Origin of the sequence: Kribbella antiqua (assembly GCF_004345665.1) — a bacterium.
GTDB classification, from domain to species: Bacteria; Actinomycetota; Actinomycetes; order Propionibacteriales; family Kribbellaceae; genus Kribbella; species Kribbella antiqua.
Map to the genome: position 1 here is coordinate 961,547 of NZ_SLWR01000001.1, position 186,854 is coordinate 1,148,400.

Consider the following 186,854-nt stretch of genomic DNA (forward strand, 5'->3'; position numbering starts at 1 on the left):
TTCGGCTGCGGTGCGGCAGTCGGTGGGTGAGGCGTCGAGGTGGGTTACTACGCGGAGTTGGGTGGCTCCTACGCCGCCGACGAGGACGCCGGCGGCGCGGGCGGCCTCGACGACCTCAGCGACGGACTTGCCGGTGGCCGACAGGTCCGCGACGACGATGTTCGTGTCGACCTGGTCGGGCTTCACTGACCCGGGCGCGGCGTCGGCCAGTACGTCGGCGATCAGCCGGGCGTTGGCGTGGTCTTCGGCCAGGCGCTCGATGTTGTGCTCGAGCGCGTAGAGACCTGCAGCTGCCAGTACGCCGGCCTGCCGCCAGCCCGCGCCGAGACGCTTCCGCCAGACCCGCGCCTCGCGGATCAGCTCAGTCGACCCGACCAGCACCGAACCCACCGGCGCACCCAAGCCCTTCGACAGGCACACGCTCGCGGCCGCCGCGCGGGAAGCGTAGGCGGCGACGGGCCGACCGGTGGCGACCGAGGCGTTCCACAGTCGGGCGCCGTCCAGGTGGAGCGGGAGGCCGCGGGCGTCCAGTTCGTCCGCCAGAGCGTCGTACGACCGCTGGATCGCGCCGCCGCCGAAGTTGTGGGTGTTCTCGACCGAGACGGCCGCCGTCTGCACGAAGTACGGGCCGAGGTCCGGCGCGATCAATGCACGGATCTGCTCCAGGTCGATCTGGCCGGCCGGGGCGCTCCACGTGCGCGATGTGACTCCGCTCGCGGCCGCGTGTGCGCCGAGCTCGGCCCGGGCGATGTGCGCGTTGGCCTCGCAGAGCACCTCGCCGCCAGGAGCCACGAGCGCCCGTACGCCGAGGATATTCGCGAGCGAACCGGTCACGGTGAAGAGCCCGGCCTCGTGCCCGAGCAGGGCCGCGACCCGCTCCTCCAGCGCGTTGACCGTCGGGTCTTCGCCGTACACGTCGTCCCCGACCGGAGCTGACGTCATCGCCGCCAGCATCCCGGCCGACGGCCGCGTGACGGTGTCCGACCTGAGGTCGATCATGCCGCGCCCCGGTTCATGCCGCGCCGTACCCAGATCATGCCTTGGCGCCGCGGAGGCGCTCGGCGACCAGGAAGGCGAGCTCGAGCGACTGGTGCCGGTTGAGCCGCGGGTCGCAGGCGGTCTCGTAGCGGTTGACCAGGTCCTCCGCGACCAGTTCCTCGCCGCCGCCGAGGCACTCGGTGACGTCGTCGCCGGTGAGCTCGATGTGCATGCCGCCCGGCCAGGTCCCGACCTGCTCGTGCGCGTCGAAGAAGCCCTGCACCTCGTGCATGACGTCCTCGAAGTTGCGCGTCTTGTACCCGTTCGGCGTCTCGAAGGTGTTGCCGTGCATCGGGTCGCACACCCACGCGATCGGCGAGCCGTGGTCGCGGACAGCCTCCAGCAGCGGCGGCAGCGCCTCGCGGATCTTGCCCGCGCCCATCCGGGTGATGAAGGTCAGCCGGCCCTCGATGCCCTTCGGGTTGAGCTTGTCGATCAGCGCGCGGATGTACTCCGGGGTCGTGGTCGGCCCGATCTTCACCCCGAGCGGGTTGGTCAGCGATGCGAGGAACTCGACGTGCGCGCCGTCCAGCTGCCGGGTCCGCTCCCCCACCCAGAGCAGGTGGCCGGAGACGTCGTACGGCTGCTCGGTGCGCGAGTCGATCCGGGTCAGGGCGTGCTCGTACTCCAGGATCAGCGCCTCGTGCGACGCGTAGAAGTCGACCGTCCTGAACTCGTCCGAGGTGGCGCCGCAGGCCCGCATGAAGGCGAGCGCGCGCTCGATCTCGGTGGCCAGCTGCTCGTACTCCTGCCCCACCGGCGACGACTTCACGAAGTCGGTGTTCCAGGCGTGCACCTGGTGCAGGTCGGCGTACCCACCGGTGGTGAACGCGCGGGTCAGGTTCAGCGTCGCGGCGGCCGCGTTGTAGACGCCGCGCAGGCGCTGCGGGTCCGGGATCCGCGCCTCGGGAGTGAAGTCCAGCCCGTTCACCGCGTCACCCCGGTACGACGGCAGCGTCACACCGTCGCGCGTCTCCTCGCCGGAGCTCCGCGGCTTCGCGTACTGCCCGGCGATCCGGCCCACCTTCACCACCGGCACACTCGCGGCGTACTGGAGTACGACGGCCATCTGCAGCAGCACCCGCAGCTTCGCCCGGATGTTCTCCGCGGTCACCCCGCCGAACGTCTCGGCGCAGTCGCCGCCCTGCAGGATGAACGCCTCACCGCGCGCGACCGCCCCGATCTTCGCGGTCAGGTCGTCGCACTCACCGGCGAACACCAGCGGCGGCAGCGTCCGCAGCTCGGAGATCACCTGGTCCAGCGCACCGGAATCCGGCCACTCCGGCTGCTGCAGCGGCTTCAGCGCCCGCAACTCCTCCAAGCTCGGCACACCCGGCACTTCCCCCGCACTCAACGTCGCGAATTGCATGGCCCAACTCTAGGCCAGGCCCCCACCCGGCCCCTCCACCGTCTCACCCGCCCGCCCGCCGGGTTGGGGAGTTTCGTACCCCGAAAACGCGCCACAAATCTCCCCAACCCGGCCTGTCCACAGGGCATGAAGAGGGACGGGATCGGGGGGTGGGCTGGTGCATGTTCTGTGGCGACGGATCGGTGGACGGGAGGAATGTGTGGCAGGACGGGGCGAAGAGTTTGTGGACGTGCGCAGGCGGCAGGCGGGCGCGTTCACCAGGACTCAGGCGCTCGCGCATGGGATTACGGACGAGGTCCTGCAACGACGCTGCAGGGCGCGGCAGATACAACGTGTGTACGGCGGCGTGTATGTCGACTTCACCGGGCCGCTGCCGTGGGAGACGAAGGTGTGGGCCGCTTGGCTGGCTTACGGGCCGGAAGCCGCTCTCACCGGTCAAACGGCTTTGCGGTGGTACGGCGTGGATGGCGAGTGGCGATCCGATGTCATCTATCTGGCCGTACCCCATGTGCGCCGCGTCGGGCGTCGTACGGGAATTGCTGTCACACGACATCGGGATCTGCCGGCCCAGCTCCACGGGTTTCGTGAACCGCCGATTGTTCGGCTTGAAGTCGCGCTACTGATGAGCGCGAGCTCGGCTGTGGACGTCTCACGGCGGGCTGCCGTCGTACTCGACGCCTGCCGCCAACGCCGTACTACTCCCGAACGTCTGCTCACCGAACTCGACTCGCTCACCAACTTGCCCGCGCGCCGGGAGCTTCGGCGGATCCTGCTGGACGCGGCGGACGGCGTGCAGTCGTTCCTCGAACAGGTCTACGTCCGGCGAGTCGAGCGCCGGCACGGCCTGCCGTCCGCCAGTCGCCAGGTCCGGGTCGAGTCAGGCCAACGGCACGTCATCTACCGGGACAACGAATACCTGCCTTACGGACTCGTCGTCGAACTCGACGGGCGGGCCGGCCACTCCGACTCGTTGTCGCAATGGCGCGACATGAGTCGTGACAACGCGGCCGCACTCGGCGGCAAACTGACTCTGCGGTTCGGCTACCAACTGGTCAGCCAGCCATGTGTGGCCGCAGCACAGGTGGCTGCTGCCCTGCGTCTCCGAGGCTGGTCCGGCCACCCCCACGCCTGCTCCGCCACATGTGCGGTCGCTGTCTAGCCAGGCTTGGGGAGATTCCTGCCGTGTTATAGCCCCCAGGATTCTCCCCGACCGGGCGGAATCAGGTGATCGAGCTGAGGTCGGGCGGTACGTCGACGGCGTGCTCACGTAACACCGACAGCGGAATGGTGTCGAGGGTGCGGGCGTGGGTGGACGCGAGTACGACGGGGGCCGGGGCGCCGTCGTGGTAGGCCTGGAGCCAGCGGATGGCGACGACGCACCAGCGATCGCCTGGCTTCAGGCCGGGGAACTGGAGCTCCGGGCGGGGGGTGACGAGGTCGTTGCCGACTGACTGCTGGTGGGTCAGGAACTCCGCGGTCATCACCGCGCAGACCGTGTGGCTGCCGAGGTCCTCCGGGCCGCTTGTGCAGCAGCCGTCGCGGTAGAAGCCGGTGACCGGGTCGGTGCCGCACTCCTCCAGCGGTTCGCCGAGCACGTTCAGGTCGCTGTCCATGCGGACATCCTCACCCGGCCGCACCGGGAAAAGACTCAGCTCGCCTTGGTGTCGCCCAGGCGGAGGTGCTCGTCGACGGACTCGCCGGCCTTGATCAGCTCCTTGGCCTTGTCGGCGTACATGTCGACGTACTCCTGGCCGGACAGCTCCATCAGCGCGTACATGATCTCGTCGGTGACGGACCGCAGCACGAACCGGTCCCGCTCCATGCCCTCGTAGCGGGAGAAGTCCAGCGGCTTGCCGAAGGCGACGCCCGGGCGGATCAGCCGCGGCAGCCGGCGGCCCTTCTCGCGGTGCCACCAGTTCGGCCAGAGCGTGCCCGGCGGCTGCAGCTTCTCGGTGTCGATCATCGCGACCGGGATGACCGGGACGCCGGCCACGATCGCCATCCGGGCGACGCCGGTCTTGCCCTTGTAGAGCCGGCCGTCGGGCGAGCGGGTGCCCTCGGGGTAGATCCCGAACAGCTCGCCCTTCTTCAGGATGTCCAGGCCGGTGTTGAGCGCGGCCAGCGAGGCGCGGCCGCCGGACCGGTCGATCGGGATCTGGCCGACGGACCGGAAGAACGTGGCGATCAGCTTCCCCTTCAGGCCGGGCGCGGTGAAGTACTCCGACTTGGCCGGGAAGACGATCTGCCGCGGTACGGCGACCGGCAGGAAGATCGAGTCGCAGAACGCGAGGTGGTTGCTGACCAGCAGCGCCGGCCCGGTGTCGGGGATGTGCTCCAGCCCGCTGACCTTGGGACGGAAGAGCAGCTTCACCAACGGTCCGACGAAGAACCGTCTGAGGAACAGATACAGCATCGTCTTGCCTCCGTCACTCGTCGGCCACGTCCGACCCTTGTCAGCACCCACTCACCAGGCACCAGTGTCCGCCGGTTGCGGCGGTAACGACAGCTCTGGCGCCCACCGTCGGCAGGACACTACGTTCCAGCTTCCCCCTCAGGCAATGTCACCGCCAGGAATGCGGGTGTTGCTCATCGTGTTGTCACCTGGATGCAGACTGGATGAAGCCCAGATGCGACCATTGGTGCCTGTCTTTGGTGAGGATCCGATCGGCGAGGAGTCGACCGTGCCAGTGCAAGGCCATGCGGAGGAGTTCCGCAGTCCCGGGACCGGGGAGAACGCCGCCGTCGGGGTCTTGCTGAGCCACGGCTTCACCGGTTCGCCGAAGTCGATGCGCCCGTTCGGCGAGCATCTGGCCGCCGAGGGGTACGGCGTCGCCGTACCGCGGTTGCCCGGGCACGGGACCAGCTGGCAGGAGATGAACAAGACCACCTGGCCGGAGTGGTACGCCGTACTGGACAACGAGCTGGAGCGGTTGCGCAAGGAGCACGACAAGGTGTTCGTCGCCGGGCTGTCGATGGGCGGCTGCCTGACGCTGCGGCTGGCCGAGGAGCACGGGACGGACATTTCCGGTCTGGTCCTGATCAATCCGTCGGTGCGGACCGACGACAAGCGGTCGGTGCTGCTGCCGGTGCTGTCACGGGTGGTGCCGTCGTTCCCGGGCATCTCGAACGACATCAAGAAGCCTGGTGTCGACGAGGGCGCGTACGACCGGATGCCGCTGAAGGCGCTGTTCTCGCTGTCGCAGCTGTGGAAGGTCACCCGGGAGGATCTGGCGAAGGTGACGCAGCCGGTGCTGTTGTTCCGCAGTACTGTCGATCACGTGGTGGAGCCGAGCTCGGGGCTGACCGTACTGGCCTCGATCTCGTCCCGCGACGTTACCGAGACCCTGCTCGAGGACAGCTATCACGTGGCAACTCTGGACAACGACGCACCGCGCATCTTCGCGGACTCCGCAGCCTTCATCCGACGGGTCGCGGCCGATGCGTGACAACGGACTCACCGCCGCGGCCTATACGTCGCTCGGCGGCATCGACCCGCTCGTCGCCGAACCAGTCCTCACCGCCCTCGCCGACGCCGGCATCGCGGCGTACTGCAAGAAGCCAGAGGACGAGGCCGTCGAGGCGGTCGCCGAGGCCGAGGCGGAGACGTCGGCCGAGCAAACGGGTGACGAGCCCACCGAGAGTTCACCCGAGGCGACCCCGGCCGAGCAGGCGGCGAAGCCCGAGACCGCGCCGGCCAAGGCAGAAGCGCGGGCTCGGATCGCGACCGGGTTCGAAGAGATCTTTGTGGACAGCGACGCCGTGGAGCGTGCTCGGCCGGTGATCGATCGGAGTACCGAGGATGCCGAGTGGCAGTCGTTGGTCGAGCAGTTCAACGCTCCGTCGGCGCCCGGCCACGACGGCGGCGACACCCCGGTGCCGCGGTGGCCGGTCAGTGAGGACGTCGACGACAAGTACGAACCGCTGATCGACGTACCGGCCGGGCTGATCATCGACGACACGGACGATGAGGAAGAGCCGGAGAAGCCGCCGAAGAAGCGTGCCGACGACCCACACGACCACTTCGTGCCGCCGGAACCACCGCGCGGCCCCCGGCTGGACTGGATCAGCCGGATCGCCTGGCTCGGACTGATCGGCGGCCCGCTGCTGCTGATCGCCGCAGCCGTCCTCGACTTCGGCACTGGCCGGATCACCACCATCGCCGTGGCCGGCTTCATTGGCGGCTTCCTCACCCTCGTCATCCGGATGAAGGACCGCCTTCCCCCGGAAGACACGCCAGACGACGGCGCGGTGGTATAGCGTTCGGATCGTCGGACAATCCGACGAACGCCGAGGGAGGTAGTCCGTGCAGGTCACCGAGACCGTCGAGATCACCGGCCATCTGATGGACTCCGGGCTGCTGTCCCGTGTCCTGGACGACATCCGCGGGTACGGCGGCGAGTACACGCTGGACAAGTTCGACCTCGGCTACGACAAGGACGACCCGTCGACCGTCCGGATGACAGTGGGTGCGGAGGACGAGGAATCGCTGCAGCGGCTGCTGATGCGGATCCAGACCAAGGGCGCGAACCTGGTCGACCCCGGTACGCCGGAGATCACCGAGGTGTCCCAGGACGGCGTGTTCCCGGACGGGTTCTACTCGACCACGAACCTCCCGACGAGTGTCCGCCTCGGCGGCCGCTGGGTCGCCGTACAGAATCCGGAGATGGACTGCGGCCTGCTGGTCGAGGGCGAGACCGTGCGGACGATCCCGATGTCCGACGTGAAGATCGGGATGCGGATCATCACCAGCGCGCAGGGCGTGAAGGTCACGCCGCCGATCGTCGCGCACACCGAGGAGTCCTTCGGCTTCATGGAGTCGGAGGTGTCGAGCGAGAAGCCGCAGCGGGTGCTGGTCAAACAGGTCGCGGACGGCATGCGCGAGGCGAAGGCGAACGGGCTGAAGGTGCTCTGGGTCGGCGGCCCGGGCATCGTCCACACCGGCGCCGCGCCGGCCATGGTCGCGCTGGTCGAGGCCGGTTTCGTCGACGTCCTCTTCGCCGGCAACGCCCTGGCCACCCACGACATCGAGTCGTCCCTTTACGGTACGTCGCTGGGCGTCGACCTGGCCCGCGGTCGCGGAGTCGAGCACGGGCACGAGCACCACATCCGGGCGATCAACACGATCCGCAAGGCCGGGTCGATCGCGGCGGCGGTGGAGCAGGGCGTGCTCACCTCGGGGGTGATGCACTCGCTGGTCAAGAACGGGAAGACGTTCGTGCTGGTGGGTTCGGTCCGCGACGACGGGCCGCTGCCTGACGTCTATACCGACGTACTCGAAGGCCAGCGGGCGATGCGGGCGGAGCTGACCGGTGTCGGCTACTGCCTGATGGCGGCGACCATGCTGCACTCGGTTGCCACCGGCAACATCCTGCCGTCCTCGATCCCGCTGACCTGTGTCGACATCAACCCTGCCACGGTGACCAAGCTGGCCGACCGCGGTTCGTCCCAGGCCCGCGGAATCGTCACCGACGTCGGGCTCTTCATCGAGCACCTGGCCCGCGAACTCTCCCCGTCGTACGCGGAAACCAAGTAGCTACTCGTTCATCTGGGCGAGCTGGATCAGGTTGCCGCAAGTGTCGTCCAGTACGGCGGTGGTCACCGGGCCCATCGCCGTCGGCGCCTGGGTGAAGCGCACGCCGAGCTCGGTCAGGCGCTCGTACTCCTTCGCCACATCGTCGACGGCGAACGAGGTGAACGGGATGCCGTCGCGAACGAGCGCCTCCTTGAACGGCTTGACGGCGGGGTGCTCGCTGGGCTCGAGGACCAACTCGACGCCGTCCGGCTCGTCGGGCGAGACGACGGTCAGCCAACTGGCCTCGCCGAGCGGGATGTCGTTCTTCTTCTGGAAGCCGAGCACCTCGGTGTAGAAGCGCAGCGCCTTGGCCTGGTCGTCGACCATGACGCTGGTCAGGTTGATTCTCATTCGGATTCCCTCCCGGATCGTGGTTTGAGCCACCGCTCGACGATGGGCTCGAGCGGTGCGGTGTTGAGGTGATGGAACTTGTACCGGCCCTCGCGCCGCGTCTCGACCAGCCCGACGTCCTCGAGTACGTCGAGATGCTGCGAGATCGCCTGGCGCGAGGACGCGAGCTGGTACTTCATCGCCAGCCGCGCGCAGATCTCGAACAACGTCTGCCCGTCCCGCTCGGTCAACTCGTCCAGAATCTTCCGCCGGGTCGGGTCGGCGAGCGCCTTGAACACATCACCACCCACACCTCGACAATAGGCAAGTGGACACTTGCATGTCAATCCGGACTGTGCCGCTTGTTACAGCCTTTCCGGCGCTGGGCGGTGTTGGATGTGGCTATGACGGAACTCGTGCATCTGGTCGCGGACAACGGCGTGGCGACCATCACCCTCGACTCGCCGCACAACAAGAACGCGCTCTCGCAGCAGCTCACCGGTGAACTGCTGTCGCGGCTGGAAAGCGCGGGCGCGGATGACGCCGTACGGGTGATCGTGATCCGGTCGGCGCTGGATGTGTTCTGCTCGGGCGCCGACCTGTCCGAGGCGACGACCGTCGGGATGGGTGTCGGGGCGCAGCGGATGGTCGACGTCCAGCGCGCGATCGTCGCCAATCCCAAGCCCGTCGTCGCCCGTGTCGCCGGGCCGGTGCGCGCCGGCGGGATCGGGATCGTCGCGGCGGCCGACATCAGCATCGCGGCGGCGGATTCCACCTTCGCGCTCACCGAGGTGCGGCTGGGTCTGGCGGCGGCGACCATCTCGCTGACGGTCCTCCCCCGGCTCACCGACCGGGCCGCGGCCTACACCTTCCTCACCGGCAACGGGTTCGACGGGTTGGAGGCGGCGCGCCTTGGCCTGATCACCCTCGCCGTCCCCGGCTACGACCTCGACAACGCGGTCGACACCGTCCTCGAGTCGCTGCTGAAGGGCGTTCCCCAGGGCCTGCGCGAAACCAAGAAGCTCCTCAACCGGGAGCTCCTCGCTGATATCGATGCCCGAGGCAAGGACCTGGCCGAGCTGTCGGCCGGCCTCTTCGGCTCCCCCGCCGCGCAGGAAGCCATGCTCGCGTTCCTCAACCGCCGCAAGGGGTAATTCGTTTGCCGGTCCGCGGACCCGCTGGTGGACTGGCGGCATGATCACCGATGGACAGCGGGCACAGTTCCGGGAGCAGGGGTACGTCGTCGTCCCCGGCGTACTGACGGATGAGCAGATCGCGGCGGGACGTCGTACTGTCGCGGAGCTGCTGGAACACGAACCAGCACCCGGCGTCGGGTTCCACTTTCTCTGGCCGCGGTTCGACGGCTCGCATCCGCTGCTCGAGCTGTATCGCGCCGCGGGCATCGGAGAGCTGGCCGGGCAGCTTGTCCTTGGCGACCTTGAGGAACCGGACTTCGCCCAGGTCGCGACGACGATCCCGCCGTGGTCGCATCGCCCCGGTGGACCGCATGTCGACGGGATCACGCCGATGGCTCCGGACGGTCGGCCAGGAACGTTCACCGTGCTCGCCGGGCTGTGGTTGACCAGCCAGGACGAACTCGACCACGGCAACCTCTACGTCTGGCCCGGCACTCATCTCCGCCTCGGCGCCTACCTCGCAGAGCACGGCGCCGACGCCCTCGCCCGCGTCGACGAGATGAACCCCGGGCCCTACCCGAAGGTCGATCTCGGCTCCTCTGTCCAGGTCACCGGTCCGGCCGGCAGCGTGCTCTTCGCGCACTACCTCCTCGGCCACAACATGGGCGGCCACACCGGCACCGAGCGCCGCGAAACCCTTTACTACCGCCTCCACGCCAACGGCCACCGGGACCGCTGGCGTGAGGTGGTCACCAACCCCTTGCTGGAGTTCAGGAACTGAGCTCGATCAGCATCGGGAGATGGTCCGAGGCGGCGGCCAGGTCTTCTTTGGTGGCTGTGATGGCGAGGATACGGCCCGCGAGGCCGGGTGAGAGGTGGGCGCCGTCGATGCGCTTGTGGGGGTTGGCGGAGCTGAAGGTGAAGCCGGCGTCGGCGCCGAGGTCGGTGAGGCCTTCCTCGGCGAGCCGCTTCCAGATCGGACCGTCGGGTTCTTCGTTGAGGTCCCCGACCAGGAGGTACGGCGTACCGAAGGAACGGCAGCCCCGGAGGACTTGCTCGAGCTCATGCTGACGACCGCGGATGTGCAGGCCGAGGTGACAGACGACCAAGGCCAGCTCGAACGATCCCAGCGTGACGCGCCCGCCGACCGCACCGCCCGGGAGCTGAGTCGCGATCAGCCGCAGCCGGCGCCGCAGGAACGGACGCCAGATCCGCCGCTGCAACGGGTTCATGATCTCGATGCCCTCGGCAACGAGAATCGCGTTCCGGGCGGACGCGGCGACGTAGTGCATCCCGAAAGTCGAAGCCATCGCACGCCGCTTCCGCTGCGTCCCCCACCAGGTCGGCGCCTCCTGCACCAACATCACGTCCGGCGCACACGCCCGTACGACCCGAGCCAGCGCCGCCCGGTCATCACCCCACCGGTGCACGTTGTACGACAGCACCCGGAGGGTCGGACTCATAGGTCGTGGTTCTCAGCGTGCATCGGGTCCGGCGACGCCGTACGCATGCCCGTACGACGGCTGGCCGACTTGCGGGCGGCTCGTTGCTCGAGGCGGTTGGTCCGGTTGCGGGCAGCTGCGGTCTTGGCCGTGACCGCGGTCGTCTTGACCCGGACGCGACGCAACCACGTCGCCTCCTCCCGGGCCAGATCGGCAGCACCGACGAGACCAGCTTCCGGACCCAGTACGGCGCGAACGATCCGCGCCTCGGGCCGGAAACCGCGACCGGTCAACGTCCGCTTGAAGGCCTCCCGCGCCGGCGCCAGCAACAGCTCGCCGGCGTCCGACACACCGCCACCGATGACGAAGGTGCCGGGGTCGAGCGCAGCGGCCAGATTGGCGAGACCGATGCCTAGCCAGCGACCGACGTCCTCGAGCAGCTCGACCGCGACCGGATCGCCGTCCTTCGCCAGCTCCGTCACCATCGGCCCATTGATCTTGCGCGGATCACCACCCGCCGCGCGCAGCAGGTTGTGCGCCACCGGCGAACCGGACAGCGCCAGCTCCCGCGCCTCCCGGGTCAGCGCGTTGCCCGAGGCGTACTGCTCCCAGCATCCACGGTTGCCGCACTCGCAGCGATGCCCGCCAGGCACGACCTGCATGTGCCCGAACTCGCCCGCGATGCCGAACTTCCCGCGCTGCAACGCGCCGTCGTTGAGGATCGCCCCGCCGATGCCGGTCCCGAGCGTCACACAGACAAGATGGCTCTCGCCCTGCCCGCCGCCGAAGCGCCACTCCGACCACGCGGCCGCGTTCGCGTCGTTCTCGACCACGACCGGCAGGCCGAGCCGGCGCTCGACCGCGTCCCGCAGCGGCTCGTGCCGCCAGGCGAGGTGCGGAGCGAACAGCACCGACGACCGCGTCCCGTCGACGAACCCGGCTGCACCGATGCCGACGGCAATCACGTCGTGCCGGGACTCCAGGTCGCGGACCGTCTCCGCGATCGCGTCCTCGGTCTCCTTCGGGTCCTTCGTCGGCGTGTCCCGGCGCAACCGGTCCAGGATGTTGCCCTCCGGGTCGACCACCCCGGCGGCGACCTTGGTCCCGCCGATGTCGATCCCGATCGTCAAAGCCTGCGTCAGAGCCACTGCACGACCCTCCTCGCCGTACCCCCAGCCCCCGCCGGACTACATCCAGTATCCCGCTTGGCCGGACCGACTGCGGGAAGGCGCCTCACTGAGGCTGCCCCGCGGCGGGGCGGCGGGCCAGGTCGGCGGCGCCGATGATGCCGGCGTCGTTGCCCAGCTCGGCCAGGCCGAAGGTGGGGTGCGGCCGGTTCGCCTTGGCCGGGAGGTTCTTCTCGAACGCGACCTGGGCCGACTTCACCAGCAGGTCCTTCGCCGCGCTCACCCCTCCGCCGATCACGATCGTGCTCGGGTCGAACAGCGTCGCGATACTCGCCAGGCCTTCGCCCAGCCAGCGCCCGAGGTCGTCCAGCAGCTCGACCGCGCATGGGTCGCCGGCAGCGGCCGCCTGGGTGATCATCGGCCCGGTCAGCTCGGCCGGGTCCGTGATCCCGCACACACCCAGCATCTGCGCGGCCGCGAGCGAGCCGGACTCCGCGAGCGCGCGCCCTTCCCGCACCAGCGCCGTACCGGACGCGTACTGCTCCCAGCACCCGCGCGCCCCACAACCACACCGATGCCCGCCAGGTACGACGCGCATGTGCCCGATCTCCGCCGCGACACCATGGGCACCACGCAGCAACTCGCCGCCGATCACGATCCCGCCGCCGATTCCGGTGCCGACCGTGACGCAGACCATGTGCTCGACGTCCTTCGCCGCACCGAAGGCGAACTCACCCCAGGCCGCTGCGTTGGCGTCGTTCTCCACCACGACCGGGATCTTCAGCGTCTCCGCCACCCGGGCGCCGAGCGGCTCGTCCCGCCAAGCCAGGTTCGGCGCGAACAGCACCGTCGATCGGTCCGACGAGACGAACCCGGCGGCGCCGATCCCGACTGCCTCCACGTCGTGCCCGGCGATCAGCTCGGCCGCCGCGTCGCAGATCGCCGCCGCGGTCTGGTCGACCGAGTCGGCCGGGGTGTCGCGATGCGTCCGGGCGCCGATCGCACCGTCCAGGCCGACGACGCCGGCCGCGATCTTGGTCCCGCCGACATCGATGCCGATGGTCAGTCCCATGGTTCGGGGTCCTCACTCACGTCGATCCGGTCCACCCGGGACCGGCTCGGCTGTTCCTCCGCCTGGTCGGAACGCGACGCTGCGTCCTCCCGCGCCTGCCGGGCAGCCTCCGCGGCCGCCTCCAGCAACGATCTCACCGATCCGAGCACGTGTGCCGCCGCCGTCGACAGCTGCTCGATCGTCTCCGGGCTGGTGTTGCGCACCTTGTGGATCAGCTGACACACCGGACACCACTGACAGTCCGGTCCCAGCTTGTGTTCATGCTCCGGTACGGCGTCCTCGGACTCGCCGGGCGGCGTCGTACCTCTGGTGGTGTCGGCGGCGTGCTGGAGGACGGCGAACAGCTTGGCGGCCTCCTCGGCGACGGAACCGACTGGCTCCTTGCTCACCGACCAGCCTCCCCCGCCGCCTCGTACTGCTGCCGCAGCTGCTCGTGGTACTCAGCCGTCAGCCCCTGCGCAAGCTCCTGCGCCGACTCCAACGGCCCACTCCCACTCGGTACGTCGGGGACGACAGGACGAGCCAGATCACGCGGCGCGAACCGCACCTGCAGCCGCCCGTCATCCAACCGCGCACCGGCGACCACTCCACGCGCCAGAGCAGCCGGCAGCGGCAGCACCCGTCGATACGACCCGACCGTGATGATCAGCTCGTCACCGTGTCGCGCCAGCTCCAGCTCATCAGCAGATGCCAGCGGCAACGGCATCGTCAGCGTGTACGTGCGGCCATCGGTGTCGATGTGCCGATCCACCCACAGCGACGTCTCGTCCGTCGCCCGCGCGAAGGGGTCGTCCCCTCCATACATCTCCACCGCGAACGCGGCCAGCTCCTCCACGCCCACCGGCTCACAGACGCGGTACGGCGACTCCCAGATCGGCAGCGGGCGGAACGAGTCCGCGACCTCCTCGAGGATCCCGCGCTGCGCAGCGACCCACTGGCGCCGCCACGTGTCAGCACCCGCCGCTGGGAACACCCGGTTCGCCACTACGCCGTCCACGCGGTAGCCGTACAGCGACAGCCGCGTCAGCGACCGCCGCGCCTCGGCCACGACAACGGCCTCAGGCGTCAGCACCAGCCGCACCGACGCGTCCGGCCCGGCCAGCAACGTGCGGATGTCCGACAGGTCGCTCTGCAGCCGCCGGAGCGCGTCGAAAACAGTGTCGTCAGGCATCGGGATGCTCGACCCGCGGCTGAGGAACGGCCGGAACGTCCGCATCACCTTGCGCTCGGCGTTGAAGATGCGATCCATGTACCAGTTGAGCGCCTCGGGCAGCGCGAGCAGCCGCAGCGTCTCCGCGGTCGGCGCGCAGTCCACCACGATCACGTCCCAGCGCCCGGACCGGACATGGTCGCGTACTTCGAGCAGCGCGAGTACTTCCTCAGCGCCCGGCAGCACGGTCAGCTCCTCGGCCTCGATCGGGTCGACCCCGACCATGTGCAGCACCGACCGCAGGTACGACTGGATGTCACCCCAGGACCGCTCGAACCGGCGCTGCGCGTCGATCTGCTGGACGAACAGCAGGTCGTCGATCTCCGTCGGCTCACCGCCCACCTCGGAGTCGAACGCGTCCGACAGCGAATGCGCGGCGTCCGTCGACAGCACCAGCGTGCGCAGGCCGCGCAGCGCGGCGAGCGTGGCGGTGCCCGCGGCGGAGGTCGTCTTCCCTACGCCGCCCTTACCTGTGTAAAGCAGAACCCGAGTCACTGGCTCAGGGACTCGACGCGCTTCTTGAGCCCCTTCAGGGCCGTTTCGATGATGACCTTCTCCGCTTTGCGCTTGAGCATCCCGATCATCGGGATCGCCACGTCCACGGCCAGCCGGTACGTCACCTCAGTCCCCTCCGCACCCAGGTCACGCAAGACATAGGCGCCGTCCATCCCCTTCACCATCTTGGCCTCGACCAGCGTCCAGGTCACCTCGTTGCGGGACCAGACGTAGTCCAGCGTGTACTGGTCCGAGATCGCGCCGGCGTCGACCTTGAACCGGACCTGCTTCGGCCGGCCCGCCTCGTCGGTGGACAGCACCTCGGTCTCCCGCATCGAGTCGGCCCACTCCGGGTACGCCGCGAAGTCCGCGATCACCGCCATGATCTCTTTGGGGGTCGCGTTCACCACGATGGTCGAGGTGGTCTGTTCCGCCATCGATTCACCTCTTAGCTGCCGGGACGGGTCGTGCCGGACCGTGAGGTCCTCACCGGAGACTATCGCGGGATGGGATCCGGTACGGCGCTCGCCCGCGGCGCGGCCCGCCTCGACCTCGTCCTTGAACCGCCACAGGTGGTCCCGGTACTGCGCGACATAGCTCTCCTTCAGCCTGGCGAGCGCCCGGCCGCGAACCGGTTTGGTCGGGTCCACTCGCAAATACCAGTGCACGACCACTCCATCGCGGACCTGCTCGAGCCACCATTCCGCCGTACCGACGGCCGCGCCGGTGACGGCCCAGCGGACGCCCTCGAGACCGCGGCGCTCGGACGGCGTCAGTGTCAGGTCGGGCCACCACTCGCGCCACAGGGTGTCCGAACCGAGTCGCTCAGCGACGTAGGCTGGATCCGCGACGACCAGGTCGTCGCAGCTGATGTCGAGCGTGGGCATGACTAGTTCCTTGGGTCACATAAACCTGGCTACTTCCGGGTAGGTGACTGTAGCGTGCGCCGGAAGTCGACAATTCGGGACCGACTGAGGAGACGCGGATGCGTGAGTACACCGTTCCTGCCGTGACAGAGCCCGCCACCGGGAGTCTGAGCGACCCTGTCTGGGCGAACGCGTCCTCTCATCCTGACACTGCCGTGTTCAGCCGCCGCGCAACCGGCGGCTGGCTCGACGTCTCCGCGGCCGAGTTCGCCCGCCAGGTGACCGGGGTCGCGAAGGGCCTGATCGCGGCCGGTGTGAAGCACGGCGACCGGGTCGCCCTGCTCAGCGCGACCCGGTACGAGTGGACCCTGATCGACTACGCGATCTGGAGCATTGGCGCGGTCACCGTGCCGATCTACGAGACGTCGTCGGCGTCGCAGGTGCAGTGGATTCTGACCGACTCCGAAGCGGTCGTCGCGATCGTCGAGAACGCCGCTCACGGCGCCGTGGTCGAGGCGGCCCGGAACGAGGCCCCGTCGCTGCAGGAGGTCTGGCAGATCGAGGCTGGTGCGGTCGAGGAGCTGACCGTGCTCGGCCAGCAGGTGACCGACGCCGAGTTCGACAAGCGCCGTACGGCGGTAGTCCCGAACGACGTGGCGACCCTGATCTACACCTCCGGTACGACTGGCCGGCCCAAGGGCTGCCGGATCTCCCACGCGAACTTCATCGACGAACTCGGCCCGGCGGTGAAGATCCTGGACGAACTGTTCGACACCACCGGCGCGAGCACGCTGCTGTTCCTGCCACTCGCGCACGTGTTCGCCCGGATCATCCAGGTCGGCTGTGTGATGAAGATGGTCAAGGTCGGCCACAGCGCCGACGTGAAGAACCTGGTCGCCGACCTCGGCGAGTTCAAGCCGACGTTCATCCTGAGCGTGCCGCGGGTGTTCGAGAAGGTGTTCAACTCCGCCAGCCAGAAGGCGCACTCGGAGGGCAAGGGCAAGATCTTCGACGCCGCCGCCGAGACCGCGATCGCGTACTCGCAGGCTTTGGACAAGGGCGGCCCCGGCTGGGGCCTGAAGGCGAAGCACGCCGTGTTCGACCGCCTGGTCTACGCCAAGCTGCGCGCCGTCCTCGGCGGCAAGGTGCAGTACGCCGTCTCCGGCGGCGCCCCGCTCGGCGACCGGCTCGGCCACTTCTTCCGCGGCATCGGCGTACCGGTGCTGGAGGGCTACGGCCTGACCGAGACCACCGCCGCGGTCGCGGTGAACCTGCCCGGCGACATCCGCATCGGCACCGTGGGCCGGCCGCTTCCTGGTGTGACGGTCGGTGTCGCGGACGACGGCGAGCTGCTGTTCAAGGGCGGCCAGGTGATGCAGGGCTACTGGAAGAACGACGAGGCCACCGCGGCGGCGATCGACGCCGACGGCTGGTTCCACACCGGCGACCTGGGCGAGTTCGACGTCGACGGGTTCATCAAGATCACCGGCCGGAAGAAGGAGATCCTGGTGACGGCCGGCGGCAAGAACGTCGCCCCGACCGTGCTGGAGGACCAGATCCGGCTGCACCCGCTGGTCAGCCAGTGCATGGTAGTCGGCGACGGCAAGCCCTTCATCGCCGCCCTCGTCACCATCGACCCGGAGACGATCGTCCCGTGGGCCACGCAGCGCGACAAGCCCACCGACGTCGCGTCCCTGGTCGACGACCCGGACCTGATCGCCGAGGTCCAGAAGGCCGTCGACGAGGCCAACGCGAGCGTCTCCAAGGCCGAGGGCATCAAGAAGTTCTCCATCCTCCCCACCGACTGGACCCAGGAGAACGGCGAACTCTCGCTGAAGCTCTCCCTGCGCCGCCACGTCGTGATGAAGAACCACGAGGCCGACGTCGAGGCCCTCTACGCGAAGTGAGCACCAGACCAGCGGGTGCGGAGGTCTAGCCCGGCCCGGGGTTCTGGTTTAGCCTCGGCTCAGGCAGGCACCGCGGGGGTGCCGGCCGGTACGCCGGTACCCGGGGGGGTTCGGTCACAGGACTGAAGGGTCTGCTGCGGCACTTTGCCGTCGGCCCGACGTCCCACGTCTGCCTCCTTCGGTGACGGCGTCATCCGCCATCACAGGAGGCCCGCGCATGAGGTCACCGATCCATCGACGTACCACCCGACGCACCGCCATAGCCGGCTTGTCCGCCGGTCTGCTGGTCGCCACACTGCCCGCGCTGAACGCGGTGGCGGCCGACCCGGCCCCCACCCCGCCGAACGGCGGGACCTGGACCGCGAAACCGCTGACAGTCGCCAGTACGGTCAACGGCGCGAAGTCGCCCAGCGGTCAGCTCGCCAAGAGCGACCCGGCGCTCGTCAACAGCACCTCGGCCAAGCAGGTCCGGGTCGTCGTCAAACTCGACTACGACTCGCTGGCCGCGTACCGCGGCGGACTCAAGGGACTGCCCGGCACCAGCCCACAGGTGACCGGCAAGCGCCTCGACCCGAAGAGCGCGAACGCGACCAAGTACCTCAAGCACGTGACGGCGATGGAAGACAAGTTCCTTGCCGCGCTGCGGGACAAGGTCCCCAGCGCGACCGCCGGCCAGAAGCTGCGCACCGTGTACGGCGGTGTCGCACTGAGCGTGCAGGCGAACAAAGCACGCGACCTGCTGAAGCTGCCCGGTGTGGCCGCCGTCCAGCAGGACAACCCGCAGCAGCTGCTCACCGACTCCAGCGGCGCCTTCATCGGTGCCCCGACGATTTACAACCAGCTCGGTGGTTCCGCCAACTCGGGCAAGGGCGTGATCGTTGGCGTCCTGGACACCGGCGCGTGGGCGGAGCACCCGTCCTTCGCCGACCCGGGCGGACTGCCCGCACCACCGCCGACCGCGGACGGCACGCCGCGCGAATGCGACTTCGGTGACAACCCGCTGACGCCGGCGAACGACCCGTTCAACTGCCAGAACAAGCTGATCGGCGGCCGGGCGTTCCTCGACACCTACAACGCGGTCATCGGCGGCGAGGTCTACCCCGACTCGGCGCGTGACTCGAACGGTCACGGCACGCACACTGCCTCGACCTCGGCGGGCGGAGCGGTCGCTCACGCCAACCCGCTGGGCATCGACCGTGGTGCGATCCTCGGTATCGCCCCGGCGGCGGCTGTGTCGGTGTACAAGGTCTGCGGCGCCCAAGGGTGCTTCCCGAGCGACTCTGTCGCCGCAGTCGCACGAGCGATCCTCGACGGCGTCCGGGTGATCAACTTCTCGATCTCCGGCGGCAGCGACCCCTACAGCGACCCGGTCGAGCTCGCCTTCCTGGACGCCTACGCGGCCGGCGTGTTCGTCTCCGCCTCGGCTGGCAATTCCGGTCCGGGCGCGAACACCACCGATCACCGCGGCCCCTGGGTCACCACGGTCGCGGCCTCGACGCAGAGCCGTACCTTCCGCTCGACGGTCAGCCTGTCCGGTGACGGCGCGACCGCGACGGTCTCGGGCGCGTCGATCACGACGGGCCTCGGTACGCCGGCACCGGTCGTGCTCGCGTCCGCTCCGCCGTACAACGACGCGCTGTGCACCACGCCTGCTCCGCCGGGAATCTTCACCGGCAAGATCGTTGCCTGCGAGCGGGGCCCGGGCCGCGTGCTCAAGGGCTTCAACGTCAAGCAGGGCGGAGCCGTCGGCATGCTCCTGTACAACTCCGTGCCGTTCGACGTGTTCACCGACAACCACTGGCTGCCGACCGTGGCCCTCGAGAAGCCCGACGCCGACACCCTGCTGGCGTTCCTCGCGGCTCACCCGGCCAGCACCACCGCGTCGTTCACGCAGGGCACCAAGACCACCTGGCAGGGCGACGTGATGACGTATTTCTCGTCGCGTGGACCCGGTGGTGACTTCCTCAAGCCCGATGTCACCGCGCCCGGCCTGCACATCATGGCCGGAGCCACGCCGACACCGGAGTCCCCGGCCGAGGGTCCGCCCGGGAACCTCTACCAGGTGATCGCCGGCACCTCGATGTCGTCTCCGCACGTGGCCGGCTCCGCCGCACTCGTCCTCGCCCTGCACCCGTCGTGGACGCCGGGCCAGGTCAAGTCCGCGCTGGAGACGACGGGCAAGACAACGGTCAAGAAGCCGGACAGGGTCACCCAGGCCGACCCGTTCGACTACGGCGGCGGCCGCATCGATCTCACCAAGGCCGGTGACCCCGGTCTGACCCTGGACGAGACCGCGGCGAACTACGCGGCCTCGGCCGCCGATCCGCTGAGCCGGATCGACCTCAACCTGCCGTCGGTGAACGCACCGACCATGCCGGGCCTGATCACGGCCACGCGGACTGTCAAGAACGTCACCAACCAGACGCTCAGCTTCACCACCGGCGGTACGACCGTCAACGGGGCGAACATCACCGTGCTGCCGGGAGCGTTCTCGGTCAAGCCCGGCCAGACGCAGAAGCTGACGATCGCGATCACGGCACCCGACCTGCCCGACGGCCAGTACTTCGGCCAGGTCAACCTCAAGCAGGTCGGCGGCGGCAGCCGGGCCCTGCATCTGCCGGTGGCGTTCTTCCGCCAGGAGGGCATCGTGCCGGTCGACCAGACCTGTACGCCGTCCACCATCGCGCGCAACACCGGCCAGTCGATCTGCACCGTCAAGGTACAGAACAACAGCCTGCAGACCACGGATGTGACCGCGGTCAGCACGCTGAGCTCGCAACTGCGGCTCAACAGCGTCACGGGTGCGACCCAGGTCAGCAACCAGGTCGCGACCAAGACCGCGACGCTGGCCGGGCGCCAGCCCGACAAGCCGGTCATCGCGCCGGGTGACACGCCGGCGGGTTACATCCCGCTGGACGCGTTCGGCGTAGCGCCCACCCCGATCGGGGACGAACAGGCACTGAACTTCAACGTGCCGTCATTCCAGTACGCCGGGCAGACCTACAACCGGATCGGTGTGACCTCCGACGGATACTCGGTCGTCGGCGGCACGAGCTCGAATGACGACATCCAGTTCATCCCGCAGAACCTGCCCGATCCGGCCCGTCCGAACAACGTGCTCGCGTCCTTCTGGACCGACCTGGACGGCACCGGTGCACCAGGTATCTTCGCGACCACTCTGACCGATGGCGTGTCCACCTGGATCGTCATCGAGTGGCGGGTGAACCTGTTCGGCACGACCAGCACGAAGGTGTTCCAGCAGTGGATCGGCGTCAACGGCACCGAGGACATCACCTACGCCTACGATCCGGGCAACCTTCCCGGTGACCCGGGCCCGGCCTACGGCCTGACTGTCGGTGCGGAGAACTTCGAGGGCTCGGCCGGCAGCCAGATCGCCGGTCCGCCCACCCAGGACTACCGCATCACGAGTACGCCGGGAGCCCCCGGCGGTTCGATGACGTACTCGATGAACATCAGGGGTGTGCAGCTCGGCACCGGAACGGTCACGACCGAGGTCTCGACGCCACTCGTCAAGGGCATCACGATCGAGGTCGACAAGATCATCGTCAACTGACCTGATCGGCACCGATCACTCCGGGCCGGATCCCGTCGGATCCGGCCCGGAGCCCGAGTGCCCGACGTCCCCGGCGTCTTCGCCTGGCCGCACCTCGTGGATGCCTCCGTCGGCTGAGAGGCTTGGCGGTCCAGAATGCTGGGGTGAACAAGGTTCCGAAGGTTGCAGCGCCCAGCGTGCGTCATATCCGGCGCTGGCCGGCTTCGCTGGCGGTCGTCGCAGTACTGGTGCTGCAACTGATCGTGCCGACCGAGATCGCAGCCTTGCCGCGGTGGATCATGCCCGCACTCGGTACGGCGTTGCTGCTGCCGCTGGTGTGGACGAACCCCTTCAAGCTGCAGCGGGACGAGCCGTGGCTGCGGTGGGTCGAACTGGTGCTGCTCGCCGTCCTGGTGCTCGTCAACGCGCTCTACCTGACCGGTCTGATTTTCTACCTCGGCTCAGGTGAAGCGAACGACGGGATGATCCTGGTCAAGGCCGCGCTGCTGATCTGGGTGACGAACGTGGTCGCGTTCGCGGTCTGGTACTGGGAGGTCGACCGCGGCGGCCCGTTCGCCCGGGCGCCCGAGCACGAGCGCGAGGTGGAGCGAGCGGATCTACTCTTCCCGCAGATGACGGTCGACCTACCCGGCTGGGAACGCTGGCTCCCCGGCTTCACCGACTACCTCTTCGTCGCCTTCACCGCAGCCACCGCCTTCAGCCCCACCGACACCATGCCCCTCACCGCCCGGGTCAAGGCCCTCATGACCATCCAGTCAGCAATCTCATTGCTGACAATCGCCGTCGTCGCCGCCCGAGCCGTCAACGTCCTCTGAGTGCCCTTCGGCGGTCGTGCCTAGGGCAAAATCACTATCGACATGGATGTAATGGGCGTGAGAGTGTTATGCCCATGTACAGCAGCAAGTCGGCGGGGCTCGCGTTCGCGGTGTTCTCCGCGGTGACGTTCGGTGGTTCCGGGCCGTTCGCGAAGGCGCTGATCGGGGCTGGTTTCTCCCCCGAACAGGCCGCCTGGCTGCGGATCCTCGGTGCCGCCGCGCTGCTCATTCCGCTCGTACTGATCTTCCGCGGTGCTGCCGGACTGCGTGCCGCGCGGGCGTCCTGGCGGGCGCTGGTGCTCTACGGGCTGACCGGGATCGCCGGCTGCCAGACGCTCTTCTTCATCGCGGCCAGCCGGCTGCCGGTGGGTGTCGCGTTGATGCTGGAGTTCTCCGGACCGGTGCTGGTGGTCGTGTGGCTGAAGTTCGGCCAGAAGATCGCCGTACCGCGGTCGGCCGCGATCGGCGTCGGGATCGCGCTCGTCGGTCTCGCGACCGTGGTGGAGATCTGGTCCGGTCTCAAGCTCGACCTGGTCGGCCTGATCGCGGGTCTCGGCGCGGCCGCGTGCCAGGCGACGTACTTCATCTTGATCGACAAACTGACCGGTGCCGCGGATCCGCTGGTGATGACCGCTGCCGGGAGCGTGGTCGGCGCGGTGGCGCTGACGTTCATCTCCGCGCCGTGGGGCATCCCCTGGCACGCACTTGTCGACACCATCGCGATCGGCGACCGGTCCGCGCCGGGCTGGGTGCTGGCCGGCTGGCTGATTGTCGTCAGTACGGTTGTCGCCTACCTCGCCGGCGCCGCCGCCGTGCAGCGGCTGTCGGCCGCGGTCGGTGGAGCCGTCGCGTACGTCGAGGTCGTTGCCGCCAGCATCTTCGCCTGGGTCCTCCTGAACGAGACCCTCCGCACCAACCAGATCATCGGCGGCGCCATCGTCCTCCTCGGCGCCTTCGTAGCCCAGTCGTCAGTCGGCAAAGTCTCTCCATCGGAGATCCCCGACTCCGACACCTCGAACCCCCGCACCACAGACCTCGACCCCGCCGGCGTCTGAGCCCGAACCCCATGCCGCCGGCCGAGGCCGAGGTCGTCGTACTAGATGAGGGTGTCGACGAGCTCGCGGGGCAGGCCGTGGGTTTCGTGCAGGTAGGTGTAATCGGTGTCGTCGAGGGTTTTGTGGAAGCGTTCGTGGCTGAGGACTTTGCGGCCGCGGTCGAGGAGGTTGCTGAACCGGATCTCCTCGTCGATCAGGATCCGGCGCACCAGCGTGACGAGCTCGCCCTGGTGGAAGTGGTTCAGGGTGTGCTCGAACAGTTCCATCGGCAGGTCGGACAGCGTGCGGCTGTCGTCGTCGCGCCACAGGATTGTCAGCACTCGGCGGATCAGCCGGCGCAGCACGTAGCCGCGGCCGGTGTTCGACGGGTGCACGCCGTCGCCGACGATCACGATGCTGGAGCGCAGGTGGTCGATCACGATCCGCTGGGACTGCTCGTCCAGCCGCCACATCGACGGAATGATCCGCATCCACGGCTCGAACAGCGACGTCTCGTACACCGAGTCCTTGCCCTCGAGCAGCATGGTGAGTCGCTCGAGGCCGAGGCCGGTGTCGATGTTCTGCTGCTGCAGCGGTTCGAGCGACCCGTCGTCGAGCCGGCGGTAGCGCATCATCACGTGGTTCCACACCTCGACCCAGCGCTTGTCGGTGCTCGGCGTACCCTCCGGGTCGCCGTCGCCGGTCCAGACGAAGATCTCCGAGTCCGGGCCGCACGGACCGGTCGGGCCGTTCGACCACCAGTTGTCCTCGGTGGTCAGCTCGATCGGCACGCCCAGCTCCTGCCACGTCCGCAGCGACTCCTGATCCAGCGGCACCTGGTCCCCGCCGCCGTACACGGTCACGTAGAGCCGCCCGGGATCGATGCCGAAGCCGTCGCGGATCAGCTCGAAGCCCCAGCGCAGTGTCTGGCTGCTGCCGTAGTCGCCGAGCGACCACGAGCCGAGCATCTCGAACACGGTCAGGTGGGTCGAATCCCCCACCTCGTCGAGGTCGGTGGTTCGCAGACATCGCTGGATGCCCACGAGCCTGCGGCCCAGCGGATGGGGTTCTCCTTCCAGGTACGGCGTGAGCGGATGCATGCCGGAGGTCGTGAAGAGCACCGGATCACCGAGCCGCGGGATGAGCGTGGAACCTGTGGTCGGAACGTGCTCACGGTCGAGGAAGAAGTCGATGAAGGTCCTGCTGATGTTCATGGTTCTGGTCCTGTCTTTCAGATGACCGGAACCAGACCACCGGGATCGGAAACAACAAAACCGGCGAACCGTTTCCGGTCGCCGGTGGAGGTTTCGAAGATGTCAGGCCGCGGCAGCCGGAGAGCGATGAGCTCGTACGGCTGCGGTAAGTCGGGACATCTGATGCATGTCGGCCAGCGTACACGAACAGCTACGCCCCCTGTCCAGCCTGTTCCCAGCCAGCCGCTCAGACGTCGAGGAGTTCGCGGAGTACGGCGCCGGCATGGGACCACGTCCAGTTTTGCTCGACCCAGGCCCGGCCCGCCTCGCCCAGCTCCCGGGCGCGCGCGGGGTTTGTCAGCAATCCGGCGATCCGAACGCCGACAGCCACCGGGTTGTACGGGTCGACCAGGTAGCCGGTCTCGCCGTGCCGGACCGTGTCCTCAGCTCCACCGGAGTCGCCGACCACAACCGGCTTGCCCACCGCCGCCGCCTCGAGCGTGACGATCCCGAGTGCCTCCGGCTCGAGCCCGAAGCGCCGTGTCCGGCACGGCATCGCGAAAACGTCGGCCGCGTCGACGTACGGCGGAATGTCCGCCCACGGCACCGGACCGGTGAACACCACCGACGACCGGACCCCAACCGCGGAAGCCAACCCTTCCAGCCGCTCACGATCCGGCCCGCCGCCAACCAGCAGCAGCATCGCCGACGGCACCGCCGCCAGCACGCGAGGCCAAGCACGGATCAGCGTGTCCTGCCCCTTCCGCGGCACCAGCCGAGACACGCAGGCGACGACCGGAACGCCTTCCAGTCCCAGGCCTTTACGGACCTGTTCTCCCCCACACCCCGGGTGGAAGCGCAGATTGTCGACACCCGGAGCCAGCCGCCGCATCCGTCGTACGGCGGCCGGCGACAACGCCGGCGCGATCTGCTCCGCGCACCACGACGACACCGTCGTCATCGTGTCAGCCGCGTCGCCGATCCGCCGCAGCGCCTGCCGGGCACCGGGCACACCCGCCCACCACGTCTCGTGTCCATGCGTCATCGCGACGATCCGCCGCGCCCCCGCGCGCCGCAACGCCGGCCCCATCAGCCCGAGCGGCGCGGCCGCCCCGAACAGCACCCGATCCGCGTCGTGCTCCCGCATCAGCCGTACGGCGTGCTTCGTCACCCGCGGCGTCGGCAGCAAGACCGTCGTACGCTCACGAACCACCCGGAACGGCAGCTCGGAGTCGTACGACGTGTCGCCGGGTGACGACGACGTCAGTACGACGACATCCGGCAACTCGTCGCACAGCGAACGTACGAACGTCTCGATCCCGCCCTGCCGCGGCGGGAAGTCGTTGGTGACGACGAGAACGGTCATCGCTGCGCCAACGGCGGCACCGTCGTCCCATGCCCTGCCGCCCACGCCCGGCCCATCGCTATCCGCTCCGGCGCGGTCGGGTGGCTGGCGAACATCCAGTACCGCCAGCGCCGCGGGTTCAGGCCGGAGATGTTCGTCACGGCCAGATCGTGCTGCATGGCAACAAAGTCTTGCGGATCGTTCGTCAGCCGGAGCGAGTGGTAGTCGGCCCGGGCCTCGATCCGCCGGCTGACCAGGTTTTGCACCGGCGACGCCAGCGTCGAACCCAAAGCGATCAGTGCCAGCAGCAACGCGGTCCGGCGCGGATCCGACATCCGTGCCCCAAGCAACAACCTCAGCAACACCACGCCAAGTGCTGCACCGAGCACACCGATCAGCGTGCCGTGCAGTACGTCGTCCTCAGCCGCATGACCGAGTTCGTGCGCGACGACCAGCCGGACCTGCGCGGGCGGCGCATCCTTGAGCAATGTGTCGTAAACGACCAGCCGCCGCGTCGAACCGAAGCCGGAAACGTATGCATTCAAGGCAGTTGTGCGCTTCGACGCATCCGCCACGAGCACATCCTTGACCGGTACGCCGTCGTTCGCGGCGAGCTTCATGAAATCATTGCGCTGCGCACCCGCAGGCATCGAGGTGAACGAGTTGAATCGCGGCTCCACCAGCACCGGGTACGCGAACGACACCCCGAGCACGAGCAACGCAGCAGCGATTGCCGCCGGCAACCACCACCAGGTCCGCCAGCGTTTCGCCAACCCGATAAGAACAACGGCGATCACCGCGAGCGCAAGGGACATCAGCAACCAGTTGACGGCACGGTCGCGAGTCCACAACCCCCAGCCCTGCACCGACAGCCCGTACTTCCGGCTGACCCGCTCCGCCATGATGTCCGTCAGCAGCGTGACGACGCTGGTCAGCAGCCCGAGACCAGCCACCAGCACCGGTACAGCGACATACCACCGACGGATGCGGATCTCGTCGTACAGACGGCGGCCGAGCGCACTGAGGCCAATCACAAGCGGGACCAGCACAGACAACACCCAGGAGGTCGTTGACCACGGCAACAGCTCGTGCCGGAACGCGTTCTGCCGGGCGATCTCCGCGGCCGAGAAGTCCAGCGCCGCATCAGGCTTGGGCAGATCGATCAGATGCCACGGTGTGGTGGTGACGATGACCACGACCACGGCCGCGGCAAGGACGAGCCCAGTCAGACGCGGCGCGACCGCCTCAGACACCGGCAAGCCTCTTGAGGTACTTCTGCCACTCGACGACGAACTCCTGCTCGGTCATGCCGAGCACCGTCCTGAACGCATCGGCCAATCCGGTCGGACTCTTCGACAGATGCACGGTCCGGTAGAACTTCACCAACTTGCTCTGCCCCTCCCGCTCGCTGATCAGCCGGCACGCGAGCCACGCCGACTCGTAGGCCTGGGGCAGCTCCGTCGACGAGGCAGCGAACGCTTCCGGAGTCGGCAGCGTGGACGGCACCTTGCCGGCCCGGATCGCCTTGAACAGCTCCTTCGCCGCCGACTCGTCCTGCACAGGTACGGCGGTGAACGCGACGTAGTCGGCGAATCCCTCGGCCAGCCACAACGGTACCGGCGAGGCGGTAGCGGTCGACGCGACGTGCGTCGTCTCGTGCGTCAGCACGATCCGGCGGCCCTGCCTGCCGAGCTCGTCGAACAGCTTCGGATTGGCCACGATCCGCACCGGCGCACCGGCCTGCGGGGTATCCAGCTCGGCCATCGTGACGGCGGCGATCTGGGTGTAGGTGTTCGGCTGCGCGCCGAGGACGTACTCCATCTGGGCCTGCGTGGCGGGCAGGTAGACGACCACCTTCCGCCGCCAGTTGTCGCCCCAGACGTCACTGACCGAGTCGACGGCACGGTCGGTCACGCTGACATAGCTCTCCGCGTCGGCTTCACCATCGAGGCTGATCACCAGGCTGTGATCGCCCTTGGCCACATCGATCGCGCCGAGCATCCAGATCGGCCGGCGCTGACCGGCCACGAAGCGCTCGGAGAACGAGGCCGCGTACGTCGTACCGTCGCGGGTGACGAACGTGACCGGAATCGTCTCGCGGGCGGGCTTCGCGTCGTACCCCTTGAGTTGCCAGGAGACCTCGACCTGGGCGAGCCAGGATGCGGTGCCGCCGAGCTCGGTCTGGCGGTCCGGGGTGAGCGCGGCGGGGTCGTCGCTGACGTAGCGGAGCTGGAACGTGGCGAGCGGGAGCTTGCCGAGATTGGCGAAGATCGTACGAGCGCTCACCCGGAAGGCGGAGGCCTTCGGGTCGATGGTGGCGAGGAAGCCGGACCGGCTATCGTCGTCGACCGCGGTCGCCATCTTCTGCAGCACCGCCTCGCCGGCAGCAGCACGCCGTACTCCCTCGGCGGCCTCATCTGGGGTGGTGGAGGTCTGCGGGGTCTGCCCAGTGATCACCGGAGCGTTCGGGTCGGCCGGGGCGTCCGCGATCTGACGGAGACCGGCGTACGCTGCGCCGGCGACCAGGCAGACGGCCAAGCCCAGGGCGACCTTCCGCACGATCGGGCCGAACGGTGGAAGGCTAGGGCTCCCAGGCGGCGGCTCCGGCTTGTCTTCGGTGGGTGGAACCACCGGGAGCGGCACTGTGTCGCCCTGTTCGTCGATCACCTCGGCCCCTCGCTGCTCACCTGCCCCAGTCAGGCGGGACACTACGTGCCTCCTCCGACAGTAGAGCACCTGGATGGTGAAACGACTCGGCTCCGGGGGACGTCCCCCGGAGCCGTTGAGTATGTCAAGGGTGAGGCTCAGCCCGGACGGACGGCGCCGTTGTACGGCATCAGGTCGATCGGGTCGGTCTTCACCGGCTTGCCCGGGCGGCTCGCGTGCACGATCCGGCCGTTGCCGATGTACATGGCAACGTGGCTGGTGGGCGAGTAGTAGAAGACCAGATCACCCGGCATCAACTGACTCTTGCTGACCGGGCGGCCTTCGCTCTGCTGCGCCTTCGAGGAGTGCGGCAGCGAGACGCCCGCCTTGCCCCAGGCGTACATCATCAGGCCGGAGCAGTCGAAGGAGTCAGGACCGTCGGCGCCCCACACGTAGGGATCGCCGAGCTGGGCCATCGCCACCTGGACCGCGATCCCGGCGCGGCCGCTGACCGGAACCGGCAGGTCCATCCGGTCGCCGTCACGGCTCGGGCGCGAGTCCCGGGCCTCCTCGGCTTCCTTCTCGTTCTCCGCCTGGATCCGGGCCCGCTCCGCGTCGCTGAGCTTGTCGAGCACCTTCTCGGCGGCGTCCAGGTTGGTCTGGATCTGCTGCTTCAGTGCGTTCTGCTTGGCCTGCACGCTCTGCAGCGCGGCCAGCTCGGTCTGCTCGCTGGCCTGCAGGTCGGTGAGCTTGCCCTGGGCATCCTGGTACCGGCGGAGCGCCGAGTTCTGCTGACCGGCGAAGGCCTGCGCGGTCGAGGCCTGGCTGAGGAACTGGTCGGGGTTCGACGAGAGCAGTAACTGGGCCGTCGTCGTCATCCCGGAAGTCTGGTACCCGGCGACCGCGAGGGATCCGATCTGCCGCTTCACCGCGTCCACCTGGGTCTGCTGCTTGGCGATACCGGCCTGCAACGCCTTCACCCGGGCGCTGGCGGCGCTGATCTGCCCGCGCAGGTCGTTGGCCGACTCACCGGCCTCCTCGGCCTTGTGCTGCAGGGCGGCGACCTGCGCCTTCGCCTGCTCCAGGGTGGGCTTCGGATCCGCGTCCGCGCCGGTCTGGATGAAGAACACGCCCGCAGCGACTGCGGTGCTGGTGATGGCGGCGAGGGCGATTCCCTTGGTGCGGTTGATGCGTCCGGTGGACACAGCCCGGTCGGTCCCTTCCTCTGCTCGCGCCGTCCCCATCGACCGTTCCGGCCACAGCTGAATCAACCGCTGCGGGCCTGGCGGGTCGCCCTTCGGCTTGTGCTGCCCGGCCGGTCTGATCAACCGGCACCCTGAGGCAACGAGAGGTAACAGTAGTGACCGTTTCGTGACCAGTGCAATTCGCCCCTCCGGTTTGATCCAAACTTAACGTCGGATCTCTCCTCCCCAACGGCCGTTTCGCCTGTCCTGTCAGGGATCCGGCAGCACCGTTCATCTCGACACTACTGACCCCGCGACCAGGGGCTATCGCCCTGTGTGAGGATATGGTCGCTCCTTCGGTGAACCAGCGGGGGATGTGACGTGACTGACATCGGCGAAAAGTACGGGCGCTCCGGCAACAACCCGGGCTGGCTCGGCGATCCGCGCGAACCCGAACTGCATGCCGCGGTGGAGGAACTCGACGACGCGCGATTCTCAGCCGGTCCGCTCCGACAGGTCCTCGGCACCTGGCTCGATGCTGTTGACAGCGTGCACCAGGCGCAGTGGTGGGACAAGGCCGGACTCGGCCAGGGCGTCCAGTGCAGCCTTTTCGTCGTCGTCGATCCGGAGCGTGCCGGAACGCTCCGCAGAGAAGCCGAGCACCACGGTGACCACGCAGTCCTGGCAACCCGGACCCTTCATCACACAAGCGTCGCAGTCGATCAGCACAACGTCCTCCAAAGTGGGGAAGCACCCGGACTTGCATCCGGCTGAGAAGGACGCTAGAGACCCCCGCCGACAATTTCCGTACGACGCCACCCCGAGCCCTGCGCGTGACGTCGTACGGAACGGTTCAGGAGCGGGCGATCCGGCTGATCAGGCTGGTCGCCGACAGCGAGCGGGCGCCGAGGGTGATGATGCTCTCGGCAACTTCGCGGTCGGTGGAGACGACGACGATCGGGCGGCCGGGCGGTTCGGCGCGGACCAGTTGCCGGATCACCTCATCGGCGATCACTCCGGGCGGGCTGAAGCGCACCCGGACCCCGCGCGGCGGATTCAGTTGCACCGGGCCCGAAAGCTCCGCGCCGTCGAAGACGACCGTGACCTCGATCCGGCGCTGCGCGACCAAGGCGCCCAGCGCCGTCACCAGCCGCTGTCGTTGGGAGTGCAGCGGCGAATTCGGCCAGGCGGTCTTGGTCACGTTGTAGCCGTCGATGATCAGATGCACCTGCGGCAGGGACAACAGTTCGTCGAACAACGCCGGGTCGTCGTCGGGCGCCGTACGCCCGTGTGGTGCGGCTTCCGGCTCGGTCCCCGCGACGGTGTCGGCCGGCCGGAGGTCTCCCCCGGGCGGCAGCGCCAGCTCACGACGGAGCCCGCTCGCTGCCTCGAGCACCGTGTCCAGCAGCAGCCTGGTGCGGGTCGAGGCGAGCTCGCGTTCCTGTCCCGCCGTCCGGCGAGCGGCGTGTTCGATCGCTTCGAGTTCGGTGATGCGGGCCCGGAGTTTGCGCAGCTCACGGTCCACTTCGTTACGCGCCGCCTCGACCCGCTCATCGGCGGTCGCGGCCTCGATAGTGCGTTGTTCGAGCTCGCTCTGCAGGCCGCTGATTCGCTGCCGGGCGTCGTTGAGCTTTCGCCGGAGCGTGACGTTCTCGGCCTTGAGTTCGTTGACCTGTTCGCGGAGCCGTTCGCGGACCTGACGGGTCTCGGTCCGGGCCTGATCGAGCTGGTCGGAGAGCCTGCTGACGGCTTCCTCGTCGGCGCGCGGCGTCTCGACCGGGACCTGGGCGGCCGCGGCGACGTGCTCCTCCCAGTTGTCCGGGCGCAGCAGGTAGGCCAGGGCCGCGACCTCGACCGGATCCGCGGTGGGCACCGGCACGCCTTCGGCGACGGCGTCCCCGAGCGCCGGGTGCTCACGCCGTACCTGGAACGCCGCCATCCGGCGGAAGTGTTCGTCGGTCTCCAGGATCGGCCCGAGCACGGACGCCGAGAGCTTCGCGCGTTTGGCCGGTGCGAAACTGGCGAACCGCCGCAACGGCGGCGGGATGTCGGTCGCGGACAGCTGGCCGAGAGCCTGCGCGGCGAGGGTGAGAACCCGTTGCCGGACCGGTTCGGGCAAAGTCGTAGCGGCGGAGCTCGCGGCGGTGCCTGCCTCAGTCACCGGTCCGCAGTCCGGCCGGAACGACGGTCTGGCATGGAGCGCTCGGCCAGTGACGCAGACCACAGCAAGCGGGCTGATGGCCCGGATTCGCGGTAGTCGCCTGTGTACGCATACAGAGAGACTAGTCGACCGGGCTGCGTGTCAGCGCAGGAATTGTCGGTGGGGCCTTTTAGCGTCGTTGCCATGACCAGCCCGGCTCCGGATCTGCTGACGCCGATTCGCGGCGTCCAGCCGAGTTTCGACGACCTCGGTACGCCGCTGCGCGACGTCACGTTCTGCGTCGTCGACCTGGAGACGACCGGCAAGCCGCCGGGTGAGGGCGGCATCACCGAGATCGGCGCGGTGAAGGTGCGCGCCGGTGAGGTGATCGGCGAGTTCCAGACCTTGGTCAACCCGTCCGATCCGATCCCGCCGTTCATCGCCGTGCTGACCGGCATCACGAACCTGATGGTTGCCTCGTCACCCCGGATCGAGTCGGTGCTGCCGGCCTTCCTGGAGTTCGCCCAGGGGTGCGTGATGGTGGCGCACAACGCGCCGTTCGACATGGGATTCCTGAAGCACGACAGCTTGGTGCACGGGTATGACTGGCCCGACTTCGCGGTCGTCGACACCGCTCTGCTGGCTCGCCGGGTGATCACTCCGGACGAGGCGCCGAACTGCAAGCTCGGCACGCTGGCCAAGGTGTTCCGCGCCACCACGACGCCGAACCACCGGGCCTTGTCGGACGCTCGTGCGACAGTCGACGTACTGCATGGGCTGTTCGAACGCGTCGGATCGCTCGGTGTGCAGACGCTGGAGGATCTGCAGACGTTCTCGTCCCGGGTCGCGCCGGCCGTGCGGGCGAAGCGGCACCTGGCCGAAACGTTGCCCCATGCACCGGGTGTGTATCTGTTCACCGACGACCGCGGCGAGGTGCTGTACGTCGGCAAGTCGAAGGACCTCCGCAATCGGGTCCGGTCGTACTTCACCGCCTCCGAGACCCGGACCCGGATCGGCGAGATGATCGGGATCGCGACCGGGGTGCGCGGGATCGAGTGCGGGACGTCGCTGGAGGCCGAGGTCCGCGAGCTGCGGCTGATCGCGGAGCACAAGCCGCGGTACAACCGGCGGTCGAAGTTCCCGGAGCGGCAACACTGGCTGAAGGTCACCGTCGAGCCATTTCCTCGGTTGTCGCTGGTCAAACAGGTGCGCGACGACGACGCCGGCTATCTCGGGCCGTTCAGCTCGCGGAAAACCGCCGAGCGGGCGATGGCGGCGCTGCACGAGGCGTTCCCGATCCGCCAGTGCACGGCGCGGATGTCGCGCCATCCACAGCTGTCGCCGTGTGTACTGGCCGAGATGGGCCGCTGCGTGGCGCCGTGCGACGGCCGGATCTCGATGGATTCGTACGGCGAATTCGTCACCGCGCTGCGGACGGCGCTGACGGTCGACCCGACTCCGGTGGTCGAGGCGCTGGACCGGCGGATCGACCTGTTGTCGGCGGACGAGCGGTTCGAGGACGCCGCCGTACAGCGGGACCGGTTGAGTGCCTTCGTGCGGAGCTCGGCGCGGATGCAACGGATGGCGTCGGTGACCGGGTGCGCGGAGATCTGCGCGGCGCGACGGACAGAGGACGGCGGCTGGGAGCTGCATGTGATCCGGCGCGGGCGGCTCGCGGCGGCGGGGATCAGCCCGCGCGGGACGGATCCGCGGAAGTACCTGGACATGCTGCGCGCCTCGGCCGAAACCGTGCTGCCCGGGATCGGCCCGGTCGCTTCCGCTTCGCCGGAGGAGATCGAGCTGGTCCTGCGCTGGCTCGACCAGCCCGGCATCCGCCTGGTCGAAATGGACGGCACCTGGACCTGCCCGGTCAGCGGAGCCGGCCGCCACATCAACCGCCTGGACAACGCCCACTCCGACGACCACCACCACCCCACCGAACGCCGCCGCCGACTCCGCCCATTAGGCCCAGCCCGCATCGGCTAGCTTCCGATGTTGCGTTGTGACCTGACCGGGCCCGGCTGACGGAACGGGCCGCATTATGCTTCAGCGGGTTGGGGGTGTGATTCGAGGAGAGGACGGAATGGTCACCGCGATCGTGTTCATCAAGGCCGACGTCGCACGGATCCCGGAGGTCGCCGAGCAGGTGGCGGCGATCGAAGGTGTCAGCGAGGTGTACTCCGTGACCGGCGGGCTCGACCTGATCGCGATGGTCCGGGTCGCCCACCACGACGACCTGGCCACCGTCATCCCCGACCACGTGAACCGGGTGCCCGGCGTACTGAGCACCGAGACGCACATCGCCTTCCGGACGTACTCGACGCACGACCTGGAGGCGGCCTTCAGCCTGGGTCAGGAGGACGGGGTCTGAGCGTGTCTGACGGCTGGAAACCACGGTCTTGCTGACACGAGCTGAAGTTACGGTGAGCGCATGAGCAATCCTCCCGCGGGCTGGTATCCGGACCCCACCGGCCAGCCGAACACCATCCGCTGGTGGAACGGGAAGCAATGGACCAACCGCACCGAAAAGGAACTCCCCGAAGAATCCCCCACGACAGACACAGCCGCCGCGGCAGCCTCGGAACAACAGTCCTGGTCGTTCCAACTCGAGGACCACTCGGCCCGGTCTGACCAACAGCCCGCCGACTCCTGGACTCAGGACGCAGGCGCGGCAGCGGGTTCGCAGCTTCAGGCGAACCAGCCCGCGGACGGCCCGGCTCAAGGCATCAGCACAGCGGCGGCTTCACAGCAACAGCCGCGGGCTCTCCAGGCTGTCGACGAATCGGCTCGCGGCACCGTCGTCGCGGCCGCTTCACAGCAACAGCCTCGGGCGATCCAGCCCGCCGACGACTCGGCCCACGGTGCCGGAGCGCCGGCGGACGGTGGAGCGGAGACTGCCGGGGACGGACTGACGCCGTTCGAGCGGGCGCGGGCCACGTGGGGTGCGCCGCCCATCGCACCGGCGCCTCCGGAACACTGGAGCCAGCGGCCGCCCCTGGAGGAGTTGCTCGACGAAGCAGCCGCCGAAGCCGCAGAACAAACCGCTGCGGCTTCCGCGGGTGCTGGAGGTGCTGCAGGTGACGCGGCTGCAGGTTGGTGGACGATAGGCACGCAGTCCACCGAAGAGCAGACATCGGAGGCGCAATCCGCCGGTACGCCGAACGGTGAACAAACGCAGGGCGATCAGGGCTGGGGCACCCAAGCGGACGAAGAACCCACACTCGTCCAACCGGCCTGGGGTGCGCAGCCAGATCCCGAGCAGACCGGCAGCAAGATCGCCGAAGCCCAACAGCGGTGGGGCGTGCCAGCAGCCACCACGCAGGCTCAGTCAGCCTGGGACGTAGAGCCGGACCAGGGCCAGACGCCCATCCCGGAGTCGACCAGTACGCCGTCCGCCGACGACCAGAGCCCGGCAGTCGCACAACCCCTCACCAAAGTGGCCAAGGCCCAACAACGCTGGGGCATCATGCCGGTGGACACACAGCCCACCACGGCGCAGCACGAAGACTCGGATACACAGCAGCCCAGCAACCAAGCTCACCAAGGCTTGGGCATCGAGCAGGCAGCCCAAGCGCAGCAGAGCTGGGGCGTGCAGGCTGACGAGGGCCAGGCACAACACCAGCAGACAGCTGGCGGCCAGAGCCATGCCAGTCCTGAGGGCTGGGGCGTCGAGCAGAACAGCAACCAACCAGACCAGGTCGCTCAGCATGGCTGGGGCGTCCAGACCGACGGCGGGCAACCTCAAGGTCAGCAGCCCGCGGACGCCGAAGGTGATCCGGGCTGGGGTCCTAAGCAACCAGACCAGGCCCAGCAAGGCTGGGGCGCCGACCAGGCAGCCCAAGCTCAGGGCTGGGGCGTACAAGCCGAAGGCGGCCAGGCTCAAGGGCAGCAGACCGGAGTCGCGCACGCCGAAGGCGGTCGGGGCTCGGGCGTGCAGCAGGCCAGCGACGAGGCAGACCACGCTCAGCAGGGCTGGGGCGTGCAGCACGGCGGCGACCAAGCAGGTCAGATCCAGCAGGGGTGGGGCGTACAAGCCGACGAACAGCAGGCTCACGGACAGCAGGCCGGAGGCGCGCGCGCCGAAGGTGGTCAGGGCTGGGGCGTGCAGGCCGGTGGCGGGCAGGGTCAAGGACAGCCGGCCGGGGACGCACAGCCTGACGACGGTCAGGGGTGGGGTGGACAGGTCTGGGGTGTGCAGGCTGGCGAGCAGGTGGGCCAGGGGCAGCAGGGTTGGGGTGTGCAGGCTGACGGTGGGCGGACTCAAGAGCAGCAGGCCGGGGACGCTGAGGGTGGTCAGGGGTGGGGTGGGCAGGTTTGGGGTGTTCGGCAACCAGACCAAGCCGAGCAAGGCGGCGACCAGGCAGGTGGGGCTCAGCAGGGCTGGGGTGGGCAGGCCGATGAGCAGGAAGGCCAGGCTCAGCAGGGTTGGGGTGTGCAAGCCGGCGAGCAGGTAGGTCAGGCACAGCAAGGGTGGGGCGGGCAGGGTCAGGGGCAGCCGGGTGCGGATGGGCAGGGGGGTAGTAATCCATGGCAGGGGGTGGCTGTGCAGCAGGGGGCTGCTGGTGGCTGGGGTGGTGGTGGGCAGCAGCAAGGTGGGGGGCAGCAAGCTGCGGCCAGTGGTTGGGGTGGTGGGGGTCAGGCGAGTGGTGGGGTTGAGCGTGGAGGGTCGCAGGGGTGGGCCGGTGCTGACTTGCGCGGTGCTGGTGCTGACTCGCGTGGGGGGAAGGGCAAGAGCAAGAAGGGGAAGGCTTCTGGTGGTGAGGGGTCGGGGGCTCGGACGCCGTTGATAGTTGGTGGGGCGGTTGGCGTGGTGGCGCTGATCGTGTTGGCGGTGGTTCTGATTGTCGGGCCTTGGGACGACAAGAAGGCGGGGCCTGACAGCGGGCCGACCACGCAGCCGACCGGGACCCAGCCGACCAGCGAGAGCACCACGAAGGCTGGGCAGTCGAAGAATCCGAAGTTGCACGAGGGCAACCGGATCTCGTCCGCCGCGATCTCGTTCCCGCGGCGGAACCCGCCGTGGTCGGATCGCCTGCGCCTGGTCCAGCAGCTGCACAACTCCAGCGGCCAGTACGTCCTGCTGCAGGAGAACTTCGACGGCCGCAACGACTGGTACGCCGACATCTTCGTCGGCGCGCTCGGCACCGACTCCGGGTTCAACGGCGATCCGAAGGCGACCGCGCAGTCGCTCTCGATCAAATTGCGCAGTTCGATGTACGGCGACATCCCGGTGACGTTCAAGAACGTGAGCAACGGCGCGGTGAAGCGATCGGACAAGTCGGGCTGGTACTTCCAGCAGACCGTGACCGCCAACTCGCCGAAGTTGACCGCCCGAGTGCTTACCCTGACTGTGGCCGTCTTCGACCTCGGTGACGGTACTGCCGTCGCGTACATCAGTGACATCCCGACCAACCGGCCGGATCTGAGGACGGCCGAGAGTCAGGCCTACAAGGGAATCAACGTTGGCTGAGAACCAGGACCAGACCCCGCAGCGCCCACCGGCCCGGCACAGTGCGCCACCGCACCAGCCGCAGCCGGGCTTCGGCGACCGCCCGCAGGGGTACCAACCCGGATCGGACCCGCTCGCGCAGTCCACCCCGGCCCCGCCGCCGCCACCGGTGCCGTCGCCGCCTTCGCAGGGCGCCGACCCGCTCGCCGGTACGCCGCAGGCACCGCCGGTGCCGAGCAACTGGTCCGAAGCAGGCCCGCCGGCAGCCTCCGACCGCCGTGACCAAGGCCTCAGCTCTCAGCCGCCGGCGGACTACCGGCCGGCCGACTCCAGCAATGACGGGTCCGACGCGCTGTTCGGGCAGTCACCCGCACCGGCACCGCCGCCTCCCCCGCCGCCGACGCGACCCACCGGTGGCGCCAGTACGCCGTACCAGGGGCAGCAGCAGGCGGGTCCGCAGCACCGGGCCCCACAGCCGCCGGACCAGCCGTACTACGCCCAGGCACAGCAGCAGCCGCGGAGCCAGCCCAGTCAGCAGCAGCAAGCCGGGCAGCAGCACCAACCGCAGCAGCCTCCGCGCGCCCAGCACGCGGCCCCACCCCCGCAGCAGCCGCAGACCGGTCAAGCACGCCCAGCCACCGGCTACTCCGGCCCGCCACAGGCAAACCAAGGCCAGTACGGCGCCCAGCAACAGCAGTACGGCGCACCCCAAGCCGGTCAGCAGTACACAGGCCAGCCGCAGCGCACAGGCCAGCCGAAGCACCCCGGTCAGCCGCAGCACTCCGGTCAGCCGACGTACGCCCAGCAACAGCCCCAGCCGCCGTATAGCCAAAACCAATACAGCCAAGCCCAACACGGCCAAGCCCAGCAGCCTCAGCACAGCCAGCAAAGCGGGCACAGCAAGGGCAAGAGCACCGGCAACAGCTCGCTCGAGACCGCGCGAAGGGCGCGCCTCATCGGCGCCCTGGTCCTCGTAGTCGCCGCCCTCGCCACCACCGGCCTGAGCGTCGGCTGGATCTGGACCAAGGCCGACGCCGTCGCCCCGGTCACTCTGCCGACCGGCAACCAGAAGCCGATGAAGACGGTCAGCCCGTCGGTGCGGCCGAAGGAGGTGCCCGGCAAGCTGGTCGGCACCCAGATCGTTGCCGGCAACAACGACACCATGCCGATCATGGGCTCGGCCTGGAGCGAGACGGGTGAGCGCACCGGCCTGTGGAGCGCAGCCGCGATCTGGCTGACGGTGCACAAGAACTACGACGGCAAGAAGAACCACGACTGGGGCAACTACGTCGCCTTCGGCCAGCTGCCGCCGGAGATCCCGTACACCGGCAAGGCAGGGCTGCGGGAGGCCGCGGCGAAGATCGGTGAGTACACGGTCACTCAGCTCTATTCGAAGTCAGCCAAGGTCTCCAACGTCGCGCACAAGAACATCACGGTGGACGGGCACCCAGGACACGAGATCACCGCGCGAGTCGCGGTGACCGACGCGCCCGGGCTCGAGACGTTCTCCACGGTGATGTTCGCGGTGATCGACCGTGGCGACGGCACTGCGGCCGTCGCGATCGGCGACATCGCCGGCTCGACCCCCACCTGGCAGAACGTCTGGCGCAGCAAGGTCGCCGGCATCAAGATCAACAGCTAGCAGCAGAGGGCCGGCGGGCCAACCGCCGGCCCCTCAAGCTGAAGCACACGCCGAGATCCACCGGTCCAGCACGTCCTTCGCCGCACCCGAATCGATCGCCTCCGCCGCCCGGTCCATCCCGATCCGGATCCGGCTGGTGACAGGCTCGTCAACCGGCGTGTACGCCGCCAGCGCCGCACCCGCGTTCAGCAGTACGACGTCCCGCACCGCACCCGGCTCACCATCGAGCAACGCCCGGACGACCTTCGCGTTGTACGACGCGTCGGCCCCCCTCAGCGCATCCGCCGACACCGGCTCGATCCCGAGCTCACGCGGATCCACCGTGAACGGCCCCTCCACCGAACCACCGCCGACTGTCCACACCTGCGACGTCGTACGCGTCGTCAACTCGTCCAACCCGTCGTCACCGTGGAAGACCAGCGCGTCGATCCCACGCCGGGCGAGCACACCAGCCATCAGCCCGGCGATCCGCCCATCACCGACACCGACCGCCTGCGCCGACGGGTCGCCCGGATTCGCCAACGGGCCAAGGAAGTTGAACGTGGTCGGCACACCGAGCTCACGCCGCGGTACGGCGGCATGCCGGAGCGCCGGGTGGAACGCCGGAGCGAAGCAGAACGTGATCCCGACCCGCTCCCCCACCTCGGCCACCTGCGCCGCGCTGAGATCGAGCCGGATCCCGAGCTCTTCCAGTACGTCAGCCGCGCCGCACGCCGAGGAGGCCGCGCGGTTGCCGTGCTTGAGCACCTTCGCACCCGCACCGGCCGCGACGATCGCCGACATCGTGCTGATGTTCACCGTGTGGGCTTGGTCACCGCCGGTGCCGACGACGTCCAGCGTCCGGCCGGAGACCGAGATCCGGGTGGCGAAGTCGCGCATCGTCTTGACCAGGCCCTCGACCTCGGTCACCGTCTCGCCCTTGGAGCGCAGCGCGATCACGAACCCGGCGAGCTGCGCCGGGGACGCCGCGCCGGACAGGATCTGCTCCATCGCCCACGCGGTGGCGGGCGCGTCCAGATCCTGGTGCCGGAGCAGCGGGTTGAGCACCTGCGGCCAGGAGTAGCTCATGGCTCAGACGGGGAGGTTGGCCAGCCGCTGCCGGAGCAGGTCGGCGGTGACCTCGGCGATCCGCACCGGGTCGATCGGGTGCGAAACCGCGGCCTCGGCGCGGGACCAGGTCGCCAGCCAGGCGTCCTGCGGACGACCGGTGATCACCAGCACCGGCGGGCACTGGAAGACCTCGTCCTTCAGCTGCCGCGCGATTCCCATCCCGCCGGCCGGCACCGCCTCGCCGTCCAGGATGGCCAGGTCGATACCGCCCTTGTCCATGGTCTTGATCACGGCCGGCTCGGTCGCGCACTCGACGTACTCGAGCTCGGGCAGATCGGCGGCGGGCCGCTTGCCCAGGGCCAGCCGGACGGACTCCCGCGTCGTACGGTCGTCGCTGTAGACCAGCACCTTCAGCGGACGCTCTGAACTCATCGATCCATCCCAAGTTCTGTGTGATGTGGACAACCGGAATGCTACCGGGGGGCCTGTCCGGTCCGGCGAGCCTGTTCCTCCAACCGGTCCAGCCGGCGGTCCTCGCGACGAGCTTCGCGTTGTGACTCGCGAACCCACTGGACGAAAAGTACGCCGAAGAACACCAGCCCGATGATGTCGCCCGACCCCCACAACAGCCCGCCGGCGATGTACTGGTCGCGCAACGGCGACGGCGGCCAGGACCGGCCGAAGCTGGTGTACCAGTCCTCCGCGATCAGCTTGTTCGCCGACATGATGGTGATGCCGAGGAAGGCGTGGAACGGCAGCGTGAGAAACGTCAGGATCAGCCGGAACGGGTAGATCACCCGGCCGGGCACCGGGTCGAGGCCGAGCAGCGGCCAGAAGAACAGCGAGCCGACCAGAATGAAGTGCAGATGCAGCAGGTCGTGGAGCATTGCGCTCCGCAGCGTCGCCTCGTACCAGCCACTGAAGTAGAGCGCCCACGGGCTCAATACGAACAGCGTGAACCCGATCAGCGGGAAGCACATCACCTTCGCGAACCGTGAATGCAACACGGAGAGCAACCACTTCCGCGGCCGGGCGGGCAGGGTGCGCAGCGCCAGCGTCACCGGGGCGCCGAGCGCCATCATCAACGGCGTCAGCATCGACAGGATCATGTGCTGGGCCATGTGCACGCTGAGCAGCACGGTGTCGTAGGTGCCGAGCGCCGACTGGGTGGCAATCACCGCACTGCCCAGCCCCAGTCCGACGAACGCGAAAGTCCGGCCCCGCGACCATTTGTCACCCCGCGCGCGGAGCCGATGGACGCCGTACAGATAGAGGCCTGCCAGTACGGCGATCACGCCGAGTAACACCGGTTCGAAGGTCCAGCCGGTCAGCAACCGCAGCGGAGTGAACGGCGCGATCTGGTCGCCGGGCCCGGCGTGGAGGGGAAGCACGCTTCCACAGTAGAAACCACTACTTGACGACATGCATGGGGGTGGTCGTGGCAGATGAGACGGGGACCGACATAATGACCGCGTGGCCACTGCAACCGCGCTCCCAGCGTCTCGTGAACACGGACACCACGACCGTCCCAGCATGGTCAGTGTCGGCACGATCGTCTGGCTTTCGAGCGAACTGATGTTCTTCGCCGCCCTCTTCGCGGCGTACTTCACGATCAGGTCGGTGACGACCGCCGCCGCCGCGCAGGGGACGGCCTCGCTGTGGGAGACCTCCACGGCGATGCTGGACGTGCCGTTCGCGTCGGTCAACACGTTCGTCCTGGTCGCGTCGTCGTTCACCTGCCAGGCCGGCGTCTTCGCCGCCGAGCACGGCAAGGTGGGCCGGACCGGCTCGCTGGCGAACCCCCGCAACTGGGGTATGCGTGAGTGGTTCTGCCTCACGTACCTGATGGGCGCGGTCTTCATCGCCGGTCAGGTGACCGAGTACGCGAACCTGATCCACGAGGGCATCACGATCTCGTCGTCGCCGTACGGCTCGGTCTTCTTCCTGACCACCGGGTTCCACGGTCTGCACGTGACCGGTGGCCTCATCGCTTTCGTGTTCGTCCTGGCCAGGACGTACATGGCCCGTAAGTTCACCCACGAACAGGCCGTCTCGGCGATCGTCGTGTCGTACTACTGGCACTTCGTCGACGTGGTCTGGATCGCCCTGTTCGCGACCATCTACCTGCTCCAATGAGTGAGAAGAGACTTAGCTTGTCACCGGCGCGCTTTCTCTCCGCGCGACGACGGCACCGGTCCGCCGGCCTCGTCGTGCTCCTGTTCGGCCTCCTGGCAGTGGGCTCGGCGTACGCCGCGTTCGCCCCTGACAACGCGGTGGCGGACAACTCGGCCCAGTCCCAGCAGATCGAGGAGGGCAAGAAGCTCTTCGCGGTCGGTTGCTCGAGCTGCCACGGCCTGAACGCCGAGGGCGGCGGCAACGGCGAGGGGAAGATGGCCGGCCCGTCGCTGATCGGGGTCGGCGCGGCCGCGGTCGACTTCCAGGTCGGCACCGGCCGGATGCCAGCGATGCAGACCGGCGCGCAGGTCCCGCGCAAGACTCCCGCCTACACCCAGGCCGAGATCGAGGCCCTGGCGGCGTACGTCGCCTCCCTCGCCCCCGGCCCGGCGGTCCCGGCGCAGGAGTCGTACGACATCAGCAAGGCCACCGACGAGCAGGTCACCCGCGGTGGCGAGCTCTTCCGGACGAACTGCACGGCGTGCCACAACTTTGCCGGTCGCGGCGGCGCGCTGCCGAACGGCAAGTACGCCCCGTCGCTGATGAACGTCGACCCGAAGCACATCTACGAGGCGATGCTCACCGGTCCGCAGCAGATGCCGGTCTTCTCCGACCAGGTGATGCAGCCGGAGGACAAGCGCGACATCATCGCCTACCTGCACGCGCTGCAGGAGCAGAAGGATCCGGGCGGCTTCGGCCTCGGCCGGCTCGGCCCGGTCTCCGAGGGTCTGTGGGGCTGGCTGGTCGGTATCGGCGTGCTGGTCTGTGTAGCGGTGTGGATCGGCGCCAAGGGCGTCAAGGCCAAGGGAGCGAAGGCCAGTGAGTGACGAGAAGCTTCCCGTCGTCAAGGCGGACGAAGGACACGGCGCGGTCGAGGTAGCCGAGCCGATCGCCGATCCGGGCATCGAGCCCCACGAGTACCGGATCACGGATATCGACCCGAAGGCGGCCGACCGGGTCGAGCGCCAGGTGTCGGCGATGTTCACGCTGGCCGGCGTTCTCGCGCTCGGTTCGTGTGTGGCGTACTTCGCCATCCCGCGCGACTCCGTCTTCGAGTTCGGCCCGCTGTCCGGCAACGCCAACAACATGGCGATCGGCCTGTGCATCGGCCTCGCGCTGTTCCTGATCGGCGCCGGCGCGATCCAGTGGGCGAAGAAGCTGATGGTCGACGAGGAGATCTCCGAGGACCGGCACCCGGCGCACTCCTCGCCGGAGCAGATCCAGGACATCACCGAGGCCTTCAAGCAGGGCGCGGCGGAGTCGGGCTTCGGCCGCCGTACGCTGATCCGCCGCGGTCTCTTCACCGGACTCGGCCTGCTCGGTCTGCCGGCCGTCGTACTGCTGCGTGACCTCGGTCCGCTGCCGGGCCGGACGCTCTACCACACGATCTGGGCCAAGGGGATCCGCGTCGTCAACGACGTCACGGCCCGCCCGATCAAGCCGGCGGACATGATCGTCGGCCAGCTGGTCAACGCGATTCCGGCCAACCTGCCTCCGCTCCAGGAGGAGAGCGCGGTCGAGTACCAGAACGCCCGGGCGAAGGCCGCGGTGATCGTGGTCCGGATCAGGCCCACCGAGATCCGCACCAAGCCGGGCCGGGAGAACTGGGGTATCGACGGCATCCTGTGCTACTCCAAGATCTGCACGCACGTCGGCTGCCCGATCTCGCTGTACGAGCAGACCACCCACCACGTGCTCTGCCCGTGCCACCAGTCGACCTTCGACCTGGCCGACAGCGCCAAAGTCGTCTTCGGCCCTGCCGCCCGGCCGTTGCCTCAGCTACCGTTGGCGGTGGACAGCGAGGGCTACCTGGTCGCCCAGAGCGACTTCACCGAGCCGGTCGGCCCGAGCTTCTTCGAACGAGGGTGACAGCACGTGTCTGACAAAGAATTCCCCGCCCCGGTCAAGTATCTCGACGACCGTCTCGGGATCGGCAAGATCGGCCGGAAGAACCTGCGCAAGGTGTTCCCGGACCACTGGTCCTTCATGCTGGGTGAGATCGCGCTCTACAGCTTCATCATCCTGCTGCTCACCGGCACCTTCCTGACCTTCTGGTTCAAGCCGTCGATGGCCGAGGTCGAGTACCAGGGCTCGTACAGCCTGCTCAAGGGCCTGCACATGTCCGAGGCATACGCCTCGACGCTGGACATCTCGTTCGACGTCCGCGGCGGTCTGCTGATGCGGCAGATCCACCACTGGGCGGCGGTGCTGTTCATCGCGGCGATGATGGTGCACCTGCTCCGCATCTTCTTCACCGGCGCGTTCCGCAAGCCGCGTGAGCTGAACTGGGTGATTGGTTTCACGATGCTGTTCCTCGGCATCATCGAGGGCTTCATCGGTTACGGCCTGCCCGACGACCTGCTGTCCGGTACCGGTCTGCGGATCACCCAGGGCATGATCCAGGCGTCGCCGGTGATCGGCACGTACATGAACTTCTTCATCTTCGGCGGCGAGTTCCCCGGCGATGACATGGTGCCCAGATTCTTCATCGTGCACGTGCTGCTGATACCAGGGATCATCCTGTTGCTGGTATCAGTCCACCTGTTCCTGGTCGTGTACCACAAGCACACGCAGTACGCAGGCCCCGGCCGGACCAACAACAACGTGGTCGGCTACCCGCTGTGGCCGGTTTACACGGCCAAGGCCGGCGGCTTCTTCTTCGTCGTCTTCGGCATCACCGCTCTGATGGGCGCACTGATGCAGATCAACCCGGTCTGGCTCTACGGCCCGTACAACCCCGCGGAAGTGACGGCCGGCTCGCAGCCGGACTGGTACATGGGCTGGCTGGAAGGCTCGGTCCGAATAATGCCGGGCTTCGAGTCCCATTTCTGGGGCATCACGCTGAGCTGGAACCTGATCATCCCGGCCCTGCTGATACCTCCTGCCTTCGTCACCCTGGTCGCGCTCTATCCGTTCATCGAAGCGTGGATCACCGGTGACAAGCGCGAGCACCACCTGCTGGACCGGCCGCGCAACATGCCGACCCGGACCGGTATCGGCGTCGCGTTCATGACGTTCTACGGTCTGCTCTGGATCGGCGGTGGTAACGACCTGATCGCCACCCACTTCGGTGTCTCGCTGAACAACGTGACCTGGTTCCTCCGGTTCGCGGTGTTCCTCGGCCCGGTACTGGCGTTCTGGGTCACCAGGCGCATCGCGATCTCGCTGCAGCGGGCCGACAACGACCGGCTGCTGCACGGGCTGGAGACCGGCGTCATCGTCCGCTCCCCCGAGGGTGCGTACTCCGAGAAGCACACCCCGGTCGGCGGATACGAGGCCTACACGCTCACCGCCCGGGACCGGCTGCTGCCGCTGGACATCGGCCCGGAGACCGACGACAACGGCGTCCGCGCCCCGCGCCGGGCCCTCAACAAGCTCCGTGCCAAGCTGTCCGGCTTCTACTTCGCCGACGCGGTGCAGAAGCCAACCCGGGAGGAGCTCGAGGAGGCACAGGCTCACGGTCACGACGCGGATGAGATCCACGAACTGACCGAGACCGAAACCTACCGCGAGGTCACCAGCGACAGGTCCTGAACCAAGCACCACCCGAAAGGCCCCGCCACGGCGGGGCCTTTCGCTTTGCCCGTCAGTCGATCGCTGCGGACACTGCGGTCAGGTAGTCGCTGACAACCGCGCGCTCCGGCCGGTGAAGCGTCTCAGTGACGGCGATCAGACGCTCGAGCAACGGGCCGAAGAACTCCCAGCCGAGCTCGACGGCGGCATCCGACACCTGCAGACGCGCACTCCGCCCGTCTGAACGGCTTCTGAGCCGCTCAACATGCCCTGCAGCTTCGAGCCGGTGGATGACCGCCGTCGTCGCCTGAGACGTCATCCCAAGCTGCTGAGCGAGCCAACTCGGCGTCGCCTCCACCCCAGCCCGCTCCGCATCCAGCAACCGGATGAGCGCCCGTACGTCGGTCGCGTGCATACCGGTCGTACGGGCGAACTCCCCCGCCACCAGCTCCAGCCGCAACGCAACCTCCCGCAACTGATGCACGAGCCCCAACGCCGCGGCACGCGCCGGATCCGCCGGCATCACTCCTTCACGCATACTCCGCAGTTTACCTCACTCAGTGAGCTATTCTCAGCACCATGACCTTCCAAGACGCGTACGACGCTCTGCTCGACCGCTGGGGTGTCCCGGTGGAGCAGCTGGACATCGCCGGCACGCACGTGAACGCATGCGGTCGGCTCGACGCGCCCCCGCTGGTCCTCCTCGCCGGTCACGGCGCGACCTCGCCGGTGTGGTTCACCGTGGCGCCGAAGCTCGCCGACCGATACCGCGTCTACGCCCTGGACCTCCCCGGCGATGCTGGACGCAGCACGGCCGCCCCGCCGCGCGGCGTTGACGACCTCATCACCTGGCTCACCGCCGTGCTGGACGGCCTGAAGATCACCCAGACCACACTCTGCGGCCACTCGTACGGCGCCTGGATCGCCCTCACCTACAGCCTCGCGCACCCCGAGCGCGTCGGTCGCCTCGCCCTCATCGACCCCACAGACTGCTTCACCGGCTTGAGGGTCAGCTACATAGCCCGAGCGCTCCCGATGCTGCTGCGGCCCAGCCAGCGACGCTACGAGTCATTCCTCCGCTGGGAGACCGAGGGCCTGCCGCTGGACGCCGATTGGGTTCGGCTCGCCGGGCTGGGCACACTCGAGCCCACCGCGAAGCCGGTCCGCCCCAAGCGGCCAAACCTCGAAGGACTGCAGGCCGACCTGCTCGTGGTCATGGCAGGCAAGAGCAAAGCACACGACCCCGGCACACTGGCCGAACGCGCCAGTGCAGCCGGGGCCAGCGTCGTACGTCTAGAGGCTGCGACCCATCACTCGCTGCCCGCCGCTCACGGCGACGAGCTCAGTGAGATCTTTCAGGAGAGAGCCGAGCCGGCCTTGTAGGTGGACCAGCTGGTGTTCCAGTCGGTCCAGCCGTTGCCGGGCTCCATTTTGCGGGTGGTGCCGGTGACGACGACGGGGTCGCCGCGCAGGGTCTGGCTGAAGTACCACTGGGCGTCCTTCAGGCTCATGCCGACGCAGCCGTGGCTGACGTTGGCACTGCCCTGGCTGCCGGCCGACCACGGCGCGCCGTGGATGAACTCGCCCGAGCTGGTCACCCGCTGGGCCCACTTCACGTCGTGGATGTCGTAGTACTCCGGGTCCCCCGGCTTGATGCCGACGGTCCGCGCGTCCATCCGCTTGGTGACGAACTTTTCCATGATCACCTTCACGCCGCTGCGGGTGGTGAAGCCGTCCTTGCCAGCGGTGATCGGGATGGTCCGGGCCAGCTTGCCGCCGATGAAGACGTACATCGTGTGCTTCTTGACGTCGACCTTGGTGACGACGGACTTGCCGATGGAGAAGGAGATCTGCCGGCTGGCCACGCCCCAGGTGCTCCTGCCGGCGTTGACACCAAGGGTGTCGATGTTCACGGTCACCTTGGTGCCGGCCGGCCAGTAGTTCATCGGCCGGTAGTTCACCTGCATGCTGTTCACCCAGTGCCAGCTGCCGACGACCGGGACCGAGGTCTTCACCGAGAGCCGCTTCTCCACCGCCGCGCGGTCCGTGACCGGGTTGTTCCAGTAGATCTGGATCGGCATCGCGACCCCGACGGTCTCGCCGTTCAGCGGGGCGACCGAGGCCTTCAGCCGCTTGGTCGCCTTGAGCGTCTTGAAGGTCGAGCTGATCGGCACGCTGGCGCCGTCGGTGCCCTCCGCACTACCGCTCACGGTGTACGACGCGCCGGGCTTGAGCTGCGGCAGCGACGTCCACTGAGTCTTCTCGGTGTTGAAGCTGCCGGCGACCTTGTCGCCGTCGTCGTCCTTGAGTACGACGTCCTTCAGCTTCCCGGCCGTGGTCGTCACAGTCACCGGCTGGTCCGGCTTGACCGCGCTCGCACCCTTCGCGGGCACGATCGCGACATTCGCAGCCCCCGGATTCTGCGATGGGCTGGCCGAGCTACCTGGGGTCGTCGAAGCACCTGGGGTCCCACTGCTCTGCGTCGTACCCGAACCGGAGGATCCCCCGGCCTCGGTGTCGCTGCACGCCGTTCCGGCCAGCAGCATGACGCAGATCCCCGCCACGGCAAGGCCGTGCTTCCTTACCGAAACGCTCACCATTCCCCAGTTCTCCCCTGTCCAGTCAATCGCCGCCAGGGTAACCCGCCGTACCGACAGTCCTGCGCAGCACACGTCACCGGAGTGGTCCGGACCACATCGGCCCGTTCTCCGGTGGCATTCCTAAGACGCACGAAAGCGCCATCCGGTTGGCTCCCGGATGGCGCTTTGTACGACGCTCAACTAGTGAGCGTGGTCACCCCGGTAGTACTCGAAGATGAATCCCGACAGCGTGACGATGCCGATGCCGCAGCCGGCGATGAACAGCCACCAGCCGAAGACCAGGCCGAGTACGGCGACCGCCAGCGTCAGCGCGCACCACAGCGGCCACCAGGAGTACGGCGGGAAGAAGCCCAGCTCGCCGGCTCCTTCCGGGATCTCCGCCTCCTTGCGGTCCTCCGGCCGCGGGTCCATCCGGCGCGCCGTGATGCTCAGGTAGAACGCCACCAGCAGCGACAGGAAGAACGTCATGACCAGCGCGGTGGTGCCGGTCGGGTCCTCCGACATCAGCCAGTAGATCGGCGTGACGACCAGCACGAACACGCTCAGGATCCCGAAGACCCAGGCTTCGACCTTCACGCCTTGTCCTTCCCTTCGGTCTCGGTACCGGCGGCGAGGTTGCGCTCGAGGTTCTCCACCCGGCCGTCGTCCTCACCGGCATCCAGCAGGTTGTCCTCCGACGCGCGGTTGGCCGGATACTCGGCCAGGGCCAGATCCGCGTGGTGCAGATCGAACGCCGGGCTCTCGGACCGGATCCGCGGCAGCCGCTCGAAGTTGTGCCGCGGCGGCGGCGAACTGGTCGCCCACTCCAGCGACCGGCCCCAGCCCCACGGATCGTCCACGCCCACCAGCGGCGACTTGCGCGACTTGTAGACGTTGTAGAAGAACGGCAGCATCGACACGCCGAGGATGAAGGCACCGATGCTGGACACCTCGTTCAGCGTGGTGAAGCCCTCGTTCGGACCGTACGACGCGTAGCGCCGCGGCATCCCCTCGACACCCAGCCAGTGCTGCACCAGGAACGTGGTGTGGAAGCCGATGAACAGCAGCCAGAAGTGCAACTTGCCGAGCCGCTCGTCGAGCATCCGGCCGGTCATCTTCGGCCACCAGAAGTAGAAGCCCGCGAACATGGCGAACACGACCGTGCCGAACACGACGTAGTGGAAGTGCGCCACCACGAAGTACGAGTCGGACAGCTGGTAGTCCAGCGCCGGCGAGGCCAGGATGATGCCGGTCAGACCGCCGAAGAGGAAGGTAGTCAGGAAGCCCACCGACCACAGCATCGGGGTGTCGAACGACACCGAGCCGCCCCACATGGTGCCGATCCAGTTGAAGAACTTCACCCCGGTCGGGACCGCGATCAGGAACGTCATGAAGGAGAAGAACGGCAGGTTCACCGCGCCGGTGACGAACATGTGGTGCGCCCACACCGCTACCGACAGTACGGCGATACCCAGCGTCGCGCTGACCAGGCCGATGTAGCCGAAGACCGGCTTGCGGCTGAACACCGGCAGGATCTCGGTGATGATGCCGAAGAACGGCAGCGCGATGATGTAGACCTCGGGATGCCCGAAGAACCAGAACAGGTGCTGCCACAGCAACGGCCCGCCGTTCGCGGCATCGAAGACGTGAGCCCCCAAGGCTCGATCCGCCTCCAGCATCAGCAGCGCGCCGGCCAGGATCGGGAACGCGATCAGTACCAGGATCGACGTGACCAGGATGTTCCAGGTGAAGATCGGCATCCGGAACATCGTCATACCCGGCGCACGCATGGTGATGATCGTGGTGACGAAGTTGACCGCACCGAGGATGGTGCCCAGACCCGCCATCCACAGACCCATGATCCACAGGTCACCGCCGACACCCGGCGAGCGGACCGCGTTGGACAGCGGGGCGTAGGCGAACCACCCGAAGTCGGCCGCACCGCCCGGGGTGAAGAACCCGCTGACGGTGATCAGACCACCGAACAGGAACAGCCAGAAGCTGAACATGTTCAGCCGCGGGAACGCGACGTCAGGAGCGCCGATCTGAACCGGCATGATCACGTTCGCGAAGCCGACGAACAGCGGCGTCGCGAACAGCAGCAGCATGATCGTGCCGTGCATCGTGAAGAGCTGGTTGTAGACCTCTTCGTTCACGATCTGCAGGCCCGGCCGGGCCAGCTCGGCGCGGATCAGCAGCGCCATCACGCCGCCGATCAGGAAGAACGCGAACGAGGTGATCAGGTACAGGTGGCCGATCAGCTTGTGGTCGGTGGTGGTCAGCCACTTGACCGCGATGGCGCCCTTCGACCGCCGCCGGGGCAGTGCGGTAGTAGTCGCACCGATAGCGCCGGTGCGTTCGGCGAAGTCCGTCACTTCTCGCCCTCCTGCTCCCCGTGGCCGGGAATGGTGGTTGCATCCTGGCCACCGGTAGCGGCGCCGGTCTGGCCCTTGGCGGCCAGCTCCCGCAGGTGTGCGTCGTACTCCGCGCGGGTGACCACCTTGACGGTGAACACCATCCGGCTGTGGTAGAGACCGCACAGCTCGGCGCACTTGCCGGCGAAGGTGCCGGTCTTGGTCGGGGTGAGCTCGAACTTGTTGGTCCGGCCCGGGATGACGTCGAGCTTGAAGTAGAACGACGGCACCCAGAAGCTGTGGATCACGTCCGGCGAGGTCAGGTCGAAGTGGACCGACTCGTTCACCGGCAGCCACAGCTGAGCGGGCTTGTCCAGCGTGCCGGTCTCCCAGACGCCTTCCTGCCCGTCGACGGTGTCCTTGTAGTTGAAGGTCCACTGCCACTGCTGGCCCACCACGTTGACGGTGTGCTGCGGGCTGCTGGACATCGCGGTGACCTGGTTGCCGTGCTCGACGGTGTAGAAGAACAGCACGCCGATGATGGCGAACGGTGCCAGCGTGTAGAGCACCTCGAGCGGCAGGTTGTACCGCACCTGCTTCGGGGCCTCATCGCTGCGCTTGCGGTACCGCACGACGACGTACAGGATCAAGGCCCAGACCATCACGCCGACGATCAGGGCGGCGATCCAGGCGCCGATCCACAGACTTCGGACGGCCTCGGTCCGGTCCGATGCGCCCTCGGGGAGACCGAGTCGTTTCCACTGCTCAGTGGTCGCCGACGAACAACCGGTCAGCAGCAGGGTGCCGAGCACCACTCCCGTACCGACCAGCAGGCGTCGTTTCGCCGGACGTGTGGCGCGGGCGGGACCTGCCGCGCGCTCATCCACTCCGGGCGTGCCGTTCGAACCCACGGGGCGCCTTTCCCTTCCCAAGTGAGACTGACGACCAAACACTACTGGACACCCATCCGGCATCTGCGCATAGGTAGGGCTTAGCGTTTCCCGTGTGAGCGAGCGTGCGTATCTGGATGCCGCGTCGGCCGAGCCGTTGCATCCGGCGGCGCGGGAAATGTTGCTCTCGGCAGTCGATTCCGGGTGGGCTGATCCGGTTCGGTTACACCACGAGGGACGGACCGCACGGCTGTTGCTGGACAACGCCCGGGCAGTACTCGCGGACGCCGTCGGAGTGCGGCCGGACGAGCTCTACCTGACCACCTCTGGTACGACGGCCATCCACGCCGGACTCACTGCTCTCACGGCCGCCCGGAAGCGCATCGGTACGACGATCGTCCACGGCGCGGTCGAGCATTCCGCTGTGTTGCATACGGCAGCCGAGGCGGGCGTAGAGGTTGGTGTGGACACCCTTGGCCGCGTCGACTTGGACGCGTTCACCGCAGCAGTGCAGAAGCCCGGTGTCGCCGTAGCGGCGTTGCAGTCCGCCAATCATGAGGTCGGGACGCGGCAGCCGATCGAGGCCGCGGCTGAGGCGTGCGGCGACGTACCGCTGTTCGTCGACGCGGCCGCTTCCATCGGGCACGACGCCGTACCGGCTGGATGGTCGGCACTGGCGGCGAGTGCGCATAAGTGGGGTGGGCCGGCCGGGGTCGGCGTGCTCGCAGTACGCAAAGGGACGCGGATCGCGCCGGCCTGGCCGATGGACGAGCGGGAGGACGGCCTCTCCCCCGGGTTCCCGGACGTCCCCAACATCCTGGCCGCCGCTGCCGCCTTGCAGGCCAGGCAGTCCGAGGCCGACGAGCTGAACAGGCAGCACCGGGTCTGGATCGACGAACTCCGCCACCGGGTCGCCGCGGACATCCCGGACGTCGAGGTGGTTGGTGACCCGGACGATCGGCTGCCGCACATCCTCACCTTCTCCTGTCTCTACGTGGACGGCGAGGCGCTGGTCACCGCGCTCGACGCAGAAGGCTTCTCGGTCTCGAGCGGCTCCGCCTGTACGTCGAGCACCCTCCGGCCATCACATGTCCTGGCAGCCATGGGCGTACTCACCCACGGCAACGTCCGCGTCTCTCTCGGCCGCACGACGACGTACGACGACATCGACCGCTTCGCGGCGGTTTTGCCCGGGATCGTGCAACGAATCCGCGCGGAGGTCGGCCTGTGAACAACACCGACCTGGACTGCCTCGGCCTGCTCTGCCCACTCCCCGTGATCAAGTTGGCAAAACTATTGCCGACAATCGACATCGGCGACACGATCACCGTCCTCGCCGACGACCCGGCCGCGGCCACCGACATCCCCGCCTGGTGCCGCCTCCGCAGCCAGGAACTCGTCACCGCCGACGCACCACGCTTCGTCGTACGGCGCCTGAGCTAAAACCTCTCGCGATGTCGCCGGATCCGTTGGCACACTGCGGGCCGTGACCAACTTCTCGTACAAGCCGACCCTGACGGGTGAGCTCGTCGTCCTGCGCCCGGTGGACGAGGGCGACTACGACGCTTTGAAAGCCGCCATGGACGACCCGGACGTGATCAGGTTCACCGGCAGCCGCGGGGAGATCGGTGACGAGCAGGCCCGGCAGTGGTACCGGACCCGCAACGACCAGACCGACCGGCTCGACATGGCGATGGCCGGCTTCGTCGTCGAGGGCCGGCTCCGCGACGAGCTCTACTGGGACGGCGAGTGGGTCGACTCGATCGTCATGTCGGTCCTGGCACCAGAGTGGAAGGCACGCAGCTAGCCCAGTGCGTCGGCCAGTTCGGCGTACGTCGGTGCAAGCTTGCGGACAATCGACGCAGCCACCTGCGGCGAGCCTGCAGTCAGCTCGTACTGCAGACTGCCGACCATCCGCGCCTGGCTGTCGAGGATCTCGGCCGCACCGCGCAGGCCGATCCGGTTCATCGCCACAGCTCCATCCGCCAAACGCCGGGCACCGACCCGGACCGCGAAGTGAGTCATCAGACCGCGGATGCCTGGATCCATGCCCTGCTCCAGCAGGTCGGCGAAGCGTTCCAGCGCTGCCTCGTTCCCGACCGTTCCGGGCGCGACCTCGACGTCATCACGGAGTGAAGCCCACGCTGCGGCCGCGGGCACGGACGCTCGCAGCGCATCGTCCGCGCCGATCCCCTGAACCCGCCGGAAACCGGAGCGCATCCCATAGCTGTGACGCTTGTAACCAATGGAGTCGGCCCGCCAAGCGGCAACGAAGGCTTCGAGTGGGAGCGTGGCATAGGGAAAGCCCTGGGGGTCATGCATCAGCACCCGCTCGGAGTCGACGTCGAGCACGACCAGGAAGTGATCGGCCTCGATCGGATCCCCGGCGCCGGGATGATGGAGCAGCAGGCCCATCTCCACCGGCCCGACCAGCACCGGGCCCTCCTTCACGGCCGCACGCAGCAGCTTCAGCGCTTCGTCGGCCGACGAGGCGCCTTGATGGGCGCAGGTCCACCCCAAGAGGTCGATCGCGGCATCCAGACCGAGGTCCGGATCCCAGCCATACGGATCGAACAGCGGCACCCGGCCCGAGATCAGCTGGACGCCGAACGGCGATCCGGTGAGCACTTCGATCACCGCGGGAGGCGGGGCGTGATCGCCCAGCACCATGGCGAGGCTGTTGCTGTAGCAATACGGTCCGGAGCCGAGATACGCGAACATGCCCTCGACGATCGACGCTGACCCAGGGGCAAGGTCAAGCTATGTTCGACCTCGTGATCGACGCTGAGCGCATCGCCGTGCTGACCGGGGCCGGGATCTCCACCGCGTCCGGGATTCCGGACTTCCGTGGGCCGCAGGGGTTGTGGACGAAGAATCCGGCGGCGCAGGCGATGTTCGACATCGACGAGTACGTCGCCTCACGCGCCGTACGGGTGGAAGCCTGGAAGCACCGGCTGGCCGCGCCGGCCTGGACCGCGGAGCCGAACCCGGGCCATTTCGCCCTCGTCGACCTCGAACGCGCAGGCCGCCTGACCGGCCTGATCACCCAGAACGTCGACGGCCTGCACCAGAAGGCCGGCTCCTCCCCGTCGCTCGTCCACGAGCTCCACGGCACCGTCTGGTACGTCGACTGCCTCGACTGCGGCCGGCGGATCCCGATGGGCGACGTACTCCCCCGCCTCGAGGCCGGCGACGACGACCCGGCCTGCGAGGTCTGCGGCGGAATCCTCAAGTCCGCCACCGTCTCCTTCGGCCAGTCCCTCGACCAACACGTCCTCGACGCAGCAGTCGCCGCCACCCAGTCGGCCGACCTCTTCCTGGCCATCGGCACCTCACTCCAGGTCTATCCAGCCGCCGGCCTCTGCGACTTGGCTCTGAATTTCGGCAAGCCGCTGGTCATCCTCAACGCCGAACCCACCCCGTACGACGACGAAGCCACCACAGTCCTCCACACCCCCATAGAAACCACCCTTCCCGGTCTGCTGAGTTGATCGACTGTGGAGGGTTTTGGCGTGATCCGGGGAAGTTTTTCTTGCGGATACGGGTAAAAACCCTCCCAGCATCCCGGCCCAGCCCCCGGCAGTGACCTTTCCGTGACCTTTGAGGTCTCCTCAGGGTGAAAGGGGGCGGCTAGCGTCCCCGGGAGGATCAACGGGAGGGGACCGTGATGCGCGGGTTCAGGCGATTGATGGCGGGGTTCACCGCGGGTGCGGTGGTCGTGCTCGGGCTTGGTACGGCGGCACCGGCGCCGGCCCAGCCAGCGGCCGATCGGGTGATCACGCTGGCGGGGTCGTTGCAGAGTGAGCTGGGATGCGCGGGCGACTGGGATCCCGCGTGTCCACAAAGCAGTCTGGGCGCGGCGGCGCCGTACACGAAGATCTTCGACGTCCCCGCGGGCGCCTACGAGTACAAGGTCACGGTCAACGGCAGCTGGGACGAGAACTACGGTGCCGGTGGTGTGCTGAACGGCCCAAACATCCCGCTGCGGATCGAGGGCCCGGCCAAGATCGAGTTCGCGTACGACGACACCAGTCACGAAGTCAGCGTTCGCCCAGTCGACCTGGCGGGCGACACCGTCACCACCGCCGACAAAGCACTGTCGTCGCCGAGCCTCCGGCAGGACCTCACGAAGGAGCGGTTCTACTTCGTGATGGCGGACCGGTTCGCCAACGGCAACAAGGCCAACGACGCCGGCGGGCTGACCGGCGACCGGCTCAGCACCGGCCTGGACCCGACCGACAAGGGCTTCTACCACGGTGGCGACCTGGCCGGCGTGATCCAGAAGCTCGACTACATCAAGTCCCTCGGTACGACGTCCATCTGGCTGACCCCGTCGTTCAAGAACCGGCCGGTCCAAGGCGAGGGCGCCAATGTGAGCGCCGGGTATCACGGCTACTGGATCACCGACTTCACCCAGATCGACCCGCACCTGGGCACGAACGCGGACATGAAGCAGCTGATCAGCCTCGCCCACGGCAAGGGGATGAAGGTCTTCTTCGACATCATCACCAACCACACCGCGGACGTGATCGCCTACCAGTCCACCAACTACGGCTACATCCCGAAGTCGACCTCGCCGTACAAAGATGCGTCCGGCAACGTGTTCGACGACAAGGCTTATGCCGGCGGCGACACGTTCCCGCCGCTCGACAAGGATGTGAGCTTCCCGAACATCCCGGTCTTCCGCACCCCGGCCGACGAGACCGTCAAGGTGCCGGCCTGGCTGAACGACCCGACGCTGTACCACAACCGCGGCGACTCCACCTTCGCCGGCGAATCGGCGGAGTACGGCGACTTCGTCGGCCTCGACGACCTGTTCACCGAGCAGCCGAAGGTCCGCGACGGGATGATCGACGTCTACAAGACGTGGGCGGAGTTCGGGATCGACGGATTCCGGATCGACACGGTCAAGCACGTCAATCTGGAGTTCTGGCAGAAGTTCTCGCCCGCGATCCTGGCCGCTGCCAAAAGCTCTGGCTCGAAGGACTTCTTCATGTTCGGCGAGGTCTTCGACGCCGATCCGAAGTTCATGTCGACGTACACCACCCAGGGCGCGCTGCAGGCGACGCTCGACTTCGGTTTCCAGCAGAACGCGGTCGCCTTCGCCAAGGGCGACCCGAGCACCAAGCTGGGCGACTTCTACGCAAACGACGACTACTACACCGACGGCGACTCGAACGCCTACCAACTGCCGACCTTCCTCGGCAACCACGACATGGGCCGGGTCGGGACGTTCCTCAAGCAGGCGGGCGCGTCCGGTCAGGAACTGCTGGCCCGCGACAAGCTGGCGCACTCGCTGATGTTCCTGACCCGCGGCCAGCCGGTCATCTACTACGGCGACGAGCAGGGCTTCACCGGGGCCGGTGGTGACAAGGACGCCCGGCAGGACATGTTCGCCACGCAAACGACGGACTACAAGGACGACGAGCTCGTCGACGGCACCGGTACGTCGACCATCGGCAGCCAGGACCGGTACGACGTCAACGCGCCGATGTACAAGCACATCGCGGCGCTGCAGAAGCTCCGGGCGCAGTACCCGGCGCTGGCCGACGGTCGTCAGATCCACCGCTACTCGTCGAACTCCGGCGGTCTGTATGTGTTCAGCCGGCTCGGCAGCGACAACGTCGAGTACCTGGTGATTGCCAACAATGCGACAACCGCGAAGTCGGCAACCATTCCGACGTACCTGGGTAGCAGCTCCTTCAAGCCCGTCTACGGCGGGAAGAGTCTGTTGCACACCGACCGCGAGGGCCGGACTGTCGTGCAGCAGGCGCCGCTGTCTGTCACGGTCTACCAGGCGACGCAGAAGCTGCCCGCACGTACCAAGGCACCGGCTGTCTACATGAGCTCGCCGGAGCTCGGCGCGACCGTCGGCGGCCGGGCGGAGATCGCTGCCGCCGTTCCGGAGAACACTCCGGTCACCGTGACCTTCGGCTACCGCCCTGTGGGTACGACGGACTGGAAGCGCCTCGGCTCTGATGACAACGCGCCGTACCGGGTCTTCCACGACGTCTCCAGCCTGCCGAAGGGGACGCTGCTCGAGTACCGCGCCGTACTGAAGGATGCGTCCGGCAACTACTCGGTGTCCGGTTCGTACGGCGTCGTCGGCGACGCTCCGGCGCCTGGCGGCGGTGGCGGCGGCACCGGCCCAGTGGTGCAGCCGGCGAACGTCAGTGTGCCCGGCGACCACAACGACGAGATGGGCTGCTCGGGCGACTGGCAGCCGGACTGTGCCCAGGCCCAGCTGACCCTGGACCCGAAGGACAAGGTGTGGAAGGGCACCTACACCATCCCGGCCGGTGAGCACGCCTACAAGGCAGCGATCAACAAGACGTGGGACGAGAACTACGGTGCCGGCGGCAACCAGAACGGCGCCAACATCTCCTACACGGCTCCAGGCACGCCGGTCACCTTCTACTACGAGCACGGCCGGCACTACGTGACGTCGACCGCCGAAGGCCGGCCCATCATCACAGTGCCCGGCACCTTCCAGTCAGAGCTCGGCTGTCCGGCCGACTGGGACCCGGCCTGCATGCGACCCTGGTTGACGGACCAGGACGGCGACGGCACCTACACCTGGTCGACGAGCGAGATCGGAGCGGGCAGCTATGAGGCCAAGGTCGCGCACAACCTGTCCTGGGACGAGAGCTACCCGGCCAGCAACGTTCCGATCACTGTCCCCGGCGACGGGCTCGTCGTCACCTTCTCCTATGTCCTCGCGACGCACGTGCTGACGGTGACGACGTCCAGGCCGGGCGCTCAGCCGGACCTGTCTCAGGCCAAGGCCTACTGGCTCGCCAAGGACCTGCTCGCCGTACCGGCGGTTTCGCATCCGGAACGGTCACGTTGGCGGCTGCACTGGTCGTACGACGGCTCGCTCAAGGTCGACGCGGACGACATCGGCGGAGAGTCCGCCGGACTGCGCTACGACCCTGCTGGGATACCTGACCCTGTCCTCGCCAAGTTCCCAGCATTGAAGGGCTACACGGCACTCAGACTCAACAAGGCCAACGCCGGCAAGATCCTGACCGGACAGCTCGGCCTGGCCCAGTACGACGACGCCGGCCGCCTGCTCGACGCAACCGGCGTACAGATCCCGGGCGTCCTTGACGACCTGTACGGCGCGTCGGCGTCGAACCGGGCATACGGCGTGACGTGGCAGGGCGGAGCACCTCGCTTCACGCTGTGGGCGCCGACTGCACAAAAGGTCAATCTGCTTGTCGGATTGCAGACAATCCCCATGCAGCGCAACGACGACGGCTCGTGGTTCGTGAACGGGCCACGGTCGTGGAAGAACGCGGCCTACCGCTATCAGGTGACCGTGTTCGCGCCGTCGACCGGCAAGGTCGAGACCAGCGTCGTCACCGATCCGTACTCGGTCGCGCTCACGACGGACTCGACGTACTCGGTCGCGGTGGACCTGAACGATCCGGCCGGCAAACCCGCGCTGTGGTCGAGCACGCCCTCACCGAAGCTGGCCCGGGCCGTGGATACGACCATCTACGAGCTGCACGTCCGCGACTTCTCGATCAACGACAGCACAGTTCCGCCCGCGCACCGTGGCACGTATCTCGCCTTCGCCGATGAGGGCAACGGAAGCAAGCACCTGCGCGCGCTGGCCGCCGCCGGACTCAACACGATCCACCTATTGCCGACATTCGACATTGCGTCAATCCCCGAGACCGGTCAGCAGTCGCCGGCCTGCGATCTCAAGTCGTTCGCCCCGGACTCCGAACAGCAGCAAGCCTGCGTGACTGCGGTCGCGGCGAAGGACGGGTTCAACTGGGGTTACGACCCCTACCACTGGCTCGCGCCCGAGGGTTCGTACGCGACCCAACGCGACGGTCTCGCCCGGGTCGCCGAGTTCCGCACGATGGTCGGCGGCCTGCACAAGTCGGGCCTGCGCGTCGTACTCGATCAGGTTTACAACCACACCCCCGCAGCCGGTCAGGCGCCGACGTCCGTACTGGACAAGGTCGTGCCCGGCTACTACCAGCGGCTGAACGCGACCGGCAAGGTCGAGACCTCGACCTGCTGCAGCAACGTCGCCACCGAGCACGCGATGGCCGAGAAGATCATGGTCGACAGCACCGTCAGCTGGGCACGCAACTACCGCGTCGACGGGTTCCGCTTCGACCTGATGGGCCACCACAGCAAGGCCAACATGCTCAAGGTCCGGGCCGCGCTCGACCAGCTGACCCTCGCCAAGGACGGCGTGGACGGCAAGAAGATCTACCTGTACGGCGAGGGCTGGAACTTCGGCGAGGTCGCAAACGACGCGCTGTTCGTCCAGGCCCGGCAGGGCAATCTGGGCGGTACTGGGATCGGCACGTTCTCCGACCGGCTCCGCGACGGCGTCCGCGGCGGCGGCCCGTTCGACGACAATCCGCGGATCCAGGGCTTCGGCTCCGGCGCGGCGTCCGACCCGAACGGCGACGCGATCAACGGTACGCCCGCTGAACGGGCCAAGCGTCTTGCCCATGACACGGACCTCGTTCAGTTGGGGCTGGCGGCGAACCTGCGCGGCTTCTCGTTCCGCTCGGCTGAGACCGAGGCCGTCGTACGCGGCGATGGGGTCGACTACAACGGCACCCCCGCCGGGTACGCCGATCAGCCGGACGAAGTGATCACGTACGTCGATGCCCACGACAACGAAACGTTGTGGGACTCGTTGACCTACAAGCTTCCTGACACGCTGCCGATGCCGGACCGGGTCCGGATGAACACGTTGTCCCTGGCAACGACCGCGCTCGCGCAGACTCCGTCGTTCTGGCACGCCGGCGCGGACCTGTTGCGCAGCAAGTCGCTGGACCGGAACTCCTACGACTCCGGTGACTGGTTCAACACCCTGGACTGGACCGGCGCCGACAACGGCTTCGGCCACGGCCTGCCACCCAAGACGGACAACGAAGCCAAGTGGCAGTACATGAAGCCGCTGCTGGCCAATGCAGCCCTGAAGCCGACCGCGACCGATGTGGCGACCGCTTCCGCGGCGGCTCAGGACCTGCTGAAGCTGCGCTTCTCGACGCCGCTGTTCCGGCTGGGCTCGGCCGACCTGATCAACGCGAAGCTCACCTTCCCGTTGAGCGGCACGGCCGCCGCCCAACCCGGCGTCGTCGTCATGCGCATCGACGACACCGTTGGCCCCGACGTCGACCCAGCTCTCAAGGGACTCCTCGTCGTCTTCAACACCACCGGATCGACGGTCACCGAGACTGTGCCGGGGTTGGCCGGCCAATCGCTGGCCCTCTCGCCCGTTCAGGCGAACGGCTCCGACCCGGTCGTCAAACAAACCACCTGGACCGCTTCAACCGGCACGATCGCGGTGCCGCCGCGGACGGTCGCCGTACTGGTGCAGAAGTAGTCAGCTCCGGAGACCGGCCAGCAATTGGTCGGTCTCTGGTTCGTTCGTGCGTTTGCCGGTGTAGGACAACGTCAGCTGCGTCGACAGGTCGGGGCGGCCTCGTGTGTTGGTGCTGGCCCCAATGCCGCACAAGCCAAGATTGAGGCCGTCCCCGATGTCCAGCCCTTCAGAGCGGCGGAGTCTGAGAGGTACCAGCGCGGCGATCCCCGCCGCAAGGGAGGGAATCATGAACCACACGTACGCAGCCCTAGCGGCCTCCGCACTCTCGATGGGCGGCATCGTCCTCGCCGCGCCGGCAGCGTCGGCCATGCTCAGGACTCCGGGGCCTGGAGTCACCCCTTCGGCGGTCACATCCCAGTCGCCCGGATGGCCGGACGAAGGCTCCGGCTACCCCGGATCCGAGAAAAGGTCGCCGGAGTACAACTACCCGGAGTACAAGCTGGACCCGCCGGCTGCTTCCAATTTGCAGCCGGCCCGCACCTCGGTTTGGGACAACTCGATCGGGGCCGTCGAAGCGGGCGCTTCCGCGCTCGGTGGTGCGGGCGTCGCCCTCGGCGGGCTGTGGCTGGTCCGCCGTCGGAGCGCACTGGCCAGGTAAGCCCACTGGGCCGTATCTGCGTGCCCCCGCGCAGATACGGCCGGCGTCATTGGCCGGTGCCCTGGGTGGAGCGCAGGTAGACAAGGGTGGCCAGTACCCGGCGGTGCGCCTGGGCATTCTCGGTGATGCCGAGCTTGCCAAGGGTTTGGGTGACATGGGCCTCGACTGTGCGGGTGGTGATGTGCAGCCGGGTCGCGATCGCGGTGTTGGACAGACCTTCGGCGACCAGCCCGAGGACTTCTCGTTCCCGATCGGTGAGCTGGTCGAGAGGGTTCTTGGCGCGGCGTCGTCCGATCAGCCGAGCGACGATGGTGGGGTCGATGACGGTCTCCCCGTCTGCGATACGGCGTAGTGCGTCGACCAGGTTCGCCCCGTCGAAGAGCCGTTCCTTGAGCAGGTAACCGGCCCGCTCCGGGTGATCGGAAATCAGGCGCAGGGCGTAGCTCGGCTCGATGTACTGAGACAGCACCAGCACACCGACGTCCGGGGACTCGGCCCGGATGCGCTGCGCCGCGGCCAGGCCCTCGTCGGTGTGGGTAGGCGGCATCCGAATGTCAGCGATGACCGCGTCGGGTCTGTGCTGTCGCACAAGTCCGAGCAGCTGTTCAGCGTCCACAGCCTCACCGACGACCTCGAGACCGGCCTCGCCGAGCAGGTGAACGATTCCCTGCCGCGTGAGCAGGTTGTCGTCAGCCACGACGATTCGCATAAAGCCTCCCCCTTCAGTCCGAGCCCCGTCCGCAGGGAATCTTGGCGCGCAGACGGCCGGCTTGACTGTCCATACTGCCGCCGATGGCGCCTACCCTGTCCGCGAGATGCTCCGGAAACTCGCCGACCGCCCCACGCACGTCTACGACGAGCCAGTTCCCGGCACAGGTGACAGCAACAGAGAGACTACTGCTCGCCGCCTCGACCATTCCCGCAACTACGAGGTAGACCGCCCTTTCCACCGCGGCGGGCAGACGTTCGGGCGGAACAGTCGTGAGCTCGACCGGGTACGTGGCCTCCTCGGCCAGCGACCAGAGGGCAGATTCGAGCCCTGCCTCGTCGAGGATGGCTGGGAAGATGCCGTTGGCGAGCTCACGCAATTCAGCCAGGGCAGTCTGTGCCTCGGCCAGCGCTGTGTCGATCGCCGCAGCGAGATCTGGGCTGGTTGTGGCGGTGCGAGCAAGGCGTAGCTCGTACGTGCAGGCCAGCAGGCGCTGTTGGGCTCCGTCGTGCAGGTCACGTTCCAGGTGCCGGCGGGTCGCGTCGGCAGCCTCGACGATGCGCGTACGGGACGAGCGCAGGTCTTCCATCTGAGCGTGTACCTCGGCTGCGAGGCGCTCGTTGTCGATCGCCAGCCGTGCCGCCGATCCGATCTGCTCCGCGAGTTCTGCGGCGTCGTACCCGCCTGGATCGTGTTCGACGAGCGCGACCGGCTGACCATGACGCACCACAGAGGTCACTGCCCGTCCGCCGCCGGACTGCGGCATGAGCGGCTGTCCGCCGGCGTCGACATAGTGCCGCGAGCCCGGCATCCAATAGAACACCCGGACGCTCGCGTCCCCGAGAGTGCGGGCAAGTGCTGTTTGCAGCGAACCGGGCGGTGGCGCGGCGCCGAGGTCGTCGGCCAGACGCGCGACTGCGGAGCGCCGGTGGCGTGCACGCAACACCGCCCAGCCCAAACCGATGGCCAGACAGGACAACGCGGTCGCTTGTGCGGCATAGATGGAACGGAACTCGACCTTGGTTGGGTCCTCGATGGGATCACGCAGTACGGCGGTCGCGTACGCGGCCTGGCCAGCGACTGCGACCGCAGCCGGTATCACTACGAGCCACGAAGCAGCACGGGCCGCGCGGCCGCTATGAGCCAACCACCATCCGGCGATTCCCAGGGTCACGGCACCGGCAGCGAGCAAGAATCGGAGCCAGAATTCGTCGATGTCGCGCGCCAAGGCCGGGTACGGATGGACCAGGAAAGCGTTGGCGGTGCAGTTGTTCCAGCAGTAAGGATCGAGAAACGGATCACGGATGCCGGCGCGCACGACGCTCAGGCCGACCGCGATCGACCAGCCGAAACTGATCGCCAGCCGGCTCCACGTGCTCGCTCCACGCCCGGACGGGTACGCCACGACGAGGTGTACCAAGGCCGGCAGCATGAGCGGCGCCACCACCATGCCCAAACTTCGAGCGAGCTGCGGGCCGCCTGACCAGCCGATCCACGTCGGCGCCAGCCAGCCCAGTCCCGCAACCACACTGAGCTGTCCGGCGGCGCCAACCGTCCGATCCCACACCGCAAAAGTGCCCACCGCGACCAGTCCCAGCCCGGCCACAAGGGTCGCCGCCGCAAAGCCGCCAGACAAGTCGGCGTAGCTGGTGACCAATTGATCGGTAGTGCTCATCGCGCCGATCGCGGCTGCAGCGGCCGCTGCGCCGAGAACTGGCAGCAGCCACCGAATCATGAAGGCACCAGATGGCCTGCACACGAATTGATTGTGCCAGCGACAGCCTGCGGACAACCTGTGGCTGGCCACGATGACGAGCCCGCGGTCCGGTGAGACGATCCACAGGTGAGCAACACGGTGCTCGTCGTTGATGATCACCCCGATTTCCGGGCCGCCGCATCGGCGCTGCTGGCGGCCGAGGGCTTCGAGGTCGTCGGCGTAGCGGCGAGCGGGCAGGAGGCCGTCGTGGTGATCTCTGCCCTGCAACCGGATGTGGTGCTGCTCGACATCAGGTTGCCCGACCTGGACGGGTTCGCCGTGGCGGCGCAGATCGCCGAGCTGGCGGATCCACCGGCAGTCGTTCTCGTCTCCAGCCGCGGCGCCGGTACCTATGGGCCGCGCCTGGGACGCGCCGCCGCAGTGGGATTCATGGCCAAGAGTGAGCTGAGCGGTGCCGCCCTACGCCGCCTTCTGGACGGCAGCCCACGTGCGCCGGCGTGAGATCGTCATCGGGTTGGCTGGCGGTACGTTCGGCGTACTCAGTGAGCACGCCGCGATTGTGCGGGGCCAACCAGGGGTCTGGCTGCCCGATCTGGCAGTTGGTCTGGTGTTCCTCGGCGCGGGACTGCTGGTCAGGCGGACGGCCGCAGTCGACACAGCGTCACCCGCAACGGGAACAGCAACACTGTTAGGCGCAGTGGCCGTCACCTGGTTCGCAGGCAATATTGCTTGGCCAGCACTGTATTGGCATCGCGGCCCGCTGCTGCATCTACTGCTGGCCTATCCAGGTTGGCGAGTCAGTAGTCGGCTGGGCCGGCTCCTGATTTCCCTCGCCTACGTCGCTGCCGTCGTCCCACCGATCTGGGGTAGCGACGCGGTAGCGATCGCACTGTCCATCGTTTTCGTCGCAGGGGTGACTGTCCAACACCGCCCAGGCACGGGTACCGCGCATGGGGCCCGCCGAGCAGCAGTCTGGGCTGCAGGGGCTCTCGGGGCTGTGCTGATCGCCGGGGCCGCGGCCCGAATGACCGTGACGGCCGGTGCTGCCGTGCTGCCTGCTCTCTGGGCATACCAGGTGGTGCTTTGTGCCGTCGCGGTAGGCGTCGCCGCAGGTCTGCGGCGGTCGCGTCCGGCGAAGGTTGCCGACCTCGTTGTCGAACTCGGTGAGACCAGGTCGGGCACACTGAGGGACGCGTTGGCGCACGCACTCGGCGATCCGACCCTGCAGGTCGGCTTCTGGCTGGCCGAACGGCATCAGTACGTCGACCCGGCGGGCAGTCCGGTCGCCGTACAGCCACTCGGTGGGGGCCAGGCGGCCACGTTCGTCACGCGGAACGACGGTCCGTTCGCCGTCCTCGTGCACGACGCCGCCATACTCACGGACCCTGCATTGGCAAAGGCGGTCGCAGACACGACCCGGCTCACAGCGTCGCATGTCGTACTGCAGGCTGAGGTGCGCGTGCGACTGGCCGAGCTGGCCGCATCCCGTCGACGGCTCCTGGTCGCCGGGGATGACGAACGGCAGCGCATCGAGCAGCGCCTCCGTGACGGCGCCCACGGACGGCTGGTGCGGACCATGGCAACGCTGCGCTCCGCAGCTGCTGATACCGAAGCGCCCGAGGCGCTCGGTCGGGCGTACGGCCACCTCGATGGCACCCTCGCCGACCTCCAGGAACTGGCGCGAGGCCTTCATCCTCGTGAGCTCGCCAACGGCTTGGGCGACGCGCTCGCCGCCTTGGTGGAACGCAATCCGACGCCAGTGCGGCTCACCACGACGAACCGGCGGTATCCGCCCGAGGTCGAGGTCACGGCGTACTACGTCTGCGCGGAGGCACTCGCCAATGTGGCCAAGTACGCGGCTACCTCGCAGGTGACGGTCGAGGTGGCGCAGCGAAACGATCGGCTCTGCGTGACGATCGCCGACGACGGCCCAGGTGGCGCAGACCTGGTCCGTGGGAGTGGACTCATCGGGCTGACCGACCGCGTCGAGACGCTCGGCGGCACGTTGACGGTGCACTCGCCGCCGGGCGCAGGCACCCGGCTCGTCGCCGAACTCCCCCTGGACACCGAGCAACGAATCTCGTCTGCCGACTTCGGGAGGAAACAATGAGTAGGACCCTGCACTCCGTTTGGTGGCTGACGATTCTCGTCATCGGCTCGGTCGTTCTGTCGGCCTGCACCAGTGGCTCGGCGGGGAACAAGGCCGGCGGTGACCCGGGACCGGTAACCCTCCGCATCGGTACAGCCGACTATGTCGGCCGGCCGTCGGCCAATGCCATCCAGGAGTTCGCTCACCAGGCCAAGGTGCTGTCCGGTGGTCGGCTCATCATCGAGCCGGTCTGGCAAGCGGCCGGCGTCGGCGTGAGCAACTGGGACCAAACCGTCGCTCGGATGGTCGGAGACAGGCGACTCGATCTCGGCATGATCCCGGCCAGGGCCTGGGACACGGAGGCCGTGACCAGTCTGCGCGCCCTGCACGCGCCGTTCCTCGTCACGTCTGACGCGCTGGCCGACCAAATCGTCATCGCCGACCTGGCCGGCGAGATGATGGCAGGCCTGGACAAAGCGGGAGTCACGGGCCTCGCACTTCTGCCCGAGAGCCTGCGGCATCCGTTCGGCTTCAGGGGCCGTGCCCTGAGATCGCCGAGCGACTACGCCGGCAAGAACTTCAGGACGCCACGATCGGAGCTCGGCTATGCGACATTTCGCGCCCTCGGCGCGATGCCGGAGGATCTGAACGGCGAGGAGGGCGAGGAGTCCGTCAAGGCCGGAACGCTGGTGGGCACCGAGACCGCATTCGTACTGCGCCAGTCTCTGCAGGAACCCGCCGTCGCCGTAGGCAATGTCACGTTCAACACGAAGGTGGATTCGCTCGTCATCAACTCCAAGGTGCTGGAGGAGCTGCCGTCGGCAGACAGGACGATACTGCGCGACGCCGCCGCAGCCACCCTGCGCTGGGTGCTGGGCCATCGGACGCCCGAAGCCGAGGCTGCGAAGGCGTTCTGCAACGAGGGTGGCACGATTGTCGCGGCGAGCGACGCCGACCTCCGTGCGCTGAGGCGCGCCGTGCAACCGGTGTACGACGAACTGGAACGGGACGCCGCGACGAAACGCCTGCTCGACCGGATCGGCGAACTCAAGCGGACCGTGCGGGTTCCTGCACAAGGGATCGCCATGCCGTGCCGACCCGATGCCCACCCCACCCCGCCGGCCGCGAGCGGTGACCCGAGCGTCCTCAACGGCACCTACCGGTTCGAGCTCACGAAGGATGAACTGCGTGCCTTCGGCGTGACCGACCCGCATGATCTGTTGCTCAACGAGGGTGTCTACACGTGGAGACTGAAGGATGGGCGCTATGTACTCGACCAGAAGGCCCCTCAGGAGACTGACCACCAGGAGGGCAGGTACACCATGGCCGGCAACCGTGTCACTTTCCAGCTGCCCTGGGTCAACAACCTGGAACTGACGTTCGCCTGGCGCATCTCGGGGCGGAACCTCACTTTCCAGTTCGACGGTAAGACGGACCCGCCCCTGAAGGCGGTGTTCACAGCCCACCCCTGGACAAGGATCGCCTGATTGAACGCTCCAACGCCGCGAAGTGAACTGACCGAGTTTCCTGTCGGCTCCAGCGGATAATGTGCGGGGCATGAGCAGCCTTCCACGGAGTACACCAGAAGCCCAGGGACTGTCCGGTACGGCGCTCGATGCCTTCCTCGCCGCGCTGGATGCGTCCGAGCAGGAGATCCAGACCGTCATGCTGCTGCGGCACGGTCACGTCGTACTCGAGGAGGAATGGTCGCCGTACCGGCTGGCCGATCCACACCTGTTGTTCTCGGTGTCGAAGAGCTTCACCTCGACCGGCGTCGGGCTGGCGATCGACGCCGGCCTGCTGTCCCTCGACGACCCGGTGATCTCGTTCTTCGATGCAGACGAGCTGCCGGAGACGATCAGCGACAACCTGGCCGCGATGACAGTGCGGCACCTGCTGACCATGACGACCGGGCACGCCAAGGACACGGTCGAGTCGCTCAGCCGGGACCGCCGGATGGTCAAGATCTTCCTCGGCCTCGACGTCGAGCACGAGCCGGGCACGGTGTTCGTCTACAACTCCGGCGCGACGTACATGCTCTCCGCGATCCTGCAGCGGCTGACCGGTGAGAAGCTGCTCGACTGGCTGCGACCACGGCTGTTCGAACCGCTCGGCATCACCGAGGCGATCTGGCAGGTGTCGAGCGAAGGCATCACCGTGGGCGGCTGGGGGCTGAGCATCAACACCGAGTCGCTCGCACGCTTCGGGCAGCTGTTGCTGCAGCGCGGTGTGTGGGAGGGCAAGCAGCTGGTCCCGGCAGAGTGGTTCGAGGCGGCGACGTCCCGGCAGGTCCCGAACGACACCGAGGAGAATGCGGACTGGCACCAGGGGTACGGCTTCCAGTTCTGGCGTGGGCGGCACAACACCTACCGCGGCGACGGCGCCTTCGGCCAGTTCTGCCTGATCTTCCCCGAGTACGACGCCGCGCTCATCATCACCAGCGCGACGCTCGACATGCAGGCCGTCCTGAACACCGTTTGGGACCACCTGCTGCCGGTCCTTGAAGGCAAGGAGGTCTCGCCGGTTGCTCGGCCCGCGTCGCTGGAGCTTCCCCCGCCGACCGGCGCAACGCCTGTGGGTGGCGACGGGCGTACGTACCGGTTCGCGGCGAACGACACCGGGATGGTCGCGATCCGGCTGGATCCGGACGGGACCGGGACGTTCACCTTCGCCCACGTCGTGACGGGTAGCGCTGAAGAGTACGAGGTCGTCATCTCGGCCGGCGACTGGCAGGAGCACCGGAGTGAAGATGGGCGCCTTCTGACCAGCGCCTACGCGGATGGTGACGCCTTCGTGGCGACGATCCGGTTCGTCGAGACCCCGTTCGTCGCGAACCTCGCCTGCCGGCCGGACGGCGACCGGATGACCGTCGACGTCACCCTGAACGTCTCCTTCGGACCGACGAAGTTCACCCTCGTTTCGGAGTGACCGGCGTCACAGTCACAAACCTGAGGCGGCGCGTGTCCTCCGGGTTGTAACACACAGACGACGGAGGAACAGAAATGAAGGTCTTGGTAGCAGGTGCAACAGGCGGAATCGGCCAGTCGCTGGTACCGCAGCTGATGGCGGCCGGTCACGAGGTGACCGGCATGATCCGGTCGGAGTCGAGTGCGGCCGCCCTCCGGGCCCAGGGTGCGAACGTCGTACTCGCGGACGGCCTGGACGGCGCAGCGGTCAAGGAAGCGGTGGCGTCGGTGCGGCCGGAGGTCGTCGTCCACCAGATGACGGCGCTGCGGGGCAGCATCGACTTCAAGAAGTTCGACGAGAGCTTCGCGCTGACAAACCGGCTCCGCACCGAAGGCACGGATCACCTGCTCGCGGCCTCCCAAGCTGCCGGCGTACGACGGTTCGTCGTCCAGTCGTACGCCGGCTGGAACATCAAACCCGGTCCGACCCCGCTCGGCGCCGAGGCGGATGGGCTCAACCCGAACCCGCTCCCGGGGATGCGGGAGACGCTGGCCGCGATGAAGCACCTCGAGTCGGTGGTCACGAACGCCGACGGGATCGAGGGCGTGGTCCTGCGCTACGCGAGCTTCTACGGCCCGACCGCCGATCTCGGCAAGGGCGGCTCGGTGGTCGAGCTGATCAAGAAGCGCAGGATGCCGATCGTCGGCGCCGGCTCCGGCGTCTGGTCCTTCATCCACTACGACGACGCGGCCGCCGTGACCGTCAAGGCGATCGAGGGCGACGCCACCGGCATCTACAACATCGCCGACGACGACCCGGCTCCGATCTCGGTCTGGCTCCCCGAGCTGGCCAGCATCCTCGGCGCCAAGCGGCCCTTCAAGGTCCCGACCTGGGTCGGCAAGCTCGCAGTGGGCGATGTAGGCGTCGCCGCCTTCACCACCTGGCGCGGCGTCGACAACTCGCTGGCGAAGAAGACCTTCAACTGGCAACCCGGCTACTCGTCCTGGCGGGAGGGTTTCCGCAAGGGTCTGTAGCTCAGTCCCGCGACTGACCACGCCCAGCGCGGTCAGTCGCGGCGGGCGAAGCTCAGCGTTTCGCCGCGGGCGCCGCCCATCCAGAGGTCCTGGCAGGCCGCGGCCATCTCGTCCAGATTGTCGACAATCGCACCGAAGACATTCCCCGGCACCCAGCCCTGGTCGCCGTTGATCAGCAGGTTGTTCCGCCCGTAGAACACAGCCAGGTCGACAATCGCCCCCGTCGTCCCGGTGCCGGCCGAGTTCTCGTACCCGTACGCCGGATTGCCGAGATCATCGGAGTCGAACGAGAACCAGCACAGATCCCCCGGGATCGGCGTGACCGTCGTGTTCTCCTTCCCCGGATCGGCCGGGGCGAACGCCGGCAGCAGCGTGTAGATCTCGTTCCGCGCGTACTTCCCGTGAAAGACCGGCGCGGACAACGGCAGCGCGTCCCACACCGCCGCGCACGTCCGCGGCGCCACGTCGTCGAGCAACTTCGCGACACAACTCACGCCACGCTTGTCCAGGCTGACGGTGATGTACCTGCTCATCGTGCCTCCAAGGTCGGTGTTCGCGAATGCCAATCAGTGGCCGCTTGGTACGCCTGCCCGACGCGCAACGTGAGCGCGTCGGCATGCCGCGGTCCGACAATCTGCATGCCCACCGGCAGACCGTCGGACGTCAACCCGCACGGCACACTCAGCGCCGGCTGCTGGGTGAGATTGAACGGATACGTGTACGGCGTCCAACTCGTCCAATCCGGCGACGCCCACCCATCCGGCACGTCCTGCCCGATGGGGAACGCCGTGATCGGCAGCGTCGGCGTAACGAGTACGTCGTACGACTGATGAAAGCGTCCCATCAGCAGCCCGAGTTCCATCCGGACCTGGGTGGCGTCGAGGAAGTCGGAGGCCGAGTACGACGACCCGAGCTCGGCAACTCGGCGCAGTCCCGGATCAACACGATCGTCGACCGTGTACGCCGACAGCACCTTCGCCGCGCCGGACCACCAGAGCACGTTGAACGCGTCGACCGGATCTGAGAAGCCGGGATCGACCTCGGTCACCTCGGCCCCGGCATCCGCGAGTACGTCGACGGCGGCGCGCACCAGCGCTTCGACTTCCGGTTGATTGTCAACAAAACCAAGATCAGACGAGTAGGCAATCCGCAGACCGGCCACACCGTCATCGATCCCGCTCAGGAAAGATGTGGCCGGCGTCGGCATCGCGGACCAGTCGCGCACGTCGAACCCGGTGACGATATCGAGCAGCGCCGCCGTGTCCCGGACCGTCCGCGTCATCGGCCCGGCGTGCGACAACGTGCCGAACGCACTCGGCGGATACAACGCGATCAGCCCGTACGTCGGTTTGAGTGCGACCGTCCCCGTGAACGCCGCCGGGATCCGCACCGACCCACCACCGTCGGTGCCGATCGACCACGCGCCCATGCCGAGACCGACCGCAGTCGCCGAACCGCCACTGGAACCACCGGAGGTCTTCGACGGATCCCACGGGTTGCCGGTCGCGCCGTACCGATGGGAGTCGGTGACGCCCTTCCAGGAGTACTCCGGGGTCGTCGTCTTGCCGAGGATGACGGCGCCGGTCTCCTTGAGCCGGGCGACGCACGGCGCGTCCTCGTCCCACGGACCGTGCTCGTCGATCATCGTGCTGCCGCGCATCGTCGGCCAGCCCCTGGTCCAGAGCGCGTCCTTGATCGAGGTCGGCACACCGTCGCCGGCCCCCAGTGGCTCCCCGGCATGCCACCGGGCCTCCGACTCCTTCGCGGCAGCGAGCGCACCTTCCGCGTCCACCAGCACGAAGGCGTTCACCTGCTCGTCGTACCGCTCGATCGCGTCCAATGCGTCCTGGGTTGCTTCCACCGGCGAGATCGCGCCGGTCCGGTACCCCTCGAGCAGGTCGGTCGCCTGTGCCTTGGACGTCATCTGTCTCCTGTCGGGATGTAGCCGAGCTTCTTGTCCACCACGTTCAGCAGGGGCTCACCGGCGAGCCAGCGCTGCAGATTGTCGACGAACTGCTGGGCGAGCGCGTCCCGCCAACCGAGTACGTCGCCGGACATGTGCGCGGTGATCGTCGCACCGGGCGCATCCCACAGCGGATGCTCCGGCGGCAGCGGCTCACGATCGAAGACATCCAGCGTCGCCGCGATGTGCTGATCCTGGAGAGCCTTGAGCAGTGCGGTTTCGTCGACAATCGGACCGCGAGCAATGTTGACCAGCTGCGCCCCCGGCTTCATCGCAACCAGCACCTTGCCGTCGACCAATCCCTTGGTGGCCGCGGTCAACGGCGCCGCGAGCACCAGATGGTCAACATCCCCGACCACGTCCGCAAGATTGCCACTAGCAACCACCTCCCCGAAGTCCGGATCCGCGGACCGGGCCACCCGCCCGGCGCCGCGCACCTGCAGACCTGCCGCCCGCAGCAATCGCGCGATCTCCCGCCCAATAGCCCCAGTGCCGACAACCAGCGCCGTCGCCCCGAGCACTGACCGCGTCTCCCGATGCCGCCACTCACGCCGCCGCTGCAACTCGAAACTGTGCCGACTGTCCTTGGCGTGCGCGATCACCGCGCCAAGCACATACTCCGCAATCGGCCGGTCGAACACCCCATGCGCATTCGTCACAACAACGTCCGAATCCCGCAACGCATCGAACAACAGCGTGTCCACGCCCGCCGCGGTCACATGAATCCACTCCACCGACCCCGCATCGGCCCAAACATCCCGAACCGCGGTCGAGAAGAAGTCCCACAACATCAACCCCCGAGCGCCCCGAACCGCCTCCCGCAACCCCTCGGCATCACAAAACCGAAAGTCGACGCGAGGATCCGAGGTGCTGAGGGCTTCGAGGCCGGGTGGGCGGTCGGTGGCTCGCTCGCAGAGCACCGCGATGATGGGGAGCTCGGAGGAGGGAGGCACGCCTTGAGGCTAGGAACCGACCCGTAGGATTGTCAACAATCTCTTGTGATCGATCGACGCCTGGCCGCACACTGAGCTGCATGACGCTGCGCCCTCCCACCCACGAGCTGCTTCCCGTGGAACCACCACTCCTCCAGACCGGCATCGGGGTCGTCGCGCCGTACGACTTCGCCCTGGACCGGGAGCTGTGGCGCTGGGTCCCCGACGACGTCACCCTGCATCTGACCAGGACGCCGTACGCGCCCCTCGCGGCAACCCTCGAGATGGCGGTCCACATCTCCGATCCGGCCCTCATCGCTCAGGCCGCGGTCGACGTACTGCCGGTCGCGCCACTCGCGGTCGCCTACGCCTGCACCTCAGGCAGCTTCGTCGGCGGCCTGTCCGGCGAGGCCGCGCTCGTCGACGCGATGGTCGCAGCCGGCGCACCCGCCGCGGTCACAACCAGCGGCGCCCTGCTCCTCGCCCTGCGACACCTCGGCATCAGCCGCATCGCAACCGTCACGCCGTACACCGACGATCTCACCGCCGGACTCAGCACATTCCTCGGCGAGGCGGATGTGGAGGTCGTCGCTACCGCGGGACTCGGCCTGATCGCTCAGATCTGGACAGTCCCGTACGAGGCGACGGTCGAGCTCGTGCGCACTGTCGACAATCCGAATGCCGACGCGATCTTCATCAGCTGCACCAACCTCCCGACGTACGACGTCATCGCCCATCTCGAGGCGACTATCGGCAAACCAGTCCTCACCGCCAACCAGGTCACGATGTGGTCCGCCCTAGCTCTAGCCGGCCGAAAAGCCATCGGCCAAGGCCAACGGTTGCTCGCATGAGGATGTCCGAGCTGCCCGATGCGTTGGATCAGGCAGTTGAAGCGGATGAGTTTGTCGGCCGGCTGCAGCGAGTCCGGGCCGCGATGGGCGAGCGGGGTTTCGGTGCGTTGATTGTCAACGATCCGGCAAACCTCTTTTACCTGACTGGATACAACGCCTGGTCGTTCTATACCCCGCAGTGCCTGGTCGTCCCGGCCGACGGCGAACCACACCTGTTCGCGCGCGCCATGGATGCGGCCGGAGCGGCGTACACCTGCAATCTCCGCGCGGAACAGATCCACGGCTACCCCGAGGATCTGGTTCATCAGCCCGACGTCCACCCATACGACTGGATCGCGGCACGAGCTCGCGAGCTGATCCCGGCCGGCGCCGACGTCGGCGTCGAAGCCGATGCGCACTTCTTCTCCGCCCGCGCGTACCTTGCCCTGGGCAACGGTCTGCCCGGCCACCGGCTGGTCGACTCGGCCGAGCTGGTGAACTGGGTCCGGCTGGTCAAGTCACCGCACGAGCTGCGGCAGCTCCGGATCGCCGGCTCGATCGCCGAGCACGCGATGCGGATCGCCCTCGACCAGCTCCGCCCCGGCCGCCGGCAGTGCGACCTGGTCGCCGAGATCCTCGCCGCACAAGCGATCGGAACCCCTGAACACGGCGGCGACTACCCGGCGATCGTGCCGATGCTGCCCACCGGTGAAGCGGCAGGTACGCCGCACCTCACCTGGACCGACCGCCCGTTCGTAGCCGGCGAGGCGACCACGATCGAGGTCGCCGGCGTCTTCGGGCGGTACCACGCTCCCCTCGCTCGGACGGTGATGCTCGGCGATCCACCCCAGCGGCTCAGCGACACCGCCAAGGTAGTTGCCGAAGGCATGCAAGCCACATTGTCGACAATCAGACCGGGCGTCACGGGAAGCGCCGTACACGCTGCCTTCACCGAGGTGATCGCGGCACACGGGCTGGTGAAGGAATCGCGGATCGGGTACTCGATCGGCATCGGCTACCCGCCCGACTGGGGCGAACGCACGGTCAGCCTGCGCGCAACCGAAACGACCGTGCTCCAAGCGGGCATGGCGTTCCACGTGATCCTCGGCATGTGGATGGACGGCTGGGGCTACGAGTTGTCCGAGCCGGTAGTGGTCAGGTCGACCGGCGTCGAACAACTCACCGACCTGCCGCACGAACTCACGATCAGGAGGTAGATCCTTGAAGGCTCTCCCGTACGCCGAACGCGTCGCCGGACTGGTCGGCTCGGTGATCGACTCGAGTACGTCGCTGTTGCACAAGCAGACGCACGACATCGTGCGCTTCGCGATGGGCTCACCGGCAGCCGAGGCGGTGCCCGCGCGGATCCTGGCCGAGATCGCCGCCGAGCAACTCAGCCTCGCCGACGCGTACGACTACGCGGCCACCGAGGGCGATCCCCCGTTGCACGCGGCGCTCTTGGAAATGCTGCGCGGAACGAGCGACGAGACCACCGCGGAACGGCTCACCATCACCGCGGGCGGCATGCAGGGGCTCGATCTGTTCTGCAAGCTCTTCGTCGACCCCGGCGACCTCGTCGTGGTCGAGTCACCGACGTACACGAACGGCAGTGCGACCGCTCTCTCGTACGGCGCGGAACTGCTGGAGGTCGCGGTCGATGACGACGGCATGATTGTCGACAATCTGCCTCGCCTACTTGAGGGACGTCGCCCGAAGGCGATCTATACCATCCCGACCTTCCAGAACCCGTCCGGCGCGACGCTGTCGCTGGAGCGGCGGCACCGGTTGCTCGAGCTCGCGCGATCGTGGGGCTCGATGGTGATCGACGACGATCCGTACGGGCTGCTGCGGTTCGACGGAGACCCGCTGCCGACGTTGCGCGAACTCGGCGCCGGCGATCCGCTGGTGTTCGCCGTACGGACGTTCTCCAAGATCGTCGCGCCCGGCCTGCGCGTCGGATGGGTCGACACGGATCCGGAACTGCAACCGCTTCTGATCAACGCCAAACAGGCGATGGACACCTGCACCAACCTGCCCGCCCAGCGTCTGCTCGCCGGATTCCTGACCGGCGGACACCTCGAAGATCATCTCGTCACCCAGCGGGCCCAGTACAAACGACGCAAGGAGGCGATGCACGCGGCACTGCGAGAGCACTTCGGCGACATCGCCCGGTGGACCGATCCGCAGGGCGGCTTCTTCCTCTGGGTCACCCTCGAGAACGGCGTGAACACCGCCGAGCTCTTCGAAGTCGCGCTCGCGGAAGGCGTGGCGTTCATCCCCGGTACGGCGTTCTCGCCCACTGGCCGGTTCGACGATGCACTCCGGCTGTGCTTCGCCTCCACCCCGCCGGAACGGATCCACGACGGCGTCGCCAGATTACGCCGGGCAGTCGACAAGGTGAGCTAGTTGCCGATAGCAACGACATGCAGGTGAGAGAATTCGTTTACGCCGTTGTTACACAGCACGTCCGCGGCCGAAACCAACGCGTCCTGAACTGAATGGGACCCGCTGACAGGGCGGGGCGCCCCTAGGGTTCCGCTGCCGGCGACGGCAGGACTGGTCCGAGAGGGGAGGCGGCGCCGTTGCGACGGTGTCGTTCCACGGCGGGACAAAAGCCCGGGAGGCCTTAGCTGGCCCCGGGCTGCCGTGTGCATTCCGGGCCGATCCGATGGAGGCCGGAATGTCAGCCACTCCCGAAACACTGACGCACGCCGGGGAACCAAGCGCGGAGGATCTGGGCGGCTTCGGCTACGCCCAGCAACTCTCGCGCCGAGTCGGCAGCTACGCCTCGTTCGCTGCCGGCTTCTCGTTCGTGTCCATCCTCACCACTGTGTTCCAGCTGTTCGGCCTCGGCTTCGGCTTCGGCGGAACGGCCTTCTTCTGGACCTGGCCCGCCGTACTCGCGGGCCAGTTGATGGTCGCGTTGTGCTTCGCCGAACTGGCCGCGCGCTACCCGTTGTCCGGTGCGATCTACCAGTGGGCCCGGCGTCTCGGTGGCGCTGTCGTCGGCTGGTTCGCGGGCTGGACCATGGTGATCGCGCAGATCATCACGCTGGCGACCGCCGCGATCGCCTTGCAGGTGGTGCTCCCGGCAGTCTGGTCCGGCTTCCAGCTGGTCGGGACCGACTCCAGTCTGGCTTCCAAGGACGGCGCCGCGAACGCCGTCGTACTGGGTTGTCTGCTGCTCGCGGCTACCACCTTGCTCAATGCCACCAGCGTCCGGATCGCGGCTGTTGTGAACTCGGTCGGGGTGACGTGCGAGCTGATTGGCGTCGTTCTGATCGTCATATTGTTGACAAGCCGAGCCGAGCGCGGTCCGGCGGTGGTGCTGCACACGACGAACCTCGACAGTTCGACCGGGTACGTCGTACCGCTGCTGATCTCTGCGTTGATGGCGGCGTACGTGCTGGTCGGGTTCGACAGTGCAGGTGAGTTGTCGGAGGAGACGCACAAGCCTCGCGCGACCACGCCGCGGACGATTCTGCGCGCAGTGATCGCGTCCGGGATCGGCGGTGCGTTCCTGATCATCGCCGCGTTGATGGCCGCTCCGTCGTTGACCGACGGCGATCTCGCCACGCAAGGACTGCCGTACGTCCTGACCAGCCGGCTCGGTACGACCGCCGGCAAGCTTCTCCTGCTCGACGTCGCGCTCGCGGTCTGTGTCTGCACGTTGGCAATCCAGACGGCCGCGGCCCGGATGATCTTCTCGATGGCACGCGACAACGTCCTGCCGGCGTCGGCCCAGCTGCGCCAGGTGTCGCGTCGTACCGGCACTCCGGTGACGGCGACCATCGTCCCCGGCGTACTCGCGGCCGTCTGCCTGGTGGTGAACGTGGGCAACGCGGGGCTCTTCCTCGGCCTGGCAAGTGTCTGCATCATGCTGCTGTACATCGCCTATCTGATGGTCACTACTCCCATGCTTGTACGGCGGTTGACCGGCAACGGCCTGGCCGAGGGAGTGGACGAGAACGGCAAGCCACTATTCTCGCTCGGGCGCTTCGGCGTGGTCGTGAACGTGATCGCGGTCGCCTACGGACTCACGATGGCGATCAACCTCGGCTGGCCGCGCGCCGATGTCTACGATCCGGCGGGTGACGGTTGGTACCTGCACTACCTCCCGCTGATCACGGTCGCGATCGTCGCCCTCGGCGGTCTGATCGCCTACCGCGCTCAGCGCAGCGCGTACCACGCGTCGATCGGACTCGTCGTGCCGGTTGCTGCCGCGGCAGCAGTCGAAGGAGCCGGCGCATGAACTACGACATTCCCGGCGCCGCCGTCCGGTCCGTGCCGGTTCGCGCTGGACGCAGCATTACTCTGACGGCTCTGGGCGACGGAGCGAACGCGTCGGTGCTGATCATCGGCGCGGATCGCCTCGATCGCCTCAACATCCCGGACACGCTGAAGTCGCAGATGACCGCTCGGATCCGGGCCGGCCTGGTCCTGATGTCGGACCGTGGTCTAGCCCTGGCGACGGTCGTCGCATCCACTCTTGACTGGCACGACTGCCTCACCGGACTCATCCCCGACCGACTGCTGCTGGTCGAACTCGCCAAGCACGGATTCAGTACGGCGGACCTGCACGGCTGCATCAACTTCTTCTCGAAGGTCGCCATCAGCGACGACTCCCGCGCATCGTTGACAATCGTCCCCAACCACGCCCAAGCCGGCGACGCTGTCACTCTCCGGGCAGAACAAGACCTGCTGGTGTTCATCTCGACCGCACCCCACCCGCTGTCGAACCATCCGGCGAGCCCAGGCGTCGCGCTGTCAGATCATCCGGCGGCCGCGGGCGGCGCGCTGTCCCACCAACCGGCGGCCGCGGGCGTCGCCGTACGTATAAAGCCTGCGGACGAGCCCGACGAGCTCGAGCTGCGGGAGGAAGCGGTGCGGGCGCTCGAGTTGACCCGGGGGCTGATGGCATGAGTCTCACCGAAACAGCCGTCACCCTCGACAGCATCGTGGAGCCTGGTGACGGCGCACTGATCCCTGTCCCGGCGGGCGGCAGATTGCGGATTGTCGACCTGCACGGCAACCAGGCCGTGGACACCTTGTTCTACGACGCGCACGACATCGACAACCGGTACTCGGCCTTCGACACCATCCGCGCACAGCGAGCCGTCTACCTGACCACCGGATCACGCCTGTTGTCGGCGAAGCTCGACGAACTCGCGGTCATCACCGGCGACACCTGCGGCCGGCACGACACCGTCGGCGGCGCGTGCTCGCAGGAGAGCAACGTCATCCGGTACGGCGAATTCACCCGCCACCAGCACGCGTGCCGGCAAACCTTCCTCTACTACGGAGCCAAGGCCGGCATCGGGCAACGGCAACTCACCCACAACGTCAACTTCTTCATGAACGTACCGGTCACCCCGGCCGGCGACCTGAAGTTCGACGACGGTCTGTCCGCACCCGGCCGGTACGTCGAAATCACCGCGAGCCGCGACATCCTCGTCCTGATCAGCAACTGTCCACAACTGAACAATCCTTGCAACGGCTGGAATCCGACACCGGTGCAACTGCTGGGCTGGTGGTGAGGTTGTCGACAATCAGGTTGATTGAGGGCGGCACCCAAACCACCGTGCAGGACCTGGCCGGACGCCCCGGGTTGTGGGATGTCGGCGTACCACCGTCAGGCGCCGCCGACGAGCTCAGCTTCGCCCTGGTGAACGCCGCGGTCGGCAATCCGGAGAGTGCGGCCGGTCTGGAGTGCGTGCTCACCGGGCCGGTGCTGACCTGCGACGAGGACCGGCTGATCTGCATCGGCGGCGCGGCGAACAATGCGACGATCGACAATCTGCCGGTGCGGCCCGGGATGGTCGTCCGCCTCCCGGCCGGAGCTGTCCTGGACGTCGGCCCGCTCGCCGGACCAGGGATGCGCGGGTACGTCGCCTTTGAAGGCGGACTGGATGTTCCGCGCGTGCTCGGCAGCCGGTCGACGTTCGTACTGGGCGGCTTCGGCGGTCACGACGGCAAACCGCTCGCCGCAGGCGACTGGCTTCCGCTCGGCCGGCGGGAGAATCTGCTCAGTCCGCTGTCGGTCGACCTGCCCGCGATGTCGGATTGTTGGCAATTGCGCGTGATCCCCGGCCCACACGGCGCCCCGGAACACCTGACCGCCGAAGGCGTCGAGGCGTTCTTCGCAAACAGTTGGATTGTCGACCATCGCTCCGATCGCACCGGGATCAGGCTCGTCGGACCCGTCCCCGGCTGGGCCCGGACCGACGGCGGTGAAGCCGGTCTGCATCCGTCCAACGTGCACGACTCGGCCTACCCGGTCGGCGGCATCATGCTGTCCGGCGACACCCCGGTCATTGTCGGCAAGGACGGCCCTTCGCTCGGCGGCTTCGTCGTACCCGCGGTCGTCATCGAGGCGGACCGATGGATGCTAGGGCAGCTCCGGCCCGGCGACTCGGTCCAGTTGGCGCCGGTGACGCTCGAGGTCGCGGAGGACGCGATCCGCGGACGGCGTCGATGGCTGGCAGACCTCCGCCAGGAGCCGCCGACCGTTGCACCGGAGGTAAGTCGTCCAGACCGTCCCAAAGCCTTGCACCAATCGGCCGGCGCCGAGGCGGCTCCGCCGTACACAGCCGGACGGCAGACGGCTCCGCCGTACGCCGGTAAACGGCAGACGACTCCGCCGTACACGATCAGGTGTGCGGGTGAACGGCACCTGCTGGTTGAGGCCGGACCGGCTGAGCTCGATCTGACTGTCCGGGTCTGGATTCACCTGCTGGCACAGGCGTTGCGCGACGACCGACCAGACGGTGTCGTCGAGATCGTCGAGGGTGTGCGGTCGCTCCTGGTGGCGGTCGACTCGACGCGCCTGGGCCTGATCGCACTCGCTGAGCGTCTCGCCTTCCTGGCCGCCGGGTTGGCGGATCCATCCGAGGTCGTACTGCCGGCGCGCGAGGTCACCCTGCCGATCGCGTTCGACCACCCCGAGGCTCATGAGGCGATGCGGCGGTACGCGACGTCGGTCCGCCCCGATGCGCCCTGGTGTCCCGACAACGTCGAGTTCATCCGCCGTGTCAACGATCTGCACGACCGCGACGAGGTCTTCGAGATCATGCAGGCGGCGACATACCTGGTGGTCGGGTTAGGCGACGTCTACCTCGGCGCGCCGGTCGCCGTACCGATCGATCCGCGGCACCGGCTCGTGACGACGAAGTACAACCCAGCGCGGACCTGGACACCTCAGAACGCGGTCGGCATCGGCGGCATCTATCTCTGCGTGTACGGCATGGAAGGCCCAGGTGGGTACCAGTTGGTCGGGCGGACCGTGCCGGTCTGGCGGCTCTCCCGGAACGACGAGCAACCCTGGCTGCTGCGGCAGTTCGACCTGATCCGATTCACTCCGGTGAGCACGGAGCAACTCGCGCACGAGCGGGCCGAGATCGCCGCCGGCCGGGCGGACCTCCAGGTCACGCCCGCGACGTTCTCGATCGCCGACGTACGCCGGATCGAGCAGGAGGCACCTGTGGACATTGCGACAATCCGCGCGAAACGACGTGCGGCCTTCGAGGCCGAACGGGCGAGGTGGGGCGCATGAACGAGTGGATCACCAGAGTCGATCCGATCGAGCCCGCCGCCGGACCGCTGCACGGACTGACGATGGCTCTGAAGGACAACATCGACCTTGCCGGAGTACCGACGACGGCCGGCGATCCACGGACGACGGACCCGGCGGAGCGCAACGCCTTCGTGGTCGACCAGCTGATCGCGGCCGGCGCCGTACCGCTCGGGAAGACGAATCTGGATCAGTACGCGACCGGCTTGGTCGGCACGCGTTCGCCGTACGGCGCCTGTCATTCGGTCTTCTCCCCCAACCACGTATCGGGTGGTTCGAGCTCGGGCAGTGCGGTCGCGGTGGCAAGCGGGCAGGTCGACTTCGCGCTCGGCACGGACACCGCGGGGAGCGGACGAGTGCCGGCCGCCTTCAACAAGCTCGTCGGGATCAAGCCGAGTCGCGGCCTCGTCTCCGCACGTGGCGTCGTACCGGCGTGCCGCTCACTCGACTGCGTGACCGTGATGGCCCGGACTGTCGCCACGGCCCGCCGGGTATTCGACGTGATGGTCGCGTACGACGCCGACGACGCCTGGTCGCGGCGGGCATCTGACCTGCCGCGGCATCGTCCGGGTCGTACGCCGGGCGCGGCGGCGGTCATCGGCGTACCGGATCTGGCGCTCGACCTCGATCCGCTGCACGAGCAGGCGTGGCAGGAGACTCTCGACCAGGCTCACCGGCTCGGCGAGGTCGTGAAGGTGGATGTGCGGCCGCTGCTCGAGGCCGCTGAATTGCTGTATTCCGGGCCATGGCTGGCCGAGCGCTGGCTGGCTTTCGGGGACAAGCTGGACGACGACCCCGCGGTGGATCCGATCGTGCGGTCAATCGTCCGAGGTGGCGCTGCTTTGACCGCTGCGGAGGCCTTCGCAGGCTTCGATCGGCTTGCGACGCTCGCCCGCGCCAGTGAGGGTTTGTGGACGGAACTCGACGCCCTGCTGCTGCCGGTGACACCCGGCCATCCCACGTTGGCGGAGGTTGTCGCCGACCCGATTGGGGTGAACAGCCGGCTCGGACGCTTCACGAACATGGTCAACCTGCTCGACCTCTGCGCGGTCGCGTTCCCGGGTCCGGATCGTGCCGATGGGCTGCCGTTCGGAGTGCAGTTGCTGGCGCCGGCCGGTCACGACGACGTCATCATCGACCTGGCCGCGGTGTGGTGCGGTGAGCCCGTCTCCGATGGTGAGGTGCTGCTCGCGGTCGCGGGTGCGCATCTGACTGGCCAGCCGCTCAACGACGAGCTCGTACGACGGGGTGCGCGGCTCGCCTTCGAGGCGCGGACGGCTTCGTCGTACCGGATGTATCTGGTCGACGGACCTCGTCCCGGCCTGACTCGGACCCTGTCGGCCTCGGAGCCAGGGCCGGGGATCGAGGTCGAGGTCTGGAGTCTGCCGGCCGCGGAACTCGGTGGGTTCGCGGCGACCGTCGAACCACCGTTGGCGATCGGCCCACTCGACCTGTCGGACGGCCGGCGCATCCTCGGTTTCGTGTGCACCGCCGACGGTGCCGATCCGGCACGCGACATCACGTCGTACGGCGGCTGGCGTGCGTACCTGGCCGGGAGGTCCACCTAGGCTGGCTGTCATGACTCTCACGCCCGCCGAACAGAGCGTCCTCGACCGCATCGACGAAGACCTGCTGGTGCGGGTCACTTCGGAGTTGCTGCAGGCAACCGGCCAGAACCCGCCCGGCGAGGAGGCCGCGACCGTCGCGGTCCTCGCCGCGGCGGGGCGGGAGCTCGGGCTTGACGTTGCTCTGTCCGCGGTCGAGCCCGATCGCGACAACGTGAGCATCACACTTGCCGGTGGCAACGATCCGGGACTGCTGATCCTCGGCCATACGGACGTCGTACCGATCGGTGACGGGTGGACGACGGATCCGTTCGGCGGTGTGGTGCAGGACGGCCGGATCTATGGGCGCGGTGCGTCGGACATGAAGGGCGGTCTCGCGGCGGCGCTGGTTGCGCTGGCTGCCTTGCGCGGTACCGGGTTGAGCGGGGCGGTCGAGCTCGCGGCGGTCGTGGACGAGGAGGAAACCGGGAAGGGTATTCGCGCTTACGTCGCTGATTCGCCTGGCAGGTTTGCTGGCTGTCTCACCGCCGAGCCGACCGATCTGCAGACCATCATCGCGGCGCGCGGTGACTCGTATCTGCGGGTCGCCGTCCACGGCCGCGCCTGCCACGCAGGCAACCCAGCCGACGGAGCGAACGCCATCTACGGCGCCGCCGCCGTGGTGGCCGAGATCGAACGCCTGCATGCCGAACTCGCCGCCACGCCACATCCGCTGCTCGGCCCCGCGACCTGGAGCGTCGGCCAAATCAACGGCGGTACAGGCGGCTCCATCGTCCCGGCCGAATGCGTCGTCGTTGCCGACCGCCGTCTCCTGCCCGGCGAGTCTCCTGCCGACGTACTCGACGATCTTCGCTCCCGTGTCGCGGGGTTAAAGCTGGAGGATCGCGGGCTGACCGTCGACCTCGACATGCCGATGGAGATGCCCGCCTTCTCGACACCGGCCGATGCTGAGCTTGTCCGAGTTGTTGAAGCGGCGCGGGTCGACGCCGGCGGCCCGGACGTACCGCTGAGTGGCTGGACTGCCGCCTGCGACGGTGGCTACGTCGCCCGGGACCTCGACGTACCGGTTGTCGTGCTGGGCCCCGGCTCAGTCACCACCCAAGCCCACCGGGCCGACGAGTCCGTCTCCATCGCCGAACTGACGACCGCCGCGCGCGCGTACGCCCTGACCGCTCTGCGCCTACTCGGCTAACTGCCCGGGTGCCTATGTCTTGCGGCCAGGTGCCTGTGTGGTGCTGCCGGGTGCTTGTGTGGTGCTGCCGGGAAAGAAGTCGGCGCCCTGCACGTACTCCATCCGCCGGGTGAACTCGGGATCGGCGAGACGCGCCATCATCTCGTCCTCGGTGAGCTCCTCGATCCTGGTCTGAATCCAGTACAGATTCCCGTACGGATCGCGCACCCGCCCCACCTTGTCACCGAAGAACAGATGCGTCACCTCGGTCACCGACGTACCGCCAGCCGCCACCGCCTGTGCATGCACGGCCTCCGCGTCATCGACGTACAACCGAAGAAACGCGGGCGTAGCCGGCCACTCCGGCTTGGCGTCGAACATCATCACGACGGCGTTCCCGATCCGCATCTCCGCATGCCCGATCCGCCCGTCATCACCGGTCAGCCGACTGAGCTCCACAGCCCCAAACGCCCGCCCCAGCCAATCCATCAGCCCCGCCGTGTCCTGCCCGATGATCCACGGCGTCACCGTCGTATAACCCTCAGGAATCCCCATCACACTCCCCTTCCATTCCCCCTCACCGTAAAACCAATTCCGGCCACCCTCTGTCCTCTACTCCCCCGCCTTCACCGCAGTTTCATTGCCCTCAGCAACCACCCCACAATCCCCCGCACTGCAACGGATCCCACCATCCACAACCCCAGTCCTTGTCATGTCGCAGGACATCGGTGACGGTTCTGTATCGGGACATCGGTGACGTTGCGGGGGTGTTGGTGGTGACACTTCGGTGAGTCGGCGGGGTCGGTGATGCCTGGGGCCGGTCGACTGCGTGGGTGTCGAGGAGCGAGCTTGTTGATCCTCGTGTCCGTCTCGCGATCATGCAGTGGCCGTCTGATGCGCTTCGTGGGGCGGTGACGATGTTCTGTGCCGAGCACGGTCTCTCGTGCAAGACGTTCTAGGAGATCGGGCGACGCAGTCTCGTCGACGGTCCTGCGGCGGCGTTGGCGCCGAGGTCGCGGCGGCCGAAGTCGAGCCCGTCGAGGCTGGCTGATGTGGTCAGGCGGCAGGCGGTCGGGGTCCGTGCGGCGCTCGAGCAGTCCGGGCTGGGCTGCGGCCCGGTCAGCGTGCACGACAAGATGCGGGCGATGGGTCTGGAGGTGGTGCCTTCGGTCGCGTCGCTGGCCAGGATCTTCCGCGAGGCCGGCGTGGCGCGGCTGGAGCCGAGGCGGAAGCCGAGGGCGGCGTGGCGCCGGTTGGTGTATCCGGCGCCGAACGCCTGCTGGCAGCTCGACGCCACCGAGTGCGTGCTGAGCCGGGGGCGTAGGTGCGTGATCTTCCAGCTCATCGACGACCACTCCCGCTGCGCGGTCGCCTCCTACGTCGCGTGGGGCGAGACCGCCGAGGCGGCGATTGTCGTCTTCGACCAGGCCGTGGCCGCTCATGGCGTGCGCCAACGGCTGCTGTCGGACAACGGGTCCGCGCTGAACCCGTCGCGCCGTGGACTCCTGGGCCAGCTCGTTGTCCACGTGATGGCCCTGGGGGCCGAGCCGATCACCGGCAAGCCCTACAAGCCGACCACCCAGGGCAAGGCCGAACGCTTCCACCAGACCCTGTTCCGCTACCTCGGCGAGCAGCCGCTGGCCGCCGATCTGACCGAGCTGCAGGCCCAGGTCGATGCCTTCGACCACCTCTACAACACCCAGCGGCCCCACCAGGGCCTACCCGGCCGCGTCACCCCCCTGACCGGCTGGGAGGCCACCGCGAAGGCCGAGGCTCCCCGCCCCACCCGTGAGCAGATCGCCCGCCCCCGCACCCATCACCCCCGCACCCATCGACCCAGGTCCGCACCGGTTCTACCTGAACAAGGTCCAGTACCTGACCGGCGCCCAGTACAGCTTCCAGCAGGCCCTCGTCATCACCGACGCCGACAAGATCACCGTCACCAACCCCGAAGGCGAGATCCTCATCGAGCGCACCCGACCCGCACCCGGCATCACCTACGTCGGCAACGCCAGGCCACCCGGACCACACACCGACAACCCACGAACGTCACCAAAGCCCTGACACATCAACCGTCACCGATGTCCTGACACAAACTGTCACCGAAGTCTTGAGAGACATCACACACAACACTCCAAGGATTTGGCTCAATCGAACACCTGTTCTAATATAGATGCATGACGGGCCTTTCGACCATCCAGCCCGGCGGCGGCCACCCGGTCCCCGCCGACACGGTCGCGCCCACCTCGTCTGCGGCCGCCCTGTCTGGCTCCAGCCATGCGATCTGCTGCGCACATTGCACGGCCTGGCCGCCTGGGCCGCCCGACTACATTCCCGACGACCTGCCCGACCCGATCGACCACGATCTTTCCGTCGACCCGGAATCCGTCCCCGAGCCGGACGATTGGGATGTCGAGCTGGACGCGCCGGTGGCCGCGACCCGATCCTCGCGCGTCGATGACCTGGACTGGCAGGAATGGCACGGCGTGGAACAGGACGAGGCCGACCGCGCCCTGCTCGCCCTGGACGCCCCCGCCTGGCTGTCCTTGCCGCCCGGCGGCGCGTTGGCGGCCGCGCTGGAAGACAGCCGCCCGCGAGCCATGTCGCCGATCGCGTTGATCGAGTTGATGAAGGCCACCACCCGGATGGTCGCCTGGGCCGAATCGATCAAGGCCGAGGCGATGGCGTCGTTCTATCGGCACCGCCGAGCCGAACACACCGAGTCCCCGCGTCCCACCCAGCTCGACACCCGGGGCCGCCCGATCGACCCCGACCGCTCCTGGCACGCCGAGCTCGCCCTCGCCCTCGGCCTGTCCCCCACCACCGTCGCCCGCCACGTCACCACCGCGCTGCGCCTCACCAGCACCCTGCGCGCCACCCACACCGGGCTGAAATGCGGCACGCTCACCTGGGGCAAGGCCCTGGCCATCTCCGAGGCCACCAGCCAGCTATCCGATGAGGCCGCCCAGGCCGTCGAGGCCCACGTGCTGAAACGCGCCCCGCAGCAGACCCACCGCAACCTGCTCGAGTCCCTGCGCCGCCAGGTCGCCAAACACACCACCCGCCAGGACGCCGCTGACCACCGCGCCGCCGTCGCCGACCGCACCTGCAAGATCGTCCCGCTGCCCAACGGCATGGCCGGGCTGTGGATCGTCCACACCGCCGACAAGATCCAGCAGATCTGGGTCACCATCCAAGCCATCGCAGCCCTCGCCAAACGCGGCACCCCCACCGGCACCCCCACCGGCACCCCGACCAACGACGCCCCGACCGACGACGCTGCCAGCAACGAGTCTGCAACAAGCGCCGCCACGAACGCGCCCGCCGCGGGCGAACCTGCCGCCAACACGAACACCACTGGCAGCCCCACCACCGGCGACACCACCACTGGTTCGCCCACCGGCGACAACCCCACCCGCGGTGACACCGACGGCACCACAGGAAACGGCTCCACGAACAGCAGCTCCGCCAACAACCCGGCCACCTCCAAGGCCTCCACGACCACGGGCCGCACCAGCGACCCCGCCACCTACAACTCCGCCACCGACAAGCCGGCCATCGTGCATCCCACCACCACGAATGCCACGGACCTGCACGCGACGGCACCTGCAGAGTGCAGACCTACCTCCACGCGACCGGCGCCCACGGCCGCCAGGCCCGAGCCGCCGATGACCAGCACCAACACCGCCTCCGCCGATCCGAGCGACGGCGCGATGAACCACGCCCCCACGGCACTCCAACACGACGACTCCACCGCGAGTCCGGCAAAGGGCACCAGCACCGCCGAAGAACCGTGGGCGGACGCCAGTGCAGAACAGATGGAGCACAATCACGCCACGAACCCAACAGACACGCGCATAGCCGCACCCCGCCACACCGACGCCGCCGCGGAGTCGGTCAAGGACACCCGGACCGCGGGACAACCGCGCGCCGACGCCACCGCCGAACCGGCAACGCACGGCCGGTCTACGGAACCGGTGACGCACGGCCGGTCTGCGGAAGCGGAGAAGGACGCCCGGACCGCCGAGCAGCGGCGCGCCGACGTGGCTGCGGATCTGTTCGAGCACATACTGCGCAACGGACTGGACTGGCTCGGCCGACGCCTACCCGACCAGCACCGCCGCCGGCCCCACATCGAAGTCGTTGTGCCCGCTTCGACCCTCCTCGGCGTCGATGACGACCCTGCCGAGTTGACCGGCTACGGCCCCATTCCCGCCGAGATGGCCCGCCGCATCGCCACCGACGGCACCTGGCGACGGCTGCTGACCGACCCGCTCAACGGCATCGTGCTGGAAGCCTCCACCACCCGCCACGACCCCGGCACCCTCGTCACCGAAACCCTCCTCGCCCGCCACCCCGTCTGCGCCTGGCCCGGCTGCAACCGCACCTCCCGCGACTGCGACCGCGACCACACCACCCCCTTCACCCAAACCGGCACCACCACCCTCACCGGCCTCGCCCCATACTGCGAATACCACCACGTCATCAAAGACACCCCCACCTGGGGCTGGACCACCACCAGCCACCCCGACGGCTCCATCACCCTCACCACACCCACCGGCCACCGCCACACCACCGTCCCACCCGCCCGCGGACCCGTCACCACCCACAACCATCACACCGGCACCCATCCCGTCGACGGCTTCGACACCCACGACTCCAGCACGCGTGGCACCGTCGGCCACGCGAACCCCGCCGGCGTCAGCGGGCCTGGTGCGCACAACCGAAGCGCCAGCCACCCCACGACCACGCCGCCGCGTATACGAACCGACGACCCCCCACCCTTCTAAATGCGACTGACAGCATGAGTCGCCAACGACGAAGCTCCTCGAGCTCAGACAGACCGCGCGTCTCCAAGCCCAAAGCGCTGCGGCGCTGAGGCAAGCTCCAGGCCCAAGGCGCTGCGGCTCCGAGGCGAGCTCCGGCTCCGGGCGGTGAAGCGGCCAGGAGTCGATCTCCCCTGCAGATCCCAGACGTCTCCTGCGGTACCAGCTCACGAATACAAGGCGATGCGCGTCAGCCGGTCAGCACAGCTACCAGCGACCCAGAACGGCATCTATGGCGCAGACCAGCATGAGCGGCCAGATGACTGGGATTGGTGGCCTCGGCGGCCAGCCGCTGCAACGTGGAGAGTCAGGAGTGTCGCCGCCGCGCAGACGGTCGTAGTCGTCGTCGATGTCGGCGCACCAGCCACTGGCGAACGAGCGGTGGACGGCGATTGATCGCCCCACGGGTACCCCGCGCGAGGCATCCGCCCGGCAGAGGTCGCGGCCGCGTTGTTAGTCCTGCACGATCTCGAGCGCCCGGCACGGGAAATTCAGCACGGCGCAACTCAGACCGGGCAGAGAAGGCCAGACTCCGCGAGGCCCGTTCGGGACTGGCCGATGCGGCAGGGGGTGCTGATGCGGGAGGGGGTGCTGACCCATACCGCCCGGCACACGACGCACCCATCGTAGATCCTGGGGCGCGTCGACTTCGGCGTCGCTGCTATCGGGTTGGAGCTCAAACGCGCGTCCGAACGGCGCGCCCGGCTGGAACGACTCGTGCCCGACGGTTGCCCTAGACAACAAAGTTCGGGAGCCGGTGCAACGTCCCTTCGGATCAGTTTGCGCGTACGACGGACGCCGTACTGCTGGAGGTGGTCGACGGAACTTGTGGAGCGGTTGTGACTCCGGGTGGTGGGCTGCAGGGGCTCGTCGACCGGGTGGCGGCGGTGGGCGGTCGGTTGGACATCAGGAGCCCCGTCGGCGGCGGGACCCGGATCGAAGCGGAACTGCCATGCACGTCGTGATCGCGGACGACGGCCGCGAGGCACCGACCTGACAGGCCGGAGGGTGAGCATCTGGATCACCGGTGGTGATTGTTGACATTCGGATGCCACCTACTCATACCGATGAAGGTCTGCAGACGGCGGTTGTGTGCGGTGCATGGTTCGGTGGGCGTTCTGCTGCTGTCTCAGTGGAGGCATGCCGGGCGGGCGCGCTCGACCTGGTCCGCGGTGGGGGTGCTGGGCTGGGGTATCTGCTGAAGGACCGGGTTCTGAGATCGACGACTTCGTGGAGGCGCTCCGGCGAATGGCGCGGGGGGTCAAGTGCTGGACCCGGACGTGGTCGCCGCACTCATGACTGGTGGGCCCGACCCGCTCGGTGAGTTGACCGAGCGCGAGCAGGGGGGCGATGACAACCGCCGAGTCCTCGCAGTCCTCCCCTATCTCAGGTCTCAATTGCCCTCGCGTCCTAACGCTTAGGCGTTAGTATTGTCGACAATCTACCTATTTCGTGGGGGTCGGACAGGAGGTCGGATGGTCACGGTAGGGCTGTTGTATCCCGGGCACAGCGCGGAGGACGACTACCCGGCGCTCGAGGCGCGGCTGGACGGGGCGATCAAGCTGCCGGTGGTGATCACCTCGGTCGGCGAGGACGCGCACCGGGTGGACGCCTTGCTCGACCTCGGCCGGGCCGAACGCCTCGCCGAAGGCGCGACGGAACTCCGCGCCGCCGAGCCGGACGCGGTGATGTGGGCCTGTACTTCGGGCAGCTTCGTCTTCGGCCCCGAGGGCGCTCGCAACCAGGCCGCTGGTGTCGCGCGAGCGCTCGGCGTGCCGGCGTCGTCCACGTCGATCGCATTCGTCGACGCCTGCCGGGCTCTCGACGTACGGCGAGTTGCGGTGGCGGCGTCGTACCCGGAAGACGTGGCCAAGCACTTCGTCGAATTCTTGACCGCAGGCGGGGTCGAGGTGGTCGCGATGGGCAGCCACGGGATCATCACCGCGGCCGAGGTCGGCACGCTCGAACCAGACCGGGTGATCGCGATGGTGCAGGCCGCGGACCACCCGGACGCCGAGGCGATTCTGGTCCCGGACACCGCCATGCACACCCTGGAGATTGTCGACGATCTCGAGGCGGCCGTCGGCAAGCCGGTGCTGACCGCGAACCAGGTGACGGTGTGGAAAGGCCTCCAATTGGTCGGCCCGGTACCGTCACTGCCAGGATTAGGAAAGTTGTTCGCCACAACGGGGAACGCCTCCACCCAGGGGGCAGGAACATGAGGGGGCAAGGGTGACCAGTTTCATCGAGCCGCTGGCCCAGGAGTCGACGCCGAGCATCGTCGCCGACAAGCTGCGCCAGGCCATCGCGCACGGGGAGCTCAAGCCGGGCGCTCAACTCGGCGAGGCCGAGCTGGCGCGCAAGTTCGGCGTCAGCCGCGGGCCGCTCCGCGAGGGGATGCAGCGGCTGACCCAGGAAGGGCTACTGGTCTCGATCCGCAACCGCGGGCTGTTCGTCATCGACATGACGCCCGACGAAATCCGCGACATGTACCTGGCCCGTGAGGCGATCGAACGCGCCGCCGCGCGGAAGATCGTCGCCGGCGACTACGAGGCGGCCGGCGACGAACTGCTCGCGATCGTCGACAAGATGGCCGCCGCCGAGGGCGACCCGGCCGCGGTCGGCGAGATCGACATCGCCTTCCACGAGCGACTGGTCGAACTCGCGCACAGCCCACGGCTGTCCCGGATGCACAAAACCTTCATCACCGAAACCCGCATGTGCATCCACGCCCTCGAGGAGACCTACTCCGCCTCCGAGGTGAGAGTCGGCGAGCACCGCACGCTGGCCCAAGCGATCCGCGCCGGCGACCACCTCCACGTCGACGACCTCCTCATGGCTCACATGGACGACGCCGTCACCCGCCTCGTCAACCGCTAGCTACGGCATCGCGATGCCGATGTACTTGGTTTCGAGGAATTCGTCGATGCCTACCGTGCCGCCTTCGCGGCCGAGGCCGGATTGTTTGACGCCGCCGAAGGGGGCGGCGGGGTTGGAGACGATGCCCTGGTTGAGGCCGACCATGCCGGTCTCGATCGACTCGGCGACGCGGAGGGCGCGGCGCAGGTCGTTGGTGAAGACGTAGGCGACCAGGCCGTACTCCGTGTCGTTGGCCGCGGCAACCACCTCGTCCTCGGTGTCGAACGGGGTGAGCGGCGCGACCGGCCCGAAGATCTCCTGATCCGCCATCGCGGCGTCCCGCGGTACGCCGGACAGCACGGTCGGCGGGTAGAAGTACCCGTTGCCTGAGGCAACCTCTCCCCCGGTCAGTACGGTCGCGCCCCGGCCGACGGCGTCTGCGACGAGCGAGCGCACCTTCTCCAGTCCGGCTTCGTCGATCAGCGGCCCGACGTTGACACCCGGCTCGGTCCCCCGGCCGACCGTCAGCGCCGACATCTTCGCCGCCAGCCGCCGGCCGAACTCGTCGATCACCGACGAGTGCACGAACATCCGGTTGGCCGCCGTACAGGCCTCGCCCATGTTGCGCATCTTGGCCGCGATCGCTCCGGCGACCGCCTCGTCCAGGTCCGCGTCCTCGAAGACGATGAACGGCGCGTTGCCGCCGAGCTCGAGCGAGGTCCGCAGTACCTTCTCCGCGCACTGCTCGAGCAGGATCCGCCCGACCCGGGTCGAACCGGTGAACGACAGCTTGCGGGCCAGACCCGAGCGGATCAGAGGCTCCATCACGCCGCCCGCGTCCATCGCGGTGACGCAGTTGACCGCGCCCGCTGGTACGCCGGCCTCCGCGAGGATGTCCATCAGCGCGAGCATCGACAACGGCGTCTGGTGCGCGGGTTTGATCACACTCGTGCAGCCGGCCGCGATCGCCGGGCCGAGCTTGCGGGTGCCCATCGCCATCGGGAAGTTCCACGGGGTGATCAGCAGGCACGGACCCACCGGCTGCCGCGTGATCAGGAACCGCGCGTTGCCGGCCGGCGCGGTCTGGTACCCGCCGTCGATCCGGACCGCCTCCGCCGCGAAGTGCCGGAAGAACTCGGCGGCGTACGTGATCTCGCCGCGCGCCTCGGCCAGCGGTTTGCCCATCTCCAGCGTCATCAGCAGCGCGAGGTCGTCGATCCGCTCGAGCAGCAGTTCGTAGGCCTTGGTGAGCATGTCCGCGCGCTCGCGCGGCGACGTCTTCGCGAACGCCGGCTGCGCGGCCACCGCGGCGTCGAGCGCCGCCCGGCCGTCCTCGGGTGAGGCGTCCGCGACCGAGCACAGCGTCTCTCCGGTCGATGGATCCAGTACGTCGAACGTCCGGCCGCCGGCGGCGTCGACCCAGCGGCCGTCGACGTACAGGCGCTTCTCGACCGCGGCGATCACCTTCTTCTCCGCGGCGGTCAGGTCGCTGACGGTGGATTCAGACATTGGCGGCCTCCGGATCCTGAGATACGCTGATTGTCAACAATCTAACAGTTGACGATCGGAAGTGGGGAACCGTGGCTGAGCTCTCGCAGATCCTGAAACAGGCGACCGGAGTCGTCGCCGCCCGCGGCCAGGGCGTACTGCTGTACGACGAGGACGACCGCAGGTACCTCGACTTCACCGCCGGGATCGGTGTGACCTCAACCGGGCACTGTCACCCGCGCGTGGTCGCGGCCGCGCAGGAACAGGTCGGCAAGATCATCCACGCGCAGTACACGACGGTGATGCACCGGCCGCTACTCGACCTGGTCGACCGCCTCGGTGAGGTCCTCCCCCAGCAGCTGGACCGGATGTTCTTCGCGAACTCCGGCAGCGAGGCAATCGAGGCGGCGCTCCGGCTCAGCCGGCAGGCGACCGGGCGGCCGAACGTGATCGTGTTCCACGGCGGTTTCCACGGTCGCACTGTGGCGGCTGGGTCGATGACGACCTCGGGTACGAAGTTCCGGTCCGGGTTCAGCCCGTTGATGGCCGGCGTCTACGTCTCGCCGTTCCCTGACCCCGGTCACTTCGGCTGGCCGGTCGAGGAGGCGACGGACTTCGCGCTGAAGCAGCTGGACTACGTGTTGCAGACCTTGAGCTCGCCGGCCGACACCGCGGCGTTCTTCGTCGAGCCCGTCCTTGGCGAAGGCGGATACGTGCCCGCGAACCAGCGGTTCTTCGCCGGCCTGCGGGAACGCGCCGATGCGCACGGCATCCTTCTTGTTGTCGACGAAGTGCAGACCGGCTTCGGGCGGACCGGCAAGTTCTGGGGCGGCGACCACTTCGGCTCGCGCCCGGACATCCTGGTGACGGCGAAGGGCCTCGCCTCCGGGTTCCCGCTGTCCGGGATCGCTGCGTCATCCGCGCTGATGGAGAAGGCATGGCCTGGTTCACAGGGCGGGACGTACGGCGCCAACGCGGTGGCTTGCGCGGCTGCGCTCGCGACGCTCGACGTGATCCGCGACGAGGGCCTGGTGCAGAACTCGGCCGACCGCGGCGCACAGCTCAAGCAGGCGATGCAACTGGTGGCGGACAAGCACGAGCAGATCACCGACGTGCGCGGGCTCGGGCTGATGATCGGCAACGAGTTCCGCGACGCCGACGGCAAACCCGACCCGGTGACGGCGGCCGCCGTACAGCAGGAGGCGGCTCGGCGCGGACTGCTTCTGCTGACCTGCGGAGCCTGGGGCCAGGTGGTCCGCTTCATCCCGGCCCTCGTGGTGACACCGGACGAGATCGACGAGGCCGCAGGCATCTGGTCCGACGCAGTCACAGCCGTCACCGGCTGATCCGGGGGACCGAGGGCGCGAACTAGGCCTTGACTCTCACACCGTGGCAGACCGTAGACCGGGCGACATGACTGAGACAGCCACGGAAATCGCTGGGCGGATTCGGAGCGGTGAGGTTTCGTCGCGTGAGGTGACCGAGCGGATGCTCGCGCGGATCGCGGCTGATACGACGGTGAACGCGGTGGTCGAGACCCGGGCAGAGTTCGCGCTCGAGGCAGCGGCCAGGGCGGATGAGGCGATTGCGGCGGGCAGTGAGGTCGGCCCGCTGCACGGCGTGCCGATGACGATCAAGGACTGCTTCAACGTCGCGGGGCTGCACACCACCTGGGGCAATCCCGCGTTCGCGGAGTACGTCGCGGACTGGGACGCGACGGTGGTGGAACGCCTCAGCCGGGCCGGCGCGATCATTGTCGGCAAGAGCAATGTCCACACCATGCTTGGCGACTTCGGCCAGACAACCAACGAGATCTACGGCCGGACGAACAATCCCGCCGACCTCACCCGTACGCCGGGCGGCTCGAGCGGCGGTGGTGCGGCGGCATTGGCCGCGGGACTGACCTACCTCGAGTACGGGTCGGACCTGGTCGGATCGATCAGACTGCCGGCGGCGTACTGCGGGGTCTACGGGCTCAAACCCACGGCTGGGCTGGTTCCGCAGCGCGGCTTCCAGATGCCAGGTCCGGTCGAGCCGCCGGACGAGTTCCCACAGTTGTCGACAATCGGACCGCTTGCGCGATCAGCGGCCGATCTGCGTACGACGCTCCGCGTCACGGGCGGACCGGAAGCGCCGTACTCATGGGAACTTCAGCCGTCTCGCCACCACCGCCTCGCAGACTTCCGCGTCGGTGTGGTGATCGATCATCCGGACGCGCCGGTGTCGGCTGAGGTGGGTGCGGCGTTGTCGGACACAGTCGATCGCCTGGGCCGGAGCGGGGCGAAGATCGTCGAAGGCTGGCCCGATGGCGTCGATCCGTCGGAGCAGGCTGAGGCGTTCGGCTTCCAGGTCGGGCTGTTCTTCGCACTGCACGGCGAGTCGGCGGACTTCGCCAGTCTCTCGGCGGTGGTCGAGCACGAACGCCGGCGGATGGCGCTGCGTGTGATGTGGCAGCGGTACTTCGAGGACGTCGACGTGCTCCTGTGCCCGGCCAGCTTCACGACCGCGTTCCCGCATGACGACCGGCCATTCGAGCAGCGCACGATCAAGACGTCGTACGGCGAGCAGCGGTATGACGCCCAGGTGTTCTGGATCGCGCATGCGTCATTGATCGGGCTGCCCGCGGTCAGCATGCCGATCGGACGGACACCGGACGATCTTCCCGTCGGCGCTCAGGTGATCGGACCATGGCACGAGGACGACACTCCGATCACGTTCGCGGAACTCCTCGCCGATTGAGTGTTGACTACCAAGCGGGAGGAGGCCTGGATTGTTCGCGATCGGGGAATTTGCCAGACACGGGCGGGTGTCGATCCGCATGTTGCGGCATTACGACGCGATCGGGCTGCTGCGGCCGGCCCGGGTCGACCCGGTGACCGGTTATCGCAGCTACGACGCCGGTCAGTTCGCCGACCTCAACCGCATCGTCGCGCTGAAGGATCTCGGCTTCTCCCTCGAGCAGGTACGGACGATGATCGCGGACGAGGTCAGTCCGGCTGAGCTGCGCGCATTGTTGACAATGCGACGCGCGGAACTGGAATCCACCGTCGCCGAAAGCTATGCCCGGCTCGCGCAGGTCGAGTCGCGGTTGCGCGGCATCGAAAGTGCGCTGCCGACAGCCGATGTGGTGGTCAAAGATCTGCCGGCGATACGCCTGGTGGGGCTGACCACCACGGCCGCGAGTTTCACGCCCGAGGACATTGGCCCGGTCGTCCAGCCACTGTGCGCAGAGCTCGGCCGCCGACTGCCCGATGCAGCGGTCCAACCAGCCGGACGACTGACCTGTCTGTACGAGCGATCACGCCACACCGAAGACGAAGTCGTCGTACGGGCGACGGTTCCGGCATCGGTCGATGCCGAGGGCAACCTCAATGGGCTCGAAGTGGTGGACCTGCCGGCGGTCCGTGCGGCGACGTTGGTACACCGCGGGCCGATCGACCAGGTGCTCCCGGCATGGCAGGCGCTGGCTCGCTGGATTGACGACAATGGTCATCAGTCCAGCGAGCCGGCGCGCGAGCTCTACCTGGATTGCCCGGAGGACCCGGCCAGTTGGGTCACCGAACTACAGGAGCCAATCGGCCCTTAGGCCTTTGCGGGTTCCAAGGCGACTGGTGGCAGGGCCTCGTCTGTGCCAGGGGTGGCGGTGCCGTTGAGTGGGCAGCGGGTGGTTTCGGGGACCTTGATGAGTGCGATCGCTCCGATCACGCAGGCGGCCATCATGTAGTACGCCGGCGTCAGCACGTCGCCGGTTTTGGCGGTGATCCAGTCGTTGACCGCAGGCGCCGTACCGCCGAAGAGGGAGGTCGACACGTTGTAGGCGATCGCGAAACCGGCGTACCGGACATGGGTCGGGAACATCGCCGGGAAGGTGGCCGAGATCGTCGCCAGCTGCGGTACGTAGAACAGGCCCAGTACGGCGAAGCCGACGACTGCGCCGAACATGTTGGTGCCCATCAGCAGGAACATCGGGACGCCGGCGACGAACAGGCCCGCGAGCGAGAACCACCACAGCGGTTTGCGGCCGACCCGGTCCGAGGCGCGGCCGGCGAACGGCAGGAACACCATCATTGTCAACATTCCGATGATCGGCACGATCAGCGATTCGTCCGAGCTGAGCCCGATCTCGCTTTCCAGGTACGTCGGCATGTAGGTGAGCAGCGTGTAGTTGACCACGTTCAGCGCGACGACCAGGCCACCGAGGCGCAGGATCGGCTGCCAGTAACCGGCCAGCAGGTCCTTGAACTGCGTCTTGGTCTCTTCCTCCTTCTCGCCCTTCTCCTCCAGCTCACGGAAGACCGGCGTGTCCTCGAGGCGTGAGCGCAAGTAGACGCCGACCAGGCCGAGCGGCGCGGCGACCAGGAACGGCAGTCGCCAACCCCACGAGTGCATCTGCTCGTCGCCGAGCACGAGCGAGAAGCCGAGCATCAGCAGCGCGCCGATGGAGAAGCCGGCCAGCGTGCCGAACTCCAGGAAGCTGCCGAGGAACCCGCGCCGGCGGCTGGGGGCGTACTCGGCCATGAACGTTGCGGCACCGCCGTACTCACCACCGGTCGAGAAGCCCTGGATCATCCGGAGCAGTACCAGGAGGATCGGCGCCCACAGCCCGATCGCGCTGTACGTCGGGACGAGTCCGACGCAAAGGGTGGCACCGGACATCATCAGGATGGTGATCGCCAGTACGTGCTTGCGGCCGAGGCGGTCGCCGAGCGGGCCCCAGACCAGACCGCCGAGCGGCCGGACCAGGAACGAGACGGCGAAGGTCATCAAGGCGAGCAGGGTCGCGCTCTCGGTGTCGCCGGGGAAGATCGCGGCCGAGATGTACGTGACGCCGTACGCGTAGATGCCGTAGTCGAACCACTCGGTCGCGTTGCCGATGGCGGACGCGGCGATCGCCTTCTTCAGCACTCCGGGCGGCGGTTCGGTCTCGACGGTCGGCTGCACAGGCGGTTGCTTCCCGACCGGCGGCTGGGTATCGGCGTCCACGGCGTCCTCCCTCGTCACACGGCCTCACACGTGTGCCCACTCACGCCATCGGCACACCTTGTAGCCGGGTCGTAGTTTTGTTGACAATCCGAAGGTTAACCATGTGCATTCGTGAACAGCAAGCTCTAACTCAGAGGGGTTTGTGGTGAGGGTCAGGCAGGTTCGGCCAGGGAGGCCAGGCCGGCGGTGAGGACGGTGAGGGCGAATTCGACGCGGTCGTCGTGGTTTGCGCCTGAGGTCAGGGCGCCGGCCAGGGCCACGGTGAGTGGGAAGCGGTCGGCTGGGAGACCCTCGAAGAAGGCGCGCATCTCGGCGACGTAGCCCTCGATCTCCTCCGGGGTCCACTGCGCCCCGCCTTGCACGCTCTCCTCGAAGGCGACCGCGGTGACGTACAGCATGATCAGGTCGACGGCCCACGCGGCCGCCTGGTCCGGCACCTTGCCCGCCTTGAGGATCGCCAGCACTCGCTCGGTGCTGAGGATCGCCTGCTCCCCGAGCGGCACCTGCCCGATCGCGGCCCGCGCCACGCCGGGGTACGCACGCATCACCCGCAGGACCTCGCGCATGGCGTCCTTCAACTGCTCCTGCCAGCGCGCCGGGTCCGCCACCTCCGGCAGTTTCATGTCCTGCGCCGCGCGGTCGATCAGCAACTGGTCGAGCTCCCGCTTGTTCGCGACGTGCGCGTACAGCGACGCGGGGCCGGTGCCGAGCACCTGCGCGATCTTGCGCATCGACACAGCCTCGTAGCCCTGCTCGAGCAGGACCCGCATCGCCGCATCGACGATCCGGTCCCGGGTCAGCGGCTCGCGGGCGGGACGCACGGGCTTCGGCGGGCTGATCGGCTGCCAGGGCGACTGACTCATGCCCCCACTGTAGCGAACACCGTACTTGACAGGAACATCGTTCGTGCGTAGAACAGTGTTCGTCAACGAACACTGTTCGCCAAGAGCCTCGCCTGACAGGAGCCAACGATGAGCACCTCGACCGCCACTCCACCAACAACACCGTCCAGCTCCAGCCCGTCGCCGTACCGGTGGCGTTGGCTTGTGTTGGCGACGGTGTTGCTCGCCGAGATCATGGATCTTGTCGACGCGACGATTGTCAACATTGCGGCGCCTTCGATCCGCGCCGAGCTGGGTGGATCGGAGTCAGCGATGCAGTGGATGCTGGCTGGTTACACGCTGGCGTTCGCGATCGGGCTGATCAGCTTCGGCCGGCTCGGCGACCTGGCCGGGCGGCGCCGGCTGTTCGTGATCGGAGCGCTCGGGTTCACCGTCGCCTCCGCGGTGTGCGGGTTCGCCACCTCGCCTGAGCTGCTGATCGGCAGCCGGGTTGCGCAGGGTCTGCTCGGTGCGGTGATGATCCCGCAGGGGTTCGCGATCCTGAAGGCTGTCTTCCCGGCCGATGAGATCGGCAAGGCGTTCGCGATGTTCGGTCCGGTGATGGGGTTGTCGGCAGTCGCCGGTCCGATCATCGCGGGCGTACTGATCGATGCGAACTGGTTCGACGCCGGCTGGCGGATGATCTTCTTCATCAACGTGCCGCTCGGCGCGCTCGCACTGTTTGCCGCGCTGCGATTCATGCCTGAGGTGAAGACTCCAGGCGCGTCCCGGCTCGACACGGCCGGCGTGTTCCTGGTCAGCCTCGCGTCCGGTCTGCTCATCTACCCGCTGGTCCAGGGGCGGGAGCTCGGCTGGCCGTTGTGGACAATCCTGATGTTGATCGCTTCGGTCCCGGTGTTCGCCCTGTTCGGCTGGCGGGAGCGCCGGTCAGGCAATCCGGTGATCGACCCGTCGCTGTTCCGCAGTCGCGGGTACGTCGCCGGCCTCGGCGTGATCAGCACGTTCTTCCTGGCGATGTCCGGCTTCATGCTGGTGTTCAACCTGTTCACCCAGCTCGGACTGCACTACAGCCCGTTGAAGGCCGGCCTTGCAATGGTGCCGTTCTCACTCGGCATCGCGATCGGCGCGCCGCTGTCCGGTGGGTTGCTCGCGCCGAGGCTCGGCCGGAAGGCGCTGCAGCTCGGCATCGCGGTGATGACGGTCGCGATGGGCGGGGTGTGGTTCACGCTGCACACGTACGGCGATGCGACGACGATCTGGAAGCTGGTCCCGGCGACGCTGGCGACCGGGATCGGTGCCGGCCTGGTGTTCGCGCCGCTGTTCGACATCATCCTGGCGTCGATCGACGACCGGGCGGCGGGCTCCGCGTCCGGCGTACTGACCGCGATGCAGCAGTTCGGCGGCGCGATCGGGGTCGCGGTGATCGGCACGATCTTCTTCCAGCTGCTACCGGAGCACGCCTTCCTCGGCGCCACCAAGACCGCGGTGCTGGTCGCGATCGGGCTGTTCGTGGTGAGCCTCGCAGTCACCTGGCTGCTCCCGAAGCGAGCCCGCGAGGGAGCTACGGCGCACTGACCGGTGGGCACGCGAAAGCCCCGCTCCTCCGAGCAAAGGGGGGAGCGGGGCTTTCGGGTAGGTCAGTTGAACGAGTCGCCGCAGGCGCAGGAGCCGGTGGCGTTCGGGTTGTCGATGGTGAAGCCCTGCTTCTCGATGGTGTCGACGAAGTCGATCGAGGCGCCCTTCAGGTACGGCGCGCTCATCCGGTCGGTCACCACGTTGACGCCGTCGAAGTCGGCCACCACGTCGCCGTCGAGCTGACGCTCGTCGAAGAACAGCTGGTACCGCAGTCCGGAGCAACCACCCGGCTGTACGGCGACCCGCAGCGCGAGGTCGTCGCGACCTTCTTGCTCGAGCAGCGCCTTCACCTTGGCGGCGGCCCCGTCGGTGAGGATCACACCCGTGGCGACGGCCTGCTCGGTCTGCGCTTCAGTCATTCCTGACTCCAGTCATCTCGTGAGCGCGAGGCTGCCAGGTGGGCACGCAGCCGCGCGCGGAAAGTCCGCTGTCATTCCGGACCAACAACCGCCGATCCGGAACCATTCCCATGGTCGCACACCAATTTCCAGGATCAACAATCTGCGCAGCGATGTGACCTATCGGGCCCAGGTCCGCGCGACACGCTCCGCAACCGCGGCCAGCGAGCCGTGCGGGTCGGCGAAAGCCTGTTCCTCACCGACCGCATCCACCAGCGAGTACGCCGACTCGACCCCCATGGTGCGCATCTCCCGCGCCCCGATGAGCACCTTTCCGGCCAGTACGACGCACGGCCGCATCGCGTCGTTCGCCACCTTCGCGACGCCGGCGATCACCTTCCCGTCCCGGGACTGGAAGTCGAACGCACCCTCGCCGCTCAGCACCAGATCCACCCGGGACGCCTTCTCCTTCAGCCCGGTCAGCTCCGCGACCAGGTCGATTCCGGACACGCGTTCGGCACCGAGCAGCAACAGTGCGTAACCGAGCCCGCCCGCCGCGCCCGCGCCCTTCTGGTCCGCCGTCTTGCGGTCCGCCAGCTCGGCGAAGTGCGTCAGCCACGCGTCGACCTCAGGCTTCCGGTCGTCGGCGATCCCCTTCTGCGTGCCGAACACGTTGGTCGCGCCACGCAGCCCGATCATCGGGTTCTCCACGTCACTCGCCGCGACGAACTCGATACCGGCCATTGCTGTCCGGGCCGCCTCGAGATCGACCGCGGTCAGCCCTGCGAGCCCGGCCGCGCCGGCGTCCAAACGACCGCCGGCAGCCGTCGCACCGAGAGCGGCCAGCATCCCAGCACCCGCGTCGTTGGTCCCGGAGCCGCCGAGGCCCAGGATGATCCGCTTCGCCCCGGCGTCGACCGCGGCCGCGATCAGCTGCCCCACGCCATACGTCGTCGCGTCCTCCGGGCGGCGCTGTTTCGGCTCGACCAGGTGCAGCCCGCACGCTTGCGCGGTTTCGACGTACGCCGTTTCGCCCGCGAGCAGCACGGTCGCCGGGACGTCATCCCCCAACGGGCCGCGGACGGTCACCGACAGCAGCGTCCCGTCGACCACAGCCGACAGTACGTCGATGAACCCGGGCCCGCCGTCGGCCATGGGCGCCACCAGCACCTCGGCCTGCGGATCCCGCCGCCGCCAGCCTTCCTCGATGGCCGCGGCCGCCTCGACGGCCGTCAGCGTGCCCGCGAACTTGTCCGGCGCAATCAGCACTCGCATGCCGACATCCTCTCCTACGGCCTCCGCCTGTGCTTGGCTGGCCGCATGCCGAAAACGATCATCGTGGGTTACCGCGTCAGCGACCTCGACCGATCGCGCGAGTTCTATCGCGCCCTGGGGTACGACGAAATCGGCACGGTCCCCTTCGACGACGGGTCCCAGCTGGTCGTGCTCAAATTTCCGGAGGAGGAGGCGGCGTCGATCGAACTGGTTCACCGGCCCGCCGACGGCCCGGTCGAGGTCGGCGGCTTCGATCATCTCGCGATCACGGTGGACGATTTGGCGGAGACGGTCGAGAGGCTGACCGCGGCCGGTCTGGAACCGGGGCCACTGCAGCTCCTCGACGGCGAGGACGGTCTCAAGATCTCGTGGCTCACCGACCCGGACGGCTACCGCATCGAGCTGGTCCAATGGCCGGCCGGACACACCGACGGCCTCACCGCCGCCGACTTCGCCCAGCCTGACAACCCGTCGGCCTGAGTACGGTCGGTCGATGCAGTGGCCTACCACCGCCGTCGAGGCGATCGCTGTGCAGGAGGAGTTGCGCCACCGGGTCGACCCCACCGATGCCGGGAGCAGTCCGCAGTACGTCGCCGGACTTGACGTCACGTACGACGGGGATCGGCTGGCTGCAGCTGTCGTCGTACTGGATTGGCAGACGCTCGGCGAGGTGGATCGTTCCGTGGTGCTTGGGAAGACCGCGTTTCCTTATGTGCCTGGGTTGTTCGCCTTTCGGGAGGTGCCGGCGTTGCTTGAGGCGTTGGAGCGGTTGAGTACGACGCCGGATCTGCTGGTGTGTGATGGGCAGGGGCTGGCGCATCCGCGGCGGTTCGGGTTGGCGTGTCATCTCGGTGTGCTGACTGGGGTTCCGGCTATTGGTGCGGCGAAGACGGCCTTCGTTGGGACGCATCGGGAGCCTGGCGTCGCTCGAGGCGAGACGGCTGAGCTGCTCCTCGATGGTGAGGTTGTTGGTGCGGTCCTGCGGACGCAGCACGGGGTGAAGCCGGTCTATGTCTCGATCGGTCATCGCGTCAGCCTGCCGACGGCGATTGCGCACGTACTGCACCTGACGCCCCGCTACCGCCTTCCCGAAACAACCCGCGCTGCAGACCACCTCAGTAGAAAGGCTTTGGCCGATGAATGATGTCTCGCCCCGCGTCCCGGGTTACACCAGGCATGAGTACGGCGATCGGATCGGGGCGACGGCCAAGTTGCGGGTGGGTGCCACCGCGGCGGTGCTGGATGGGGATCGCTTGTTGCTGACCAGGAGGAGCGACAACGGCGAGTGGTGCTTTCCCGGTGGCGGGATCGACCCGGGCGAGCGGCCGGCGGAGACGGCTGAGCGGGAGGTTTTCGAGGAGACCGGGCTGTCGGTGCGAGTGACGGGTCTGCTTGGCGTCTACTCGGATCCGGATGTGGTCGTGGCGTATCCCGACGGCAACCGGGTGCAGATTCTCGGCATTCTGTTCCGCGCGGAGGCGGTGGACGGAAGTGCGGGCTGCTCGGCCGAGGTGAGTGAGGTCGGCTGGTTCACGGCGGAAGAGGCGAGCCGGCTGACGGTGATCGCGAACCACCGGCGCCTCTTGCCGTCAGCCTTCGGGGATGCCACGCCGTACTTCGATCGTCCGTCAACCTAGGGGCTCAGTGGTGAATGGGGCCGGGGGCTTCGGTGAGACGGATGCCGGCGCCGCCCCAGCGCAGGGCGATGATCTCGGCGGCGATGCTCACCGCGGTCTCCTCCGGCGTACGCGCGCCCAGGTCCAAACCGATCGGGCTGGACAGACGGGTGAGCTCGGCCTCGGTCAGACCCGCTTCGCGAAGGCGCTTCAGCCGGTCGTCGTGCGTACGACGCGAGCCCATCGCGCCGACGTACGCCACCTCGGGCAGCCGCAGCGCGACCTCCAGCAGCGGTACGTCGAACTTCGGGTCATGGGTGAGCACGCAGATCACGGTCCGCCCGTCGATCCGGCCCGCCGCCACCTCCGCGGCGAGATATCGATGCGGCCAGTCCACGACCACCTCATCGGCGTACGGGAAACGGGACGCGGTCGCGAACACGCCGCGCGCGTCGCACACCGTCACCCGATAGCCAAGGAACGAGCCCAGACGAGCAACCGCCGCGGCGAAGTCGATCGCACCGAAAACCAGCAGCCGCGGCACCGGCGCGTACGACGACACGAACACCCGCATCCCCTCACCCCGCCGCTGTCCCTCCGGGCCGTACTCCAGCGTCTCGGTACGACCGTTCGCCAGCAGTCCACGCGCATCATCGGCCACCGCGTCGTCGGCTCGCTCAGAGCCAAGGCCTCCACCCGTCGGCTGCCCGTCCGGCCGCACGATCAACCGGCGACCGACCCGCGTCGGATCAGGGTGTGCGACCACAGTTGCGACCGCCACCGGCCGACCTGCCGCGATGTCGGCAGCGACCTCAGAAAGCTGCGGGTAGGACCTTTGATCTATCCGTTCCACAAAGACGTCGATGATGCCGCCACACGTCAGCCCGACGGCGAAGGCGGACTCGTCGCTCACGCCGTACCGCTGCAGGATCGGCTCCCCGGACTCGAGGATCTCCTCCCCCAGTTGGTAGACCGCGCCTTCGACACAGCCGCCCGACAGGCTGCCGACTGCCTCGCCACCAGGCCCGACCAGCATCACCGCACCCGGTGGCCGCGGCGCTGACTCGAACGTCGCCACCACGGTGCCCACGGCAACCGACTCGCCGGCGCTCCACCACTGCATCAACTTGTCGAGCACGTCACGCATCGGCCACCACCTCTAGAAGGTCCGCAAAGCTGGCCAGGCTGTGCCCCGCGACCAAGGTGCAGGATCTGGCGCGGGAAGTCCCAGTCGTAGAGGGCTTGGGTCGCGTCGATGCCTTCGTAGCACTGCAGCCGGATCAGCTGGAGGTCGAGCGCTTCGGCGATCGCCGCGGCCAGCGAGGTCTTGCCGGTGCCGGGCTCGCCCTCCAGCAGCAGCGGCCGGCGCAGCGCCAGCGCGAGATAGCCGACCGTGGCCAAGCCGTCGTCGGCGAGATACCCGGTTCCGCGCAGACGCTCGGCCAGCGCCGCCGCGGAGCCCACGGCGTTCATCTGCCCAGCATCACCCCGCCCAGGCACGCTGCCAAGCCTCAGCCGAGTCGGTGTCCCGGGGGTAGGTCTTCACGTGTGTCGACGTCCGCACCGTCGGCCAGGTCGGAGCACTCGATCTCAACAGCGCGGTGCTGCTTCAGATAGGCACGAGCCCCCTCGTCACCCGCAGCCGACGCGATCACCCCGTCCCAGTGCTCCCGCCCAAGCAACACCGGATGCCCAGGCTTCCCGTAGTAGACCGCTCGCACCAGTGCCTGCTCGCCCGCCTGAGCAGACACCCGCCGTACGACGTCCGCGGTAAGCCCAGGCACATCAACAGGCGCCACGAGAACGGAGCCGAGTTCGTCTCCACCCAGCTGAACCTGCCTCAGACCAGCGCGCAGCGAGGCACCCATGCCCTTCTGCCAGTCGCCTGCGACGACCACCTCGACTGGTTCGGCTGTCAGGGCGGCTGCCACCTGGTCGGCCTCGGCGCCTATGACGACCAACACTGGAGAGCATCCAGCGGTGGTGAGCAGGCGGGCGGTGCGGACTACCCAGGGGATGCCGTCGGGGTCGTGCACGAGCGCCTTGGGCCCGCCCATCCGCCGGCCGGCCCCGGCTGCCAGCACCAGTGCCGCGATCTTCACCTGATTGTCGCGGGAAAGCTCCGCCCTCCAGGGCGAGAGGATCCGCGACTGCCTCCCTTTGGAGATCGTGGATTGTCGGTCCCGACTGATTGGATAAATTCCATGTCCCGATATCGGTTGTACCCGACTCCCGCGCAGCAGCCTGCGCTACTGGAGCACTGCGGGCACGCCCGGTACATGTGGAACCTAGCACTTGAGCAGTGGTCGATGTGGACCCGCGACAAAGGCGCGACCCCAGGCTTTGCTGAGCAGTGCCGGCAGCTGACCAAGGCGCGAGCCGCGTTCGGGTGGCTGCGGGCCGGGTCGCACACCGTGCAGCAGCAGGCGCTGCGGGACTTCGACCAGGCCATCAAGAACTTCTACGCAGGCACCCACCGGCGGCCGACATGGCGCAGAGCCGGGGTGCACGAGGGCTTCCGCATCGTCGGTAGCCAGGCGTCCCGGATCGTCAAGCTGAACCGAAAATGGGCCAAGGTCAACGTGCCGAAAGTCGGCTGGGTCCGGTTCCGGCTGACCTGTCCCATACCCGCGGCGAAGTCGTACCGCATCACGCGGGACCGCGTGGGGCGCTGGCATCTCGCGTTCGCCGTCGTCCCGGAGTCGATCCCCGCGCCCGGTACGGGTGAGCTCGTCGGCGTGGACCGCGGCGTTACCGTGTCGGCGGCCCTGTCCACGGGTGAGCTGCTGGCGTGCCCCGGTCTGTCGGACCGTGAGCAGGTGCGGCTGAAGCGCCTGCAGCGCCGCCTGGCCAGGTGCCGCCGCGGCTCGAACCGGCGTCACGCGGTACAGGCTGCGCTCGCCAAGCTGCTGGCCCGTGGCGCCGATCGTCGTAAGGACTGGGTGGAGAAGACAAGCACCGACCTGGCGCGCCGGTTCGACCTCATCCGCGTGGAAGACCTGCGCATCGCTCAGATGACCAAGCGCCCCGAACCCAAGCCCAACCCCGAACGACCGGGCAGCTATCTGCCGAACCGGCGTCGCGCCAAGGCTGCACTCAATCGGGGCATCCTGGCCAATGGCTGGGGGCAACTGGTTGGCCGCCTGGAGCACAAGGCGGCGGGTCGGGTCGAGAGAATCAAACCTGCGTACACGTCGCAGACCTGTAGCGTCTGCGGGCATCGCGCACCGGAGAACCGCAAGAGCCAAGCGGTCTTCCGATGCGTCGCCTGCGGACACCAGGCCAACGCCGACGTGAACGCAGCAATGAACATCGCGGCCGGACAGGCCGTCAGCGCACGCCGAGAGACGCCACCACGGGTCTCACCGAAGCGTGAACCCCAACTCGCTACCTCCGCGTAGTAGTTGGAATCCCCCTTTCTTCACGGGCGGGAGGATGTCAAAGTCTGGGCAGTGACGTGGAACACGCAGGACGGGGGCTACCGCGTGGCACGATGTTGACGTGACGACTACTGCGGACGGCCCGAAGGCGCTTCCCCTGCTGTTCCTCGGCCAGAACACCGATCCTCACTCGGAGCGAGGTGTCGAGTGCCCGGGTGCGCTGCCGCCTGCCTCCGACCCGGACCTGGTCGAGCGGGCGCTGAAGGCGAAGGCTGCGCTCGGTGACCAGGTGTTCGTGCTGGGGCACCACTACCAGCGCGACGAGGTGATCCAGTTCGCCGACGTCACCGGTGACTCGTTCAAGCTGGCCCGTGACGCCGCGGCCCGGCCGGACGCGCCGTACATCGTGTTCTGTGGTGTGCACTTCATGGCCGAGTCCGCCGACATCCTGACCAACGACCAGCAGACGGTCATCCTGCCCGACCTCGCGGCCGGCTGCTCGATGGCGGACATGGCCCGGATCCAGCAGGTCGAGGCGGCCTGGGACGCGCTCGCCGATGCCGGAGTGGCCGACGTGACCGTGCCCGTCACGTACATGAACTCCAGCGCCGACATCAAGGCGTTCTGCGGCCGCAACGGCGGCGCGGTCTGTACGTCGAGCAACGCCGACACAGCGCTCGAGTGGGCCTTCCAGCAGGGCGAGAAGGTGCTCTTCCTGCCCGACCAGCACCTCGGCCGGAACACCGCCGTACTGAAGATGGGCCTGAGCCTGGACGACTGCGTGGTGTACGACCCGCACAAGCCGGGCGGTGGGCTCACCCGCGAGCAGCTCGCCGCGGCGAAGATGATCCTGTGGCGCGGGCACTGCTCGGTGCACGGCCGCTTCACCGCTGCGTCGGTGGACGACGTACGCGCGCGCATCCCCGGCGTCAACGTGATCGTCCACCCCGAGTGCCAGTACGACGTCGTCACCAAAGCGGACCTGGTCGGCTCGACGGAGTACATCATCAACACGCTCGAGAAAGCCGAGCCTGGTACGTCGTGGGCCGTCGGCACCGAGCTGAACCTGGTCCAGCGGCTGGCCAAGCAGCACACCGACAAGAACATCGTCTTCCTCGACAAGACGGTCTGCTACTGCGCCACGATGAACCGCATCGACCTGCCGCACTTCGTCTGGGCGCTGGAGAACCTGGTGGCCGGCCACGTCGTCAACCCGATCACAGTCGACGCCGACACCCAGCACTACGCCAAGTTGGCCCTCGACCGGATGCTCGCACTGCCCGGCAAGACGGCCCGTGACTGAGTGGATCCTGCGTCCTGCCGAGCCAGGAGATGTCGAGGTCATCGCGGAGCTGCGGGCGAGGGTGATGCGGCCGGATCTGGAACGGCTGGGGCGGTTCGACGAGCATCGGGTCCGGCAGCGGTTCCGGGACTCGTTCGTGCCGCAGTACATGTCGGTGATTGTGGCCGACGGCACCTTTGCGGGCTCCGTCGCGCTGCGTCCGGCCGAGGACGGACACTGGCTGGAGCACTTCTTCATCGACCCGGAGCTTCAGGGCCGAGGGCTCGGAACGGCTGTCCTGCGAACGCTGCTGGAGCAAACCGATGCCGAAGGCATCCTCGTCCGGCTGAACGTCCTTCAGGGCAGCGCTGCCCAGCGCCTGTACGAGCGCGTCGGCTTCACCGTGGAGTCGCAAGACCCCGTCGATGTGTTCATGGTGAGAAAGCCGAGCTAGCGAGAGACGCGGGCTGAGGCGTACCAGGCGGCGAGGATGTCGGGGAGCCGGTCCGGTCCCCAGCGGTCGACCGGGGTGATGCGGCCGCGGAGGGACGCCAGGCCTTTGGCGAGTTCGCCGACGACGTCACCACGCCAGGAGACGGCGATGCCTTCGTCTGGGCCGACGATGACGGATGGACCGCCGCGGTCGAGGCACACGACCGGACAGCCGGAGGCAAGGGCTTCGGTGACGGCCCAGCCGGCCGCCTCGCGCATCGCGGGCGCCAGCAGAGCGTCGGCTCGGAACATCGCCGCGAGTACGTCCTCCCGCGGCAGTTGGCCCATGAACTCGACCCGATCACGGACGCCGAGACTCTCGGCGAGGCGTTCGGCGCGGCGCCAGTCGGGGCCGTCGCCGATAATCCGCAGCTCCCAGTTGGCCGCCTCCGGTCGGGCCAGCGCGCTGATCGCGAGCAGCACACCTTTCCACGGGATCAGCCGGCCGACGAACAGCGCGGTTTTGATGCCGGGGGCACCGAACGGTTCGTACGGCCCGGACGCGGTGAACCGGCTGATCGCGACATTCGGCTGAACCGCGATCTCCTTCGCGTACGGGCGGAACACCTCAGCCTCGTCGTTGTTCTGGGCAACCACCAGATCGGCGCTCTGGGCAAGCTTCCGGCCGGTGACGCGTCGCCGGAAGCCGGTGTACGCACGTCGTACCAGCTCCGCCACCAGACCCCGCGGGCCGAGCCAGTGCGCCATCGACAGCGGAGCCGTCGTCGATCCGCCGATCGGGCCCCAGATCACCTTGGCCGACGACTCCTCCACCACCCCCGCCGACATCCAGTCGACCGCGAACGTCAGGTGATGGATCACGTCGAAGGACTGCTCTGCCTGCAGGCGTCGTGCCGTACGGCGAGCCAGCCCCTGCCAGAGCGGGTAGTACCAGTACACGTCCGACGGCCGGCGACGCAGCCGCAGCAGCCACTTCGGCAGCTCCAGTGGTACGACGGTCAGCGACGGCACCGGGCGGATCGCCAGCTCCTCGGCGATCTCGTGCGCGAACTTGCCGCGCGTCAGCAGCCACACGTCGTGGTCCCGCGCGGCCGCCTTCGCCCAGGCCCAGCCCGCGCCCGGCTCCGAACCGCCCGTCGGCCGGCAGGCGTAAGCGCTGAGCAGGACCTTCGGCCGGTTCGACATCAGCTCATCCCCTCCAGGCCATTGGGCGGATCGACATCAATTCATCCCCTCCAGCAGCCTCCGGAGATCCGTGCTCGAGGTGGAGGCCGTGTACGGGAAATAGTGCACGCTGGCACCGACCTCCCCCAACAGCCTTTCCAGTCTGGTCCCCTTCTCGGTGCCTTTCCAGTCGTCGCCTTTGAACAGCACGTCGTACCGGAGCTGCTTCCACATCTCGAACTTGTCGCTGGACCAGTCGCTGACCACCTCGTCGACCAGACCGAGGGCCCGGACGACCTCCATCCGCTCGTCGTGCGGGACCACCGGCGGGCGACCCTTGATCCGGGCAACGACATCGTCCTCGACGACGCCGGCGATCAGGTGGTCGCAGTGGTCCCGGGCCCGGCGCAGGATGTTCAGGTGCCCGATGTGGAACATGTCGTACACACCGGGTGCATACCCGACCACTCCCATCAGCCGCGCGCCCCACTCAAAGGTTGCAGCGCCGCCATCTCCCGGTACCACTTGGCGATCGCCGCGGCCAGGAACACCAGGTTCGCCGCGAGCAGAGCGCCGTACAGTACGGCGAACACCGACGGCCAGGCGAAGGTCAGGAAGACCAGGCAGAGCACGCCGTAGTCGGTCGGTGCGATCAGCAACGACTTGACCACGGAATCCCCACGCTCATTGGGTTTCTGGGCACCGCCGTGGCGCCGGCGCAGCTGGTCGATCAGGATCAGGCCGAAGAACATCACCGCCGACACGCATACGTAGGCCAGCGGCACGAGCAGCACCAACTCGTTGCTGAAGGCATCGAAGCGGTAGAACGAGATCAGTACAGCGCTGTGCAGCAGCACGATCTTGACCGAGTCGATCATGTGGTCCAGCCACTCACCGAGCGGCGAGCCGCCACCGCGCAGCCGGGCCAGCTGCCCGTCGGCCGAATCGAGGCCGTATCCCAAGACCAGCAGCAGCGTGACGACCACCGCCAAGACAAACGACGGCCGAACAAGTGCGATCAGCGCGATCCCGACCACGGAGCAGAAGCCGGAGGCGAGGCTGACCTGATTCGGGGTCCGCCGCGCAAGGAAGGCGCCGGCGGCAAACACGCGGCCCATCGGCCGATTGACAAAGCGTGAGTACGCCGGTGTCCCGGCAGACGGCTTCTGCGCCCGGGCCAGCTCCGCGACGACGTCGCCCAGCGAGCAGCCGTTCATGCGACCGAGCTACGTGACTGCCGCTGGTCGATGGCGGCGCGCAGGATCGGGCTGCGGGAACCACGGCCGGGCGGCACGACACTGACCAGCTCCGCCGGGAGCTCGTCGAGTTCGTCCACGCCGAGCACGCCGTCGGTGCCACTGGCAGCGAACACGATCTGCACCCCGAGTACGCCGGTCAGCCAGGCCGGCTGTACGTCGTCCACCACGACGACCTCGTCGACACAGCGGAGGTGCTCGATGATCTGGGCCCGCTCGACCAACGGCACGAACGGCCGCGCACCCCAGGCCTCCACCGCCCATTCGTCGCTCAGCACGCCGACGACCAGCCGGTCACAGTTCTGCCGGGCGCGCCCGAGCACGTCGAGATGCCCGACGTGGAAAAGGTCGAAAACGCCGGCCAGAAATCCATTACCCATGCGCATGCCGGGCGATCGCATCGGTATAGATCCTCTCCGTGGCCGCGAGGTCTCGCTCCGGGGTGAAGCGGTCGAGGTAGACCTGTCGGGCTCGCTCGCCGAAGGTTACCGAAGTCACGGGATCAGTCACCAACCCGAGGGCCTTTCGCAGCCCTTCCGCGTCGCCGGGCTCAGCCAGCGCACCGGTTTCGCCGTCGTCCACCAGCTCCGCCAGCGCACCCAACCGCGACGCGACCACGGGCACACCGTGCGCGAAGGCCTCCACTACCACGAGACCGAACGTCTCATACGAACGCGCCGGTACGACGGCGGCACGCGCGGACCGGAGCACATCCATGCAGTCGGACCACGGAAGCTGACCCAGCACCTTCACGGACGGATCCCGCCGGGCCCGCGCCTCGGCCTCGCCGCGGAGTGGACCGTCGCCGACCACGACCAACTGCCCGAACGACGAGTCCCACGCCTCGAGCAGGTCCGCGAACCCCTTGTCCTCCACCAACCGCCCGAGGAACACCACGGCCTCGCCCGGCCCGTTCCGCACCGCGCCCGCGTGCGGGACGGCATGCGGCTTGACCACGATCCGGTCGGGATCGAACCCACCGGTGGCATAGCGCTCGCGGACGAACTCTGACGGCGCAACAAACGTGGTGACGTACCGCTCCCAGGTGTGCAGCGTGTTGTGGACGCCGATGCTGGTTGCCAGCGGCAGCGTCTGCACCCGCGACTCCCGATAGCAGCCGTGCCTCACGCCGGACCAGGGAAGCCTGCCGACACAGGATTCGCACGGGTGGCCGTCGCGCTGCAGTACGGCGTTGGCGCACATCAGCCGGAAGTTGTGCAGCGTCGCCACGATCGGCAGTCCGAGCCGGGCCGTCGCCCGCAGCACCGACGGGCTGAACAGCGGGAACGTGTTGTGCACATGGACGACGTCGGGTCGTTGCTCCTGCAATAGCTGCGTTAAATCGCGTTCGGCCGAAAATGACCACACGGAGCGAAACGGTAACAGTGCGCGATCTTTGCGGCTCATTGCGGCGATGTCGTCGCTGTTCCGGACGTAGAAGTCGACTTGATGTCCTGAGTTACGCAATAAATCAACCGTTTGTGCGACAACGGTGTTCTCGCCGCTGGGTTGACCCGTCCGGTAACGGTTGTGCAGCATGGCGACCCGCATGGCACTACCTTAAGTCTCGCGGTGGTTACACCTGGTTTCGGGCGGCACCTGAGGCCGCCATATCCGGAGGGTGATGTTGAGGAAGTTGTGGTTCGCGGCGGCGGGCGTCGCGGCACTGGCTGTCGTCGCGGTCGCGGTTCCGGTCATCGCCCACCAGAAGAACGCGACAACCGCGGCCAAGTCACGCGCCGCCGGCGAGCAGACGAGCGTGCAGCCGTCGCAGACCCCGTCCAAGGCGCCATCCACTCCCCCGGCGGCCGTTTCGTCGAAGCCACCCAGCATTGTCACGCCAACCAAGAAGCCCACGAAGAAGCCGTCGACCAGCACCGACCACGTCACCGTGAGCGTCGCCGGTCCGGCCTTTGCCGGGTCATGCCACGGCGTGGTGATCAAACCCGGCCAGAACCCGCAGTCGTTGGTCAACGCCAAGCCCGCCGGTACGACGTTCTGCTTCGCGGCCGGCCTGCACCGGATCAGCCAGACCATCCGGCCGAAGGCGAACACCACCCTCGCCAGTGCGACCCACGCCGTACTCACGGGTTCGGTACCGCTGACGGGGTGGTCGAAGTCCGGCGCTACCTGGGTGGCGCGGGGTGCGCTACCGGCGGCGTACGGGATGAGTGGGCAGTGTGAGGACAACAAGGCGAACATCTGTCACCTTCGCGAGCAGGTCTTCGTCGACGGCGATCATCTGACCCGGGTCGCGAGCCTGGCCGCGGTCAAGGCCGGCACCTTCTACGCCGACTACGGCGCGAACGCGATCTACCTCGGCAGCAACCCGGCCGGGCACGCGGTGGAGATGTCGAAGACGGCGACCGCGATCGAATCCGGTGCGACCGGTGTGGTCGTCCGGGGGCTCACCATCGAGCACTTCGCCAGCGCGCCGCAGGCCGGGGCGCTCGTCGCCGGACCGGACTGGAGGATCACCGCGAACGACGTCCGCTGGAACCACGCCGTCGGCGTGATGCTGGTGAAGGCGAACAACACGCGCGTCGACCGGAACCTGATCCGCAACAACGGTCAGCTCGGGCTCGGCCAGTACAACTCGGCCGCGGCGACGGTGACCCGCAACGTGATCAGCTCCAACAACACCGACGGCTTCTGGATCGCCGACTGGGAGTCCGGCGGCATCAAGTCGACCAGGTCCTCGGGCACGGTCAGCGGCAACCTGATCAAGAACAACCTGGGCATCGGGATGTGGGCCGATGTCGCCGACGACGGCCGGACGATCAGCGCCAACAAGATCACCGGCAACGCGGCCGACGGCATCCGCTACGAGATCAGCCGCAACGGCGTCATCGAGAACAACACGATCACCGGCAACGGCTTCGGCACCGGCCGCGGCTCCGGTACGTCGCTGTGGGACGGCGGCGGCATCAACGTCAACACCTCGTCGAACGTGACGGTCCGGAACAATGTTGTGTCGGGCAACGTCAACGGCGTGACGATCCAGTCCCGCACTCGCGGCAGCGGGCCGTGGGGCACCTACCTGCTGCGCAACATCAAGGTCACCGGCAACACCATCAAGATGACGGGTGGCAGCCAGAGCACCGGGATGGTGCAGAACTCAGGCGCCAAGGTGCCGGCCGGGCAGGTCGTTTTCAGCGGCAACCGCTACCTGCTGGACGGGCTGGCGGCTCAGCGATTCGCCCGCTTCGGCACGAAGCTGACCGCGGCCGGCTGGCGCCAGGCCGGGCTGGACACCGCCGGCAGCTTCGACGCAGATTGAAACTTGTGGCATAAAGCAACAAACTTTTCGTGTTGCTGTGACTACCTGACGTAGTAGTCTGCTGCCGAACGCCGCGCCTTGGGGGGTGCGCCAGGTCAGTACTTGTGCCCTCCTGGAGGCTCCGCAGTGAAGGCAATGAAGACGCCCAGCACACTCGTCGCGATCGTTGCGGCAGGCACCATCGCCGTCGCCGTGCTGACCAGCACGGCCAACGGGTCGCCCGCCGACGACCCCGATGACATCCTGCCCGGCATCCTTCCGCTCGACTCGCCGGCCACACCACGTCCGACCGCTACGCCGACGACGACGCCCCAGCCTGGGACTTTCACCGCCGGCCCGTCCCTCGCCCCGGCGTGCACCGGCGTCGCGATCAAGCCGGGCCAGGAGGCCGCCGACATCGTCGACGCCTACCCGAACGGTACGACGTTCTGCTTCACGGCCGGCCTGCACCGGATCACCCGCACCATCCACCCCAAGGCGGACCAGGTGCTGGCCAGCGATCAGGACGCCGTACTGACCGGATCGGTGCCGCTGACGAAGTGGACCGCGTCCGACGGCGCGTGGGTGACCACGGGTGTGCTGCCGGCCGCGTACGGGCGGAGCGGGCAGTGCGAGGACAACGTCGCGGACATCTGCTATCTGCGTGAGCAGGTGTTTGTCGACGGCAAGCATCTGACCCGGGTCGCCGCCCGCGACAAGGTTGCTCCGGGCACCTTCTACGCCGACTACGGCGCGAACGCCGTCTACCTCGGCGACAACCCGGCCGGCAAGTCGGTGGAGATGTCGAAGACGGATGTCGCGATCCGGTCGTCCGCGACCGGCGTCACCGTGCGCGGGCTCACGGTCGAGCACTTCGCCACCCCGCCGCAGGGCGGTGCGGTCGTCCTCGGGCTGAACTGGAAGGTGTCCGCCAACGACATCCGCTGGAACCATGCGGTCGGGGCGATGCTGGTCAACGCGGACGGCGCCGTACTGGAGAAGAACCTGATCCAGTACAACGGCCAGCTCGGCGTCGGGCAGTACAGCACGCTGAACGGAACGATCAGCGGCAACCAGGTGAGCAACAACAACACCGACGGGTTCTGGATCGCGGACTGGGAGTCCGGCGGGATCAAGACCACCTGGTCCAACGGCGGCTCGGTCAGCGGCAACCTGATCAAGGACAACCGCGGCGTCGGCCTGTGGAGCGACGCGTACGACGACGGGCGGACGTTCAGCGACAATCAGATCGTCGACAATGCGGCGGACGGGATCCGGTACGAGATCGGGCGCAACGGCGTGATCGAGAACAACGTGATCACCGGCAACGGTCTCGGCACCGGCCGCGGCTCCGGTACGTCGCTGTGGGACGGCGGCGGCATCAACGTCAACACGTCGTCGAACGTGCAGGTCCGGAACAACGTGGTCGCGAACAACGTGAACGGCATCTCGATCCAGTCCCGCACCCGCGGCTCCGGCCCCTGGGGCAAGAACGTGCTCCGCGACATCGTTGTCTCCAGCAACCAGGTGACCATGAAGGGCGGCACCAGCGCGACCGGCATGGTGCAGAACTCCGGCGCCGTCATCCCGGCCGGCGAGGTCACCTTGAACGGCAACACCTACATCCTCGACAGCCTGACCACCAACCGGTTCCAGAAGACCGGTCAGTGGTACACGGCCCGCCAGTGGCGCTCCACCGGCCAGGACACGAACAGCAGCTTCAGGACCGGCTGAGCAACTCGCCGACCTGCGCGACCAGCAACTCGCGGAACACCGTCGAGTCGCGCAGGTCCGGCGTGAAGATCGAGTCCACCGAGAGGAGGGCGTCGACCACGGCGGCGGGTGTCGAAGCTCCTGCGACGGCGGTCTTCAGACGGTCCGCCTGCGGGTCGTCGAGGGGGTCGGTCCTGCGAACGTAGGTCATCCAGGCGGCTACGGCCAAGGAGATGACCTGAGGTTCCGCACCGGCGGCCAGACGGTCGCGGACTGTGCCGAGCATGCGGACCGGCAGCTTGACCGAGCCGTCCATCGCCACCTGCGTCGTACGGTGCTTGAGGGCCGGATTGGCGAAGCGCTCCAGGACGGTCGCGCCGTACTCCTGAAGGTCCAGCCCGTCGGGTGGCGTCAGGGTCGGTACGACGTCCTCCGTCATCAGCCGGCGTGCCAGCGTGGCGAGCTCGTCGTCGCGCACTGCCTCGGCGATGGTCTCGTAGCCGCGGAGCGCACCCAGGTAGGCGAGCATCGAGTGAGTGGCGTTGAGCATCCGCAGCTTGGCCTGCTCCCACGGCGCGACGTCGTGGGTGAGGACGGCGCCGCCGAGTTCCCACGCCGGGCGGTCGCCGGCGAAGTCGTCCTCGATCACCCACTGCAGGAACGGTTCCGCGACCACGACGGCCTCGTCCCGGACGCCGAGCAGCCGAGCGGCCTCGTCGCGGTCCGCATCGGTCGTCGCCGGAACGATCCGGTCCACCATGCTGGCCGGGAACCGAGTCGCCTCGAAGACGTCCGGCACCTTGCCCAGGGCATCGAAGTACTCCGCCACCAGCTTGCGCAGGAAGGGGCCGTTGGCAACCAGGTTGTCGCAGGACACGATCGTCAGCGGCTCGACCCGGCGGGCGAGACCCGCCGCGAGCTGACCGACCACCGTCCGCGGCGGCCGGCCGGTCAGGTCGGCCTGGATCTCCGGGTCGTTCAGATCAAGCCCGGCGCCGGTGGCACGGTAGCCCTTCTCCGTCACCGTCAGGGTCACCACGGACACCCCCGGATCCGCGATCCGCGCGACGACCGCCTCCGGGTCTTCGGGTGCCGTGAGTACTTCGCGGATGCTCCCGATCACCTGGATGGACGGATCCCCTAGTCCGCGCTCGAGAACGCCGTACAGGCCGTCTTGGGGCGCGAGCTGGTCGCGGACCGTTGCCGAACGCTGGCTCACTCCGGTGATCCCCCACCGCGTGTCACCGCTCGCCACTGCCGCCCGCTCGGTGACGACGGCTTGATGTGCGCGGTGGAACGCGCCAAGCCCGAGGTGTACGACGCCGACCGACAGCTGGCGCGGATCGACGGCGGGGGCGACGGGGAGATGGGTGAGACTCAGCCTGGTCAAGTTGATCTCTTTCGTTCGGACGGTCGTGCTCTTTCATTCGGACGGTCGTGCTCTTTCATTCGGACGGTCGTGAGGGCGTGGTGCGGGACCCGTGGAGTCGCGGACGATCAGCTCGCCGTGCAGCGTGCCGCCGGTGGCAGTGTCGGCCTCCGGGTCGTCGAGGACGGCGAGCAGCAGCTCCACCGCGATCCGGCCGGCCTCCTGCTTCGGCAGCCGGACTGTGGTCAGAGCGGGTCTGGCCATCCGGGACATGGCGATGTCGTCGACGCCGACGACGCTGATGTCGCCGGGCACTGAGATCCCCCGTGCGTGCAGCCTGGCCAGCAGGCCGATCGCGACCAGGTCGTTGTAGGTGACCACCGCGGTGGCGCCGGTCGCGACGGCCTGGTCCGCCGCTGCCATGCCACCCTCGTAGGTCGGCGCGAAACTGCCGACCCGGGCCAGCTCGGCGCCGTGATCGTGGAGAGCGTTGCTGAGGCCGATACTGCGGTGCTGCGTCGACCACGAGGTGACTGGCCCGCCGACCCAGCCGATCCGGCGATGGCCGAGCGCCACCAGATGCGCGACCGCCTGTTGCATTCCCTCTTCGTTGTCGTAGGTGACTCCGGGAACGCCTTCGGCCGTGCGGTTCACCAGTACGACGTTTGTGTCCTGGGCGATCGCGGACAAATCGCTGTCACTCGCCCGGGGCGAGCAGAGGATCAATCCGTCGACTTGCTTGGACAAGGCGCGTACCAGGCCGACCTCTGCACTTGCGTCCTCGTCGGTGTCCGCGACGAAGACCGCCACGTCGTACCGGCGGGCACGAGCCTGGACGCCCTTGGCGACGCCGGCGAAGAACGGGTTGGCGAGATCGGGCACGACCAGGCCGATGTTGCCGGTCCGGCCGGTGATCAGTCCGCGGGCGGCGCGGTTCGGCTGGTAGCCGAGCTGCTCGACGGCGGCCGCGACCCGGGCCCGCGTGGCCGCGTTGACCATCTCCGGCATCGACAGCGCCCGGGAGACGGTGGACGGCGACACGCCCGCCAGTCGCGCGACGTCACGGATCGTCGCGGGCATCGGTCCACCTCCGATCGGTCAGCGCCCTTGAGTCTGCAATCGATTGCAGTCGGATGTCAAGGTCTTGTCCACAGACGACGGCGCCCTGTCGTGATCGCCTTGTGGACAAGGGGTTGTGTGCTCCGCGACCGACTGCAATCCTTTTCAGAACTTGTTGCATCCGACCCTATCCCGGAGGACTCATGCCGAAGGCCCTGCAGCCGCATCCGGACCGTGCCCTGCCCGCCGGCGAGGCGCGTGACGTCGCCCGGCGGATCCACGCGTCCACCAAGGACCTGCCGCTGCTCTGCCTGCACGGGCACGTCGACATCTCGCTGTTCGCGACCGACGCCCCGTTCGGCAACCCGGCCGAGCTGCTGGTGATCCCGGACCACTACGTCACCCGGATGCTGATCTCCCAGGGCATCTCCCCCGAGCGCCTCGGCCTCCCCCGCCGCGACGGCAAGCCCGGTGCCGACCCGCGCGAGATCTGGCGCGAGTTCTGCGCGAACTGGCACCTCTTCCGCGCGACCCCCTCGCGCTACTGGCTCGAGCACGAGTTCGCCGAGGTGCTCGGCGTCACCACGCACCCGTCGGCCGAGACCGCGGACGAGCTGTACGACCAGATCTCGGCCCGGATCGCCGAGCCCGACTTCCGGCCGCGGGCGCTCCTCGATCGGTTCAACATCGAGCTCATCTCAACCACCGACGCGGCGACCGACGACCTGGCACAGCATGCGAAGGTGGCGGCGGATCTGCCCGGCCGGGTGATTCCGACGTTCCGCCCGGACGCCGTCGTACATCTGGATCGGCCGGACTGGGCTGAGCTCGTCCAGCAGCTCGGCGCGCTGGCCGACGTAGACACCTCGACGTACGACGGTTATCTGCAGGCGCTGAGGCAGCGTCGCCAGGCGTTCGTGGAGGCAGGTGCGCGGGCGACCGACCATGGTCATCTGAGTGCGGCGGCGATTCCGCTGACGGATGCGGAGGCTTCGCGGATCTACGCTGACGCGCTGAAGGGGGGCGTGTCGGCGGGGGATGCTGAGCTTTTCGCCGGGCACATGCTGTACCAGTCGGCGGTGATGTCGTCCGAGGACGGGCTGGTGATGCAGTTGCATCCCGGCGTACTGCGGGATCACGACCCCGCGATCCACGCGACGTACGGGCCGGACAAGGGGCACGACATCCCGGTGGCGGCCGAGTTCACCCGCTCGCTGCAGCCGCTGCTCGAGCGGTTCGGGCATGCTGGCGGCTTCCGGCTGGTGTTGTTCACGGTCGACGAGACGGTGTACTCGCGCGAGCTCGCGCCGCTGGCCGGCGTCTACTCCGCGGTCCGGCTCGGCGCGCCGTGGTGGTTCCTCGACAGCCCGGACGGCATGCGCCGCTTCCGCGAACTCGTCACCGAAACCGCCGGCTTCTACAACACCTCCGGCTTCGTCGACGACACCCGCGCCTACCTCTCCATCCCCGCCCGCCACGACCTCGCCCGCCGAATCGACGCCGGCTACCTGGCCAACCTCGTAGTCCAGCACCGCCTGGACGAAGACGACGCCTTCGAAGTAGCCCAAGCCCTAGCCCACACCCAAGCCCGCAACACCTACCTCACCTGACCCCGCCCCCTGCAGCAACACAACCCGACCCAGCTCCCGCGGCGGTGTCGGGCTGCTGGCTGGACTCGATAGCGGGTTATGTGATGGTTGGCGGCTTACTTGCCGCTATCGGTGAAACAACCCGCTATCGAGCCGGCGAATCCGCCGGTTGCCCGGGATGTGGCCGGATTCGTCCGGATGCCGGGATCGGCCGGGCCTGGCACAAGAAGCCGGGACCCGACACAGGTTATTTCCTGTGTCCGCCCACCAGTACTTGTGTCAGCCCACCAGCACCTGTCCCAACCCCAGGCGACCCCACCCCAACCCCGCCAGCACACCAACCACCCGGAGCTAAAACCATCCACCCCGGCCCCGGGCTACAGCTCCCCGCGGGCTTCGCATAGCTGCGTCCTTCCTGGTCGGGGTGGTGGGAGTCAAGGGTCGAAGATCGCGCAGCGACGCCGACGAAGGAGGCGCCCTTGACGCCCGCCACCCCGACCAGCACCATCACGCAGCGGAGCCCGCGGCAAATCACCTCCGTCCAAACGCGAGACAAACCCGCACCACAACAACAAACAGCACCACGCACCAGTCACCCTCAGAGGCCGATAGGCTCCTCCGGATCTGTTTCGGAGAAGGGCTGTGGATGAGGCGTCATGCTGTCGCGGCAGGTGGTTCCGCGCTGCTGTTGTTGCTGGCCGGGTGCAGTGGAAACTCAGGCGCACCGTCGCCGGCAGCGCCGACTGTGACAGTGCCGACCGCTCCCCCGGCCGCCGCCGCGGCAAGCCTCGGCCCGACCGGACCCAGTACGGCGAAGCCCTGCCACGGCGTCGCAATCCCGTTAGGAGCCGACCCGCAAAAGCTGATCGACGCACACCCGGCCGGAACCACGTTCTGCTTCGCCAAAGGAACACACCGGATCAGCAAACCGATCCACCCGCGCGACGGCGACACGTTGGGTGGTGGCGAGGGCGTCGTACTCACGGGATCCGTACAGCTGACCGGATGGCAACACGACGGCGACCACTGGGTGGTGCGTGGGGTGCTGCCAACGTCGTACGAGCTGAAGTCGCAGTGGAAGTGTGAGGACGACAACACCAAGCCATGCCGCCTAGGTGAGCAAGTGTTTGTCGATGGCAAGCATCTGAACCGGGTGATGAGCCGAGACCAACTCAAGCCGGGCACGTTCTTCGGTGACTACCAGGCCAACGCCGTGTACGTCGCCGACGACCCAACTCACAGCAGCGTCGAGATGTCCAAGACGACCACCGCGATCGACAAGACTGCCAACAACGTCACCGTCACAGGCCTCACCATCGAGCACTTCGCCAGCAAGCCGCAGGCCGGCGCGGTCCAAGTCGGCCCCGGATGGAAAGTGACAGCGAACGAGGTCCGCTGGAACCACGCGGTCGGCATCATGGTGATCCAGGGCGACAGAGCCGAGCTCAGCCGGAACACGGTCGCCGACAACGGACAACTGGGCATCGGGCAGTACCGCTCGGAAGGCGTCCGCATCACCCAGAACCTGGTCACCCGGAACAACACCGACGGGTTCTGGATCGCCGACTGGGAGGCCGGCGGGATCAAGTCGACCCGGTCCTCGGGTGAGGTGTCTGGCAACGACATCGTGGCGAACCGCGGGGTCGGGATGTGGAGCGACATCGCCGAGCACGGGCGTCGGATTGCCGGCAATCGGATCCGGGACAACGCGGCGGACGGGATCCGGTACGAGATCAGCTACCAGGCGGTGATCGAGCAGAACGTTGTCGAGAGCAACGGGTTCGGCACCGGCCGGAACTCGGGCGGGAGCCTGTGGGACGGCGGCGGCATCAACGTGAACACGTCGTCCCAGGTGGAGGTCCGGGGCAATCTGGTGAAGGACAACCGCAACGGCATCTCGATCCAGTCCCGCACTCGCGGCCAGGGTCCGCGTGGTCTCTACGTGCTGGCCGACGTCGTGGTCGAGGGCAACCTGGTCGTGATGGACGACTCGACCGCGAGTACGGGCGTCGTCGAGAACGAGCGATCACCCACACGCGACGGCGCCGTCATCTTCCGCCGGAACAGCTACCAGCTCGGCGAAGGCGGCAACGCCGAGGACAGGTTCGCCTTCAAAGGCAAGACCCTCAGCTGGAACCAGTGGCAACAGGCCGGCTTCGACCAGGACTCGATCAAGAGCTGAGGGCTTTGGCCCTATGTCGTATTCGGTCGGCATCACAGACCGCGGCCGCGACCAGTAGATGCAGCGTCATCGAACTGAGGTCGGACAGACCGCTCTCGTTCAGCGACGCCGCCGTGACGTACCCGAGGAGCAGCGCACCACACGCTCGCACGTACGGCGTCGGCGCGCGCAGCACCGCGATCCACGCGACGATCAGCGCGATGGCGACGATCGTGACAGCGGCCAGCCCGGTCTCCCAGTAGAGGCCGAGCCAGCTGTTGTCGATCGCCATCACGTCGATGTCGCCCTCACCGCGCCGCAGCAACACCCGTTTGTTGCCGAGGCCGTGGCCGATGATCGCCGTCTGCAGCGACACCTTCTCGTCGATCACCGCGTGCCAACTGGTGGTCCGGCCGCTCAGTGAGCTGATCTGCTGAGTCCCTTGGCCGCGCAACAGCCACGTATGCAGCGAGCCGATCGTCAGGAAGGCGAGGCCTATCAAGGCCGGTACAGCAAGACTGAAGAACCGTCCGAACCAGGTCTTCCGGGTCAGGATCAGCGCGAGCACCAACCCGAAGGCGATCGCGGCCGCCGACGTCCGGGTCCGGCTGGCCGCGATCAGTACGACGCCCAGCCCGACCAGCCCGGCGGCCGGCAGCAGTGCCAGCTTCCTGCAGAGGAACCCAATCAGCGCCAGCCCGAGCAGGATCGCCCCGACCTCACCCACGCGCGGCGGCAGCATCGGGATGATGACACCCTGAAGCCGGTACCCGGCGCCGAGCGAGCGGAGCGGGCGCCAGGCCTGACTCGGCGCATACGCCAGGCTCGCGACGACTGTTGACGCAAGCAACAGATGAGCCCAGAGGTGCGCCCGGATCAGCCGCTCCGGAACCTGCACCAGCGGTCGCCAGAGCAGGAAGATCAGCAACAACCCGATCAGGAACCGGGCCAGCCGCATCAACGGCCCAAGCGGCTCGGCGAGCAGGAACGCGGTCGCGGTCGCGAACATCACGTACAGCAGGTACAGCGTGCTCGCCGGCGTGGCCCGGGTCCGGAAGCCCGGCTTGGTCGCAGCCATCGCGACCAGGAAGATCGCCCCCAGCAGCAGGCCCTTCGCCAGGCTGTTCGTCGACCCGGTGCTCCCCTGCGGCGCGGCGACCCGCGACGACCAAGGCTGGACGCCGAGCACGAACAGGCACCACAACATCAGCCAGAACCAGGCAGGCTTCTCGCTCTCCTGCTCAACGGTCCCGGGCACCGGCGGCGCCAAAGCGGTCATGGCGTCAGCGGATCGGTGGTGCGGCCGACTCGGCGGCCTTGAAGTTCAGCGGGATGCCCAGCGTCTCGTCCTGCGGCGAGGCCCCGATCAGTACGACGCCCACCACCGGCGCACCGGCGTACTGCAGCGCGGCCGTGAGCCGGGCGACGTCCATCTCCTTGTCATGGCCAACCTGCACCACGAGCACCGAAGCATCCACGGCGGCCGCCAGCGGCGTGATCCCCATCCGCCCGACCGCACCCGGGCCATGGATGACCACGGAGTACCCAGGCGGCAGGTCCGCCACGATCCCGGGCACCAGCGACGGCCCGACCGCGGTCGCCGTCTCCTCGTGGTTCAGCCCCGGCGGCAGCACGTACAGGTCCGCGACGGTCCCCGGACGGAACAGCTTGCGGGCCCGGATCGCCCGGGTCGCGGCAGGCTCGTTCACGAGGTCGGTCAGGCCCTCGTGACCCGTCACGTGCGGCAGGACCGGCGTACCTTCCACATCGGCAAGGATCAGCAGGGTCTCGCGGCCGTCGCGGGCGTTCGCCTCAGCCATCGCCAGCGCGATACCGGCCGAGTTCGGCGTCGGTGAGGCGGATACGACGAGCAGCGTGCCCGGAGCGCCCGAGCCGAAGGCCCGCGGGTTGAGCTCCCGCCGCGCCAGCGCACCGCTCGCCTCGGTCCCGAGCGAGGTGATCTCGTACTGCGGCAACTCCGGCGCCGTCCGGTGCCAGAACCGGCGGCGGTTCCCCTCCGAGGCGGTGATGACCGGCGAGCTCGCCGCCCGCGCCGCCTGATCGCGAGTCAGGATGTACGGCGTCAAGTGCGACCGAAGCAGGGCCAGACCGAACCCGAGCACCAGGCCGAGGATTCCGCCGACAAGGATGTCGCGGGCAACCATCGGCGACGAGCTGGCGGTGTCGGTGGTGGCCGGGGTGACCAGCTCGCTTCCGGCACCGACGGCGGTCAGGGCCTTGCGCATCGCGGCGGCATCGTCGGCCGCCTGCCGCGCCTCGGTCGCCAGGCCGACCCGCTGGTCGCGCAGCGCGGCCGCGGTCTGCGAGTCGCCGCGATCGACCGCCTCGTTGATCTGGCTGATCAGGCTGCGCGACTGCTGAGTGGCGGTCTTCGACCGGTCCTGCGCCTGGCCCGCGAGCGTGGTGAGCAGGCCTTTGGCCTCGTCGTTGCGCTGGTCCAAGTAGATGGTCGCGATCGCGTTCGCCCGTCGTACGGCCTCTGAAGCGGTCGGGCCGTCGGTGGTGACGAGGTACGCGTTGTCGGTGACCGCCTTGACCCGGGTCACCGCGGCGAGCTTCTGCACGGTGTCGTCGTTGGTCGGCATGCCGAGCGACTTGGCGACCTCGCGCAGCAGCGTCGGGCTGGCCATCACCCGGGCCTGGGTCTCGGCCGGCAGGTCCATGCCGAGCGGGCCGGTCTTGTCCGAGCTGGTGTCGAGCTTGCCGACCAGGGCCGGCGGCACGGCCGGGCCGATGACGAGCTGGCTGGATGCGGTCCACCGTTCGGTCTGGACGAGGGCGTAGACGGCGGCGCCGAAGAGGCCGAGCAAGATGCAGCCGATGATCAGCCACTTCTGCCGTAGCAGTGACTGCGCGGTCTCCCGCCAGACCACGGTCCCCGGTTCCATGCCACTCCTCTGCTCACCCGCCGGCGACTCGTTCCTCCGGCCAGCGACTCAGGATATAGGCATCCGCGGCGGACACCACCCTCAGTGTCCACAGGTGTACGGATTGCACAACGGATTGGGAACGGAACTGGCGAGCCGTGCTCCCGCTGTGGCCTAATCTCCTCTTCGGGGGAGCTTCGTCTCTTAACGCACCTAGTCCGGCGCACCGCGCCACCTGAGGGGACTACCGCACGATGAAGAAGAAGTGGCTGCTCACCGGAGTCGTGGGCGCCCTCATCGCAGGATCACTCGTTTTCACCCTCGCGCCGTCGGCGCAGAGCAACGAGGCCTCGCTGTCGGCACTGAACAGCCCGACCTGGCAGACCAATGCGAGCGTCCAGGGCATCGCCGTCGCGGCCGGCAAGGCGTACGTCGGCGGCCGGTTCACCAGCGTCCGCCCGCCGGGCGCCGCAGCCGGCACCAACGAGACCGCGCAGGCCTACCTCGCCGCGTTCGACGCGAAAACCGGTGACCTGGTCACCTCGTTCAAGCCGGTCCTCAACGGCCAGGTGTACGCCGTAGCCGCCTCCGAGGACGGCAAGCGGATCTTCATCGGCGGTGACTTCACCACGGTCGACGGCGTGACCCGCAACCGGATCGCCGCCTTCGACACCGCCACCGGCGCGCTCGTCAGCACCTGGAAGCCCTCGGTCTCGTACCGGGTCAAGTCCATCGCGGTGTACGGCGACACCGTCTACTTCGGCGGCTCGTTCGGCCTGGTCAACAACGTCGACCGGCCGAGGCTGGCGGCCGTCAAGGCGGACACCGGCGCACTGCTGTCCTGGGCTCCTGCCACCGATGGCGACGTGTATGCAGTGAACGTCGCGGACGACGGCTCGAAGGTGTACGCCGGCGGACAGTTCAGTACGGTCAACGGCACCGCGCAGAACACCGCCACCAGCCTCGACCCGACCACTGGCGCGGTGCTCCCGTTCCCCGGCGCGTCCGCCGTACCGGCGCCGACGGCGACCTGCACCACCCGGGTCAAGACGATCGAGACCAGCGGCGACACCGTGTACTTCGGCAACGGCGGTGACGGCACCGGCTGCTTCGACGGCACCTGGGCGGTCGACGTCAAGACCAACGAACTGAAGTGGAAGAACCAGTGCCTGGGGGCTACCGAGGCGCTCAAGGTCGTCAACGGCTGGCTCTACAAGGGCTCGCACGCCCACGACTGCGCCAACAACGGCGCGGGCGGTTTCCCGCAGGGCTTCGACTACCGCTACCTGCTGGTCGAGAACATTGCCGACGGCAAGCTCGGCCCGTGGTTCCCGAACACCAACGCCGGACCGCCCACCTCGGTCGGCCCGCTCGCGTTCGCGACCAGCGGCGACGACCTCTGGGTCGGCGGCGACTTCACCCAGACGAACGGCGTCGGCCAGCAGGGCCTGACCCGGTTCACCAACGCGACCCCGGGCGCCGCCCCGGCCAAGCCGGCCAAGCTGACGCCGTACAGCGTCGAGCCGGGTGTCGTGCAGATCAACTTCCCGACGGTGGTCGACAACGACGACAGCACGCTGACCTACCGGCTGCTGAAGGGCTTCAGCAACACCACGATCGCGACCTGGACAGTCAAGTCGACGCCGTGGGACAAGCCCTGGATCCATTACACCGACACCGACGTGACACCGGGTGAGTCGACCAACTACCGGGTCGAGGTGACCGACGGCAACACGACGGTCCGCGGCAACTACTCCGACGCGATCACCGTCGCCAGTACCAAGTCGACGGCGTACGACAAGATCGTCAACTCCGACGGCCCGCAGGCCTACTGGCGACTCGGCGAGGCGGCCGGTACGACGACGTCCGTCGACAGCTCGGGCCAGAGCAACAACGGCGCCTTCACCGGGGTGACGCTGGGCAGCGCCGGTGCGATCACCGGCAACACCTCGATGACGATCAGCACGACCACCGGCCGGATGGCGGGCGAGAAGGGTTACAGCTTCCCGCAGCAGTTCACCGTCGAGGCGTGGGTCAAGCAGAGCGGCACCGGTCGCGGCGGCCGGATCATCGGGTTCGGCAACAACAAGACCGGGAGCAGCACCAACGGTGGCGACCGGCAGCTGTTCATGCGCAGCACCGGCGCGATCGTGTTCGGCATCAACGACGGCAGCCAGCGCACTCTCACCAGCGCGACCGGCAAGAACGACGGCAAGTGGCACCACGTCGTCGGCACCTACGACAACGGCGCGATGAAGCTGTACGTCGACGGTGCGCTGTCCGGGAGCGCGAGCATCGGCCAGGCCTCGCTGTACTACGGCTGGTGGAAGGTCGGGTACGACAACAACAGCGGCTGGTCCGGCGGCGCGGCGACCCAGACCGGGATGGGCATCGACGAGGCGGCGGTCTACCCGTACGCACTCAGCGCGGCCCGGATCCAGGCCCACTACGCGGCCAGGTCCTGACATAGTTCCTGACCGCGCAGGGTTAGCTTTCTACAGCACAAAGTCATAACGCGGGTGGGGGTCGTCTACCGGGCGACCCCCACCCGCGCTACATTTCGGGGCTGGTGCGTGTAAGGCGACGTATCCACCACTCTGCCGCCCAAAGTCCGAAGGACCTTGATGAAGAAGCTAGTTCTGGCCATCGTCACCGGCGCGGCTGTGGTCGCCGCGGCGCTGATCCCGTCCGGGCCGCCGTCGGAGGCGGCCAGCCCCGGGTTCGCGTCCGCCGTGTCGTCGGTCCGGCAGACGTCGTGGCAGACCAACAACAGCGTGAACGCCCTGGCGATCGCGGGCGACACCGTCTACGCCGGGGGCCTGTTCACCAGGATCCGGCAGCCCGGCAAGCCGGCCGGTCAAGGAGAGTCGGTCCGCACCTACATCGCCGCGTTCAACCGCAAGACCGGTGCACCGACGTCGTTCGCGCCGAAGCTGAACGGCCCGGTCTACAGCATCGCCACCAGCCCGGACGGCAAGTGGGTGGTGATCGGCGGTGACTTCACCACCGTCAACGGCCTGAGCCGGCACAAGCTCGCGATGTTCAACGTGGCGACCGGCAAGATCGTGATCGGCTGGGACCCGAAGTTCAGCGCCCGGGTCAAGGCACTGGCCATCTACGGCAACAGTGTGTACGTCGGCGGCGCCTTCGGCCGGGTCGACGGCACAACCCGCAACCGGCTCGCCGCGGTGAGCGTGAGCCAGGGTGTCCTGCAGGCGTGGAACCCGAACGCGGACGACGACGTGTACGCGGTCGACGTGTCCGACAACGGCCAGCGGGTGTTCGTCGGCGGGCCGTTCGAGAAGATCAACGGCAAGGACCACTACTCGCTCGCGATGGTGAACACCACGACCGGTGCGGCGTACTCGATGCCGGCCGCGGCGGCGATCCCGGAGCCGAGCCCGACCTGCACCACCCGGGTCAAGGACATCGACACGCTCGGGAACAAGGTGTTCGTCTCCAACGGCGGCGACGGCTACGGCTGCTACGACGGCGTCCTGGCCGCCGATGCGACGACCGGCAAGCTGCTGTGGCAGAACAACTGCCTGGGCGCGACCGAGGCGATCAAGGCGATCGGCAACTGGGTCTACAAGGGCTCGCACGCACACGACTGCAGCGACAGCGGCGCCTTCGGCGACGACACCGGCACGCACTACCTGCTGGTCGAGAACGCGGCCAACGGCAACCTCGGGCCGTGGTTCCCGAACACCGACGCCAACCCGAACAGCACCACCCAGGTCGGTCCGCTGGCGATGGCCGGCACCAGCACCGACCTGTGGGTCGGCGGTGACTTCCTGCACGTCAACGGCAAGGTCCAGCAGGGCCTGACCCGCTTCACCAACGCCCCGGGCGGCGCGGCACCGGCCGCACCGAAGGCTCCGAAGGTGACAAGTACGGCGCTCAACAAGGCGACGGTCAAGTTCACCGACACGTACGACCTGGACAACCTGACCCTGACCTACAACGTCTTCCGGGGATCGACGAACATCGGGTCCTACAAGTACACGTCGTACTACTGGGAGCCGCGCAAGACGTACACCGTGACCGACACAGGTGTGAAGAGCGGCCAGACGGTCAGCTACCACATCGAGGTCAACGACGGCCGCAGCATCGTCAAGGGCCCGGCGGTGAGCGTTAAGGTGAGGTAACTGCAGTCTGGGGCGCCGGAGGGGTCCGGCGGCTGTAAGGGGGGAACATGCGAAGAGTTGTTGCAGTCATCGCGGCTGCCGGTGCGGCGCTGAGCGTCGTACCGGCAACGCCTGCGACCAGCACTGGGGCGTCGCTGACCGCGGTCGCCAACCCGGTCTGGCAGACCGATGCGAGCGTGCTCGGGCTGGCCGTTGCCAAGGGCAAGGCGTACGTCGGTGGCAGGTTCACGCGGGTCCGTCCACCCGGTGCGGCGGCCGGCACGAATCAGACGGTCCGGACCAATCTGGCCCGGTTCAACCAGAGCACGGGCGCGCTCGACACCACGTTCAACCACACGCTGAACGGTGTCGTCTGGTCGATCGTTGCCTCGGCGGACGGCTCCCGGGTGTACATCGGGGGTGACTTCACCCGCGTCGACGGGCAGGTTCGCAACCGGATCGCCGCGTTCGACACGGCGACCGGTGCACTGGTCGCCAACATCAAGCCGAGCGTGTCGTACCGGGTCAAGGCCCTCGCGATCGGCGGCAGCAACCTGTACTTCGGCGGCTCGTTCGGGCTCGTCAACGGCGTCACCCGGAACCGGGCGGCCGCGATCAGCACGACCGACGGCAGCCTGCGGGCCTGGAACCCGAACGCCGACGCGGATGTGTACGCGATCGACGCGGCCGACGACAACTCGAAGGTCTACCTCGGCGGAACCTTCGCCAAGATCGGCGGAGTCAGCCGCTGGGCCGTTGCCAGCGTCAACAACTCGACCGGCGCGTTGCTGCCGTTCAGCGCGGCGTCCGCCATACCGACGCCGGCCAGCGGCTGCACCTCGCGGGTCAAGGACATCGAGACCGCCGGGACGCGGGTGTACTTCTCCAACGCCGGGGACGGCCGCGGGTGCTTCGACGGGACCTGGGCGGCGGACGTTGCCACCGGCAACCTGGTGTGGAAGAACACCTGCCTGGGCGCGACCGAGGCGATCACCTACGTGAACGGCTGGCTGTTCAAGGGCTCGCATGCACACAGCTGCCCGGGCGCGTTCCCGGACGGTACCGGCGGGCACTTCCTGCTGCTGCAGAACCCGGCCAACGGGTCCCTCGGTCCGTGGTTCCCGAACACCAACGCGGGACCGCCCACCGAAGTCGGGCCGCTCGTGTCGGCGACCGGTGGCACCGACCTGTGGGTCGGCGGCGACTTCACCACGGTCAACGGCGTCGGTCAGCAGGGCCTGGCCCGGTTCACCAACCTCGGCTCGGGCGCCGCACCACTCGGCCCGGCGCTGCCGACCTTGGCCAGTACGACGGCACGCCAGGTGAAGGCGACCGTGCAGACGTCACTCGACAAGGACGACATCAAGCTGACCTACCGCCTGCTCCGCGGCTCGACCAACACGGTCGTCGCCACCACCACGGCGAACTCCACCTTCTGGAGCCGCCCGAACGTCACCCTCACCGACACCAACGCCCCGTCCGGTACGACGCAGTCGTACCGCATCGAGGTGTACGACGGCCACAACACCGTCCGCGGCGGCTACTCCAGCGTCACTGTTCGCTGACCGTACGGCGATGGGCCGCGATGGCTCGGGTCGCCTCGTTCCACCACAGCAGCAAGGTGCAGAACGAGGCGCCGGCCAGGCCCCACGCGGCGCCACGAGGGCCCCAGAGGGCGGCGCCGCCGATGCCGCAGGTGATCAGGATGACCGACGAGATCAGGCGGGTCCGGAGGCCCCGGGTAGCGGCGGTGAGGGCTCTCATGATGGCGAAGGCGCCGGCGTTGGAGGCGCCGAAGGCCTGCAGCAGGATGACCGGGATCAGGACGCTGTGCGCCGGCGTCCAGACGCCCGGGCCGAGCAGCTCGCGACCGACGACTGACGGCAGCAGCAGGAAGACCGCTCCCCAAGCCAGCGCGCCCGCGCCGACCCCGAACGAGATCGCCAGGCCGACGAGCCACAGCCGCCGGTAGGAGTGCTTCAAGGCCCGGGCTGCCTCCGGGACCGAGATCATCCGGATGCCCTGGTTGAGCACGTTCACCGGGCCGAGCAGGACCTGCGCGCCCCGGATGCCGGCGGTCGCCGCGAGACCGGCGGCGGCCGTGATGCCGAGCATGTAGACCTGGATCGTGCCGGAGACCGCGAGCATCTCCCCCACGTACTTCGGACTGAGATCCCGATGGGTCTTCAACCATTCGCGAATCAGCTGCCGACGCGGCGAGACGCCCGCCTGGAATCGCCCGCCCATGGCCGCGATGACCGCGCCAAGCCCCCACCCAAAGGTCAGCGTGACCGCGGACGCCGAGCCGGTGAGATACAACCCGCCGAAGATCGCGAGCATTGCCAGCAACCAGATCAAGTCGTTCACAAAGGCTCGACGCCCTTCACCGACGACGAAGAACGCCCACCGCCACGCGTCCTGCAGCAACAGACCCGGCATCGTCACCGCGAACGCGATCAGCACGCCCCTCGATGGCACGCCCGGGAACGCCGCGATCACCAGGCCGACGATGAGACCGACGAACCCGGCCAGCAGCGCGGTCGCCGTACTGGCTCGGACGGCTCGCTCCCAGGCGGCTGAGCGTGGACCGGAGTGGCGTACGGCGAGCGGCTCGGTGGCTACGGCTCGGGAGATGTTGAGCGCGATCGTGTAGCCGCCGAACGCGAGGGCGTACACACCGAAGTCGGCAACCGTGCTGGAGCGTGCGACGACCACGCCGACGGCGAGGTTGCTAAGGCTGGACAGCGCCTGATCGGCCAGCCCCCAGCCCGCCCGGCCGGCCGGTCCGGCCAATCGCCGGAGCTTCGGCCGCCGGGGGAACTTCACGACAGCACTCTAGATTGGCCTAGGTGGATTGCGGAGGATGCCGATAACGAAGCGCGGGATACCGAGCAGGTAGCGGCGCCAGAGGCGGCGGGGCTCCTTGTAGAGGCGGTAGCTCCACTCGAGGCCGGCGCGCTGCATCCACAGCGGTGCCCGCTCCAGCCGGCCGGTGTGGAAGTCGAATGCGGCGCCGACACCGATCAGGATCGCGGCGTCCAGCCGGTCCCGGTGCTCGTCCATCCAGCGCTCCTGCTTCGGCGCACCGAGGCCGACCCAGATGATGTCCGCCTTGGAGGAGTTCATGTCGGCCACCACCGCGGCGTCCTCGGCCTCGGTCATCGGCCGGTACGGCGGGCAGTGCGCGCCGACGACCTTCAACGCGGGATGGCGGTCCTGGAAGGTGTCGCGCAGCTCCTCGGCGACCCCCTCGGCGCCGCCGTAGAAGTACTGCGTCCAGCCGCGGTCGGCGGCCTCGGCCATCACCCGCTCGAGCAGATCCGGACCGGCGACCCGCGCCATCCGGTCGAACCCGGCCTTGTGACCAGCCCACACCAACGGCATCCCGTCCGGCACGGTCAGCCCGGACGTGTTGTAGACCTCGGTCAGCCGCTCGTCCGCCCGGGCGTGCAGCAGCGCGTTCATGTCGGTCACACAGACCAGACGCCGCTCGCCGCGGTCGATCCAGCGCGCGAACGTCTCGACCGTGTCGTCCAGATTGGTCACGCTGACGTGGATGCCCAGTACGTCGACCCGGTCAGAGGTGCTGGTGGCCAGCTGCATGTTGGTCATCCGTCAGTCCTCGCCGGTCAGCGCGGCCAGGTCCGCGTCGACCATGATCCGGACCAGCTCGGGCACGTGGACCTGGGCTTTCCAGCCGAGCTCGGTGTTGGCTTTGGACGCGTCGCCGATGAGCGAGTCGACCTCAGTCGGCCGCTCGTACCGCGCGTCGTGATCGACGTACTTCTCCCAATCCATCCCGGCATGGTCGAACGCCAGCGAGACGAAGTCCTTGACCGAGTACGACGTCCCGGTCGCGATCACGTAATCCGCCGGGGTGTCATGCTGCAGCATCCGCCACATGCCCTCGACGTACTCCGGCGCGTAACCCCAGTCGCGGCAGGCGTCCAGGTTCCCCAGGTACAGCCGGTCCTGCAGGCCGAGCTTGATCGCGGCGACCGCGCGGGTGATCTTCCGCGTCACGAACGTCTCGCCGCGGCGCGGGCTCTCGTGGTTGAACAGGATCCCGTTCACCGCGAACATGTCGTACGCCTCGCGATAGTTCCGGGTCATCCAGTAGCCGTAGAGCTTCGCCGCACCGTACGGCGATCGCGGGTAGAACGGGGTCTCCTCGTTCTGCGGCGGTGGCGTCGCGCCGTACATCTCCGAAGAGCTGGCCTGGTAGAACCTGCAGTCCAGCCCGATCATCCTGATTGCCTCGAGCAACCGCGTCGTACCCATCCCGGTGGTGTCGCCGGTGTACTCCGGCTCATCGAAGGACACCCGCACATGGCTTTGCGCGGCCAGGTGATAGACCTCGGCCGGCTGGATCGACGCCAGCAGCGTGACCAGTCGGGATCCGTCGGTCAGGTCGCCGTAGTGCAGGAACAACCGCTTGTCCGGCTCGTGCGGATCCTCGTACAGATGGTCGATCCGCTTCGTGTTGAACGTGCTGGCCCGGCGGATGAGGCCGTGCACCTCGTAGCCTTTGGCCAGCAGGAGTTCGGCCAGGTACGAACCGTCCTGGCCGGTGATTCCGGTGACGAACGCCTTCTTCATGTGGCCTGCTCCAAATACCAGGCGTACGTGGCGGCGACACCGTCTTCGAGGGAAACGGACGGCTTCCACCCCAGCGCGGTCAGCCGGCTCACGTCGAGCAGCTTGCGCGGGGTGCCGTCCGGCCTGGACAAATCGTTGCTGATGGCACCTTCATACCCGACGACGCGCGCGACCAGCTCGGCCAGCTCGCGGATCGTCACGTCCTCACCGACCCCGATGTTGATCGGCTCCGGCTCGTCGTAGTGCTCGAGCAGATGCAGACACGCGTCGGCCAGGTCGTCCACATGCAGGAACTCACGCCGCGGCGTACCGCTCCCCCACAACACCACCTCATCGGCCCCGGAGACCTTTGCGTCGTGGAACCGCCGGATCAGCGCGGGCAAGACATGCGACGAAGTCAGGTCGAAGTTGTCGTTAGGCCCGTACAAGTTGGTCGGCATCGCCGAGATCCAGCGCAGCCCGTACTGACGCCGTACCGCCTGGACCTGCATGATCCCGGCGATCTTCGCGATCGCGTACGCGTCGTTGGTCGGCTCCAGCTCGCCGGTCAGCAGGCTCGACTCGCGGATCGGCTGCTCGGCGTACTTCGGGTAGATGCACGACGACCCGAGGAACAGCAGCCGCGGCGTCCGGACCTCCAGCGCGGCATCCATCAGGTTCACCTGGATGCGCAGGTTGTCGCTGAGGAACTCGGTCGGGTGATCCCGGTTGGCGAGGATGCCGCCGACCCGCGCGGCCGCGTCGATCACCACGGCCGGGCGATGCTCGGCGAGGAACGCGAAAGTCGCTGACCGGTCGCGCAAGTCCAGCTCGGCCGACGAGGCCCCGATCAGCTGAGTGAAGCCGACCGCCTCCAACCGTCTCCAGATGGCCGAGCCGACCAGCCCGCGGTGGCCCGCGACGTAGACCGGTGCTTTCAGGTCCATCAGTAGGCTCCAGCACCGTAGAACACCGCACGCGCGGTCTTCCAGAGGATCAGCAGATCCAGCGTCATCGACCAGTTGTCGACGTACCGAAGATCCAGCCGGACGGACTCGTCCCAGGACAGGTCGCTGCGGCCGCTCACCTGCCACAGCCCGGTGATGCCTGGCTTGACCAGCATTCGCCGGGAGTCGTCGGCGGCGTACAGGGCGACCTCTTCGGACAGCGGCGGCCGCGGGCCGACCAGGGACATATCGCCGCGCAGCACGTTGAACAGCTGCGGCAGCTCGTCGAGGGAGAAGCGCCGGATCCAGCGGCCGAGCGGCGTCATCCGCGGGTCGTCGCGCATCTTGAAGATGACGCCGTTGCCGTCGCTCAGCGCGTACAGATCACCGAGTCGCTGCTCGGCATCGGCGTACATGCTGCGGAACTTCAGCATGGTGAACTCGACACCGCCCCGGCCGACCCGGCGCTGGCGGAACAGCACGGGCCCGGGGCTCGACACTGCCACTGCCACCGCGAGACCGATCAGCAGCGGGGCGAGCAGGACGATCATGCCGAGCGCGAGGACACGGTCGAAGACGGCCTTGATCAGGTGCGGGCCGCCGCTGACGGAGGGCCGCTCCAAGTGCAGCAGGGACAGGCCGGCGACCGGGCGGACGGAGATCCGCGGTCCGGCGACCTCGATGATGCCGGGCGACACGATCAGCTCGATACCGCGCTGCTCCAGCGCCCAGGACAGCCGCCGCAGCGACTGCCCGGCCAGCTCGGGGTCGGTGGCGATCGCAACGACCTCGACGGCGTGCCGATCGGCCGCGGCCAGAATGTCCGGCTGATCCAGCTCTTCGGGCTGAATTGGCCCATTCGACCGGTCGTCCCCGCGCGGCCGGCAGGTGGCCACGACCCGGTATCCGTCCGTCGGCCGGCTCTCCAGGTGCTCACACAGCGTCGCGGCCGGGCCTCGATGCCCGACCACGAGAACCCGATGCATGCAGCGGCCGCGGACCCGATGCCGGTGCAGGTCCTTCCGCAGCGCATACCGCAGTACGAGCGCCGATCCGACCATCACCGGGATCGCCAGTACGACGAAGCCGCGCGCGATCTCGGTCTTGGTCACGTACGACGCCATCGCGACCGCGGCGGTGAGGCCGACACCGGACCTCAGCAGCGACCGGAACTCGTCCGGACCGGAGCCGAAGTACCTCGAGTCGTAACCCCTCGACAGCGAGACCGCGCAGATCCAGGCCAGCGGGAGCACACTGCTGACAATCAGGTAGCCGCTGCCGACGTTGTAGCCGAACCGGGTCAGCAGGGCGATGGAGACTCCGAGCATGGCGGCCAGCAGATCGCCGCCGACGGCGGCCCAGCGATAGACCCCGACCCAGCGCGGCTCGGTCGACCGCGACGAACGCGGGACGATCGCAGGCACCTCATGCGGCACCACCCAGAGCGGCCGGCGGCCGTCGACCGTATCCGGCGCCTCTGCTCCGCTCACACCAGCCCCTCGTCTCGCGCTGCGACCACGTGAGCACGGAACGTGCCCGCCGCAGTGTGCAGTCTGCCTGTCTTCACTGTCAAACGGGGATCGCCACGCCTGCGTCACGCGGTGGGAACGGCGAATTCACCGCCGGGCCCCACATCCCCAGAGTTCACTCGCTTGTTGGCGACAAGAAACCGCAGATTACTACGGGCAAGGGGGCGTCACGGCCGGCAACTGGAATGGTTGCCGAGATGTTGCGAGAGAACGGCCACCGGGTTGCCCGGCAGCCGTCCAGTCACCTCTTTCAGACGGGTGACTTCTCGGTGCGGATCACGGTCTCCTGGAGGAAGTTGAGCAGCCGCCGGCCGACCACCTGGGAGGAGAACTCGGTCCTGGCCCGGACTCTTGCTGCGGCTGCCATCGCCGCAAGCTGGGTGACGTCCTCCATGAGTTCGATCAAGACGCCGGCCGCCGCGTCCGGGTCGTCCAACGGCCAGAACTGTCCGTCCACTCCGGGACGCACGATCTCGGGCACTCCTCCGACCGCTCCAGCGAGGACCGGCAGTCCGGCGGCCATCGCCTCGAGCAGCGCGATCGGGAGGTTCTCCATCATCGAGGTATGGCAGTAGAGGCGGTGCCCCGCCATCAATGAGAGCGGGTCGGCCTGATAGCCCAGGAACCGGACCTGCTCGACCAGTCCGAGGTCACGGACCCGGGCCTGCAGCAGGCGCCGGTCCGGCCCGCTCCCGATGACGGACAGCGAGTACCTGTGCCCACGGCGCGCGGCGATGCTCAGGACCTCGAGCAGGTAGCCCTGGTTCTTGCGCGGTTCCAGCGCCCCCACCGTGATCAGATCGGCGGTGCCGCCGGTCGGTTCGGCCGCTGGTGCGGTCACAGGGTTCGGGACCACGGCGGTCGGCACGTGCTTGATCGCCGGGATCCGGTCCTCCAGCGCGGACCGCGCGAACTCGGAGACATAGACGATGCCGTCGAGCTTGGGAAGAACGATCTCCTCGAAGGAGCGGATCGAGCGGTACAGGCCGCCGTCCCCGGGGATCTCACCCTTCCCGGCCCATTCGTCGGCCTGCGACACATTGAGGTGCGCCACCATCACCACCGGCTGAGTGGTGCGGACCCGCAACGCGACGCCGGCAGAAATCGGGCACTGCGTGTAGATCACCGCGTCCGGACGGCTCTTCAGGTGCCTGTGCAACGCACTCTCGAGGTAGTGAGCGTGCCAGTGCTGGTGCCACCACACTCCGGCGGGCCGGTTGAACCGGCGGATGCCGACGCGGGCCGCGAACATCGGCCGGACGAACGGCGACCGGGCGGAGAACGGGCTCACGATGCTGACCGGCTCGGAAGCCGACCGCAGGTACTCGTCGACGGTGCGCACATGGCTCTGCAGCCCCGACGTCCCGTGTGGCTTCATCAATGTCGCGATGACGATCTCGGTCATGCCCCTACCTCCACAGCGAAGTGCTTGTGCTGAGCCCTCTGCACCTGGGTCCACCAGCTCAACCGCGTCGTGCTCATGCCGGTGCTCCGGTGCTGTCGATCTCGGTGGAGTCGCTGATCGCCTCGGTCGCCGCCCGGCGTTCCCGTTGCGCCATCACCAGCTGCCTCCACCAGATCCCGGCGCCGAGGATCGACGCGGCAGCCGTGCCCCAGACGGCGCCGCGGGCAGCCCAGGCGAGCGCCCCCAAGCCACCCAGGAACACAAACAGCAGAGTCACGGTCAGCTGGCACCGCATGGTCTTGTCGGCTCGGCCGAGGGCGCGCAGGCCCGCGGACGGACCGACATGCAGGCAGCCAGCCGCGGCGCTCACGATCACGCCAAGCACGAGCACCTGCGCGTCTGGCCAGACGCTGCCGAGGACGAGGTCGCCAATGCCGAGTGGGAGGAACACCAGGATCACCACGCCCCAGGCGAGCGCCATCGCGGACAGACCGCCGCTCAGTCCGGCGCACAGCCGCCATAGCGCCCGTCCACCACGTTCCAGCGCGCGGGCCGCTTCCGGTACGGCGACCTGCCCGATTCCCATCAGCAATGCGGCCACTGGTCCGATCAACATCTCCGCACCACGGATTGCACCGGCAGCGGCCAGTCCCCCGGTCGCCGCGACGATCAGGGTCCGGATCTGACCACCGGCACCGAGTACGACGTTCTCGACCAGGAATCGCGGCCCGAGGTCACTGTGCAGGCGCAACCAACCGATGGCACCCGCGGGTCGCGGCACCACCCCGGCCTGCCAGATCCCAAAAAGCCCCGCGATCGCTGCCGTACCGCCAAAGGTGAGCAGTGCCCGGGTGATGCCGAAGTCGAGGTACTGCCCGGCGAACAGGACGGCGATCATCAGCACCGTCCAGACACTGTCGTTCACAAAAGTCTTGGCCCCCTTGCCGGCCGCGAAGAAAGCTGATCGCCAGCTGTCCTGAAGCGTCAGACCGGGAAGAACAATGCCGAGGGCAACGAAGGCGGAGCCGGCCTCGGATCCGGCCGGCTGCGCCTTCAGCACGAACCCGACCAGCACGCAGATGGCTCCACCTGCCACTCCGATCAGGACGGCGACACCACTCGACGCTGCCACCGCACGGCGCCGGCTGTCCTCTTCCGCTGCGCTGTACCGAACCATCAGCGCATCGGTCGACAGTGCACGCGAGCAGTTGAGCACGATGGAGTAGGCCAGGAGTGCCACCCCGAGCGCACCCAGCCCGGTCGCCCCCAGCAACCGCGCGACGAACACGCCGAGCAAGAAGTTGCCCAGACTCGACACAGCCTGGTCGGCGATGCCCCAGCCAAGCCTCCCGGCGGTCTGACGCTTGCGCGCACGGGCGTGCAACCCGGTCACGGGACCCTCGAGGGTTCGAACAGTACAGCGGTCAGCTCGGCAAATTGTTCGCCCAGCCAAGCCCTGTTCGCCGCCTCCCGCTCGGTCAACGTGCGGATGATCCGATCCCGTTCCGTCGCCAACGCGGCAACCTGGCGCTCCAGCAGTTCGACGTCCAGATCGCGGATGTTCTGGACCCAGTCGCCGACTCCCATCTGGTTCATCAGCTCGACGTGCTTGCGCCCGTACCCGATCGCGACCGTGGGTTTGCCGAGCATCAGCGCCACCAGCACGGTGTGGAACCGGGTGCCGACGACTGAATCGACCGTACCGAGTTGCGCCATCAGCTCGTCGACCGTCGAGAACGGCTCGAACACCACCGGCAGCTCGCCTGGACCCGACCGGCGCGACCGCGCATCGGCGAGAATCTCCAGCGCGACGGGTTCATCGTTGGCGTCGCCGATGAGCAGCCGGACCTTGTGGCCCGCACCGGTCAACGAGCGGACGAACTGCGTCATCTTCTCGGTGTACTCGGCGAGAATCCGGTCGGCCCGGTGCCTGTCGGTCGGTGTGCCGCGGTACGCCATCACGCCCACCCCTACGACCCCGGTCGGACCCGGTCCGACGGGCGGAGTGGGAAGTGCGAACACGAGGTCCGGATAGACCTGGTCACCTTCATGTGCCATGCCCATCCGGCGAGCGGCGTCGAGTGATTGTTCGTCCCGGAACGACCGGTAGTACGCAAGACGGGCGGCCGTCGCGAGCATTCGGCCGGTCAGCCGCTGCCGGACGACGGTGGCGCCGACACTGACCAAGGCGACCTTCGTACCGAAGAGCTTCCCGGCCGCGGACAGCAGTAGCAGCGAGTACGGAAATTCCCACGGCCGCTGCGGGAGGTCCGACTCGAGGAGTCCCATCCCGGGCACGATCACGACGTCGTGCCGGCGCACCCAGGCGGCGGTCCGACCGGCGTCGACCAGCGCACCGAGGCCGATCCGCGCCATTGTCAGCCCGGCGTGCAGCAGCCGTGACCTCGAGCGCTTCGATGTGCGCAGCCAGCTCAGCCGGGTTGCCGGCAGGCCGAACCGCGCGGCCACGCGCTCAGGTTCAGAAAACAGCCCGTCGAGGACGGCGTCGGGTCGTTCCGCCTTCAGATATTGAAGAATGGCCTCCAGGCTTGCGTCGTTGCCGACGTTGCCCGAGCCGAAGCGCCCGAACAACCCGACCCGAACCTGGTCGTCGGTCCTGACCGGTCCGCTGGGGCGGGAAAGGAATCGGGCCACGTCAGCTCCCCTCCTGCCCGGCCACCATGGCCCGCACTGAAAGAACGGCGACCTCGCCGAAGCTCGCCGGCGCCGCCGGACCGGACCGTCCCGGCAGTCGCCGGGAGGCCCGGCTCGCGATCCAGCTGGCGATGTGGCGGTAGCACTCGCGGCGCTCCACGGGGGTGAGCGGTGCACGCCGAACCGCCGCGAACCAGCTCCAGACGTACTCGGCCACCAGCCGCGCGGCCGGATTCCGGCGCCGGTCGGCACGCTTGGGGTCGAGGTTCGCGCACGCAGTGTTGATGCTCGCGAGCGAGAGCCGCCGGGGGTGGTGCCGACGGAAGTAGAGCCACTCGGGGACCTGCAGGAACGGACCGAGCAACGCCAACTGGGCGGTGAACGTGTAGTCCGCGTGGTAAAAGCTGCCGTGCGGCTCGACGTTGCGCAGCGCCTCCGACCGGATGACGCCGTAGAAGTCGTCGGCGCGCAGCGCGCCGGGCAGGTCCCCGTCGAGGAGCATGCTCCGGAGCCGCTCGGGCGCGTGCGACGAGTCCGTCCTGAGCGGGTACTCCATCGCCTGGATAACGGTGCCGTCATCGTCGATCGCAGCGGTCCAGCAGTGTGCCAGCACCGCTTCCGGATGCTCGTCCAGCAGGGCGATGCACCGGCTGACCAGGTCGCGGGCGTACAGGTCGTCTGCCGAGACCCACTTGAAGAGCTCTCCGCGGCTCTGCCGGAACACGAAGTCGTGGTTCGGGGCGGCGCCGATGTTCCGCGGCTGCCGGAAGAACCGGATCCGCGAGTCGCGGGCCTGGTAGTCGCGGCAGATATCGTCGGTGGCATCCGTCGAAGCGTTGCTGGAGATGACCAACTCGAAATCCTGGTAGGTCTGACCGAGGACGGCATCGAGGGACTGGGCCAGGTAGTCCTCGCCGTTGTATACCGGCAGACCGATGCTGAGCCTGGGCTTGCCTGAAGGGTCACTGGTCATGTCGGACTCCCCACTGGGTCGACTGCGGTAGGACGGGCGGTCCGGTGCACCGGACCGAGGAATCGCGGAGAATTCGCGAATACGACGACCGGTACGGCGAGCAGGCCGCCGCCGACCACGTCGGTGAACCAATGCATGGTCAACACCAGGAGTGACAGCCCCATCGTCAGCTCGGCCACCACGATCAGCCACCACACCCACCGCGGCGGTTTCTCCCACAGCACGAGTGCCGCGCCGCCAAGCACGACGAGCAGGATGACCATGTGGCCGGACGGATAGGACCCGCTGAGCATGCCGACGTGGCCGTGCGGATCCGGCCGCTGCAGGATCGCCTTGCTGACCTGGGTGATCAGTACGGCGACCACCGCGAGCACCGCGACGTACACGACCGGACGCCGGCTCTTCCTACGGATCGCAGCGATGATCCCGGCCACCGCGAGCAGACCGAGCGCGAACGGTGGAGCGAGCCCGTCGGTCACTGGGCCCAAGATCACCTGCCACGGGTTGCCCCATACATCGTTGGGCCGGAAGACTTGACGCAGCCGGTCGTCCAGGCCCTGAGTCAGACCGGTCGCGACGATGGCGGCCAGCGCCAGAAAAGCCACCGTGCTGGCCACCGCCAGCAGGTGCGCCTTCGTGAACCTCTCGGTTGCCATTGCCACCTCTCAGAGGAATCCGCTGGAGACCCGTCGGACGTGACCACCGGTGCGAACACGCTGTGCCGCGCACTGCCATCCGCTCACACTGCGTTCCTCTGCACAGCGGGGAGATCCTGGAGCTTCCACAGAGTGAGCCGGCTGGGGTCGACGTCGCCGCCGTCCGGCAACGACTCGACCGGCTCGGGAAAGTTGAAAGGTGGGAGCCTGAAGTTCAATCGCCGCCAGTGCCCGCCGGTGAACTGGTTCCGGTTGCGGTCGACCTCTGGATAGCTACTGAGCAGCAGCCAGGTAGCGCCGCTGGCACGGAAGTTCTCCAGGATCAGGGCGGCGTCCTCGAACGAGACGTGCACAAGGCAGTCCCGGCACAAGATCACGTCGGCCCGCGGCAACGTGTCGCGAGTGAGGTCAGCGACGTCGAAGTTCCGGTGAGCGTCGCCGAATTGCCTCTGATTCTCAGAGATCACACTCGGCACGATGTCCACGCCGTAGTACTCCCGCACCGGGAGCTCCACGTGCCGCATCCAGTTCCAGTCGCCGCACGGCGCATCGAGCAACGAGTCTGCCCCGAGACGCCGCAGAAGCTCAGGCAGCGTTTCGCGCACGTCGGCGGTGGCGCGCAGGTCCGATCCGGTACCGGATCCCGACTCCGCACTGCCCCATGCGCCAGACTCGTAGACCTGCGTGAACACGGCCGCCCGTGACGTCACCCGCCAGCGCAGGCGGTGGAGCTGTCCCAGCCGAGCCATCGGGCCGCGCAAACGCCCGAGCACACTCCGCAGGCGCCACGGACGGCGGAAGATCGATGATATCGGTGTGCTCATCGTGATTTCCTTCCTAAATGAACCGGCGGAAGACCGGCTTGACGGGACGTCCGCCGATGAACTCATTCACGTCCGAGGCGTCGAGGGCCTTGCGGTACATCGTGCAGGCCTGTGCCACGACCTCGACGGTTCGGTCGATGTCTGCATCAGTGAGCGCGCTACTCACCACGAACGACGGGCCGATGACCCCGCCGAGGATCAGCTCGCGGAGGAAGAGCGTGCGGTACGGCTGGGACGGCGCGAAGTTCTCGTCCAGGGTCGCGAAGACCATGTTGCTGGGCCTGCCGCGGACGACGACGTGGTCCTCGACACCGGCAGCGGCAGCGACGTCGCGGACGCCGGCGGCGAGCCGCTCGCCCAGCTGATGCAGCCGGTCCGTGATGCCTTCTTCCTCGTAGATGTCCATCACCGCGATCGCCGCGGCGAGAGCGTGGGTCTCGGCACCATGCGTGGTGGAGAGCAGGAACACTCGCTCGCGGCTGTCCCGGAGTCCGCCGCGCTCCATCAGGTCGCGACGACCGGCCAGCGCCGAGACGGCGAAGCCGTTGCCGAGTGCCTTGCCGAAGGTCGAGAGGTCCGGCGTCACGCCGTACAGGCCCTGGGCGCCGGATGCGGACAAGCGGAAGCCGGTGATCATCTCGTCGAAGATCAGCAGCGCGCCGTACCGGTGCGCCAGGTCGCGGAGGCCTTCGAGGTAGCCCTCCGGTGGGTCGTACTGCGTCGCGGCCTCGAGGATCAGGCAGGCCACCTCGCCGTTGTAGCGGCAGAGCATCTCCTCCGTCGCGGCCAGGTCGCCGTACGGGAAGCCGACCGTCAGGTCGCCGATCTCGGCCGGGATGCCGGCATCCATCGGCGTACGGGCGATGAACCAGTCGTCGATGGAGAAGAACGCGTGGTCGGAGCAGATCGCCACCAGCGGGCGGCCGGTGACGGCGCGGGCCAGTTTCACGGCGGCGGTGGTCGCGTCCGAGCCGTTCTTGGCGAACTTCACCATCTCCGCGGTCGGCACCGACTCCAGGAACCGCTCGGCGGCCTCGAGCTCGACGATGCTCGGGCGGACGAAGTTGCTGCCGCGGTCGAGCTCACGCCGTACGGCCTCGATGACCTTGGGATGGGCGTGGCCGAGGCTGACCGCTCGGAGGCCCGAACCGTACTCGATGTACTCGTTGCCGTCGACATCCCAGACGTGCGCACCGAGGCCGTGCGAGATGACCGGCGCCATCTCGGCCGGGTACTGGTCCTCGCCTTTGGCGTAGGTGTGCGCGCCGCCCGGGACGACGTGGTGCAGCCGCTTGTTGGCATCGACGGAGTTGGCGAACGATTTGGTCATGAGAGCCTCGCAGCGGTCAGGGCGAGTGCCTGAGAAAGGGATGGTGCGGCCTTGTCCCGGTCGGACATCAGACTGACCGGCAGCGGCCACGGGATGCCGAGATCGGGGTCGTCGAACCGGATCGAGACGTCCTCGGACGGGTCGTGCGCGCGGTCGATCCGGTACGACACGTCGGCCGGATCGGTCAGCGCCTGGAAGCCGTGCGCACAGCCGGCCGGTACGTAGACCGTCACCTGGTTGTCGCCGGTGAGGTCGAAATACTCACGGTTCCGGTACGTCGGTGAGTCCGGCCGGAGGTCGACGACGACGTCGAACACCGCGCCGTACGAGCATCGCACCAGCTTCGCCTCGCCCGCACCGGACCGGACATGCATGCCGCGGACGACGCCCTGCCGGGAGCGGGAGATGCTGTCCTGGACGAACGCGTCCGGATCCAACCCCGCGCGCGCCACGATGTCACGGTCGAAGGTGCGGCTGAAGAAGCCGCGCTCGTCGACGTGCGGCGACGGCCGGAAGAGCAGCGCCCCGGCGATCCGTGGTACCTGGATGACCTCCATGGTCAGCCTCCCAGCTCGTGCGGCTCGGGCAGCGGGACGAGGTACGTCGCACCCCAGCCGCCACCGGCCTCGAGTTGCGAGATCACCTCGTCGGCGATGTCCCAGGTCAGCACCAGTACGACGTCCGGCTTCGCGGCCCGGAGTTCCTCGATCGGGCGGATCGGGACCATGCAGGCACCAGGGATGCGGCGACCGTGCTTGCCGGGCGCCATGTCCACCGTGAACGGGAGCAGGTCCGTACCGACCTTGCTGAGGTCCAGGAGCACCGGCGCCTTCGACGGAGCGCCGTACCCGAGCACCTTCCGGCCGGCGACCTTGTGACGGGTGAGCTCGTCGTGCAGCGCGCCGGCCGCATGCCAGGCAGCCTCTTGCAGGCTGGCCAGCTGGACCTCGTCGGCGATCCCCGCGGCGTCCTCGTCCTCGAGTACGACGTCGACCGAGGCGTCCGGCCGGGCGTCAGCGGTGTGCCGCAGCATCACCATCAGGCTGCCGCCGAACATCTGGACCTGCTTCACCGACTCGACGGTCAGGCCGTGCAGCGCGGCGACGTTCTGCAGCGCCCGCAGCGAGACGTAGGCCCAGTGGCCGTGCCGGATGGTGTCGAACTGGTTGCCGATGAACAACGGCAGCAGGTGGTGGAACTCCATCACCAGCAGGCCGCCAGGGGCGAGCCGTTCCGCCCGCAGCTTCAGCATCTCACCGTACTGGGCCTCGTGCACGATGCCGTGTACGTCGATCACCAGGTCGGCCTTCTCGCCGTCACCGGCCAGCCGGGACCCGGCCGCGTACAAGTGCTCGAGCCAGGAACCACCGTGGTGGCTGGCGAACTCGAAGGCCACACTGCCGTTCAGCTCCGGGTAGTCGCGCAGGATCTCCTTCACGGAGGTCTCCGCGTGCGCGATGCTCGTCGCGGACTCGACCGCCAGCGGCTCCTCGGGCAACTGCGCCTCGACCGGGCCGAGCTGGACCAGCGTGCAGTCGCGGCACAGCCACAACTCCAGCGGCCAGCGCGGGTCGGGACCCGGGGTGTCAGCCGGCGGGAAGTAGTCGGCACAGGGCTGCGCACCGATATCCACCACGGGTACGACGTTCTCCCCCGCGCACCCACGACACTTGAAACTCACTGCATCCCCCTCGAGGCTCACCATGTCAACGTCGCTTTGGCCGTGGTGAACGCCTCGGCGTACGGCGCCCGGCACTCCATCCCGCGCAACCGGGCCAGCCCGGCGAAGACCTCTTCGTCGAACCAGTCGTGCGGGACCTGGGACGGGTACGCCTTGTGCAGCCGGGTGATCTTGTCCCGCAGCTGCGCCTCGGTCAGGCCGACGTACAGCCACGGCCGGCTGATGTCGCCGTCCCACTTGGGGATCTCGTAGTGCAGCACCAGGTGGTTCCGCCACACGGTCGGCGCCAGCTTGGCGATCAGACGGTGGTCCTGGTGCGCGTCGGTGCGGCTCGGTGCCAGCACCAGGTCAGGCGTCCGGCTCCCCCGCGCCGTTGCCTCGAGCAACTCTTTGGTCTCGTTCCAGAACGACGGCAGCCGGCCGTCCGGGAGCTCGGCGGACGTGATCGTCACCGCGCACCCGGGCAGGAACAGCTCGGCGCCGCGCCGGGCCTCCTCGAGCCGCTCCGGCGACCCGGTCGCGATGACGAACTCGGCAGTCAGCTCCGGCACCGACTCGGCCAGCTTCAGCAGCGTGCCGCCGCAACCGATCTCGATGTCGTCCGGATGCGCGCCCAGGGCAACCAAATGCACCGGACGGTTCTGCAGACCGAGCTGGAACGGCAGCATCAGATCGCCACCACCATGGGGCTGTCGTCGCCCACATCGTCGGACGGCAACGCCTTGTCGAACACCTGGCCCACCTGCTCACGGGCCTCGTGGCTCCACAGGGCCCACGGCTTCTTGCCGGACCGGTACAGCTCCTCGAGCTGGCTGCGCTCCTTGAGGGTGTCCATCGGCGCCCAGAACCCGTGGTGCGGGATCGCCTCGAGCCTGCGCATCGCGGCCAGCCGCGGGAACGCGTCGCCGACCAGATCCTCGTCCTCGTGCAGGACGTCGAAGATCTCCTTCTTGATCACGAAGTAGCCGCCGTTGATCCACACGTTCAGGTCGGCGGCCGACCGCAACCCGCTGACCCGGGCGTCGGTGCCGAACTCGACCACGTGGAAGGACGCCTGCGGCGGCACCGCGAGCAGGCTGGCGGTGATGTCACTGGTCATCACGTGGTCGACGATCTTGTCCATCGGCGCATCGGTCAGTACGTCGCCGTAGTTGGCCAGGAACGCGTCGTCGTCCTCCAGGTACGGCCGGACCCGCCGGAGCCGCTCACCGATCGAGGTGTCGATCCCGGTGTCGACGAAGGTGATCTTCCACTCGCTGATGTCGGAGTCGAGCAGCTCGATCCGCTGCCCGCCCTTGGTCATCACGAAGTCGTTCGAGACGGTCTCGTCGTACCGCAGGAAGTACTCCTTGACCGCGGATCCACCGTATCCGAGGCACAGGATGAACTCGGTGTGGCCGAAGTGCGCGTAGTACCGCATCACGTGCCACAGGACCGGCCGGTCGCCGATCGTCATCATCGGTTTCGGTGCGGAGTCCACGCCGCTGCGCATCCGCAGCCCGAACCCCCCACAGAAGATCACGACCTTCATCTGACTTCCCTTCCCCCCAAAACCTTCAGATCACTTCGAGGCGCGGGATGGGTACGACGAACTTCGCGCCCCACTCCCGTGCGTAGCCGAGCTGGTGCACGATCTCCTCGCGCAGGTTCCACGGCAGGATCACGATGTAGTCCGGGCGCACCTCGGCGAGGTGCTCCGGCGCGTGGATCGGGATGTGCGTGCCGGGCAGGAACATCCCGTGCTTGTGCGGGCTGCGGTCGACCGTGAACGGCAGCAGGTCCTCGCGGATGCCGCAGTGGTTCAACAGCGTGTTGCCCTTGCCCGGTGCGCCGTACCCGGCGACCGACTTGCCCTCGCGCTGCGCCTGGATCAAGAACTCGAGCAGCTCGGACTTGATCGTGAAGACCTCGCCGGCGAAGCCGAGGTGGCCCTCGACCGTGTGCAGGCCGGCGTCCTGCTCGTCCTGCAGGACCTTGACGACGAGCTCCGACGGCTCCCCCGCGGTCTCGACCGGGGTCGAGAACACCCGCAGGGAGCCACCGTGGCTGGCCAGTTCCTGGACGTCGACCACCTTCAGGCCCGCCTTCTGCAGCGCGAGCGCGGCGGTCTTGAGCGTCAGGTACTGGTAGTGCTCGTGGTAGATCGTGTCGTACTGACGCCGCTCGATCAGCCGGAGCAGGTGCGGGAACTCCAGCGACACCAGGCCGTCGTCCTTGACCAGCGCGCGCAGGCCCTTGGCGAAGTCGACGATGTCGGGCACGTGCGCGAACACGTTGTTGCCGACGACAAGGTCCGCCTGGCCGTGCCGCGACGCCGCGTCCTTGCCGGTCTCCTCGCCGAGGAAGTAGCTCTCGGTCCGGATGCCCTTCTCGTTGGCGATCTCGGCGATGTTGCCGGCCGGCTCGATGCCTAGCACCGGGATGCCGAGGGCAACGGCGTGCTGCAGCAGGTAGCCGTCGTTGCTGGCCGCCTCGACGATGAGACTCCCGGCGCCGAGGTCGAGGCGCTCCTGCATGTCGACCACGAACCGGCGGGCGTGCTCCACCCAGCTGGTCGAGTACGACGAGAAGTACAGGTAGTCGCTGAACACGTCGTCGGCCGCGACGTACGCCGGCAGCTGGACCAGCAGGCAGTTGTCGCAGATCCGGACGTTCAGCGGGTAGAAGGTCTCACCGCTGTCGAGCTGGTCGGCCCGCAGGTAGCTCTCGCACGGCGGCGACATGCCCAGGTCGACGAACGTCCGCGTCAGCGTCTCGCCACACAGGCGGCAGGCGACGGATTCCCCCATCAGTGCTTCTCCTCGAAAAGTGCGTCCCCGGGACCCGGGAACTGGTCTTCGGTCTGGCGGCGCAGCTGGTCGTCGACCAGGCCCGCCGCGAGCAGCTGCTCGATCCGGCGCAGCCGGACGAACTGCGCGGAGTTGAAGTCGTCCAGCGTCAGGCCGTGCCGCTCGTACGCGGCGGCGAGCTCGTCGACGCCCTTCCGCACCGTCCACTCCAGGGTCAGGTCGGGGAAGGTCTCGTTGAGCTTGCTGAAGTCGACCTTGTAGTTGCGCAGATCCGGGCCGGCGCCGTCGGCGATCGACAGGGTCGAGCCGGGTACGGCGTCCTTGACCATCTCGGCGATGTCGCGGACCTGGACCACGTCCTCGGACCGGCCGACGTTGAACGCCTCGTCGTGGATCACCTCACGTGGCGACTCGAGCACCTTCAGGAACGTCCGGCTGATGTCCTCGATGTGCACCAGCGGCCGCCACGGGGTGCCGTCGCTCTCCAGCCGGACCTGGCCGGTCGTCATCGCGATCGCGGTCAGATTGTTGACCACGATGTCCAGCCGGAGCCGGGTGGAAGCACCGTACGCGGTGGCGTTACGCAGGTAGGTCGGGCTGAAATTGTCGTCGGCGAGCTTGGACAGCTCCTTCTCCGCCAGCGCCTTGGTCTCGCCGTACGGCGTGACCGGGAACATGTCGGCGTCTTCACCGACCGCTTCGGAGCCGGCGGCGCCGTACAGGCTGCAGGAGGAGGCGAACAGGAACCGCTCGACACCGGCGTCCTTGGCCGCCTGGGCGACCCGGAGCGTGCCGTCGAGATTGACCGAGTACGTCGCGTCCTTGTTCAGGTGGCCGAGTGGGTCGTTCGACAGCGCGGCCAGGCAGACGACGGCGTCGTACCCCTCCAGCTCCGCCGGCCCGACGTCGCGCATGTCCCGCGGCCGCCGGCTCCCGATCGGATCCGGCCCACCAAGCAGGTCACACCCCTCGTACAGCCCGGTGTCCAGCCCGTCGACCTGATGCCCCGCATCGCGCAGGAACGGCACCATGACCGCCCCGATGTACCCGCGATCCCCGGTGACCAGAACCCTCATCCGCCCACTCCCCAACCCTCGGCTCTGTCGTTTCGCTACAACAGATCACCGAGCCGGCGCCCTGATACATGCAGAACGGATACAGCTCTCCCGATGAAGTGAAAGGTGCAGATCGACAGGGCGTATACGCCCACTACCGGCGACCGCGCGCCTGAGCACACCGCGAATCCGGCTCGATTGCTGGATACATCCTGTCGAACTGCACCAGATGCCGGCGCACGAGCTCCACGGCAGCACCCGGATCCGGTCACCCGAGGGCGGGTCGTAGAGGGCTTCCATGAGCACTCCGGTGTCTGGGGTGTCCAACACGTTCCGTGAGCCGGGATACTTTCCGGATTTTCGCGGCGCGTGTATCAGCGGGCCGATGTCGCTGCTCTCATGAACGCTGCCGCACGCGGGACATCCCTGCGTCATGAGCCTGTGGGGGGCGTTATGAAGGTTGCCGTATTCGGCTTGGGCTACGTGGGGTCGGTGACGGCCGCGTGCCTCGCCGCCAACGGCCACGACGTCTGGGGGGTCGATGTCGACACAGCGAAGGTCGATCCGATCACTCAGGGACACAGCCCGGTGGTCGAACCCGGCCTGGACGAACTGGTCGCCGCCGGTGTCGCCGCCGGCAAGTTGCACGCGACCACCGATCCGCGACTCGCTCTGGACCGCGCGGACGTCTCCCTGATCTGTGTGGGGACACCGTCGACCGCCAGTGGCAGTACCGATCTCACCTACATCCGCCGGGCCGTCCGCGACATCGCGGAGGCGGCGGGCGTCGTTGTACCGCCGGACTCGGGCTTCCACAGCATCGTGGTCCGCAGCACGGTCCCACCGGGGACCGTCGACGGCGTCGTCGAGCACGTCCTGGCCGAGGTACCGGCCACGGACGGTTTCACCTTCGGTACGGCGATGTGCCCGGAGTTCCTGCGGGAGGGGTCCGGCCTGGCCGACTTCTACGACCCGCCGTTCGTCGTGGTCGGCACGCGGAACGCGAAGGTCGGTACCGCTCTGACCGATCTCTTCGGGTTCCTGGGTACCGAGGTCCAGGTGGTCGACGTCCGTACGGCGGAAGCGCTCAAGTACGCCTGCAACGCGTTCCACGCCACGAAAGTGTCGTTCGCGAACGAGATGGGGCGGATCTTTCGCTACTACGGGGTCGACTCCCGTGAGGTCATGCGGCTGTTCGTCCAGGACACCAGCCTCAACATTTCGCCGTACTACCTGCGGCCGGGCTTCGCATTCGGCGGCTCGTGCCTGCCGAAGGACCTGCGCTCGGTGCTCCACCTCGCCCGGGTCAACAACACCGACCTGCCGCTCCTGGCCGGCACGCTCGCGACCAACGAGCTGACCGTCCGCGACGTGGTCGACCGGGTGGTGGCCGGGCCGGGTCGCGAGGTCGCCCTGCTGGGCCTGAGCTTCAAGCACGCGACCGACGACCTGCGCGAGAGCCCGAGTGTCGAGCTGGCCGAGCGGCTGATCGGCAAGGGCTACCACCTGCGCATCTACGACGCGATCGTGAACCCGAGCCGCCTGGTCGGCGCGAACCTGCGGCACGTCAAGTCCAAGCTGCCGCACCTGCAGCGGGTGCTGACCGACGACCCGGCCGAGGCGCTTCGTGGTGCCGACGTGGCGCTGGTCTCGGCCACCGACACCGCCGCGATCGGTGCCCTGCTCGGCAACCCGCCGGCCCGCACCATCGACCTCAGCGGCCGGCTGGGTGCGAACGTCGAGGCGCTGCCCGGATACGAAGGAGTCGGCTGGTGAGCGCTCCGCGCGTTCTGATCATCATCCAGAATCTCTGGGTGCCGTTCGACCGCCGGGTCTGGCTGGAGTGCCAGGCCCTGGTGGCGTCCGGGTACGACGTGACCGTCGTGTGCCCGAAGGGCCCGGGCGATCCGTCGTACCAGGTCATCGACGGAGTGACGGTGCATCAGTACAAGGCCTATGCGCCTGGCGGCAGCAAGATCAGCTTCATCGCGGAGTACGCGTACTCGTTCCTGATGACGCTGCGGCTGGTGCTGCGGGCCCGCAAGGCCGGCACGTTCGACGTCCTGCAGGCCTGCAACCCGCCGGACATCTTCTGGCCGATCGCGATGCTGCTGCGCCGGCTCGACCGGACCAGGTTCGTGTTCGACCACCACGACCTGTGCCCGGAGCTGTTCCAGTCCCGGTTCGGCGGTACGACGAGCCTGCCGTACAAGGGACTGCGGTTCCTGGAGCGGATGACGCATCGCAAGGCCGATCACGTCATCTCGACGAACGATTCCTACCGGCGGATCGCGATCACCCGCAGTGGGAAGGCGAACCACGATGTGACCGTGGTTCGCACCGGGCCCGACCCGGAACGGTTGCGCCGCGGCGGAGCGGACGAGTCGCTCCGCCGCGGGCACCGCTATCTGGTCACCTACATCGGCGTGATGGGACCGCAGGACGGGGTCGACATCGTGGTCCGCGCGGCGGATCACATTGTCAACAATCTCGGCCGCACCGACATCGCGTTCACGCTGATGGGTGGCGGTGACTCCTTCGACGAGGTGGTCGCGCTGCGGGACGAGCTGGGTCTCGGCGACCACGTCGAGTTCACCGGCCGGGTGCCCGACGAGACGGTCCGGGCAGTGATGTCGACCGCCGATCTCGGGCTGTCGCCGGATCCGAAGAATCCGCTCAACGACGTCTCCACGATGAACAAGACGATGGAGTACATGGCCTTCGAGCTCCCGGTCGTCGCCTTCGACCTGATCGAGACCAAGGTGTCGGCCGAGGATGCCGCCGTGTACGTGGAGCCCAACGACGTGGCGCTGTACGGGCAGGCGATCGTCGACCTGCTCGACGACGAGGTCAAGCGCCGCCGGATGGCACGGCTGGGGCGCGAACGGGTCGAGCAGGTGCTCGCCTGGAAACACCAGCAGAAGGCCTACCTCGGGGTGTACGACGGATTGACCGGTCACGTCAGCGAAGTCAGCCACATCACCCGGGCCACGGGGTCCTGACATGTGCGGAATCGCCGGCTGCTACCAGCAGCGTGACGGTCTCGCCCTCGCCGAGACGATGAGCGACCGGATCGCACACCGCGGTCCGGACGCCGACCATGTCCACCGGTTCGAGGACGGCGAGGTTCGGGCCTACCTGGCCCACCGCCGGCTGTCGATCATCGACCTGTCGGCAGGTGCGGACCAGCCGTTCACCAAGCGCGGTCTGACGATCTGCTACAACGGCGAGCTCTACAACTACAAGGAACTGCGCGCCGAGCTCTCCCGGTCGGGCGTCACCTTCCGGACCAGCTCTGACACCGAGGTGGTGCTGGAAGCATGGCGTCGCTGGGGTCCGGCCGCGCTGACGCGGTTCCGCGGCATGTTCGCGTTCGCGATGCTGGACGAGGACAGCGGCAGCATGTTCCTGGCCCGTGATCCGCTCGGCATCAAGCCGCTGTACTTCCTCCGCCGGCAGGGCGGCGTGATCTTCGCATCCGAGCTGAAGGCGCTCGTCGCCGCGGTCGGCCCGGAGCTGCGCACCGATCCCGGCGCGCTGATCGCGTCGATGCTCTACTACTGGCTGCCCGAACAGCGCTGCGCGATCGAAGGCGTGGAGAAGCTGCCGCCAGGTTCGTGGGCAGAGTTCCGTCCGGATGGCAGCAGCCGGCACGAGACGTACTGGCGTGTCACCGACGTCGCGACCGAAGCCGCCGCCGGGCCGCGGGCCGACCTGCGCGCGGTGATCGAGGAATCGGTCGCCGCCCACCTGGTCGCCGACGTACCGGTGTCGACCTTCCTCAGCGGCGGTCTCGACTCCAGCCTGGTCACCGTGCTCGCCAAGCGGCTCGATCCTGGCATCGACTCGTACACGATCACCTTCCGGGCGCAGGACCAGAAGCTCGAGGCGATGCCGGACGACGCGATCTACGCGCGCAAGGTGGCGCAGCAGTTCGGCATCGACCTGCACGAGATCGAGATCGCGCCGGACGTGGTCGAACTGCTGCCGCGGATCGTCGACATCCTGGACGAGCCGATCGGCGACCCGGCCGCGATCAACACCCTGCTGATGTGCGACACGGCCCGCGACGCCGGGGTCAAGGTGCTGCTGTCCGGCATGGGCGCCGACGAGCTGTTCGGTGGTTACCGCAAACACCTCGCGTGTGTGATGGGAGCGCAGTACCAAAGGCTTCCTGGCGCCTTGCGGAACGGTCTGGTCGGTCCCGCCGTACGACGGCTGCCGGTCACCGTCGCGGGGCGCGGACTGCGCTACGCGCGCTGGGCGAAGCGGTTCGAGACCTTTGCGAACCTGCCCGAGGAGACCGCGTTCCGGCGCAGCTACACGATGTACGACGGCGACCAGTTGGCCGGCCTGCTGAGCCCGGACCTGGAGCCGTACGTCGGGAAGCTGATCGCCGAGCACAGCGACATCTACCACGACACCACGCTCGACGATCACGTCAACCGGATGTGCCTGGCGGACGCGCGGATGTTCCTGCCCGGGCTGAACCTCGCCTACACCGACCGGTCCAGCATGGCCGCGTCGACCGAGGTCCGGACACCGTTCGTGGACCCGATCGTGGCGCGGGCAGCCTTCTCGATCCCCGGCAGCGAGAAGATCCACCGGCGGCAGGGGAAGCTCGCGCTCAAGCAGGCGGCCGAGGCCTGGCTGCCGAAGGAGATCATCTACCGGCCGAAGGCGTCGTTCAGCGCGCCGCTGCGGGCGTGGGTCCGGAACGACCTGCGCGAACTCGTGGACGACGTACTGCTGCGGGGCGAGCTGGTCGGCAGCGGCTTCCTGCGGCAGGAGTCGGTGCAGCGGCTGGTCGACGACGAGCGGGCCGGGCGCGAGGACTACTCGAAGCAGATCTGGCAGTTGCTGACGCTGGAGACCTGGACCCGGCACATGCGGTCCTTGGGCGTGACGACCACTTCTTTGTGAAGACTCTTCTCTCTCTGAAGGACTGGCATGAAACAGGTTGCACAGAACTACAAGTCCGGCGAGCTCAGTGTGCTCGACGTGCCGCCACCGGGATGCGCGCCCGGTGGGGTGCTGGTGCGCTCCCTCTACTCGCTCATCTCCACCGGCACCGAGTTGATGAAGGTCGGCGAGGCGCGACTGTCGCTGATCGGCAAGGCGAAGGCCCGGCCGGACCAGGTGAAGAAGGTGCTGGACTCGGTGGTTCAGCAGGGTGCCGTCAACACCTACAAGAAGGTGATGAACAAGCTCGACTCGTACACGCCGCTGGGTTACTCGCTGTGCGGTGTCGTGGTCGAGGTGGGCGCCGGGGCCGAGGAGTTCAGTGTCGGGCAGCTGGTCGCTGCCGCGGGCAACGAGTTCGCGCTGCACGCGGAGTACAACTGGATCCCGATCAACCTGTGTGTTCCGGTGCCGGACGGCGTACCGGCGGAGCAGGCGGCGTTCTCGACTGTTGGTGCCATCGCGATGCAGGGTGTGCGGCAGGCGGAGGTGCAGCTCGGCGAGACCGCGGTGGTGATCGGGCTCGGTCTGGTCGGGCAACTCGTCGTACGGCTGCTGGTTGCGGCCGGGGTACGGGTGTTCGGCATCGACACGGTCGAGGATCGGTGCCGGATGGCGGAGAAGGCGGGCGCGTTGCACTGCTCGTCGGCCGATGAGGCCGGGATCGCGGTGCTGGAGCGGTCGTTGCTGGAGGCATCGAACGGGCTCGGAGCCGACCACATCCTGCTCGCCGCCGGCGGTCATTCCAACGGTCCGGTCGAGACGGCCGCGCGGCTCGCTCGCGACCGCGCCCGGGTCGTCGACATCGGCAAGACCAGGCTCGACCTGCCCTGGAACGCGTACTACGACAAGGAGCTGGACGTCCGCTTCTCCCGCTCCTACGGGCCGGGCCGGTACGACGACCGCTACGAGCTGGAGGGTATCGACTACCCGGCCGGCTACGTCCGCTGGACCGAACGCCGCAACCTCGAATGCTTCATCGACCTGATCGCCCGCGAACAGATCGACGTGGGCTCGTTGATCGCCCACACCTTCCCGATCGCCGACGCCACCGACGTCTACCAACAGCTCTCCTCGGGCGTCCTCCCCGGAGTCGGCTTCCTCTTCGAGTACCCGGACGTGCCGCGGGAAGAGAAGGTGCAGCCGGCTCCACGGGTTGAGCGGACCGCGAAGGCAACAGCTGGTGCGGCAAGGCTTGGGTTCATCGGGGCGGGGAACTATGCCTCGAGCATGCTTCTGCCGCACCTGCAGAAGAACGAGGGCGCCGTACTGGCGCATGTGGCGACCAACAAGTCGTTGTCGGCTGCCAATGCACAACGACGGTTCGGGTTCGAGAACATCTCGACCGACGCCAACGCCGTACTCACGGACGAGTCTCTGGACGCTGTGTTCGTGGTGACTCGGCACAGCACGCACGCCGAGCTCGCCTGCCGGGCGCTGGAGTCCGGGAAGGCGGTGTTCGTCGAGAAGCCGCTGGCGCTCACCGACGAGGATCTCGACCGGATCGTCGCCACCGCGGATGCCACCGGCAACAACCGGCTGATGGTCGGGTTCAACCGGCGGTTCGCGCCGCTGCTGACCGATCTGCGCGACCGCTTCGGCAATCCTGGCGGCGGGTCCTCGGCGCGGTACCTGGTGAACGCGGGCCGGCTGGATCCGTCCAGCTGGTACCTCGACCAGGACAAGGAAGGCAGCCGGTTCGCCGGCGAGGGTGGCCACTTCATCGACACCTTGAGCTGGTGGCTCGACAGCCCGCCCACCGAGGTGTACGCCGTACCTGGCCCGGACGCCGGTGACGTGATCATCAGCCTCCGGTTCGCCAACGGCTCGGTCGGCACGATCAGCTACGTCGGCGGCGGCAACGCGCGGTTCCCGAAGGAGACGCTCGACATCACCGGTGGCGGCCGCAACGGCCGGCTGGACAACTTCCAGCAGGCCTCGGTGTGGACCGGCCGGCGCCCGTCGACGCGGAAGGCCCGCAGTATCGACAAGGGCCAGCGGGTCGAGCTCGAGCGGTTCGTCGCGGCGGTGAAGTCCGGCGGCCCGATGCCGATCGCGTTCGACTCCCTGATCGCCACCACCCGCGCGACCATCGCCGTGGATCGGAGCCTCGCCACCGGCAAACCGGAGAAGGTGTGAGCCGCCAGCCCCTCGGGTGGTACGTCCGTCGCCTGCGGCGGATGTCCCCCACCGAGCTGGTCCTGCGCACCGGCGACCACGTACGACGTACTGCCTGGGCCTACCAGCAGGTCAAGCCCGGCGAGGACGGCCCGGCACCGTCGACCAGGCGTGGCGAGCTGACCTTCAGCACGATCCTGCCGCCGCACACCGCGGACGCCGTACCGGAGGAAGCGCGGAAGGCGGTCATCACGACGGCCGACGCGATCCTGGCCGGGAAGCTCGAGGTGCTCGGCGTCGAGCGGACCGATCTGCGGTCGCCGGACTGGTTTCGCGACCCGGTCACCGGCCGGCGTTCCGACCCGGCGCAGTACACGTTCCGGCTGAACCATCGCAACGAGGAGCTGGTCGGGAACATCAAGCAGGTCTGGGAGTTGTCCCGGCACCACCACCTGACCCAGCTGGCCGCGGCCTGGTACGTGACCCATGACGACGCGTACGCCGATCGGGTCGCGGACCACCTGAACGACTGGTGGCGGTCCAACCCGTTCCTGTCCGGAGTGCACTGGGCCAGCGGGATCGAGATCGGCATCCGGCTGATCAGCTGGACCTGGATCCGGCGGCTGCTGAACGACTGGCCCGAGATCATCGAACTCTTCGAGCACAACGAGCTCGCGCTGCGGCAGATCTACTGGCACCAGCGCTACCTGGCCGCCTTTCGCAGCCACGGTTCGTCGGCCAACAACCACGTGATCGCCGAGGCGGCCGGCCAACTCGTGGGGGCCTGCGCGTTCCCGTGGTTCAGCCAGAGCTCGAGATGGCGCGCCGACGCGGCCGCACTCCTCGAGAAGGAACTGGACGCGAACACCTTCCCCTCCGGCGTCAACCGCGAACTGGCGACCGACTATCACCGCTTCGTCTCCGAGCTCGGCCTGTACGCCGCTGTCGAAGCGGACAACGCCGGTCATCCGTTGAGCGAGCAGACCTGGTCGCTGCTGACCCGGACGGTCGATCATGCGGCGGCGATAGTCGACGAGACGCTGCGACCGCCTCGCCAAGGCGACGACGACGAAGGCATGGTGCTCGTCCTCGATCCGCCGAATGTCCACAGCTGGGCCGGATTCCTGTCGCTCGGCGCGGCAGTCGTCGGTCCAGCGTCGTGGTGGCCGCCCACTCCGCCGACAACTACCGCCGTACTGGCCGGGTCGCTGATCAACGGCACTCAGCCTGAACGTCCGGCAGAGCGGCCTTCGCACTTCGCCGACGCGGGGATCACGGTCCTGCGGAGCCATGACAGCGGGCCGGAGATCTGGTGCCGGGCGGATGCCGGACCACACGGATTCCTTTCGATCGCAGCGCATGCGCATTGCGACGCGCTCTCCCTTGAGGTCCGCGTCGGCGGCGTCGACATCCTCGCCGACCCGGGCACGTACTGCTATCACGGCGAAGAGGAGTGGCGGAACTACTTCCGCTCGACCATCGGCCACAACACGCTCGAGGTCGCCGGTGCCGAGCAGTCCGTCTGGGGCGGCCCGTTCCTGTGGCTGCGCGGCGCGACCGGCCACGTAAGGCGCTATGCCGTCGACGGTGACACCCAGACCTGGGAAGCCGAACACGATGGCTACCAAACCGGCGACGCACCAGTCACTCACCGGCGGACCGCCGTACTCGATCACGGCGTACTGCGGGTGGAGGACCAGCTCGACGCCACTGCCGCCGTACGCCTGGCTTGGCATCTCGGCCCCGACGTCGCCGTCGACCTGGACGGCACGACCGGTCGCCTCAAGTGGCCGAACGGTACGGCGATCGTCGAACTACCAACCGGGTTGACCTGGACCACGCACCGGGGAGGCGACGGTCCGCTGCTGGGCTGGTACTCCCCGCGTTTCGGCCACAAGGTGCCGATCACGACGCTGGTAGGCATTGGCACGCTCGAACCCGGCTCCCCCGCGGTCAGCACGTTCAGATTCCGGTCCTGACCGGAGCCCGGCTGTATCACCCACCGGTCAAGGCCCTCTATTACTCCGAACCATTAGTGCCGAACTGGAGGGGTCCTGTGAGCGCACAGCAGCTCGACGTCAAGAAGGCTTGGCGAGCCGTCCGGCGGGACAGCCTCCTGATCGCTGCGATCGCGGCGATCGGCCTGGTCAGCGGGATGGCCTACGCGTACTGGCAACCGCCGATGCACACGGCCACGTCGATGGTGGTGCTGCCACCGCCGTCGTCGGCCGAACCGGACAAGGCGACCGGCACGCAGAGTATCGAGACGCAGGTCTTCATCGCCGAGAGCGGCCCCGTGCTCAGGAGCGCCGGGCAGAACCTCTCCCCCGCGCTGGGCACCGAGGAGGTCCGCAGCCGGGTCAAGGTCACCGCGGTCACCGACGACGTCATCAGGATCGACGCCAAGGGCACCACCCCGGCGCAGGCGATGCGGCTGGCCAACGCCGTCTCGGAGGTCTACCTGGTCTTCGTCACCACCGCTCAGAAGCTTCCCGGCGACCTCGGCAGGAAGGTCGGCGCCAGGGTGCTGGAGCCGGCCACCACCGCGCGCGGCGGCAACATGTTCATCCACCTCGGGATCTACGGCGGGCTCGGAGCGCTGCTGGCTGCCATCGCGGCCGCGATCGGCGTGCTGGCCAGGGCTCGCGGCGACCGCCGGCTGCGACTGCGGGACGAGGTCGCCGATGCCGTCGGGATCCCGGTGCTGGCGTCGGTGTCGTCGTACCAGGCGGACGACCCGTCCGACTGGGCTCAGTTGCTCCAGCGCTATGCGCCGACCGCTGTGGACGCGTGGAGCCTGCGCAAGACGCTGCACAACCTGAACCTGGACGTGAAGGGCGGCTCGCCGCGATCGTTGACCGTCCTCTCGTTCAGCGACGACGAGAAGGCCCTTCCGCTCGGTCCGCAGCTCGCCGCATTCGCCTCGTCGATCGGAATCTCCACCTCGATCGTGGTCGACAACCACTCCGATCGCCCGCTCGGATCGGCCGCCCTGGACATCCATCTGGTCGTCGTCGACAAGGACGCGCCTCGCCTCGACGGCGCCACCCGGACGACCAGCACGATCGTCGCCCTGTCGGCCGGCGTGGTGACCGCGGAAGAGCTGGCCCGGCTCGCGGTCGCCGCCGCCGCGGACGACCGCACCATCGACGGCCTGGTCGTCACCGATCCCGATCCGTCCGACCGCACCATCGGCCGGGTCTCGCAGTCGCAGCGGCGCTCCAGCTCGCGCCTGCCCACGCTACTCACCGGCACAGCGAGGCGGACCCGATGAGCAACCAACCGTATTCCGAACCGATGGGCGACGCGAAGACCTGGCTCGACGATGACGACGACCTGTTCGCCGACGAGCCGTCGCCGGCGTACCCGCCGGACAGCCTCGTTACCTTCCGGTTCCTGCGCGACGCAATCCGGCGACACCTGCGGATCTGGCTGGTACTCGCGATCGCTGGACTGACCCTCGGCCTGGCATCGATCGTCCTGCTGCCGACGGCGCACACGTCGTCAGCCCGGCTGCTGATCACCACCCGCGAAGGTGAGGACCCGACCAAGGCGATGGAGACCGAGGTGAGCCTTGCGACCACCCGTACCGTCGCAGAGCGGGCGATCAAGCTGCTGAAGCTGCCGGACACACCGGACGCCCTGCTCGAGAGGTACACCGCGACCCCGCTGACCGACCGCGTGCTGGAGATCCAGGCGAGCGCCAAGACGACTGACGAGGCCAACAAGCTGGCTACGACGGTGGCGCAGACCTATCTAGTCTTCCGCAAGGAGCAGATCGCGCTGCAGGTGGCCCCCTTGGTGCGGGACTACAACGCCGCGGTGGACGATGTGAGCGTCGCTGAACAAGCAGTCCGTGCCGCCGGGGACAATCCGGACGATCCGAAGCACCCCAACAGTCCGGAGATGAAGAAGCTCAACGCCGACCGGGACAAGATGTTGTACCTCCGGCAGCAACGGCTGGACCTGGACACGTCGGCATCGAAGATGAACAGCAGCCGGATCCTCGATCAGCCGGCGCCGGTCCTGGTCTCCGCCAAGCGGACGCTGGTGATCGCGGCCGGCACCGGGATGATCGCCGGGCTCTTCCTCGGCCTCGGGTTCGTCATCGTCCGGGCCTTGATCTCAGACCGGCTGTGGAAGCGGCAGGACATCGCCCACACGCTGAACGCGCGGGTCCGGCTCAGCACCGGGCGGCCGCCACGCTGGCAGTGGCTGCCGTTCCTGCGACGGCTGCGCCAGCACGAGCAGCACCATCCAGAGATCGAATTGATGGTGCGGCACCTGGATCAGCGCATCGTCTGGGCCAAGCGGCCGACGCCCGCACTGGTCGTTGTCAGCGTCGACGACGTCCGGACCTGCGCGATCGCGGTCGCCTCGCTGGCCTACTTACTGGCCGAGGACGGCAAAAACGTCCTGGCCGTCGACCTGACCGAGACAGGCATCCTGGCTGCGAAGCTCGGCGTGCGGGAGCTCGGCACCCGGGACTCGCGGTTCAGCGAGCCCGGGCGCCGGATCACTGTGCACCTGCCGAACCCGGAGGCCGGTCCGGCCGAGGGTGCCTACCTGCGGCTGCGGGAGAACAACCGCGCGGGTGGCACTGGTGACGTCGCCCTCGACGCCGCCTGGGACGTCGCGGACGTCGTACTGTCGCTGGCCACGCTGTCGCCGGCGCTCGGTGCCGACCACCTCGGCACCTGGGCTGCCCGGGCTGCTGTCGTGGTCACCGCCGGACGGTCGACGACCACCAAGGTCCGGGCCACCGGCGACATGGTTCGACTGGCGGGCCTCGAGATCGACACGGCCGTCGTACTGAACGCGGACCGGACCGACGAGGGCGTCGGCGTCACCGAGGCGGAAGCCTCGTCCCGCACCCTCGACGTGGAGATGTTCGGCCGATGAGTGGTGTTCAGGTGCTCAGGCGGATCAACGACCGGCCCGGCCGGCGCGTTGTGTCGCCTGAGCGCCGGCGCCGCCGGCGGGTGCAGCTGGTCTGGGGCTGTCTGCTGCTGAACGTTCTGACGTTCTTCCCCGAGGCGCCGCACATCATCCCGATCCCAGGGCCCATCGGAAAGCTGATCGCCCAAGGCTCGCTCCTGGTCGCCGCCGTGCTGGTGCTGACGGTGAACCGGCCGACCAGGATCCGGCCTTCTGTGTTCATCTTCCTCGCCACGCTGCTGGCGACCGAGGCACTGGCGTCGAGCCTGCGGGCCGAGTTCCTGTTCGGTGCGCTGTACCGGTCCGGGCGGCTGTTCCTGTTCGTCATGGTGCTGTGGTTGCTGACGCCGTGGTGGACCAGGCGCGATCTGCTCCTGGTCCGGACCCACCTGATGTTCCTGTGGATCGTGCTCGGTTCCGTCGTTCTCGGACTGTTCGCCGCACCCGGGCTCGCCCTGACCGAGGACCGGCTGTACGGCATCTTGTGGCCGATCCCGCCAACGCAGGTCGGTCACTACGCGGCGGTGGCGATCGGTCTGACGACGGTGCTGTGGATGGCCGGGCTGCTCCCAAAGGGAGTGGCGCTCATCAGTGTCGTCGGGGCCATACCCGTCCTGCTGCTGACCCATACCCGGACGGCGTTGGTCGCGATGCTGATCGGCGTCCTGATCGCCGGCATGAGCCTGTTCACCGCACGCCGCCGGGTCCGCAAGACGTTCGCGTTCGGCCTGGTCTTCTTCTCCGTCGGCGCACTCGCCGCCGGATCGGTGGTGAGCACCTGGCTGGCCCGCGGTCAGGACACGACCGAGGTCACCGAGTTGACCGGCCGGACCCGGGTCTGGGACGCGATCCTGGCCCAGCCGCGCTCGACCTGGGAGACGCTGTTCGGTTTCGGCCTGTCGAACAAATCCTTCAACGGCCTGCCCATCGACAGCAACTGGCTCGGCACATACCACGACGTCGGTCTGATCGGCATGGCGATCAACATCGCGATGGTGCTGTTCGTGCTGATCGTCGCCCTGTTCTTCCAGCCGCAAGGTCCACGCCGGGCCCTGGCACTGTTCCTGGTCGCCTACTGCGTGGTCGCGTCGTTCACCGAGAGCGGGCTGAGCGAGGCCTCGCCGTACCTGCTCGAACTGACCCTGGCCGCGTCGCTGGTGTACTCGCGCGCTCCCCGGGAAGGAATCCGATGAAGATCTTGCTGGTGCACAACCGATACCGGTCCACCGCGCCGAGCGGCGAGAACCGGGTCGTCGACCAGGAAGGCGAGGCGCTGGCGGCGCTCGGCCACGAGGTCGAGACGTTCGAGCGGCACAGCGACGAGATCGAGGACTGGCCGGCCTGGAAGAAGGCCACCCTGCCGGCCCGGGTGGTCTGGAACCCCGCCGCCAAACGGGATCTCGTCGCGACCCTCGAGCGGTTCCGTCCGGACGTCGTCCATGTGCACAACACCTTCCCGGTGCTGAGCCCGTCGGTGCTGTACGCGTGCCGCGACGCGGGTGTGCCGGTCGTGATCACGCTGCACAACTACAAGCTGCTCTGCGCCAGCGGTGACTTCTTCCGCGACGGCAACCTGTGTCACGACTGCGCCGGAGGTAACCCGACGTCAGGTGTGATCCACCGCTGCTACCGCGGTTCCACGCTGGCCACCGCGACGACCGTGCTGAACACCCGGACCCACCGGCGGAGCTGGCGCAACCTGGTGTCGGCGTACATCTTCGTCTCCGAGTCACAGCGCAGCCTGCTGGCCGGGATGCGGTTCGACCCGGACCGCAGCTTCGTCCGCTACAACTACGTCCCGTACGACGGCCCGATCGGGGGCCAGAGGCAACGACAGGTGACGTACGTCGGCCGGCTGGACGCGGCCAAGGGCGCACCACTGCTGATGAGGGGCTGGGACGCTTACCGCGCGATCGCGGGCGACGACGCGCTCAAGCTGGTCATCGCCGGCGGTGGTCCGTTGGAGGACGAGGTGACCGCCTGGGCGGCCGAGCGGCCGTCCGTCGAGCTCCGCGGGCTGATGAGCAAGCAGGAGGTCTTCGACCTGATCGGCCGGTCCCGCGCGGTCGTTCTGCCGTCGGAGTGGCAGGAGACGTTCGGGCTGGTCGTGGTCGAGGCGATGGCGGTCGGGGTGCCGCTGCTCGCCGCCGCCCACGGTTCGTTCCCGGAGCTCGTAACCGACGGCGTCGACGGAGCGTTGTTCGATCCGGGCCGGCCGGACGCGCTGGCCAAGCTGCTGCTTGACGTCGACGCGTCCCCCGCCAAGTACGACGAGCTCGGCCGCAACGCCCGTACGACGTACGAGAAGAAGCACGACCCCCACCGCAATCTCGAGCAGCTGCTCGACATCTACCGGTTCGCCGCCCGCCAATCGGTCGTCAGCTAGCCGAGACCACTGCCCCCCAGAAGGAAGTGCCATGGAACAACGCGATCCGTCCCCACCGGCCAAAGGTCGGGGATCCGCGTGGTATCGCGGCCGGCGTGCGTTCGTCGCCGCCGGTGCGATCGTGCTCGCCGGCGTCCTTGCCGTGCTCACTTACGTCGTGACAGCCGACGGGCAACCGGTGTCGGAGCCACAGACCAGCACGAGTCCGACGCCCACGTCGGTGGCAGTCCAGGCGCCGACCGCTCCGCCGGCCAAGATCTGCGGTAACACCACGGCTCTGGCCGGACCGGCGACCGCTCCGGCTGGTGCGGTTACCGTCAGCCCCGCACAGAACCTGCGGGACCTCACCGCCAAGAGCCCGGCCGGCACGACCTTCTGGCTGACCTCCGGCACGCACAAACTCGGCGGCGGGGAGTACGTACAGGTGATCCCCAAGCGGGGCAACACCTACCTCGGCGCTCCCGGCGCGGTGCTCGATGGTGCGCACAGCAACCGCTACGCCTTCACCGGCTACTCCGCCGGCGTCACCATCAAGGGCCTGACGATCCAGAACTTCGGCCGCCCGCGCGGCACCAATGACGAGGGCGTGGTGAACCACAACGCCTCCCCCGAGTGGACCATCGAGGCCAACACCATCCGGGACAACTCCGGCGCCGGCCTGATGGTCGGAACCAAGAACGTTGTCCGCGGCAACTGCCTGCAGGACAACGGCCAGTACGGGTTCAGCGCCTACAACCCGGGCAGGGTGTCGAGTGTGGTGATCGAACGCAACGAGATCACCGGCAACAACACCGACGACTGGGAGACCATCCGGCCCGGCTGCGGCTGCACGGGTGGCGGAAAGTTCTGGGCGGTGTCCGGGGCGGTGGTCCGCGGCAACTGGATCCACGACAACCATGGCGCCGGGATGTGGGCCGACACCAACAACACCGCGTTCGCCATCGAGGGCAACTACATCTCGGGCAACTCCGCCGAGGGCATCGTCTACGAGATCAGCTACAACGCCTCCATCCGGGGCAACACCTTCGTCCGCAACGGACTCGGCAAAGGCCCGAAGAACGACGGCTTTCCGACGGGGGCGGTCTACATCTCGGAGTCCGGCAGCGACAAGCGGGTGCCCGGGACATTCAACCGGACCTTCGAGATCAGCGACAACGCCTTCACCGACAACTGGGCCGGCGTGATCCTGTGGGAGAACGCCGACCGGTTCGCCGGCTCCCCGGCCAACACCAGCTCGGGCTCCGGCACGCTGGTGAACCCGAGTGTGGTCACCATCGAGACCTGCAACCGCGACAACATCAAGAGTCAGCCCTACCTGAGCGACTGCCGGTGGAAGACGCAGAACGTGCAGGTCCACGACAACGTGTTCAGCCTCGACCCGAACAAGATCGGCAAGACCTGTGCGACCCGGAGCGGCTGCGGCTTCAACGGGATCTTCGCCAACTGGGGCACGTACCCGGACTGGTCGCCGTACACGGAGCGGAAGGTGCAGGACGCGATCACCTTCAAGCAGAACAACAAGTTCTTCGACAACACCTACCGCGGGCCGTGGAACTTCATCGTGCACGAGCAGGGCAGCAGCGTGAACTGGCCGTCCTGGCAGGGTGCGCCGTACGACCAGGACCGTGACAGTGTGATCAAGGTGCAAGGGCGCTGAGTGCGATGATCGGGCCTCCTGAGCGTGCCGGCGGGGAGCAGATCGCACTGCTCCGCTCGGTCGGCTACGCCGCGTTCGGGCGGCACGAACGGAATCTCGACGTGCTCGACGTGGTCTTCGACAGCCTGGTCGACGCGCCGGACAGCGCCCGGGACGTACGGCGGCTGCGGTTCGCCGGCCACGGAGTCACGCTGGATGTCGACGTCCACGGGCAGGACAAACTGACGATCGAGCTGCGGGTCTCCCCCGCCGGTCCGGTGATGGTCGAGTCCCGCGGCGCCGACGACCCATTGGCGGCCAGGCTGGTGAGCTTCCTGCTCAGGTGGCCGGGCACGACACAACGGCCGGTCCGAACCGCGTGGATCATGCTCTGATCCATGCGCCGGACCGGCCGGTTGCCTGCTGCCTCAGGAGGCAAGCAGCAGTCTGAGCTTCTCCAGGCAGCGACCCCGGATCGGGCCGATACTGCCGATCGGGATGCCGATGGTCGCGGAGATCTCGGCGTACGGCGCGGGCGGATCGGCCATCAGCATGCCCATCAGCTGCTGCCACCGATCCGGCAGGCTCTCGAGCGCACGCCGTACGTCGACCGCCCGCTCGTCGGCGAGCATCTCGGCGTCCAGCTCCGGCTGCTCACCCGCCACGTCCTCGAAGGCGGTGGACTCGTAGGTGAGCAGCACACGCTTGCGGAAGGCAAGCACCCGCAGGCATTCCCGCCGGGTGGTGGTGACCAGCCAGGCACCGACCCGCTCGGGGTCGACCCGGTGGATGTGCTCGAGCAACCGCAACCAGACCATCTGGGAGACGTCGGCGGCGTCGCTGTCGGAGAGCCGGAAGCTCCGGGTGACGGCCCAGACGAGCCGTGCGTAGTGATCGACCAGCCGGCTCCAGGCCCCCGGGTCACCGGCGGCTGCCTGGATGACGAGGTTCGCGGCCTCGGAGCGAACCGGCCCAATTTCGTCTGGCACAGTGTCGTCAGCGCTCGTTGGAGCACTGAGTTGCTGCAACATATCGATTCCCCCCTCGGGAATACACCACTGGTTGTGAACAGGCAGAAAGGAAAGTGGTGTGTGTCAGTAAGCGCCGTCACGGCCGAGCACGGCGCGCGCGGTCTTCCACAAAATGAGCAGGTCGAGTGCGATCGACCAGTTGTCCGCGTAGCGCAGGTCGAGCCGCATCGACTCTTCCCAGGTCAGGTCGCTGCGACCGCTGACCTGCCAGAGGCCGGTCAGTCCGGGCTTCACGAGCATCCGCCGCGCGTCGTCGATGGCGTACCGCGCCACCTCCGCCGGCAGTGGTGGCCGCGGCCCGACCAGTGACATGTCCCCCCGGAGCACGTTCACCAGTTGTGGCAGCTCGTCGATCGAGAAACGCCGCAAGTACTTGCCGACCCGGGTCACCCGCGGATCGTCGCGGAGCTTGAACAGCACTCCGTTGCCTTCGTTCAGCGCGTGCAGTTCCGCCTTGCGTGCCTCGGCGTCGGCCACCATCGTGCGGAACTTCAGCATCTGGAACAGTTCCCCGCCACGGCCCACCCGGGTCTGCCGGAACAGCACCGGACCCCGGCTGCTGACCTTCACCAGCAGCGCGGCGATGAGCAGGATCGGCGAGACACCGAGCAGCAGCAGGCAACCGACCACCCGGTCGAAGATGCTCTTCAGCAGGTGTGGTCCGCCGCTGACCGACGGCCGCTCCAGGTGCAGGAGCGACAGGCCGGCGACCGGGCGGATCGAGATCCGTGGGCCGGCCACCTCGACGATGCCCGGCGACACGATCAGGTCGACGCCGCGCTGTTCGAGCGCCCAGGACAGCTTGCGCAGCGAGTGCCCGGCCAGTTCCGGATCGGTGGCCACCGCGACGACGTCGACGTCGTACTGGTCGACCGCGGCCAGGATGTCCATCTCGGTCCGGCCCAGCCGTTCCGGCTCGGGCTCCTCGAAGGAGTCCCCGCGCGGCAGGCAGTTCGCCACCACGACGTAGCCGTCGGCCGGCCGCTCCTCCAGGTGCCGCCGCAGCGTGGTCACCTGGTCGTTGCGTCCGACAACGAGTACCCGGCGCATGCACCGCCCGGCGAACCGCCGCCAGGAGATGCTGCGGTGCAGCAACCAGCGGGCGACCATCGCCGCCAGGCAGGTCATCGGCACCGCGAGTACGACGAAACCACGGGCGACTTCCAGCTTGACCGCGTACGACGTGATCGCGACCAGCGCGGTCAACGCCACCGCGGCCCGGATGATCGAACGGAATTCCTCCGGCCCGGTCCCGAAGTACCGGGTCTCATAGCCCCGCTCCAGCGCCACACAGGCCAGCCAAGCGACTGGCAGGACGGCACCGAGCAGGATGTAGCCGACGTTGATCTGGGCGCCGAACCGGGCCACGAGAGCCAGGGTCCCACCGACGAGCGCGGCGAGGACGTCGGCGGCGAGCGCTGCCCACCGGTACTTCGACACCCACCGCGCCTCGGTGAACCGGGCCGAACGCGGCACGATCGCCGGGACTTCGTCCGGTACCACCCAGACCGGCCGACGACGTTCTCCAGACGGCGCCGGCCGAAGATCAGCCGAATCGGCTACCTCTTCGGACATGACGAATTCAGTCACGCACTGTCACCCCCCACAGGTGAAAAGCGACGCCCGTGACCAACCCACTCCCCGTCACGGACCTCGGTGAACGCCGCCCCCACAACGGCGTGATCCAGAGAGTACCAAGGGAATGCCGCCTGCAACAGCACTGGGCGGGAGTGTTTACCGCCGGGCAACCGGATTGCCAGACAAAGAACCCCAGGGCCTGATTTCAGGCCCCGGGGTTCTCGAAACGGCTACGGCAGGTGATCAGCCGGCGATCAGCCCGTCGCCGCTGATCAGCTCGCGCATCTCGGCCAGGGTGCTGTCGCCCGGCGGCAGGATCGCGTCGGAGTCGTGCAGCTCGTCGTCCGGCACCTTCTGGCCGGACCGGACGAAGGTGAGCAGCGCGTCGAACGACGTACGGAAGCCGTCCTCGTCGCCGGCCGAGACAGCCTTCTCCAGCTCGGTGTCGACCGCGTTGAGCTGGTCGAGCTGCTCGTCGGCCAGTCGCCACTGGCCCTCACCCATGATGCGAACGATCATCGAACGTCTCCGTCCTGAGGTCGCACCGGCTCCGCGGCCGGCTGCTGAACTGGCTGGGCGGGTTGCTGGGCGGGGGTCGTGTTGTCGCCGGACAGCTCCTTCGGCGCGCTGCCGCCGGACAGCTGGGCCTTCATCGCGGCCAGCTCGTTCTCCACGTCGGAGCCGGACGACATCCGCTCCAGCTCCAGGGTGATGCTGTCCTTGCTGGTGCCGGTGGCGTCGTCGAGCGCGCCGGAGGCGAGCAGCTCGTCGATCGCGCCTGCCCGGGCCTGCATCTGCTGGGTCTTGTCCTCGGCCCGCTGGACCGCCAGGCCGACGTCGCTCATCTCCTCGGAGATGCCGGAGAAGGCCTCGTTGATCCGGGTCTGCGCCTCGGCCGCGGTGTACGTCGCCTTGATCGTCTCCTTGCGGGTCCGGAACGACTCGACCTTGGCCTGCAGCCGCTGGGAGGCCAGCGTCAGCTTCTCCTCCTCACCCTGCAGCTGGGCGTGCTGGGTCTGCAGGTCCTCGATCTGGCCCTGCAGCGCGGACTTGCGGGTCAGGGCTTCCCGGGCCAGGTCCTCACGGCCCATCGAGAGCGCCTTCTGGGCCTGGTCCTGCAGCTTCTGCGACTGGGACTGCAGCTGTGACGCCTGCAGTTCGACCCGCTTCCGGCTGGTAGCCACGTCGGCCACGCCCCGCCGCACCTTCTGCAGCAGTTCGAGCTGCTTCTGGTACGAGTAGTCAAGGGTTTCGCGAGGATCCTCGGCCTTGTCCAGCGCGGAGTTCGCCTTGGCCTTGAAGATCGTCGAGACCCGCTTGAAGATGCTCATCGATATCAGTACCCCTTCTGTGCCGGCGTCGACCCGGCGTGCGTGCCAACCACCCTATGTCCCTGCAGGTCACCACACCATCAGGACCGGCCCGGATAAAGTGGTCTCCAAGTCCGGGGACCACCCCGAGGCGCGACCCTGCCCTGCCGAATGAGGTTCAGACCCCGTGTTCCGTCGTACCAAGTCTGAGACAGCTACCACCGTACCCGCCGAACCCCAGGCGAAGCCGGGCGGGAAGGGACGCCCCACGCCGACCCGCAAGGAGGCGGAGGCGGCCCGCAAGGCCACTTTCAAGCAGCCGCGCAACCGCAAGGAGGCGGCGGCGGTCCGCCGGGAGAAGGTCCGGATCGAGCGGGCCAAGATGCAGGACGCGATGCGCACAGGCGACGACCGGTACCTGCCGGCCGCGGAGAAGGGCCCGGTCCGGCGGTTCGCCCGGGACTATGTGGACGCCCGCTGGTCGGTGATGGAGTTCGCGCTGCCGGTCCTGCTGGTGGTGTCCCTGGTCGGCGTGGTCTTCTCGGCCCAGTTCCTCTGGCTGGCCGGCGCGGTCAACCTGCTCTTCCTGGTGATGATCCTGGCGATCGCGGCCGACTGGTTCCTGCTGACCTGGGGGCTGAAGCGGGCCGCGGCCCGGAAGTTCCCGAACGACCCGCTCAAGGGGCTCGGGTTCTACGCGGTCCGGCGGACGATGCAGATGCGCCGCTGGCGCATGCCCAAGCCGATGGTGAAACGCGGCGAGAAGCCGAGCTGAGCGCAGGCAGTAGGGTCGGGGTATGGACTTCCGCTATCTCGGCAACAGTGGTTTGAAGGTCAGCGAGATCTCGTACGGGAACTGGCTCACGCACGGATCCCAGGTGGAGAACGATCAGGCCAAGGCGTGTGTGCGGGCGGCGCTGGACGCCGGCATCACCACGTTCGACACCGCCGACGTCTACGCCAACACCAAGGCCGAATCGGTCCTCGGCGAGGCTCTGGAGGGTGAGCGGCGCGAGTCGCTGGAGATCCTCACCAAGGTCTACTGGCCGACCGGCCCGGGCGGACCGAACGACGTCGGCCTGTCCCGCAAGCACATCCACGAGTCGATCAACGGTTCGCTGCGGCGGCTGAAGACCGACTACGTGGACGTCTACCAGGCGCACCGGTACGACACCGAGACGCCGCTGGAAGAGACGATGGAGGCCTTCGCCGACGTCGTCCGGGCCGGCAAGGCGCTCTACATCGGCGTGTCGGAGTGGACCGCGGAGCAGTTGCAGGAGGGCCACCGGCTGGCCCGCGAGCTGCGCATCCCGTTCGTCTCGAACCAGCCGCAATACAGCATGCTCTGGCGGGTGATCGAGGCCGAGGTGGTGCCGGCATCGGAGGAGCTCGGCATCGGCCAGGTGGTGTTCTCGCCGATCGCGCAGGGTGTGCTGACGGGCAAGTACCTGCCGGGCCAGCAGCCGCCGGAGGGCTCCCGCGCGACCGACGCGAACGGGTCGAACTTCGTCAAGCGGTTCCTCACCGACGACGTACTGAACCGGGTGCAGGAGCTGAAGCCGATCGCGGACGAGGCAGGCCTCTCGCTGGCCCAGCTCGCCGTCGCGTGGGTGCTGCAGAACCCGAACGTCTCCTCGGCCATCATCGGCGCCTCCCGGCCCGAGCAGGTGGTCGAGAACGTGAAGGCGGCTGGTGTCAAGCTCGAGGAAGGTCTGCTGAAGCAGATCGACGAGGTGCTGGGCAGCGTGGTCGAGCGCGACCCGGCCAAGACCGAGCAGAACGCTCCGCAGACCCGGCCGGGCTCATGAGCTGGAGCTGGCGGTTCGAGACCGCTTCCGGTGCGCTGGTCGACCCAGGTGAGGTCGGCGGCGCCGAGTTCTCCGCCCAGGGTGACGCGGAGAGCTGGCTGGGCGAGAGCTGGCGCGACCTGGCCGACCGCGGCGTCGGCCAGGTGTACCTGCTCGAGGACGGCCGCGAGGTCTACGGCCCGATGAGCCTCGCCGCCCAGGAGTAAAGCAGCCTGTCGCTTGGAGCCCGTACGACGCCGTGCGGGCTCCGAGGCCGTGTCTGATGGTCCCGCGCAGTAGGCGGGGGACCATCAGACACGGCCTTTGTATGTAGGCTGCCGTTGAACCACTCCTGTGTCGCAGGGAAGCCGGTCCAAGTCCGGCGCTGACCCGCAACCGTAGGCCACCTCAGGTGGCGAGCCGGAACACTGTGACGCAGGCAGACAGGCTCAACTACCCGCCGTGGTCCGCGGGTGGAGCCCCACCCTGCCAAAGCAGGCGGGACTTCCTCTACCGGGCCGTGGCCCGATCGAGGACATGAGATGACTGCACACCGGACCGTACGACTGGTCCTCAGCCTGCTGGCGGGTCTCCTGCTGGCGGGGACCGTCGCCACCACTGCTCAAGCCGAGGACGGCTATCGCTTCTGGGGCTACTACCAATTCACTGGAGGCCAGTGGGCCTTCTCGCAGAAGGGCGCCGACGCCGTCGTACCGGCCGACGGGGCGGTGGAAGGCTGGCGGTACGCCGTCGGTGGCGCCAAGCCCCGGGTGCCACGTGCTGCGGGCGACTTCCAGGCGATCTGCGGCAGCACCCCGGCCGAGACAGGCAAGAAGCGGGTGGCCCTGGTCATCGACCCGGGTACGACGGCCGACGCCTTGTCCGGTGAGACACCCGGGCCGGCCACCGGCACCTGCGTGGTGACGGACGAGAAGGCGACCGGTGCGAAGATCCTGGCGGCTGTCGGGCCGGTCCGGATCGAGAAGGGCCTGACCTGCGGCATCGACGGCTACCCGGCCAAGGGCTGCGGTGACCCGGTGAAGAACATCAAGGTCCCGGCCACGGACGAGCCGGTGACGCTGCAGATCAAGCCGGCTGTCGGATCCAGCGCCCGGCCTTCCCCAGCCGCTTCTTCCTCGTCTGAGGATGACGGCGGTGCGCCGTGGACCGGCATCATCATCGCCGCCGTGGTCGTCGTCGTACTGGCTGGTGGCGGTCTCGCGTTGAGCCGCCGGCGGTCGAGTCAGTAAGTGCGTACCGTCCATCACCTGACGCTCCCCCGGGGTCTGCACCCGGGGGCGTGGTGGCTGTGGGCGCTCTGCATGGCGGTGGCTGCCAGCAGGACCCGCAACCCGGTGCTGCTCGTACTGATCCTCGCGGTGACCGGCTTCGTCGTGTCTGCTCGTCGTAGCGATGCACCCTGGGCGCACAGCTATGCCGCGTTCCTCAAACTCGGTCTGGTGGTCATCGGCGTTCGGGTGGTGCTGCAGGCGTTGCTGTCCACCCGCTCGCAGGGGACCACGGTGCTGTTCACCCTGCCCCAGATCCCCTTGCCTGACTGGGCAAACGGGGTCAAGCTCGGCGGCGAGGTCACCGCCGAGGCACTGGTCACCGCCCTGTACGACGGTGGCCAGCTGGCAGTCATGCTGTGCTGCATCGGCGCGGCCAACGCCCTGGCCAGCCCACGCCGTCTGCTCAAGTCGTTGCCTGGGGCCCTTTACGAGATGGGCGTGGCCTGTGTGGTGGCGCTGACGTTCGCGCCACAGCTGGTGACCGATGCCCGCCGTATCCGCGCCGCCCGCCGCCTCCGCGGCCGCACCCGAGGCTCCTTCCGTACGACGGCCATGCCGGTGCTGGAAGGTGCACTCGACAGATCGGTCGAGCTGGCCGCCGCGATGGACTCCCGCGGCTACGGCCGTACGGCGCAAGTCCCACGCCGGCAACGCCGTATCACCGGAGTGTGCGTACTGCTGGGCTTGCTGGGCATCCTGCTCGGTGTCTACGCGTTGCTGACCGATGCCATGGCATTCCCCTTGGCGGCGGCCACTCTTGCTGTCGGACTACTACTCGCAGTCGGTGCGATGGGTGTCGGCCGCCAGCGGGTGACCCGCACTCGCTACCGCCCGGATCCGTGGGCGCTACCGGAGTGGCTGGTCGTGGGCGCGGGTGCTGTAGCTGCCGGGGCCATGATCACCGCAGCGGTGCGTGGAGTCGACGGACTCGTTCTGGCCGGGCCCCTCGTCGTACCGCCGGTCCCTGTGCTGCCGGTGATCGGCATCCTTGTTGGGCTCGCTCCTGCGGCTGCTGCGCCGCCGCTAGCTCCGCGACGTGAGTTGGTGGTCGCATGATCGAGTTCGATCGGGTGACGGTCACGTACGACGGCGCTGCTGAGCCTGCGCTGCGGGATGTGAGCTTCACCGTGCCTGAGGGCGAGCTGGCGCTGGTGATCGGCCGGACCGGGTCTGGCAAGTCGACGTTGCTGCGCGCGATCAACGGGCTGGTGCCGCACTTCACCGGCGGGACGCTCGCCGGACGTGTGCTCGTGAACGGACGGGACACCAGGGAGTATCGGCCGCGCGATCTGGCGGATGTGGTCGGCATGGTCGGGCAGGACCCGATGGCCGGCTTCGTCACCGACACTGTCGAGGACGAACTCGCCTACAGCATGGAGTCCCTCGGCGTTGCGCCAGACGTGATGCGGCGGCGGGTCGAGGAGACGCTGGATCTGCTGGGGCTGGCCGACGTACGGGACCGGGCGCTGACCTCACTGTCTGGCGGGCAGCGGCAGCGGACCGCTATCGGCGCGGCCCTCACCTCACACCCCGCTGTGCTGGTGCTGGATGAGCCCACGTCCGCGCTGGACCCGCAGGCCGCCGAGGAGGTGCTGGCCGCGCTGCAGCGGCTCGTGCACGACCTGGGCGTCACCGTGGTGATGGCTGAGCACCGGCTCGAGAGAGTCATTCAGTACGCCGACCGCGTGGTCGAAGTACCAGGCGGCTCGGCTGCTGTGTCTACAGGGCTTCCGGCCGAGCAGATGGTGACTGCACCGGTCGCCCCGCCGGTCGTGGAGCTGGGACGCCTTGCAGGGTGGTCTCCCCTCCCTCTGTCCGTGCGAGACGCACGACGCGCGGCTGTGGCGTTGCGGAGCCGTTTGCATGAGTCGGCGCCGTTGAGACCTGCTGTGGTTGCGGGCGCCGAGCTGGCGCGGTGCAAGGACCTGGTCGTTGGCTACGGCAACATCACTGCCTTGCGCGGCGTGTCACTGAGCATCAACGCCGGCGAGGTCGTCGCACTGATGGGCCGCAACGGCGCCGGCAAGTCCACGCTGCTCAACGCCCTGGTCGGAGTCGTCCCTGTTAGGTCCGGTACGGCGGAAGCCGCCGGTGCCGATCCACGTCGTACGAAGCCGTCCAAGCTGGTCAAGGCGGTTGGACTGGTCCCGCAGGAGCCTGCTGACCTGCTGTACGCCGCCACGGTCGCCGAGGAGTGCGCCGGGGCAGACTCCGACTTCCGCGTCCCCGCGGGCAGTTGCCGAGCGCTACTGAGGCGGCTGGCTCCGGACATCGACGAGCGGATGCATCCGCGAGACCTGTCTGAGGGACAACGGCTGTGCTTGGCGCTGGCCGTCGTACTGTGTGGTGCTCCCCCGCTGTTGTTGCTGGACGAGCCCACACGCGGGCTGGACTACGGCGCCAAGCGCAGGCTGGTGGCCATCCTGCGGGAGCTGGCCGCGGCTGGTCATGCCGTGGTGCTGTCGACGCATGACGTGGAGATGGTGGCCGAGGTCGCGACTCGGGTGCTGGTGCTGGCCGAGGGCGAGCTGGTGAGTGACGGGGAGACGGCGACGGTCATTGCCGGGTCTCCCGCCTTTGCGCCGCAGGTGGCGAAGATCCTTGCTCCGTTGCCGTTCCTGACCGTCGGCGAGGTCGCGACCGCGCTGGAACGTGCGTCGTGAACCTGGTCCGGCTGAAGCCACGCAGCACCGCTGCACTGGTCGTCGCCTCGCTTGTCGGGGTACTGGCCTTCGGGTGGCCGTTGCTCTGGCAGACGAAGCAGGTGGGCGAGTCGGCCATCGGGCACACTACCGATGCCCCGTGGCTGTTCGTGCTGTTGCTGCCGCTGCTGGTGGCCGTCGTACTCGCGGAACTGTCCGAGGCGGGCATCGACGCGAAGGTGATCTCGCTGCTCGGCATGCTGGCTGCTGTCGGGGCTGCGTTGCGTGCGCTCGGCCCTGGTACTGCTGGGCTGGAGCCTGGGTTCTTCCTGCTTGTGCTGGCCGGTCGGGCGTTTGGAGCCGGGTTCGGGTTCGTGCTGGGCGCTGTGTCGTTGCTGGGTGGGGCGATGATCAGTGGCGGCGTCGGGCCGTGGATGCCGTTCCAGATGTTCGCCTGCGCGTGGGTGGGGTGTCTGGCTGGTCTGCTACCGCGGGTGGGTGGCCGGCTCGAGCTCCTGCTGCTGGCGGCGTACTCGCTCGTGTCCGGGGTGCTGTACGGCGTGGTGATGAACCTGTGGTTCTGGCCGTACGCGACGTTCGGCAGCGACTTCTCGTTCATCCCGGGCGATTCGCTGGCTGCCAACCTGCACAGGTACTTCCTGTTCGTGGTGGCGACCTCACTCGGCTGGGACATCCCCCGCGGAGTGCTCTGCGCCGTGCTGGTCCTGGTGCTTGGCCGGCCGGTGCTGACCGCTTTCCGTCGTACTGCGCGGAAGGCGGCGTTCGACGTACCGGTGGAGTTCCGGAGGGCTGATGGCTGAGCAGCGCACGTTGATCCTGGGTGGGGCGCGATCGGGGAAGTCGATCGCGGCGGAGCGGTTGCTGGCCGGGGAGCCTGAGGTGTTGTACGTCGCTACTGGTGGCGACGACTCCGGCAACGCAGAGTGGGCGTCGCGGATCGCGCTGCACCAGGCGCGACGGCCGGAGTCGTGGGGCCTGGCCGAGACCATCGACCTCGTGCCGCTGCTCGACTCGCCTGGGCCGCCGCTGCTGATCGACTGCCTGACGTTGTGGCTCTCGCGCACGATGGATTCGCTGGACGTGTGGGCCGATCTCAGTCGCGCCGGGCTGGTCGAGGAGCGCATCGCCTTGCTGGCGGAGGCGTGGTCACGGACCTCGCGGCTGGTAGTTGCCGTGAGCAATGACATCGGCTCGGGGGTGGTCCCTGCCGACGCCGGGACGCGGCTGTTCCGCGATCTGATGGGCCGGCTCAACACCGCCATCTCGCTTCGGTCCGACACCGTTTTGTGGACCGTCGCCGGCCGCACTCTCCCGCTGACATGAACGGCCTGCGCCTGGCGTTGGGCACACTCACGGTGCTGCCGGCCGGGATGCCGTCCCGGGTCGATCGGGTCGTCGGCGGGCGGGCGATGCTGCTTGCGCCAGTTGTGGGGCTGCTGATTGGTGCGATCTCGGCCGGCGTGGTGGCCGTCGTCCACGTTTTCAGGCCGGAGGCGCCGCTGCTGGCCGCGGTGCTCGGCGTACTGGCGCTCGTCGTACTGTCCGGGGCGTTGCATCTGGATGGGCTGGCCGACTTCGCGGACGCACTAAGCAGCCGGCGGGATCGCGAGACGATGCTGCGGATCATGAAGCAGAGCGACATCGGCCCGTTCGGCGTCGTCGCGATTGTCGCCGTACTGCTGCTCGACGTCGTCGCCCTCACTGCCTGCGTCCAGTCGGACTTCGGCTGGCAGGCGGTGCTGATCGCGACCACAGCCAGCCGCCTGTCCCTGACCTGGTCCTGCCGTACGACGATCCCGCCAGCCCGGCCCGACGGCCTCGGCGCACTCGTCGCCTCCACCGTCCGCCCCTCCACCGCCACCCTTACGACTATCGCCGTACTGGCGTCAGCCCTCGCCCTCACCTGGCTCGCCTCCCCAGGGGCCGGCGCCACGACCGTCCGGCTTTCCGGGGCTGCGGTCGCCGTACTGGCGGCTGTAGCGGTCAGCGTGTTCGTCACGCGCCGGGCTCGTGCCGCCCTAGGCGGCGTCACCGGCGACATCCTCGGCGCGACCGTCGAACTCGCGCTCGCCGCTGCCCTCCTCGCGCTCGCCCTCGTCGTGTGATGGTGAGCTTTCCGGAAACAATTCGTCACTGGGCGCACATTTGTTTCCGATGATGCGGGGTCGGGCAGGCTGCGCGGGCGCGCCCGCGCAGCGGTGTGTGCCTGGTGCATTACTGTCACCGATGACGTTCAGGACGGTGAGGTTGGATGATGATGTTCAGGGTTGATCAGCGGTGTGGGGCGGCGAAGGCCTCGCGATCCGTTATGTTTATGTAATGAACGCAACCCGCCCCGCACCTGGGTCGCAGGCTTCGCTGCGCGAAGCCAACCGTGAGCGCGTTCTGGGGGTCGTCCGGCAGCACGGCCCGTTGACCCAGGTCGAGATCGCCGCCGCGTCCGGCCTGTCCGCCGCGACCGTGTCGAACATGGTCCGCGAGCTCGACCAGGCCGGCATGGTCGGCCTGTCCCGCAGTATCCGCAACGGCCGCCGCGCGGTGCTGGTCTCGCTGGCCTCCGGCGGCGGACTGCTCGCCGGGGTCGCGTTCGGCGAGCGTGACGTCCGGGTCGCGATCGCGAACGAGTCCCGCGAGATCCTCGCCCAGCAACTGATGCCGCTGCAAGCGGATCATGTCGCCGACGACGGGATGGAACGCGCCGCCCGGCTGCTCGCCGACCTGGCCGAGACGGTCAGTTCCGGCGTCGAGGACATCGCCGCGATCGGCTTCGGCCTGCCCGCGCCGGTCGACTCGGTCAGCGGCGAGGCCGGCTCCGACGCGGTCCTGCCCGGCTGGCGCGGCGTCAACGTCGCCGACGCCATGGCCGGCCACCTCCGCGCCCCGGTCGCGCTCGACAACACCGCCAACCTGGCCGCGCTCGGCGAGCTCCGCAACGGAGCCCTGCGCGGTGTCCGGCACGGCTGCTACCTGAAGTTCTCGTACGGCGTCGGCGCCGGCATCGTGCTGGACGGCGAGGTCTTCCGCGGCTCAGCCGGTACGGCGGGCGAGATCGGACACGTCACCATCGACGAGAACGGCCCGATCTGCCGCTGCGGGAACCGCGGCTGCCTGGACACGTTCGTCGGCTCCCGGGCGCTGATCAGCAGCCTGGCCGCGTCGCACGGCCCGCTCCGGCTGAAGGACATCGTCACCCGGGCCCGCCAGGACGACCTGGGCTGCCGCCGGGTGATCGAGGACGCCGGCCGACGGGTCGGCGTCGCGGTGGCCGGCCTGGTGAACCTGCTCAACCCCGAGGTGATCGTGGTCGGCGGCCTGATGGCGGAAGCCGGCGACCTGATCATGACTCCACTCCGCGAGGCCCTGGACCGCTGCGCGATCCCGAGTGCCGCCGCCACGGTCGAACTCCGCTCGGCCGAACTGGGCGACGACGCGGACATCATCGGCGCTCTGCACCTCGCCTCGGTCCTCAGCCACTCGAAGGCTCTCAGCACCGCCCAGGCTTTGTAACGCCAATATGTCTATTTCTTGAATTCAAGTCTTGACGTCAAGGCTGCGGCGGGTTTGACTTCGGGGCAGGCCTACTCGGGCCCTGTTTCGTCAAGGAGCCGCCACATGTCCGTCTCTCCATCCCGTCTCGTCGGTCTCGGCCTCGCCGTCTCGGCCCTCGCGCTCAGCCTGGTTGCCTGCGGGTCGGACGAACCCGCGGCCGGTGGCGGCGGAAAGAAGATCGCTCTCCTGCTGCCCGAGTCGAAGACGACCCGCTACGAGGCCCTCGACCGCCCGCTGTTCACCGAAGCCCTCAAGGCCGCCTGCGCGGACTGCGAGCTGATCTACAGCAACGCCGACCAGGACGCCGCGAAGCAGCAACAGCAGGCCGAGGCGGCCCTGACCCAGGGCGCGAACGTGCTCGTGCTCGACCCCGTCGACGGCAAGGCGGCCGCCGCCGTAGTGGCCTCCGCCAAGGGCCAGAACGTGCCCGTGGTCGCGTACGACCGGTTCATCGAGAGCGCCGACTACTACGTCTCCTTCGAGAACGAGGCGGTCGGCAAGCTCCAGGCGCAGACCCTGGTCGACACGCTGAAGGCAGCCGGCAAGACCTCGGGCAACCTGGCCATGATCAACGGCTCGCCGACCGACCCGAACGCGGCCGACTTCAAGAAGGGCGCGCACAGCGTGCTGGACAGCAGCGGCTTCAAGGTCGCCGCCGAGTTCGACACCCCGGACTGGAGCCCGGACAAGGCCCAGGCCTGGATGGAGGGCCAGCTCAGCGCGATCAAGAACGGTCTGGTCGGGGTGTACGCCGCCAACGACGGAACCGCGGGTGGTGCGATCGCAGCGCTCAAGGGTGGTGGCGTCACGCCGCTGCCGCCGGTCACCGGGCAGGACTCCGAGCTGGCCGCGATCCAGCGGATCGTCTCCGGCGACCAGGCGATGACGATCTACAAGGCCGTCAAGCCGCAGGCCGAGGCCGCCGCGAAGGGTGCCGTCGCGCTGGCGAACGGGGGCAAACCCGAGTCCACCACCGACAAGAACGGCGTACCGTCGACCATCCTCGACCCGGTCGCGGTCACCAAGGCGAACATCAAGGACACCGTGGTGAAGGACAACATCTACAAGGTGACCGACATCTGCACCGCGTCGTTCGCCACCTCCTGCACCGCAGCCGGCCTCAGCTGACCCTATCGAGACTGGCCTATCGCCAGGATCATGGCCTGAACGCAACGCCCTGGAGGCTGATCGAGTGACTGTCACCCCCGCCCCGGCCGGCACCCGCACGGTGCTGGCTCTGAGGGGCATCTCCAAGCGCTTCGGCGCGGTGCAGGCCCTGAAGAACATCGAGCTCGACGTCCGGGCCGGCGAGGTGCTGGCCCTGGTCGGCGACAACGGCGCCGGCAAGTCGACGCTGGTGAAGACGATCGCCGGCGTCTACACCGCCGACGACGGAACGATGGAGTTCGACGGGCAGGACGTGCGGGTCGGCAGCCCGGCCGAGGCGCAACAGCTCGGCATCGCCACCGTGTTCCAGGACCTGGCGCTGTGCGACAACCTCGACGTGGTCGCGAACCTCTACCTCGGCCGCGAGCTGCGAAAGGGCCGGGCCCTGGACGAGGTGGAGATGGAGCGGTCCTCCTGGGCGCTGCTGCGCCAGCTGTCGGCGAAGATCCCGTCGGTCCGGATCCCGGTGGCCAGCCTGTCCGGCGGCCAGCGGCAGACCGTCGCGATCGCCCGCAGCCTGCTCGGCGACCCCAAGGTCGTGATGCTGGACGAACCGACCGCGGCCCTCGGCGTGGCTCAGACCGCCGAAGTCCTCAACCTGGTCGAGCGGCTCCGCGAGCGCGGCCTCGCGGTGATCCTGATCAGCCACAACATGGCCGACGTGATGGCGGTCGCGGACCGGGTCGCCGTACTGCGGCTCGGCCGGAACAACGGCGTCTTCGTGGTCAGCGACACCAAGACGCAGGACATCATCGCCGCCATCACCGGCGCGACGGACAACGCGGTGTCCGAGCGCGCAGCGCGCCGGACCCGTGAGGACGGGACCGCATCATGACGCTGCACGGATCCGAGATCCGCCCGCAGGACGCCCCAGGCCCGGCCGGGACCGGGACCGGGAACGGGAACGGCGCGGCCGCCGAGTTGCCGGCCGATCTGCAGGACGAGCGGCTGATCGCCAGTCACGGCCTCAGCGGTGCGGTCTCCGCGTTCACCGCCCGGCTCCGCTCCGGCGACCTCGGCTCGGTCCCGGTGGTGGTCGGCCTGATCATCATCTGGGCGGTCTTCCAGATCGCGAACAGCTCGTTCCTGTCCAGCCGCAACCTGGTCAACCTCACCCTGCAGACCACCTCGGTCGGGGTGATTGCCATCGGCATCGTTCTGGTCCTGCTGCTCGGCGAGATCGACCTGTCGGTCGGTTCGGTCAGCGGGCTGTCGGCCGCCGTACTCGGAGTGACGTTCGTCAACCAGGGCTGGCCGCTCGTGCTGTCGCTGCTGGCCGGGGTTGCGCTCGGGCTGGTGATCGGCTTGTTCTACGGCGCGCTGTACACCCGGTTCGGCGTACCGAGTTTCGTGATCACACTGGCCGGTCTGCTCGGTTTCCTCGGTCTCCAACTGCTGGTGCTCGGGAAGGAGGGTTCGCTGAACCTGCCCTTCGACTCCGCGCTCGTCGGGTTCGCCACCCGTAGCTTCCTCTCCCCCGCGCTGGCCTACGGGCTGGTCGCGGCTGTCGTCGCGGTGTACGTGCTGACCCGGCTGCGCGGTCGAGCCGCCCGCGCCGCAGCCGGGCTGTCGGCCGCCCCCACCTCGATGATCGCGATCAAGGGCGCCGCGCTCGCCGTCGTCCTGCTCATCCCGGTGATCATCCTGAACGGCGACCGCGGGGTGTCGTCGATGTTCCTGCTCTTCGTCGGGCTGGTGGTGGCCACCGATCTCGCCGTACGACGGACGCGGTGGGGCCGCTCGGTCGTCGCGGTCGGTGGCAACGTCGAGGCTGCGCGGCGCGCCGGTATCAACGTGCGGATGATCTACCTGTCGGTGTTCGCGGCCTGCTCCACCTTTGCCGCGGTCGGCGGTCTGCTGGCCGCCGCCCGGCTGGTCGCGGTGAACCAGAGCAGCGGCGGCGCCGACGTCAACCTGAATGCGATCGCCGCCGCGGTGATCGGTGGCACCAGCCTGTTCGGCGGCCGCGGTTCGGTGTACTCCGCTCTCCTCGGGGCGCTGGTGATCATGTCGATCTCGAACGGTCTCGCGTTGCTGAGCCTCGACTCCAGCGTCCGCTATATGGTGACCGCCGGCGTGCTGCTGATCGCCGTCACCATCGACTCACTGAGCCGCCGCAGCCGGCAAGCGCACGGCCGCGCCTGAGCGGGTGGGCTCTCGCTTGCCTGTGACCAGGCGGGAGCCCACCGTTCCACCGTTCTTTTGGCAGGATGAGCCGCATGACGTCCAGGAAGCCGATCAAGGTCGCACCGACCCGTGAGGACCATTCGGTCACCACGCTGGAGCTGTTCTTCGACCTGGTGTTCGTGTTCGCGCTGACCCAGATCACCGCGCTGATGGCGCATGACCTCAACTGGCACGGCGTGCTGCGCGGGGTGCTGCTGACCGGGGTGCTCTGGTGGAGCTGGATCGGCTTCTCCTGGCTGTGCAATCTCGTCAAGGCCGACGAGGGCTCGATCCGCGGCGTCGTACTGCTGGCGATGGCCGCGATGTTCCTGATCGCGCTCGCCATTCCCGAGGCGTTCCACGATCTGCCCGGTGGTCTGCCCGGCCCGGTCGTCATCGCCTGCGCGTACTTCCTCTTCCGCGCCTTGCATCTCGTCATGTTCTGGCTGATCGCCGACGGCGACGCGGTGCTTCGCCGTACGCTGCTGCGGTTCGCGCCGTCCATGCTCGGCGGTACGGCGCTCCTCCTGGTCGCCTCGCAGTACCACGGGACGACGCAGACGGTGCTGTGGGCGGCCGCGCTGGCCGCCGACTACGGCGGCACGTACCTGATCGACGCGCGGGGCTGGCGGTTCCGGTCGGCCGCGCACTTCGCCGAGCGGCACGGGCTGATTGTCATCATCGCGCTGGGCGAGTCGATCGTGGCGATCGGCGTCGGTGTAACCGACCTGCCGATCTCCTGGCCGATCATCATCGCGTCCATGCTGGGCCTGGCCGTCTCGGCCGCGCTGTGGTGGATCTACTTCGACGCCACCGTCCTGTACGGCGAACACGCGCTGGCCGCCGAGCCCAACGAGACCCGGCCAAAGCTGGCCCGGGACGCCTACACGTTCCTGCACTTCCCGATGGTCACCGGCATCGTGCTGCTCGCGCTGGGCCTCAAGAAGGTGCTCGAGTACGTCGGCGACACCGAGCATCACCACCTCGACGACCCGCTGAAGGGTGTCGGCCTCTACGCGCTGTTCGGCGGCGTGATCATCTATCTGCTCGGCCATGTCGGCTTCAAGTGGCGGACGATGCACCGGCTCGGGGTCTCCCGGCTGATCACGGCTGGTCTGGCGCTGATCGCCGTACCGCTGCTGGGCAAGGTGCCGGCGTTGGGGCAGCTCGGCGTACTGACCGCGTTGCTGGCCGGGCTGGTCGGCTTCGAGGCGGTCCGGTTCGCGCAGGAGCGGGACGAGTTGAAGCACGGCGAACAGCACGCATGAGAAAGGGCTCCCCGCGGGAAGCGGGGAGCCCCTGTTGTTCAGCTCAGGCCGAGGCGGCGGTCAGGTCGACCTTTGGCTCGGCGAAGTGGCAGGCGGCCACATGGCCCGCGGTCGACAGCGGCTTGGGCTCGAGCGGCGGCTCCTGCGTGGCGCAGATGTCCTCCGCCTTCCAGCAGCGGGTCCGGAACCGGCATCCGCTCGGCGGGTCGATCGGCGAGGGTACGTCGCCGACCAGCCGGATCCGCTCCTTCGGCGGCACGCCCCGGATGGTGCCCAGGTCGGGTGCGGCCGACAGCAGCGCCTGCGTGTACGGGTGCTGCGGAGCGCCGTAGATCTGGTCCCGCGGGCCCTGCTCGACGATCTTGCCCAGGTACATCACCGCGACCTCGTCACAGAAGTGGCGAACCACGCCGAGGTCGTGGGCGATGAAGACGAAGGCGATGCCGAGGTCGCGGCGCAGGTCCTCCAGCAGGTTCATCACCTGGGCCTGGATGGACACGTCCAGCGCGGACACCGGCTCGTCGGCGATGATCACCTCCGGCTCCACCGCGAGCGCCCGGGCGATGCCGATGCGCTGCCGCTGGCCGCCGGAGAACTCGTTCGGGTACCGGTTGTGGTGCTCGGGGTTCAGGCCGACCCGCTCCAGCAGCTCCTGGACCCGGTCGAGCTCCTTGCCCTTCTTGACCAGGTTGTGCACCCGCAACGGCGTACTGATGATGTTGCTGACCGTCTGCCGCGGGTTCAGCGAGCTGTAGGGGTCCTGGAAGACGATCTGCAGCTGTCGGCGGAACGGACGGAGTTCCCGCTCCTTCAGCTTCGCGATGTCCTTGCCCTTGAACAGGATCTGGCCGGCCGTCGGGGTCAGCAGCCGGGTGATCATCCGGCCGGTGGTCGACTTGCCGCAGCCGGACTCGCCGACCAGGCCCAGGCTGGCGCCGGCCGACAGGTCGAAACTCACCCCGTCGACGGCCTGGACGACCTTCTTGGTCCGGCCCAGTCCGGCGGCTTCCTTGATCGGGAAGTGCATCTTCAGGTCGCGGACCTGCAGCAGCGGGGTCCCCGCTTGAGCCGCCGGTACGGCGTCGACCATGCGCACGTTGTCGCTCATCTCTCTCCTCAGCCCCTGTCAGCCCAGTCTCGGCGCGACCTCGGCCTCGTAGATCGAGGCCTTGTCGTGCAGGTGACAACGGGACGTGTGGGCGCCGGCACCGTCGACCGGCAGCAGCTCCGGCAGTTCGGTCGTGCAGCGTTCGCCCTTCACCCGCTCCTTGTACGGGCAGCGGGGGTTGAAGGAGCAGCCGCTGGGCAGACTCAGCAGGCTCGGCGGCAGGCCCTTGATCGGCTGGAGCCGCTCGTTCGCAGCCGACACGGTCGGGATGGACTCGAGCAGACCCCAGGTATACGGCATCCGCGGCCGGGCCAGCACGTCCTCGGCGGTGCCGTACTCGACGCAGCGACCGGCGTACATGACCAGGACGTCGTCGGCCATCTCGGCCACCACGCCCAGGTCGTGGGTGATCAGCACGATCGCCGAGCCGAATTCCTTCTGCAGGTTGTTCAGCAGGTCCAGGATCTGCGCCTGGACGGTCACGTCGAGCGCGGTGGTCGGCTCGTCGGCGATCACCAGCTTCGGGTCGTTGACCAGGCCCATCGCGATCATCGCGCGCTGCCGCATACCGCCGGAGAACTCGTGCGGATACTGCTTGAAGCGGCGGATCGGGTTCGGGATGCCGACCAGGTCGAGCATCTCCAGGGCCCGCTTCTTGGCCACGTCCTTGGACACCTTGTGGTGCACCCGGTACGCCTCGGTGATCTGGTTGCCGACGGTGTACAGCGGGTGCAGCGACGACTGCGGGTCCTGGAAGACCATCGCGACGGCGTCGCCGCGGACCTTCATCAGCTCGTTCTCCGGCAGGCCGACGATCTCGTCGCCGCCGAGCCGGATCGAGCCGGTGATCTTGGTCCGCTTCCGGTCGTGCAAGCCCATCACGGCCATGCTGGAGACCGACTTGCCGGAGCCGGACTCGCCGACGATCGCCAGCGTCCGGCCGAGCGGGACCGAGTAGCTCAGCCCGTTCACCGCGCTGACCACTCCGTCGGCGGTCGGGAACTTCACGGTCAGGTCCTCGACCACCAGGTACGGCGTCTCGCCGCTGGGGTTCAGGGTGCCCTGCCGCTTCTCGCGGGTGGCGATCGAGGGACCGCGCTTGGCGGCGGCGTCGGGCGCCGGCTCGCCTGCTGCCGTTCCGACCATGGTGTCCTTCCGGTCCTCAGGGGCGGGTGTGCTCACGAAAGCCTCACCCGCGGATCGATCAGGCTGTACATCACGTCTACCAGGAAATTCATCGCCACGAGCACGACGGACGCGATCAGCACGGTACCCATGATCACCGGCAGGTCGTACGTCTCCAAGCTCTGCAGCACCAGGTTACCCAGGCCGGGCAGGTCGAAGATCCGCTCGGTGAAGATGGCGCCGGACAGGCTGGCGGCGATGTCCAGGCCGAAGATCGTGATCACCGGGATCAGGCCGGAGCGCAGCGCATGCTTGTAGGTCACCGACCGGTCCGACAGGCCCTTGGCCCGGGCCGTCCGGATGTAGTCCTCGCTGAGCGTCTCCACCATCGAGCCGCGCGAATATCGCGCGTACTGCGTGCAGTTGTAGATCCCGATCACCAGCCACGGGGTTATCAGCCCGGCGAACCACTTGCCGGGATTCTCCGAGATCGGTGTGTAACTGCCGCGGGGCAGGATCGGGTACAGAATCGTCAGGTACAGCGAGATCATCAGCGCGACGATGTAGTACGGCACCGAGCTCATGATCAGGGTGCTGCTCATCAGCGCCCGGTCGCCCAGCGTCCCGCGTCGCTTCGCGGCCATCGAGCCCACGAAGACACCGATGGTGAGGACCAGGACGGCGTAGCCTGCGACCAGTGACACGGTCACCGGTAGCCGGGTTTTCAGCATCTCCGTGACCGGCCGGTCGCTCTTGAAGGAGAAGCCCAGGCAGGGCACGGTGCACTCCTGCTTGACGCCGGACGTCTCGAAGGTCCGTCCGACGAAGATGCCCGCCGTGTACTCGGCGAACTGCTGCACTTTCGGCCGGTCGAGATGCAAGTTCGCCTTGATCTCGTTGTAGCGCTCCATGGTGCAGTTGCGCTCACCACAAATTGCCGCGGCCGGATCCGTCGGCGCGACGAAGAACAGCGCGAAGGTCGCGATCAGCGTGACCAGCACGACACTGAGCGCGCTGACCAGGCGGCGCGCCACGAAGTAGAGCACGAGGTTTCTCCTCACCGATGAGGGTGGTGGGCGGGGCGCCCCCCCGCCCCCACCCCCGCCTACAGAACAAAAAAGAAACCTCCGCCAACCCCACAACGCGGCTTCAGGTACAACAAGGGGAAAAAGGGCATGCCCAGGGGGGAC

General features: G+C 68.1%; 163 protein-coding genes, 2 pseudogenes and 1 riboswitch (1 of these 166 cut by a window edge). Of the genes and pseudogenes, 87 read left to right on the plus strand and 78 right to left on the minus strand.

Annotation, left to right across the window (positions count from 1 at the left end; all coding sequences use genetic code 11):
* Together EV646_RS04645 and EV646_RS04650 are read right to left on the minus strand one after the other, a co-directional pair.
* Nucleotides 1–999, minus strand: the 5' portion of a protein-coding gene (locus EV646_RS04645) for a threonine aldolase family protein (RefSeq protein ID WP_132144170.1). 27 nt of this gene lie to the left of the window's left edge; 999 of the gene's 1,026 nt are visible here — the first part of the coding sequence; it begins with the start codon at nucleotides 997–999; its stop codon lies off the left edge, out of view.
* A 34-nt stretch (nucleotides 1,000–1,033) separates the two neighbouring features.
* Complete coding sequence (locus EV646_RS04650) at nucleotides 1,034–2,407, minus strand: class II 3-deoxy-7-phosphoheptulonate synthase (RefSeq protein WP_132144172.1); 1,374 nt, start codon at nucleotides 2,405–2,407, stop codon at nucleotides 1,034–1,036.
* A gap of 346 nt (nucleotides 2,408–2,753) precedes the next feature.
* On the opposite strand from EV646_RS04650, the gene EV646_RS04655 reads away from it, so the two are divergent.
* Nucleotides 2,754–3,566, plus strand: a complete 813-nt coding sequence (locus EV646_RS04655) for a hypothetical protein (protein WP_132144174.1) — start codon at nucleotides 2,754–2,756, stop codon at nucleotides 3,564–3,566.
* A gap of 61 nt (nucleotides 3,567–3,627) precedes the next feature.
* Here EV646_RS04655 and EV646_RS04660 read toward each other — a convergent pair whose 3' ends face one another.
* Together EV646_RS04660 and EV646_RS04665 are read right to left on the minus strand one after the other, a co-directional pair.
* Nucleotides 3,628–4,020, minus strand: a complete 393-nt coding sequence (locus tag EV646_RS04660; protein ID WP_132144176.1) for a DUF2237 family protein — start codon at nucleotides 4,018–4,020, stop codon at nucleotides 3,628–3,630.
* Between the two features lie 35 nt (nucleotides 4,021–4,055).
* Nucleotides 4,056–4,820 carry a lysophospholipid acyltransferase family protein gene (locus EV646_RS04665; protein ID WP_132144178.1) on the minus strand — a complete coding sequence of 255 codons (765 nt, stop codon included), beginning with the start codon at nucleotides 4,818–4,820 and terminating at the stop codon, nucleotides 4,056–4,058.
* Nucleotides 4,821–5,034: 214 nt separating this feature from the next.
* Between EV646_RS04665 and EV646_RS04670 the strand changes: the two genes are divergently transcribed.
* The 3 genes from EV646_RS04670 to EV646_RS04680 are packed head-to-tail and all read left to right on the plus strand — an operon-like array spanning nucleotide 5,035 to nucleotide 7,940.
* On the plus strand, nucleotides 5,035–5,853 hold the full coding sequence (locus EV646_RS04670; protein WP_132144180.1) for an alpha/beta hydrolase: 819 nt from the start codon (nucleotides 5,035–5,037) through the stop codon (nucleotides 5,851–5,853).
* Nucleotides 5,846–6,664 carry a hypothetical protein gene (locus EV646_RS04675; protein WP_132144182.1) on the plus strand — a complete coding sequence of 273 codons (819 nt, stop codon included), beginning with the start codon at nucleotides 5,846–5,848 and terminating at the stop codon, nucleotides 6,662–6,664. Before EV646_RS04670 ends, EV646_RS04675 begins: the two co-directional genes overlap by 8 nt.
* A 46-nt stretch (nucleotides 6,665–6,710) precedes the next feature.
* On the plus strand, nucleotides 6,711–7,940 hold the full coding sequence (locus EV646_RS04680; RefSeq protein ID WP_132144184.1) for an ornithine cyclodeaminase, nickel-pincer nucleotide-dependent: 1,230 nt from the start codon (nucleotides 6,711–6,713) through the stop codon (nucleotides 7,938–7,940).
* On the opposite strand, the gene EV646_RS04685 is transcribed toward EV646_RS04680, so the two are convergent.
* Nucleotides 7,941–8,330 carry a VOC family protein gene (locus EV646_RS04685; RefSeq protein ID WP_132144186.1) on the minus strand — a complete coding sequence of 130 codons (390 nt, stop codon included), beginning with the start codon at nucleotides 8,328–8,330 and terminating at the stop codon, nucleotides 7,941–7,943. It lies immediately after the preceding gene.
* Nucleotides 8,327–8,620 (minus strand): ArsR/SmtB family transcription factor, encoded by a 294-nt coding sequence (locus EV646_RS04690; RefSeq protein WP_132144188.1) that lies wholly within the window; start codon nucleotides 8,618–8,620, stop codon nucleotides 8,327–8,329. Before EV646_RS04690 ends, EV646_RS04685 begins: the two co-directional genes overlap by 4 nt.
* A gap of 93 nt (nucleotides 8,621–8,713) precedes the next feature.
* On the opposite strand from EV646_RS04690, the gene EV646_RS04695 reads away from it, so the two are divergent.
* Together EV646_RS04695 and EV646_RS04700 are read left to right on the plus strand one after the other, a co-directional pair.
* On the plus strand, nucleotides 8,714–9,463 hold the full coding sequence (locus EV646_RS04695) for an enoyl-CoA hydratase-related protein (protein WP_132144190.1): 750 nt from the start codon (nucleotides 8,714–8,716) through the stop codon (nucleotides 9,461–9,463).
* 40 nt (nucleotides 9,464–9,503) lie between these two features.
* Complete coding sequence (locus EV646_RS04700) at nucleotides 9,504–10,226, plus strand: phytanoyl-CoA dioxygenase family protein (RefSeq protein ID WP_158290898.1); 723 nt, start codon at nucleotides 9,504–9,506, stop codon at nucleotides 10,224–10,226.
* Here the strand turns inward: EV646_RS04700 and EV646_RS04705 are convergent.
* From EV646_RS04705 to EV646_RS39840, 6 genes are all read right to left on the minus strand, one after another.
* The gene (locus tag EV646_RS04705; protein ID WP_132144194.1) at nucleotides 10,216–10,908 is read right to left on the minus strand and encodes an endonuclease/exonuclease/phosphatase family protein; all 693 of its coding nucleotides are present in this window, start codon (nucleotides 10,906–10,908) and stop codon (nucleotides 10,216–10,218) included. The genes EV646_RS04700 and EV646_RS04705 overlap by 11 nt on opposite strands.
* Complete coding sequence (locus EV646_RS04710) at nucleotides 10,905–12,035, minus strand: ROK family glucokinase (protein WP_132144196.1); 1,131 nt, start codon at nucleotides 12,033–12,035, stop codon at nucleotides 10,905–10,907. Before EV646_RS04710 ends, EV646_RS04705 begins: the two co-directional genes overlap by 4 nt.
* An 85-nt stretch (nucleotides 12,036–12,120) precedes the next feature.
* The gene (locus tag EV646_RS04715) at nucleotides 12,121–13,086 is read right to left on the minus strand and encodes an ROK family glucokinase (protein ID WP_132144198.1); all 966 of its coding nucleotides are present in this window, start codon (nucleotides 13,084–13,086) and stop codon (nucleotides 12,121–12,123) included.
* Nucleotides 13,077–13,475 carry a hypothetical protein gene (locus tag EV646_RS04720; RefSeq protein WP_132144200.1) on the minus strand — a complete coding sequence of 133 codons (399 nt, stop codon included), beginning with the start codon at nucleotides 13,473–13,475 and terminating at the stop codon, nucleotides 13,077–13,079. Before EV646_RS04720 ends, EV646_RS04715 begins: the two co-directional genes overlap by 10 nt.
* Nucleotides 13,472–14,791: an ArsA family ATPase gene (locus tag EV646_RS04725; protein WP_132144202.1), complete on the minus strand. Its 1,320-nt coding sequence runs from the start codon at nucleotides 14,789–14,791 to the stop codon at nucleotides 13,472–13,474. Before EV646_RS04725 ends, EV646_RS04720 begins: the two co-directional genes overlap by 4 nt.
* Nucleotides 14,788–15,678: an SRPBCC family protein gene (locus tag EV646_RS39840; protein ID WP_132144204.1), complete on the minus strand. Its 891-nt coding sequence runs from the start codon at nucleotides 15,676–15,678 to the stop codon at nucleotides 14,788–14,790. Before EV646_RS39840 ends, EV646_RS04725 begins: the two co-directional genes overlap by 4 nt.
* Before the next feature lie 98 nt (nucleotides 15,679–15,776).
* Between EV646_RS39840 and EV646_RS04735 the strand changes: the two genes are divergently transcribed.
* The 4 genes from EV646_RS04735 to EV646_RS04750 all read left to right on the plus strand — a co-directional run bounded on the left by EV646_RS04735 (nucleotide 15,777) and on the right by EV646_RS04750 (nucleotide 23,008).
* Nucleotides 15,777–17,564, plus strand: a complete 1,788-nt coding sequence (locus EV646_RS04735; RefSeq protein ID WP_132144206.1) for an AMP-dependent synthetase/ligase — start codon at nucleotides 15,777–15,779, stop codon at nucleotides 17,562–17,564.
* Between the two features lie 217 nt (nucleotides 17,565–17,781).
* Nucleotides 17,782–21,138, plus strand: coding sequence for a S8 family serine peptidase (locus EV646_RS40550; protein WP_277875085.1), 3,357 nt, complete (start codon nucleotides 17,782–17,784; stop codon nucleotides 21,136–21,138).
* A 143-nt stretch (nucleotides 21,139–21,281) separates the two neighbouring features.
* The gene (locus EV646_RS04745) at nucleotides 21,282–21,953 is read left to right on the plus strand and encodes a DUF1345 domain-containing protein (RefSeq protein ID WP_199236777.1); all 672 of its coding nucleotides are present in this window, start codon (nucleotides 21,282–21,284) and stop codon (nucleotides 21,951–21,953) included.
* A gap of 74 nt (nucleotides 21,954–22,027) precedes the next feature.
* Complete coding sequence (locus EV646_RS04750; protein ID WP_241995279.1) at nucleotides 22,028–23,008, plus strand: EamA family transporter; 981 nt, start codon at nucleotides 22,028–22,030, stop codon at nucleotides 23,006–23,008.
* 41 nt (nucleotides 23,009–23,049) lie between these two features.
* Here the strand turns inward: EV646_RS04750 and EV646_RS04755 are convergent, their stop codons facing one another.
* The 7 genes from EV646_RS04755 to EV646_RS04785 form a co-directional block, all read right to left on the minus strand.
* Nucleotides 23,050–24,201 carry an alanine--tRNA ligase-related protein gene (locus EV646_RS04755; RefSeq protein ID WP_132144210.1) on the minus strand — a complete coding sequence of 384 codons (1,152 nt, stop codon included), beginning with the start codon at nucleotides 24,199–24,201 and terminating at the stop codon, nucleotides 23,050–23,052.
* 226 nt (nucleotides 24,202–24,427) lie between these two features.
* A complete protein-coding gene (locus tag EV646_RS04760) occupies nucleotides 24,428–25,546 on the minus strand; it encodes a glycosyltransferase family 4 protein (protein ID WP_132144212.1) in 1,119 nt (372 codons plus the stop codon).
* Nucleotides 25,543–26,778: a M48 family metalloprotease gene (locus EV646_RS04765; RefSeq protein WP_132144214.1), complete on the minus strand. Its 1,236-nt coding sequence runs from the start codon at nucleotides 26,776–26,778 to the stop codon at nucleotides 25,543–25,545. The genes EV646_RS04760 and EV646_RS04765 overlap by 4 nt, the downstream gene beginning before the upstream one ends.
* The gene (locus EV646_RS04770; RefSeq protein WP_132144216.1) at nucleotides 26,771–28,234 is read right to left on the minus strand and encodes a hypothetical protein; all 1,464 of its coding nucleotides are present in this window, start codon (nucleotides 28,232–28,234) and stop codon (nucleotides 26,771–26,773) included. The genes EV646_RS04765 and EV646_RS04770 overlap by 8 nt, the downstream gene beginning before the upstream one ends.
* A gap of 95 nt (nucleotides 28,235–28,329) precedes the next feature.
* The gene (locus EV646_RS04775; RefSeq protein WP_241995281.1) at nucleotides 28,330–29,499 is read right to left on the minus strand and encodes a C40 family peptidase; all 1,170 of its coding nucleotides are present in this window, start codon (nucleotides 29,497–29,499) and stop codon (nucleotides 28,330–28,332) included.
* A 351-nt stretch (nucleotides 29,500–29,850) separates the two neighbouring features.
* Nucleotides 29,851–30,057, minus strand: a complete 207-nt coding sequence (locus EV646_RS04780) for a hypothetical protein (RefSeq protein ID WP_338419241.1) — start codon at nucleotides 30,055–30,057, stop codon at nucleotides 29,851–29,853.
* Nucleotides 30,058–30,208: 151 nt separating this feature from the next.
* The gene (locus EV646_RS04785; RefSeq protein WP_132144220.1) at nucleotides 30,209–31,516 is read right to left on the minus strand and encodes an NYN domain-containing protein; all 1,308 of its coding nucleotides are present in this window, start codon (nucleotides 31,514–31,516) and stop codon (nucleotides 30,209–30,211) included.
* A gap of 183 nt (nucleotides 31,517–31,699) precedes the next feature.
* Between EV646_RS04785 and EV646_RS04790 the strand changes: the two genes are divergently transcribed.
* From EV646_RS04790 to EV646_RS40890, 3 genes and pseudogenes are all read left to right on the plus strand, one after another.
* Nucleotides 31,700–33,481, plus strand: coding sequence for a DEDD exonuclease domain-containing protein (locus EV646_RS04790; RefSeq protein ID WP_132144222.1), 1,782 nt, complete (start codon nucleotides 31,700–31,702; stop codon nucleotides 33,479–33,481).
* Between the two features lie 97 nt (nucleotides 33,482–33,578).
* On the plus strand, nucleotides 33,579–33,866 hold the full coding sequence (locus EV646_RS04795) for an Lrp/AsnC family transcriptional regulator (RefSeq protein WP_132144224.1): 288 nt from the start codon (nucleotides 33,579–33,581) through the stop codon (nucleotides 33,864–33,866).
* A 60-nt stretch (nucleotides 33,867–33,926) separates the two neighbouring features.
* Nucleotides 33,927–34,019, plus strand: a pseudogene (locus tag EV646_RS40890) (DUF2510 domain-containing protein); the annotation flags it as partial.
* An 804-nt stretch (nucleotides 34,020–34,823) separates the two neighbouring features.
* Here the strand turns inward: EV646_RS40890 and EV646_RS39855 are convergent.
* Nucleotides 34,824–36,101: a hypothetical protein gene (locus EV646_RS39855; RefSeq protein ID WP_241995283.1), complete on the minus strand. Its 1,278-nt coding sequence runs from the start codon at nucleotides 36,099–36,101 to the stop codon at nucleotides 34,824–34,826.
* A gap of 204 nt (nucleotides 36,102–36,305) precedes the next feature.
* Here EV646_RS39855 and EV646_RS39860 point away from each other — a divergent pair, with 204 nt between their 5' ends.
* Together EV646_RS39860 and EV646_RS39865 are read left to right on the plus strand one after the other, a co-directional pair.
* Complete coding sequence (locus EV646_RS39860; protein WP_241995285.1) at nucleotides 36,306–36,965, plus strand: hypothetical protein; 660 nt, start codon at nucleotides 36,306–36,308, stop codon at nucleotides 36,963–36,965.
* Nucleotides 36,958–38,586: a hypothetical protein gene (locus tag EV646_RS39865; RefSeq protein WP_241995287.1), complete on the plus strand. Its 1,629-nt coding sequence runs from the start codon at nucleotides 36,958–36,960 to the stop codon at nucleotides 38,584–38,586. The genes EV646_RS39860 and EV646_RS39865 overlap by 8 nt, the downstream gene beginning before the upstream one ends.
* A 33-nt stretch (nucleotides 38,587–38,619) precedes the next feature.
* On the opposite strand, the gene trpD is transcribed toward EV646_RS39865, so the two are convergent.
* The 3 genes from trpD to EV646_RS04820 are packed head-to-tail and all read right to left on the minus strand — an operon-like array spanning nucleotide 38,620 to nucleotide 41,027.
* Complete coding sequence (trpD, locus tag EV646_RS04810; protein ID WP_132144228.1) at nucleotides 38,620–39,654, minus strand: anthranilate phosphoribosyltransferase; 1,035 nt, start codon at nucleotides 39,652–39,654, stop codon at nucleotides 38,620–38,622.
* A gap of 3 nt (nucleotides 39,655–39,657) precedes the next feature.
* Nucleotides 39,658–40,068, minus strand: a complete 411-nt coding sequence (locus EV646_RS04815; protein WP_132144230.1) for an Rv3143 family two-component system response regulator — start codon at nucleotides 40,066–40,068, stop codon at nucleotides 39,658–39,660.
* 41 nt (nucleotides 40,069–40,109) lie between these two features.
* Nucleotides 40,110–41,027 (minus strand): cytochrome c oxidase assembly protein, encoded by a 918-nt coding sequence (locus EV646_RS04820; RefSeq protein ID WP_132144232.1) that lies wholly within the window; start codon nucleotides 41,025–41,027, stop codon nucleotides 40,110–40,112.
* 142 nt (nucleotides 41,028–41,169) lie between these two features.
* Here EV646_RS04820 and ctaE point away from each other — a divergent pair, with 142 nt between their 5' ends.
* From ctaE to qcrB, 4 genes are read left to right on the plus strand one after another with little or no spacing between them, the layout of a single operon-like run.
* Nucleotides 41,170–41,772, plus strand: a complete 603-nt coding sequence (ctaE, locus tag EV646_RS04825; protein ID WP_241995296.1) for an aa3-type cytochrome oxidase subunit III — start codon at nucleotides 41,170–41,172, stop codon at nucleotides 41,770–41,772.
* On the plus strand, nucleotides 41,769–42,638 hold the full coding sequence (qcrC, locus tag EV646_RS04830) for a cytochrome bc1 complex diheme cytochrome c subunit (protein WP_132144236.1): 870 nt from the start codon (nucleotides 41,769–41,771) through the stop codon (nucleotides 42,636–42,638). Before ctaE ends, qcrC begins: the two co-directional genes overlap by 4 nt.
* Nucleotides 42,631–43,680, plus strand: coding sequence for a cytochrome bc1 complex Rieske iron-sulfur subunit (gene qcrA, locus EV646_RS04835; protein WP_132144238.1), 1,050 nt, complete (start codon nucleotides 42,631–42,633; stop codon nucleotides 43,678–43,680). The genes qcrC and qcrA overlap by 8 nt, the downstream gene beginning before the upstream one ends.
* Nucleotides 43,681–43,686: 6 nt before the next feature.
* A complete protein-coding gene (gene qcrB / locus EV646_RS04840) occupies nucleotides 43,687–45,345 on the plus strand; it encodes a cytochrome bc1 complex cytochrome b subunit (protein WP_132144240.1) in 1,659 nt (552 codons plus the stop codon).
* Between the two features lie 52 nt (nucleotides 45,346–45,397).
* Here qcrB and EV646_RS04845 read toward each other — a convergent pair whose 3' ends face one another.
* Complete coding sequence (locus EV646_RS04845) at nucleotides 45,398–45,862, minus strand: MarR family winged helix-turn-helix transcriptional regulator (RefSeq protein WP_132144242.1); 465 nt, start codon at nucleotides 45,860–45,862, stop codon at nucleotides 45,398–45,400.
* A 41-nt stretch (nucleotides 45,863–45,903) separates the two neighbouring features.
* Here EV646_RS04845 and EV646_RS04850 point away from each other — a divergent pair, with 41 nt between their 5' ends.
* A complete protein-coding gene (locus EV646_RS04850; RefSeq protein ID WP_132144244.1) occupies nucleotides 45,904–46,707 on the plus strand; it encodes an alpha/beta fold hydrolase in 804 nt (267 codons plus the stop codon).
* On the opposite strand, the gene EV646_RS04855 is transcribed toward EV646_RS04850, so the two are convergent.
* The 4 genes from EV646_RS04855 to ctaC form a co-directional block, all read right to left on the minus strand.
* Entirely contained in the window at nucleotides 46,680–47,870 is a 1,191-nt protein-coding gene (locus EV646_RS04855; protein WP_132144246.1) for a L,D-transpeptidase, read from the minus strand. The two genes, EV646_RS04850 and EV646_RS04855, sit on opposite strands and share 28 nt — an antisense overlap.
* 234 nt (nucleotides 47,871–48,104) lie before the next feature.
* A complete protein-coding gene (locus EV646_RS04860; RefSeq protein ID WP_132144248.1) occupies nucleotides 48,105–48,500 on the minus strand; it encodes a cytochrome c oxidase subunit 4 in 396 nt (131 codons plus the stop codon).
* Nucleotides 48,497–50,278, minus strand: a complete 1,782-nt coding sequence (ctaD, locus tag EV646_RS04865) for an aa3-type cytochrome oxidase subunit I (RefSeq protein WP_132144250.1) — start codon at nucleotides 50,276–50,278, stop codon at nucleotides 48,497–48,499. The genes EV646_RS04860 and ctaD overlap by 4 nt, the downstream gene beginning before the upstream one ends.
* Complete coding sequence (gene ctaC / locus EV646_RS04870; RefSeq protein WP_132144252.1) at nucleotides 50,275–51,168, minus strand: aa3-type cytochrome oxidase subunit II; 894 nt, start codon at nucleotides 51,166–51,168, stop codon at nucleotides 50,275–50,277. Before ctaC ends, ctaD begins: the two co-directional genes overlap by 4 nt.
* Before the next feature lie 94 nt (nucleotides 51,169–51,262).
* On the opposite strand from ctaC, the gene EV646_RS04875 reads away from it, so the two are divergent.
* From EV646_RS04875 to EV646_RS04885, 3 genes are read left to right on the plus strand one after another with little or no spacing between them, the layout of a single operon-like run.
* Nucleotides 51,263–52,378 (plus strand): cysteine desulfurase family protein, encoded by a 1,116-nt coding sequence (locus EV646_RS04875; RefSeq protein WP_199236778.1) that lies wholly within the window; start codon nucleotides 51,263–51,265, stop codon nucleotides 52,376–52,378.
* Complete coding sequence (locus EV646_RS04880) at nucleotides 52,375–52,590, plus strand: sulfurtransferase TusA family protein (RefSeq protein WP_132144254.1); 216 nt, start codon at nucleotides 52,375–52,377, stop codon at nucleotides 52,588–52,590. Before EV646_RS04875 ends, EV646_RS04880 begins: the two co-directional genes overlap by 4 nt.
* 43 nt (nucleotides 52,591–52,633) lie before the next feature.
* A complete protein-coding gene (locus EV646_RS04885; RefSeq protein ID WP_132144255.1) occupies nucleotides 52,634–52,954 on the plus strand; it encodes a GNAT family N-acetyltransferase in 321 nt (106 codons plus the stop codon).
* Here the strand turns inward: EV646_RS04885 and EV646_RS04890 are convergent.
* Nucleotides 52,951–53,868 (minus strand): hypothetical protein, encoded by a 918-nt coding sequence (locus EV646_RS04890; protein ID WP_132144257.1) that lies wholly within the window; start codon nucleotides 53,866–53,868, stop codon nucleotides 52,951–52,953. The two genes, EV646_RS04885 and EV646_RS04890, sit on opposite strands and share 4 nt — an antisense overlap.
* A 41-nt stretch (nucleotides 53,869–53,909) precedes the next feature.
* Here EV646_RS04890 and EV646_RS04895 point away from each other — a divergent pair, with 41 nt between their 5' ends.
* The 3 genes from EV646_RS04895 (at nucleotide 53,910) to EV646_RS04905 (ending at nucleotide 61,109) form a co-directional block, all read left to right on the plus strand.
* A complete protein-coding gene (locus EV646_RS04895; protein WP_132144259.1) occupies nucleotides 53,910–54,638 on the plus strand; it encodes an SIR2 family NAD-dependent protein deacylase in 729 nt (242 codons plus the stop codon).
* A 176-nt stretch (nucleotides 54,639–54,814) separates the two neighbouring features.
* A complete protein-coding gene (pulA, locus tag EV646_RS04900) occupies nucleotides 54,815–60,511 on the plus strand; it encodes a pullulanase-type alpha-1,6-glucosidase (protein WP_132144261.1) in 5,697 nt (1,898 codons plus the stop codon).
* 226 nt (nucleotides 60,512–60,737) lie between these two features.
* Complete coding sequence (locus EV646_RS04905; protein WP_132144263.1) at nucleotides 60,738–61,109, plus strand: hypothetical protein; 372 nt, start codon at nucleotides 60,738–60,740, stop codon at nucleotides 61,107–61,109.
* Nucleotides 61,110–61,155: 46 nt separating this feature from the next.
* On the opposite strand, the gene EV646_RS04910 is transcribed toward EV646_RS04905, so the two are convergent.
* Both EV646_RS04910 and EV646_RS04915 read right to left on the minus strand, forming a co-directional pair.
* Entirely contained in the window at nucleotides 61,156–61,818 is a 663-nt protein-coding gene (locus tag EV646_RS04910) for a LuxR C-terminal-related transcriptional regulator (protein WP_132144265.1), read from the minus strand.
* A 13-nt stretch (nucleotides 61,819–61,831) separates the two neighbouring features.
* Nucleotides 61,832–63,553, minus strand: a complete 1,722-nt coding sequence (locus tag EV646_RS04915) for a sensor histidine kinase (RefSeq protein WP_132144267.1) — start codon at nucleotides 63,551–63,553, stop codon at nucleotides 61,832–61,834.
* A 108-nt stretch (nucleotides 63,554–63,661) separates the two neighbouring features.
* Here EV646_RS04915 and EV646_RS04920 point away from each other — a divergent pair, with 108 nt between their 5' ends.
* The 5 genes from EV646_RS04920 (at nucleotide 63,662) to EV646_RS04940 (ending at nucleotide 69,565) form a co-directional block, all read left to right on the plus strand.
* Nucleotides 63,662–64,036: a LytR/AlgR family response regulator transcription factor gene (locus EV646_RS04920; protein WP_199236779.1), complete on the plus strand. Its 375-nt coding sequence runs from the start codon at nucleotides 63,662–63,664 to the stop codon at nucleotides 64,034–64,036.
* On the plus strand, nucleotides 63,987–65,645 hold the full coding sequence (locus tag EV646_RS04925) for a sensor histidine kinase (RefSeq protein WP_132144269.1): 1,659 nt from the start codon (nucleotides 63,987–63,989) through the stop codon (nucleotides 65,643–65,645). The genes EV646_RS04920 and EV646_RS04925 overlap by 50 nt, the downstream gene beginning before the upstream one ends.
* Nucleotides 65,642–67,111: a TRAP transporter substrate-binding protein gene (locus tag EV646_RS04930; RefSeq protein WP_132144271.1), complete on the plus strand. Its 1,470-nt coding sequence runs from the start codon at nucleotides 65,642–65,644 to the stop codon at nucleotides 67,109–67,111. The genes EV646_RS04925 and EV646_RS04930 overlap by 4 nt, the downstream gene beginning before the upstream one ends.
* Before the next feature lie 70 nt (nucleotides 67,112–67,181).
* Entirely contained in the window at nucleotides 67,182–68,552 is a 1,371-nt protein-coding gene (locus tag EV646_RS04935; protein WP_241995298.1) for a serine hydrolase domain-containing protein, read from the plus strand.
* A gap of 74 nt (nucleotides 68,553–68,626) precedes the next feature.
* The gene (locus tag EV646_RS04940) at nucleotides 68,627–69,565 is read left to right on the plus strand and encodes an NAD-dependent epimerase/dehydratase family protein (RefSeq protein ID WP_132144275.1); all 939 of its coding nucleotides are present in this window, start codon (nucleotides 68,627–68,629) and stop codon (nucleotides 69,563–69,565) included.
* Between the two features lie 32 nt (nucleotides 69,566–69,597).
* Here the strand turns inward: EV646_RS04940 and EV646_RS04945 are convergent, their stop codons facing one another.
* The 3 genes from EV646_RS04945 to EV646_RS04955 are packed head-to-tail and all read right to left on the minus strand — an operon-like array spanning nucleotide 69,598 to nucleotide 72,481.
* Nucleotides 69,598–70,098 (minus strand): DUF3830 family protein, encoded by a 501-nt coding sequence (locus tag EV646_RS04945; protein WP_132144277.1) that lies wholly within the window; start codon nucleotides 70,096–70,098, stop codon nucleotides 69,598–69,600.
* The gene (locus EV646_RS04950) at nucleotides 70,095–71,489 is read right to left on the minus strand and encodes an amidase (protein ID WP_132144279.1); all 1,395 of its coding nucleotides are present in this window, start codon (nucleotides 71,487–71,489) and stop codon (nucleotides 70,095–70,097) included. The genes EV646_RS04945 and EV646_RS04950 overlap by 4 nt, the downstream gene beginning before the upstream one ends.
* The gene (locus EV646_RS04955; protein WP_241995300.1) at nucleotides 71,486–72,481 is read right to left on the minus strand and encodes a D-2-hydroxyacid dehydrogenase; all 996 of its coding nucleotides are present in this window, start codon (nucleotides 72,479–72,481) and stop codon (nucleotides 71,486–71,488) included. Before EV646_RS04955 ends, EV646_RS04950 begins: the two co-directional genes overlap by 4 nt.
* An 80-nt stretch (nucleotides 72,482–72,561) precedes the next feature.
* Between EV646_RS04955 and EV646_RS04960 the strand changes: the two genes are divergently transcribed.
* The 9 genes from EV646_RS04960 to EV646_RS05000 all read left to right on the plus strand — a co-directional run bounded on the left by EV646_RS04960 (nucleotide 72,562) and on the right by EV646_RS05000 (nucleotide 83,617).
* Nucleotides 72,562–73,311, plus strand: a complete 750-nt coding sequence (locus EV646_RS04960) for a maleate cis-trans isomerase family protein (RefSeq protein ID WP_132144281.1) — start codon at nucleotides 72,562–72,564, stop codon at nucleotides 73,309–73,311.
* Nucleotides 73,308–74,507 (plus strand): M24 family metallopeptidase, encoded by a 1,200-nt coding sequence (locus tag EV646_RS04965; protein ID WP_241995302.1) that lies wholly within the window; start codon nucleotides 73,308–73,310, stop codon nucleotides 74,505–74,507. The genes EV646_RS04960 and EV646_RS04965 overlap by 4 nt, the downstream gene beginning before the upstream one ends.
* 4 nt (nucleotides 74,508–74,511) lie before the next feature.
* Nucleotides 74,512–75,696, plus strand: a complete 1,185-nt coding sequence (locus EV646_RS04970; RefSeq protein WP_132144283.1) for an aminotransferase-like domain-containing protein — start codon at nucleotides 74,512–74,514, stop codon at nucleotides 75,694–75,696.
* A 110-nt stretch (nucleotides 75,697–75,806) separates the two neighbouring features.
* Nucleotides 75,807–75,915: riboswitch (guanidine-I (ykkC/yxkD leader) on the plus strand.
* A gap of 55 nt (nucleotides 75,916–75,970) precedes the next feature.
* Nucleotides 75,971–77,542: an amino acid permease gene (locus tag EV646_RS04975; RefSeq protein WP_132144285.1), complete on the plus strand. Its 1,572-nt coding sequence runs from the start codon at nucleotides 75,971–75,973 to the stop codon at nucleotides 77,540–77,542.
* Nucleotides 77,539–78,213, plus strand: coding sequence for a DUF1989 domain-containing protein (locus EV646_RS04980; RefSeq protein ID WP_132144287.1), 675 nt, complete (start codon nucleotides 77,539–77,541; stop codon nucleotides 78,211–78,213). Before EV646_RS04975 ends, EV646_RS04980 begins: the two co-directional genes overlap by 4 nt.
* Complete coding sequence (locus tag EV646_RS04985; protein WP_132144289.1) at nucleotides 78,210–78,827, plus strand: urea amidolyase associated protein UAAP2; 618 nt, start codon at nucleotides 78,210–78,212, stop codon at nucleotides 78,825–78,827. Before EV646_RS04980 ends, EV646_RS04985 begins: the two co-directional genes overlap by 4 nt.
* Before the next feature lie 2 nt (nucleotides 78,828–78,829).
* Nucleotides 78,830–80,842: a 5-oxoprolinase/urea amidolyase family protein gene (locus EV646_RS04990; protein ID WP_132144291.1), complete on the plus strand. Its 2,013-nt coding sequence runs from the start codon at nucleotides 78,830–78,832 to the stop codon at nucleotides 80,840–80,842.
* Nucleotides 80,839–82,428, plus strand: a complete 1,590-nt coding sequence (gene atzF, locus EV646_RS04995) for an allophanate hydrolase (protein WP_132144293.1) — start codon at nucleotides 80,839–80,841, stop codon at nucleotides 82,426–82,428. Before EV646_RS04990 ends, atzF begins: the two co-directional genes overlap by 4 nt.
* Nucleotides 82,429–82,438: 10 nt before the next feature.
* Nucleotides 82,439–83,617, plus strand: a complete 1,179-nt coding sequence (locus EV646_RS05000) for a M20 family metallopeptidase (RefSeq protein ID WP_132144295.1) — start codon at nucleotides 82,439–82,441, stop codon at nucleotides 83,615–83,617.
* Between the two features lie 12 nt (nucleotides 83,618–83,629).
* Here the strand turns inward: EV646_RS05000 and EV646_RS05005 are convergent, their stop codons facing one another.
* Together EV646_RS05005 and EV646_RS40895 are read right to left on the minus strand one after the other, a co-directional pair.
* Nucleotides 83,630–84,151 (minus strand): VOC family protein, encoded by a 522-nt coding sequence (locus EV646_RS05005; protein WP_132144297.1) that lies wholly within the window; start codon nucleotides 84,149–84,151, stop codon nucleotides 83,630–83,632.
* Between the two features lie 400 nt (nucleotides 84,152–84,551).
* Nucleotides 84,552–84,941 carry a hypothetical protein gene (locus EV646_RS40895; protein WP_422386692.1) on the minus strand — a complete coding sequence of 130 codons (390 nt, stop codon included), beginning with the start codon at nucleotides 84,939–84,941 and terminating at the stop codon, nucleotides 84,552–84,554.
* Between EV646_RS40895 and EV646_RS40900 the strand changes: the two are divergent.
* The 5 genes and pseudogenes from EV646_RS40900 to EV646_RS05025 all read left to right on the plus strand — a co-directional run.
* Nucleotides 84,901–85,323, plus strand: a pseudogene (locus tag EV646_RS40900) (integrase core domain-containing protein); the annotation flags it as partial. The gene EV646_RS40895 and the pseudogene EV646_RS40900 sit on opposite strands and share 41 nt — an antisense overlap.
* A gap of 61 nt (nucleotides 85,324–85,384) precedes the next feature.
* Nucleotides 85,385–85,660, plus strand: a complete 276-nt coding sequence (locus tag EV646_RS40905) for a hypothetical protein (RefSeq protein ID WP_422386693.1) — start codon at nucleotides 85,385–85,387, stop codon at nucleotides 85,658–85,660.
* Nucleotides 85,661–85,773: 113 nt separating this feature from the next.
* Nucleotides 85,774–88,386: a DUF222 domain-containing protein gene (locus EV646_RS05015; protein WP_132144299.1), complete on the plus strand. Its 2,613-nt coding sequence runs from the start codon at nucleotides 85,774–85,776 to the stop codon at nucleotides 88,384–88,386.
* Nucleotides 88,387–89,897: 1,511 nt separating this feature from the next.
* Entirely contained in the window at nucleotides 89,898–90,644 is a 747-nt protein-coding gene (locus EV646_RS05020; RefSeq protein WP_199236781.1) for a maleate cis-trans isomerase family protein, read from the plus strand.
* Nucleotides 90,645–90,654: 10 nt separating this feature from the next.
* Entirely contained in the window at nucleotides 90,655–91,302 is a 648-nt protein-coding gene (locus EV646_RS05025) for a GntR family transcriptional regulator (protein ID WP_132144301.1), read from the plus strand.
* On the opposite strand, the gene EV646_RS05030 is transcribed toward EV646_RS05025, so the two are convergent.
* Nucleotides 91,303–92,790: an NAD-dependent succinate-semialdehyde dehydrogenase gene (locus EV646_RS05030; protein ID WP_199236782.1), complete on the minus strand. Its 1,488-nt coding sequence runs from the start codon at nucleotides 92,788–92,790 to the stop codon at nucleotides 91,303–91,305.
* Nucleotides 92,791–92,861: 71 nt separating this feature from the next.
* On the opposite strand from EV646_RS05030, the gene EV646_RS05035 reads away from it, so the two are divergent.
* The 3 genes from EV646_RS05035 (at nucleotide 92,862) to EV646_RS05045 (ending at nucleotide 96,355) form a co-directional block, all read left to right on the plus strand.
* Complete coding sequence (locus EV646_RS05035) at nucleotides 92,862–94,115, plus strand: aspartate aminotransferase family protein (protein ID WP_132144303.1); 1,254 nt, start codon at nucleotides 92,862–92,864, stop codon at nucleotides 94,113–94,115.
* A gap of 67 nt (nucleotides 94,116–94,182) precedes the next feature.
* Complete coding sequence (locus EV646_RS05040) at nucleotides 94,183–95,508, plus strand: amidase family protein (protein ID WP_132144305.1); 1,326 nt, start codon at nucleotides 94,183–94,185, stop codon at nucleotides 95,506–95,508.
* A gap of 31 nt (nucleotides 95,509–95,539) precedes the next feature.
* Nucleotides 95,540–96,355: a MerR family transcriptional regulator gene (locus EV646_RS05045; RefSeq protein ID WP_132144307.1), complete on the plus strand. Its 816-nt coding sequence runs from the start codon at nucleotides 95,540–95,542 to the stop codon at nucleotides 96,353–96,355.
* Here EV646_RS05045 and EV646_RS05050 read toward each other — a convergent pair.
* Together EV646_RS05050 and EV646_RS05055 are read right to left on the minus strand one after the other, a co-directional pair.
* Nucleotides 96,352–97,752 carry an MFS transporter gene (locus EV646_RS05050; RefSeq protein ID WP_199236783.1) on the minus strand — a complete coding sequence of 467 codons (1,401 nt, stop codon included), beginning with the start codon at nucleotides 97,750–97,752 and terminating at the stop codon, nucleotides 96,352–96,354. The genes EV646_RS05045 and EV646_RS05050 overlap by 4 nt on opposite strands.
* Nucleotides 97,753–97,904: 152 nt before the next feature.
* Nucleotides 97,905–98,615 carry a TetR/AcrR family transcriptional regulator gene (locus tag EV646_RS05055; RefSeq protein WP_132144309.1) on the minus strand — a complete coding sequence of 237 codons (711 nt, stop codon included), beginning with the start codon at nucleotides 98,613–98,615 and terminating at the stop codon, nucleotides 97,905–97,907.
* A gap of 108 nt (nucleotides 98,616–98,723) precedes the next feature.
* On the opposite strand from EV646_RS05055, the gene EV646_RS05060 reads away from it, so the two are divergent.
* Entirely contained in the window at nucleotides 98,724–100,169 is a 1,446-nt protein-coding gene (locus tag EV646_RS05060) for a DHA2 family efflux MFS transporter permease subunit (protein ID WP_132144312.1), read from the plus strand.
* Nucleotides 100,170–100,231: 62 nt separating this feature from the next.
* On the opposite strand, the gene erpA is transcribed toward EV646_RS05060, so the two are convergent.
* Nucleotides 100,232–100,588 carry an iron-sulfur cluster insertion protein ErpA gene (gene erpA / locus EV646_RS05065; RefSeq protein WP_132144314.1) on the minus strand — a complete coding sequence of 119 codons (357 nt, stop codon included), beginning with the start codon at nucleotides 100,586–100,588 and terminating at the stop codon, nucleotides 100,232–100,234.
* Nucleotides 100,589–100,747: 159 nt separating this feature from the next.
* Nucleotides 100,748–101,842: a glycerate kinase family protein gene (locus tag EV646_RS05070; RefSeq protein WP_132144316.1), complete on the minus strand. Its 1,095-nt coding sequence runs from the start codon at nucleotides 101,840–101,842 to the stop codon at nucleotides 100,748–100,750.
* A 45-nt stretch (nucleotides 101,843–101,887) separates the two neighbouring features.
* Here EV646_RS05070 and EV646_RS05075 point away from each other — a divergent pair, with 45 nt between their 5' ends.
* From EV646_RS05075 to EV646_RS05085, 3 genes are read left to right on the plus strand one after another with little or no spacing between them, the layout of a single operon-like run.
* On the plus strand, nucleotides 101,888–102,322 hold the full coding sequence (locus EV646_RS05075; RefSeq protein ID WP_132144318.1) for a VOC family protein: 435 nt from the start codon (nucleotides 101,888–101,890) through the stop codon (nucleotides 102,320–102,322).
* Between the two features lie 13 nt (nucleotides 102,323–102,335).
* A complete protein-coding gene (nfi, locus tag EV646_RS05080) occupies nucleotides 102,336–102,986 on the plus strand; it encodes a deoxyribonuclease V (protein ID WP_132144320.1) in 651 nt (216 codons plus the stop codon).
* The gene (locus EV646_RS05085) at nucleotides 102,979–103,479 is read left to right on the plus strand and encodes an NUDIX domain-containing protein (protein WP_132144321.1); all 501 of its coding nucleotides are present in this window, start codon (nucleotides 102,979–102,981) and stop codon (nucleotides 103,477–103,479) included. Before nfi ends, EV646_RS05085 begins: the two co-directional genes overlap by 8 nt.
* Before the next feature lie 4 nt (nucleotides 103,480–103,483).
* Here EV646_RS05085 and EV646_RS05090 read toward each other — a convergent pair whose 3' ends face one another.
* The 3 genes from EV646_RS05090 to EV646_RS05100 are packed head-to-tail and all read right to left on the minus strand — an operon-like array spanning nucleotide 103,484 to nucleotide 105,560.
* Entirely contained in the window at nucleotides 103,484–104,605 is a 1,122-nt protein-coding gene (locus EV646_RS05090; protein WP_132144322.1) for an XdhC family protein, read from the minus strand.
* Nucleotides 104,581–104,931 carry an AAA family ATPase gene (locus tag EV646_RS05095; protein WP_241995315.1) on the minus strand — a complete coding sequence of 117 codons (351 nt, stop codon included), beginning with the start codon at nucleotides 104,929–104,931 and terminating at the stop codon, nucleotides 104,581–104,583. The genes EV646_RS05090 and EV646_RS05095 overlap by 25 nt, the downstream gene beginning before the upstream one ends.
* Nucleotides 104,932–104,969: 38 nt before the next feature.
* A complete protein-coding gene (locus EV646_RS05100) occupies nucleotides 104,970–105,560 on the minus strand; it encodes a nucleotidyltransferase family protein (protein WP_132144323.1) in 591 nt (196 codons plus the stop codon).
* A 102-nt stretch (nucleotides 105,561–105,662) separates the two neighbouring features.
* On the opposite strand from EV646_RS05100, the gene EV646_RS05105 reads away from it, so the two are divergent.
* From EV646_RS05105 to EV646_RS05115, 3 genes are all read left to right on the plus strand, one after another.
* Nucleotides 105,663–106,859 (plus strand): RNA-guided endonuclease InsQ/TnpB family protein, encoded by a 1,197-nt coding sequence (locus EV646_RS05105; RefSeq protein WP_132144324.1) that lies wholly within the window; start codon nucleotides 105,663–105,665, stop codon nucleotides 106,857–106,859.
* A gap of 100 nt (nucleotides 106,860–106,959) precedes the next feature.
* Nucleotides 106,960–108,141, plus strand: coding sequence for a quinolinate synthase NadA (nadA, locus tag EV646_RS05110; RefSeq protein ID WP_132144325.1), 1,182 nt, complete (start codon nucleotides 106,960–106,962; stop codon nucleotides 108,139–108,141).
* Complete coding sequence (locus EV646_RS05115; RefSeq protein WP_132144326.1) at nucleotides 108,134–108,574, plus strand: GNAT family N-acetyltransferase; 441 nt, start codon at nucleotides 108,134–108,136, stop codon at nucleotides 108,572–108,574. Before nadA ends, EV646_RS05115 begins: the two co-directional genes overlap by 8 nt.
* On the opposite strand, the gene EV646_RS05120 is transcribed toward EV646_RS05115, so the two are convergent.
* Genes EV646_RS05120 through EV646_RS05140 form a run of 5 tightly spaced genes read right to left on the minus strand, consistent with a single transcriptional unit; the run spans nucleotide 108,571 to nucleotide 112,544 of the window.
* A complete protein-coding gene (locus EV646_RS05120) occupies nucleotides 108,571–109,758 on the minus strand; it encodes a glycosyltransferase (RefSeq protein ID WP_132144328.1) in 1,188 nt (395 codons plus the stop codon). The genes EV646_RS05115 and EV646_RS05120 overlap by 4 nt on opposite strands.
* Before the next feature lie 36 nt (nucleotides 109,759–109,794).
* Nucleotides 109,795–110,211, minus strand: a complete 417-nt coding sequence (locus EV646_RS05125) for an FAD synthase family protein (protein WP_132144330.1) — start codon at nucleotides 110,209–110,211, stop codon at nucleotides 109,795–109,797.
* Nucleotides 110,211–110,954, minus strand: a complete 744-nt coding sequence (locus EV646_RS05130) for a CDP-alcohol phosphatidyltransferase family protein (protein ID WP_132144332.1) — start codon at nucleotides 110,952–110,954, stop codon at nucleotides 110,211–110,213. The genes EV646_RS05125 and EV646_RS05130 overlap by 1 nt, the downstream gene beginning before the upstream one ends.
* Nucleotides 110,951–111,373, minus strand: a complete 423-nt coding sequence (locus EV646_RS05135; RefSeq protein ID WP_199236784.1) for an adenylyltransferase/cytidyltransferase family protein — start codon at nucleotides 111,371–111,373, stop codon at nucleotides 110,951–110,953. The genes EV646_RS05130 and EV646_RS05135 overlap by 4 nt, the downstream gene beginning before the upstream one ends.
* Entirely contained in the window at nucleotides 111,366–112,544 is a 1,179-nt protein-coding gene (locus EV646_RS05140) for a glycosyltransferase family 4 protein (RefSeq protein WP_132144334.1), read from the minus strand. Before EV646_RS05140 ends, EV646_RS05135 begins: the two co-directional genes overlap by 8 nt.
* Before the next feature lie 73 nt (nucleotides 112,545–112,617).
* Between EV646_RS05140 and EV646_RS05145 the strand changes: the two genes are divergently transcribed.
* Together EV646_RS05145 and EV646_RS05150 are read left to right on the plus strand one after the other, a co-directional pair.
* Entirely contained in the window at nucleotides 112,618–114,273 is a 1,656-nt protein-coding gene (locus EV646_RS05145) for a right-handed parallel beta-helix repeat-containing protein (protein ID WP_241995316.1), read from the plus strand.
* A 135-nt stretch (nucleotides 114,274–114,408) separates the two neighbouring features.
* Nucleotides 114,409–115,986, plus strand: a complete 1,578-nt coding sequence (locus EV646_RS05150) for a right-handed parallel beta-helix repeat-containing protein (RefSeq protein WP_132144336.1) — start codon at nucleotides 114,409–114,411, stop codon at nucleotides 115,984–115,986.
* Here EV646_RS05150 and EV646_RS05155 read toward each other — a convergent pair.
* Together EV646_RS05155 and EV646_RS05160 are read right to left on the minus strand one after the other, a co-directional pair.
* Entirely contained in the window at nucleotides 115,973–117,355 is a 1,383-nt protein-coding gene (locus tag EV646_RS05155; RefSeq protein ID WP_132144338.1) for a mannitol dehydrogenase family protein, read from the minus strand. The genes EV646_RS05150 and EV646_RS05155 overlap by 14 nt on opposite strands.
* Nucleotides 117,356–117,388: 33 nt before the next feature.
* Entirely contained in the window at nucleotides 117,389–118,414 is a 1,026-nt protein-coding gene (locus EV646_RS05160; RefSeq protein ID WP_132144340.1) for a LacI family DNA-binding transcriptional regulator, read from the minus strand.
* Nucleotides 118,415–118,596: 182 nt separating this feature from the next.
* Here EV646_RS05160 and uxaC point away from each other — a divergent pair, with 182 nt between their 5' ends.
* Nucleotides 118,597–120,003: a glucuronate isomerase gene (gene uxaC / locus EV646_RS05165; protein ID WP_132144342.1), complete on the plus strand. Its 1,407-nt coding sequence runs from the start codon at nucleotides 118,597–118,599 to the stop codon at nucleotides 120,001–120,003.
* Between the two features lie 625 nt (nucleotides 120,004–120,628).
* Nucleotides 120,629–122,164, plus strand: coding sequence for a right-handed parallel beta-helix repeat-containing protein (locus EV646_RS05170; protein ID WP_132144344.1), 1,536 nt, complete (start codon nucleotides 120,629–120,631; stop codon nucleotides 122,162–122,164).
* Here the strand turns inward: EV646_RS05170 and EV646_RS05175 are convergent.
* Both EV646_RS05175 and EV646_RS05180 read right to left on the minus strand, forming a co-directional pair.
* The gene (locus tag EV646_RS05175) at nucleotides 122,154–123,422 is read right to left on the minus strand and encodes an O-antigen ligase family protein (RefSeq protein WP_132144346.1); all 1,269 of its coding nucleotides are present in this window, start codon (nucleotides 123,420–123,422) and stop codon (nucleotides 122,154–122,156) included. The two genes, EV646_RS05170 and EV646_RS05175, sit on opposite strands and share 11 nt — an antisense overlap.
* A 4-nt stretch (nucleotides 123,423–123,426) precedes the next feature.
* Nucleotides 123,427–125,052, minus strand: coding sequence for a Wzz/FepE/Etk N-terminal domain-containing protein (locus EV646_RS05180; protein WP_132144348.1), 1,626 nt, complete (start codon nucleotides 125,050–125,052; stop codon nucleotides 123,427–123,429).
* Nucleotides 125,053–125,285: 233 nt separating this feature from the next.
* Here EV646_RS05180 and EV646_RS05185 point away from each other — a divergent pair, with 233 nt between their 5' ends.
* From EV646_RS05185 to EV646_RS05195, 3 genes are all read left to right on the plus strand, one after another.
* Entirely contained in the window at nucleotides 125,286–127,496 is a 2,211-nt protein-coding gene (locus EV646_RS05185; RefSeq protein ID WP_132144350.1) for a LamG-like jellyroll fold domain-containing protein, read from the plus strand.
* Nucleotides 127,497–127,655: 159 nt separating this feature from the next.
* On the plus strand, nucleotides 127,656–129,179 hold the full coding sequence (locus tag EV646_RS05190; RefSeq protein WP_132144352.1) for a WD40 repeat domain-containing protein: 1,524 nt from the start codon (nucleotides 127,656–127,658) through the stop codon (nucleotides 129,177–129,179).
* 47 nt (nucleotides 129,180–129,226) lie between these two features.
* Nucleotides 129,227–130,723 carry a fibronectin type III domain-containing protein gene (locus tag EV646_RS05195; RefSeq protein ID WP_132144354.1) on the plus strand — a complete coding sequence of 499 codons (1,497 nt, stop codon included), beginning with the start codon at nucleotides 129,227–129,229 and terminating at the stop codon, nucleotides 130,721–130,723.
* Here EV646_RS05195 and EV646_RS05200 read toward each other — a convergent pair.
* The 18 genes from EV646_RS05200 to EV646_RS05285 form a co-directional block, all read right to left on the minus strand.
* Nucleotides 130,710–131,984 (minus strand): MATE family efflux transporter, encoded by a 1,275-nt coding sequence (locus EV646_RS05200; protein ID WP_132144356.1) that lies wholly within the window; start codon nucleotides 131,982–131,984, stop codon nucleotides 130,710–130,712. The genes EV646_RS05195 and EV646_RS05200 overlap by 14 nt on opposite strands.
* Before the next feature lie 9 nt (nucleotides 131,985–131,993).
* The gene (locus tag EV646_RS05205; protein WP_132144358.1) at nucleotides 131,994–132,770 is read right to left on the minus strand and encodes a WecB/TagA/CpsF family glycosyltransferase; all 777 of its coding nucleotides are present in this window, start codon (nucleotides 132,768–132,770) and stop codon (nucleotides 131,994–131,996) included.
* Between the two features lie 3 nt (nucleotides 132,771–132,773).
* Nucleotides 132,774–133,757: a GDP-mannose 4,6-dehydratase gene (gene gmd / locus EV646_RS05210; protein ID WP_132144360.1), complete on the minus strand. Its 984-nt coding sequence runs from the start codon at nucleotides 133,755–133,757 to the stop codon at nucleotides 132,774–132,776.
* The gene (locus tag EV646_RS05215; protein ID WP_132144362.1) at nucleotides 133,754–134,683 is read right to left on the minus strand and encodes a GDP-L-fucose synthase family protein; all 930 of its coding nucleotides are present in this window, start codon (nucleotides 134,681–134,683) and stop codon (nucleotides 133,754–133,756) included. The genes gmd and EV646_RS05215 overlap by 4 nt, the downstream gene beginning before the upstream one ends.
* Entirely contained in the window at nucleotides 134,683–136,173 is a 1,491-nt protein-coding gene (locus EV646_RS05220; protein ID WP_132144364.1) for a sugar transferase, read from the minus strand. The genes EV646_RS05215 and EV646_RS05220 overlap by 1 nt, the downstream gene beginning before the upstream one ends.
* A 289-nt stretch (nucleotides 136,174–136,462) precedes the next feature.
* Complete coding sequence (locus EV646_RS05225; protein WP_132144366.1) at nucleotides 136,463–137,617, minus strand: glycosyltransferase family 4 protein; 1,155 nt, start codon at nucleotides 137,615–137,617, stop codon at nucleotides 136,463–136,465.
* A 73-nt stretch (nucleotides 137,618–137,690) separates the two neighbouring features.
* On the minus strand, nucleotides 137,691–139,010 hold the full coding sequence (locus EV646_RS05230) for an MATE family efflux transporter (protein WP_132144368.1): 1,320 nt from the start codon (nucleotides 139,008–139,010) through the stop codon (nucleotides 137,691–137,693).
* On the minus strand, nucleotides 139,007–140,272 hold the full coding sequence (locus EV646_RS05235; RefSeq protein ID WP_132144370.1) for a polysaccharide pyruvyl transferase family protein: 1,266 nt from the start codon (nucleotides 140,270–140,272) through the stop codon (nucleotides 139,007–139,009). The genes EV646_RS05230 and EV646_RS05235 overlap by 4 nt, the downstream gene beginning before the upstream one ends.
* 1 nt (nucleotide 140,273) lies before the next feature.
* Entirely contained in the window at nucleotides 140,274–141,245 is a 972-nt protein-coding gene (locus EV646_RS05240; RefSeq protein WP_132144372.1) for a glycosyltransferase family 2 protein, read from the minus strand.
* On the minus strand, nucleotides 141,242–141,901 hold the full coding sequence (locus tag EV646_RS05245; RefSeq protein ID WP_132144374.1) for a phosphatase PAP2 family protein: 660 nt from the start codon (nucleotides 141,899–141,901) through the stop codon (nucleotides 141,242–141,244). Before EV646_RS05245 ends, EV646_RS05240 begins: the two co-directional genes overlap by 4 nt.
* A gap of 83 nt (nucleotides 141,902–141,984) precedes the next feature.
* Nucleotides 141,985–142,725, minus strand: a complete 741-nt coding sequence (locus tag EV646_RS05250; RefSeq protein ID WP_199236785.1) for a class I SAM-dependent methyltransferase — start codon at nucleotides 142,723–142,725, stop codon at nucleotides 141,985–141,987.
* Nucleotides 142,726–142,738: 13 nt separating this feature from the next.
* On the minus strand, nucleotides 142,739–144,055 hold the full coding sequence (locus EV646_RS05255; protein WP_132144376.1) for a glutamate-1-semialdehyde 2,1-aminomutase: 1,317 nt from the start codon (nucleotides 144,053–144,055) through the stop codon (nucleotides 142,739–142,741).
* A complete protein-coding gene (locus EV646_RS05260) occupies nucleotides 144,052–144,612 on the minus strand; it encodes a dTDP-4-dehydrorhamnose 3,5-epimerase family protein (RefSeq protein ID WP_132144378.1) in 561 nt (186 codons plus the stop codon). The genes EV646_RS05255 and EV646_RS05260 overlap by 4 nt, the downstream gene beginning before the upstream one ends.
* Nucleotides 144,613–144,614: 2 nt before the next feature.
* Nucleotides 144,615–145,736 (minus strand): methyltransferase C-terminal domain-containing protein, encoded by a 1,122-nt coding sequence (locus tag EV646_RS05265; RefSeq protein WP_158290899.1) that lies wholly within the window; start codon nucleotides 145,734–145,736, stop codon nucleotides 144,615–144,617.
* Between the two features lie 17 nt (nucleotides 145,737–145,753).
* Nucleotides 145,754–146,404, minus strand: coding sequence for a PIG-L deacetylase family protein (locus tag EV646_RS05270; RefSeq protein ID WP_132144382.1), 651 nt, complete (start codon nucleotides 146,402–146,404; stop codon nucleotides 145,754–145,756).
* The gene (locus EV646_RS05275; RefSeq protein WP_199236786.1) at nucleotides 146,404–147,267 is read right to left on the minus strand and encodes a glycosyltransferase family protein; all 864 of its coding nucleotides are present in this window, start codon (nucleotides 147,265–147,267) and stop codon (nucleotides 146,404–146,406) included. The genes EV646_RS05270 and EV646_RS05275 overlap by 1 nt, the downstream gene beginning before the upstream one ends.
* Nucleotides 147,268–147,292: 25 nt before the next feature.
* A complete protein-coding gene (locus tag EV646_RS05280; protein ID WP_199236787.1) occupies nucleotides 147,293–148,525 on the minus strand; it encodes a class I SAM-dependent methyltransferase in 1,233 nt (410 codons plus the stop codon).
* On the minus strand, nucleotides 148,525–149,601 hold the full coding sequence (locus tag EV646_RS05285; protein ID WP_132144384.1) for an NAD-dependent epimerase/dehydratase family protein: 1,077 nt from the start codon (nucleotides 149,599–149,601) through the stop codon (nucleotides 148,525–148,527). The genes EV646_RS05280 and EV646_RS05285 overlap by 1 nt, the downstream gene beginning before the upstream one ends.
* A gap of 432 nt (nucleotides 149,602–150,033) precedes the next feature.
* Here EV646_RS05285 and EV646_RS05290 point away from each other — a divergent pair, with 432 nt between their 5' ends.
* The 11 genes from EV646_RS05290 (at nucleotide 150,034) to EV646_RS05340 (ending at nucleotide 166,015) form a co-directional block, all read left to right on the plus strand.
* The gene (locus EV646_RS05290) at nucleotides 150,034–151,356 is read left to right on the plus strand and encodes a UDP-glucose dehydrogenase family protein (RefSeq protein ID WP_132144386.1); all 1,323 of its coding nucleotides are present in this window, start codon (nucleotides 150,034–150,036) and stop codon (nucleotides 151,354–151,356) included.
* Complete coding sequence (locus EV646_RS05295) at nucleotides 151,353–152,582, plus strand: glycosyltransferase family 4 protein (RefSeq protein ID WP_206752034.1); 1,230 nt, start codon at nucleotides 151,353–151,355, stop codon at nucleotides 152,580–152,582. The genes EV646_RS05290 and EV646_RS05295 overlap by 4 nt, the downstream gene beginning before the upstream one ends.
* Nucleotide 152,583: 1 nt before the next feature.
* The gene (asnB, locus tag EV646_RS05300; protein WP_132144388.1) at nucleotides 152,584–154,503 is read left to right on the plus strand and encodes an asparagine synthase (glutamine-hydrolyzing); all 1,920 of its coding nucleotides are present in this window, start codon (nucleotides 152,584–152,586) and stop codon (nucleotides 154,501–154,503) included.
* A 27-nt stretch (nucleotides 154,504–154,530) separates the two neighbouring features.
* Entirely contained in the window at nucleotides 154,531–156,681 is a 2,151-nt protein-coding gene (locus EV646_RS05305) for a bi-domain-containing oxidoreductase (RefSeq protein WP_132144390.1), read from the plus strand.
* Nucleotides 156,678–158,639, plus strand: a complete 1,962-nt coding sequence (locus EV646_RS05310; RefSeq protein ID WP_199236788.1) for a heparinase II/III family protein — start codon at nucleotides 156,678–156,680, stop codon at nucleotides 158,637–158,639. Before EV646_RS05305 ends, EV646_RS05310 begins: the two co-directional genes overlap by 4 nt.
* 77 nt (nucleotides 158,640–158,716) lie before the next feature.
* Nucleotides 158,717–159,934, plus strand: coding sequence for a Wzz/FepE/Etk N-terminal domain-containing protein (locus tag EV646_RS05315; protein ID WP_158290900.1), 1,218 nt, complete (start codon nucleotides 158,717–158,719; stop codon nucleotides 159,932–159,934).
* Nucleotides 159,931–161,562, plus strand: coding sequence for a hypothetical protein (locus EV646_RS05320; RefSeq protein ID WP_132144394.1), 1,632 nt, complete (start codon nucleotides 159,931–159,933; stop codon nucleotides 161,560–161,562). The genes EV646_RS05315 and EV646_RS05320 overlap by 4 nt, the downstream gene beginning before the upstream one ends.
* A complete protein-coding gene (locus tag EV646_RS05325) occupies nucleotides 161,559–162,791 on the plus strand; it encodes an O-antigen ligase family protein (protein WP_132144396.1) in 1,233 nt (410 codons plus the stop codon). The genes EV646_RS05320 and EV646_RS05325 overlap by 4 nt, the downstream gene beginning before the upstream one ends.
* Nucleotides 162,788–163,984 (plus strand): glycosyltransferase, encoded by a 1,197-nt coding sequence (locus EV646_RS05330; RefSeq protein ID WP_132144398.1) that lies wholly within the window; start codon nucleotides 162,788–162,790, stop codon nucleotides 163,982–163,984. Before EV646_RS05325 ends, EV646_RS05330 begins: the two co-directional genes overlap by 4 nt.
* Nucleotides 163,985–164,015: 31 nt before the next feature.
* Nucleotides 164,016–165,641, plus strand: coding sequence for a right-handed parallel beta-helix repeat-containing protein (locus tag EV646_RS05335; RefSeq protein WP_132144400.1), 1,626 nt, complete (start codon nucleotides 164,016–164,018; stop codon nucleotides 165,639–165,641).
* A 5-nt stretch (nucleotides 165,642–165,646) separates the two neighbouring features.
* Nucleotides 165,647–166,015, plus strand: a complete 369-nt coding sequence (locus EV646_RS05340) for a hypothetical protein (protein WP_132144402.1) — start codon at nucleotides 165,647–165,649, stop codon at nucleotides 166,013–166,015.
* 33 nt (nucleotides 166,016–166,048) lie between these two features.
* On the opposite strand, the gene EV646_RS05345 is transcribed toward EV646_RS05340, so the two are convergent.
* The 4 genes from EV646_RS05345 to EV646_RS05360 all read right to left on the minus strand — a co-directional run bounded on the left by EV646_RS05345 (nucleotide 166,049) and on the right by EV646_RS05360 (nucleotide 169,560).
* Nucleotides 166,049–166,609, minus strand: coding sequence for an RNA polymerase sigma factor (locus EV646_RS05345; RefSeq protein WP_158290901.1), 561 nt, complete (start codon nucleotides 166,607–166,609; stop codon nucleotides 166,049–166,051).
* Nucleotides 166,610–166,714: 105 nt separating this feature from the next.
* On the minus strand, nucleotides 166,715–168,241 hold the full coding sequence (locus EV646_RS05350) for a sugar transferase (RefSeq protein WP_241995317.1): 1,527 nt from the start codon (nucleotides 168,239–168,241) through the stop codon (nucleotides 166,715–166,717).
* Between the two features lie 231 nt (nucleotides 168,242–168,472).
* Nucleotides 168,473–168,748 (minus strand): PspA-associated protein PspAA, encoded by a 276-nt coding sequence (pspAA, locus tag EV646_RS05355; RefSeq protein WP_132144406.1) that lies wholly within the window; start codon nucleotides 168,746–168,748, stop codon nucleotides 168,473–168,475.
* Nucleotides 168,745–169,560 carry a PspA/IM30 family protein gene (locus tag EV646_RS05360; RefSeq protein WP_132144408.1) on the minus strand — a complete coding sequence of 272 codons (816 nt, stop codon included), beginning with the start codon at nucleotides 169,558–169,560 and terminating at the stop codon, nucleotides 168,745–168,747. The genes pspAA and EV646_RS05360 overlap by 4 nt, the downstream gene beginning before the upstream one ends.
* 166 nt (nucleotides 169,561–169,726) lie before the next feature.
* Here EV646_RS05360 and EV646_RS05365 point away from each other — a divergent pair, with 166 nt between their 5' ends.
* The 14 genes from EV646_RS05365 (at nucleotide 169,727) to EV646_RS05430 (ending at nucleotide 183,431) form a co-directional block, all read left to right on the plus strand.
* A complete protein-coding gene (locus EV646_RS05365) occupies nucleotides 169,727–170,314 on the plus strand; it encodes a DUF3043 domain-containing protein (RefSeq protein ID WP_132144410.1) in 588 nt (195 codons plus the stop codon).
* A gap of 22 nt (nucleotides 170,315–170,336) precedes the next feature.
* A complete protein-coding gene (locus tag EV646_RS05370; RefSeq protein ID WP_132144412.1) occupies nucleotides 170,337–171,347 on the plus strand; it encodes an aldo/keto reductase family protein in 1,011 nt (336 codons plus the stop codon).
* On the plus strand, nucleotides 171,344–171,553 hold the full coding sequence (locus EV646_RS05375; RefSeq protein ID WP_132144414.1) for a hypothetical protein: 210 nt from the start codon (nucleotides 171,344–171,346) through the stop codon (nucleotides 171,551–171,553). The genes EV646_RS05370 and EV646_RS05375 overlap by 4 nt, the downstream gene beginning before the upstream one ends.
* A gap of 315 nt (nucleotides 171,554–171,868) precedes the next feature.
* Nucleotides 171,869–172,576: an SCO2322 family protein gene (locus EV646_RS05380; RefSeq protein ID WP_132144415.1), complete on the plus strand. Its 708-nt coding sequence runs from the start codon at nucleotides 171,869–171,871 to the stop codon at nucleotides 172,574–172,576.
* Nucleotides 172,577–173,674: a CbiQ family ECF transporter T component gene (locus EV646_RS05385; protein WP_132144417.1), complete on the plus strand. Its 1,098-nt coding sequence runs from the start codon at nucleotides 172,577–172,579 to the stop codon at nucleotides 173,672–173,674.
* A complete protein-coding gene (locus EV646_RS05390; protein WP_132144419.1) occupies nucleotides 173,671–175,281 on the plus strand; it encodes an ABC transporter ATP-binding protein in 1,611 nt (536 codons plus the stop codon). Before EV646_RS05385 ends, EV646_RS05390 begins: the two co-directional genes overlap by 4 nt.
* Nucleotides 175,278–176,081 (plus strand): ECF transporter S component family protein, encoded by an 804-nt coding sequence (locus EV646_RS05395; RefSeq protein WP_132144421.1) that lies wholly within the window; start codon nucleotides 175,278–175,280, stop codon nucleotides 176,079–176,081. Before EV646_RS05390 ends, EV646_RS05395 begins: the two co-directional genes overlap by 4 nt.
* Nucleotides 176,074–176,604, plus strand: a complete 531-nt coding sequence (locus tag EV646_RS05400; RefSeq protein ID WP_132144423.1) for a bifunctional adenosylcobinamide kinase/adenosylcobinamide-phosphate guanylyltransferase — start codon at nucleotides 176,074–176,076, stop codon at nucleotides 176,602–176,604. The genes EV646_RS05395 and EV646_RS05400 overlap by 8 nt, the downstream gene beginning before the upstream one ends.
* Complete coding sequence (cobS, locus tag EV646_RS05405) at nucleotides 176,601–177,386, plus strand: adenosylcobinamide-GDP ribazoletransferase (protein ID WP_132144425.1); 786 nt, start codon at nucleotides 176,601–176,603, stop codon at nucleotides 177,384–177,386. The genes EV646_RS05400 and cobS overlap by 4 nt, the downstream gene beginning before the upstream one ends.
* Nucleotides 177,387–177,600: 214 nt before the next feature.
* A complete protein-coding gene (locus tag EV646_RS05410) occupies nucleotides 177,601–178,788 on the plus strand; it encodes an ROK family transcriptional regulator (protein WP_132144427.1) in 1,188 nt (395 codons plus the stop codon).
* A 105-nt stretch (nucleotides 178,789–178,893) separates the two neighbouring features.
* Entirely contained in the window at nucleotides 178,894–179,958 is a 1,065-nt protein-coding gene (locus EV646_RS05415) for a substrate-binding domain-containing protein (RefSeq protein ID WP_132144429.1), read from the plus strand.
* 64 nt (nucleotides 179,959–180,022) lie between these two features.
* The gene (locus EV646_RS05420; RefSeq protein WP_132144431.1) at nucleotides 180,023–180,832 is read left to right on the plus strand and encodes an ATP-binding cassette domain-containing protein; all 810 of its coding nucleotides are present in this window, start codon (nucleotides 180,023–180,025) and stop codon (nucleotides 180,830–180,832) included.
* The gene (locus EV646_RS05425) at nucleotides 180,829–182,142 is read left to right on the plus strand and encodes a sugar ABC transporter permease (RefSeq protein ID WP_199236789.1); all 1,314 of its coding nucleotides are present in this window, start codon (nucleotides 180,829–180,831) and stop codon (nucleotides 182,140–182,142) included. Before EV646_RS05420 ends, EV646_RS05425 begins: the two co-directional genes overlap by 4 nt.
* A 74-nt stretch (nucleotides 182,143–182,216) precedes the next feature.
* The gene (locus EV646_RS05430; protein WP_132144433.1) at nucleotides 182,217–183,431 is read left to right on the plus strand and encodes a low temperature requirement protein A; all 1,215 of its coding nucleotides are present in this window, start codon (nucleotides 182,217–182,219) and stop codon (nucleotides 183,429–183,431) included.
* Nucleotides 183,432–183,474: 43 nt separating this feature from the next.
* On the opposite strand, the gene EV646_RS05435 is transcribed toward EV646_RS05430, so the two are convergent.
* From EV646_RS05435 to EV646_RS05445, 3 genes are read right to left on the minus strand one after another with little or no spacing between them, the layout of a single operon-like run.
* Nucleotides 183,475–184,539 carry an ABC transporter ATP-binding protein gene (locus tag EV646_RS05435; RefSeq protein ID WP_132144435.1) on the minus strand — a complete coding sequence of 355 codons (1,065 nt, stop codon included), beginning with the start codon at nucleotides 184,537–184,539 and terminating at the stop codon, nucleotides 183,475–183,477.
* A gap of 18 nt (nucleotides 184,540–184,557) precedes the next feature.
* Nucleotides 184,558–185,721 carry an ABC transporter ATP-binding protein gene (locus EV646_RS05440; RefSeq protein WP_132144437.1) on the minus strand — a complete coding sequence of 388 codons (1,164 nt, stop codon included), beginning with the start codon at nucleotides 185,719–185,721 and terminating at the stop codon, nucleotides 184,558–184,560.
* Nucleotides 185,718–186,710 (minus strand): ABC transporter permease, encoded by a 993-nt coding sequence (locus EV646_RS05445; protein WP_132144439.1) that lies wholly within the window; start codon nucleotides 186,708–186,710, stop codon nucleotides 185,718–185,720. Before EV646_RS05445 ends, EV646_RS05440 begins: the two co-directional genes overlap by 4 nt.
* Nucleotides 186,711–186,854 lie beyond the last annotated feature (144 nt).

Excerpts from the sequence above, each read along its gene's own strand:
- EV646_RS04755 (WP_132144210.1), bottom strand. The coding sequence starts at position 24,201 with ATGAACATCAGCAGGACCTTCATCGACTTCTTCCTCGACCGTGAGCAC.
- EV646_RS04705 (WP_132144194.1), bottom strand. The coding sequence starts at position 10,908 with ATGAGTCCGACCCTCCGGGTGCTGTCGTACAACGTGCACCGGTGGGGT.
- EV646_RS04930 (WP_132144271.1), top strand. The coding sequence starts at position 65,642 with ATGAGTAGGACCCTGCACTCCGTTTGGTGGCTGACGATTCTCGTCATC.
- EV646_RS04905 (WP_132144263.1), top strand. The coding sequence starts at position 60,738 with ATGAACCACACGTACGCAGCCCTAGCGGCCTCCGCACTCTCGATGGGC.
- EV646_RS05375 (WP_132144414.1), top strand. The coding sequence starts at position 171,344 with ATGAGCTGGAGCTGGCGGTTCGAGACCGCTTCCGGTGCGCTGGTCGAC.
- EV646_RS04965 (WP_241995302.1), top strand. The coding sequence starts at position 73,308 with ATGAGGATGTCCGAGCTGCCCGATGCGTTGGATCAGGCAGTTGAAGCG.
- EV646_RS05135 (WP_199236784.1), bottom strand. The coding sequence starts at position 111,373 with ATGGGTAATGGATTTCTGGCCGGCGTTTTCGACCTTTTCCACGTCGGG.
- EV646_RS05175 (WP_132144346.1), bottom strand. The coding sequence starts at position 123,422 with ATGACCGCTTTGGCGCCGCCGGTGCCCGGGACCGTTGAGCAGGAGAGC.
- EV646_RS05240 (WP_132144372.1), bottom strand. The coding sequence starts at position 141,245 with ATGACCAGTGACCCTTCAGGCAAGCCCAGGCTCAGCATCGGTCTGCCG.
- EV646_RS05380 (WP_132144415.1), top strand. The coding sequence starts at position 171,869 with ATGACTGCACACCGGACCGTACGACTGGTCCTCAGCCTGCTGGCGGGT.
- gmd (WP_132144360.1), bottom strand. The coding sequence starts at position 133,757 with ATGAAGAAGGCGTTCGTCACCGGAATCACCGGCCAGGACGGTTCGTAC.
- EV646_RS40895 (WP_422386692.1), bottom strand. The coding sequence starts at position 84,941 with ATGAGCTGGAAGATCACGCACCTACGCCCCCGGCTCAGCACGCACTCG.
- EV646_RS05040 (WP_132144305.1), top strand. The coding sequence starts at position 94,183 with ATGACTGAGACAGCCACGGAAATCGCTGGGCGGATTCGGAGCGGTGAG.
- EV646_RS05435 (WP_132144435.1), bottom strand. The coding sequence starts at position 184,539 with ATGAGCGACAACGTGCGCATGGTCGACGCCGTACCGGCGGCTCAAGCG.
- EV646_RS05105 (WP_132144324.1), top strand. The coding sequence starts at position 105,663 with ATGTCCCGATATCGGTTGTACCCGACTCCCGCGCAGCAGCCTGCGCTA.
- EV646_RS04950 (WP_132144279.1), bottom strand. The coding sequence starts at position 71,489 with ATGACGTCCAAGGCACAGGCGACCGACCTGCTCGAGGGGTACCGGACC.
- EV646_RS05290 (WP_132144386.1), top strand. The coding sequence starts at position 150,034 with ATGAAGGTTGCCGTATTCGGCTTGGGCTACGTGGGGTCGGTGACGGCC.
- EV646_RS05275 (WP_199236786.1), bottom strand. The coding sequence starts at position 147,267 with ATGAAGGTCGTGATCTTCTGTGGGGGGTTCGGGCTGCGGATGCGCAGC.
- EV646_RS05285 (WP_132144384.1), bottom strand. The coding sequence starts at position 149,601 with ATGAGGGTTCTGGTCACCGGGGATCGCGGGTACATCGGGGCGGTCATG.
- EV646_RS04750 (WP_241995279.1), top strand. The coding sequence starts at position 22,028 with ATGTACAGCAGCAAGTCGGCGGGGCTCGCGTTCGCGGTGTTCTCCGCG.
- EV646_RS05260 (WP_132144378.1), bottom strand. The coding sequence starts at position 144,612 with ATGGAGGTCATCCAGGTACCACGGATCGCCGGGGCGCTGCTCTTCCGG.
- EV646_RS05140 (WP_132144334.1), bottom strand. The coding sequence starts at position 112,544 with ATGCGGGTCGCCATGCTGCACAACCGTTACCGGACGGGTCAACCCAGC.
- EV646_RS04935 (WP_241995298.1), top strand. The coding sequence starts at position 67,182 with ATGAGCAGCCTTCCACGGAGTACACCAGAAGCCCAGGGACTGTCCGGT.
- atzF (WP_132144293.1), top strand. The coding sequence starts at position 80,839 with ATGAACGAGTGGATCACCAGAGTCGATCCGATCGAGCCCGCCGCCGGA.
- EV646_RS04940 (WP_132144275.1), top strand. The coding sequence starts at position 68,627 with ATGAAGGTCTTGGTAGCAGGTGCAACAGGCGGAATCGGCCAGTCGCTG.
- nfi (WP_132144320.1), top strand. The coding sequence starts at position 102,336 with ATGCAGTGGCCTACCACCGCCGTCGAGGCGATCGCTGTGCAGGAGGAG.
- EV646_RS05150 (WP_132144336.1), top strand. The coding sequence starts at position 114,409 with ATGAAGACGCCCAGCACACTCGTCGCGATCGTTGCGGCAGGCACCATC.
- EV646_RS05390 (WP_132144419.1), top strand. The coding sequence starts at position 173,671 with ATGATCGAGTTCGATCGGGTGACGGTCACGTACGACGGCGCTGCTGAG.
- EV646_RS05095 (WP_241995315.1), bottom strand. The coding sequence starts at position 104,931 with ATGAACGCCGTGGGCTCCGCGGCGGCGCTGGCCGAGCGTCTGCGCGGA.
- EV646_RS04850 (WP_132144244.1), top strand. The coding sequence starts at position 45,904 with ATGACCTTCCAAGACGCGTACGACGCTCTGCTCGACCGCTGGGGTGTC.
- EV646_RS05030 (WP_199236782.1), bottom strand. The coding sequence starts at position 92,790 with ATGTCTGAATCCACCGTCAGCGACCTGACCGCCGCGGAGAAGAAGGTG.
- EV646_RS04650 (WP_132144172.1), bottom strand. The coding sequence starts at position 2,407 with ATGCAATTCGCGACGTTGAGTGCGGGGGAAGTGCCGGGTGTGCCGAGC.
- EV646_RS39840 (WP_132144204.1), bottom strand. The coding sequence starts at position 15,678 with ATGCCCACGCTCGACATCAGCTGCGACGACCTGGTCGTCGCGGATCCA.
- EV646_RS05015 (WP_132144299.1), top strand. The coding sequence starts at position 85,774 with ATGACGGGCCTTTCGACCATCCAGCCCGGCGGCGGCCACCCGGTCCCC.
- EV646_RS05245 (WP_132144374.1), bottom strand. The coding sequence starts at position 141,901 with ATGGCAACCGAGAGGTTCACGAAGGCGCACCTGCTGGCGGTGGCCAGC.
- EV646_RS05360 (WP_132144408.1), bottom strand. The coding sequence starts at position 169,560 with ATGAGCATCTTCAAGCGGGTCTCGACGATCTTCAAGGCCAAGGCGAAC.
- EV646_RS05075 (WP_132144318.1), top strand. The coding sequence starts at position 101,888 with ATGCCGAAAACGATCATCGTGGGTTACCGCGTCAGCGACCTCGACCGA.
- EV646_RS05085 (WP_132144321.1), top strand. The coding sequence starts at position 102,979 with ATGAATGATGTCTCGCCCCGCGTCCCGGGTTACACCAGGCATGAGTAC.
- EV646_RS05130 (WP_132144332.1), bottom strand. The coding sequence starts at position 110,954 with ATGAACGGCTGCTCGCTGGGCGACGTCGTCGCGGAGCTGGCCCGGGCG.
- EV646_RS05215 (WP_132144362.1), bottom strand. The coding sequence starts at position 134,683 with ATGGACCTGAAAGCACCGGTCTACGTCGCGGGCCACCGCGGGCTGGTC.
- EV646_RS05020 (WP_199236781.1), top strand. The coding sequence starts at position 89,898 with ATGGTCACGGTAGGGCTGTTGTATCCCGGGCACAGCGCGGAGGACGAC.
- EV646_RS04985 (WP_132144289.1), top strand. The coding sequence starts at position 78,210 with ATGAGTCTCACCGAAACAGCCGTCACCCTCGACAGCATCGTGGAGCCT.
- cobS (WP_132144425.1), top strand. The coding sequence starts at position 176,601 with ATGAACGGCCTGCGCCTGGCGTTGGGCACACTCACGGTGCTGCCGGCC.
- EV646_RS04685 (WP_132144186.1), bottom strand. The coding sequence starts at position 8,330 with ATGAGAATCAACCTGACCAGCGTCATGGTCGACGACCAGGCCAAGGCG.
- asnB (WP_132144388.1), top strand. The coding sequence starts at position 152,584 with ATGTGCGGAATCGCCGGCTGCTACCAGCAGCGTGACGGTCTCGCCCTC.
- EV646_RS05305 (WP_132144390.1), top strand. The coding sequence starts at position 154,531 with ATGAAACAGGTTGCACAGAACTACAAGTCCGGCGAGCTCAGTGTGCTC.
- EV646_RS05330 (WP_132144398.1), top strand. The coding sequence starts at position 162,788 with ATGAAGATCTTGCTGGTGCACAACCGATACCGGTCCACCGCGCCGAGC.
- EV646_RS05280 (WP_199236787.1), bottom strand. The coding sequence starts at position 148,525 with ATGGGGGAATCCGTCGCCTGCCGCCTGTGTGGCGAGACGCTGACGCGG.
- EV646_RS05070 (WP_132144316.1), bottom strand. The coding sequence starts at position 101,842 with ATGCGAGTGCTGATTGCGCCGGACAAGTTCGCGGGCACGCTGACGGCC.
- EV646_RS05055 (WP_132144309.1), bottom strand. The coding sequence starts at position 98,615 with ATGAGTCAGTCGCCCTGGCAGCCGATCAGCCCGCCGAAGCCCGTGCGT.
- EV646_RS04780 (WP_338419241.1), bottom strand. The coding sequence starts at position 30,057 with ATGAAGGGTCCGGGTTGCCAGGACTGCGTGGTCACCGTGGTGCTCGGC.
- EV646_RS04735 (WP_132144206.1), top strand. The coding sequence starts at position 15,777 with ATGCGTGAGTACACCGTTCCTGCCGTGACAGAGCCCGCCACCGGGAGT.
- EV646_RS04795 (WP_132144224.1), top strand. The coding sequence starts at position 33,579 with ATGGTCACCGCGATCGTGTTCATCAAGGCCGACGTCGCACGGATCCCG.
- EV646_RS04715 (WP_132144198.1), bottom strand. The coding sequence starts at position 13,086 with ATGGGACTGACCATCGGCATCGATGTCGGCGGGACCAAGATCGCGGCC.
- EV646_RS05255 (WP_132144376.1), bottom strand. The coding sequence starts at position 144,055 with ATGACCAAATCGTTCGCCAACTCCGTCGATGCCAACAAGCGGCTGCAC.
- EV646_RS05370 (WP_132144412.1), top strand. The coding sequence starts at position 170,337 with ATGGACTTCCGCTATCTCGGCAACAGTGGTTTGAAGGTCAGCGAGATC.
- EV646_RS05120 (WP_132144328.1), bottom strand. The coding sequence starts at position 109,758 with ATGTCGAACCGGCCGAAGGTCCTGCTCAGCGCTTACGCCTGCCGGCCG.
- EV646_RS04760 (WP_132144212.1), bottom strand. The coding sequence starts at position 25,546 with ATGACCGTTCTCGTCGTCACCAACGACTTCCCGCCGCGGCAGGGCGGG.
- EV646_RS40550 (WP_277875085.1), top strand. The coding sequence starts at position 17,782 with ATGAGGTCACCGATCCATCGACGTACCACCCGACGCACCGCCATAGCC.
- pulA (WP_132144261.1), top strand. The coding sequence starts at position 54,815 with ATGCGCGGGTTCAGGCGATTGATGGCGGGGTTCACCGCGGGTGCGGTG.
- EV646_RS04665 (WP_132144178.1), bottom strand. The coding sequence starts at position 4,820 with ATGCTGTATCTGTTCCTCAGACGGTTCTTCGTCGGACCGTTGGTGAAG.
- erpA (WP_132144314.1), bottom strand. The coding sequence starts at position 100,588 with ATGACTGAAGCGCAGACCGAGCAGGCCGTCGCCACGGGTGTGATCCTC.
- ctaE (WP_241995296.1), top strand. The coding sequence starts at position 41,170 with ATGGTCAGTGTCGGCACGATCGTCTGGCTTTCGAGCGAACTGATGTTC.
- EV646_RS05145 (WP_241995316.1), top strand. The coding sequence starts at position 112,618 with ATGTTGAGGAAGTTGTGGTTCGCGGCGGCGGGCGTCGCGGCACTGGCT.
- EV646_RS05430 (WP_132144433.1), top strand. The coding sequence starts at position 182,217 with ATGACGTCCAGGAAGCCGATCAAGGTCGCACCGACCCGTGAGGACCAT.
- EV646_RS04910 (WP_132144265.1), bottom strand. The coding sequence starts at position 61,818 with ATGCGAATCGTCGTGGCTGACGACAACCTGCTCACGCGGCAGGGAATC.
- EV646_RS04675 (WP_132144182.1), top strand. The coding sequence starts at position 5,846 with ATGCGTGACAACGGACTCACCGCCGCGGCCTATACGTCGCTCGGCGGC.
- uxaC (WP_132144342.1), top strand. The coding sequence starts at position 118,597 with ATGCCGAAGGCCCTGCAGCCGCATCCGGACCGTGCCCTGCCCGCCGGC.
- EV646_RS05335 (WP_132144400.1), top strand. The coding sequence starts at position 164,016 with ATGGAACAACGCGATCCGTCCCCACCGGCCAAAGGTCGGGGATCCGCG.
- EV646_RS05340 (WP_132144402.1), top strand. The coding sequence starts at position 165,647 with ATGATCGGGCCTCCTGAGCGTGCCGGCGGGGAGCAGATCGCACTGCTC.
- EV646_RS05190 (WP_132144352.1), top strand. The coding sequence starts at position 127,656 with ATGAAGAAGCTAGTTCTGGCCATCGTCACCGGCGCGGCTGTGGTCGCC.
- EV646_RS04890 (WP_132144257.1), bottom strand. The coding sequence starts at position 53,868 with ATGTTCGCGTATCTCGGCTCCGGACCGTATTGCTACAGCAACAGCCTC.
- EV646_RS04975 (WP_132144285.1), top strand. The coding sequence starts at position 75,971 with ATGTCAGCCACTCCCGAAACACTGACGCACGCCGGGGAACCAAGCGCG.
- EV646_RS05250 (WP_199236785.1), bottom strand. The coding sequence starts at position 142,725 with ATGAGCACACCGATATCATCGATCTTCCGCCGTCCGTGGCGCCTGCGG.
- EV646_RS04960 (WP_132144281.1), top strand. The coding sequence starts at position 72,562 with ATGACGCTGCGCCCTCCCACCCACGAGCTGCTTCCCGTGGAACCACCA.
- EV646_RS04790 (WP_132144222.1), top strand. The coding sequence starts at position 31,700 with ATGACCAGCCCGGCTCCGGATCTGCTGACGCCGATTCGCGGCGTCCAG.
- EV646_RS04660 (WP_132144176.1), bottom strand. The coding sequence starts at position 4,020 with ATGGACAGCGACCTGAACGTGCTCGGCGAACCGCTGGAGGAGTGCGGC.
- qcrC (WP_132144236.1), top strand. The coding sequence starts at position 41,769 with ATGAGTGAGAAGAGACTTAGCTTGTCACCGGCGCGCTTTCTCTCCGCG.
- EV646_RS04845 (WP_132144242.1), bottom strand. The coding sequence starts at position 45,862 with ATGCGTGAAGGAGTGATGCCGGCGGATCCGGCGCGTGCCGCGGCGTTG.
- EV646_RS05425 (WP_199236789.1), top strand. The coding sequence starts at position 180,829 with ATGACGCTGCACGGATCCGAGATCCGCCCGCAGGACGCCCCAGGCCCG.
- EV646_RS05195 (WP_132144354.1), top strand. The coding sequence starts at position 129,227 with ATGCGAAGAGTTGTTGCAGTCATCGCGGCTGCCGGTGCGGCGCTGAGC.
- EV646_RS05400 (WP_132144423.1), top strand. The coding sequence starts at position 176,074 with ATGGCTGAGCAGCGCACGTTGATCCTGGGTGGGGCGCGATCGGGGAAG.
- EV646_RS04815 (WP_132144230.1), bottom strand. The coding sequence starts at position 40,068 with ATGAGTTCAGAGCGTCCGCTGAAGGTGCTGGTCTACAGCGACGACCGT.
- EV646_RS05000 (WP_132144295.1), top strand. The coding sequence starts at position 82,439 with ATGACTCTCACGCCCGCCGAACAGAGCGTCCTCGACCGCATCGACGAA.
- EV646_RS05270 (WP_132144382.1), bottom strand. The coding sequence starts at position 146,404 with ATGCTGCCGTTCCAGCTCGGTCTGCAGAACCGTCCGGTGCATTTGGTT.
- EV646_RS05180 (WP_132144348.1), bottom strand. The coding sequence starts at position 125,052 with ATGGAACCGGGGACCGTGGTCTGGCGGGAGACCGCGCAGTCACTGCTA.
- EV646_RS05225 (WP_132144366.1), bottom strand. The coding sequence starts at position 137,617 with ATGACCGAGATCGTCATCGCGACATTGATGAAGCCACACGGGACGTCG.
- EV646_RS05320 (WP_132144394.1), top strand. The coding sequence starts at position 159,931 with ATGAGCAACCAACCGTATTCCGAACCGATGGGCGACGCGAAGACCTGG.
- EV646_RS05125 (WP_132144330.1), bottom strand. The coding sequence starts at position 110,211 with ATGGGAGTGGTCGGGTATGCACCCGGTGTGTACGACATGTTCCACATC.
- EV646_RS04695 (WP_132144190.1), top strand. The coding sequence starts at position 8,714 with ATGACGGAACTCGTGCATCTGGTCGCGGACAACGGCGTGGCGACCATC.
- pspAA (WP_132144406.1), bottom strand. The coding sequence starts at position 168,748 with ATGATCGTTCGCATCATGGGTGAGGGCCAGTGGCGACTGGCCGACGAG.
- EV646_RS04670 (WP_132144180.1), top strand. The coding sequence starts at position 5,035 with ATGCGACCATTGGTGCCTGTCTTTGGTGAGGATCCGATCGGCGAGGAG.
- trpD (WP_132144228.1), bottom strand. The coding sequence starts at position 39,654 with ATGAGCTACTCCTGGCCGCAGGTGCTCAACCCGCTGCTCCGGCACCAG.
- EV646_RS05060 (WP_132144312.1), top strand. The coding sequence starts at position 98,724 with ATGAGCACCTCGACCGCCACTCCACCAACAACACCGTCCAGCTCCAGC.
- EV646_RS05090 (WP_132144322.1), bottom strand. The coding sequence starts at position 104,605 with ATGCGTGACGTGCTCGACAAGTTGATGCAGTGGTGGAGCGCCGGCGAG.
- EV646_RS04915 (WP_132144267.1), bottom strand. The coding sequence starts at position 63,553 with ATGATTCGGTGGCTGCTGCCAGTTCTCGGCGCAGCGGCCGCTGCAGCC.
- EV646_RS04700 (WP_158290898.1), top strand. The coding sequence starts at position 9,504 with ATGATCACCGATGGACAGCGGGCACAGTTCCGGGAGCAGGGGTACGTC.
- EV646_RS05410 (WP_132144427.1), top strand. The coding sequence starts at position 177,601 with ATGAACGCAACCCGCCCCGCACCTGGGTCGCAGGCTTCGCTGCGCGAA.
- EV646_RS05170 (WP_132144344.1), top strand. The coding sequence starts at position 120,629 with ATGAGGCGTCATGCTGTCGCGGCAGGTGGTTCCGCGCTGCTGTTGTTG.
- EV646_RS05185 (WP_132144350.1), top strand. The coding sequence starts at position 125,286 with ATGAAGAAGAAGTGGCTGCTCACCGGAGTCGTGGGCGCCCTCATCGCA.
- EV646_RS05205 (WP_132144358.1), bottom strand. The coding sequence starts at position 132,770 with ATGACCAACATGCAGCTGGCCACCAGCACCTCTGACCGGGTCGACGTA.
- EV646_RS04855 (WP_132144246.1), bottom strand. The coding sequence starts at position 47,870 with ATGCTGCTGGCCGGAACGGCGTGCAGCGACACCGAGGCCGGGGGATCC.
- EV646_RS04980 (WP_132144287.1), top strand. The coding sequence starts at position 77,539 with ATGAACTACGACATTCCCGGCGCCGCCGTCCGGTCCGTGCCGGTTCGC.
- EV646_RS04945 (WP_132144277.1), bottom strand. The coding sequence starts at position 70,098 with ATGAGCAGGTACATCACCGTCAGCCTGGACAAGCGTGGCGTGAGTTGT.
- EV646_RS05415 (WP_132144429.1), top strand. The coding sequence starts at position 178,894 with ATGTCCGTCTCTCCATCCCGTCTCGTCGGTCTCGGCCTCGCCGTCTCG.
- EV646_RS05325 (WP_132144396.1), top strand. The coding sequence starts at position 161,559 with ATGAGTGGTGTTCAGGTGCTCAGGCGGATCAACGACCGGCCCGGCCGG.
- EV646_RS05160 (WP_132144340.1), bottom strand. The coding sequence starts at position 118,414 with ATGCCCGCGACGATCCGTGACGTCGCGCGACTGGCGGGCGTGTCGCCG.
- EV646_RS05005 (WP_132144297.1), bottom strand. The coding sequence starts at position 84,151 with ATGGGGATTCCTGAGGGTTATACGACGGTGACGCCGTGGATCATCGGG.
- EV646_RS04895 (WP_132144259.1), top strand. The coding sequence starts at position 53,910 with ATGTTCGACCTCGTGATCGACGCTGAGCGCATCGCCGTGCTGACCGGG.